The sequence below is a fragment of the Kitasatospora sp. NPDC051705 genome, assembly GCF_044453265.1.
In the GTDB taxonomy this organism is placed as follows: domain Bacteria; phylum Actinomycetota; class Actinomycetes; order Streptomycetales; family Streptomycetaceae; genus Kitasatospora.
Map to the genome: position 1 here is coordinate 282,881 of NZ_JBITCO010000001.1, position 221,803 is coordinate 504,683.

The following is a 221,803-nucleotide window of genomic DNA, read 5'->3' on the forward strand; positions in this document are numbered from 1 at the left end:
CTGGTCGTCGGCCGGTTCGTCCGGGTCGAGGAGTTCGTCCAGGAGGTCGCGATCAGCGCGATGCTGATCCTGGGCGTCACCAAACTCGCCTCGCAGGCCTGGGACCGGGTGCTGGAGACGCTCATCGGCGCCGCCGTCGGCCTGCTGTTCAACCTGCTGTTCGCCCCTCCGGTGTGGGTGGACACCGCCGGCGAGTCGATCGAGGACCTCGCCCGGCGCGCCCGCCACCTGCTGCTGGACATCTCCGAGGAGCTGGGCCGCCCGACCCCGGTCGCCCGGGCCGCCGAGCGGCTGCACGAGGCCCGGCGGCTCGACCAGGCGATCGCCGACGTGGACGCGGCGCTGCGCCAGGCCGAGGACAGCCTGCGGCTCAACCCGCGGATCAGCGAGGGGCTGCTCTCCCGGCTGGTGCTGCGCACCGGGCTGGACACCCTGGAGATCTGCGTGGTGGTGATCCGGGTGCTGGCCCGCTCGCTGACGGACCTGGCCAAACGCCGGGCGCCCGGCGAACGGCTGCTCCCCCCGGACGTGGCGGTCGGACTGGAGGAGCTGCTCGGGCACGTCGGCGGGGCCATGGTGAGCTTCGCGGTGCTGGTGACCACGCAGGTCAGCCGCAACGCCGAGGAGGCGGAGCAGCGGCTGGCCGCCGAGCTGGCCGCGGCCTGGAGCTGCCGGGAGAACGTCGCCCAGGTGCTGCTACGCAGGGTGCAGGAGCACCCCGAGGCGTGGCAGCTGCACGGGTCGATCCTGGCCGAGGTGGACCGGATCCTGGACGAGCTGGACCCGGAGCACCGCGGCCGGCGGCTGATGGAGGAGCTGGACCGGGCCTCGGTGGCCAACCGGGAGCGGTTCTCCAGGTTCGCCGGGCTGCGCCGCTTCCTGCGGGGCGAGCGCTGGCGGGCCCGGCGGCGGGGCCGGCCGGCCGGCTCGGGCGACGGGCCGGAGCAGGGGGGCCGGGAGCGCCCGACGGTGGGGGCCGGGCGCTGACGCTGCGTCTCCCCCGGAGTCTTCCGGGACCTCGGTCGCGCGCCGTCAGCCCCGGGCCGCGTCGAGCAGCGGCTGCACCTCGATCTTGCGCATCTGCAGCATCACCGCCATCACCCGGTCGGCCGCGGCCCGGTCCAGCCCGCTGATCAGCTCGTTGAGGACCCGCGGCACGATCTGCCAGGACAGGCCCCAGCGGTCCTTGAGCCAGCCGCAGGGGCCCTCCTGCCCGCCGTCGGCGGTGAGCCTGGACCAGAGGTCGTCGACCTCCTGCTGGTCCTCGCAGTCCACCTGGAGCGAGATCGCCTCGGTGAAGCGGAACTCGGGGCCCCCGTTGAGCGCCACGTACTGCTGGCCGGCGAGCTCGAAGACCACGGTCATCACCGAGCCGGGGGCGCCGGGGCCGGCCTCGCCGTAGCGGTTGACCTGGGTGATCCGGGAGTCGGGGAAGAGCGAGGTGTAGAAGGTCGCGGCCTGTTCGGCCTGGTCGTCGAACCAGAGGAAGGTGGTGATCTTCTGCATGCGCCCGACCGTAGACCCGGGCCGCGGCCGGGTGGCCGAGCCACGGCCGGGGGTCACCGGTTCGGCGCCCCGCGCGCACGGGAGCGGCCGGGAGCGCCCGGGCGAGGCGCCGCGGGGGCGGGAGGGTGTGCGGTCCCCGGGGTGCGCGGCCCCCGGGGCGGGTGGCTGGTGGTGACACCCGGCGCGCGGGGCGGGCCCGCGCGCCGGGGCCGGTCCGTGGACCCGACCGGTCAGTGCACCCAGCCCGCGTAGCGCTGGGCGAAGCGCCGCCCGCTGTGGGCGGTGACCACCACGTCGTAGCGGCCCTGCCCGTCCAGCGGCCAGGCCACGTCGACCTGCTTGCCGGGCCGCACCCACACCGTCCGCGCCGTCCCCGCGAAGTCGTTGGGCTCGGCCGTGAAGGCGAGGTCCGTCAGACCGTCGTTGACGAGCTGCAGGGTGAGCCGACGGCCGCGCAGGTCCGCGGTGACGATCGGTACGGCGACGTCGTTCTGTCCGTCCCGGCCGTCACGGACCACCGTGCCGGCGAACCGGCGCACGAAGCCGTCCGGGCCGTGGACGGTGAAGTCGTAGCGCCCGTTGGTGGCGGCCGCGTCCCAGGTGTACGTGGCGGTGGCGCCGGGCGCGACGGTGTACGGGGTGCCCGCGAACGGGAACACGATGTTGGGGTAGACGGTGTAGGGGAAGGCGACCGAGCCGTCGTTGCTCAGGGTGCAGACGACCTTGCCGCTCGTCCGGTCCACCTCCACGTCGGCCCACGGCTGGTACGGCAGCGCGCGGTGCGGCCGCTCACCGCGCTCCTGGACCGGCATCGACTGGGCGCCGACCGCGGGCAGGACGACGCCGGGCAGCTTGGTCCCGGCGTCGGCCCTGGCCATCAGCGCGGTGGTGTCCGGCAGCTCGGGGATCGAGTGGTCCGGCGCGGCGAAGTCCAGGCAGCTGGTCAGGTCGCCGCAGACGGCCCGGCGCCAGGCGGAGATGTTCGGCTCGGCGACCCCGGTCACCAGCTCCATGAAGCGCAGCACGGACGTGTGGTCGAAGACCTGGGAGTCGACCCACCCACCGCGCGACCACGGCGAGACGACCCAGAGCGGGACGCGGTTGCCCAGACCGATCGCACGCCCGTGGGTGAACTCCTCGGGGGTGCCCGGCTCCGGGGTGGGCGGGACCATGTGGTCGAAGTAGCCGTCGTTCTCGTCGTACATCACGAGGAACACGGTGTGCCGCCAGACGTCCGGGTTGGACATCAGCGACTGCAGGGCCTGGTCGACCCAGTGCGCGCCGTACGCCGGGCCGGCCTCCGGGTGCTCGGAGAACAGGTAGGGCGCGACCAGCCAGGAGATCGTCGGCAGGGTGCCGTCCTTGCAGTGCCGGTCGAAGTCCGCCGGGTCGAACTTGGTCATCGCGTTGACGTACCGCGGGTCCGTGGGCGGGAACGCGTGGAACTGTTTGAAGTAGGAGAGCGCGTTGTCGTCGTAGTCGCCGGTGCGGTCGTCCTTGCTGGGGTTGTGGTAGACCCGCCAGCTGACGCCGGCCTGCTCCAGGCGCTCGGCGTAGGTGGTCCAGTCGGCGACGGGGTTGTCGGTGACCGGGGTGTTGTCGATCCAGGGCCCGGTGGTGCCGTCGCGGCCGGGCCCGGCCGTACCGGTCCACAGGTAGAGGCGGTTGGGGTCGGTCGGGCCGGCGAGCGAGGTGAAGTAGGCGTCGCAGAGGGTGAAGGCGTCGGCCAGCGCGTACTGGTAGGGGATGTCGTCCCGGGTGAAGTACCCCATGGTCCGCTCGCCCTTGGCCGCGATCCACTTGTTCATCGCGCCGTTGTTGATGGCCTGGTGGCCCGTCGCCCAGTCGTGCGCCAGACCGCCCGCGTTCTGCGCGTTGTACCTGGAGGTGTCCATCCGGTACGGCAGCATCGCCCCGCCGTCGCTGCGCCCGGCGTCGGGCTGGCGGAACACGTCGGTGCCGTCCGGGAAGCGCAGGGCCTGGCGGTCGCCGAAGCCGCGCACGCCGGAGAGCGTGCCGAAGTAGTGGTCGAAGCTGCGGTTCTCCTGCATCAGCACCACGACGTGCTTGACGTCCTTGATGGTGCCGGTGAGCCGGTCCGGGGAGGGGGCGGGAGCAGGAGCGGCCTCGGCGGGGGCGGCCGCCAGGCCGGTCAGGGCGGTCGCGCCGACGGCCGCGGTGGCGCCGACGAAGGTACGGCGGGAGAGCTCGGACATCACGAACTGGCCTCTCAGAGCTGGAAGGTGGCGACGGCGGCGGCGGTGTCGGAGGGCCACTCGTTGGCGGCGGTGTTCGGCTCGGGCTGCGGCCAGTCGGCGACCAGCGTGTGCGCCTCGACCAGCTTCAGCGGGCCCGCGTAGTGGACGTGGTCGGTGCGGTCCTGCGGCTCCGGCCGGTCACCGCGCTGCTTGCGGGTGGGCGACCAGGTGGCACCCGGGAAGGCCACCGGGTCGCGGTGCTCCTCCCGGAAGGAGTCGGTCAGCCCCGCGCCCTGCAGCGCCTTGCTGACCGGCCAGTCGAGCGCGCCGACCCCGTTGTGGGCGGCGGCGGTGGCGGCCGTCCAGTCCAGGTGGGACGGCGAGGACATGGCCCCGGCGAGCACCACCGGGACGTGCCGGGCCGCGTCGGCGCGCACCGCGGCGGCCAGCGCCGTCGCCTGCCGGCCGCGGAGCGAGGCGGCCTCGGCGGCGGTCACGTCGGCGGCGCTGCGCCCGTCCTGGATCGCGTACGGGCCGTAACCGGCCTCGTCCAGGTGCGCGGCCCAGAAGCGGACGGTGCGCCCGCCCGGCAGCTGGACGGTGGCCGCGGCCGCGGGGAGGTCCGCGGTCACCGGGGTGACGTCGGTGAGCGGGTGACGGCTGAGGATGCCGACGCTGCCGGGGCTCTGGTAGGCGTACCAGCCGAGCGCGTCGGCGAGGGTCTTCGCGCGCTCGCCGGCGGTCTCCTGGAGGGCGAGCACGTCCAGGCCCTGGGTGAGCACGACGCGCAGCTGCTTCTCCAGCGCGTCGGTGTGACCGCGGCCCGCGTCGTGCAGGTTCCAGCTGGCGGCCTTGAGGCGCGGCGGCGCGGCCGGGTCGGCGACGGGGACGAGCACGGTGACGGTGTCGGTGGCGCCCGTGCCGTCCTTGACCGCGCTGTCCTTGACGGCGACGACCACCACCTCCGGGGTCTTGCCTACCGCACCCGCCGCGCCGGCCGCGGGGGCGGTGCCGGTGAGCGTGCCGTCGGTGCTGACGTTCAGCCAGGACGGGCCGCTCACCTTGCGGAACGCGGCGGTGCCGGCCGCGTTGCCCGCCGGGCGGGACCAGAGGCCGCCGAGCCTGACGGTCAGCGCGGCACCGGGGGCGACCGGGGTGGCGGTGAGTGCGTCCACGGCGGCGTGCGGGCGCACGACGGCCGGCTTCGGGCGGAAGCTGAACGGCTCGGTCCGGGCGAGCACGCCGTAGCCGTCCTTCGCCAGCAGGTAGGCGGTGTACGGGCCGCCGGTGAGCGCGGAGGTGTCCAGCTGGACGTCACCGGAGGCGGCCGGGGTGTACTTCCACAGCAGGGAGGAGCCGGTGCCGGGCTGGCGGGTGCCGTCGTAGACACCGACCCAGTTCTTGGCGTCGGGGGCGTCGGTGGTCCAGTGGAAGGTGAGCCGGTCGCCTTCGGTGGGGTTGGCGGAGGAGGTGAGGGTCAGGGCGCTGCCTGCGGCCACGGTTGTCCTGTCCGCCGCCCGGGGCCGGTCCGCCGGGGGACGGCCGGGTCCGCGCGCGGCTGGTCACGGAGGTTGGGAGGGAGGCCTCGCAGTTGGCTGTACAACTGCGGGCGGCCCTCATTCATCCGAAGGCCAGCGACCGGGACGTGAACGACGCATGACGGAACATCGGGCGGTTCGGGAACTCCGGGGCGCAGGCGCCGCCGGGTGGGGTGGGCTTGGCTGGTTCCGGCGCCGCGCGGCCGCCGGCGGGCCGGTAGGGTCGACCTCGTGGTGCCGATGAGGTGGACCTCCCGCGTCCTGCTGGTCGACGAGCGCGACCGGCTCCTCCTGCTCTGCGCGCGGGACCCCCGCAGACCGGGCGCCCGCTGGTGGTTCACCGTCGGCGGCGGGGTGGAGGACGGCGAGGACCACCGGCAGGCCGCCCTGCGCGAACTGCGCGAGGAGACGGCGCTGAGCCTGCCCGCCGAGCGGCTCGGCCCCCTCCTCTGGACGCGGCGGACCCACCTCAGCGTCGACGGCCGGGCCTTCGACCAGCACGAGGAGTACCGCCTCGTCCGCCTCAGCGCCGCGGAGGCCGCGGCCACCAGGGTCGACCCCGCGGAGGCCTCGCACGGGCACCACTGGTGGACCGTGCAGGAACTCGCCACCACCTCGGAGACGGTGCGCCCCAAACGGCTGGCCCCGCTCCTCGCCGAGGTGCTGACGGCCGGCGGGCCGGCCCGGACACCGCTGCACCTGGGGGACTTCGACGAGGACGCCGACCCGGAGTAGGCGGCTGTGCCGGGGGTGGTGGCGATCGGTCAGGACGGCCGACCGGTACGGGCGACGAGCACTTACGCGTCGGGATGCTCCGGCAGGGCGAGCCAGTCCGACCAGGAGATCCCGCGGCCGAGGAAGCGCGGCTGCTCGAACGGCCAGTCGGCGGCGATCCACTGCGGTACCAGCGCGTCGAAGGCCTGCTCGACCTCGCTGCCCACCAGCTCGTCCACCACCCACCAGGAGATCTCGCCGTCCGCGCCGGCCCGCTCCGGCGGGTCGATGTAGACGCAGCCGAGCAGAGCCGTCTCCGCTGCGTCGAACAGCGCGTAGTTGAAGGACTGGTGTGCGGCGATCTCCTTCTCGTGCCGCAACAGGTCGGCCTGGTCGGCCTCGTAGGTCATGGTGGCCGCGGGCCAGCCCCAGGCCGGACCGAACATGGCCCACAGCCGCTCGCGCGAACCCATCACGGCCGGATAGTCGAGCGGGGCGTCCGCCTCCCGGATCGGCCGCAGGTGATGGCCACCGCCCGGCAGCGGTACCAGGACGGGGTGGACGAAGTCATCGGGAAGCCAGCTCATGGCGCCCGACCGTATCAGCGCGCGGCCGCCCGCTCCCCTGGATTTTCCCCGCCTACCGCCAGGCCCTGCCCCCATGCCGGGCAGGGCCCGCGACCACCCGGTCGAGACTCCCGTTCGACCGACGGACTCCATGATCGGTACGGCAACGGCTGCTCGGCCGAGCTCGGAGCCGGCCAGTCATTGCGGGCAGGGCCCGGCCAGGTCATTGCGGGCAGGGTCAGGCCGAGTCATTGCGGGCAAGGTGAGGCAGGGTCAGGTCAGGCAAGGGCAGGTCAGGCAAGCGCGAGGAACAGCTTCTCCAGCTCGGCCTCGCTCATCGGCGGGGTGTCGTCGTCGGCGGTGGCCATGCACTGGCGCATGCCGCTGGCCACGATCTTGAAGCCGGCCCGGTCGAGGGCGCGCGAGACCGCGGCGAGCTGGGTGACGACGTCCTTGCAGTCACGCCCCGCCTCGATCATCGCGATGACTCCGGCCAACTGGCCCTGGGCGCGGCGCAGCCGGTTCAGCACCGCGCCGACCGACTCCTCGTCCACCTGCATGTCCGGGCCGCCTTTCACATCGACTGTCGACTGACAAGTGTACCCCGTGGGGTATCGATTCCCCGGCGGTGCGATGTGGGCCGACCGGCGGCGCGGCCCCGGCCCGACCTCAGCGCGACGACCTGCCCGGGTCGGGCTCAGGGCTCAGGGCTCAGGGCTCAGGGCTCAGCGGCGGGCGAGGCGCCGTTCGCCGCCGGCACCCGTGGCGTAAGGGAGCTCGTAGTGCGCGAACACGGCGGGCTCGTCCTCGGCGGGCAGGACGTCGTCGGTGCCGATCGACGGGGCCTGCTTGACCTGGCCCTTCGAGAACGGGACGCGGACGTACTTCGGCCCGACCACCGCGCCGTCCAGGGGAACGAACACCAGCCGGCGCCGGGTCGCCAGGCCGATCGCGACCGTGGCGAAGAAGGGCTGGTCGGAGGCCGTCTCCACGTAGACGGCCTCCAGCGAGCCGATGCGGTGGCTCTTCTCGTCGACCACCGTGTGGCCGCGCCACTCCCGGATGTCTGCCATGTCGATCGCCACGACCCTGACCTCCCGTCTCCCGGCGTCCTCGTGTCGCAGCGCTCCGGCGCTGCGGTGCCGGGACCTCCCATCCTGCGCCGGGACGGCGGACGGCGCGCGGCGAGGCACAGGGGTCGCGCGGGGCCCACCTGCGGGCGAAACAGGCATAGAAGGGGCATTCCGGGGCGACCCGACCATCCGCCTCCACCGCCTTGACCAGGGCTTTAAGCTGTCCGCCAAGAACGCTGCAAGTAGATCGTCAGATCTTCGACAGATGGGGGCGACGGTCATGCCCGTGGGCTACGAGAGCATGTGGGATCCCGGCCGACCCGGAGTCCCCGCCGACCTGAGACCCGACATCCCGCACCCGGCCCGGATGTACGACTACTACCTCGGCGGGAAGGACAACTTCCCCGCCGACCGCGCCGCGGCCGAGAAGGCCCTCGCGGCCAACCCGGAGTTCCGCTCCACCGCGCGCGCCAACCGGGGCTTCCTCACCCGGGCCGTACGCTGCGTCGCCGACCTCGGCATCGACCAGTTCCTCGACATCGGCACCGGCATCCCCACCGCCGGCAACACCCACGAGATCGCCCAGGCCGTCAACCCGGCCGTGCGCGTCGTCTACGTCGACAACGACCCCATCGTGCTCAGCCACGCCCGCGCACTGATGTCCGGAACGGGCTCGGGAGGCACCACCGTCCTCCAGGCCGACCTGCGCGAACCGGCCGCGGTACTCGCCGCCGTCGAGAGCGAGGAACTCCTCGACTTCTCCCGCCCGATCGGCCTCGTCCTGGCCGCGGTGCTGCACTTCCTGCGCGACGAGGACAAGCCCTACCAGGTGGTGACCACCCTCCTGGACGCCCTGCCGTCCGGCAGCCACCTGATCCTCTCCCACGGCACGGCCGACTTCATCCCCGCCGCGGTCCGCGACCGCGTCACCGGCGTCTACGACAAGGCCACCGCACCCCTCGTCGGCCGCACCCGCGACGAGGTCCGCGCCTTCCTCGACGGCCTCGACGTCCTCACCCCGGGCGTCACCACCGTCCCCCTCTGGCGCCCCGAGACCACCCCCTCCCCCGACGCCGACCGCGTCAGCATGTACGGCGCCGTAGCCCGCAAGCCCTGACCGGCTCGCACCAGCCTTCGGGAAAATATACCGACCGGTCTACCGATTTGCGCAGCAGCGCTGACCGGTGCCCGTCCACCCGCGCAGGAAGTCGACCACATCGACTTCCTGCGCACCCAGCAAGGTCAGCATCCGCACCTCCCGGTCCGGCCCCGCAGAAAATCTGCAGACCGGTCTACAGATTCAGCGCCGGCCCTCCCCTTGCCGCACACGGGAAGTCGACCGGATCGACTTCCCGTGCAGGACCTGTCGTCGACGCTCGCCGTCAGGCCGCGACCTTGGCGACGAACGCCGCGAGGTTCACAACGGACCGCTGAATCCGCTCCTCGAGGGTGAGCGACTCGTGGAAACCCGACCCCGGGCCCGCGTCCTTCTTGCCCCGGACGTACAGCGAACAGGCGAGGTCGCTGCAGATGTAGGCACCCACGGAATTGCCCTGCTTCCCCGCCTTGCCCGCCCTCGCGGCGACCATCAACGACACCCCACCGGTGTGCACGGTCACGCAGATCGAACACATGCTGCGCCGCCCCTGCCACGCGGCGGCACCGGGACTGCGCAGCGCGACGGCCACGACGCGCCCGTCCGACTCGGCGGCGAGATAGGCCCGATCGGGAGCCTGCGGATCCCGCCAACCGAGGAAGTCCAGCTCCCCCCAGGGCCGCTCGACCAGGTCCCGGGGGACGAACAGCCTCTTGGCCTCGCCCTTGCTGCAGTTCAGGAAGGCGGCTCGGATCTCTGGTTCGGTCAGCTGCTTCATAATCGGCAGGCTAATTTACCTAAACCAATTAGGCAAATGCATAACGCCCATCGCCCACGAGGCCCGCGAGGGGGCAGGCGGGTGAGTCCACCGGGGTGCGGTGTCACCCCGCTGGTGAACTCCTGCTGCTCTCCCGTGCTCGGGAACCCATGACAGGAGCCACGGTTGCCGGCCGGCCGGGGGCGCGCGGCGGATCCTGTCCGAGTACCCCGCACCTGCCGAGCCTGGCCGGCGCGGCGGGCCGAAGGCGGGAAGCCCGGCGTGGCCACAGGAGGGAGCGGGCCTGCGCTGACGTGCAGTTGGGATTCGTCCGGCCCTTCCGACCGGGGCGACGGCGCCAACACCCCTACAGGCATTCGCAGTTGCGGCACGGGCGGGAGAGCCCAGGTTCGGGGCGCGCCCTGCTGCCCGTCGGCGCTACAGGTCAGGGGTTCCTCAGGGTCGAGATCAGGGGCAGTCCGGAGGTGCGGGCGCCGCTGGCGGGCCTAGCGTCGGGTGCGGCGGGTGATCGTTGCCGCCCGGCCGGTCCAACCGGCCGTCGGATCCAGGGAGATGGCGAGCGAGTGTTCCGGAACAGGGCTCTACCGACGCGGGCTGTGCGCCCCGTACCCGGCACCGCGGCGGACGCGGGCGTGGCCGACACCGTCCGCCTGATCGGTGTGCACAAGGCGTACCGGCGCGGCGACAGCTCGGTGCGGGCGCTCGACGGGGTGGACGTCGCCTTCGCGGCGGGCACCTTCACCGCCATCATGGGCCCGTCGGGATCCGGCAAGTCGACGCTGCTGCAGTGCGCGGCGGGCCTCGACCGGGTCGACGCGGGCCGGGTCCTGCTGGACGGCGCGCCGTTGCACAGGCTCTCCGAGCGCGCCCTGACCGAGCTGCGTCGCGCGCACATGGGCTTCGTGTTCCAGTCCTTCAACCTCGTACCGGCTTTGACGGCCCGCCAGAACGTCGAGCTTCCCCTGCGACTGGCGGGCCGAGCGATCGATCCGGCGGCGATCGAGCGGGGCCTGGCCGAGGTCGGTCTCACCGAGCGCGGCGAGCACCGGCCCGCCGAGCTGTCGGGTGGCCAGCAGCAGCGGGTCGCCATCGCGCGTGCGCTGGCCGCCAGGCCCAAGGTGATCTTCGCGGACGAGCCCACCGGCGCCCTGGACTCGCGCACCGCGCGCGAGGTCCTGGCCCTGCTGCGCGGGGTCGTCGAACAGCACGGCCAGACGGTGATCATGGTGACGCACGACCCGGTGGCCGCCTCCTACTCGCAGCGGGTGGTCCTGCTCGCCGACGGCCGGGTGACCGGCGAGCTGTTGGAGCCGACGGCCGAGGGCGTGGCGCTGCGCATGACGGCCCTGGAGCCGGGCGGCGGGCCGGGATCGGGCGCCCGGGACGGAATGGACGGGCCGTCGGAAAGCGAACGGCTAAACAGCGAACGGCGAAACGAGGCAGGCCTCGGTGGGAATCGGGCGAAGCCGTGCTGAGCCTCGCCCTGGCCACGCTGCGCCACCGCCTCACGGGCTTCCTCGGCGCCTTCGTCGCCCTCGCGCTCGGCACCACGATGATCGGCATGATGGCGCTGACCCTGGCCGCCACCTTCGGCACGCCGCACCCGGGGCCGCAGCGGTTCAGGGCGGCCGCGGCGGTGGTCGCCCCGCTGGGCTTCGAGGGGCAGCCGATGAAGGCCCCGGCGGTGCTGTCGGCCGAGGTCGTCGCACAGGTGACCGCGGCGGGGACGACGACCGCCGACCGTAGTTTCCCGGTCCGGCTGGACGCGGGCTCCTCGGGAGCGACCAGCCAGGTGGGCCGGACCGGCCACCCCTGGTCCTCGGCCGCCTTCGCGGGCTACCGCCTGCTCGCCGGGCGTGCCCCGCAGGCGGCGGGCGAGATCGCCGTCACCGGTGGCGCGGAGTCGCTGGTCGGCCGGACGGTGGAGGTGGGCACTGCGGCCACCGGCACCGGCACCAGCACCGGCACAGCGTCCCACGGCGTAGCCTCCGACGGCGCCGCCTCCCTCGGCGAAGTCTCCGGCGCTACAGCCTCCGGCGCCCCCGCGCCCGGCGGGCCCCGCCGCTACACGGTGGTCGGCGTCACCGACGCGCTCTGGTTCGAGAGCGCGGTCTTCTTCGGCGACGCCGAGGCGCAGCGCCTCTCCCCCGGCGTCAACGCGCTGGTCACCGACCAGGACCCGGGGCGGCTCGCGGCCGCCGTCGCCGGACGGGCCGTGGTCCTCGGGGGCGCGGACCTGACCCGGCTCGACCCCGACTCCACCGGCGGCGCGCAGGCGCTGGCCGACGCCCAGGCGATGGCCGGCAGTACGACCGGACTCGCGGTGTGCGTCGCGGTGTTCGTGGTCACCGCGACCTTCGCGTTCGCCGCCGAGCAGCGCCGCCGTGAGCTGGCGCTGCTGCGGCTGGTGGGTGCCTCGCCCCGGCAGGTGCGGCGCATGGTGCTCGGCGAGGCGCTGCTGATCGGAGTGGCGGCCGCGGCCGTCGGCTGCGTCCTGGCCCCGCTGGGGACCGTGCCGCTGCGGTCGTGGATGCTCGGCCACGGCGTGGCCCCGGACTGGTTCACCATCCCGATCGGCCTGCCGGCCCTGCTGGTCGCCTTCGTCCTCGGCGTGGCCGCGGCGCTGGCCGGCTCGGCCTCGACCCTGGTCCGGGTCTCGCTGGTCCGGCCGGTGGAGGTGCTGCGCGAGAGCGTGGTGGAGCGGCGTGCGATGACGCCGGTCCGCTGGCTGCTGGGGGCCGGGATGCTGGTCGGCGCGGTCGCCGCGGGGGTCGTCATCGCGCGCACCGAGCCGTACCTCGCGGCGAGCGCGCGCAAGTACGAGGCCGTCCCGGTGCTCTACGTCGGGGCGTTCACCCTGCTGGCACCGGTCCTGGTGCGTCCGGTCACCCGGCTGCTGGTCGGCCCGTTGCGCGGCTCCGCCAAGGCCGGCCCGCTGCTGGTGCGCGAGAACGTCCTCACCGCCCGGCGGCGGACGGCGGCCACGGTGGCACCGATCGTGGTGGCCGTCGGGCTGGTCGGCACGCTGCTGACGATGCAGCGGTCCGGTGACGCGGCGGTGCTCGCCCGCCAGCAGCAGGAGGTCCACACGGCGGGCGTGGTCGTACCGGGCGGTTCCGGGATCGACGCCGGGACGCTGGAACGGCTGGCGGCGGTCCCGGGGGTCCGGGTCACCCCGGTGACCTCGATGAACGTCCGGATCGGCACCGCCGCCGGCGATCAGATCGACTCGCTGAGCACCCTCGCGGTGCCCGCCGCGGCGCTGGGCACCACCATCACCCCGCCCGTGCGCTCCGGTTCACTCGCCTCACCGCCGGCGAACTTCCTGGTCATCGACGAGCACGCGGCCGAGTCGGACGGCCTCGCGGTCGGCGACCAGGTGGTGGCCCTGCTGCCGACCGGAGTGCGGGTGCCGACCGTCATCGCGGCGGTCGTGGCCCGCGGCCTGCACGGCGACGACACCTACCTGTCCGCCGCCGTGACCGGCACACCGGCGCCGACCCAGGCCTACCTCGACTCCGAGACGGGCCGGGGGCGTCCGCTCGACGAGGGGCAGACCGCCGCGGTTCGCCGGGCGCTGACCGGCTCCGGGGCGCACCTCGCGACCTACGACGCCTACCTGGAGGCGCGCCGTACGCAGGCCGCCGAGCAGACCGACACCGCGGCGGTGGTCATCCTGGGGATCGCGCTGGCCTACGCGCTGATCGCGGTCGCCAACACGCTGGTCATGGCGATGGCCGGTCGGCGGCGGGAGTTCGCGCTGCTCGGCCTGGCCGGCGCGGTGCGCGTCCAGATCGTCAGGGTGGTCGCGGCCGAGTCCGCCGTCGCCGTCCTCGTCGGCACCGCCCTCGCGGCGGCGGCGACCGTCGCCGCGGCCGCGACCCAGCACGCCTCGCTGAGCCGACTCGTGCCCGACGCACCGACCGTCGTCCCGTGGTGGCAGATCGGCGCGACCGTCGCGCTCTGCGCCGTGGTCACCGTGGCCGCCGCCTCGTCGGCGACCGTCCGCGCGACCCGCGGGCGCGCGGCCGAGGCGGCGGGCGGGCGCGAATAGCGAAGCGGAGCGCTGATCTGACGGGCCCATCGGACGAGCCGACCGGACGGGACCGATCGGTTCCGCAGGTCGGTTCGGCTGACCCGGTCGGGCGACTGAGGAGGGGCGACCGGTAGGGAACACGTGGTGAATCAGTAGGGATCAGAAATCGGGTATCGCCGATCAGTTCGATACTGATAGCTTCCTCGACGTGGCAAAGCTGAACCAGATCATCGCCGTCGAAAAAGGCGTCAAGTCGAAGTCCTTCCAGGAGCTGACGCAGGCCCATCAGGATCTGCAGAAGCCCGCTCTGCTGGCCGGGATCTCCCGTGCGTACCAGCCCAAGGACGAGGAGGGCGAGCAGCTGCCTCCCGAGTCGACCCGGGTGCAGCTGAAGGCCGAGGACGTCCTGCGGTCCACCGCGGTGACCCTCACCCGGCTGTTCGACGTGACGGCCACCAAGGACTGGGCCAACGTCGGCGCGAGTGCGGACGTGGTCGTGGACGGCCAGGTGCTGCTCGCCCGAGTCCCGGTGCCGTACCTGCTCTTCCTCGAGAAGCAGCTCACCGACCTCTTCACCTTCGTGAAGAAGCTCCCGGTGCTGGACGCCTCCGAGTCGTGGAACCTGGACGCGTCCACCGACTCCTGGAAGACCGAGCCGGTGCGCACCATCCGGACCAAGAAGGTCCCGCGCAACCACGTCAAGGCCGAGGCGACCGACAAGCACCCGGCCCAGGTCGAGGTGTACTACGAGGACATCGCCGTCGGCTACTGGACCACCGTCAAGTTCTCCGGCGCGCTGCCGGCCCGTCGGGTGAACGAGCTCGCCGAGCGGGTGGAGAAGCTCCAGCAGGCCGTCAAGTTCGCCCGCGAGGAGGCCAACGCGGTGGAGGTCACCGACCAGCGGGTGGGTGACGCCGTCTTCGGCTACCTGTTCAGGTAGCCCCATGATCGCCCGCCCGGGGAGCCGGGCGGGTGCGCCGAGCACGTCACCTCGCCCGCCGAGCCGGGCGGGTGCGTTGCACGGCGCGCAAAGCTGACACTGATGTTGAAGCTGACCAAGGGGTCACAGTGGAGGTTCGAATCCTCCCCCCGGCACCACGGGCCGGGGTAGCCCAAGCCAGGCAGAGGCAGGCCCCCTCAAACTCAGATTCTCGCTCCAGTCTCAGCATTCGCCGCCGAACGCCGGATCGACCGGGTGCGGACGAATATCGACGAATGCAGGTTCAAGTCCTGTCTGTGCCGCTCCGTGGCACGGTAGTTCAAAGGTAGAACGCGTCGGTTTCAATCTGATCCGCGACCCTTAAACGTGCCGGTGTGCGCAATTGGGCGGCAAAAAGGGGCCCGGGAGCTGGCTACGCTCCCGGGTCCTCTCGCGTTTCCTGCGGCCGTCGGGCGGCGCCTGCCGTCGGGCCCGACGAGCTGCCGTCAGGCGTTGCGTACCGTCAGGCCCTACGTGCTGCCGTCAGGCGTTGCGTACCGTCAGGCGCCTCGTGCCGTCATGCGCCGGGCGGGGTGACGTAGCCGGTGACGGGCAGGCCCTTCGCACCGCCGGTCGCGTGCTCGGGGTCGAGGTGGCTGCGCAACGTGACCTTGTCACCGTAGTTGCCGTCGACGGTGTCGATCGTCCCGTCGCCGTGCACCGCGACCACGACGGCGACGTGACCGCCGGTCTCCCGTGGGGCCGGCTTGCCGTACACCACCAGGTCGCCGGGCTCGGGCCGGGCCGCGCCGCGGTCGTGCCACAGGTGGTGCTTCTGGCCCCAGGCGCCGACTCCACGACCGGTCAGGTCGGTCGGGACCTCCTTGACCCCGGCCTTGCGCCAGGTCCACTCGGCGAAGGCCGCGCACCAGGAGGTCCTGCAGGTGTGGCTCCCGCCCGGGAAGTACTTGTCGCACTCCGCGCTGCCCTCCCGCACCCCGACCTCGCCCCGGGCGACGGAGACGATCCGGTCGCGGAGCGCGGAGCCCACCCGCGTGGCGGGGGCACTGGTGACGGCACTCGCGTCCGTGCCGCCGCCGGTGGCCGCGGCGTCCGCCGCGCCGGCACTCACGCCGAGGACGCCGCTGACGACGAGCGCGGCGACGAGCGTGCCGACGACGCGCCCCGTCCGGGCGAGGGGCACCGCCTGGGGCAGAGCACGGGACGAGGCGCGGTCCGTGCCGCGCTCCGTGGTGCGGTCCGTGGCGCGGCGGTGGTCCTGGTTCACGGGGATCACTCCTTCGGGTTCACTCCCCGCCCGGGCACGGCGAAGGAAGTCCCGGGCCGGGACGGGGATTTGGGAGGCGTCGGCGAGCGCCGACGGCAATCACCATGCCACCGGGCGGGGCGCCGTCGGTAGCCTGGGCCGGTCCCAGGTGTCCCAGAGCCCGCCCGTCCGTCCCACACGCCTGTGACCTGCACCGACGTGGCGGACTTGGGACGGCGGCGGGTCGCCGGGAAGGCGCGAGGAGGAGGCAGATGAGCGGCAGTCGGCCCACCCGGGGGCGTGCGATCCCCCTTCCGCACCCGCCGGACGTCCAGGAGTGGACCGGCCTGATCGCCACGCTGACGGCTCAGCTGGACCTGCAGGGGCGGTCACTGGAGAACCGGTCCACCAAGGCCGGCCGCCCGGTGGGCAAGAGCACCTGGCACCGCGTCCTGACCGGCCACACCCTGCCCTCGGCTCAGGTGCTCGACGTGATGCTCGGCAGCGGCCGGTTCACCGACGCGCAGCGCCGCTCGCTGCGCACCGCCTGGGAGAAGGCCGCCGACTGCCTCGACCGGACCGACAGCACCCGCCGCGCCGCCTCACCGGCCGCGCCGCCCGAACCGGTCGAGCCACCCGCCGCCCCGGCCACCGATTCACTGCCCACCACAGCCCGCCGCCCCCACCGCCAGGCCCGCGCCCGCCGGACCGCAGGCCGACTCACCGGCGCACTCACCGCCGCGGCCGCCTGCGCCCTGTTCGGCCTCCTCTGCCTCCTCGGCCTCCACCTCCTCGGCGGCTCCGCCCCCACGCCCGTCGAGGACTCCGCCGACGCCGTCGCCCCCACATCCCCCGCGTCTCCCACGTCCCCCGCGTCCCCGACGACGACCTCGGTTCCCCTGACACCCCCGTTTCCCCAGGCACCCCCCGCCACTCGCCCCGCCCCGGCCGGACGAGCCGCCCCGAGCACCCCCGCCACCGAACGGCCGCCCCTCGTCCAACCCGCGCCGGCCACCGAGCGCCCCGGCGTCGAGAAGGGCACGCTGGGCGAGGACAGCCGCTGCAGCCGCCCCTTCCAGGGCCCCGACGTCGTCACCTGGCGGGTCTGCGTCCTGGTGGAGGCCGACCGGGTCTCCTTCGCCCTCAAGGTGACGAACCGGGCCAGCGCCCCCACCCGGGCCAAGGTCCACCTCGAGTTCGCCCGCGCCGGGACCATCCACCCCTGCCCGGGCGCCGCCACCGCCCACGTCATCGACCTCGACGCCGGCACCACCGTCCTCACCCCGCCCGCCGACTGCACCTCCGAACGCCAGCCCACCGCCCTCTCCTACCAGGCCCTCGGCCGGGTCGTCGCCGCCGACGCCACCGACGCCGCCTACAACGTCTCCCCCACCGCCAGCGTCTACCCCACCAGCCCCACCATCTGGCGCCCCGACCTCCTCGACTAGCGCACGGCCAAGGGGTGTCGGCCCGTCGCGCGACGGCGTGCCCGGAGCATTCGCTGGCGAGGCCCGGCCCGCCGGGCGGCACCGCCGCGCCATCCGCGCCGAGGCCCTGCGGATCGGCGTGCCGTCGGTGCAGCGATGCGGGCAGGCCTGGAGCGAACGCGGGGAGGGCCGTCACAGCGTCAGGTTCCGTTCGGTTCGGTCCCGCGGATCGTCAGCCTCTGACGGACTTCACCTCAGTGGCCCGAGGGGTTCCGGCATGAGAGCCTCACGCTCATGGCCACTGAAACCGAGGTGGGCGAGCTGTTGCACCGACGTGGCTGGCGGACGGTGTTCACGGTCGCTGACAGGGTGAACGCGTGGGCCGCCCTGGTGAGTGCCGTCGAGCGCGGCTACGACGACGACATCTACGAGTACACCAACGACCTATATTGCCGGAACTGGCTCCACGAGGCATGGCTCCTGCTGGACGACCACGTCGTCCAGCTCTGGACTCCTCGGATCAGAGCCCTGGACGGGCGGTACCGGGCCGCGACCGTCGATGACGACGGCCAGGCGCTCGAGCAGTTCCACCGACTGCCCGGCCCCGACCTGTGGTGGTGGCGACGGCACCCCCGCGCCCTCACCGGGGACCTCGGGCGATCACTTCGCTCGGCCGGAGCCATCGACGGCGTCCCGTGACCGGCATGGCCCTCCGCCTGGCGGTCTCGGGACAACCGACGACGGCACGGGTGTCGAGGGCGACTGACCGGACTGACCTGGTTCAGGCGCCGGTGCACGCGGATCGCCCGGCGAAACTCTGCGCCGTGACACCGAGAATTCAGCGGGTTCCCGCCGGATCGCCGCGGTCGAGGAATCGGCGAACGTCGGCGGCAAGGGCGGTCAGCTGTTCCCCGCCTTCCAGCCAGGTGGTGACCGAGGCCGCCCAGGAGTCCTCGCGCGTGCTCCGCGGCCGGAGGGTCCAGGTCAGGCCGACGTGGCCGCCGGGCCGGAAGACTGCCCGCAGGGCGAGGTGGTGCGTGCTCCAAGTGCGCTCGCCCTCCCAGCCGCGGAAGTCGGCGGCGAGTGCGTCGAGGAAGTCGGCCAGATACTCGTCATCCCAGAGCCACGTCACGACCGAGCCGAGTCGGGCTTGGAGGCCTTCGGCGCGCAGGTCCATCGCGAAGCCGGTCCCGTACTCGTCGGGGAAGTAGCGGTCGGAGAGCCTCACCTGGGTGGTCGGGTCGTCCCGGGAGCGGATGGTGAGGGCGGGAGTGTCGGTGGGATCGGTGTCGCTGGCGTTCACCCGCTGGACAGTAGACGGCATCGGGTCGGAAGTCACCGCGATTCCGTTTCGGACGTACCTGGCCCGCATCGGTCCTACGCCCTCGCCGGTTCCTGCCCCTCGGGTTCGGAGCTGTTCGCCGCCGGCCGTCCGGACGCGGACGGCGACACCGGTTCCGACACAGCCGGCGACGGCCTGCCACAGCTGCTCACGGACCCTGGCGGAGGCGGTGCCGACGTACAGCTGGGGGGCGACCTCGACGAGCCGGCGGGCAAGGGCGCCACGGACGTGGTCGGGGACCGCGCCGCGGCCACCACCATCGCCTCGTCCGGCATCAGGGACTCTCCACCAACCTCCGGTGCGTCGCCGCCTCGTGCCGCAGGAGGCCGCTGCGTTTCGCCACCGCGTCGTCCTCCGCGAACGCCGGGTCAGCCACCGGCTCTGCGAACTCCCCGGCGGGCTGCGTCGGACGAGGGCCCGGCCGCCGGTCAGGGCCGGGGGCGTGCTGCTTCCAGGGCGTCGGCCCGGGCCTGGAGGTCTGCCGCGATGGCGTCCCAGTCCGGGCCGTGCAGGTAGAGGCTGTGGGCCGCCTCGCGCAGCAGCTCCGGGTCGTCGGGGCGCTGGAGGAGGAGCAGGCGGTAGGCGAGGTTCCGGACCCAGACCGGCAGCTCGCCGTCGACGATGTGCGGGCAGAGTTCGCGGAGCATGGCGAGGATGGAGTCCGCGTCGGCGAAGGTCAGCCGCTCGACGAAGAGGAACTCCTCGTGGTTGCCGGCGCACTCGGGCGCGGGGCGGTACTCGTCGCCGAAGACGCACCGGGCGTGTTCCGTCAGGGTGGTGTGCATGCCTCGGAGCGTACGGCGCCGTGACCGACCGGGCGGACCCATCGGATCCGACGGACGGAACGTTCAGCGCGGCGCGAGGCCGCTGATCATCAGGGTGAGGGTGAAGTCGAACCGGTCGTGGCCCTCTCCGGCGGTGAGTTCGGCGGCGTGGCGGGTGGTATGGGGGAAGGTCGCGGCGGGCAGGGCGGCGAAGCGGCGGAGCAGTTCGTCGCGGTCGAGGACCCAGGCGTCGTCCTCGTGCGCCGAGCGCTCGCGCACGATCGACAGTTCGAGGCAGTACGCGGCCACGTAGAGCAGGAGGGCGTCGACGGCCCAGGCGGCGGCCTGCGGGGCGATTCCCCCGGCGAGCAGGATGCCCAGCAGGCCTTCGTTGACGCGGATGGTCTCGAGGTCGGTGGGCGCCATGGCGAGGGCGGCCCGGGAGATCCCCGGGTACTTGAGGTACTGGTCGCGGATGCGGGTGCAGACGCCGCGGATCTGTTCCTGCCAGGCCGCGGGGTCGGGCCGGGGCAGGTCGAGCTCGGCGCAGAGCCGTCCGATGAGCAGGTCGTCGAGGTCGGCCTTGTTGACCACGTGGGCGTAGAGCGAGGCGGGCCCGGTGTCGAGTGCGCCGGCCAGTCGGCGCATGGTCAGCGCCTCGTAGCCCTCCGTGGCGATGACGCCGAGCGCGGTGTCGATGACCTGCTCGACGGTGATCGGGGCGGTGCGGCGCCGCCGCCTGGTGTCAGCGGGTTCGGCCTCGGGGTTGGGCGGCTGCTGTCGCGCCGCGCGTCGCTCTCTCGGGTTCACCCGACCATCATAGCTTGACACGAACGCTGTTCGTTAATAGAACGATGTTCGTAACGAGAGACAGGAGCACGCCGTGAATCCGACCAACGGCATCCAGCAGGACCCGAAGCACGATGCGAGCCCGGAGCCCGGCCCGGATCGGGCCGCCGCTCGGGCTACTGCGCAGGGCACGGGCCCAGGTGGCGCCGAGACCGTGGACGTGACCGTCGTCGGCGCCGGGCCGGTGGGCCTCGTCCTCGCCGCCGAGCTGGCGCTCGCCGGGGCGGCCGTGCAGGTGCTCGAGCGGCGGACCGAGCCGGACGAGTCGATGAAGGCCGGTGGGATCAACATCCCGACGGCCGAGGCGCTCGACCGCCGCGGCCTGCTGCCCGCCGCCGAACGGGTGCAGCGGGAGCTGCTCGCGCGGATGGGGCCGCCCACCCGCCCCACCGACGCTCGGCAACGGCCCGCCGACGGTCGGCACCAGCCGGCTGCCGAACGGAAGGCGGGCGAGACGCGGTTCACCGGGCACTTCGCAGGCATGGTCCTCGACCCCGACCTCGTGGACTGGTCCGACCCCGACCTCGCCGACCACACCGCCGCCGCGGGCGCCCGCCTGGTGCCGCAGCGCGAACTCGAGGCGCTCCTGGCCGACCACCTCGCGCGGCTCGGCGTACCGGTGCGACGCGGAGTCGAGGTCACCGCGTTCGAGGACACCGGCGACGGCGTCCTCGTCGACACCAACGTCGGCCCCCTGCGCACCGGCTGGCTGGTCGGATGCGACGGCGGGCGCAGCACCGTACGCCGCCTCGCGGGCATCGGCTTCCCCGGCACCGACCCCGAACTCACCGGCCACCTGGCCGTCGTCGACATCGCCGACCCGGAGAAGCTCGCGGACGGCTGGGCGTGGTCCGCCCAGGGCGCGTACCGCTACGGGCCCCAGCCCGGACGGGTCGTCACCGTCGAGTTCGACGGCGCCCACCACGACCGCACCGCCCCCGTCACCCTCGACGACGTCCAGGCCAGCCTCCGCCGGGTCTCGGGCACCGACGTCACACTCACCGCACTGCGCGGAGCCGCCACCCGCTGGACCGACAACGCCCGCCAGGCCGCCTCCTACCGGTCGGGCCGGGTACTCCTCGCCGGCGACGCCGCGCACGTGCACTCGCCGTTCGGCGGCCAGGGGCTCAACCTCGGGGTCGGCGACGCCATGAACCTCGGCTGGAAGCTCGCCGCAGTGGCCACCGGACGGGCCCCCGAGGACCTCCTCGACACCTACGACGCCGAACGACGGCCCCTCGGCGCCTGGGTACTCGACTGGACCCGCGCCCAGATCGGCGTGCTGCGCGGCGACGCCAAGTCCGCGGCACTCCGCGAGGTCGTGGCCGACCTCCTCGGCACCCCGTCCGGCGCCACCCACGCGGTCAAGAAGATCTCCGGGGTCACCCAGCACATCGACCTGCCCGGCGACCACCCGCTGATCGGACGGTACGCCCCCGACCTCCGGCTGAACGACGGCACCCGCCTCGCCGACCACGGCCACACCGGCGGATTCCTGCTGCTCGATCGCACTCCGGACGGCACCTTCGCCCGCCACGCCGCCCCCTGGGCCGGACGCGTGCGCCGCGTGGCGGACGACGGCCCGTCGACGCCGGCGGGCGTGCTGGTACGCCCGGACGGCGTCGTCGCCTGGGCCTGCGACACGGCCGACCCCGACACCGTCACCCACCTCGACGCCGCCCTCCGCCGATGGGCCGGCGCACCGCACGGGGTCGCGTACGAGCCTGCGGGGTGAGCAACCGAAGCGTGGGCCGGGCGGGGCCGCGCTTGGCAGGAAGGGCTGGCTCCTTGACGCCACTTCAGTCGACCGAAGCCGGCATCGGGCCCGCGACGATCGGTCAAGAAGCAGCGATGCCCCGACCACACCGCGGATCGCAAAGCCTCCTCCCCGCCCACCCGCGGGGGTCAGCCTTTGCCACCGCCCGCCCCACCGGGCCGGGCGGTGGTCACGGGCTCCGCTGCACCGCCCGGAGTTGCGCCGCCCCCGCTACCGGAAACGACCACGCGCGTACGTCCAGGACCTGGTAGAACCGGGGTGGCTCGGGGGCACCGGGCCGCACGTTTCGGGAGGCATCGTGTCGGGACCGGCAGTCGGGCTGTGGCTCCACCGACCTCGCGCGTTCGAGGACGTTCTGGCCGACATGGTCCCGTGGTTGGAGACCTTCTGCGAGCCGGTGGAGATCGAGGCCGGTGGCGGTCTGGCCCTACGGGTGCGCGACGCTTCGCCCTTGGGGCTGAGGGACTTCGATCCGGGAAACGCCGGCGGGTTCTTCCTGTCGGAGGACGAGTGCCTGCCGGCGGAGGACGAGGACTACTCGGCCTTCTCGACGCCGCCGGTGAAGGGACTGATCGTCTCCGCCGGCTGCTCGGGACGGGAGAACCATCTGCTGCTCGGGCACCTCGCCCTCGCCATGGCCCGGCGCCTCGGCTCGCCGGTCGACTTCGACGGCGTTCTCGGATACCCCGTCCCGCGCGATGACACTGGCGACGGGACGGACCTGGCCAGGGCGAGGGCGCTGGTTGCCTCCCTGCCGGGGAAGGTCGCCGAGGTCTCCTACGACACGGGCGGCGCCGGCCGCTGGTTCCGGCATGTCGGTGACGTGGAGTTCCTGGCAGCTTGGCTTCGGCATCCCGACTTCCACCTGGTCACGTAGCCGACCTCCGGGGCTCTCAGCCGTCGGCCCGGGCGACGGTGTCCGCGCAGCCTCAGCACCGGTGCCGCGATCAGCACGCCGGCCCGCTGGCGGGCGGGCCACCCGCAGTCCTGGGCGGCCATCCCGAGATCGTCGCCGAGGCCCGGATGGTCGCACCATCCGCGCTCGACACCGAAGGCCTCTGGGCGGAGTCCACCGAGGACATGCAACTCCACTTCCTGATAGCCGATTTGGTGCTCACCGCCGACTGACGTCGACGGAGGCGCAGGCGCCAGGGGGGACCGCCCGTCCCGCGCCACGCCCCGGACGTGACGGTGACCACGGAGACGACCGGCACCACGAGGGCCAGACCCACCATCAGCGCGGCCCGGCGCGGGACCGGCCGGTGCCCGGGCCCGGCGTGTGGTGATTCCGGGTGAGCGGGACGCGGCGCGTCGGCACGTTGGCGGGGCGGGCCCGCGGTCGGCGGCTAGGACGGAGGGATGCGACTTCCCTCACCGACCGCGCTCCTGGCGCTTCCGCTCGTCCTGCTCGCCGGTGCCGTCCACGGTGCCGCGCCCGTCTCGGCGGCGGCGCCCCCGACCGCCCGCCCCGCGCCCTTCGCCGCGCCCTTCGCCGCGCCGCCTCCCGTGGCCGCGGAACCGCTGCCGGAGTACCGGTTCACCGGCGCGGGCTTCGACGCCTGCTCGGCCCCGTCCGCGGCGGCGATGTCCGCCTGGCGCACCGCCTCGCCGTACGGCGCGGTGAACATCTACAGCAGCGGCAGTCAACGCCACTGTGAGCAGAAGCAGTTGACGCCGCAGTGGGTCGCCACCGTCCGGGCGATGGGGTGGAAGCTGGTGCCCACGCACGTCGGGCTCCAGGCGCCCTGCGCCGAGCGGGACGACAAACCGCTGCGGATCGACCCGGACCGGGCCGAGGAGCAGGGCGGCGAGGAGGCGGGCGAGGCGGCGGCGGCGCTGCAGGCGCTGGGCCTGGGGCCGGGCAGCCCGGTGTACCTCGACATGGAGGCCTATCCGACGGGCGACGAGGTGTGCAGCCGGGCGGTGGTCGACTTCACCGTCGGCTGGACCGAGGCCCTGCACGCGGCCGGGTACCGCTCCGGCTTCTACTCCAGCGTGAACTCCGGCATCGCGGACGTCGTCGCGGCCGCCCGGGACGGACGTGCGCCGATGCCCGACGCGATCTGGTACGCCCGCTGGGACGGCCGCCCCACGACCACCGGGCAGGCCGGGCTGCCCGACGATCTGTGGACCCACCACCGCATCCACCAGTACCGGGGCGGCGCCGACGAGACGTACGGCGGCGTGACCCTCAACGTCGACCGCGACGCGCTGGACGGACTGGTGGCCGGCGGCAGCTGAGCCGTACCGGGCGGGGGGCGGGACCGGCCGCCCGCGAGTGCCCCCGCCCGGTGGCCGTGATAGCCACTGCCGGACCATGATCCGCCCCCTTCGTCGGTGGGTCACGGCGTGGCATGCGCGCCCCTCGGCCGGTGGGGCCGAGGGGTTGCGCGTCGGCGTGGCCGTTGGAAGCTCCGCCCCGCTCAGAGGCTGCGGGCGGTGACGTTGCCGTAGGTGGTGGTCGCGATGATGGTCAGCTGGGCGGCGGCCCCGTCGGTGTTGTGCAGCGCGTTGTGGATGCGGCCGTAGGAGGTGCCGGCGTCCAGGGTGGCGGACACGCCGCGGGCGGCGCCGACCGAGATGTCGCCGTGCTCGGTGTGCAGCGAGACGGCGCCGCCGGCAGCCTCGGTGACGGTGAGGTCGCCCTTCTGGGTGCCGATTCGGGCGGGCCCGCCCAGGCGGCCGAGGTGGATGTCGCCGGACTGGAGGGTGAGGCGGGCGCTCGCCGTCTCGTCGAGGTCGACCGTGGCCTGTGCACCCTCGAAGACGACGTCGCCGAGGCGTCCGGTGCCGCGCAGCTCGGCGAGGGCGGCCTTCGCCTCGATGTGGGAGCCGGCCGGCAGCTGGACGCTCACCTCGACCTGTCCGCCGTCGCCGAGGATCCGGTTCTGCGCCGGCGCGGCCTCGATGCGCAGGACTCCGTCGGCGTAGGCGATCCGGATCCGCTCGGCCGCCTTCACGTCGCGGTTCTTCGAGGCGTTCGCCGGGCGGACCTCGACCACGGTGTCGCTGCGGTCGGCAGCGGTGAGCCGGATGAGTCCCGCCGGGATGTCCAGGACGGCGGTGACGGGGGCGGGGGTGTCGAACTTCTGCATGATGTCTCTCCTATGCTTGCGCTCGTCGTTTCTGACGATGGAAAAGCTACGTTGCTTTCCATATTCGGGCAACACTCTCGTTGCGACCGATCAGCATTTGCGCAGGTGAAAGCGCGTAAATCGTTGCAACACTCCTGAATCTAACGCAACGACAGGCTGCTGCCCGTTGCAGTTGACTGGCGATGAACGCTACGGGGTGACGGCTGTGGCACGCGGGTGGCGGCCCTCTCCGAGCGCAGGCAACCGACCCTCGCCGGAACGCGTCTCGATCTGTGGCGGCGTCAGAGGCTTTTGCGCGTCGCCGCCGTGCGGGCCGCACCGTGCGGCCGCGAGGATCAGGAGCCCTTCATGCCGGACCAGGACGACGTGACCGCCTCCGCCTGGCCGCCAGCCCCGATCAGGACCGAACGGCTCGTGCTCCGCGGGTCCGAGGCCCGGGACCGCGCCGCCTTCATCGAGCTGTTCGCCTCGCCGGAGGTGGGCACCCACGTCGGTGGCGCCCGGCCGCGGGACGAGCTCGAGCGCGCGATGCCCCGGGTGCCCGGGCGGCGCTTCGGCTTCTTCGCGGTCGAGCTCGGCGGCGCGATGATCGGCATGATCACGCTCGACCCGCGCGACCCGGGGCGTCCGGGTCACGTCCGGCCGGAGGGCGGGGAGACCGAGCTCGGCTACATGTTCCTGCCGCAGACCTGGGGGTACGGGTACGCCTCCGAGGCGTGCACGGCGGCGCTCGACTGGTTCACCGGCGTGTTTCCGCGCGAGCCGGTGGTGGTCTGCACCCGGACCGCCAACCGCGCCTCGATGCGCGTCGCGGCGAAGCTGGGGTTCACCGAGGTGGCACGGTTCGAGGAGTACGGCGCCGGGCAGTGGTTCGGCGTACGGTCCCCGGTCACGCCGTCGACATGACCTCACGCACACGAGGACACGGGCCTCTCCCGGGCGGAGCGACCCGGCCGCCGCCCCGGCTGCCGAACCGGCAGCGACCGGACGGCCCGGCCCGGTCCGCCATGACTGACGCGCCGTGGGCCGCCGCGCGACGCGCACCTCGCAGTCAGACGCGCACCTCGCAGTCAAATGACTGATGTGCGCCCGATGCGGTTCGGCGAGAGTCGGGGTCGCCGGGTGTTCCCCGGCGGCGGGCACGGGGGCGTGCCCGCGCGTTCGTCGACGTACGAGATCGAGGAGCACCAGGATGACAACCAGTCAGCGGCCGGTCGGAACGTGGAGGACGGCCGTGGTCGCCGGGGCCGCGGCCCTCGCCGTCACCGGAGGCATCGCCGCACCGGCCGGCGCGGCGCCCGCCTCGAGCTCGGCGGCGGACCGCCTGGACATCGCGAACGAGGCCCGGTTCGGCGACGTGCAGCTGGGCGAGCCGGCGCACCCCCGGGACCACCCGGGCGGGCGCCCGCTGATCAAGCACTACTGGGTCGCCAAGCTCGGGTACGCCGCCGTGTCCGCCCTGAACCAGCGGACCAACTTCGGCTGGCAGCGCAACTACAAGGACTGGACGGTCGCCATCGTCGGCAACGACATCCAGGGCAAGCGGGTCACCGTCTACACCAAGATCACCAACCTCTACTACGGCGAGGGCGGCGTCATCGGCGCCCAGACGGCACCGACTCAGCAGGTGCTGATCGCCCAGAACACCATCAAGGCCCAGAGCGTCGACGTCGTCACCGAGATCGTCAACGTCCACGTCATCAGCCCCAAGTGGGAGGACGTCTTCAGCGCCGACTGCCGCGCCCAGGAGGACCTCCGCAACGCGGTGAAGGCGCAGCTCGCCTGCACGATGGGCTGAGTCGCAGCCGAACTGCCGGGGTGGCGTGGCTCCACAGCGGGGCCACGCCACCCGGGCCGACGCGGGAGGAAGCGGCTGCCCGGTCCGGCGTCAGTGGCGGGTGCTACGTTCCGTCCGTCGTGACGACGGAGGGATTCCCGATGCAGGAGATCTGGGCGCGGATCGAGGCCGCGCTCGGGCGGATCGCCCCGGAGGTGGTGGCCGCGATGCCGCCCGGTGCCACCGAGGAGGAGATCGCGGCCGTGGAGGCCGTGATCGGGGTGGAGCTCCCGGAGGACGTCAGGGAGTCCTACCGCTGCCACGACGGCCTGCCGGGGGTCCTGATCGGCTGGCACGACGCGCTCCACTCGCTCGCCGCGATGGCGGACGACTGGCGTGAGCGGGTCGTCGACGCCGGGGACCCGCCGTGGGACGAGCGGGAGGAGGACGGCGTGATCCGCCGCGACGTCGCCTGGTCCGCCGGGTGGATCCCCGTCATCGGGATCGGCAACGGTGACGTGATCTGCATCGACCTGGATCCGCCCACGCCGGAGCGTCGCGGTCAGATCATCGACTGGTCGCACGAGGGCTGGCGGGCCCGCTACGAGAGCGCCGGCCTGCGGGAGTTCCTGGAGCGCTTCGCCGCGGACCTGGAGGCCGACCGCTACCAGGTCGGCGGGACGGGCGGCGCACGGAGCGGCGGTGGCCTGCCACTGGTGATGCTCAAGGACTGAGGACGGTCCGGCGGCCGGGGGTGGTCGGGGTTGGCCTCGCGCCCTCCGACTGCGCGGGATCGGGGCGGTGGCGACCGGGCCGCGGCTTCCCGGGGCGGGTCGGGGGAAGCGCAGGTTCTGGTAGGAGCAGGGTCCGCTGGTGCCGCTGCCGGTGACCGTCCAGCCGCCGGGCACGGCGTAGCCGTAGACCCGGCCGCCGGGCATCGCGCAGGCCACGTCGGCGGTGGCCGTCGCACCGTGGGGCGCGCCCTGGAGGTAGACGACCTGGGAGGTCTGGGCGTCGCCGGACACCGCCACCAGCACCCAGCCGGCCGGGACCGCGGTGTTCGCCAGGACCGCCACCCTGGCCAGGTACGGTGCGCCGCCGAGGTACTCGATGGTCTTCTGGCCGGTCGACTGGCTCTGCCCGATCACCGCCCAGCCCGCCGGGACGGGGTCGTACAGGCCGATCCGGGTCTGCGTCCCGAAGGGCGGACTGGCCGCGGGCGAGGCGGCGGCGGCGACCGGCCACAGCAGCGCCGCCAGGGCGACGGCACAGGCGGCCAGGGCAGGGGCTCTGCGGACGGAAGTGCCAGCACGCACGGGGGACTCCTCAGCGCTCGGGAACGGGCGTCAGCCGATCCGTTCGGCCCGCCGCGTTCGACACGGCCTCCGGTCACGAAAACCCTCTCGCAGCCACTGACGAAGCATCAATGCTCTTTGATTCAAGGTAAGTTCAACTCACCAGGCGGGTACGCGCCGCTCTCCTCACCGACACCCGCGCCGCTCACCCGGCCTCGCCCCAGGACCCGCATTCGGACCTACACGGGGCGAAGTGCATCACCAACAAGGGCAACTCCATGGCGAACGGCACCTGGATGACCCTGTGGGCCTGCAACTCGGACTGGAACTACGCGCAGTCCTGGCAGATCAGCCTGTGACGCCGTAGCCCTGCTGCGCGCAGCGGTCCGCCGACACACGTCGGCGGACCGCTGCGCTTTCGGCCCCGGGGCCGCAGGGTCCCGGCGTGTCCGGCGGCTCCGCTAGATGTTCAGCCGGAGCTGCAGCCGGCACCCGCCGGGGCGGTTGTCGGTGTCGACGGCGAGCGCCACCGGTTGGCCCGGGGAGGCGGTGAGGAGGTCGTTGGGGAGCGCTCCCCCGCACTGGCGGACGTCGCCGTTGCCGGCGTACCGGATGTCGAGGGTGGTGGAGGCCGTGTTCGACACGAGGAAGGTGAGCGTGCACCCGCCCGGCCGGCTGTCCGTGTCGATGCGGATCGCCGGGCCGAAGGTGCGGGCCGTCGGCGAGGCCGGCATCCGGTAGTCGCCCTGGTTGGCGCACTGACCCGGGGCGGTACCGGGGGCGGACTGGAAGGCGTACCGGACGGAGGTGGAGCCCAGCTGGTTCTGCGGGTCGAAGAGGCCGAAGGAGAGCAGGCAGCCGCCCGGGCGGTCGTCGGTGTCGAGCAGGATCTCGTCGGACCACTCACCGTTGACGTGCCACTGCTCGCCGCGCCGTCCACCGCACTGGCCGGGGTCACCGTCCGGCTCGAAGCGGATGCCGAACGCGGCGGGGCCGAACTCGGCGGGAGCGAGCGCGGCGCGAGCGACCTCGGCAGGGCCGGGCTCCGCGAGGCCCGACTGCCGGTGCGCGGCGTGCGCGGGCAGGGCGGGCCATGCCGGGAGAACGGTGACGGCGGCGGTCGTGGCGGTGGCGGCGGCGAGCAGGGTGAGCTTGCGGATGACGTGGTGCACGCTGGCGGTTCCCTTCGGTGCAGGGCCTCCAGGCCCTCTTGAGGCACAGGGATTCCGGCAGCGTGGACACGCCAAACGGAATGGGCGAGGTCCGGACGGATACGTCACTGGAACGGGCTGCGGGCCGTCCGGAGCGGGCCGGCTGCGCCGGCGTGCCGGCCCGCGGCGCGTCACTCCCGGTGCGTGACGACCGCCAGGGCGCGCTCGCGGACGTCGGCCGAGGGATGGCGGCGCAGTTCGCGCAGGAGCGCCCGCCACTCCCGCGGCCAGCCGAGTCGCTCTCCGAACGACTCCGTCAGCGCGACGGTGAACAGTCCTGCGGCCGCGCCGGCGTCCCCGGCCCGGCGGGCGGTCCGCGTCAGCGCGTCGAGCGTCCCCGATGGCGGCAGCGGGCCCGAGGCGTGGTCCTGCGTCAGCGCCAGCGCGGTGAGCGCGGCCGCCGCCGGTCGGCCCTGGTGGGCCTCGGCGAGCGCGTCAAGGGCGGCCGCCAGCGGCTGCGGCCCGGCCGTGGGGTCCACCAGTCGGCGCAGTGAGGACGGGCACCGCCGCCGGGGTCAGCAGCCGGGCGGGCACCCGGCCGAGCGCGGTCAGCGCCGCGCAGCGCACCGGGTCCTGCTCGTTGCGGAGCCGGGGCAGCAGGGCGAGCGCGTCCTGGACGGCGAGCCGGTCGCCGGAGACGGCCGCGCCGGCGAACAGTGCCGTCCAGGCGGCGGACCGGTCGTCGGCGTCGGGGCGGGCGAGGGCGCCCCGCAGCTCCGGCTGGGCCTCATCGGTGGGCAGGTACGCCAGGACGGGGGCGAGCTGCGCCCAGGGGCGGCCGGCCGCACGGCGGGCGGCGACCTGCCGCCGCGCTTCGGCATGGCGGCGCGCGTGCGGGAACAGCGGCAGCAGCAGCGGGAGTTCGGCCTCCTTCGGGAGGGCCCCGGCGTACACGTGGTCGAGGAACGCGTCGCGTCGGCCCGGCGGAAGGGCGCGCAGCAGGGCGGCGAGGCAGCGGGGCGCGGACAGCCAGTGCCGGCCCAGGGCGGGGAGCGAGGGCGGGTCGGCGCGCACCAGTCGGCGCAGCGTGCCACTGGTCGGCGGCAGGGTGTACGGCCCGACCGCGCCGCGCCGCGGGTCGGCGAGGAGCCGGAGGGTGCGCTCGGCGTCCGTGGCGGCGAGCGGCGGCAGGTGGTCACGGCGCAGCGGGAGGTCCGGGCCGAAGCGTTCCAGCAGGTCGAGGACCCGGGCGGGGCGGGCGCGCACCGTGGCGCCGAGGACGTCGGCCAGGGCGGGCCAGTGCCCCAGCCGCAGCGTCTCGGGGTGCTCGGCGAGGACCCGCTCCAGGTGGTCCAGGAGCTCGTCCGGGAAGCGGGCGGCGAGGGGGGCGAGCGGTGCGGCGTGCGCAAGCTCGGGCAGGGTCCGGGCGACGAACGCGGGGCTGCAGGCGGAGAGCAGCCGGGCGGCCTCCTCGTCACCCCACTCGGCCCGCAGGCCGACCACCAGTCGCTCGGCGAGCCGGTGCCGACGGCCGTGGCGGACAACGCGGGCCAGCCGGCGGCGCAGGGTGCAGGAGGCGCCGGTGTACGCCGCCTCGATCGCCTCGTCGGCGATCCCCTGGGTCCGGGCGGCGTGCAGGGCGTACCCGCGGACCACCGGGTCGGGGTCGGTCAGCCGCTCGGTGAGGAAGCCGGTGGCGCGGCCGGCCGAGGCGGCGAGCGCGGCCAGCCGACGGCCGTACACGCCGTGGCGCTCCAGGCCGGACAGGAGGCCCGTGAGGTCGCCGAGGGCGGCGCGCTCCCGGGCCGTGCGGACGACGAGCCGCTGACGCTCCGGGTGGGAGAGCGGGTCGAGGTCGGCGAGCAACTGATCGGCTTGGTGCGGCAGCGGCCATTCTGGACGGGGCGCAGCGGGTGCGTCCCACCGGTTTTCCGTCGCCCCCGGTTTTCCCGCCGCATGTCGATCTCCTCCCGTGGGGATACCGCGGGTGCCTCGCCTCCTCGGTTCCCTCTGGGGAAAGGGATTTCCATGCCGCTCGGAAATGCGATCAACAAGGCGCTCTGCAATGGACACGACTGGAAGTCCTGGGAGCGGTACGACGGCAGTTTCGCGCTCTACGGGATCTTCCTGAACTACCGGGGCACCCCTCAGGCGGAGCACTGCCTCTGGTTCAGGCAATGCCGGAAATGCCGGGGCCGCGATACCGAACTGCGCCACACCTGGGGCCCCTTGGAGTTCATCGACGAGTACCTCAGCGTCGACTCCCACAACCGGTTCGACGGCTATCGCTGCGTCTGGTGCACGGCCAGCAAGTCGGCGTAGCGGCGCTCGCGCCACGACGCGCGGGCGCGCCGGGCGGCGGGTCGCCCCGCCGCCCGGCGCCGGGACGGTCAGGCCGCGAGGCCCAGGCCCAGGGTGACCGCCACCGGGGCCAGGTAGAGGAGCGGGAAGGGCATGGTCCTGTAGGAGCGGACCCGCAGGGTGGTGAGCACGGCGCCGAGGAAGTAGAGGATCAGGGCGACCGCCGCGGCCACGCCGACGGCCGGCACCGCGAGACCGACCAGCAGGCCCGCCGCCCCGGCGAGCTTGGCCAGCGCCAGCCAGGCCCACCACGAACGCGGCACCCCGTACTCGACCAGCGGCTGGGTCACGAACTCCGCGCGCCGCGCCAGCGAGACACCGGAGAACCCGACCCAGAGGGCGCTGACGACGGCAAGGACGACATGGGCGACAGACATGGTTGGTACCTCGGTCCCGTGCGGAGGAGGAGCCGGCGGACGGATCCCGCCGCGCTTCGTTGCGCTTGCTCGAACACTCCACTGACCCGCCGCCCCCGCCGGATGTGACAGCCCGGCCGAAGAATTTTTCGCCGACGTCCCGGGGCCGGTCAGGCGGGGCGCAGGAAGAGCTCGTCGGTGTAGCACCAGGCCCAGTCCTCGCCCGGTTGGAGCGAGCGGGCGATGTGGTGGCCGTGGTGGGCCCGGGCGTGGTGGTAGGCGTGCTGCCCGGGCGAGCTGTCGCAGCAGCCGACGTGCCCGCAGCTCAGGCAGGCTCGCAGGTGGACCCAGGCGGTGCCGGCCCGCAGGCAGTCCTCGCAGCCGGGCGTCGTGTCCGCGGGGACCTCCAGGAGCCCGTCCAGGTGCCCGCAGGTCGGCTGGACGACGAGGCCCGGGTCCACCGCTACACGCCACTCATGCCGGTCGTTCACGGCAGACACCTTACGGGCCGGCCACGCGCGGCACGGCGACGGCAGGGCCGGTACGCCGGCAGACGTCCCCGGCCCGGAGCGTCGGCGGGCCGTTCGACCCGGTCACGGCCCGTCGTCGCGCCGTCCGGTGTCGTCCCACAGCGCGGCGTCGATGGTCTTCAGGGCCCTTCTCAGCAGTTCCTGGTTGCTGCCGACCGCGTCCGCGAAATCCGGTACGAGGTTCTCGCGTCGCAGCTCGCGCGCGTCCACCCACCAGTAGAGGTCCGCCTGCGCCGGGGCCAGCGCGAGGGTCGCACGGGCTCGCAGCCACGCCGCGACCCGGACGACGGGGTCCGGCTCCTCGGGAACGGCCTGGTCGCGGGCGCCGTCCTGTGGCTCATCAGGTACTGCTTCTCGTAGGAGGGCCGGGTCGGGGCGGCCGATTTCCCCGGACCGCCCCGCCCGTTCGGTTCCGCGGACCCGGTATTCGGAGGCGTCCGGAGGCCCGCCCTCCGCCAACGGCCCTTCCCTCACGCAGCGTTGCCCGACACCGCGCAGCGGGCGGGGCGGCCGCCCCGCCGGCCCGGGGACGAACCGGGGCCGGCCCACCGGGGTCGGGCAGGGGCCCTGCAGGCGGCAGCGGTCCAAGCCCGCGGTGACATGGACAACCTCGTCCTCGTCCTCGAACACGAACGCGGCCTGAGCCGCCGCGGTGCACTCACCGGGGGCCGCGCCGAAGTGGACCGTCGCATCGCCGACTTCCAGCGACTGGCGGCCGAGCTGCCGGACCTGTGCCGTCGGCTCGGTCTCGACCCGACGCAAGTTGGCGCCGTCGAGACGTACGTCCGCGTCATGGGCGCCTGGATCGGCGGCTACCACGCCTGGCAGACCCGGACGGCCCGCTACCGGAGAGCGCCCTGGACGTCCTCCCCCGGTCCGACCCCGGCCACTTCGACACGCTCCTCCGGCCCTGACCCCGGCTGCCGGGCCACCGCCCCGGGCGTCAGCCGACGGGGAGAAGGGACCCGGAACGGGCGATTCCGCCGCGGTCGCGGTCCTCGTGCGGTCCGCGCGAACCTTGCCCGTCCGTGGCGCGGACCGGACTGCTGCACCGCGCACGGACAGCCCGTCACCGTCCGGGACGGCGGCGGGCTGCCGGGTCGCCCGCCGTGACGGCGGGCCCGGGCCGTGGGTCAGCGCACGGTGACGGCGAAGACGGGCGAGGCGACGCTCCCGCTGACGATGCGCAGCTCGTTCTGGCCCTTGATGCCGAGCTTGACGCCGAGGGAGTAGGAGCCGTTGTGGGCGGTGTGCACGGAGGCGGGCAGGGTGACCCACGCGCCGTGCTGCTTCTGCTGCAGGGTCACCGTGCTGCCGGCCGTGAGGCCGGTGGTGGTGCCGGTGACGCGGAACAGCTGCCAGGCCTGGACGGTGGTGACCGACGGCTTGGCGCTGATGGTGGCGGCGGCGGTCGGGGTGGCGGCGGTCGGGGTGGCGGCGGGGGCGGTCGGGGCGGCCGCCATGGCGGTGCCCGCCGTTCCGACGAGCAGCGCGCCGAGGGTGGCGACGGCGGCCAGGCGCATGGAGTTCCGCTGGGAGACGATCACGGGTGCACCCCTTTCAGGGGAGGTGGTCGTTCGACCCGATGGCACGGTCGGTGCGGTTCGGGTGCTGTCTGTTCGGAGGACGACTCACCCGGCGCCACCGGTTGTGTGCGAAACGTCACTGTCATGTAACAGTCGAACGATCTTCCGTCGTCGACGCACCGTCACGGCGCCGTCATCGAAACGAGGTTCGTCGTCGACGTCGGAGGCCGTCCCGGGGACGCGCCGCCCGCCGCCGCGTAACGCGCCCGTCCCCCGGGAAGCGTTCCGACACACCCCTGCGATGCAAGGCCAGGACCATGTCTGACGACAAGAACCACGTCACCGCCGCCGCGGTACTCCCTCTCGTCGGAGGCGCGGACAACATCACCTCCATCGCCCACTGCATGACCCGGCTGCGGCTCGGTCTGCGCGACCGGTCCCTCGTCGACCGCACGGCCCTGCAGGCCGTGCCGGCGGTGCTGGGCGTGGTCGAGGACGACACCTACCAGATCGTGCTCGGCCCCGGGGCGGTCGCCCGGATCACCCAGGCCTTCGAGCGACTCGTCGCCGAGCAGCGCAGCGCCACCCCGGCAGGCGCCACCACGACCGACACGACCGCTATGACCGCCGCCACGACCGCCGAGGAGCTGGCCGCGCAGGGCGCGGCACTGCGGGCGGCACGGAAGCGGAAGAACGCCACCCCGGTGAAGCTGCTGCTGCGCCGGATCGCCGATGTCTTCGTCCCCCTGATCCCGGCCCTGATCGGGGCGGGCATCATCGCCGGCGTCAACGGACTGCTGGTCAACCTGGGCTGGCTGCCCGGGATCAGCCCGGCGCTGACGGCGATCGCCTCCGGCTTCATGTCGCTGATCGCGGTCTTCGTCGGCTACAACACCGCCAAGGAGTTCGGCGGCACGCCGGTCCTCGGCGGTGCGGCCGCCGCCGTGATCGTCTACGCGGGCGTCGCCCACGTCTCCGTCCTCGGCCAGACGCTCTCCCCCGGACAGGGCGGGGTGCTGGGCGCCCTGGCGGCCGCCGCCCTCGCCGTCCGGGTCGAGAAGCAGTGCCGCCGGTTCGTACCCGAGTCCCTGGACGTCCTGCTCACGCCGACCCTGACGCTGCTGGTCACCGGTCTGGTCACGCTGTTCGGGCTGATGTTCGTGGCCGGCGAGGTCTCCACCGGCATCGGTACCGGCGCGACCTGGCTGCTGGCCCACGGCGGCGCCTTCGCCGGGCTGCTCCTGGGCGGGCTGTTCCTGCCGCTGGTCATGCTGGGGCTGCACCAGGCGCTGATCCCGATCCACACCACGCTGATCGAGCAGCAGGGCTACACCGTGCTGCTGCCCATCCTGGCCATGGCCGGGGCCGGCCAGGTCGGCTGCGCGATCGCGGTCCTCCTCCGGCTCAGGAGGAACTCCTCGATCCGCGCCACCATCAGGTCCGCGCTGCCCGCCGGGCTCCTGGGCGTGGGCGAACCGCTGATCTACGGCGTCTCGCTGCCACTGGGACGCCCGTTCGTGACCGCCTGCGTCGGCGGCGCCGCCGGCGGCTCGTTCGTCGGCTTCTTCAACATGCTCGGCGCCACGGTCGGCGCCACCGCGATCGGCCCCTCCGGCTGGGCCCTGTTCCCCCTGCTCAAGGGCAACGAGAACCCGGGCACCACCGTCCTGATCTACGCGGGCGGCCTGGCGGTCGGCTACGCCGCGGGCTTCCTGGCCACGTACTTCTTCGGCTTCACCCGGGAGATGCTCACCGGGCTCGACACCGACCCGGCAACACCCCCCACCGCCACGCCCACCGCCACCGCCCCGGCCGAGCCCGCCACCACTCCCGCGACCGCCCCGCCGACGGGCTGACCGACGGTCTCGAACTCCAGGGCCTCGACCGGGACGCCGTCCTGTGGCACCCGGGGCCCCGGCCCTCCTGCGCGGGAGCGGCGCGGGAGGGCCGGGGCCGAAACGACGGCGCGGGTGCGGCGCGAACCCGTGCGGGCGGGACGGATGCCCGGGACCGGCCGGCGCGTCGACCAGGCGGGGGGCGGGTCTCCGGGGCACGGTGGCGGTGGCGCCTGTCAGTCCAGGTCGGCGTCGCCCGGGAGCGACAGCGGATCCTCGGTGGTCGATCCGCGCGTCGGCCTCGGCGGCTTGGGAGGCTTCGGCGGCTTCGAGGGCACCGGGGCCGAGGTGGGCGTCGGCTTCGGGGGCTTCGGGGGCTTCGGCGGCTTCGAGGGTTCCGGTGTCGCGGTGGGCTTGGGCGGCTTCGGGGGCTTCCCCGTCGAGGTGGGCTTCGGCTTCGACGGTCCCCGGGTCGAGGTGGGCGTCGGCCTCACGGCCGACAGCTCCGAGGAGTCGTCCTCGGAGCTGTCCGGGTCCGCCTGATCCAGGGAGGCCGGTGCGGCAACGGCGTTGCCGCGCGCGTCCTGCGGTGAGGAGGCGCTGGCGACGCTGACGGCCACGCATCCGGTGGCCAGGATTCCGGCTGCCGCTGCTATGGCGATTCCTGCTTTCATCATTCCCTTTCCGGGGATGGGCTGTTGGGCCATGGGACGGGTGGGCCTGGGCCCGGGGAATGCGGCCGCACCGCCGTTCTCGGCGGTGCGCACCGGTCCACGCCGCCACCTCCGGCCGCCCGGCGACGGAGGTGCTCCTCGTCCGGCGCGGCCAGTGCGGTCCTGCGTGATCTTCCCTCAGTCAGACGTCCGGCCCGGCGATCAGGTTCAGTGCCCACCACGATCTGCCTCACGGCGCCGACGCCACGCACGAACGTCCGTGCCCCGCCCCCGGCGCGCCCGGACACCGTCGAGACCGGGGCCGGTGGCCTGCTCCTCCTGGTCGACTCCCCTGCCCGATGCCTCTCACGACGTTCGCGACGCCGCCTCGCCGAGTCCGGTGACGGCACCTACGGCTACGGCCGGGGCTGCGGTACGTGGACCGGGTCACCGCCGAGCGCGGTGTACAGGTCGGTCCAGCGGCGGTCGGTGTCCGTCGGCGGCTTGCCGTCGCAGAAGGCCTTCGTCCCGTTGGCCGTGTAGAAGCGCATCATCTCCAGGACCGCCCGCGGATCGGACGCCTGGCCGCCGGTGTAGCGGGTGCCCGGCGTCCGGCTCTGGTGCTGGACGCAGGTCGGGGACGGTGTGCCGGGCTGGGCGTCGAAGCTCCCCTCGGGTTCGCTCCCGCAGCCCGTGAGCAGCGGGGCCGCGGCGAGGGCGAGGCAGACCAGGAGGGACGATCGGCGTACCGGACGTGCTGTCATGGGGGCGCTCTCCGGGGGAATGCGGTTCACAGGGTGGCGGGCAGGCCGCGCAGGACCAGTCCCAGCCCCACGGCCAGGACGAGTAGCGCCGTCAGCAGGGCGCTGTACGGGGCGATGCGCCGCAGCCGGCCGACGACGGGGCCGTCGGCCGCGACGGTCAGGCGGTCGCCGAGGCGGACCAGGAGCAGGCCGACGGCGGTCAGGGTGGCGGCCATGCCGAGGCCGTAGGCGACCACGAGGGCCGCGCCGAAGAGTGTGCGGCCGAGGGCGACGGCGCCCAATAGGACCACCAGGGCGGACGGGCTGGGGACGAGGCCGCCGGCGATGCCGAGGCCGATCAGGCTGCGGCGGCCGGGTGCGGTGTGGTCATGGTGGTGGTGATGGAGGCCGTGTCCGAACAGGCCGTGCCCAGGACCGCGCGAGCGGCCGGACTTGTGGTGCATGTGATCGTGCGTGTGATCGTGCCCGTGGTCGTGCCCGTGGTCGTGCCCGTGCCCATGCCCGTGGTCGTGCCCGTGCCCAGGCCCGTGGTCGCTGTGCACGTGCTGGTGATGGGCCACGGGGTGCGGGTGCGAATGCGGGTGCTGGTGGTCGTGGTGGCCGGTGCCTGCCGCCGAGGCGTGCGCCAGTTCCCTGGCCGGTTCGCCGTCGGTGCCCGACGTGGGTCGCGGGACGTGTCCGTGGGGTCGGAGGTCGTGGCGCCGGAGGGCGTCGCGCAGCAGGCCGGCGCCGACGGCGGCGACCAGGGCACCGCTGACGACGCCCAGCCAGCCGAGCACCGCGTCGCCGGCCAGTGAGGAGAACACCGTCAGGCCCAGGCCGATGATCAGGACGCCGGCGGTGTGGGTCACCGTGACGGTGGCTCCGACGGTGACCGCGTCGCGGATGCTGCCGCGGCGGCCCGCGAGGTAGGCCGCCATCACGGTCTTGCCGTGGCCGGGCAGCAGCGCGTGCCCGGCACCCAGCACGACCGAGAGCAGGACGGCGAGCAGGCCGAGCGGGACGGTGAGCCGCCGGGCGGCGCCGAGTTCGGCGAGGCGGGCGTCCAGTCCGGCGAGCCAGGCCGTGGGCCCGGAGCGGTCGGCCCTGGCGGCCGTTCCCGGTGCCGCGCCCGCGCCGTCGCCGGGCCGCGCGCGGAACTGCGCGTGGGTGGCGCCGCTGGGGCTGTCGAGGAGGTCGCGGGGGTAGTCGCGCAGTTCTGCGGAGACCGACCGGGCCGGGACGTCGGAGTGGTCGAGGGTGGTGCCGTCGCCGCGGGCGGTGATCTCGTTCCACCCGACCCGGCCGGGGTCGATGCCGCTGGCGACGGTGAGGGTGGTGCCGGCGGCGGGAACGTGCAGCCCGGTTCGCAGGACGCATTCGAGGCGGCTGGTGCGCAGTCCGGCCGCGCCGTCCTCGTAGCGGAACTGCGCCGATTCGGTGCTCCAGGGCAGGGGCGCGGCGGGCGCCCGGTCGGTCGTCACCCGGAGGCGCTGCGCGGTCTGCGCGCACTGTTCCCGGGCCCAGGCGGCGCGTTCGGCCTCGTCGACGGTGCCGTCACCGTCGCGGTCCAGCTTCGGCTGCTCCTGGAGGGTGGGGATCTCTGCGGCGTCGGTGACGGCGAGGACCTCGAGGGCGTCCGGGTGGACGGTGAAGCCGTAGTAGTGGTTCAGGGAGAAGTTCCCCAGGGGATGGGCGCCGGCGAGGGGTGCGGCGAGACCGAGCAGGAGCAGGGCGCCTGCCACCGCCGTGCCTGTCCGGACGAGGGATCGTGGGACCGCCACGCTGGGCCTCCGGGGACGGGGCCGCCGCCACGGCGGCGACGCCCGGACCGGCGGAAGTGGGATGCGGGCCGGTCGGCCCGACGCACACCATCCGGTTCCGGGGGCGACTCCGGATTGGCACCACTCCGTCGCGGTCGACGGCACCACCCGGCTGGGGCAACACCTTCGGACGCCCGTTCCCGCCCCCCGAACACCTGACGGATGATCGACCGCTCGGACCGGCAAGCACCGGCGACCTCTCCGAGAGCCCCGGCGCCTCGACCGGCGACCGGCCCCCAGTTGCAGTACTACTGCAACTGCGAAGGCAGCGCGCCCGGTTGTGCCGCGACCGGCCGGGTGACATCGCTGGTCCGTGCGGGTGAGACGACCAGGCCGCACGCGCCCCGCTCGCGAAGGGGTGACGGGATCCGGTCCACAGTGCCCCATGCGGCCCCTCCGGCCGATCCCCCGCTCCGGCCCGACCCGGGCCCGGTGCGGTCGACGCCCGTCATGGAAGCGAGCACAGCACCTACATGAACGTCACCCGCCGCCCTGCCCGCAGAAGGTCCACCGCCCGCGCCGCGGCGCTCCTCACCACCATGAGCCTGGCGCTGGCCAGCAGCGCGCTGCTCGGCTCCGGGGCGGGCGTCAGCTCCGCCTCCAGCCACCGCGAGGCCCCGCTGATCGCCGCCGACCCCCAGGTCGACAACACCGACGTCTACGCCTTCACCAGCCCCGACGACCAGGACACCGTCACCCTGGTCGCCAACTGGCTCCCGTTCCAGGAACCCAACGGCGGCCCCAACTTCTACCCCTGGGCCGACGGCGCGCACTACGACATCAACATCGACTCCCAGGGCACCGGCAAGCCCGACCTCACCTACCGCTGGACCTTCCACGCCGAGGACCAGCGCGGCACCAACACGTTCCTGTACGACAACGGCGTCGTGAACAACCTCACCGACCCCACCCTGCTGTTCCGCCAGTACTACACGCTCCAGGAGCTGCGCCCGGGCTGCGAGCCGGTCACCCTGGTCGAGCACGGCACGGCCGCGCCGTCCGACACCGGCCGCGCGTCGATGCCCGACTACGGCCGGCTGCGCAACCAGGCCACCGTCCAACTCCCGGGCGGCGGACAGACCGTGGCGACCCAGGCCGCCGACCCGTTCTTCCTCGACCTGCGGGTCTTCGACCTGCTCTACGGCGGCAACCTCTCCGAGGTCGGCCAGAACACCCTCGCCGGGTACAACGTCAACTCCCTCTCCATCCAGGTGCCCAAGAGCCGCCTCGCGTACAAGGGCGACCCGACCCGCAACCCCGTCATCGGGGTCTGGTCCAGCACCGAGAAGCAGACCCTCAAGCTCAGCCCCGGCAAGGCCGAGCCGGCCGGCAAGTTCGTCCAGGTCTCGCGACTGGGCAACCCGCTGGTCAACGAGGTCGTCCTGCCCGCCGGACTGAAGGACGCCTTCAACTCCCTTCCGCCGTCAGAGGACCACAACCAGCCCGCCGTGGTCGCCAAGGTCCTCAACCCTGAGGTGCCGCAGCTGATCCAGTCGATCTACGGCCTCCCGGCGCCGGCCACCCCGCGCACCGACCTCCAGGAGATCTTCCTCACCGGCATCGCCAAGGCCACCGGCGGCCCCTTCCAGGTCGACCTGAACTCGCAGCTGATGAACCAGGACGTCAACCCGAAGAAGTTCGTCCCCGCCGAGGAACTCCGCCTCAACATGTCCACCCCGGTCACCGCGCACCCGGACCGCCTCGGAGTGCTGAACGGGGACTTCCAGGGCTTCCCCAACGGCCGCCGCCTGACCGACGACGTCGTCGACATCGCCCTGCAGGTGATGGAGGGCGCCACCCCGGGCCACCTGATCGGCGCCCTCGCCGCCGGCGACAAGGTCAACACCGCCGACAAGCCGTTCGGCCCCGCGTTCCCCTACGTCGCGCTGCCCTACGACAAGGCCGTCAACCAGCCCAACTGACCCTTCCCGCCCTGCGGGTGGCCCGCGCACTGCCGCCGGCCACCCGCACGGCCCCCCTTCCCCCAGCACACCACCGAGGACACCCATGCGCCGCCTGCCGCTGCTGCTCACCACCATCGCGCTGTGCGGCGGCCTGGCCGCGTTCGGGGCGCTGGACCGCGGCCACGCCGGCGACGCCCGGCCCTCGCCCGGGGCCGGACGCCGGCCGGGCAGCGCGCCGGTCGCCGGCGGTTCGCTGGCCGGGGCGATCGCCGCGGACCAGCAGCGGCTGCGGCAGCTGCCCGGCGACGCGGCCGGCTGGGCCCGGCTGGGCGCCGAGTACGTCGAACAGGCCCGGCTGACCGCGGACCCCTCGTACTACCCCAAGGCCGACGAGGCGCTGCAGCGCTCGCTCACGCTGTCCCCCGAGGGCAACGCCGACGCCCTCACCGGACTCGGCGCCCTCGCCAACGCCCGTCATCTGTTCGACCGGGCACGCGACTTCGCCGACCGGGCCATCGCCGCCTCGCCCGCGCACTGGCTCGCCTACGCCGTCCTCGCCGACGCCCGCACCCAGCTCGGCGACGACGCCGGCGCCACCGAGGCCGTCCAGCAACTCCTCGACCGCCGACCCGGCACCGCCTCCCTCACCCGCGCCGCGTACGACCTCGAACAGCACGGCCGCGGCGACGACGCCCGTGCCGCCCTCCGACAGGCCCTCGGCGGCGCCTACGACCCCGCCGACAAGGCCTACTGCCAGTACCAGCTCGCCGAACTCGACCGGAAATCGGGCCACTTCGCCGAGGCCCTCTCGGGCTACCAGCAGGCCCTGGGCACCGACCCCGCCCACACCCCCGCCCTCGCCGGCCGGGCCCGCACCGAAGCCGCCCTCGGCCGCACCGATGACGCCGTCCGCGACTACACCACCGCCATCGCCGCCGTCCCCCTCCCCCAGTACCTGCTCGAACTCGGCGAACTCCACGAGTCCCTCGGCCACGACGACCAGGCCCGGGAGCAGTACCGGCTGCTCACCGCCGAGCAGCGACTCGCCGCCGCCAACGGCGTCGTCGACGACCTCACGCTCGGCCAGTTCCAGGCCGACCACGGAGACGCCACCGAGGCCGTCCGCCTGCTGCGCGCCGAATGGGACCGCCGGCACAGCGTCCTCGTCGCCGACGCGCTGGCCTGGGCCCTGCACCGCACCGGCGCGGACACCGAGGCGATCGGCCTCGCCGAGCAGGCGGCCGCCCACGGCTGGGACGACAACGCCCTGTTCCTCTACCACCGCGGCGAGATCGAACGCGCCCTCGGCCGCACCGGTGAGGCCCGCACCCACCTGGCGAAGGCGCTCGCCACCGACCCCTCGTTCAACCCCCTGCAGGCACCGGCGGCCCGCGCGGCCCTCACCACCGTCGGCGGCTGAAGCCCGCCCCCGGGGCAGCAGCGGGAGCAACGGCCGAAGCGGCGCCGGTCGTCGCGGCGGCGCACGCGGTCGCGCTGGCGGCGGGAACGAACGGGTGGGGCCTGCGAGCGGGCGGGCCGGCCAGGGCCGCGCTGCGTCGGCGGATCGGGGGGCGGTCGGCTCCCAACGCCCGGCGGGCGGCGGCGGCGAGGGCGGCGAGGAGGTCCGGGGCGGCGAGGGCGGTGCGCAGGCGATCACGTGGTCGGGGCGGACCAGCAGCGCGCCGTTGTGGAGGCCGGTGCCGCAGCGGAGCGGACCCGGCCCCCGGACACGCCTAAGGGCCCATGTAGGGGCGGTAGGGGGGCTCGTCGTCCGGCGGGTCGCCGGCCGTCCGGCTGCCGGCCCGCCGGTGGACCGCCGATCGGGCGGCGACGACCTCGGCGTGCTGGCGGAGTCCGGCTGCGGCGAGGTCCTGGGCGAAGGCGGTCAGCAGGTCTGCCGCGGCGGCCGCGGCGCCGGCCCCCTCGTGCAGGGCCACCGCCCGGTCGACGGCTTCCGCGGCCTCCTCCCAGCGCCCTTCGGCCGCCAGGCCCCGGCCGAGCTCGGCGAACACCACGGCGCCCCCTGCCCAGTCTCCGGCGGCCTGGCGACGCGTCACGGCCTCTTCGACGGAGTCGGCGAACACCATCGTGCTCCCCCGCCAGTCCCCGATGCGGCGCTGACGGTCCGAGGCCTGGTCCGCGGAGCCGCCGAGCCCGCCGGCCCGCCCCACCGGCTCGGCCGTCCGGTACCCCTGGTGGAGCGCGAGCCGCGCCGCGGTCTGCCGGACGGCGGCGGCGCGTTCCGCCTCCTGGCGCTCCTTGCGCCGCGACCTCCGCGCTGCAGGCCCCGCCTGCTCCGACGGCCCCAGCTGCCCCTGCTGTGGCCGAGGGGTGGCGGGCGTCCGGGCCTTGTCGCCGACCAGGACGCGGTCGAGCCACCCCCGGAAGGCGCCGCTGCCGCCTGCTGCGTTCCGGCCCTCCGACGTGCCGTCGGCAGTCCCCGGCCCTCCCGTGCCGACGGCACCGGACGCGGCACCGCTCGCGGCGGCGGGTTCCGGGTCCTGCCCGGTGCCTCGGGGCGGGGACGCCTCGGCGCCGCCCCCGCCCTGGGCCCGGATGCGTGCGAGCTCGGCCGCGCTGCGCCGCGCCCGCTGTTCGGCGGCGGTCCGGTCCTGTCGTGCCCGGTCGAGGGCCCGTCGGAGCTCGTCGGCTTCGGCCTGGCGGCGGGCGCCCTCCTGACGGCGTGCGTCGGCCCCGGCCTCCGCCTCGTCCAGGCGTCGTTCGGCGTCCGTCTGGCGGTGTTCGGCCTCGGCGGCCCTGGTCCGGGCCGCGGCCAGGGCGTGCTCGAGCTGGTCGACGTAGCCGCGCAGCCGGTCGTGCTCGGCCCTCAGGTGCTCGTTGTCCTTGCGGGCCAGGTCGAGTTCGACGCTGTGACGGGCCGTCCGGGCGTTCAGGTCCGCGATGGCGCGGCGGGTCTCCAGGGACCAGCGTCGGGCCTGCTCGTGGGCCTCCTCGAGTGCGGCCTCCAGCATGCGGACGGTGCGCGCCGCCGCCTCCGCCCTCTGGTGGGCCGTGGTGACCTCGTCCCGGAGCCCCTGCAGTTCGGCGGTCCTGGGTGCCAGGTGGCGCTGCGCCGCACGGTGGGAAGCGCGGACGGCCTCCCGACCGCCCCGGGCCATCGGCGTGCCCGACTGCCGTTCCGCGTCGTCCATCAGACGCTCGACGAAGTCCGCGCCCGGTAGTTCGATCCCGCTGAAGTAGCGCGAGAGCGTCGAGGTGCTGCGGTTCAGGCTCGCCGCGTAGGCGGTCATCGACGTCTCCAGCTGCCCGGCGAGCAGCCGCAGGGCGACGGCCAGTTCCCGTACGGCCGGTGCGAGGTCGTCGGAGAGTTCGCTGGTGAAGACGATCCGCCGGCGCCGGCGCCGCTCCGGAGGGCCGGCCTGCGGGGCGCGCGGTCGGCCCTCCGCACCGGGCAGGCTCCGCCCGGCCGACTCGTCCGTCCCCCGGTCCTGTTGCTCGTCGCTCATTGCGCTTTCCCTCCCGTGCTCATTGTTGCGCCTTCCTCGCAACGTGTTCGCGCGTACCGCAACGTGTTCGCCCTTACCGCAGCGGCTCGGGCGCGGCCACAGTGAGCGGCGCAGCAGTAAGCGGTACACGGAGTCACGGTCAGCGGGAAGGGTCGACGATGCGCCGACGGTCGGCAGGTACGGGTTTCAGCGATCGGGCAGGAGGAGCCGTCTCCGCGGCCCGCCTGTTCGCCGGGGTGGGCGTGACCGGGGGCGGCTCGGCCGTGGCCGCGTTGAGCGGTGCCCCGTGGTGGGCGGTGACGCTCGGGGTGATCGCCTCGTCCGGCCAGGTCCTCGCCGCCGTCGCGCTGGGGATCGTGCAGAGCATCGCCCCGCAGGACTCGGGTGACCGGCGCCGGGTGTGGGAACTGCTCCTCGGGGACCGGCGGCCCCGGGGCTCGTCCGACGATCCGTCACCGCAGGCGCCCGGGAAGTAGCCCGGCGCCGCGTCCAGGCGGGCGGCGTTGCGCCCGCCGGACGGACCGGCGGGCGGTCTAGGCTCGGCCCGTGGGACAGCCCGACCAGCGCGCCGAGGGCGCGGGACCGTTCACCACCCGGCTCACCTGGCACCCGCCTGGCGGCGGCACCGCCGTCTGGGAATCACGGCTCGCCCGGCGCCGGGGGCTCATCGCCGTGCACCCCGCCGGGGCGGCCACCGCCCGGCACGCCAGGGCCGACGGCACCTCCGTCGCGCGCCTGCGCCGGCTCAACGCGATCGCCGCCACCGCCTTCGTCATCGGCGGGGCGCTGTTCGCGGCCGGCGCCGCCGTCGCCCAGTTCGGCTCCGGCGACGCCACCACCTGCGCCTGGATCTACTTCCTCGGCGGGCTGTTCTTCAACACCGGCGGCTACGTGTCGCTGCTCCAGGTCGTCAACGCCCCGCGCCACGTGCCCGGGGGCACGGGCGCCCTGGTGACCCGGCGCTGGCGGTGGTGGAGCTACGAGCCGATGCGGGTGGACTGGCTGAGCGCCTTCGTGCTGTTCGCCGGCACCCTGGTGTTCGCCGTCAACCTGCTCGACTCCTTCCTGCAGGGGCTGAGCGTCCAGCAGGTCAACCGGCTGATCTGGACTCCGGACGTCATCGGCTGCGTGCTCTTCCTCGTCTCCGGCCACCTCGCCTTCGTCGAGATCTGCCACGTGCACCGGCCGTGCGTCCGACGGCGCGACCTGGGCTGGTGGATCGTCGCCGTCAACCAGCTCGGCTCCGTCCTGTTCATGGTGTCGGCGCTCGCCGCCTTCACCCGCCCGGCCACCGACGCCCTGATCAGCGCCGACGTCGCCAACTGGGGCACCCTCACCGGCGCGCTCTGCTTCTCGATCGGCGGCGTCCTCCAGCACCTCGAACGCCCCTGAACCGACCCCTGGCCGACCCCTGGTCGGCCCCGGACCGCTAGCGGCGCGGGCCCGCCACCGCGTACAGCAGCGTGCCAACCCCCAACAGAAGCCACGGCGTCCCGGTGGACAGCGCCGTTTCGGGCTGCAGGACCATCCAGGCGGCCACCTCCCCCACGGTGCCGCCCGGCGGCGGGACGAGGAGGGTGAACGTGAGCCAGCCGGTCGGCAGGATCCATGCGAACGGGGCCCCGCAGAGCACCGCCCCGAGCGCGGCCAGGCCGGCCAGGCCCGCGCCGTTCCGGACGACGAGCGCGGTCGGGACGGTCCCGTGCCCCGCCACCTGAACCGCCGCCAGCGCCGCCGCCCCGGCGACCGCACCGATCAGCAGCACGTGCACCAAACGGCGGGGCAGCCACCGGATCGCGGCCGTCCGGTCGAGCGCGGTGTCCTGCCCGCCGAGCCCGGCGGAAGCGGCCGCCACGCTCGCGGTCAGCAGCATGACCGCGATGGCCGGCTCCCCGCCCTTCACACCGCCCTGTTCCAAGGCCCACACCGCCAGCGCGGCGAGCACGACCGCAGCGGCCGAGACGGGCATCCGTCGGGAACGCGCGTACAGCACCAGCCACCTCATCGGGTCGCCTCCCCCGTCAGCGCCACGAGCCCGTCCTCGCAGGAGAGCGCGGCGGTGTGCGCCCGGGCGATCCGGGCGCGCTGCTCGGCCGGCGGCAGGGCGGACACCTTCGCCCAGGCGGCCTCGGCCTTCTCCCAGGTGGCCTGCGCGTAGCCGTCGGGGTCGGGCAGCCGCAGCGGTTCGAGCCGGCGGTCACCGAGGGCCAGGCTCGTGGCGATGCTCTGCGCGGGCAGGTCGATCAGCCCGCCGCCCTCCCGGGTGGTGCGCGGACGGCAGTTCGGTGCCAGGCCCTGGCCGACCAGGAGGCGGGTCAGGTCGATCCGCGCCGAGGGGGCGAGCAGCGGGTCGTCGAAGTCGATCAGCACCGTGTCTCCGGAGAGCGTGCGGTCGTCGCCGACCGCGCGCAGCCCGGTCTCCTCGCGCACCGCGGTCGGTGCCTGGTCCCCCAGGGCGTCGTGCAGCACGCGCAAGGCCTCCTTGCCGTGCCGCGCGACATCGGGCAGCTGTGCGCCGTGCGCCCGCGTCACGCACACCGGCCCGTCGCAGAACAGGGCGGCGGCCGCCCGGTCGACGACGTACGAGTCGCGCTCGGAGGCCGGGAGGACCAGCAGCGCCAGCGCCGCACCGACCAGCACGGGGGCCAGCGCGATCAGCCGGGCCCGGCGGGTCGCGGCGCACAGCAGGGCGAAGCCGGTGCCGAGCAGTCCGAGCAGCCAGAGTGTCTGGCCGAGGTGGACGGCACCGGACAGGGTCAGCAGCATCTCCCGCGGCATGTCGGTCGCGGGGGACAGCAGGGCGAACCGGTTCGACACCGTGCCCGAGGGCAGCTCGCCGTCCGTGAACTGCCGCAGCAGGACGTTCGCCATGAGGAAGACCAGCACCAGGAACGGCGGGGTGAGCACGGAGGGCAGCGCCCGGGCGACGCCCATGCCGAACACGGCTCCGGCGACCAGGGCCAGCACCGCCACCAGGGAGATCGGCAGCCAGCCGAGGGTCTGGTAGGCGGTGCCGCCGCGCGCCACCTGGACCGCGCCCCAGAGCACGAGCAGGCCGAAGGCCGCCGCCAGCGAGACCGCCGTCACGCCGGCCGGCACCGCCGCCCGCCGCCAGGCCGGCCGTGGTGTGGTCGCCAGCAGTTCGGTCATCCGCGAGCGGGAGTCGCGCAGCCCGTGCAACGCCCCGAGGCCCACGGCGATCGGCCATCCGAAGGCCAGCATGACCCGGGTGGTCAGCGCCATCGTCGTCCACTGGGCCGTCCAGGCCGCGGCGCCGTACCACCAGAGACCGTTGATCAGGTGGATGAACGCCAGGCTGCCGCCCAGGATCAGGAGGCCGGCCCACGGGGCGGCGGAGCGCTTCAGTTCGATCCCCAGCACACGCCCGCTCACCAGGCACCCACCCGCGCCTCGGAGGTGTGCAGCAGCGCCGAGTAGCCGCGCTCCAGGGGGCTGTCGCCCGGGTACTCGTCGCCGCCCGCCGCGGCGAGGTCCGCCGGCGTGCCCTGGAAGACGAGGCGGCCGTCGGCGAAGAGCACCACGTCGGAGCAGGCGGCCGCGACGTCCTCGACCAGGTGGGTGGAGACGATCACGCAGGTGTCCCGACCGAGTTCCTGCAGCAGCTCGCGGAAGCGCAGCCGCTGCGCCGGGTCCAGGCCCGCGGTCGGCTCGTCCAGCAGCAGCACCGCGGGGTCGTTGACGATGGCCTGGGCGATGCCGGCGCGCCGCACCATGCCCCCGGACAGGGTCTTCATCCGGTGGTCGGCGCGGTCCGCCAGGCCCACCCGTTCGACGGCCCGCTGGACGGCCCCGGGGACGTCCGCCTTGGGCACCTCCTTCAGCCAGGCCATGTACTCGACGAACTCCCGGACGGTGAAGCGCTTGTAGTAGCCGAACTCCTGCGGCAGGTAGCCGATGCGGCGGCGCAGCGCCCGGTGGTCGCCCCTCCCGTTCACGGATTCGCCGAGCAGCTCCAGCTCGCCCTCGGCGGGGCGCAGCACGGTGGCCAGGGCCCGGATCAGGGTGGTCTTTCCCGCGCCGTTGGGCCCCAGCAGGCCGTGGGCGCCGGTGCCGAGGGCGAGGTCGAGACCGTCGACGGCCATCTTCCGGCGTCCGGCCCGGACTTTCAGGCCGGTGGCCCGGATCTCCCAGGCGTAGGTCTTCGGCGCGGTGTCGGCCGCACTCGCGATGGGTGTCATGCGGTGGTCCCTTTCGAGGGTCGAGCGTGGAGTCACAGCGCCGAGTAGGCGTGTCTGCGGGCGATCACGGTGCCGGTGCCGAGGACGAGGAGCGTCCCCCACAGGGGCAGTCGGTCCGCTGCCAGGACGACGGGGATCTCGTCGGTGCCCCAGGCGGGTGCCGCGACGACGACGGCCCAGGCGGCCACCAGCCCGGTGGCGGCGCGGGTCACGCCGATCACGCTGCCCAGCGCCAGGGCCGTGGAGGTGAAGGCGAGCGAGGGCAGCAGCCACTGGGCGGCCGTCGTGGTTCCGGTCAGCCGGCCCTCCACCAGGAGCGCGGGCAGGACCACGGCGAGCACCGCGATGGTGCGTCGGAGCATCAGGGGCAGACCGGCGCGGGGGGTGGAGGCGGTCAGTTCGTGCGCCGGGTCCAGGGTGCGCGACCAGGCGGCGGCGACGGCGCACAGCGGCAGCACGGGCGCGAGGAGCAGCGCGGGCGAGGTGGTCCCCAGGACCGCCGGCGCCCCGACCGCGGCCAGCAGCAGCGCCAGCAGGGTCACGGTGACGGTCATGGCCAGCCACGGCGCGACGACCGGGGTCGTCCAGGCGGGCAGCCACCTCGGGCGGTACCGCCGGGAGGGCGCCCGGACGGCCGCGTCCAGGTGCGGTTGCAGTCCGGCGCGGACGGTCTCGACGAGCGCGGCGACGGCGGGTGCCTCGGTGGTGACGGAGGCCGCCAGGCAGCCGCGGCACGGCGCGCACGTCTCCAGGTGGGATTCCAGCGCCCACAGCGTGTCCGCGGGGATGCCGGTGTCACCGCGGGCGTAGTCGTCGATCAGCCGTATCGACGCGTGTGACGAGTGTGTCGGGTATGACGGGTGTGACGGGTGTTCGGCGGTCATGCCAGTGCCTCCCGCATCGCGATCCGGGCCCGCCGGGCGCGGGTCTTGACGGTTCCTTCGGGCAGTCGCAGCAGGACGGCGGTCTCCCGCACGGACAGGCCGTCGAGCACCATCGCCTGCAGGACCTGGCGCAGTTCCGGTGCCAGCCGCAGCAGGGCGTCGCCCACGTCGCCGCCGACGGTCGCGGCCAGCGCCTCCTCCTCCGCCGCGGGCACCACCACCCGCTCGGCGGCGGCGAGCGGCGGCTCGGCGTGGTGGGCCCGTCTGCGGAACGCGTCGACCAGGCGGCGCGCCGCGATGGTCCACAGCCATCCGACGGCGGTGCCGCCGACGGCGCTCCCGGCGAACGCCCCGGCCGCGCGCCACACCGCCAGGAAGGTCTCCTGCATGACCTCGGCGACGATCTGCTCGTCCGCGCAGCGACGGCGCAGCCGCACCGCCAGCCACGGCGACGTGCGCCGGTACAACTCCTCGAACGCCCCGCGGTCACCCCGGGCGACCAGCCGGAGGAGGCGTTCCTCGTCCAGCTCGTCCAGTGCTCTCCTGCGTGATCTCACACCAGCCAGACGCCCGCGACCGGGCTCAGGTTCTGCACCGGCTGTGACCTGCGTCACGGCTCCGGGCGCGGGATCGGTGGTCCCCCGACACCCGGCGCCCCGGCATCCGGCCTCCCGGTGTCCCGAGGTGCCGGCCCGTCACCCGTGGTCGCGGCGCCGCCCCGGCGCGTCCGGGTGCTCCTCGTCGGCCGCGACGCGGGCGGAGGAGGCCAGGCGGTCGGCGAGGGCGGTGACGAGGGTGCGCAGTTCGTCGGGGCGTTCGATGACGAACGGACGGTCGAGTGCGGCGAGCAGCGGCGGCAGCCAGTCGAGGCGCTCCGCCCGCAGCTCGACGCGCAGCCAGCGTTCGGCCGCCCGGCCCTCCTCCGTCACGGGTGCGCACTCCTCCAGGCGGGCGATGCCCGCGGGGAGGTGCGCGCGGAGGTGGTCGACCGTCGCGTGGATCCGCAGGGTGACCTCGTGCCGGTAGGCGGCCGTGGCGAATCCCGTCAGCAGGCGCTCCGCCGGGTCGGCGTCCTCGGGTGCTTCGAACGTGCCGGGCAGGGTCCGCGCGTCGGCGATGCGGTCGAGGCGGAAGGTCCGGTCCTCGCCGAGGCCGGCGTCCTGGCCGGTGACGTACCAGCGGCCGCCGTGGGCGACGAGGCCGGTGGCGTGCAGGGTGCGTTCGCCGGTGCGTCCGTCGCGGGCGGTGTAGCGGATGGAGACCGGCCGGCGGTGGCGCACCGCGTCGGCGACGGTGAGCAGGACCCCGGTGTCCGGGGCGGCGGTATCGGGGGCCCCGGGGCCCGGGGCGTCCCGATCCGCGGGCCGGTCCGTGAAGGCGAGGGCCTCCAGGAGGGTGTCGAGGCGGTGGGCGAGGTGCCCGGGCAGGACGCGCCGGATCTTCGCCGACGCCGTCTCGCTCGCGGTGCGCTGCGCCGGCGTCAGCCCCGCCCGCCGGCCGGCGACCAGGCCGAGCAGGACGGCGAGCGCCTCGTCGTCGCCGAGCATGAGCGGGGGCAGGCGGTACCCGGGGGCGAGCCGGTATCCGCCGTAGCGGCCGCGCACCGATTCCACGGGCACGTCCAGGTCGATCAGCTGATCGACGTACCGCCGCACGGTGCGCCCGTCGACGCCGAGCCGGTCGGCGAGTTCGGCCACCGTCCGGGTGCCGCCCGACTGCAGCAGTTCCAGGAGCGTCAGGACGCGGACGGTCGGTCGGGACATGTTCGCAGACTAGTACGAATACCGGACCGGTTCTGTCCGGTATTCCTCCTAGCCTGCGACGTGCACGCCTTCCGCACGACCAAGGAGATTCCCGTGGAGTTCGTCTCGATCCGCATCATCACCGGCGACGTGGCGCGCCTCGTCGCGTTCTACGAGCGGGCCACGGGGGCCCGGACGACGTGGGCCACCGAGGACTTCGCCGAGCTCAGCACCGCGGGTGCCACCCTCGCGATCGCCGGTACCCGCACCGTCCCGCTGTTCGCGCCGGGTTCCGCCCGCCCGGCGGACAACCACAGTGTGATCACCGAGTTCCTCGTCGACGACGTGGACCGCGTCCACCGGGACCTGACCGGTGTCGTCACCGACTTCGTCGCCGGGCCCACCACGATGCCCTGGGGCAACCGGTCCCTGCTGCTGCGCGACCCCGACGGCAACCTCGTCAACTTCTTCACGCCCGTCACCCCTGCGGCCGTCGCGAGGTTCGCCCGCTGACGACGCGCACGGCCGACCGGCGGACGACGCACGTCACCGGCCGCCCACTCCGCGGGACCGCGGAACCGCGGGGTGGGCGTCGGGCGCGGGTCAGAAGTCGAGGTACCGCTCGAGCCGGACGGGCTCCCGGCAGCCTGCCGCGAAGACGTCGGCCGTGACGGTGAACCGGCCCCAGGCCGACAGCTCCAGGGCGAAGCCCGTCGACCGGTCGGTGCTCACGCGATCCGGTTCGGGGAACGTCGGATGGAGGTGGTAGACCACCCTGACGACCCGGTCGAGGGCCTCGGCCGCCCCGTCGAGGAAGACCCGGACCCGGTGGAACGGACCGTCGCCGCCCGTCGGCACCCGGTCGGGCCGGGCGGTGTGGGCCAACCGGACCCCGGCCACGGGATCGGCCCCGGCCGGCGGTTGCCGGAGCCGCTCGTACACCTCCTGCGCGGAGGCGGGGCGCCGCGCGGGGTCGCGGGCCAGCAGTCGCGCGACCAGCGCGGCCAGGTCCGCGGGAGCGTCCGGCCGCAGGGTCGCCAGTCCGGGGGCGTCCTCGTCCTGTTTGCGCGCCATGACGGCCCAGGCGTTGGGCCCGGTGAAGGGGGGCCGCCCGGTGAGCATCGCGAACAGGACGCCGCCGAGCCCGTACAGGTCGGACCGCTCGTCGCCCCGCTCGGTGCGGAACTGCTCCGGGGCGCCGTACGCCACGGTCCCCGCCGGAGCCAGCAGCGAGGAGCGGACCAGGGAGAGGGTCGTCCGGAGGAACCCCGCGATCCCGAAGTCGAGGACCTTCACCCGCCCGTCCGTGGTGATCATGACGTTGCGCGGCGTGATGTCGTAGTGGATGACGCCCGCCCGGTGGGCGGCGGCCAGCGCCGCGGCGATCTCACCGGCGACCGACAGCGCCCGGGGGAGCGGCAGCGGGCCCTCCCGGTCGATGACCTCGGCCAGGGTGACGCCCTCGACCTTCTCCATGACGAGGAAGAGCAGGTCCTCGTGCACACCGCGTTCGTGGAGCGTGATGACGTTCGGATGGTTGATCCGGGCCGAGGCCACCGCTTCCCGCGCGAAGCGGGCCGGCAGCTCGCCCACCCCCTCCTCCCCGGTGTGGAGCAGCTTGAGGGCCACCGCGCGGCGGAGGTCCCGGTCGTGGGCGGCCCACACCTCCCCCATGCCTCCCCGCCCGAGCCGGCTGACCAGCTCGTAGCGGCCCGCGATCACGTCACCAGGTCGCATCGCCCACCCCGTCGTCCGACATCCCCGTGCCGGAACACCCTACGGGCGAAGGCGGACTGACGGCCCCGGCCCGGCGGGATCGCGGTCAGCCCCGCCGGCCCGCCGCGGCCCGCCACGCCGCCGCCGTGGGGGGCTCCGGCGCGGCCCCGACCGCGCAGCGTCCGCGAACGCGGACGAGGTCCGGCACCCTGGTGGGTGCCGGACCTCGTCCGACTATGGAGCGCCAGGCCCGGGTTGCACGGACTCTCCCTACTGAAAGTAGGACGTGCTCTGGTAGCACCGCTGACGCCTGACGAGGAATCATCTCCCTCGCGACGAGAAGAAGACTAGCAGGTCAGCGGCCCGGCACCGAAACCGGACGGACGATCCCGCCGTACGGCCCGGCCCCGCCGCCGGTGCGCGGGGCCCCGTCCGTGGTGGTCTTCTGGGTGCGACGCGTCGTCCGCGTCCGATCCGAACCCGATCCGGTCCAGCCCGCTCCCTGGAGGAATCCGCCGTGTCCAAGCCCCTGATCGTCATCACCGGTGCCAGCTCGGGCATCGGCGCGGCCACCGCCCGGCTGCTGTCCGCACAGGGCCACCCGTTGTTGCTGCTCGCGCGCCGACTGGAACGGCTCGAGGAGCTCGCCCTGCCCGAGACCCTGTGCCGCAAGGTCGACGTCACCGACCGCGAGGCGCTCCGGGAGGCGGTGCGCGAGGCCGAGGAGCGGTTCGGGCCGGCGGACGCCATCGTCAACAACGCCGGGGCGATGCTCCTGGGCCGGATCGCGGACCAGGACGCCGAGGAGTGGGACCGGATGATCGACCTGAACGTCAAGGGGGTGCTGTACGGGGTGCGCGCCGTCCTGCCCGGCATGCTGGCCCGTGGCGCCGGCACCGTCATCAACGTCAGTTCCGTCGCCGGCCGCAAGACCTTCCCGAACCACACCGCGTACGTGGGGACGAAGTTCGCCGTCCACGCGATGTCGGAGAACCTGCGCGAGGAGGTCGCCTCCTCGGGAGTCCGCGTGATCACCATCGCCCCGGGGGCCGTGGAGACGGAACTGCTCTCCCACACCACCGACGAGCGGATCAAGGAGGACTACCGGGCGTGGAAGGAGGCGGCCGGCGGCGCCCTGGACCCGCAGGTCGTGGCCGAGGCCGTCGTCTACGCGTACCGCCAGCCGCCGGAGGTCACCATCCGCGAGATCGTCCTCGCGGCCACCGGCCAGCAGGGCTGAACGGGCCGGACCGCCGGCCGGCAGGGCTGAACGGGCCGGACCGCCGGCCGGCAGGGCTGAACGGGCGGGCTCGCTGGCCGGCAGGGCTGAGCGGGCCGGCTCGCCGGCTACGGCTACGGCTACGGCTCGGCGGGGGCGCTGTCGCTCCCGGTCCGGACCGCGGCGCCGAACCGCCACGCCTCGATGTCGCGGTAGCGGATCGGCCCGGGGCCGCGGCCGAAGTTGCTGCCGACCAGGTGGAGTCGCTCGGCCGGCCACGGCCTGCCCACGAACCCGGCGAGCCCGGCCGCGGCCTCCGGCACGCTGCTGGGATCGTCGCGACGGGAGCGCGCCAGGGTCAGGTGGGGGCGCAGCGGGCGGTCGGCGAACTCGATCCCGCAGGACCTCACCAGCTCCCGGACGTCGGCGGCGAGCAGGTGCAGTCCCTCCAGGTCCCCGTCGATCCCGCTCCACAGCAGTCGCTCGTCGAAGTGGCCGCCGCCGCGCAGGCCCAGCTGCAGGGCGGGGTGCGAGGCCGCCCGGCCGGCCAGCACCGCCCGCAGCGACGGCACTGCCGTGGACGGCAGTTCACCGAGGAAGGCGAGGGTGATGTGCCAGTCCTCGATCCGGTTCCAGCGCAGCTGCGGGTACCTGGCGTAGGCGGGCTGCAGCGCACGGGCCAGCTCGTCCTTGGCCTCGTCGGGCGGGGCCAGCGCCACGAAGACGCGCAGGGTCGAGGGCTCGGGGGAAACGTCCACGAGGGGGGAGAGTAGCCGAGGGCGGGTCGTCCGCGCCGCCGGTGCCCGCCCGGCCCGCCGCGCCGGGGGCGTCCCGACCGCCCGCCCTCGGGTCTGCGGCGCCATGGGAGGCACGCAGACCGCCACGCAGGCCGGACACGCCCTACGGCCCGGTTCACGGCCGCCGTCCGCCGGGCCCGCGATGATCGGGGGACGGACCCGCACCGCCCGGCGGTTGCGGCGCGCAGCCACACAGGAGGGACGGCCGATGGCCGACGACCAGGACACGGGCAGGCCGGCGTCCCCCGCCCCGCCGGGGCGGACCGCGGCCGGCGGAGGCCGGGAGCCGGGGCACCCCCCGGGCGGGGGCCGGGAGCCGGAGCACCACTTCCGAGCGGACGACCGGAGCCGCCGTGCGTCGACCGGCGCCGACGGCGCGGGCCGGCCCCTCGGTCGGGCCCCCGTCGTCGCCGAGCACTGAACCGACCGACCCGCTGTCCGCGCCCCACCAGATCCAGGCCCGTGCGACCGGTGTTCCCGGCGGGCCAGCCGTCGAGGAGACGATGCACATGCCGGCCCGACCCACCCCCACCGGTCCGACCGGGCCCGCCGCGGCGCCACAGGACCCGTTGGCGATGGTCCGCTCCCCCGGCTACCTGGTGGTGCTGGCGCTCTCGGCCCTGCTCGGCGTCCCGATCTCGGCCGGCGCGTTCGGGTTCCTCGCCCTGGTCTCCGAGCTGCAGTCGCTCGTCTTCGACGACCTGCCGAAGGGCCTCGGCTTCCACGGCACCCCCGACTGGTGGCCGATCCCGCTGCTCGCGGTGGCGGGCGTCCTGGTCGCCCTGACGATCCGGTACCTGCCGGGTGGCGGGGGCCACCGGCCCGCGGAGGGGCTCAAGACGGGGGGCACGCCCTCGTTCACGTCGGTGCCTGGCGTGGCGGTCGCGGCGATCGTCTCGCTCAGCCTGGGGGTGGTCCTCGGTCCGGAGGCCCCGCTGATCGCCCTCGGCGGCGGGCTCGCGGTCGGCGCGGTCCGACTGCTGAAGCGGGACGCCCCGCCGAGCGCCGTCTCCGTGATCGGCGCGGCCGGCAGCTTCGCGGCCATCAGCGAGCTGCTGGGCTCGCCGCTGGTCGGCGCCTTCCTGCTGATGGAGGCGTCCGGCCTGGGCGGGCCGGTGATGGGCGTGGTGCTGGTGCCCGGTCTGCTCGCCGCGGGCATCGGGTCGCTGATCTTCACCGGTCTCGGCACCTGGACCGGCCTCGGCACCTACTCCCTCACGTTGAACCAGGTGCCGGCCGCCGGCCGGCCGACCCTGGGCGAGTTCGGTTGGGCGATCCTCGCGGGCGTGGTCGCCGCGCTGCTCGGGGAGGCGATCCGCCGCTCCTCGCTCGCCCTGCAGGGCGTGGTGGACCGCCACCGCCTGCCGCTCACCGTCCTGATGGGCGTCGCCGTCGGTGTGATCGCGCTGGTGTACGCGGTGATCACCGACCGGCCGGCCACCGGGGTGCTGTTCTCCGGGCAGGACGCCCTGGGGCCACTGCTGGACCAGAGCGCCGGGTACACGGCCGCCACCCTCCTCGTCCTGCTGGTGTGCAAGTCGCTGGCCTACTGCGCCTCGCTGTGCGCCTTCCGCGGCGGCCCGGTCTTCCCCGCCGTGTTCGTCGGCGCGACCGGCGGCCTCGCCCTGTCCCACCTGCCCGGTCTGGGCACCACCGCCGGATTCGCCATCGGGATGGGCGCGATGACGGTGGCGATGCTGAAGCTGCCGATGACCGCCACGATGCTGGCCACCCTGCTGCTGGGCGAGGCCGGTCTGACCGTCGTCCCGCTGGTGATCGTCGCCGTGGTGGTGGCGTACGTCGGCACGCTCCGGCTCGCCCGGCTGCCCGGCGGGCCCGCACCGGAGGCGTCATCGCCGCCCGCTCCCGCACCCGCGGCCTGACGCCGGGGCCGGCCGGGGACCGGGACCCGAGGGCCTGAGGACCCGAGGGCCTGAGGACGTGCGGCGTGGGCCCTTCGTCCTGCGGGGTGCCGGCGGTCAGGCCGCGGTGAAGCGGCTGCTCGCCTCGCCCCGGAGCCGGCCGGCCGGAAGCCTGCGGCCGAAGGCGAGCAGGAGGAGGTCCTGGGCGGTGCCGTACACCGGGACGCCCGAACCGTACGACCAGTCCAGGTCCTCGGCGCACAGCCGCACCCCGTCGACGTCCGCGCCGAAGAACCTGAGGCCGGCGGGGCGGATCCCGTCCAGCAGGACCCGCAGCCGCTCCTCGGGCACGCGCCGGTCCAGGCCGAGGGGGACCGTGACGTCCAGGCCGTGCACCACGTCGTGGCCGAGCGCGGCCCGGATCCCGCCGACCGGCGGCGTCCAGGGGTGGTGGGCGCCCTCCCGCAGGAACGCGGCGAGTTCGGTCGCGGAGCAGGCGGCGGCCTCCCTGCGCGCGACGCGGTCGGTCATCCGGTGCAGGCTTCCCCGGGCCCTGACCAGCTCCCGGATCGTCGCGGGCAGGGAGAGCCGGAACCCCGTCGACATGTGCGCCGCGACCTCCCGGACCCGCCACCCCGCGCAGAGGCTGGGCTCCTCCCACTGGTCGGGCCGCAGGCCGTCGAACAGATCGGCCAGTTCCCGGCGTTCCGCCGCGATCATGGCCCGGATCCCGGCCTTCCCGTAGGTGTGAGTCGTCGCGTTACCCATGGGAGCAACCCTGCGGCAGGCCTGACCATCCGTCCAATAGACGGACATGATGCGGTCCAGCACCAGCAGTGATGGATCCCGCCGGTCGGGCCCCGGCGGTCAGGCCGGCTCGGCCCCGTTCGCGGCCACGACCAGCCACTGGGCGGGCAGGTCGATCCGCCGGCCGTCGGGGGTGAACTCGGTGGTCGTCAGCGGCAGGTCACCGGTGGCGAGGACGGTGAGACGGGCGGTGCGGAAGAGCTCGGCGAAGGCCGCGTCGGCGACCTCCGCGGGGGCCAGACCGTGGGCGAAGACCGGGCGCAGCTTGGGAGGCGGGCCGGCGGGGCCCCGGGCGAGGTCGGCCAGGACGGCCTTGGCCGACTCGCGGAGTTCGACGACGAAGGCCCGGCCGCGCTCGCCGATCAGGGTGGCGATGGCGCGGGCCACGGGGAGACGGTCGGCCGGTTCGCTCTGGTGGATGACGCCGCGCACGTACACGTTGGCGTCGCCGAGGCGGTCGTGGAGCGCCTGGACGGCCCGGGTGTCGGTGGCGTCGAGGGGCGCGAACTCGGCCCGCCCGGGCGGGTTGCGGCGCCGGGCGAGGTCGAGGGCGGCGGTGGAGAGGTCGACCCCGACGGCTCGGGCGAACCGGTCGGCGAGGAAGTGGGTCTGGGTGCCGTTGCCGCAGCCCAGGTCGACGACGGGCAGACCGGGGTCGGCGAGGTGGCGGTCGAACAGTTCGAGGTGGCGGGCCGCGGTGAGGCCCGGTTCGGCGTCCCAGATCACCGCCCCCGGCTCCTCGGGGGCGTCCCGCCAGAAGCCCTCCCAGTTGTCCCGGTACCGATTCGTCACGCTCATGGGTAGACCTCCCGGTTTCACGCACGGTGTCGGGATGGTGTGTAGCGGGCCGGGGCCCGGGAGGCAAACGGGGTTCGGGAGGCGCACGAGGGCGGGGTGGCGCCCCGGTGGGCCGTTCCACGCCGAACCGGATCACTCGAAGTGAGGACGGCCGTTCCCGCCGCACGAAGGGTGACGAAGGCCGCGCGGGAGGGCTCGCACGCGTCGACCGGACCGCCGGAGCCGTCGGCCTCACCCCCGGACGGGCCGGATGCGAACGGGAACGCGGACGAGGTCCGGCACCCTGGTGGGGTGCCGGACCTCGTCCGACCGTTGAGCGCCAGGCCCGGGTTGCACGGACTCTCCCTACTGAAAGTAGGACGTGCTCTGGTAGCACCGCTGACGCCTGACGAGGAATCATCTCCCTCGCGACGAGAAGAAGACTAGCAGGTCAGCGGCCCTCCGCCGAACCGGGTGGACGGACCGCCCGGCCGCGTGACCGAGGCCGGTGGGCGGCACCGGCGCACCGGATGCCGCCCACGAACGTCGTCGACCGCAGCGACCGGCGGACGGTCAGCCCTGCGGCACCGGACCGTACGAGCCCGACTCGACCTCGGCGACCGCGCCCGGACGGTCCGGTCGCCACCCGAGGATCGTGCGGGCGGCGGCGCCGCTGACGCTCTGGTCGAGGGCGAGCGCGTCCGCGAAGAGCGGGCCGAAGACCTCGGCGGCCTTCTCCACCGGCACCGCGTGCGGGGCGGCGGCCACCCCGGCGGCGCGACCGGCGGCCCGGGCGAGGTCCCTGACCGGGACGGCAGACTCACCGACGCCGTGCCAGACGGTGCCGGCCGCGGCGCGCTCGACGGCCGCCACGAACAGCTCGGCCAGGTCGTCGACGTGGACGGCCGGCCAGCGCACGCCCTCCTCGCCGTAGTACTCGGGCGCCCCCTGCGTCCGGGCCCGGTCCACCAGGATGGCGGGGATGCCGCCGCCACGGCCGTACACGATGCCGGGGCGGACGACGACCGCGCGCACGCCCTCGGCGGCCTCGGCCAGCACCCGCCGCTCGATCCGCGGGCGGTAGCCGACGATGTCGATCGGGTCGGTCGGGGCCTCCTCGCCCACCTCCTGGGCCTCGCCGGTGGCACCGAGCACCCAGACGCCGCTGGTGTAGACGAAGGGCCGGCCGGTGCCGCGCAGCGGGGTGACGAGCGCCTCGATGACGGCGGTGTCGACGTCGGCGTCGCCGCTCGGGGGCGCGAGGTGGATCACCGCCTCGATCTCCGGGGTGACCGCGCCGGCCAGCGAGGCCGGGTCGGCCGTGTCGCCGACCACCTGGGCCTGCCAGGGCCGGTCGGGCTGCGGCTCGGCACTGCGGGTGAGCGCGACGACCTGGTGGCCGGCGGCGGCGAGGTGCTCGGAGACGACGGTGCCGATGTAGCCGGTGGCGCCGGTGAGCAGGACCTTCACAATGTTCCCCCTATGTCGAACATTTCGATGTCGAAACTATAGTCGGGCTCGATCCGCGATGTCAAACACTTCCATGTCGAAATGTTAGACTCGGAACATGACCGACCAGCAGCCGCAGCACGACGGCGTCGACCGCATCACCGCCCAGTGGCGCACGGTCCGCCCCGACCTGGACACCTCCCCCATGGCCGTGATCGGCCGGCTCTCCCGGGCCTCGCGCCTGCTGGAGCGCGGGATCAAGGAGAACCTGACCGTCCACGGCGTCGAGCCCTGGGAGTTCGACGTCCTGGCCACCCTGTTGCGTTCCGGCGCCCCGCACGTCCTCACCGCCGGCGAGCTCAGCGCCGCCGTGATGGTCAGCTCCGCGGCGCTCACCAACCGCATCGACCACCTCGTGGCGAAGGGCCTGGTCGAACGGGCCGTCGACCCCGCCCACCGGCGCCGGGTGCTGATCTCCCTCACCGACGCCGGCCGGGAACTCACCGACCGGCTCGTCGAACACCACCTCGCCGGCGAGGAACGCCAGCTCGCCGGGCTCAGCGGCACCGAGCGCGACCAGCTGGCCGGCCTGCTGCGCCGCGTCCTGCTCACCCTCGGCGACCACGACGAGGACCCCGCCGCGCGGTGACCGGTCGGCGCTGACCGCCGGGGCTGACCGCCCGGCGGTTCGTGGCCTTCGAGTCGCGGGCGGCGGTTCGTGGCCTTCGGTTCGTGGCCTTCGGGTCACGGTCGGCGGTTCGCGGCCGCAGGATCCGGTCGGCGAGCGGGTGATTCCGTCACCGGGGCGGGTGAAGCAGGACATGACCGCAGCCGGGGCGGGCAGGCGGACACCATCTGTCCAGCCCTGCTCCGGAGGTGCGCATGTCCGCCGCCATGGTGCTGATGGTCGTCCCGCTCGTCGTCGCCGCCGCCGTGACCGCGGCGTCCCCGCGCGCCGGTGAGCGCCGCGCCGCCCGTTCCCGGAGGGTCCGGCGGGCCGGGGGCCACCGGCCCCGGCACGCTCGGTCCTGAACACCGGACCCTGAACACCGGGCCCCGCGGACCGCCGTCCGCGGGGCCCGGCGGCTCCCGTCCACACCCGGCTGCCGCGGCCGGCAGCAGGTGGGAGGCTGTTCCGGGTGACGGCCCGCTCCGGGCGGATACCCGCTCCCGGCGGATATGCGCTCCCGGCGGGGTGAGCCACCGCCCCGTCAGCGCCGTCGAGGCCCGGCCGGGCCCGAGGCCGCCGGCAGGCCCAGCGGAACCAGCGCCGGGACGCGAGCGCGGTAGGTCTCGTAGGCCGCGCCGAACCGCCCGGCCATCATGGCGTCCTCGGCCCGGACCCGCAGCAGCAACCAGGGCACGGCGACGAGGATGTAGGCGATCCACACGCCGAACCCGCAGGCCGCCATCCCCCCGGCGATCAGGCCCAGCAGGCCGGTGTAGATGGGGTGGCGGACCAGCCGGTAGGGGCCGTCGGTGCGCAGCTCGTGCCGCTCCTGGACGGTCGGCACGCTGGCCCACATCGCCCCCAGGACCCAACGGGCCCACAGGAGGAGCGCGGTGGACGCCACCGCCAGCAGCGCGCCCGCGACGGCGAGCACCGGCTGCCAGTAGCGAAGGTGTTGCCAGAAGTCCCGGGTCCGGTCGAGCAGGGCGAACAGCGCGTAGCCGCCGCCGACCAGCAGGAGCCGACGGAGCATCGAACGGCGCAGCCCGCGCAGCCATCCGCGGAGGCCGGAACGAGCCGCGACCGCGAAGTAGAGGACGCCGGCCGTCCAGGCCGCGCAGAAGATCGCGACGCACGTGTAGGTGAGCGCGACGGTTGCCGAATGCAGAGAGCCCGTGGCCCAAGGCTCCTCCGCCACCGGAGGGCTCCACCACCACCCGCGGGTGGACCGCAGGGCCCTCCTTCCACCCGGAGGTGGAGCCGCCCCGGAACGCCCACGGGAACGGCCACGGGAGCGCCCACCGGAACGCCTCGGCGCGCCGCGGACCGGCATCCGGGCCGCGCGCACGCCCGATCGACCGGGTACGCACGGACATCTGAAGGACCGTCACCGAAGGTGTCCGGACCGCCCCGGCCGGGCCCCGTGAGCGGCGACCCTCCCCCGGCCCCGGGTCTGATCCTGCCGAGGGGCACGGCCGTCAACGGCGGCACGCTTCTGTACGCCCATGCCTACGGGGCCAGGGCGATCCCCCTCGCCGCCGTCACGCTCGCCCTCCTCGCGACCGGCGACCGCTCCGCCGCCGCCCCGGTCCTCGCGATCGTCGGCCTGGCCCAGATCGGCGACTCCGCGATCGGCGTGCAGCAGCGCAACCCGGGGATGGCCGTGTGTGCCGGCCTGCTGGCCGTCCTCCACCTCGCCTCGGCGTGGTAGTTCCATGCGCGCTGACCGCAGCCGTGCGCGGGAAGTCGGCGGATCCGACTTCCCGCGCACGGAGGGCCGCGATCACCCGTGGCGGCGGGTGCTTCCGACGCCCGCGGCCGGGGCGCCCCGAACGGACGAAGGGACTCCCCCCGCCACACGACGGGCCCGGCTCACCGGCGCCCGCGGCCTGCTGCCGTCGACGGGTCGCGGGCGGGCCGGCCCGGGGTACGGGCTCCCCGGGCGGTCAGGACGCGCAGTCGCGACAGATGGGTTGACCGTTGCGGTCCTCGCCCGCGAGCTGGGCACGGTGGTGGACCAGGAAACAGGTCATGCAGGTGAACTCGTCCTCCTGCATGGGCACGACCCGCACGGTGAGCTCCTCACCGGACAGGTCGGCGCCCGGGAGCTCGAGCCCTTCGACGGCCTCGGGCTCCACGTCGACGGCGGAGCTCTGCTTGTCGTCGCGCTGGCTCTTCAGCGCCTCGATGCTGTCGTCGCTGCTCTCGTCGCCGGTGTCACGCGGAGCGTCGTAGTCGGTTGCCAAGGTGGTGCCTTCTCCTCAGGGATTGCTTCCGGCGGGCGGGTCGTCCCGCCCGCCGGCCGACGGAGTGCCGGCCGGGCAGGTTCTCATGGCCGATCCGCCCCGTGGCGAGCACCACCATCCCACCTCGCCCACCGTACGGCGCGCGAAGGCCGACACGCGGCCCCGTCGAGGTGCCGTCGCCCACCCCGGTCCACGGCGTCACGATCCGCCGGGCAGCGCCCCGTCGGCCGCGGCGAAGGTGAGCCCTCCGGAGCCGAGCGGCCTGCGCCCGCCGGCGGCGCCCTGCCGCGGGATGCCGGGCTCCGGAGCCGACGGTTCCCGGAACGGCAGGCGCTCCACCGGGAGGAGCCGCTCGCGCTCCCCGACCGCGGGCTGGTCGACGAGGGGCTCGGAGAAGGGCTGCCACAGCGGGCGCCGGTCGGCGTTCATGATCACCAGTCTGCCAGTCCGCCCGCCCGACCACCCCCGATTTCCCCACGGCCCCGCCGGGAGGGTGGTGTCGGGGTGGTGTCGGGGCGGGTCACTTGCCGGCGGCGGCCAGGGAGGTGACGGCTTCGGGCACGGTGGGGCGGTAGAGGCCCATCGTGGGGTTGAGGACCCTGGTGCCGCCGTCGAGCGGGAAGTTGTGGGTGTTGGCGAGGGGCATGTTGGTGCCGTCCTGGTCGACCAGCACGTTGACTTCGTTGATGCCGGGGGCGGTGCCGGTGGTGGCGCCGCCGGGGTTGAGGTCGATGACGGCATAGGCGTTCTGGCCGGCGGGGACGGGGAAGCGCGCGGTGCCGCTGGCGAGCACCGGCCTGAGGTTGTTGCTCTGGTCGCGCGCGGCGGAGTTGCCGAGGTCGACCCCCGGGGAGGAGCTCAGGGTGCAGGCGTTCGCGCCCGTGTTGTGCACCTCGATCACCCGCTGCGTCGGCGCCCCCTGGCGTGCGGTCACCCGGATCGTGAGGTTCTGGATGTCGCACGGGTGGTCGGCGGCGGGGGCGGCGCCCGTGGCGGGCGGGGTGTGGGTGGCGGGGCGCGAGGCCGTTGCCGGTGCACCCGTCGCGGGGGCACCGGTGGCCGGGGCGCCCGTCGCCGGGGGCGCGGGCGTCGCCGGCGCGGTGGCCGCCGCGCTCTTCGCGGGGGCCGTCGGCCCGGCGGCCGGGTCCGCGTTGTCCGGTCCGCAGGCGGTCAGCACGAGTCCGGCCCCGGCGACGAGGACGGCGGTGGCGAGCAGCGGGCGGCGGTGACGGACGGACATGAGGACTCCCCGGTGGCGGTGCGTGCTGACTGCTTCGGACACCCAGGATGACGACGGGTCAGGCGAGTTCGGTGGCACCGGTGGCGTCACAGTCGTCAGGACATGACAGAGACGGGACCGTGACATTCCGTCAGTCGTGGGGGTGGTGGCGGTGGTGGGGGTGGTGGGCAGGTGCGGACAGGAGTGGACAGTTCCCGCCGCCGATCGGTCTGGGAAGTGGACATCCGCCACCGCCAGTCTGTGCGGCATGAACCGCCGGGCCGGGCACTCGGCCCGAGGAAGAGCGAGGACCTCCCCCATGACGCACACCAGAACCGCCCGCCGCTGGATCGCCGCCGCGGCCGCCGCGATCACCACCGCCATCGCCGTCCCGGCGATCGCCCAGCCGGAGGACGGCGGGTACGGAGGCCGGGCGAGCCGCATCGACTGGCACGCCTGTGCCGACACCGACTTCACCGGCATGCAGTGCGGCACCATCCGGGTGCCGGTGGAGTGGTCCCGCCCCGGCGGCGCCGACCTCACCCTCTCCCTGGTCCGCCGACCGGCAGACGACCAGGCGCACCGCCAGGGCAGCCTGCTCCTCAACGACGGTGCCGGCGGCTCCTCGATCGAGCAGCTGCGGCTGGCGATGCACATCGGATTCGCGCAGTTCGCCGGGGACATGACCCGCAAGTTCGACGTGGTCGCGGTGGACCCGCGCGGGGTGGGACACAGCACGCCGATCGTCTGCGGCGAGCCGCTCAAGCCCGCCGGGGTCACCCACTTCCCGAAGGACCGGGCCGCCTTCGACGCGCTCGCCGCCCACAACCGGGCCTTCGCCGACGACTGCCGGCGCCGCAACGGCCAGCTCACCGCCAACGTCGACCTGACCAGCACCGCGCGGGACTTCGAGGCGGTGCGGATCGGCCTAGGCGAGCAGCAGGTCGACTGGTACGGCATCCACTACAGCACGCTGCTCGGGCGCACCTACGCCGAGCTCTACCCCGGCCGGCTGCGCAGCATGGTCCTCGACACCGCGCTGGACGACACCGGTGCTCCGCTCACCCGCATCACCCAGGAGGCGGCCGCCGCGGAGGAGGCCTTCGACCGCTTCGCCGCCTGGTGCACCGCCGCGGCGGACTGCGCCCTGCACGGCAAGGACGTCGCAACCGTGTACGACGGTCTCGTCGCCGCCGCCGACCGCTCGCCCGTCCCCACCGGCTCCTCCGCCCACCAGCCGCTGACGGGCGAGGACATCCGCGAGGCCACCCAGGGCTTCCTCACCCTGACGTTCCCCGCCTGGCGGGAACTGGCCGAGGCCATCGTCAAGGCCACCGACCCGCAGCGCCCCAACGCGATCGACTTCACCCACGACTCCGACGACACCATGGACCCGGTCCAGGTCCAGGTGCCGGCCTGCCTGGACAACGCCTCGCCGGTGCGCACCTTCGACGACCTGGCCCGTCTGCAGCAGGACCTCGCCCGGGTGTCCCCGCACCTCGGCGGCGCCGTGCGCTCGTACAAGGCGGTGGCCGGATGCCTCGGCTGGCCCGTGCCGGCCCGGCCGGTCAAGGCGGGCGGCCCGGTCGGCGGCGCGCCGGCGGCACTGATCCTGCAGTCCACCCACCAGGCCCTCGCCCCGTTCCAGGCGGGCGCGGCGATGGCCGGACAGCTGCCCGGCAGTGTCGTGCTCGGCCACGAGGGAGACGACTACAGCCTGTTCCTGGTCTCCAAGTGCGCCGCGGCGGCCACCAACCGCTATCTGACCACCCTCGCCCTGCCCGCGGCCGGCACCGTCTGCACCGACTGACCGGCCACCGCCCGTGCCGCGCGACCCCGCAGCTGCGTGGCTGCGCGGTCTCCGGCCCCGCGACCGGCCGTACCGCTCGACCACCGTGCCGCGCGACCTGACGGCTGCGCGACCGCCCGTGCCGCCGGCCCGGTGTTCCGGGGCCGGCGGCACGGGCGGTCGTCGCGGCTACAGCATGACGAGCAGCTTGGTGTCCGGGACCAGCTTCCGGTTGACGGAGGTCGACTGGACGAAGACGGTGTACGCCGGGTTCTCGCCCGGCTTCACGGTGACCTCCGAGGCCGGCAGCCCGAGGAGCCGGCGGGCGGCCGGGCCGGAGAACACCCGGCCGGTCATCTGCCCGGTGGCCGGGTCCTTCTCCGCCACGGCGAGCTGCTTGCTGCCCTGGATCTTCTCCCGCTTGGACAGCTCGTAGTAGGCGCAGCCCGTCTTGTACGCGTGCCCGGAGCGGGTGACGAAGTCGCGGATCGGGCTCGGCTGGTCGACCGGGACGCGGATGTAGCTGCCGGTGTCCAGGGCGTCGAGGTTGGCCGCGACGTCGGCGGTGTTGAGGTCGTGGCCCATGGTGAAGAGGTTCCTGGTGCCGCGCACGCCCTGCTCGCGGCCGCGCAGGAAGCTCGTGGCGGCGGTCTTGACGGTGCCGATGGCCTCCTCGACGCCCTTGCCCGAGTCGGCGTCCCAGATCGCGATGTTTCCCGCGGGGAAGCCGTACTCCTGGGCGGTGCGCCTGGCCAGGGAGTTCGGCACCAGGATCGCCGACGTCCAGTGCTCGGGCAGGTCGTCCAGGGCGCCCTTGATGCGGTCCTTCCACGCGCTCAGGACGGCGGCGCCCTGGCCGGCCTTCATGCGGGTGTGCATCTGGCCGCTCTCCGAACAGCCGGAGGCGTTCTCCTCGCCGTCGGTGACGACGACCTGGAGGAAGGAGTGCTCCCCGTAGCCCTCCCAGATGTTCTTCAGGTCGTCGACGGACTTCACGGCCGCCTCGATGAGCGCCGTCGCGCCGTTGTCGACCCGGTAGAGGCCCTTCAGGGAGGGCAGGTGCTTGACGTCCATGTCCCAGACGAGGTTCTGCACCTCGTGGTCGAAGGCGTAGAGGCTGATGCGGGTCTCGTGGCCGAGCCGGTCGGACTCCTCCTGAAGGCCCTTCACGAACTCGTCCACCACACGGACCAGCTGCGCCTCGTGCTGGCGCATCGAGCCGGACTTGTCGACCACCAGCGAAACGTGGTTGACCTTGTGCTTGATCCTGTTCGCGGACATGGTCCTACCCCTTTCCCAACGCCTTTTCGACGCCTTTCCGGCGCCCCCTCCGACGTTGCTCCAACACTATGGGGAGGCACTGACAGTGCCCCCTGACCTGGGGTTTCACGGGGCCGGAATTCACCGGAGGAGAAGGTGCCGCCCCTTGGCGGACCACACGGCCTGAATTGCGCCGGGCGAACGTCGGATCCGCCCGGCGAGGGCGGAAGGACCATTTCTTCGGACGCACTCGCGGGCCGGTTTCCGGGCGCCCGGCGGGCTCCGCCGGGCCGCCGGCGGGGTGCGGCGTGAGAATGGGGAGGCACCTGTTGTTCCACCGTCCCGGGAGGCGTCCCGTGAAGGACCTCGAGTTCGAACAGAAGCGCACGCTGTCGCGTGCCGAGGCCGCCGATCAGCTGGAGGCGTTGGCGGCCGCGCTCAGACGCGGCGGCCAGGCCGAGCTGGAGCTCGGGCCCGGGAAGCTGACGCTGCGGATCCCCGACGAGCTGCGCACCGAGATCGAGGTCGAGCTGGAGGACGGCGAGATCGAGCTGGAGATCGAGTTCTCCTGGCGGACCGGGCAGGCGGACGGCGGTGACTGACGGCGGCGGCTGACGGAAACCGCCGAGGGGCCCGGCGCGGCCCGCTGCTACTGCGGGTTGCCGTTGGCCGCGAGGCGGGAGCTCATCTCCGCGTGGGCGCGCCCGGAGTGGGCGTTGGCCGGGTCGTGGACGAGCCGCAGGTAGTCGTAGAGCACCTGCACGCACTTGTCCCGGGTCGGGTACGAGGCGTCGGAGGTCAGCGCGAGGTCGTTGGCGACCTCCATCAGCCGGCCGTCGGCATCGGCGTACACCGGGTGCCAGATCAGTCTGACCGCCGGGTTCAGCGCCATGACCAGGCGCAGTTGCGGGACCTCCTGCGCGATGAGGACGCTCTCGGGGTCGTACGCCCGCAGGAAGATGTGGACGGGGCCGCGGGCGCGGCTGACGAAGGCCTTGGACAGGACGTTCCACATGGGCGTCTTGAGCAGCCAGTCCGGGGTCAGGGACAGCTTGTCGACCACGCCGCCGAAGGGCGTGGACTCCAGCGGGGTGTGGCCCTTGGCGCGGGCGTAGTCGCTGACCTCCCGGCCGCCCGACCACAGGGCCAGCGTCGGCGTGTCGATCTCCAGGTAGTCGCCGACGACCCTCACCAGCTCCTGGTACCAGGAGTTCGACGCGCGGTAGTCGCGCTGCTCCTGACGTTCGGTGAACTTCGCCATCGCCTCGTCGTTGAGCTGCCCCTGTTCGGCGATGCCGCCGAGGACGAGCTGCCAGGCCGTCTCGGTGACGTCCGCGGGGAAACCCGCCTGGGCCATCATGGCCCGGAACGTGCCCCACTCACCGTGCGCGGTGGGGTCGGCGGCGTTGCGCCGCGCCTCCTCCCGGACCGCCCCCGGGTCCTGCTGGCGCTGGATCCGGCGCGTCACCGCGGCGTTGCCCACCGTCCGCTGGAGCACGCCCAGTCCGGCCGGGCTCGCGGACCGGCCGGCGGCCTGCTGCGAGGCCTGGTGCGGGGCCGCGTCCCGGGTTCGTCGCCGCGGCGCCGTCTCGGGTGTCGGCGCGACCGCGGGTGTCTCCGTCTTCCGCACGCTCCCCAGCCCCTCCACGTCCCTGCGTCCCTGCCCGGCCCCGGCGGGGCCGAGACTAGGGCCTCGCGGCGGCTGCCGGGAGGGCCGGAAGGGCAGTCCGCGGGCACCGGTGGGGGGCGGCGCGGGCGGCGGCGGGGGCAGCGGGACGGGGCGCCGGACGGGAGGGCGGCGCGGGGGGCAGGGGCGGAGCGAGGGCGGGCAGCCGGACGGCGACGCGGGAACGGCGGCAGGGACGTGGGCGGGGGCGGGGACTCAGGCGAGGGGCAGGGACGCGGGCGGGGGCTCAGGCGAGGGGCAGGGACGCGGGCGGGGGCTCAGGGGAGGGGACCGGCCAGGGTCTCGATGTCCGGTTCCTCCGTCCAGGTGAGGCGCACCAGGTCCGGGGCGGGGCGCTCCCCCCTGGCGACGGCCACGGTGAAGTCCTTGGCCTCCCTCAGTCCGAGGGCGGGTGCCCGCCTGCGCAGGTACTGCATCGCGGCCGCCGTACCGCTGGTGCGGAGGACCTCCCGCAGGGCGATCACCAGCGGGTCGAAGCCGGTGCCGCCCTTGACCTGGCGGAGGTAGCGCTCCTGCCAGTCGTCCGTGTACGCGAGCGGGACAACCAGTGGACGCTGCCGTCGAAGCGGTCCACCAGGTACGTCCCGCACCAGCCGGTGGTCCGCAGGCGGAGGTCGCCGGTGCGGAGGTACTCCGCCGAGTCCACGGCCAGCAGCCATCCGACCTCGTGCTCCTGCGCGCCGGCCACGGCGAGCTCGGGGAAGGACCATTCGGCCGGCGACTCCTCCCGCTGGCGGGCCAGTTGGGCTTCCACGAGCTCGACCGCACGGTCCCTGGTGATCACCGTTCCATGCTCCACCCCGCGTCAACCGGGTTTCCCGGGCCCGCGGGCGCACGGGGTGCGGGGCACGGCGGGCGCTCCGGCGCGGGGGGCGTACCGACCGGAGGAGGACGGCGGCCGGACGGGTGGTCCTGCGGGTGGAGGGGCAGTCCGTCCTGCGGGCTGACGGCGGGCGGTCGGGCGCGCCGTATCGTCGGTGCCATGAGTCGAGCACTGCATCTGGCCACCTACCTGCTGGCCTTCGACACCGAGGCCCGGACCCTGCAGGACCGCGCCCGCGCCGGTTTCCTGGTGCGCGCCGCGGCCCTGGCCGAGCTCGCCCGCCGGGGTGCCGCCGCCGAGGACGACGGGGGCCGGGTCCGGGTCGTCCGCGCCGACCCCACCGGGGACGGCGTGCTCGACGCGCTGGTCGCCGACCTGGGCGGCGAGCAGCGCACCTGGAAGTCGTGGATCAAGCGCGGGCGCGAGGACACCCTAGAGGCCGTCGAGGAACGGCTCGCGGTGCTCGGCGTCATGACCGTGACGGACCGCGACCCCTACGGCCCGGTCGCGCCGCGGCGCGCCGTGGCGATGGAGGACCCGCGCGAGGCCCTGGACCTCCAGGTGCGGGTGGCCGGGCTCGTGCGCGGCACCGCCCCCGTCGCCGACGTGCCGTACGAGGAGGCGGTGCTCGCGGCCCTGGCCGCCCACGGGCACCTGCGGCTGGTGCTCTCCCGCCACGACCGCAGGGAGCACGCCGACCGGATCGCCGCGTTCACCGACCGGGTCGCCGTCGAGGCCGCCCCCGGGCTGGCCCGGGCGGTGTCCGGGCTGAACCTGACCATGGTCGCCGCCCAGGGCGGGATGGGCGGCGGCTGACGGGCGCCCCGGGGTTTCTCCGGCGCCGCGCGCCCGGATGCGGGTTAGCCTCGGCCGTGGGCCCGGCAGCCCGCCCCGGGCCGCGGGCATGGCCTGACCAGCACGGCAAGCCGCCCTGACCACCGCATCCGGCCGACCGGCCGTCGAGGAGCACCGTGGAGCTCTGGCTGTTGAACCACACCCCTGCCGCGCCCCTGGCGGTGCTGGTGGTCGGGGGCTTCGTGCTGCTGGCCCTGGCCGGCAGCGTCCTGGCCGCGCGCCGGTTCCCGGCGCTCGCGGACGGCGAGCACAACGAGATGGTCGGCGTGGTGCTGGGGATGTTCGGCGCGATCTACGGCATCATCCTGGCGTTCGTCATCGTCAACCTGTGGACCGAGCTGCAGGACACGGGCAGGGTCGTGTCCACCGAGGCGACCGCGGTGTCCCAGATCGCCCGCGACGCCCGGGCCTTCCCGCCCGCGACCCGGGAGGCGGTGTACGCGGCCGTCCACGGCTACGTCCACGCCGTCGTCGAGGACCAGTGGCCCCTGATGCGGGCCGGGAAGGGCGACTCCGCGGTGACCACCCGGGCGCTCGACGGGATGTACGGGGCCCTTGCGGACTACCAGCCCGAAACCCCCTCCGAACAGGCCTTCTACGCCAAGGCCCTGGACAGCCTGAACGACGTCGCCGCCCAGCGGCGGGCCCGGATCGCCGTGAGCCACGGCCAGCTGCCGACCCTGCTGCAGGTGCTGATCTTCGGCGGTGCCGTGGTGATCACGCTGACCACCTTCCTGTACGGCATCCGGAGCCGGCGGATGCGGCTGCTGTTCGTCGGTTCGGTGGCCGCGCTCGTCGGCTTCAGCCTGCTCCTGGTCATCGTCCTCGACCGGCCGTTCTCCGGGTACATGAGCGTCTCCCCGCAGCCGTTCAAGGACAGTGCGCTCGCCCGGTTCTGGTGACCTGGTCTTCGGGACCGGCGCGGATATCCTTTACTGATAGATCGTCATATTGCCTACACAGCAAGGTGATTGCGGGAATCCCTGGCCGGATCTTTCCCTCCGGGACGGGCTGCGTCCACCGGGTGAGGCGGACGCCACCGCGGACGGCGGCCCGGCGTCCGACGCAGTATCCAGCGCCGCATCCGGCCCGGCGTCCGGCGCCGGGCCGGAAATCCGGTGGTTCACCGAAGCCCCGAGGTACAGACTGGCCGGATGCCCACCCTGGAGCTCCTGCGTCCCGACCACGCCGAGGCCCTGCTGGCGTTCGAGCGCGCCAACCGCGCGTACTTCGCCCGCAGCATCCCCGACCGCGGCGACGCCTACTTCGCCGAGTTCCCGGCCCGCCACGCCGCCCTGCTCGCCGAACAGACCGGGGGCACCTGCAGGTTCCACGTGGTGCGCGACGCCGGCGGGGAACTCCTCGGCCGCGTCAACCTGGTCGACCTCGCCGAGGGCGGCGCCGAACTCGGCTACCGCATCGCCGAATCCGCCGCCGGCCGCGGCATCGCCTCCGCCGCCGTCGCCGAGGTCTGCCGGCTCGCCGCCACCGTCTACGGCCTCGACTTCCTCACCGCCGCCACCACCCTCGACAACCCCGCCTCGCAGGCGGTCCTCGCCCGCAACGGCTTCCAGGTCCGGCACGAGTTCCGCCTCGACGACCGGGCCGCCCTCGCCTACCGACGCGACCTGGCCGACCTCCGCCCGACGCCCCTGGCTTGACGTCCGACCAGTCGTGTTCGACCACCTGCTGCGCGTGAAGCGCCATCCCGGGGCCCGGGGCGAGCTGACGAGGGGTCCGCAGGCGCCGGTCGTCGGTGACGGCTCAGCCGCGCAGATGCGCCAGCAGTCCGTCGCCCGCCGGGTAGGGGCTCTCTGCGGGGAGGAGTCGGCGGGCGGCGTCGAGAGCTCCGTCCCTGACGTGGGCACGGATCGTGTGCGCGAGCGTGGTGACGTCACTGATCGAGACGATCCACTCGTCCGCGTAGCGCTCGGCGGCCTCACCGGCGAGGCCGAGCTGCAGGGAGCGGTGAGCGAGCGGCTGGAGGTGCAGGTCGCGTTCGGGGTCCCACTGCACGCGCGCCGGGGCCCGCTTGAGCCGGCGCTTCCAGCCGGCGCGGTCGGGATGCAGCCCGTGCTCGTAGTGCGACAGGCAGGCGTTCTCCAAGGCCCATTCGAAGCCCTCGCGGGTGATCTCGACCGCGAGGACGGTCTCCTGGCCTTCCTTGGCGGCCCATCCGCAGCGGTACATCATCCAGAGGAACGACGGCTTGATCCACGTCATCCGGTCCCGCCGCCAGGCCGCGGGGAAGCGGCGGCCGTCGAGTGCGGCGGGCAGGCCGATCTCCGGCGCGTACGCCTGGTAGACCGTCACGGTGGTGGGCGTATGGAGGGCGCGGATCTGGTGCTTGGGTACTGACACGGTGACCAGGGTCGATGGTGGGTGCGCTTCGCGCCATCGAATTACCAGGGGATGGAACCGGCCGAGCACCCGGTGAAGGGCGTCCGAGGGCCGGGGCGTCACCGAGCGGCTGTCGCCTCCGGTCGGACGCCGAGGAGGTCGTGCAGTGCCCGGGTGCCGGACGGGGTGACCCGCAGGGCTCGGCCGGAGCCGATCCGTTCCACCCAGGCCCGGTCCAGCGCCGTGCGGCACAGTGCCGCGCCCAGGGCCCCGCCGACGTGGGTGCGGCGCTCCGTCCAGTCCAGGCAGCTGCGCACCACCGGGCGGGCGCCCCGGCGGCCCGCGCGGGGCGGGAGCTCGATGGCCTGCTCGGCCAGCCAGGCGCGGCCGTGCTCGGTGACGGTGAGGCCGGCCTCGTCGGCGAGCAGCCCGCGGTCGAGGAGGGCGTCCGCGACGGCCACGCCGAGGCGGCCGGCCAGGTGGTCGTAGCAGGTTCGGGCACGGGCCTCGGCACTCAGCCGGGTGGCCTCGCGCAGGGTGCGCGGTGCGGGTGCGCCGCGTTCCGCGAAGGCGGTGAGGTCCTCGATCAGGGTGGCGACGGTCTGGTCGGCCAGCCGGACGTAGCGGTGCCGGCCCTGGCGTTCCTCGGCCAGCAGGCCGCCCTCGATCAGCCGGGACAGGTGCTCGCTGGCCGTGGACGGCGCGACGCCGGCGTGCCGGGCCAGTTCGCCCGCCGTCCAGGCGCGTCCGTCGAGCAGCGCGGTGCAGAAGGCGGCGCGGGTGGGGTCGGCGAGCAGGGCGGCGAAGCGGGCGAGCGACATGCCCCCATGGTCGCGCGGGAACGGTTCGGCCGGGGCCGAAACGACGTGGTCCTAGCGTGGCGGGCATGACGGAACCCATCGTGTTCGACCGCTACGACGACGTGATCGCGGCCCTGGCGGACGCATCCCTGGTGCCGCCTCCGGCCGCGGACGGGCCGCCGGGTGGGGTGGCCTGGTTGCGGGCTCGGGTGGCCCGGTTCGGCTCGGGCGAAGTCCACGCCCGGCGCCGCGCCCTGGTCGAGGCCGACCTCGCCTCCCTGGACCCCGGTGCACTGCGTCGGGCCGCGGCGACCGGGTGTGCGTCCGACGTGCGGCTGCGGGTCGTGCGGGCGCTCGCCGCGCAGCTCGGGCTGGCCGAGCCGGAGGCGGTGGCGCGGGACGTGGTGCTGGTGGCGCGGGCGTACTTCGCGGACGCGCCGGACGATCCGGAGGCGGACGCGGCGGTGGCGAGGCTGCTGCCCGCGATGGGGTGCGGGGAGGCGGGGGCTGAGCAGGAGGACCCGGGGCAGGAGGGCGCAGGAGGGGAGGACACGGGCCAGGAAGGCGCCGGACGGGAAGGGGCCGGGCAGGAGCGGGCCGCGAACCGGATCGGTCTGCTCGTCCAGGCCTGCGAGGCCACGGCCGCTCTGGTCGAGCACGCACGCCGGGGGACGGGCCTGGAGGCTGCCCTGCGGGATGATCCGCCGGTGCGGATGATGCGGCGGGTCGCCGCCCGGGACACCGCCGTGGCCGGGGTCGCGCTGCCGGCCGGGACGCCGGTGCTGCTCGACCTCGTCGCCGCCCAGGAGCCGGACCGCGAACCGCTCACCTTCGGGGCGTCGCCCCGCAGCTGCCCGGGCCGGGCGCACGCCCTGGCCATCGCCGGCGGCATCCTGCACGGTGCCTCCGCTCTCGGAGAGGAATCACGATGACCCCGTTCGCCGCCCTGCACCACCGGCCCGGCCGGCCGCTGCTGCTCCCGAACGCCTGGGACCACGCCTCAGCGGCGGCCCTGGCCGCCGAGGGGTTCACCGCGATCGGCACCACCAGCCTCGGGGTGGCGGCCGCGGCCGGCCTGCCCGACGGCGCGGCCGCCACCCGTGAGGAGACGCTGCGGCTGGCCCGCGGGCTCGGGCGCGGGGGCTTCCTGCTCAGTGTCGACGTGGAGTCCGGCTTCAGCGACGACCCGGAGGAAGTCGCCGCACTGGCCGTGGAGTTGGCCCGGGCCGGGGTGGTGGGGATCAACCTGGAGGACGGCCGGGCGGACGGCACGCTCGGGCCCGTCACCGTCCACGCGGCGAAGGTCGCGGCGGTGAAGGCGGCCGTGCCGGAGCTGTTCGTGAACGCGCGCACGGACACCTACTGGACCGGGCAGGCCGACCCCGGCCCGGAGACCGCCCGGCGCCTCGACGCCTACCAACGCGCGGGTGCCGACGGCGTGTTCGTGCCCGGGCTGGCCACACCCGGCGCCATCGCGGAGCTGGCGGGCCGGCTGACCGCCCCGCTCAACGTCCTCTGGTCGCCCGAGGGTCCTGGTCTCGCCGAGCTCGCCGAGCTCGGCGTGGCCCGGGTCAGCCTCGGCTCGCTGCTCTACCGCGCCGCACTGGGTGCGGCCGTCGACGCGGCGAGGGCGGTGCGGACGGGCGCGCCGGTCGGCCCGGTGCCCGGGTACGCGCAGGTGCAGGCGCTGGGCGAACGCTGAGGGGCCGGGGCCGCGGGTCGGGGGCCTTCACGGGGGTCCGTCGCCAGGTGGGCCGCCCTCGAACCGCGCCGGTGCGCCGACGGGTGCGGCGCCGTGGGCGCCCCGCTACCGGGGCGGGGCCACCGGGACGTTCTCGCCGCGCTCCGCGTGGATCCGCGTCCAGGGCGTCGGCGGCTGCCGCCTATCCGGCCCGACCGACCTGCCCGGGCGCGCTGGCGCGGAAGGCGCGCCGGTAGGCGGCGGGCGTGGTGTGCAGGGCCTCGTGGAAGCGGCGACGCAGGTTGACGGCCGAGGAGAGGCCGACGCGGCGCGCGATGGTCTCCACGGGCAGATCGGTCTCCTCCAGCAGCGCCCGGGTCGCGGCGATCCGCCGGTCCAGCAGCCAACGGCCGGGGCTGACGCCGAGCTGTTCGGTGAAGCGCCGGGTCAGCGTGCGGGCCGAGACCTGCGAGCGAAGCGCCATCTCGGCGACGCTGACCGGCTGGTCGAGGTGTCCTGACAGCCATTCCAGCAGCGGGGCGAGCGAGTCGGGGACCGGCCCGGAGGTGGGCAGATCGGCGTACTGGAGCTGGCAGCCCTCGCGGTGCGGCGGCATCACCATCTGCCGGGCCACGCGCATGGCGTACGCGGCGCCCTGGTCGGCACTGACCAGGTGCAGGCAGAGGTCCACGCCGGCCGCCGAGCCTGCACTGGTGGCGACGTCGCCGTGGTCCACGTAGAGCACGGCGGGGTCGACCCGGGCCTGCGGGTGGCGGGCGGCCAGTTCGGCGGCCCGGGCCCAGTGGGTGGCGGCCCGCCGGCCGTCCAGCAGTCCGGCGGCGGCGGGGACGAACGCTCCCGAGCAGAGGCCGACGATCCGCGCGCCACGCCGGTGCGCCCGGCGGACGGCCTCCACCACCGCGGGCGGAACCTCGGTGTCGGCCGGCCGTGGCCAGCCCGGGACCAGCACGGTGTCGGCGCGTTCCAGTGCCTCCAGGCCCGCCGTGACCACCAGGTCGTAGCCGGCCTCGGTGCGCACCGGGCCGGGGTGCTCGGTGCAGACCTCGAAGGCGTAGCGGGCGGGGACCGCGGGGCCGTGGTCGCCGAACACCTCGCTGGCGCAGGCGAGCGGGAAGGTCGGCTGCGGGGGCTGCAGCAGGGCGACGACACGGTGCAGTTCCGGGGGCTTCGGCGGCGGACGGAGCGTCATGGCGTGAAAGTACCCGATCGTGTCGGTCGGGACACTGGGGCCGGGCAAGTGGTCCAGACCAGTATCGGTGCGTGACCACCGCACCGACTCCCCGACCCCGGCCCCTGCCGCTGCCCCCGGCGCGGCGCCGGCCCCTGGCCGCGGGCCTCCCCGCGACCCAGCCCGCGACCCAGCCCGCGGCCCGACCGTCGGCCCGACCGGGGTCCCCGGCCGCACCTCCGGCTCCGCCCGCACCGCCGCCCGGCCGGCCCCCGCTGTGGGACCGGCGCTTCACCCTCTACTTCACCGCCCGCGCGGTCTCGCTGCTCGGCGACGCGATGATGCCGGTGGCCGCCGCCCTCGCGGTCGGCGCGCTGTACGGGGTCTCCGGGGTCGGCTTCGTGCTCGGCACCTGGACCGCGACGGTCGTCGCCCTGGTCCTGTTCGGCGGAGTGCTCGCCGACCGGATCGGCGCCCGCCGGATGATGGTCGGAGCCGACCTCGCCCGGGTGCTCACCCAGGGCGTGCTGGCGGCCGCGTTCCTCGCCGGCCCGCCGCCGTTCTGGCTGCTGGTCACCATGGCGGCCCTGGCCGGTGCGGCCACCGCGATGTTCCAGCCCGGCGTGAACGGGATGGTGCCGCTGGTCGCCCGCGAACCGCAGCGGGCCAACGCCACGCTCAAGGTGGCCGACGCGCTCGCCCAACTCCTCGGCCCGGCCCTGGCCGGGCTGCTGATCACCCTCGCCGGCGCCGGTACCGTGTACGCGATCGACGCCGGCACCTTCCTCGTCAGCGCCCTGTGCCTGGCCCTCGTGCGGGTCGGCACCCGGACCGGCGCCGACTCCCCCGGCCGCGGCGGCGGATCGTTCCGGAGCGACCTGCGCCAGGGCTGGCAGGAGTTCCGCGCGCGCACCTGGATGTGGGCGGTGATCCTGATCTGGGTGGGCTACGGCGTGCTGCTGTTCGGCCCGTTGGTGCCGCTCGCTTCTGCCCTGGTCGGCACCCGCCTCGGCCCCGACGCCTACGGGCTGGCGGTCTCCTTCCTGGGCGTGGGGACGGTGCTCGGCGGCCTGCTGGCGCTGCGGCTGCGCCCGGCCCGACCACTGGCCGCCGGTGCGGCGGCGATGGTGCTGTACGCGGTACTGCCGCTGGGCGTGGGACTGGGCGCGGGGCTGCCCGTGCTGCTGGTGTGCCACGTCCTCGGCGGCGGCGCCTGGGCCTTCTGGTCGGTCATGTGGGCGACCAGCGTGCAGACCCACACCCCGCCCGCGGTGCTCAACCGGGTCACCGCGTACGAGCTGGCGGGCTCGGTGTCCGGGATCGCGCTCGGCCAGATCCTCGCCGGGCCGGCCACCGCGTTGGCCTCCCCCGCGCACCTGCTGCTGGTTTCGGCGCTCGCCTGCCTGGCCGGCTGCGTGGCGCTGTTCGCGATCCCGGCGATCCGCACCCTGCCCGCCGTCGCCCCCGCCGTCGCCCCCGCTGTCGTCCCCGCTGTCGTCCCCGCGGACGGCGAGGCGGGCGACGAGGTGGACGGCCGGCCTGGCGGCGGGGCTGGTGGCGGCCCGGACGGCCCTGCGGACCGTTGACACCGCCGGACCGATCACACCGCCGGGCGGTCGGCGCCGCCGGCCGGTCCGCCGGACCGGCGCGGATCGCGGGGTCGAGCGGGGCCGCCGTCCGGCGGGCCGCGGTGCACGGACGGACGCGCCGGTCGGCCCGGTGCCGGGGTACGCACAGGTGCAGGCGCCGGGGTACGCACAGGTGCAGGCGCCGGGCGAGCGCCGAGGACCGGGGCCTTCCGGGGCCCTCGGGTCACGCGCCCTGTTCCTCCGTGAGGCGCCGGAGCAGGGTGAGCAGGGTCGTGCGCTCCGCATCGGGCAGGGGCGCGAAGCACACGGCGAGCACCTCGTCGGCGACCTGGTGGCCGGCCGCCAGGACCTGCTCACCCGCAGGGGTGAGGTGGTGCTCCAGGCGCCGACCGTGCCCCGGCCTGCGGTCGACGAGGCCCTGGGCCGTGAGGCGGCCGACGAGCGTCCCGAAGGCCTGCTCGGTCTGGAAGGTCGCTGCGGCGAGCTCGCGCCCCGAGGCGCCGGGCGATCGGCTGATCGCCCGCAGGGCGTCCCATTGAGCGAGGGTCGTGCCGGTGGCCGAGAGCGCACTGTCGAGCGCCCGGTGCTGCCGGTACTGGGCCTGCTTGACCGCCCTGCCGAGTTCTTGCAGCTCATTACGCATGGGGCGAGTCTACCGAACGACCAAGCTAGCTTATATAAAGATATTTAGTTACAGTGGAGGCATGCCCACAGACACCCCGCACGCACCCGCCGGCCCGCCCTCGGACCTCCCCCTCCGGCTCGACGAGTCCGGAACCGGCAGGCCCGTCCTCGTCCTCCACGGGGGCGGGGGCCCCGCCACCGTCGCCGGCCTCGCCCGACACCTCTCCCGCACCACCCGCACCATCACGCCCGTGCACCCCGGATGGGACGGATCCCCCCGCCCCGCATGGCTCACCGGCATCGACGACCTGGCCCGCGCCTACCTGCGGCTCCTGCACGACCGAGCGCTGCGCGACGTCCTCGTCGTCGGCTCCTCGCTCGGCGGCTGGACGGCCGCGGAGATGGCCGTGCGCGACACCGCCGGAATCATCACCGGCCTCGTCCTGATCGACGCGGTCGGCGTACACGTCGAGACGGAACCCATCGCGGACGTCTCCGCCCTCGACGCCCGCGGCCTCGCCGAGCTCTCCTGGCACGACCCGGACCGCTACCACGTCGCCGACCTCCCGGCCGAGGAACTCGCCCGCAGGCAGGCCAACGCCGCGACCATGCGCCTGCTCGCCGGCGACCCCTACATGCACGACCCCGAGCTGCTGCAGCGGCTCGGCGGCGTCCAGGTGCCCACCCTCCTGCTCTGGGGCGCCAGCGATCGCGTCGTCACGCCCGCCTACGGCGCGGCCTACGCCGGCGCGTTCGGCAACGGCCGACTCGAGGTCGTCCCGGAGGCCGGCCACCTGCCGCACGTCGAACAGCCGGAGGCCACCTTCGCCCTGATCGACGCCCACCTGCAGCGGACGGGCACCCGCACCGTCACCACCGGGTAGCCGGCGCCCACGGCGGCCCGGGGCGGGTCGGTCGCGCCACCACCGGATCGGTCGGGGCGAGGCGGGGGCGGTCGGGGGAGGTCCGGGCGATGCCCGGGGCGGCGCCCGGGGCGCCCGGGGCGTCTCGGGTCGACGCCCCACTACGGGCACGCACCCACGGCTCCGCCCCCGCCCCGGTCCCCGCCGCCCGGGATCGGTTCGGTGCTCCAGCGGGCCCGCACCACGCCGTCGGGGTCCGGCAGGACTGCCGTGAGCAGCGGCGCACGCTCGTCGACGTACACCGACAGGACGGCGGCTGCCCGTGCGTCGGCGATCCGGGCGGCGACGGCCTCGAACTCGTCCTCGTCGACGACCACCCCGGTGATGCGGCCGTCCTGGTCCTCCCAGACGACCTCGACCAGGGAGTCCTCGCCGGTGAGGGCGGCCAGCACGCCGGCGACGTCCGGGGACAGGTCCGGCCAGACGGCCAGTCGTGCCCGCGGGGCCAGTCCGGCCCGCACCGCGGCGACGGAGCCCTCCGTCAGCCGGTGCCAGCGCGAGGCGTTGTCGACGTGCACCTCCTCCAGCAGCGCCGCCCGGCCCGCCGCCACGCTGCGCCGCACCCGGGCCCAGAAGGCGTCGTCGGCCGGGTGCCGCTCGCCCCGGCCGTCCGGTTCGACGTCGTACGGGGACGCGTCCTCCGGCTCCGGGAAGAGCCCCAGCGCGCGGGTGCGGGCCACCGCCGCCGGGCAGGGCCGGGCGCTGCCCACGTACACGTACTGGTCCCAGCCGACGTGGACGGCGAAGGCGCCCTCGGCCTCCAGGCGGCACCAGGCGCCGCTGTCCCGCAGCATGGCCCGCACCAGCTCCAGGGCCACCGGCAGCGGCACCCGGGCCCCGTCGTGGTAGCCGGTGAGGTCGGGCGGGAAGAGGCCGGCCAGGCCGTGGCCCTCGACCGGGGGCTCCAGGCCGAAGTGCGTGAAGCCGGGCGCGACCTGCGGCTCACGGACCTCCAGGTGCCGCACCCCGCTCTCCTCCGCGAAGGCGGCGATCGCCGCGAGGTAGGCGGCCTCGACCGGGCCGTGGTCACTGACCGGGTCGAGCGTCCCGACGTAGGCGCCGCGATCGTCCCGGTCGGCGGGGTCGTACTTGGTGATCCGGTGGACGTGGGGCAGCACGTCACCACCCCCCGGCGGCGGGGAGGGACGTCGCCGCGCGGGGCGCGAGGGGCTGCTGACGAGCACGGGGAGAATTCACCGGGCCATCGTGCCGGAAACCACCGCAGCACGTCCCGACATATACCGATCGCGAATTGTTCGGGCAGCCCTAACTCGCCAAAACAACAAGGTCGTTCGCGTTTTTACAAGTCAGCCGATCCGCCGGTGGGCGAGGCTTGCGCCGAAAGCCTGAACCGTCCCCGACTCGTCTTCGGAGAAACGGATCCCTCATGCGTCTCAGGAAAATCGCGGCCGTCGGCCTGCTCGCCCTCACCGCCACGGTCGCCAGCGTCGGAACGGCCAACGCCGAGAACGACTGGGTCTACGGCGCCTACGGCTACCACGACCCCAACCGGCACATGTTCGGCATCGGCGACACCGAGGCCGACGGCCAGTACCCCTACGTGCAGTGGAAGGTCAACGGCGTCTCGCAGGACCCCATCCCCAACTACAACGGCAAGGGGAGCTGGCGCGACGAGCCCAACCCGAGCTACATGTGGGGGCAGAGCCTGGCCTGGCGCATCTGCCGCTCCAACGGCTCCTGCTCGCGCTGGCACTACGAGACCGTCTGACGGCCGGCGCCCGCACCGTGCCCGCACCGCCGCTCCCCACCCGGGGCGGCGGGGCGGGCCGTTCGCCGTACGGCGGACTTTCCACATCCGCATTCGAGGGTCCGTCGGCTGTCGCGTTCGGCGGCTGAATCGACGACGCCGCAGGAATTCCCCCCACGGGACGGGAAGGGGGCGTTTCGATTCCGGATCCGACTGCCGGCCGGATTCGGTCCGGGTGAGTCCCGCCCGGCCCCGCCCGGTCCGGACTGGGCCGGTCCGAACAGGACCGGTGCAGCCGGGGATTCCGGCTACTCGACGGATTCGGCAGTGGCGCGGGTGATGTGGCTCGACCGGGCCCGGGGCGCGAGCCGCCCACGGTCGCCGTCACCGAAGCCGCGCACCGGCTCCCACCACCCCGCACCGCCCGTGGGAGCACTGAAGCTCGCAGCCACGGAGCGTCACGGAGTCCACGTAGGTTCCGAAGCTCGATCGCCGGTTACCGGAAAGTCATGGTCGGCGCGGTACGGCTCCGTACCTGCCAGCGATAGAGGTCGCGCAGCAGGGAAATCTCAGCGCCGTGATGGATCAACTCCCTATTGACGTGCAGGACCCTGTTCTCCATGGGAAACCGCTCGGGACCCACCGCGGGCAGATTCTCCAGGTCAGCGTCCGAGAGCGCGCGGACCCCCGCATTCCATCTCCCGTACATCTCATCGAGCTGTTTCAGCGCCTCGTCAGCGGTCCCCGCGTAGGCGAATGTCTCGGAGGCGACGTCCTGGCCGCCGAAGTACCATCCGACCCGATAGCCCAGGCACGAGACGATGATGTGCGCCAGCCGCCAGGCAATCGTGGTCACCGGCGCCGGCTCCGGCACCCGATCTGGGGACGCGAAGTCCATCGTCCACTCCCCCGAACCTTCCGACATCGGTGCGGCCGACGTGCCACGTGGGCGGATGCTCCAGCAGCCGCCCACCGGCTCCCAGAAGTACTCCTCATCGGTAAGTCCGTCCAGCCGCGGCCGCAGGTTCATGCGCCAGTGCCAGTCCAACTGCTCCGCGAGCCGCTCGCTTTTCGTCATTCCCGCACACTACATACAACGGAGATCTGGCTGCGACGCTCGCGAACGCCATCGCCGGCCGTGGGCCGCGAGACCGTGCCGCACCGGGAGATGACGCTGGGGGCCGATGTGCCGTGCGGGCCGCGCCGCCGCGAGCGGCTGCTTGACATCAACGATCCGGCTGGCTGGGTTGGGCTCAATGACCCAAATGCGACAGCATCGACCGATGACATGACGGATGATCAAGACCGCAGACTTCCGCCCGAGATCAGCATGAGTATCCCGAGCGAGCACCACACCAGAGCCTCCAACCTGCATGTTCGAAGATGGCGAAGACTCATTCCTGACCAACGGCAGGCCCGCCCGGACGAGCTGCGGTGACCGCCGACGCCACGGCAAGGGGTGGGCAGCACCACGGGGGACATCCCGGCCGAGCAGCGGCGCATCCTGCAGTCGCCTCCGCCCGAACTCGTCGCGGAGGCCGCGGCGAACCCCGGCGGGTCGATCGCGGCGATCGACTACGCCTACATCGGCGATCCCGACGGCTATGTTCCGGCCGAGGCCGTCCGGGGCGTCTGGCGGGTCGGCCCGGACGGGAAGCTGACCGGCGAGTTCGAGGAGAACCCGGGCTACGGCCCGCCCAAGGACGACTTCGCCAGGCTCACCGACTCCGACCACTGGCTCGAGTGGCTCGGCGATCCCGCCGCCGCGGTGCGCGGCTCCAACCTGGACTGCCTGACCAGCCAGGCGCCGGGAGCAGTGGTGGAATGGGTCAAGATCCTCGACGATCCGCGCCACCTCACCGGCGGGCCGCGCAGCCCCGAACGCGACGACCTGAGGCTGGCCGTCTCCTCCGCCCTGGCCGTCACCGCCCCCGGAGGAGCAGGAGCCGGGGGCCTGAACCCCCGGCCGGTGGGGTGCGCGCTCAGCTCAGGAGTTGGGTGAGGGCGCCGGCGACGACGGCGGCGAGGGTGAGCACGGCGGCGAAGGCCGCGGCGGCGCGGGTCAGGGCGGTCGGGTGGGTCGCGCCGTCCAGGCGGGCCAGGACGGCCGCGCCGACGGCGGCCAGCAGCGCGAACACGACGAGCAGGCCGGCGGCGAGCAGCAGGAGGACGAGACGGGTCACGGCGGTCTCCCGTGAGGCGGTGGGGCGTTGACGTGCCCTACGCTTCCGGGAGCGGTGTTCGCCGTGGTGCGCACGGACGAGGACGAACACCGTCGAACACACCGTCCTGGGGGTGGAGATGCCGTACGAGGAGGACACCGGCCGGGCGGGCGACGGCCCGCTCGCCGAACTGCGCAGGCACCTGGCCGACGGCCGGGCCCTGGCCGGGCTGAACGTGACCGAGCTGGCCGCCCGGGCTCGGCTGGGCCGCACCACCGTGCACGAGGCGCTGCGGGTCGGCGGGCCCGTTCCGACGGCCGACACCGTCGCGGCGCTGGCGCGCGCCCTTCGTCTGCCGACCCGGGAGCTGCTGGACCTTCGACGCGCCGCACTGCGGGAGGCGGATCCCGGGGCAAGCACTGCGGCCGGCACGGGGACCGGCACGGGCACCGGGACGCCCGGTGCCGGGCGGCAGGGCACCGGCGGGGTGTGGGTCCGCAACGAGCTGAGCGGCACCGTCCACGGAATGGTGATCCAGGCCGGAACGGTGCACGTCCACCCCGGCACCGGCGGAACGACGGATCGGGACGGGGACTGACGTGGCGGACACGGCCGACGTGACCGCAGCCGCCGCCGGCGCGGCCGGTGTGACCGGCCTGGGCGATGCGGCCGACCTGGACGTCGAGCGGGCGCGGGTGCTCGCGGAGGCCTTCCTCCGGGCGAGGGTGGCGCGCTGGGAGGAGCTCGGCTGCGAGGTCTTCCCCGCACCGGGGCTCGCCCTGGACGGCTCCCACCTGTTCGCGTTCCGGGCCGCGCCCCACCCCGTCGCGGGGCGGGTGCGGGGGTTCGGCGGGGCCTTCCCGGTGGTCGACCGGGCGAGCGGGGCCTGCCGGTTCGTCACGAGCCCCGAGGAGTACGAGCGCCTGCGGCGTAGGAGAGGCCGACGCGCCCGGGGCTGGGTCCGCTCGCCGGGCCCGACCGCCGGCCCCTGAACGGCCCCCGGCCAGTCCCCGACCGCGGGCGCCCGGCCGGCCCCTGCGCGGGGCCTCCGGGGGGGGAGACCTCCACGAAGGGGCCGGCGGCCTGGGCCGACCGCTACCTGAAGAGACGGTCGCCGCTGGTGGCCATGCGGTGGGTGGAGCTGTGGCGGTTCACCCAGTCGCGCACGAGGTTGACGGCGTTGGCGCACTGCCAGCCGTTGTCGTACTCGCGGACTCCGGTGAAGGCGCCGTACCCGGCGATGATGCCGTCCACGCGGGCGTCGCCCAGCAGCTTGTCGACGTACCACGGGTCGTTGTAGGTGGTCGTCCAGGACAGCGTGGCCGCGAGCCGCCCCGCCGAGCGGTCGGCGGCGCCCTTCTTCAGCTCCGCACAGGTGTTGTAGGTGGCCTCGGTGCAGTTGCCGAAGCCCTTGGTGATGTCGCTGTCGCCGTAGTCCATCGCCCGGTGGCCGGTCGGGAAGCCCGAGCCGGACCGGTCGAAGGCGCCCTGGGCCTGGTCGCGGGTGCCGGTGGTGGTGATGCCCTCCAGCGGGCCGAGCCGGCCCTCCAGGCTCTTCCAGCCCCGCCCGCCGACGTCCGGGGTGTTGCCGCCGTGGTACTCGAAGAAGCCGTAGAGCACCTGGATCCCGGCGGCCGTCAGCCGCTGCGCCTTGTCGCGCAGACCGGCGACGCTGCACGTGCGGTTCGGCTGCTCCCCGCAGTAGTTGGGGTCCTTGATGTCCAGCCAGACCAGGCTCAGCCGGCGGCCCGCGTTGGCGTTGGAGAGGATGCGGTCGATCATGCTGTCGAAGCTGGGGCCGTACCGGTTGTCGCCCGCGGAGGAGCAGTCGTGGTACGCCCGCCATTCGTTCGGGTTCCACCAGGCGCAGACGTCGATCTCGATGCCGTTGGCGCCGTGGCCGAGGGCGGCGTCCACGCCGTCCAGGGTGTCGACCCGGTGGGCGATGGCGTAGATCGCGTGGCGCTGGTCGGCCGCCGCCGCGGGGGTCGCCGCGACGGTGGTGGCGCCGAGGATCCCGCAGAGCGCCGCGATCAGCGCCAGTAAGGTCCGCGGGCCTGCCCCGTACCTGGGGTGAGTGGTCAAGGAGGTGCTCCTTCGCGCGTCGGGGGTCCCGGTCGCCGCCGGTGCGGCGGTCGGGCGACGGGAGGCGGCCGGGCGGGGCCCGTCCGGCGGCGGTCCGGCGGCGGTCCGGCCTGCGGATTCCCGGCCCCGGCGGGGCTGACCATCCGTAGGCCGACCTTCCGTGGACCGACCGTCGGTCCGGGCGTGCCAGCCCTCCCGGTGACGACACCCCGACTCGAGCTTCGTCATGGACACCTCAGTGTGCCACCGGCGCGAGCGGTGCACGGGGGAAACGGCACGAATCAGCCTAGTTCGACCACCATCGAAAGTCGCTGACGGAGGCTCGGCAGTGCGGTGGCGGCCCCGGTCCCGGGCGCCGGCCCCGGGGCCCGGCCGGACCGCGACCGCGACCGACCGGGACTGGACCGCAACCAGGACCAAGACCGAACCCCCGGGCCTACTCGGGCCAGGCGGAGCCCCGGATGACCTCGACGAAGTCGGCGCGCTCGAAACCCGGGACGAAGTGCGCCAGGACGTCGGCCTTGACGTTGCCGAAGGTGGTGGCGGGGCGGTCGGCGATGCCGCCGGCGAAGGCGGCGAGGATGCGGTTCTTGAAGTCGGGGCGGGAGTGGGCGGCGACCACGGCGGCGCGCTGCTCGTCGGCCGCGGCATCACCTCCGCCGCCCGCCGCAGCGGCCTGGGCAGCGACGAGACGCTGCGGCGCGCCGTCGCCCGCCACCTGGGCACGACGCCGACCGAGTACCGCAGCCGCTTCGCCGCCACCGCGCGCGACCCGGCCCCCTGACGGCGGTGGTGGGGCGGGGCCCGGGGCCCGGGGTGCGGCACGGGCCGCGGGGGTTCGGGCGGGCGAGGAGCTCGGGCCGGCGTCCGCCGCTCCGGACGGCCGGGGCCGGGGCGCTCCGGTTCAGGCCGACGCCTGCGGGCGGGCCGGGTCGAGGTGGTGCACGGCCGTGTGGTCGGCGTGCGGGGCGAGCAGGCCCCGCAGTCGACCGACCGCGGCCTCGAGGAGGTGGCCGTCACGGGTGGCGTGGAGGGTCTCGAGGAGGAAGACGACGCGGGTGGAGTCCTCGGTGACGCGGGTGCGGTGGGCGTCCCGGTGGTTCCAGTGGCGGGTCAGCACGCCGACGGCGTCCGCGTACACGACCTCGCCGGGCGCGGGGTGTTCGACGGTGTCGGGTTCGCCGAGCGGGGTGAAGGCCTCGGCGCCGTCCGCGCGGCGGATGACGACGTCACCGGCGACCCGGTCCAGGTCGAAGGCGCCCGCGGGCAGGCCGTGCCGGACGGAGACGGCGTTGTACGAGTCCACGGCCGGGTTGATCCGCGGCAGGGCGCCCCGCTTGGCGAGGCGGCGGCCGAGGGCGTCGACGCTGGGGCGGACCCGGCGGGGGTTGGTGCCGAAGGAACGGTAGGCGAGGTGCCAGGCCCCGATGCGCGGGTCGCTCTCGTCGGCGGGCTGCCAGGTGCCGTCGACGACCTGCCGCTCCAGGTCCGCCAGGGCGGCTTCGGTGGCGGGCCAGGGGTCGCGGCCGCGCAGGCCGGTGGCGGTGACCAGGGCGACGCGGGCGTCGGGGAAGGCGTCGGCGACGGCGGGGTCGAGGCGGAAGTCGGGCACGGGGGGTCCGTTTCGTGGGGGCTCGCGGGGCGGCGGGGCTCGGTTCGGGGCGCGGTTCGGGGCGCGGTTCGGGGCGCGGCGGCCAGGAGTCGGGGGCGGGGGGACGGGGTCAGGAATCGGGGCCGGGGTCAGGAGCCGGGAGTCAGGACTCGGGAGCCGGGGTCAGGCCAGGGCGAGGAGGCTGACGGCGAGGGCCGCGACGCCCAGGCCGAGGAGCTGGCCCCGGTGGATCCGCTCGCCGAGGACGGCGCGGGCGAGCAGGACGGTGGCGGCCGGGTAGAGGGCGGTGACCACGGCGACGACGGTGAGGTCGCCGCTGCGGACGGCGAGCAGGAAGAGCAGGTTCGCCACGGAGTCCAGGACGCCGGCCGCGGCCGACAGCGCGTACGCGGGCCGTTCGGTGCCCAGCCTGCGGCGCAGCAGGGCGGCCGCGGCCAGGGTGACCGCGGAGGAGACGGCCCGGCCGACGATCAGCGGGCCGACGCCGCTGCCCGAGGGGGCCTGGTGCAGACAGACCAGCTGGAGGGCGATGGCGGCGCCCGCCCCGAAGGCCAGCAGCAGCGCGGTGCGGGAGGGGCGCGCCGCGCCGGCGCCGTGTCCGGCGCTGACCAGCACGACGGCCAGCAGCGCCAACGGCAGGCCCACCAGCCCGGCGGCGCCGAGGTGCTCGCCCTGCAGCAGCCCGACCGCGACGGGCAGGGCGGCGGACACCAGCGCGGTCACCGGGGACAGCACGTTCATCGGCCCGATCGCCAGCGTCCGGTAGAGCAGGGCGAACGCGGCGGCCGAGGCGACGCCCGAGGCCGTGCCCCAGCCGACGGCTCCGGCGTCGAAGGAGGCACCGAGGACGGGCCAGAGCAGCAGCTCGACCGCGAGGCTGGCCGGGGCGGCGATCAGCACGGTCCGCAGTACGTGGGCCTTGCGGGCGCCGAGGCCGCCGAAGAAATCGGCACACCCGTAGGCGAGGGAACTGCCCAGGGCCAGCAGCAGAGCGATCACGGTGCATCCCCTACGATGTCAGTGGAACGACCACAACGTACAACAGATCGACCGCGCGGCACCAACGGAGTGACCGCACGGTGCAGCGGAATGGTCTACGCGAGCAACGTGAGGAAGGTGGCCAGGTGACCGAGACAGCGGCGGCCCTGCGGACGGTCGCGCACAACGTCCGGGCGGCCCGCACCCGGGCCGGCCTGTCCCTGGAGGAGCTCAGCCGGCGCGCCCAGGTCAGCAAGGGTGCCCTGGTCGGGCTGGAGAAGGCCCAGGGCAACCCCAACCTGGCCACCCTCGTCCGCCTCGCCGACACCCTCGGCATCTCCGTGTCCGCCCTGATGCAGGGCCGGGCCGAGGGCCGGGTGCGCGTGGTGGCCGCCGAGGACGTGGCGCCGCTGTGGACCGGCGAGCGGGGCGGAGAGGCCCGGCTCATGCTCACGACCTCCGGCCCGGCCCCCGTCGAGGTCTGGCGCTGGCGCCTGGAACCGGGCGAGGAGTACCCCAGCCACCCCCACCAGGCCGGGGTCGTGGAGACCGTCAACGTCACCGCGGGCCGGATGACCCTGGTCGTGGACGGTACCGAGCACACCGTCGAGGCCGGCCAGACCGCCACCTTCGACGGCGACGCCGCCCACACCTACCGCGGTGCGGGCACCGGCCCCTGCCACCTGGTGATGACCGTGCACCTCCCGCCCGGCCCCGCCACCACGGGCTGACCCGGGGGGTCGGGCACGAGGCGGGGCGGGGTCGGGCACGGGGCGGGGCGCGGGCACCGGCCGGTCACAGCTGCAGGAGTCCGGCGGTGGTCGGCCGGAACCCGCACCGGGCGTAGAACGACTCCAGGTGCGGCTCGTAGTCGACGTGCAGCCACTGGGCGCCGCGGGCCCTCGCCTCGTCGGCGGCCGCCCGCACCAGCCGCACGCCGAGCCCCCGTCGGCGTTCGTCCGGATGCACCGTCGTGTCCAGGACGAAGGCGTGCAGGCCGCCGTCGCCGGCCACGTTGACGAAGCCGACCAGCCGGCCGCCCCGCCGTGCCGCGACCCACGCCAGACTGCGCGACAGCACCGGCGCGAACGGGACCGGCCGGTGCCCGGGCCACGACATCCCGAACAGCTCGTTCAGCTCGGCGTCCGTCAGCTCCGGACACACCGTCAACACCGCACCCCGCGTCTCACGGCCTGACTCATCCGACGCCTCACGGCCTGACTCATCCCGCGCCTCACCCCGGGCCCCGCCCGACACCTCGCCCACCACCCCGTCGCCGGCCAGCGGCGCGTCACCGATCTCCATGCGCAGCAGCCTGTCACGCACCCCCGGGCCCCGATGATCACCCCTCCCCCGTTCCCGCCCCGCGTCCGGGGAAGGAGGGACGAGGTGGCGCAGGACGAGGTCGCCGGGCACGACCGGCCGGCCGGTGCCGGCGAGGTGGTCGTCGAGGAGGCCGTGCACGATGCGGTGGTCGACGATCAGGGCGCGTCGTGGCCGAGGTCACCGGGGACGACGAGACCACCGTCGCGGACGTCCAGACCTGGCCGGGAATCCCGATGGCGGTCGTCGGGCCCGCAGCGATCGCGGCGAGCACGGCGGGCACGGCCGCCGGGAGCCCGGGGTTCTGCAGCGTGGGGCCGCGGGGGCCCAGGCGGCAGGAAGCACCGAGAGCCCCTGCCGACCGGCACCCTGACCGCCATGGCGGCAGGCCGAGTGTCCGGGTCCGGTTCAACACGTCAGGAACCCCCCGCCGATGGTCCCGCCGGAGTCTCGTCCCGCAGCCCGACCGGCTTGACGAACCGTAGGAGCTTCGACCCCGCCCACGGGGCCCTCCCCCGTTGCGTTGCCGTCGGGGGATCGGTCACCGGGACCGGCGCCGAGGCGGGGTCAGCCGGCGAGCAGTTCGACCAGGGACGACACCCCCTCCGGGCCGTGGCCGGCCATGGCCGCTCGCCGGGTGAGGGCGAGGGCGGCGTCGAGGACGGAGGTGTCGAGGCCGCGGGACCGGGCGGTGTGGGCGACGTGGGCCAGCCCGGCCTCGGCGGAGGCCACGCTGCTGCGGTCGCCCGGGTGGTGGCGGTCGTCCGCGCGGCGGGCGAAGTCCTCGATCAGGGGAGGCAGCAGGAGCGGCAGCCCCTGGGCGTACGGGGCGAGTTCGGCGCCGCGGATGCCCTCGGCACGGGCCAGGGCGAGGGCGTGGACGTAGCCGTGCACGGTGGTCCAGAACAGGTCGAGCAGGGCCGCGTCGAAGGCCGCCGCCCGTCCGGGGTCGGAGCCCACGTGGTGGACGGTGCCCAGGGCCCGGAGCGTGGCGCCGTGCGCGGCGTGGGCCTCCGGGTCGCCACTGACCAGGATCGTGGCCCCGGGGGTGCCGATGGTCGCGGTCGGGGTGAGGATCGCGGCGTCCAGGAGGCGCAGCCCCCGGGCCTCGGCGTCGGCGGCGTTGGCCCGGGCGTCGTCCGGGGCGAGGGAGGTGGCGTTGACGACGGTCCGGCCGCGCAGCGCCTGACCGGCGGCGTCCAGGACGCCGCGGGCGGCCGTCTGGTCGCGGACGCAGAGCAGGACGAGCGGGGCGTCCGCCACCGCGGCCGTTGGGCTCACGGCGGATCGGGCGCCGTGTGCGAGCAGGTCGGCGTCCCGGCCCGGCGTGCGGTTCCACACGGTGACCGGATGGTCCGCGGCCAGCAGTGCCCCGGCCAGCGCCCGCCCCATCGGGCCCAGGCCCAGCACGGCAACGGCGCTACGGAAAGGGGTGGTTGAGGAAGATCGTCGGTTCGGCATGGCGGTTACGCTAGACCTTCACGCCGGCGGCAGGGTCAAGTCGGACGTCCGGGTCCGGCGGCCCGGACCCACCGAACCGACGGCCCGGCAGACCCGGTGGACCGGCGGACCGACAGCCCGACAGCCCGACAGCCCGTCGCCCGACCACGGAGGTGCCACGATGCGGATCGGAGAGCTCGCCCGGCGCACCGGGGCCACCCCGCGCGCCCTGCGCTACTACGAGGAGCAGGGCCTGCTCCGCCCCGAGCGCCGGCCCAGCGGCTACCGCGAGTACGACGAACGGGACGTGGACGCCGTGCACGCCATCCGCACCCTGTTCGCGGCCGGACTCAACAGCGCCACGATCGCCGAGATCCTCCCGGGCCTGCCGTCCCCGGGGCACCGCCGCCCCGGCCCGACCTGCCCGGAGCTGCTCGCGGGCCTGGCCCGGGAGCGCACCCGGATCACCCGGCAGATGGACGAACTCGCCTCCGCCCGGGACCTGTTGGACACCATCATGGGTGCGCAGGCGCCGAGCGAGGTGATCCGCGCCCGACCGCAGGCACCGGCCGCGCCGCGCTGACCGACCCCTTCGGGGGGCGCGGGCGGGGCGGCGGGCGATGCGGCGGGCGGTGGGGAGCCGGTCCGCCGGGTGCGGGTCGCGCTGCGCTTCGCTGGCAGGCCTGGTCAACCGGCGGCCTGCTGGAGACCGTCGAGGACCAGGTCGAGCCCGAAGGTGAACTCGTCGCCGTAGGAGTACCCGGGGCGCATCACGTGGGCGGTCGCGATCTCGGCCAGGTACGGGTATTGCCCGTCGGCGAAGCCGGCCGCGATGGACTCGGCCAGTGCGGCGGTCTCCTCCGGCGTGTCGAAGGGCAGCGTCTTCTCCTGCAGGGCGAACCCGTAGATGTAGCTGTCGAGGACCGAGACGGCGTGGGCGGTCAGGGTGAGGGAGAACCCGGCACGCCGCAGGCAGCCGAGGACGGCGTCGTGGTGGCGCAGGGTGGCCGGGCCCGGGTTCGCCCGCGACTCCATGAGCCCGATGGCCCAGCGGTGGCGGGACAGCACCAGGCGCATGGAGTCCGCCCGTCGGCGCATCGCCTCCCGCCAGGGCTCGCCCGGGGCGGGCAGGTCGACCTCGCCGAAGACCAGGTCGACCATGCCGTCGAGCAGGTCCTCCTTGTTGGCCACGTGGTTGTAGAGGGACATCGCCTCGACCCCGACGGCTTCCCCGAGCCTGCGCATGCTGAGCGTCTCCAGGCCGCCGGCGTCGGCGAGCCGGACGGCGGCGAGCAGCACCCGCTGCCGGGTGAGCGCCTCGCGGGGCTGGGGCGGGGTGGTGCGTCGGGTCACAGCGGCGATCGCTTTCTGTCGTGGCCTCGGGGGCGGTGAGGGACTCTCGCGGGCTGGTCGGGCGGTCACAGGAGGTTTCGGGCGGTTTCGGGCGGCCGCGGGCCGGCCGGGCGCCCGCGAACTCCCGGCATTGACGACCTTACGCCGTAAGTGCTGTACTTACGGCGTAAGTGAGACTTACGCCGTAAGTTCGCAAGGGCGCGGCGGCGGAGGCGGGAGCAGGGACGATGCAGAACACGACCAGACGGACCCCCACCAGGACGGCCGGGACGATGACGGCCATCACGCAGGAGTGCTACGGCGCCGAGCCGGAGGCCGTGCTGCAGGTGGCACGCCTGGCCCGGCCGGATGCCGGACCGGGCGAGGTGCTGGTACGGGTACGCGCCTCCAGCGTCGACCGGGGCACCTGGCACCTGATGGCCGGCCTGCCGTACGCGGTGCGGCCCGTGAGCGGACTGCGCCGGCCGAAGCTGGCCAACCCCGGCCGCACCATCGCCGGCGTCGTCGCGGCCGTCGGCCCCGGCGTGAGCGGGTTCGCACCCGGCGACGAGGTCTACGGCACGGCACCGGCCGCCTTCGCGGAGTACGCCGTCGCCCGCCCCGACCGGATCGCCACCAAGCCGGCCGGGCTCTCCTTCGAGGAGGCGGCGACGGTACCGATCAGTGCGCTCACCGCGCTCCAGGCCGTCCGCGACCGGGGGCAGGTCCAGGAGGGCCGACACGTCCTGATCACCGGGGCCTCCGGCGGCGTGGGCACCTTCGCCGTCCAACTCGCCCACGCCCTCGGAGCCCACGTCACGGCCGTCGCGAGCACCCCCAAACTCGACGCCGTACGGGCCCTGGGCGCCGACCACGTCATCGACCACACCCGCGAGGACTTCCTCGCCGACCCGCGGCGCTACGACGTCATCGTCGACATCGCGGGCAACCGCAGCCTCAGGGATCTGCGCCGCGCCCTGTCGACCCGCGGCAGGCTCGTCATCACCGGCGGTGAGACGGAAGGCCGTTGGCTCGGCGGCACCGACCGGCAATTGCGCGCCCAGGCGCTCTCTCCCTTCACACGCCAGACCCTGGGGACCTTCATCGCCTCCGAGCACGCCGACGGGCTGCGCGACCTGACCGCCCTGATCGACGCGGGCACGCTCAGCCCCGTCGTGGACCGCGTCTACCCGCTCGCCGAGGCGGCGGCCGCCGTCCGGCACCTGCTCCACGGCCGCGCCGTGGGCAAGGTGGCCATCGCCGCCCCCGCCGGGTGATGCCTCGGGTGACGCCCTGGTGTCATCGCACCTCCAACTCGGTGTGGTGGACGGTGAATCCGCCTCGCAGGACCGGTGCGAAGGGGGCCGGTGCCATGCAGGTGCCGACCACCGGCTGGTACGGCTTGCCGTCGGCGCCCACGTCCACGTTCCCCACGCCCCAGGAGAACCCGAGGCGAGCACCGTCACGGCCGGCACCCCCGCCGCTCCCGTCGACGCGGCCCCCGTCGCGGCCCTGGTAGATGCTCAGGCCTATGCGATGACCGACCTCGCCGGTGTCCGACCTGGTGACGACGGCCGTCAGCGTGGCGACCGGGCCACCGGTGGCCAGACAGTCCACCTCCGCGTCGGCGGTGTAGGTCCGCCCGGTCTCGGCGCTGTGGTGGGAGAAGTGGACGGCGCCCCGGGCGTCGGTGGGCAGGCCCTTCTCCAGGCGGGTGCCGGGGAAGAGGTGGGTGTACGGCTCCGCCCGGGCATCGACGGTGAACCAGATCTCGTCGTCGGGGAGGCCACCGACCTCCTGCGCCCCGTGGAGGAACTCGGAACGGGCAGCTGGTCGGAGACCCTGAAAGCCGCCGCCCTGCTCGGAACCGAGGCACGGCACCGGGCCGCCTCGGACGGCCAGGTCCGGGCCCACGGAGCACCGGTCGACGACACACCGGACCCGACGATCCGATGATGCGATGCTCCGAACGAGATCGCCTAGCCGCGGACCGGGCCGGGCCCGGCGGTGGCGGGTGAGTCGGCGGCCGTGCCGGCGTCGGCGGCGGCCGGGGTGCCGGCGTCGGCGGCGGCCGGGGTGCCGGCGTCGGCGGCGGCCGGGGTGCCGGCGTCGGCGGCGGCCGGGGTGCCGGCGTCGGCGGCGGCCTGGGGAGTTTCGGGCCTGGTGTAGAGCACGTCACGGGCCTGTTCCGCGGCGCGGACGATGCCCTCGGAGACGAAGTCGAGGAAGCGGGCGACGTTCTCCAGCCGGGTGGCAGCCGGGGTGCCGGGACCGAGGACGCCGACGCCCTGTCGGGCGGCCTCGCTGAACGTGGCATTGTCCCGGGCGCTGCGGATCATCGACTGGTACCAGAGGTCGTCGTCGACGATGTAGCGCTCGCGGCGCCGTTCGTCGCGCTGCCGGCGGATGAGCTCCAGGCCCTCCAGGAGCGTGACCGCCTTGGAGACGGACGCCGGGCTGACCTGCAGGCGCCCGGCGAGGTCGGCGGCGGTGAGGCTGCCCGCGTCGGTGGTGTAGAGGCAGGCCAGCACCCGGGCCGTCATCTTGGGCAGGCCCGAGTGCATGAGGATGGTGGTGAGCGACTCCTCGTACTCGCGCACGGCCTCGGGGTCGCGCCCGTCCGGCTGGGGGCCGGACTCCGGACCCCGGGGGGCCACGGGCCGGCGCCGGTGCGCGCGGTGCTCGGTGGCGCGGTGGGCCAGGTCGGCGCGGTAGGAGGTCGGGCCGCCGTTGCGCATCACCTCACGGGTGACCGTCGAGGTCGGGCGGTCCAGGCGCCGGGCGATCTCGGCGTAGGGGAGGCTGTCGGCCAGCCCCAGCGCGATCTGCTGGCGTTCCTGCTGGGTGAGCCTGCCTCCCGGCATCGCGGTCTCCTCGGTGTTCCTCGACGGTCTTCGACCGTGTTCGACGGTTCGTGACGGCTGTTGGCGGACGGCGCACTTCACGACCCCTGGCGGTGTTCCTCGTGGCCCTCGGCATCCCTCGGCGCCCCCCGGTTCCCCTTCGCCGGGGCCCTGCGCCCTCACCATAGCGTTCACCTCCAACCCATTGCAATGCCGCGAGTCACTGGCGTTGCGTTAGGCGAGAGACCATTGCAATGAAAACTGTCACTTGACCTGCAGAGTAAGAGTTTTTGCGCAACAAGCATGTTGCCGAGATATGGAAAGCAACGTAGCGTTTCTCTTGCCAGAAAACAGCACGCAGGCAACCGAGCACAGGAGCGCACGATGCAGAAGTTCGACACCCCCGCCCCGATCGCCGCCGTCCTGGACATCCCGGCCGGGCGCGTCCAGTTCATCGCCGCCGACCGCGGCGACACCACCGTCGAGGTCCGGCCCGCCAACCCCGCCAAGGGCCGCGACGTCCAGACCGCCGAGCAGACCACCGTCACCCACGCCGACGGCGTCCTCCGGATCAGCACCCCCGAACCGGCGAACCGGCTCTTCGGCCCCTCGGGAGCCCTGGAGGTCACCGTCAAGCTGCCCGTCGGCTCCCGCGTCGAGGCCAGGACCGCCAGCTGCGAGCTGCGCGGCGTCGGCCGCCTCGGCGACGTCCACTTCGACGGCGCGTACCGGCAGATCAAGATCGACGAGGCGGCGAGCGTGCGCCTGACCGCGGTCGACGGCGACGTCGAGATCGGCCGCCTCACCGGCCCCGCCCGGATCAGCACCGCACGCGGCGACATCCGGATCACCGAGGCGGTGCGCGGAGCGGTCGTGCTCGGCACCCAGTCCGGCGACATCACCGTCGGTGCCGCCGCCGGCGTCTCGGCCACCCTCGACGCCGGCACCGGCCACGGCCGCATCAGCAACGCCCTGCGCAACGACGGCACCCTCGGACTCGACATCCGCGCCACCACCTCCCAGGGCGACATCACCGCGCGCAGCCTCTGACGGAACACCACCGGGGCGCTCCGGCACACCGGCACGACCCGACCCGGCCCGGCGCAACGCGGCGCAACGGCAACTCGGCGCGACTCGACTCATCACGACACGGCACGACACGACACGGCACGACACGACCAGGGGGAACACCATGGCGAAGAACAGCAGCACCTCGACCGCCCGGCAGTGGACCGGCATGGTCCCGGTCGACGACACGGCCCTGGCCGTCACCGACAGCGGCGGCCCCGGCATTCCCGTGCTCTACCTCAACGGCCAGTTCGCCACCCAGGGGTACTGGCGGCACGTCATCACCGACCTGGGGACGGACTGGCGGCACATCACCTACGACGAGCGGGCCCGCGGCCGGAAGTCCGGGCGCTCGTCCGACTACTCCTTCGAGGCCGCCGTCCGCGACGTCGACGCCGTCCTCGCGGCCCGCGGCGTGGACCGGGCGCTGGTGGTGGGCTGGTCCTACGGGGCGTTCGTGGCGGCGCACTGGGCCGCCAGGAACCCGCAGCGCGCCCTGGGCGCGGTCCTGGTCGACGGCGCATTCCCGTACGACTGGCTGGACGAGGCCATGGAACAGCGGATCCGCAAGCAGTTCCGGCAGTGGAGCTGGTTCCTCCCGCTGGCGCGCCCGACCGGCCTGACCCCGCGGATGACGGCCGACGAGATGTCGGACTGCAACATCGAGCTCGGGCGGATCTCCCGCGAGAGCGCTCTGAGCCCCGTGCTGGACGGCATCACCGTCCCGGTGCGGTACGTGGTCGCGTCGGGGTCCTCCCTCGGGAGCCGCGGCGACGAGCAGGAGCGGATCCGCACCAGCCTCGACGGCGTGACCACCCGCAACCCGAACATCGAGGTCAGCGCGAAGGTCGCGAGCAACCACGGGGCGATCCTGAAGAAGGACCACCGCGCCGTCGCCGACGCGGTGAGCGAGGTCGCGGCCGCCGACCGTGGCGGGCGCTGACGGTCGGCCCCGCGTCCGACCGCGGGGCCGACCGCGGGGCCGGAGACGGCCGGCCGGCCAAACGGCCGGCCGGCCGGGTGGGTGGGGCGCCGGGGACGCCGGGGATCAGGTGGCGGCGGCCGCGGCCTCCCGGGCCTGGCACTTGTCCACGTACTCGGTGACGGCCGAGAAGAAGCGGTCCGGGTCCTCGAACGGCAGGCCGTGCCCGCCCGGGACCTCCAGGTACTCGGCGCGGGCGATGGCGGCGGCGAGTTCGCGCTGGTGGTGCGGCGGGATGACCCGGTCGTCCGCGCTGGCCAGCACGAGGGTGGGCGCGCTGATGCGGCGCACCGCGTCGCGCAGGTCGACCCGGGCGTCCAGCTCGATCTGGCCGAGGATGCGGTCGTCGAGCATGGCGGTGAAGCTCGCGGCCATCTCGGCGAACTGGGCGTCGTCGAGGGCGGCGAGGAGGTCGGGGCCCATCGCGGTGAGGACCAGTTCGCGGGCCAGTAGGTCCCGGTCGGTGCGCAGCAGGCGTGCCCACAGGTCGAACATGAAGGCCTCGCGCGGGGTCGTCCTGACCCATCCGGCGTGTAGGACGAGCGAGGCGACGGCGCCGGGGTGGCGGGCCCCGACGGCGGTGGCGACGGCGGCGCCCACCGAGTGGCCGACCAGGTGGAAGCGGTGGAGCCCGGCGGCGCGGGCGGTGGCGACGACCCGGTCGGCGAGGTGGTCGAGGTCGAGGGGGTCCGGTTCGGGGGCGGTGCCGCCCGCGCCGGGCAGGTTCGGGGCGACGACGGTGTAGCGGTCGCGCACCGCGTCGATGAGGGGGCCCCAGTTGGAGGCGGCCTCGGCGCCGGTGCCGTGGATGAGGACGAGACCCGGTCCGGTGCCGGCGACGATGCGGTCGAGCGGGGCGTGGCTGGTCACGGTCGTTCCTCCGGGCGGGGTGGCGCAGCATCAGGTTCAACAGAGACCTTACATGTATCAGGGCCCTGATATGCAATGGGGTGCGACGACGACACCCGGGGGTGGGGGGGGCGGTACGCCGCCGGGGATGGGGCCGCGACGACGCCCCGGACGGGGGCGGTACGGCGCCCGGCTGACGGGTGGTCATCCGGCGGACGGCCCGGCCACGGGTCCGCCCCCGCGTCGAGGCAGGCTCCTCGGCCCATGACCCGCGAGAAGACGACCGTACCGAATCTTGATCATCACCTGGCCCGGGGTTTACCCGTGCCTGCGTAGAGTTCTCGCGCGTCGGCGGTCCGGGCACGTGTCCGGGCTGTGGGGGACGGGCCCTGTGGCATTGTGCCGGGGCCCGGTCCGACGCGGATCCGGGTACTGGGCGTCCGCCGTGCCCCGCCCTCTCCCCTCTCCCCTCTCCCCCACGAGCTCCGCCCGCGAGCACTTCCCCAAGGGACCGGTCCGCCTTGACCCTCCGCACCACCTCCCCCCGCATCCGACCGGCCGCGGTCGCCGCCGGCGCCGCCCTGGCCCTGGCCGCCGCCCTGCCGGCCGCCCCCGCCTCCGCCGCCGGCGGCAGCTTCGGCAACCCGACCTCCAGCACGCTGGTCAACGCCAACTCCGGCAAGTGCCTGGAGATCGCCGACTGGCGCACCGACGACGGCGCCCCCGCCCGCCAGTGGGCCTGCACCGGCGGCGCCAACCAGATGTGGGACTACGTGCCCGACAACGGCGGCTTCGAGCTGGTGAACCGCAACTCCGGCAAGTGCCTGGAGATCGCCGACTGGCGCACCGACCCCGGGGCACCCGCCCGCCAGTGGGCCTGCACCTGGGGCGGCAACCAGCACTGGAACTACGCCGGCACCCTCGGCGACCGCGGCGAACTCGCCCTCGCCAACTTCAACTCGGCGCTGATGCTGGAGATCGCCGACTGGCGCACCGACGACGGCGCCCCCGCCCGCCAGTGGCCCGGCGCGTACGACGGCGTCGCCCAGGCGAACAAGGCGTGGATCACCGCGATCAAGCGCTACTGAGACGCGGAACCGCGCGACGCGCAGGCCCTGCCGGGACGGCGGATCCGGCAGGGCCTTCGGCGCGCCGGGCCCGGGCGGGTCAGTCCTCGTCGAGGCCGGACAGGGCGTCGGTGATCAGTCGGGTGGCGAAGTCCTGGTCGCCGCCGGACATCCGGTTGATGCGCTCCGCGAGCAGGGCGGCCGTGGCCTCCAGCGGATTCATCTCGGCATCGGTCCAGGGCCCGTACTGCGCGCGCCACAGGTTGGGGCTCAGACCACTGCCCGCGGCGACCAGCAGGCCCGCCATGGTGGGGACCACCTCGGGACGGAAGGTCAGGGGCATCATCCGCATCGTGGCCACCATGCTGGGCACCACGTACTCGATGACGTCCTCGTCGTGGTTCTCGCAGACCGTCCGCAGCCAGTTCATGTACATGAAGATGAGCGTGCAGGCGCCGTCCAACAACGCGTCGAACCCATCGGGGCCCAGCGAATCGGCGAACTGGGCGACCAGCCGCTGCTGTTCGGGGTCGGGATCGGTCCTTCCCCCGTACACGGCCCTGAGCCGCGAGTCGATCACCATGAGCGCCGCCCCCACATCACCGACGGGGGCGTCCTGGGGGTCGCAGGACGATGACACGGGCTCCTCCTCGATTCCCTCGGACGGCCTCGGCCGGCACCCGGCCCGCCCGTTCGCAGCGTAGGCCGCCCGGCCGCCGCAGTCCGCCGAATCCCCCTCACACCCCCTGTTCGGGTGACGATCGGCGTGCGGCGGACGAGCAGGGCACCGTGAGCAGAACGCCCTCTGCGGTCCTGCCCGGTGCTACCGGCGTCGCGTCACCGTCATCGCCGCCTTCTCCTTCGGCTCCGCTCCGGTCACTCCGCAGATCGGCGGAGAGGAAGGGGGCGAGGAGCGCGAACAAGGCGTCCGGGCGGTCGAGGGGGATGATGTGGCCGCAGTCCTGGAGCTGGTGTCCGACCAGGTCATCGGCGACGGGACGGAGTTGGCGTTCGAGCCCGGTGCCGACGGGGTGCGAGCCGACGGCCATGGTGGGCATGGTCAGCCGGGCCGTCGCCACGGCGTCCTGGATCTGCTGCGCGCTGGTGGGCAGGGCCCGGTAGTGGCACCGAAGCCTCGCAGGTCCGGGGCGATGACCCGGTACCGCCCGGCCAGCCGGCCCATGATGCCGCCCCAGAGCCGCCAGGTGTGCGGGAAGCCGTGCAGCAGGAGGACCGCCGGTCCGTCCCCGGCGATCGCGACGTTGAGCCGGACGCCGTTCGTCACGCGCTCGCGGGGCTGCGGACCTGGGCGGAGGAGCACATGGCCGAGATCGACCGCGCCAACGAAGCCGTCGGCCAGGAGACCGATGAGGGATAGGCGGGCCGGCGTCTCGCGGTGGTCCGTGGGCTCCAGAACGGGCGGGGAGGGGCGGCGGGTCGAGGCGGATCCGTCGGCGCGGCCGCCGGTGGGCGACGGGGTGGTGACGGCCGGGCGCGGGGCCCGCGGGTACGGGCTGCCTCCGGGTGCATTGGGGGGTTAATACCACCGACCCGGGCCACCACGCGCGGTTACTGTCGTCGGGACGGCTCCGGACAGGAGCGGTCATACGGGGTTTTCACGGGACGAACGCGCACGATGTGCACGATGTGGGGGGAACTGATCATGGGTCACTACCAGCGTTACGCAGGGGCGCTCGCGGTCGGCGGGCTGGCGGTCGGGGTGCTCAGCGCCTGCAACCCGGTCGGGACGAGGTTCGACGACGACGCGACCGTGTCGGACCGGATCACCGCTGTGCGGCTGGACACCTCCGCCGGGGACGTGACCGTCCGCGGCAAGGCCGGCGCCACCCAGGCCGCGGTGCACCGCGCGATCACCTACCGGAGCGACAAGCCCGGCGCGACCACCCGGGTGGAGGGCGGCGTGCTGGTGCTGGGCGGCTGCGGACGCAACTGCTCGGTGGACTACACCGTCGAACTGCCGCCGGGGCTGCCGATCAGCGGCGGGACGTCCTCGGGCGGGGTCAAGCTCTCGCAGGTCGGAGAGGTCACGGTGCACACCAGTTCGGGCGACATCGCACTCGACGACGTCGCCGGGGCGGTCGACGTGCGCACCGACAACGGCGACATCAAGGGGACCACGCTCAAGGGCGACAAGGTCCACGCCAAGACCGACAACGGCGGGATCACGCTCACCCCCGGCAAGGCCCAGGACATCACGGCGAGGACCTCCAACGGCGAGATCAAGGTGACGGTGCCGACCGCCGCCTACCACGTCAGTGCCTCGACCGACCTGGGCGAGAAGCACATCGGCGTCCAGAACGACCCGAACGGCAAGTACCGCCTGGACCTCGGCACCGACATCGGCGAGATCACCGTCAAGACCGGCTGATCGGACGGCCGGTGGAGCGGTCCGCCGCCACCGCAGACCGCTCCACCCCGCCCGCGCCACCCGCACTCCGGGGACCGGTCCGGACGTCCGGACCGCCCCGGGTTCGGCCCGACTGCACGGCATGCGTCGCCGGCGCGCGCAGGATCGCACGCGAACAGGCACCTCGTGGTGGTGGCACCCTGAATTCACGCTCCGGGCACGAACCTGCCGGGCACGAACCCGACCTACACCAACCCGACTTACACGAACCCGACCGGTACGAACACCGCCGGTGCGAACCTGCCGGGCACGAACCCGGGGGAACCGGTCAGAGGGCGACCTGGACCTCGGCGCGGTGGCGGATGTACTCGTCGGGGTGCGAACGCGCGATGGCCACCGCGGTCTCCACCAGGGCGTGCAGCTGCGCCGGGTAGGCGCGCGGCACGAGGGGCAGCCCGGGGAGGATGGAGCGCCGGACGTCAAGGTCCTCGTTGGCGACGAACTCCCGCAGCGCGGCCTGGTACCAGGCGTCCCGGACGGTCGACCCCTCGTCCTCGGCGGCCCGGTTGCGGGCGTCCCCGACGGACAGGGACGTCCAGTACCAGGCCCGGGCGGCGCCGGCCCGCTCGGCGTTGGTGCCGGTGTGCAGGTAGCCGAGCAGGGTCAGCCGGACCCTGCGCTGGCCGAAGGCGAGCAGCGCCGGCTCGACGAAGCGCCGGTTGAAGCTCGGGTTGGGGTCGTGGACCGCGGCCTCCAGCAGCGCCTGGAAGTACTCCTCGGGCAGGTCCGACCGGCCCGCGAGCGCCTTGTGGACCTCCCACCGCGCCGCGCTCGGGAAGTCGGGCCCGTAGGCGGCGTCGACCCCGAGCAGGCCCAGCAGCCGGGTCAGCCGCAGGTCGAAGTCCTGCGCGGCGTCCGCCGGACGCCCGGGCAACGGCTGGAAAGTCCGCACCTCGCCTGCCGTGTCCTTCGTTTCCACGACCATCCTCCTCATCCTGAGTCACCGGCAGACTACTCGCGGATACACCAGTTCGGAGGACGTTTTCGGGCAGGCTGAAGGCCGAATCATTAACATTCGGCCAGACTTTGACGATTTCTCGGATCAGGATTCGACCGTGTCGCGGCGGGTTATGTCACGGCGGTGGTGCCGCCACGGAAGCGGTGGTGCCGCGCCGGTGGTGCCACGGCGACGGCCGGCGCCGGTCAGCTCGGCCGGCCGGGCGGAACCAGACCGGACTGGTAGGCGATGGCCACGAGTTGGGCGCGGTCCCGGGCGTCGAGCTTGGCCATCGCACGGTGGACGTGGGTCCGCACGGTGAACGGGCTGACGAACATCCGCTCGGCGATCTCCTCGTTGGTGAGTCCGGTGGCGGCCATCGCCATGACCTCGCGCTCGCGGGCGGTCAGCACGGCCAGCCGCTCGGAGGCGCCGCCGGCCGCCGGATCGGGCTGGGCGAGGAGCTGGTCGATCACGGCGCGGGTGGCGGCCGGGGAGAGGAGGGCGTCCCCGGCGGCGACGGTGCGGACGGCGGCAAGCAGCTCGGCCGGGTCCGCCCCCTTGCCCAGGAAGCCGCCGGCGCCCGCGCGCAGCGCCTGCGCCACGTACTCGTCGATCTCGAAGGTGGTGAGGATGAGCACCCGGGTGCCGCTCAACTCCTCGTCCGAGCAGATGGCTGCGGTCGCGCCGAGGCCGTCGGAGCCCGGCATCCGGATGTCCATCAGGACGACGTCGGGGCGGGTGGTACGGGCGAGCTCGACGGCCTGGTGGCCGTCGGCGGCCTCCCCCACCACCTCCATGTCCTCCTCGGCGTCGATCAGGACCCGGAAGGCGCCGCGCAGCAGTGCCTGGTCGTCGGCGAGCAGTACCCGGATGGTCATGCGTGGCCCCTGTCGTCTGGAACGGAACGGACGGGTCGAACGGCTCGGACGGACCGGGCGGCTCGAACGGACCGGGCGTCCTGGTCCTCGCCCCCGCCGGCGCACCGCGCGACGCCGTCCCGCAGCGGGCCCCGCCGAACGGCGTCACCGCCGACGCCGCCCTCCCGGGCCGAACCGTCGTCGCGGGCACCGGTGCGCAGCGGGAGTTCGGCGGTGACCAGGAAGCCGCCGTCGGCGCACCGGTCCGCGGTGAGGCGGCCGCCGACGGCGGCGGCCCGCTCGCGCATGCCGATCAGGCCGAAGCCGCTCTCCCCCGGGGCCGCGTGCGGCGGCAGGGTGGGCCGGGTGTGCCCGTCGGCCGGCGGGCGCCCGTTGGCCACGGTGACGGCGACCCGGCTGCCGCGGTACGCCAGGGTGAGCTCCGCGCCGGCGCCCCGGGCGTGCCTGGCCACGTTGGTCAGCGCCTCCTGGACGATCCGGTAGGCGGTGAGGTCGACGCCGGGCGACAGCGCCCGGGCCTCGCCCTCGACGGTGAGCCGGACCGGCAGGCCGGTGCGTTCGAAGGCGCCGATCAGCTCCGGCAGCCGGTCCAGGCCGGGCGCGGGTTCGAGCGGGGCCCGATCCTCGGCGCGGCGCAGCAGGCCGACGGTGGCGCGCAGCTCCTGGAGCGCGGAGCCGGTGGCGTCGGTGATGTGGCTGAGCACCTCGCGGGCCTGGGTGGGGTGGCTGTCCATGAGGTAGACGGCGATGCCGGCCTGGGCGTTGGCGAGGGCGATGTGGTGGGCGACGACGTCGTGCAGGTCGCGGGCGATCCGGATCCGCTCGTCGGCGACCCGGCGGCGGGCCTCCTCCTCGCGGGTGCGCTCGGCGCGTTCGGCGCGCTCCTCGATGGCGGCGAGGTGGGCGCGGCGGTTGCGGATGGAGTCGCCGAGGGCGCCGGGGAGCAGGGCCCAGGCGAGGACGCCGAGCCGCTCGCCGATCGGGCCGACGCCGTCGGCCAGCACGGACAGGCCGGTGAGCAGCGCGGCGGTGGCGATGGAGGCGCGCAGCGCGGTGGCGCGGTCGGTGCGGACCGCGAGGAAGTAGAGGGCGACGAGCAGGGGGGTGGCGAGTCCGGAGGTGAGCCGGGGGCTGGTGAGGGTGAGCGCCATCGTGCAGAGCAGGGTGACGGCGACCACCGCGCGCGGGTGGCGGCGGTGGGCGAACACCGTGACGGCGGAGAGCAGCGCGATGATGCTGGTGAGCGGGCGGAAGCCGGTGTAGTGGCCGGTCTGGTCGACGGTGGCGCCGACGCCGGTCATCAGGATCAGCGTGGCGCCGCCGGCGACGTCGAACAGCCGGGGGTGGTCGCGGCGCAGCCGCTGCCAGGTGTCGCTCATCGTGGTGCTCTCCGGGTCGGGGGTGCCCTGGCGGCACCCTCGCCGGGGTCTGCCAGGTCGTGCCGGGCCGCGCCCGGGTGGGCGGGGCGGGCCGGGTCGAGGGGGGCGGCCGCGGTGGCGCCCCGACAGCAACGGTAACGGTACGGGCTCGAACCGGTGTCCGAGCCGGGGCCCGCCCCCGTGAGGAGGGGCGGGCCCCGGCTGAGGGACCGGAGGGGCCGGCGGGCCGGACGGGTCAGCGGGCCGGAGGGGCCCGCGGATCAGACCGGACCGCCGGGTCGGGCAGGGCGGGACGGGCCCGCCCCACCCGGAGTGCGGCGCTACACGCCGACGGACTCCCGGACCGGGGTCGGCTCCGGGGCCGCCGTCTGCAGCTTGCTGCCCTCGACGTCGACGTCCGGTATCAGCCGGTCAAGCCAGCGCGGCAGCCACCAGGCGTGGCGGCCGAGCAGGGCCAGGACCGCGGGCACGATCGTCATCCGGACCACGAAGGCGTCGAAGGCGACGGCCGCGGCCAGACCCAGGCCCATCATCTTGATCATCGGCTCGCTCATCCCGATGAACCCCGCGAAGACGGCGATCATGATGAAGGCGGCGGCGGTGACCACCCGGGCGTTGTGGCGGAAGCCGGTGACGATGGCCTCGGCGGGCCGCTCGCCGTGGACGAAGCCCTCGCGGATCCGGGTGACCAGGAACACCTCGTAGTCCATGGCGAGGCCGAAGACCACGCCGATCATGAAGATCGGCATCATGCTCATCACCGGCCCGGTCTGCTCGACGCCGATGAGGTCGGCCAGCCACCCCCACTGGAAGACCGCGACGACCGCGCCGAGCGCGGCGGCCACCGAGAGCAGGAACCCGAGCGCCGCCTTCAGCGGGACGAGGACGGAGCGGAAGACCACCAGCAGCAGGATGACGGCGAGGCCGACGACCACCGCGAGGTAGGGCACGAGCGCGTCGGTGAGCTTCTGCGAGACGTCGATGTTCATCGCCGTCGTGCCGCTGACCAGGACCGTCGCGCCGGTGGCCGACCTGAGGCCGTCGGCGTGGCCGCGGATGGCGTGGACCAGGTCCTTCGTCCGGGCCTCGCTGGGACCGGTGGCGGGGACCGCGTTCAGCAGGGCGGTGTCGCCCGCCTTGTTGAACATCGGCGGGGCGACCGAGACCACGCCGGGCAGCGCGGCGACCGTCTTGGCGACCTCGCCCGCAGCGGCCTTCGGGTCGGCGGTGCCCTTGGCGTCGACCAGGACCGTCAGCGGCCCGTTGAAGCCGGGGCCGAAGCCCTCGGAGAGCAGGTCGTAGGCACGGCGCTGGGTGGTGGAGACGGGCTTGGACTCGTCCCCCGGGAGGCCGAGCCGCAGGTCGAGCGCGGGGGCGGCGAGCACGCCGAGGCCGATCACGCCGCCGAGCAGCACGGCGAGCGGGCGGCGCAGCACGAACCGCGCCCACCGGGAGCCGCCGTTCTCGCGCTTCGACTCGACCGCGCCCCGGGCCTTGCGGACCTTGCGGGGCAGCACCCGGCGGCCGATGAAGCCGAGCAGCGCGGGGACCAGGGTGAGCGCGACCAGCACGGCGACGACCACGGTGCCGGCGGCCGCCATGCCCATCTTGGCGAGGATCGGGATGCCCACCACCGAGAGCCCGGCGAGGGCGATGACCACGGTGAGACCGGCGAACACCACCGCGGACCCGGCGGTGCCGACGGCCCGGCCGGCGGCCTCCTGCGGGGTGCGCCCCTCGGCGAGCTCGGCCCGGTAGCGCGAGACGATGAACACCGCGTAGTCGATGCCGACCGCGAGGCCGAGCATCATCGCGAGCGTGCCGGTGGTCGAGGAGAGGCCGAGCATGCTGCCGAACGCGGTGATCAGGGCCATGCCCAGGCCGACGCCGACCACCGCGGTGAGCAGCGGCAGCCCGGCGGCGACCAGCGAACCGAAGGTGATCACCAGGACCACCGCGGACAGCGCCATGCCGATCGCCTCGCTGCTGCCGCCCGCCTCGGGCTTGGCCGTCAGCGCGTTGCCGCCGACCTCGACCTTCAGCCCGGCGTCCCGCCCGTGCTGGGCGGCCTGCTGCAGGGCGTCGGTGGCGCCCGTGGACAGCGTGCCCGCCTTCACCGAGTAGCTCACCGTCGCGTAGGCGGTGGTGCCGTCCTTGGAGACGGCACCGGCCTTGAACGGGCTGACCGTGCCGGTGACCTCCGGGGCGTGGGCGAGCTCGGCGACCGTCCGCTCCACCGCCTGCTGGTTGGACTCGGCGGTGATCTTCTGCCCGGACGGCGCGACGAAGACCAGCCGGGCCGAGGCGCCGTCGGCGTGCCCGCCGGGGAAGCGCTCGTTCATCAGGTCGAAGGCCTGCTGCGCCTCCGTGCCGGGCATCGCGAAGCCGTCGTCGGGCGCGGCGGGCGCCTTGGCCGCCAGGACTCCGCAGACCGCCAGCACGGCGACCCAGAGCAGGGACACCAGCCGGCGCCGGACGAAGGCCCATCGGCCCAGGCGGTACAGGAACGTGGCCACGGAGAGTGGACTCCTTCAGGATGTCGGGCACAGTGCGCGCCGCGGCCGGATCGACGCCTCACGGCGCGGTCCGCCCGCAGCATGACCAATCCTTGATCGCCGGCCCCTCCTCCGTCGTCGTCCCTGCGCAGGCCGTTTGCGTACTGCGGACGCAGTACACCCCTCCCCCGGACGGCGGAGCGCACGGCCTGCGGCGGAAGCAGTCGTACCTACTCCCGGAGGTGTCTCGGGCGGCCCCGCGGGGCCCCGGCGGGCGGGCCGCCGCGGCCCCGGCGTCACCCGTGCGGGCGGCGACGACGGGCCGCGGGCAGCCCGGCGAAGTAGCGTGATGTGCCTGGCCCGGACCGATCTGCCCCGGTCCGGAGCGACCCGTCCCGATCGGTGCTGACCCCAGCCCGCCGCCGGAGGTGCCCATGGGCGTTCCAGCCGCCCGCATCGTGTTCGACGAGAGCGACCGCGCGGCCGTCGCGGACGCGGTGACGGAGATGCTCGCCACCGGCGCCCTCACCCTCGGCCCGTGGACCGAACGCTTCGAACAGGCCTTCGCCGCCGAGCACGGCGCCTCGCACGCCGTCGCGGTGAGCAGCGGCACCGCCGCGCTGGAGGTGATCCTGCGCAGCGTCGACGTGCGGGGCCGCGACGTCGTCGTCCCCGCCGTCACCTTCTACGCGACGGCCGGCGCCGTGCTGCACGCGGGCGGACGCCCGGTGATCGCCGACGTCGACCCGGCCACCCTCGCCCTCTCCCCCGCGACGCTGTCCGCGGCGCTCACCCCGGACACCGCCGCCGTCGTGCTGGTGCACATCGGCGGGCTGGTCACCCCGGAGGTCGGCGCGCTGCGCGCGCTCTGCGACCGGCACGGGATCCCGCTGGTGGAGGACGCCGCGCACGCGCACGGCAGCAGCCACGACGGGCGCGCCGCCGGGACCTTCGGTCTGGCCGGGGCCTTCTCCTTCTACCCGACCAAGGTCACCACCAGCGGCGAGGGCGGAATGGTCCTCACCGAGTCGCCGGAGCTGCGCGACGAGGCCCGCACCTACCGTGACCAGGGCAAGGGATCCTTCACCACGAACCACCACGTACGGCTCGGCTACTCCTGGCGGATGAGCGAGCTGCACGCCGCCGTCGGCGCCGTCCACCTGCGCCGGCTCAAGGAGTTCATCGAGACCCGCCGGGCCGTCGCCCGCCGCTACGACGAGGCGCTGGCCGGGCTGGACGGCCTGGAGCCGGTGCTCGAACCGCCCGGCTCCCGCGGCAACTACTACAAGTACGTGGCGCTGCTGCCCGCCGGGGTGGACCGCGCGGCCTTCAAGCGGGCGGTCTCCGAGGAGTACGGGGTGCGGCTGTCCGGCGAGGTGTACGACCTGCCGCTGCACCTGCAGCCCGTGCTCGCCCCCTACCGGCGCGAGGCGCTGCCCGTCGCCGAGGACGTCTGCGCGCGGCAGGTCTGCCTGCCGGTGCACTCCGACATGACCGGGGACGAGACCGAGCAGGTCATCGAGGCCGTCTCGGCGGTCCACCGGCGGCTCGCCGGGTGACCGGACCGCCCGCGGCCCGACCGCCCGGGACCGAAGGGACCGCCGAGGCCACCGGGACCGCCCGGGCCGCCCGGCTCGCCGGACAGGCCCACCGGACGGGACCGCCCGGACCTCCGACCAGGCCGACCACCCTTCGACCACGCAGAGACCACGCACCGACAAGGGCTCGACAAGGAGAGAGATCGTGCGCATAGCCGTCACCGGGGGATGCGGATTCATCGGCTCACACGTCGTGGACCACCTGATCGCGGCGGGCCACGAGGTCCTCGCGGTCGACACCACCGACAAGTACCTCAACCCCGACGCCGAACACGCCAGGATCGACGTCCTCGACCTCCCGGCCCTCACCGCCGCCCTGGCCGGCAGCGAAGTGGTCTACCACCTCGCCGCGATGGCCGACGTGGAACAGGTCTCCGCCGACCCGGTGCGCGCCGTGCGCACCAACATCGACGGCACCGAGACCGTCCTGGAGGCCGCCCGGCGCAGCGGGCTCAGCCGCACCGTCCTGGCGAGCACCGTGTGGGTCTACGGCGCCGCCCTCACCGACGAGCAACTCGACGGCGGGGAACAGGAGCTGGACGAGCACGTGCCGATCGAGCTGGAGCACAGCGGGCACCTCTACGTGGCCACCAAGCTCGCCGCCGAGATGCTCGTGCACAGCTACCGCGAGCTCTACGGGCAGCACTTCACCATCCTGCGCTACGGCATCCCGTACGGGCCCCGGATGCGCGACGAGCTGGTCGTCGCCCGGTTCGTCCAGGCGGCGCTGACCGGACGGCCGATCACCATCGCCGGGGACGGCCGGCAGAGCCGCAACTTCGTCTACGTCGAGGACCTGGCCGACGCCCACGTCCGGGCCCTCTCGCTCGCCGCCGAGGACCAGACCTTCGCCCTGGAGGGCTCGACGGCCGTCTCGGTGCGCGACATCGCCGACACCGTCGACGAGCTGCTCGGGCCCGTCAGCATCGAGCACATCGACGGCCGCAAGGCCGACTACGCCGGGCGGCGGATCTCCTCCGCCCAGGCCAAGCGGCTGCTTGGCTGGTCCCCGCGGACCAACTTCGCCGAGGGCGTGCGGCGGTACGCGGACTGGTACCGGGCCACCGCCGCCACCCCCACCGCCTCCTGACCGGAGCCGTCCGTGCCGCACGCGCTGCTGGTCTCCGGCTCCCTCGGCCAGGGCCACGACGTGATGGCCCGGGCCTGCGCCGACACCCTGCGGGCCCGGGGCTGGACCACCTGCACCGTGGACGCGATGGCCCTGCTCGGCCAGCGCTCGGGTGCCGCCGGGGAGGCCGTGTTCCGGCGGCTGCTCGACCTCCCCGGCGTGTACGACGCCTTCCACTTCTCGGCGCTGCGCCCGGGCGCCCGGATCGCGCTGCTCGCCGACGCCGCCGCCCGCGCCCGGCTGCTCCCGGCCCTGCGGGAGCTGGTCGCGGCGCAGCGGCCGCAGCTGGTGGTGTCCGTCTTCGCCACCGCCACCTCGGCCGTCAACCGGCTGCCGGAGCGCGGCTTCCGGCACTTCGTGTTCTGCACCGACGTGACGCCGCACCGGCTCTGGGTGCAGGAGGGCACCGACCTCTTCCTGGTCACCTCCGAGGTCGCCGCCTGCGCCGTCCGCCGCTACCGGCCGGACGCCGCCGTCTCCGTGCTGCCCGCGCCGCTGCGGGAGCCGTTCTACCGGCCGCCCGCACGTGCCGCGGCCCGCGCCGAACTGGGCGTCCCGGCGCACGGGCCGTGCGTGCTGCTGATGTCCGGCTCCTGGGGCCTCGGGCCGCTCGCCCGCACCGCCGCCTCGCTCGCCGCGGCCGGCCCGCACGTGCTCGCCGTCGCCGGCCGCAACCGGGAACTGGAGGACCGGCTGCGGGCGGCCGCCCGCCGGGAGCCGCGGCTGCGCCCCTTCGGGTACACCGACCGGATCCCGGCCCTGATGGCCGCCGCCGACCTCGTCGTCACCAGCTCCGGCGACACCTGCAGCGAGGCCCGCGCGCTCGGCCGGCGGCTGCTGCTGCTCGACGTCGTCCAGGGGCACGGGCGGGACAACCTGCAGCACGAACTGGAGCTCGGGCACGCCGACGTCGTCACCGCCCGGCCCGCCGACGTGGTCCGCAACGCGCTCGCCGCCCTCGACCGCCCGGAGCCGCCCCCCTCGCCCGGCGCCAGCCCGGACGGCTGGAACCGGGGCTTCGCGGCCGCGCTCGAACGGGTCGGGCTCGACTGAGGGAGCGCCGGTACGCCGTCGGGTCACGCGAGTCGAGGGCGCCGGCTCCGGACCGGGTGAACCGGACCCGGCCGTTCAGGGCAGCGGGATGCCGTGGTCGCGCAGCGGGCCGAGGGTGAGCCCGTGCTCGCGGCAGTGGGCCGCGATCAGCGGGAGCGCGTCGAGCGTCGCGCGCCAGGAACCCGGGGCGGAGGTGCAGTCGGAGTCGTGCAGGAGGAGGGTGGCGCCGGCGGTGAGGCCGGGGCGGGCGGTCTCGAGGACGGTGCGCCCGGTGGCCTCCGCCGTCCAGTCCCGGCCCCACGCCGTCCAGAGCACACTGCGCAGGCCCAGGCGGCGCGCGGCCAGCGCGGGCCCGGCGGTCAGCACCCCGTACGGCGGGCGGTACCAGAGCGGGCGGGCCCCGCACAGGTCGGTCACCGCCGCCCCGGCGCGGCGCAGTTCGCGCAGGTCACGGGCCGGGGCCGGGTACCACTGAGAGCGGTGGAACCAGCCGTGCACGGCCACCTCGTGACCGCGCGCCACCAGCTCCGCGCCGAGGGCGGGGGCGCGTTCCAGCATCGAGCCGAGCAGGAAGAAGGTGGCCCGCACCCGGCCGGGCCCGGCCAGGGCGTCCAGCGCGTCCAGGACGTAGGGAGTGCTGCGCGGGTCCGGGCCGTCGTCGAAGGTCAGTGCGACGTGGCCCGGGGCGGTGCCGTGGCCGGCGGTGCGGCGGGCCAGCGTGCGGCGCAGCACCGGCAGGCGGACCGCGGCCGGGGCCAGGTGCAGGAACTCGGCCGCCGCGGCGGCGGCGAGCACCCTGGTCGCCGTGCTCACCCGGAGCTCACCCGAAGCGGGAGGCCATGCGCCGGAACACGCCCGGCGCCACGCCGTGGATCCGGGCCGGGAACCCGAGCCAGTGCGGCACGTACAGGCGGTCGCGCTCGGTGGTGATGGTCGCGACGACGGTGGCCGCGACCCGCTCCGCCGGGACGGGCCGCGGGCGCTCCCGCTGGTAGGGCGTGCCGCGCCGGTCGAAGAACGGCGTGTCCACCGCTCCCGGCAGCACCAGCCGCACTCCGACGCCGGTGCCGCGCAGCTCGTACCAGAGGCTCTCCGCGAACATCGCCAGCCCGCCCTTGGTCGCCGAGTAGCCCGACTCGTCGCGCACGCCCACCTGGCCGGCGATCGAGCCGAGCAGCACGATCCGGCCGTGGCGGCGCTCCAGCATGCCCGGCAGGAGGAGGCGGACCAGCCGCAGCGGAGCGGCGAGGTTGACCTCGATCATCCGGTCCAGGGTGTCCGACGGGGTGTCGGCGAAGGCGCCGCGCCACCCCAGGCCGGCGCTGGCCACCAGCGCGTCCACCCGCCCGGTCTCGGCGACGGCGGCCTCGGCGAGGCGGGCGGGGCCGTCCGGCTTGCTGAGGTCCTCGGGCAGGGCGACACCGCCGGTGCGGGCGGCGAGCTCCTCGAGGCGGGTGCGGTCGGTGCCGGAGAGCAGGGTGTGCCAGCCGGCGTCGGCCAGCCGGACGGCGGTGGCCCGGCCGATGCCGGAGGACGCCCCGGTGACGAGGGCGACGGGGCGCTCGGCGGGCCCGGAGCTCCGGGGGCCGGGTCGGAGGTCGTCCCGGTCTTCGTCCGCCATCGCGCACCTGCCGATCCATGGGCGTCTCGCCGTCCGATTTGTCCGGCAAGTCACCTTCGCACGGCGGCGCCGTCCGGGCTACCGGGGCGGAACGGCCCGCCTTGCCCGCCGGTCCCCGTCCGGCCGCGGACCGCCGTCGTCGTCCGCGTCCCCGTCCGGCTCCGGACCGCCGGCCGCCTCCGGGCCTCCGTCCGCGCCCGTCCCCGTGCCGGCATCCGTGCGGCCACCGGCGTCACGGGCCGCGCCGGCGAACGCCTCAGCCGACTCGCCCTCCAGCTCGCCGAAGCGGGACAGCAGGAAGGTGCCGCCGACGGCCACCGCGAAGCCCGTCAGCGCGCACCACTCGAATCCGGGGCGCGCCGCGTCCCCGAGCGCCGCCACGCCGACCAGCGCGGGCCCGAAGGTCTCGGCGACCGTGCCCGCGGCGGTCGCGGCCGTCACCGTGCCGCGCTGCAGCGCGAGCGCGTACGCGAGGTAGCCGCCGAGGCCGCCGACGGCCAGTGCGTACGCCGCCGGATCGGTGAGCACCCCGACCGCACCGGAGGTGTCCAGCACCCGCACGGCCAGGCTCGTCACCCCGAAGCCCACCCCGGCCAGCAGCCCGAGACCGGCCGCGGCCGCGTTGCCCTCCCGACGCACCAGCACGAGGGTGAGCAGGAGCATCACGGCGGTCGTCGCGAGCAGCGCCCAGTGGAACGCAGCCGGGGCGTACTCCCGCCCCTCCCGGCCGGAGCCGAGCGCGAGCAGGCTCAGACCGACGACCACGCCGAGGATCCCGGCCGCGTCGCCCCGGCGCAGCCGGGCGCCCAGCAGCCAGACGGCGGCGAGCGCCGTCACCGCCAGGCTGGCGTTGGTGACGGCCTGCACCAGGAAGAGCGGCAGGCTGCGCAGCGCCACGATGCTCAGCAGGAAGCCCACGATGTCCAGCGCCGTCCCCACCAGGAACTGCCAGGACCGCACCAGCGCGGCCAGCAGCCCGGCCCGCACGCGGTCCGCCCGCGGCGCGGAGCGCGCCCCGCGGGCCTGGAACACGGCCCCGAGGCCGAAGCAGACGGTCGCGACCAGCGCGGTGGTGAGTCCGAGCAGCATGCCTCTCCCAGCCTCGCCGGCGGCATCGGTCCACCACCAGTCTGGGCCCGCGGGGGCACCGCCGCACGGGCCCGCCCGGCGGGCCGCGGGGCGGCGCGCGCAGCCGGCCGCGGGGAGGCGGGGGCGGGCCGGCCGCGGGGAGGCACCGGAGTCAGGGCCGGAGAGCCACCGCGGCGTAGGCGCAGGCCTCGGCGGCGCTGACGGGCGGGTCGGCGGGGGTGGGCCGCCAGTGCGGGGTGGGGACGGCGCCGGGGGCGATCAGGGTCCAGCCGTCGAAGAACCGGGTGAACTCGGGCAGGGTGCGGGCCTGGGCCGCGGTGCCGGCGGACTCGTAGATGCGCACCAGCCGGCCGATCTCCTCCGGGGCGAACTCGGGGGTGACGTGGGTCATCACCAGGGCGCTGCCGGGGGCGAGCGCCGACTTGAGGTGCTCGACGATGCCGTAGGCGCCGCGCGCGTCGGGGACGAAGTGCAGGAGGGCGTTGAGGGAGAGCGCGACCGGACGGTCGAGGTCGATGGTGTCGCGCACGCCGGGCGAGGCGAGCACGTCGGCCGGGTCGGTGACGTCGGCCTCGACGTAGGCGGTGCGCCCCTCGGGGGTGCCGGTGAGCAGGGCCTGGGCGTGCGAGAGCACGATCGGGTCGTTGTCGGCGTAGACGACGCGGGCGCGCGGCTGGACGCGCTGGGCGACCTCGTGGAGGTTGGGCGAGGTGGGGATGCCGGTGCCGATGTCGAGGAACTGGTCGATGCCGGCCTGGGCGAGGGCGCGGGTGGAGCGGTGGACGAAGGCCCGGTTGGCGCGGGCGGCGGCGCGCAGCCAGGGCGCGACGGCGAGGGCGTGGCCGGCGGCCTCGCGGTCGGCGGCGAAGTTGGTGAAGCCACCGAGGTAGTAGTCGTACATCCGGGCCGAGTGCGGCACGTTCAGTCGCAGGTCGACTCCGTCGTAGAGGCTCATCGCGTTCCCCCCTTGGGCCGGTGCGGGCACCTGACGATTGCTGCCCACCGTATCGAAGGGCCAATCCCGCGCCGCGCCGCTCAACTGGTCACCAGATACCACGAGATGACAATCTGTATTCGGATTGCAGCCTGGAGTGACAGGCCTGGTGGAATGAGGATGGGCACGGACAGCCCGACCCTCGAGTGGCCCGGCGGGCAGCCGTCGGCCACGGAAAGCAGGCTCGATGACGATCGACAGGGGTGCGCCCGTGCGCGGGTACCGGGGAGCCGCCACGGTGGAGCGCACCGGCACGGCCGGGCCGGACCGGGGGGCCGGCACCGACCTCGGCCAGCGCTTCGACCTCACCTACGCGGCGTTCTGCGAGACGCACGAACCCGCCTGGCACGCCCTCGCGTTGACCCGGATAGGCAGCCGGACCGACGCCGAACTGCTGGTCGACGCCGTCAAGGCGGACCTGGCCCGCTGCTGGCCGCAGGTCCTGCGCTTCGAGGAACCGGCCGCGTACGCCTGGCGGCTGGCCAACCGGCACGTGGCGGACTGGGTGGCCGCCGAGGAGCCGGTGGCGGTCGAGGCGGTCACCTTCGCGGCGGTGATCGGCGCGTTCAAGCAGGTCGCGAACGGACTGCTGCACAGCGAGGCGGACGAGGTGCGGCTGTACGCGGCGATCCTCGAACTGCCCGACCGCCAGCGGGACGTGGTCATCCTGCGCTACCTGCTCGGCTTGCACGTCAAGGTGATCGCCGCGTACCTGGGACGGCCGGTGGCGACGGTGCACTCGAACCTGCGGCACGCCCGCGAGCGGCTCGCCCGGCGGCTCGGGGTGGGCGAACTCCCGGACCACGCGGGGGACCTGTGACCCGCCGCCCGACCACCGGCCGGCCCGACGGGAGGCTCGGCGACGACCCGGCGGAACCGGCCTACCCGGCGGAACCGGCCCACCGGACAGACCCGGCCGATGGAGCGGAACCGTCCGACGGGACCGAACCGTCCGACGGGGCGCAGGCAGCGGACGGGCCCCGTCCCGCCGACCGCGTGTGCACCGGGGACGGGGCGTGCCCCAACGCCGGGGGGCGCACCCCGCTCCACGTGCCCCGGCCCGAGCGGGCCCACGCCGAGCGGATCGCCGCGGTGCGTCAGGCCCGGCTCACCGCCGCGCCCGCACACCTGCCCTCGGAGCACGAGCAGGCCGCCTTCGAACTGGGTCTGGTGGTGGCCCTGGTGCTGGGTGCGCCGGACGCCTCCCGAGGGCTCGACCTGCTCGTCAACGCACGGCGGATCCAGCCCGAGGGGGCGGAGGTGTTCGCCGCGCTGCTCTACGCCACCGGCCGCGAGGAGGGCGCGGAGTTCTGGTGGCGCTTCGCTGCCGGATCCGGCAGCGGGACGGCCGCGTACTGCCTGCACCTGCACCACCTGATGCTCGGCGAGACCGACGACGCGGACTACTGGCGGGCCTGGTCCGACCAGCTCGCGCGAACCGAACGCCCGCCCGGGCCTGGCGCGTTGCGGATGAGCCGGCCGCTGCTGCCGGACGACGTCCGGCGCGACATCCTCTCCCGGGTGCACCGTGGTCTGGCACCGCAGCTGCCACCGCGGTTGGTCGCGGTGATCGACCGGCTGCCGGTGCGGGGCGACCCGGACGAGGAGGAGGTGCCGAGCCCGTGGGGGCTCACCTCCGGCGCCACGTCCGCGTGTTCGTGGCAGCTGGGGTGGGAGGGCGTCGACGACCCGTTGGAGTGAGCGGCCGACGCCCGCCCCCGCTCCCCCGTTCAGGTGAGCGCGGCCACCCTGGCGATGACCTCCGGGTCGCGGCCGTCGCCGGCGACGGCACCCTCCGACCCCCGGACGACGTAGCGGTGCGGCGCCACCGCGGTGTCCCGGCCGGGCAGGGCCGCGACCACCGCGCGGTGCACCTCGGCGGGCTCGACGGACGCGCCCGAGAACGTCAGCGTGGCAACCAACTCGCCACTCTCGAAGGTCACTTCCACGGACGCCCGGGAGCCGATGGCCTCCTCCAACAGGCCCCGGACGGCAGCGAGGTCGACCCATGCACCGCCGACCGGCCGCCACCCTTCGCCCCGCTCGGGCGTCGGGACCTCCGCGAGGCCCGGCAGCGCGTGCAGCGGCACCGGCCCGTCGGCCGCGGCCGCGAGCACGGCGAGCAGCGCCTGCGCGAAGCGGTCGGTCTCGTCGGCGTCGAGCACCTGCGGACAGGCGATCAGGGCGAAGTCGAGGCTGCCGCTGATCCGCAGGATGGTGAACATCAGCCGGACCCCGAGGGGCGGCGCGGGCAGCCGGGTCAACTCCGGGTCGACGGCCGGGACGGGCTGGATGTCGGCGACGGCGGTGGGGATGGTCAGACTGAGGTCGTTCACCACGACCTGCCGGGGGAAGCGGACCCCGCGCACGTGGGCGGCGTCCTCGACCAGCTGCCACACCTGCTCGGCGTCCAGGGTGCTGTGCCAGTAACCGTTGAAGGAAGCGGACTTGGCGCGGCCGATCAGCTCGTCGAAGTCGGCCGCACCGGTGTCCAGCCGGATCAGCGCGTCCTGCGCGAGGGTGCCGACGTGATCGACCAGCGCCGCGCGCTGGCGGTTCGCGGACAGCGCGGCGATCGACAGGTCCGCGCGGCCGGCGCGGCGGGCGACCAGGGCGGCGAAGGCCGCGAACAGCACCACGGACGGGCTCGCGCCGGTGCGCCGGCAGACCGCGGCGAGGTCCGCGGCGGCGCCGCGGGAACGGACCAGGACGGCCCCCAGGTCGTGCGGCGGGCCGGCGATCCGCGCGTCGGCGAACACCGCCTGCGGGCCGGTGGTCAGGATCCTGGCCCAGTGCCGCAGGGCGGTGGCCGACCGCCGGCGGCCCTGGGGGCTGCGCTCGGCCTCGGCGATCCGCAGCGGCGTGGGGGCGGTGACCGGCGGAAGGTCCTTGCCGGCGGCGAGCGCCACCCAGTCCTGGATCAGCAGCGCGATGGCGGCGCCGTCGGCACCGGCGTGGCAGACCACCGCGACCAGCCTCAGCAGCCGCTCACCGTCGGCGAGCAGGGTGCAGCGCAGCCGCGGCGCGGACGCCAGGTCCACCGCGACGGCGACATCCGTCCGACCGAACTCGGCCGCGAGCATGTCCAGTTCGGCGTCACTGCGATCACCCGTCTCGACCACGGTGACGCTGAACCGGCCCTCCGGGTGGACCACCTGCTGCTGCGGGTAGCCGTCCGGCCCCGGCCCGGCCGGGAAGGAGGTCCGCAGGGACTCGTGCCGCTCGACGAGCCTGCGCAGGGCGGCCAGCCCGGCGGACACCGAGGTGCCGTCCGGGACCGGCCAGGCCGACTCCTTGTTGATCTGCTCGGGGGCCTCGCGCCGGATGCACCGGATCATGTTGTCCTGACCGAGCGTGAGCGGCCCGGAGCCGCCGCCCGGGGCCGCGTACCGGACCTCGACGCTCCTGCTGGTCGGGGTCGCACCGGTCGGGGTCGCACCGGTGAGCGCCACGTCGGTAGGCGTCACGCCGTTCGGGGTCACGTCGTTCGGGGTCGCACACTTCGGGGTCGGGTCGTTCGGGTTCACGTCGCACGCGCCTTTCGGCTCGCCGGGGGAAGGGCCGGGAGAAGGCTGAGGGGGGAGCCCGGAGAGGGAGCCGGGGAGCTCGGAGCCGGGAAGCTGGTGGAGCCGGGTGGACTCGGGAGAGGGTGTTCCCGGGACGCTACCAGCGGCCCGACGCATTGGTCCAGACCAAACGTGTTGCGATGCGATGAAACGTCAACTCATCGTCCAAGCCTGCACGTTGACATGAACAGGAGCATCGCCGCGGACCGCCAGCGCAGCCCGGAACGGCCCCGGAACCGGCACGTCCAGGAGCCGGAGCGGCCCCCGGCCGAGCGGGCGCGGCTCCGCCAGCAGCAACGGGGACGGGCCCGCCACCGGCAGCCCGAAGGACTGGACCAGCCGCCCGCCGTACGCCTTGACGCACGCCTCCCGGCGGCACCACAGCGCCGTGCAGCGCGCCGCCCGCCCGGCCACCGTGGGCGCGGCGGCGACGTAGCGGGCATCCGCCCCGGGGAAGAGACGCGCGGCGATCAGCCCGGCCGCCCGACCACCGAGCAGCCCCTCGACGTCGACCCCGAGCTGCCGCCCCTCGGCCACCGCCAGCACCGCGAGCGGCCCCGAAGCCGACCAGCTCACCCGCAACCGGCCGGCGTCCGACGGCTCCGGCTTGCCGTGCCGCCCCCGCCGCCAGACCACGTCCGCCGCCGGACGGCCGAGCCGTGCGCCGACCAGCTGCCGGACGGCGCCGCGCACCACCGTGAAGCGCCGCCGCAGCAGCTCGTCGGCCCCCGCCGTCCGGGCCCGCTCGTCCTCGTCGAGGAGTCGCCACAGCTCGGACACTACGTCCGGAGGCTGGTCGGCCCCGACGGTCCAGAGGTCGACCACCGTCGCGAAGGGCCCGGCCCCGGACGGACGGGTCCGGGGCGAGCCGCCCCGCGCGGATCCGGCCCCGGGAGGGCCGGCCGGAAGGGCGGTCACGGCATGGTCAGGGTGCTCAGCACGCCGAGCCGGCGCTCCAGGCCCGCCACCAGGACCGGTCGCCGCCGCTCCCGCCAGGCGGGCAGCTGCTCGGCGAGTTCGGCCCAGACCCCGGTGAAGGGCTGGGCCGCCGGCCCCTCGGCGCCGTCCAGCCCGGGGCCGAGCACCAGCGCCGCGTCGGGCCCCAGCTCCGCCGCCCGTGCCCGGACCTTCCGAGAGGGCGATTCGGCGCCGGGCAGCTGATCGACCGTCATCCCCGGCCGGTCGGTCTCCTCGCAGACCAGCACGACGGCGGAGTGCCGCTGCGGCAGTACCACCGGCCCGGCCGGCCGGTAGTGCAGGGCAGTCTGCTCGGCGAGCACCACGACCGCCCGCCGGCAGGACCCGGTGCGGTGGTGGTCGGCGGCCAGCCGCAGCGCGGTGAAGGCCGCGGCGGTGCCCTGGTCGCAGACCGCGTAGGCGAGCGGCGCCCCCGGGCAGGCCCGGCTGAGCGCCAGCGAGGACGGCGCGCCGGGGCGGACGTCCGGGGTGTCGAAGGCCAGGATCAACAGGTCGACGGGCTCGTCCGGGGCGAGCACCTCGCGCAGCAGGCCGTCGGCCAGCTCCTCGAAGGAGTGGCCGACGCCCTCGCGCAGCAGGTCCTCGCGCAGCGGCAGCCCGTACGGGCGGACCAGGTCGGAGACGAAGACCCGCAGGTCCGGGTCGAGCGAGCGCTCCGAGCGGCCGTCGAAGCGCCGTGCGAGCGCCCGGGTGATCCGCAGGCCGTGGCCGGCCACCTGGTCAGTCCTCGGGGATGACGTGTCCGGCGACGTAGTCGGCCAGGCTGGTGACCGAGCGCAGGTCGCCCTCGGTGATCTGCTCGACGTCCACCTGGATGTCGAGGGACTCCTCGAGCTCCAGGATGAGTTCGATGGTGCCCGCGGAGGTGAGGCCGAGGTCGTCGAAGAGACAGGCGTTCTCCGGGATCTCCGGCAGCTCGCGCTTGAGCACGCGGGGCAGCAGCTCGCCGATGCCGTGGCGGATCCGCTCGCGCAGCTCGGGGTCAGTGGTCTGGACCACAGGTTCTGACATGGGTGTCCCGTCCCGTCGTACGTGGGAGTGCGGTGTGGCAGTGGAAGGGGGACCGGCGGCACGCCGGTCGCAGGGGTGACGGCTGGTCAGTACTGGACGACCATCGCGGAGAAGGTCGCGCCGACACCGGCGGCGGCGATCAGGTAGTGGTCGCCGCGGCGGAGCAGCCCCCGCGTGGTCGCGGTGTGAAGATTGATGAGGCTGTCTGCAGCGAAACTGTGCCCGACCGACAGCACGTTGTCCAGCACCACCTTGTCGAGCGGATAGCCGATCCGACGCGCGATCATCCGCCAGGAGGCCTGGTTGACGTTGTGCGGAAGCACCGCGGCCAGGTCGGACAGGTCCAGACCGGCCTCGGCGAGGGCCGCCTCGATCGCCTCCACCATCACGTTCGGGTACTCGCGCTGGTAGCGGGCGAGCAGGTCCGGGTCGTCGGCCAACCGGCCGTCGAACTCCGGCCGCTGGCGCACCACGAAGGAGCGCACCCGGTGGCGCCCGCCCGTGGCGCTCACCAGGCAGGCGGCCGCGCCCTCGGCGAAGATGCCCGTCTCGGGCACCACCTGGGCGTCCTTGGTGAAGGTCTTCTCACCGGCCAGAACGAGCGCCAGCGCCTCCGGGTCGGGGTCGCCGGCCAGCAGCCGGCCGGCCAGGTCGATGGCCAGCAGGCCCACCGCACAGGCGTGGTGGGTCACGGTGAAGGCGTTCGCGTGGGCCAGGCCGCGCCCGGCCAACAGGTCGTGCAGGGGGTTGAGCGGGTAGGGCACCGCCACCGGCATGCTGCGGGCGTGGATCACGAAGCGGACGTGCCGCTCGCGTCCACGCAGCTCCGGCAGGTCGTCCAGGGCGGCTTCGAGCAGGTCGGGCAGCGTCCCGGCCGGGTCCAGACGCAGCTGGTCCAGGCCGTGGAAGCGGCGGAAGAGACGAAGTTGACGTGGGGTCAGGCCGATCCGCTCACCAACCGCCTCGATGGGCACGGCGTGCGGGGGGAGGTGAACGGCCACTGCCTCCAGTGCTGTCACGCGGGCTAGTATTCCGACGCCCGCCGGGTCGCACAAGTGATCTCGGGCCATTCCCCGTCGCGTTCGCCCCCGGGGCCGTCGCCGCAGGCCGACGCCCTCGCCCCGGCGCCGTCGCGCCTCACCCCCGTGCCGTCGAGCAGGTGGGAGCCACCCATGCCGGACCGTGAACCACCGCACCCCGTCGAACCGTTGACCCCCCGAACGCCGCAGCCCGCCGCGGGCCCGGGCCCCGAAGCGCCGGACCCCGCAGGCCCGGACCCCGCCCCGAACGCCGCAGGCACAGCCCTTGCAGCACCACCGGACGCCGACAGGCCGCACCCCGTGCTGGTCGCGCTGCTCGTCGAGGCGGCCGGCGCGCCGCCCGGCTGGGCCGAGCGGCTGACCCCGCACGCCCGGCTGGACGGCGACCTGCTGCTCGACGAGTGCGAACTCGCCGCGCTCGCCGCCGCGCTGCGCGACCGTTTCGGGCCCGCCGCCGACCTGGCCGGGCTGCGGGCTCGCCTCGACCTGCCCGGGCTGGAGGCCCTGACCGTCGCCGACCTGCAGGAACTGCTCCCCGAGGAGGGCCCCCGATGACCCGTTTCCTGCTGGTGATGCCCCCGCTCACCGGGCACGTCAACCCGGCGGCCGGCATCGCCGCCGAGCTGACCGCCCGCGGCCACCAGGTCGCCTGGACGGGCACCGAGTCCGTGCTGCGGCCGCTGCTGGGCCCCGACGCCGTGGTGCTCGGCACCGGAACGCGGGCCTTCCGGGCGCAGGGCGGCCACGGGCTGGCCGCGCTGCGCTCGCTCTGGGAGGGCTTCATCGTCCCGTACGCGCGGTTCACCGCGAAGCCGCTGGACAGCGTGGTGCGGGAGTTCCGGCCGGACGTGCTGCTGGTCGACCAGCACACCCCGGCGGGCGCCCTGGTCGCCCACCGGCACGGCCTGCCGTGGGCGAGCTTCGCCCCGGGCGCGATGGAACTGGGCCGTCCGTACCGGGCGTTGCCGCAGGTGGAGGCATGGATGACGGGGTTGCTCCGCGGACTGTGGGAGCGCGCCCGGCTGCCCGCGGAGGAGTACCTGGACCCGCGCTTCTCCCCCGCCCTGGTGCTGGCGACCACGGGCCCCGCGCTCACCGGCGACCCGGCCCCGCCACCGGAGCACGCCCTGGTCGGGCCGGTGTTGCCGGCACGCCCGGCCGACCCGGACTTCCCGTGGGGGCGGCTTCTGCCGGGCCGGCGGCGGGTACTGGTCACCATGGGCACGCTGGCGGGCGAACTGGGTGCGGACTTCCACGCCCGGGCCGCGCGGGCGCTGGCGCTGTGCGGGCCGGACGTCCAGCCGGTGATCGCGGCTCCGCGCGACCTGCTGCCCTCGTTGCCCGCGCTGCCGGCCGGGGCGGTCCTGGTGGACCGGGCGCCGGTGCTGGAGCTGATGGGCCGCGGGGAGCTGGACGCCGTGCTCTGCCACGGCGGGATGAACACCGTGGGCGAGGCCCTGGCGCACGGCCTGCCGCTGGTCACCGCGCCGATCCGGCACGACCAGCCCTTCGTCGCGGCGCAGGTGGTGGCGGCCGGGGCCGGTCTGCGGGTGCCCTTCGCCCGGGTCGGGCCGGAGCGGCTGGCCGTGGCCCTGCGGGAGGCGCTGGAGGCCCCCGGCCTGCGGGAGAACGCCGGACGGGCCGGCCGGGCCCTGCTGGCCGGGGGCGGTGCGGTGGCGGCGGCGGACCGCCTGGAGGCGCTGGCGCCCTGAGCCGTCCCGGCACCACACACCCCCCGGTTCCAGGGCTTGAGCCCGCGTCAGGTGGGCACGGGCCGGGGCGCCCTAGCAGACCGGGTGATCACACGTCCATTGGTCTAGGCCATTGTTTCCAGGCCGGGGTTCACCCTAGGGTGGCGCGCAGCACCGCCATCGCAGGTGCCGAGCACCGCCTTCCCAGGTGCCGTGGCAGAGCCCATCCCCGCACGGGAGTTCCGGTTGATCGAGACCACGGGACTGCGCAAGTCCTACCGCAAGAAGACCTCCCGCAAGAGCGCGGAGGACCCCACCGTCGACGCCGTCCGCGGCATCGACCTGTCCGTCGCCGCAGGCGAGATCTACGGCTTCCTCGGGCCCAACGGCGCCGGGAAGACCACCACCCTGCGCATGCTGGCCACCCTGATCCGCCCCGACGGCGGCCGGGCCACCATCGCCGGGGCGGACCTGTTCACCGACCCGGCCGGTGTCCGCCGCCGGATCGGCTACGTCGCCCAGGGCGGCGGCACCACCGACGGCGTCAGCGCGCGCGAGGAACTCGTGCTCCAGGCCCGGATGTACGGCGCCCCCAAGGCGCGGGCCGTCCGGGCCGCCGAGGACGCGCTCAAGGCCTTCGACCTGGGCGAGTTCGGCGACCGGCCGTGCGCCACCTACTCCGGCGGCCAGCGCCGGCGGGTGGACATCGCGCTCGGCGTCATCCACGAGCCGCGGGTGCTGTTCCTGGACGAGCCCACCGTCGGGCTCGACCCGGCCAGCCGGGCGTACGTCTGGGAGGAGATCCGCCGGCTGCGCACCGAGGGCATGACGGTCGTGGTCACCACCCACTACCTCGACGAGGCCGACGCGCTCTGCGACCGGGTGGCGATCGTCGACCACGGCCGGGTGGTCGCCGAGGGCACGCCCGAGGCGCTCAAGCGCGAGATCTCCGGCGACGTCGTGCTGGTCGGGCTGGAGCCCGCCGAAGGCGCCGCCGAACGCGCCGCCCGGGTGCTGCGCCCGCAGCCCTACCTGCACCGCCTGGAGGTCGAGGGCGAGGACGGACTGCGGCTCTACCTGGACGACGGCGCCGCCGCCATCCCGCAGCTGCTGCGCGCCCTGGACGGGGCCGGTGTGACGCCCGGCACCGTGCAGCTCCAGCGGCCCAGCCTGGACGACGTGTTCCTGGCCCGCACCGGCCGATCGCTCCAGCAGTCCTGACCCGCCCACCCCTGGGGAGACCATGAAGCTCGCCCGCGACACCTGGCTGGTCTTCCAGCGCCAGCTGCTGCTGATGATCCGCACCCCGGTCTGGATCGCCGTCGGCATCATCCAGCCCGTGTTCTACCTGCTGCTGTTCGCCCCGCTGTTGAAGAAGGTGCTCGCCCCGGACGGCGCGAGCAGCTATGCCGACGCCTACCAGGTCTACGTGCCGGGCCTGTTGGCGGTGCTCTGCATCTTCGGCGGGCTGTTCACCGGCTTCAGCCTGCTCGGCGAGCTGAAGGCCGGCATCATCGAGCGGTCCAGGGTGACCCCGGTGAGCCGGCTCGCGCTGCTGCTCGGCCGGGCGATGCGGGAGATGGTGGCGCTGCTGGTGCAGGCCGTCCTGATCACCCTGATCGCGCTGCCGTTCGGGCTCCGGGTCAGCCCGCTGAACCTGTTGCTCGCCTATCTGCTGCTCGGGCTGCTGGCGCTGATGACCTCGGCGATCTCCTACGGGATCGCGCTGATGGTGCCGACGGACGCGGCGATGGCGCCGGTGGTGAACACCATCGCGCAGCCGATCGCGCTGCTGTCGGGGGTGCTGCTGCCGCTCACCCTGGCGCCGGAGTGGCTGCAGCAGACGGCCAGGTGGAACCCCTTCTACTGGGCGGTGGAGGGCATGCGCGCACTGTTCTCCGGGCACGTCGGGGACAGTTCGGTCTGGCAGGGCCTGCTGGTCGTCGCGGTGATGACCGTGCTGTCGGTGTACTGGTCGGCCCGGCTGTTCTCGACCCGGGTGCGCTGAGCGCCAGGCACTGCGCGGAACCCCGGCACAGCGGGGAAGCCCCCGGCACGACGGGGAAGAGGGGTGATGGGGAGGGGCCCGGCTCGCGAGCCGGGCCCCTCCCCTTCACCCCTTCGGCCCGTACGGTCCTCAGCCGGTGGCGGACCCGATGAACGCGGCCAGCTTGGCCACGCCGTCGATGATCTGCGCCTGCGTCAGCGAGCTGATCGACAGCCGCAGCCGCCGTTCCCCGCCCCCCGCCGGGTAGAACGGCGCCATCGGCGTCCAGAGCACCCCGTACGCGCGGGCGCAGTGCTCCATCGCCGCGTCGTCGGCGGTGAAGGGCACCGTCAGCACGGCGAAGAAGCCGCCCTCGGGTCGGTTCCAGGAGACCCCGAGCCGGCGCCGCTCGGAGGCCGGGAAGTGCCGGTCCAGCTCCCGTAGCAGGGTGTCCATGCCGGCCGCGTAGTGGGCCGTGGCGGGGGCGTTGGCGGCGCGCAGCCGGCAGTCGTGGCGCAGCAGCATGCCGGCCACGACGGCCTGGCTGAGCGCGGGCGTGTTGACCGTCGTCATGCTCTTGAGCTTGGCCAGCTCGTCGGCGAGCAGGGTGCGGCGCCCGCCGGGCCCCGCCACCTCCTGGTCCGCGACCACGTAGCCGAGCCGGGCGCCGGGGAAGCAGGTCTTGGCGAAGGAGCCGAGGTAGACGACCTGGCGGCGGCGGTCGAGCGCCTTGAGGGTCGGCCGCTCCCCCGGGTCGCGGGCGAAGAAGCCGTACGGGTTGTCCTCGACGACCAGCAGGCCCTCCGCCGCGGCGGCGTCCAGCAGGGCGGTGCGGGCGGCCACCGGCATGCTGGTGCCGGAGGGGTTGGCGAAGTCCGGGACGACGTAGAGGGCGCGCGGACGCCGGCCGTCGGCCCGCACGGCCTTCGCGGCGGCCCGGACGGCCTGCGGGTCGGGCCCGCCGCCCGGGCCCTCGGGCACCGGCAGGGTGGTCAGGTCGAGCAGCCGGGCGGCGCCGGTGACGCCGACGTAGCAGGGCGAGCTGACCAGCAGGACGTCGTCCGGGGTGGCGCACAGGGCGCGCAGCACGAGCAGCATGCCCTCCTGGGCGCCGACGGTGAGCACCAGGGCCTCGGGGTCGACGCTCAGGCCCTCGTCGTGGGCGAGGGTGCGGGCGACCAGGTCGTTGACGACGCCCTTGGTGGGCCCGTACTGGAAGAGCCGGGTGCGCACGGCGTCCCGGTCCAGGCCGCGTTCGGCGAGGTGGGCCAGGTAGGCGTCCAGGTGGGCGGTGACGTCCTCGGGTTCGAAGAAGCCCTCGTAGGGGCGGCCGGGGGCGAAGGAGACGGCGTCGGGGTAGCGCGTGGTGACCTCGTTGAGGAAGGTCATCGCGTCCAGCAGCGGGTCGGCGAGCGAGGCGTGCAGTTCGCCGAGCGGCAGCGGGACGGGCCGGTCGGCGGCGCTCACCGCAGGGCCTCGCGCAGCCGGCCGGCGGCGTAGTGCTGGGCGTCGGCGGCGGCGTCCAGGGTGCCGGTCATGGCGAAGAAGCCGTGCGGCATGCCCGCGTAGCGGCGCTCGTCCACCGGGACGCCGGCCGCGCGCAGCGCCCGGGCGTACTGCTCGCCCTCGTCGCGCAGCGGGTCGTACTCGGCGGTGATGACGGTCGCGGGCGGCAGCCCGGCCAGGTCGGGGGCGCGCAGCGGGGAGGCGTGCGGGTGGGCGCCGTCGGCCGGGTCGGCCAGGTAGTGGCCCCAGTACCAGGCGACCGAGCGGCGGTTGAAGAGCAGCGGGTCGTCGTGCTCGGCCAGCGACGGGGTGTCGGCGGCGTGGTCGGTGTTGGGGTAGACGAGCAGCTGGTGGCGCAGGGCCGGGCCGCCCTCGTCGCGGGCGAGGAGGGTGACGGCCGCGGTGAGGTTGCCTCCGGCGCTGTCTCCGCCGACGGCGAGCCGGTCGGGGTCGACGCCGAGCCGCCCGGCGTTCCCGGCGAGCCAGGCCAGCGCGGCGCGGCAGTCGTGGACGGCGGCGGGGAAGGGGTGCTCGGGGGCCAGCCGGTAGCCGACGGAGGCGGTGACGCAGCCGACCTCGGCGGTCAGCCGGCGGCAGATCGCGTCGCTGGTGTCGGGCGAGCCGAGCGTCCAGCCGCCGCCGAACAGGTAGAGCAGGGCGGGCAGCGGCCGGCCGGGCGGTTCGGGGCGGTAGAGCCGCAGGGCGAGCTCGCCGCCGGGGCCGGGGATGCGGTGCTCCTCCACGGCGGCGACCGGTTCGGGGGTGCCGGCGGCGGCGCGGATGTCGGCGAGGTCGGCGGCGCGGGCCTCGGCAAGGGTGAGGGTGTAGAGCGGCGGTGCGCCGCTGCTCGCGCGCCGGGCGCGCAGGGCCTCGGCCTGGGGGTGCAGGGGCATGGGGGTGGGTCCCGTTCGGTGCGGAGTCGGTACGGGTTCGGGGCGCCGCCGGGGCCGCCGGCGGGCGGCGTCGCCGCGGACGGCCTGCCGGCGACGTCGGGCCGCCGCTCGGCCGGCGGCCAGCGGTCGGCTTCCAGCGGTCAGCGGGAGGCGGCCGGCGATCAGCGGCTGCCGGTCAGCGGTCGGCCTCGACGTAGACGGTCTCGTCGGTGCGGAACGCGGTGTCGAGGTCGGCGACGTCGGGCCGCACGCCCTGGCGGTAGGCGCAGGGGCGGATCCGTCCGGCCTCGAAGCCGGCCAGGGTGAGGACGTGGCGCAGCTCGTCGAGGTCGTAGATCCACTGGTGCCCGTAGTGGCGGAAGATCTGGTTGACCAGGAAGGCCGGGCGGGCGGGCATCGGCGGGCCGAAGCCGAGGGTGGTGAGGCGGCGGCGGTGTTTGGCGAGGAAGCCGTCACCGGTGGCGTAGCCGACCAGGTAGCGGGCCAGGTCGGGGGTGGTGAGGCGGAGCACCCCGCCGGGGCGCAGCACGCGGTGGACCTCCCGCAGCCAGCCGACGGCGACGGGCATGGTGACGTGCTCGATGAGGTGCTCGGCGTACACCCAGTCGACGCTGGCGTCGGCGAGGGGCAGCGGGCGGCCGATGTCGAGCTGGGTGAACCAGCGGTCGCCGTCGACCCGGTAGAGGGTGCCGGGTTCGGTGGCCGCCGAGGGGCTGCGCAGGGTGGCGAGGTCGGTGCCCAGGCCCTCCGGGTGGTCGGTCCGGAAGGCGGCGAACTCGATCCCGGTGATGCCGAGTTCACGCAGTCCGGCGTGGTCGCGGGGCAGCCCGCCGGGGTGCGCCGCGAGCTTGTCGCAGGTGGCGACCTGCGCGCTGAAGGCGTCCAGGCGGGTGGCGAGGTCGTCGGGGTCGTCCCAGTCCCAGCCGGGGAAGGGGTCGGGTCGGGCGGTGGTCGGGCGCGGTTCGGTCATGGCTCTCTTCCTTTGACGACGTGGTGCGGGCGGTGCGCGGTTCAGCCGACCGGACAGGGCCAGGGGGCGAGGACGGTGCGGTCCAGGTCGGCGAGCCGGGGGCGCCCCAACAGGGCCATGGTGTGCTCGAGTTCCTCGCGCAGCAGGTCGAGGACGTGGTGCACGCCTGCTTCGCCTCCGGTGGCCAGGCCCCAGAACACCGGCCGGCCGACCAGGACGGCGCGGGCGCCGAGGGCGAGGGCGAGGGCGACGTCGGTGCCGGTGCGCACGCCGCCGTCGAGCAGCACCGGCAGGTCGGCCGGCACCGCGTCGACGACCTCGGGCAGTGCGGCCAGGGCGGGCAGGGCGCCGTCGAGTTGTCGGCCGCCGTGGTTGGAGACCAGGACGGCGTCGACGCCGTGTTCGGCGGCGAGCCGGGCGTCCTCGGCGGTCAGCACGCCCTTCAGGACCAGTGGCAGCCGGGTGCGCTCGCGCAGCCAGGCCAGGTCGGCCCAGGTCAGGGTGGGGTCGAACTGCTGGCGGGCGTGCTCGGCGATGCCCGAACTGCCGCCACTCGCACGGTGGCTGGCGGACATCAGGGCCGGGTCCAGGTTGACGGCGCGCACGCCCGGCGGGATGGCGAAGCCGTTGCGCAGGTCGCGCAGCCGGCGGCCGATCCGGGGGGCGTCGACGGTGAGGACGAGCGCCCGGTAGCCGGCCGCCTCGGCGCGTTCGACCAGGGCGGCGAGCGCGGCGCGTTCACGCAGCCAGTACAGCTGGAGCCAGAGCGGACCGGTGGCGGCGGCGGCGATCTCCTCCAGCGTGCGGCTGGCGAACATCGCGGCGACCAGCAGGGCGCCGGCGCGGCCGGCGGCGCGGGCGGTGGCCGTCTCTCCCGCGGGATCGACCAGCCGGTGGTAGGCCATCGGGGCGATCCCGACCGGGAGGGCGAGCGGGGTGCCGAGCAGGGTCAGCGCGGGCGAGCAGGACGAGACGTCGACCATCGTGCGCGGGCGCAGCGCATAGCGTGCGAACATTTCCCGGTTCGCCGCCAGGGTGCGTTCCGCTCCGCTGCCGCCTTCGATGAAGTCCCAGATTTCCGGGGGAAGGTGCGTGCGCGCGGCGCGCTCGATCCCGGCCAGCGTGAGTTCTCCCACGGGCATCCTCGATTCCCGGACGGCCACGCGCGGGCCGGTCCCGGTCGGCAGCGTAGGAGCAACCGGCACATTGGTATAGACCTTGATTTGACCAATCGTCTGTGCAATGGTCTGGCAACGGAATTGACCGTTTTGGTTGTGAACGGCGTTCATGTCAAATCCCCTCACTTGCGTGGAGTGGTGTTGACCCGCTTTTCCCCCTCCTCACTTCCGCCCTCCGAACCGCCGCACGCCGACGCCCCGGACTCCTGGGTCGACCGGCTGCTGCTGGCCGGCCCCGGGGGCGAGGAGTGCCTGCACCTCGGAGCACCGATCGACCGGGACGCCCTGCGCGCCCTGGTCGACGACCAGGCCGAGCGGCTCGCCGCGGCCGGGCTCGAACCGGGCGGCACCGCCGCACTGCGGCTGCCGCCCTCGGTGGCGTTCGTCGCCGCGCTGCTGGCATGCTGGCGGCTCGGCGCCCAAGTCGCCCTGCTCGATCACCGGTTGACCGACCACGAGGTCGACTCGGCGGTGGCGCGGCTGGCCCCGCAGGTGCTGCTAGGCTCCGCTCACCGGCCCGCGGCGGCGCTGCGCGGCTTCTCCGAGGTGGAGCCGGTGGCCGTCCGCCTGCCGGACGGGCTCCCGGCCCGCAGCGGGCACGCGCTGATCCAGCTGAGCTCCGGATCCACCGGACCGGCCAAGGTCATCGCCCGCACCGCCAGCGACCTGCTCCGCGAACTCGACTGCTACCGCAGGCTGGAGGAGTTCCCCGGCGAAGGCGAACGGGTCGTCCTGCTGTCCTCGGTGGTGCACGTGCTCGGCCTGGTCGGCGGACTGCTCAACGGTCTGCACGCCCGCGCCGCGGTCACCGTGCCGGAACGGATGACGGCGGCGGGCATCCTCGCGGCCGTCGCCGTCGGCGACCGGCCGACCACCCTCGTCGGAGTGCCCTTCCACGCCGAGCTGCTGGCCGGCGCGGCCGCTCCGCCGAGGCTGCCGCAGCTGCGCCGGATGATCGTGGCGGGCGAGCTGGTCCGACCGGGCCTGCCCGCGCTGTTCACCGGCCGCTACGGCGTCCCGCTCGGCACCATGTACGGGATGACCGAAACCGGGGTCATCGCCACCGACCTGTCCGGCACGCTCCACCCCGCCAAGCAGCCCGTCCACGGGATGCGGCTGCGGATGGTCGCGGGCGAGCTGCAGATCGGCGCGCCGGCCTCGCCGTACCCGGGGCTGGACGACCCGACCCGCTGGTCGGAGGGCTGGCTGCACACCCGGGACGCGGCCGAGCTGGACCGGGCCACCGGCCGGGTCACCGTGCTCGGCCGGCTGGACTCCCAGGTCTCGATCGGCGGGCTCAAGGTCGACCTCACCGAGGTCGAGCAGACCCTCACCGCACTGCCGGAGGTCCGCGAGGCCGTGGTGGTCTTCGAGGACGGCGCGATCGAGGCCTACCTCGCCACCGAACCCGACGCCGACCTCGCCCTCGTCCAGGACGGGCTGGCCCGCCGGCTCGCCGCCTACAAGCGGCCGCGGCGGATCGCCCTGCTGGCGCAACTGCCCCGCACCGCCACCGGAAAGCTGCTGCGCGACCCGGCCGCGCTGCGCACCACCGCCACGGCCGCGGCCACCGCCGCGCGCTGAACCGCCCCGGCGCGCGCACCGCGCCGACGCTGCACCACCCCGACGTTGCACGAAAACCCGACGCCGCACACCGCACACCGCACACCGCACACCGCACACCGCACACCGCACACCGCACCGACGCTGCACCACCCCGACAAGGAGCCACACCATGCAGGACCGCATCCGCGAGTTCGTCCTCGCCTCCCTGACCGAGATGCAGTACGACGTCACCGACGTCACCGGGGACACCGACCTCGGGCCGGCCGGGCTGGACCTCGAGTCGCTCGCGCTGGCCGAACTGTCGGTGCAGGTCGAGGACGAGTTCGGGATCAAGTTCGACCTGGACGAGATGGAGACCACCGCGCTGATGACGCTCGACGAGTTCACCGCCGACGTCGTCAAGCGGATCGCCGCCACCGCCGCCACCACCGGCAGCGCGGCGTGAGCGACTCCGGCCTCCCCGACCGGGCCGAGGTCCGCACGATGCTGGCGGCGTTCGGGCAGCGCGCCGCCGACGACGTGCCGGAGGATCTCGGGTCCCTCGAACTCACTTGGCTGATAGCCGAGTTCGAGCAGCGCTACGGCATCCAACTGGACCTCGACGACGACCGCTTCGGCGCCGTCCGGACGGTCGACGAGGCCACCGACCTGCTGCGCGCGGCCGTCCTGGCCGAACGCTCGGCCGCACGGCCATGACCGGTACCCCGCCCGCCGGCACCCGGCCGGTGGTCACCGGGCTCGGGGTGCTCAGCGCCGCCGGGCGCGGACCCGACCCGCTGACCGAGGCCGCCGTCCACGGCAAGGCCGCGTTCGGCCCGGTCACCCGCTTCGACGTGAGCGCCCGCCGCACCACCCGGGCGGCCCTGCTGCCACCGGGCGTCCCGCTCGCGCACACCTTCCCGCTGGCCCGGGCCGTCCTCGACGCCATCGGCCAGGCCTGCCGGCAGGCCGGGCTGACCGGTGACGACGGCGGGCGGATGCCCGTCCTGCTCGCCCTGCACAGCGACGAACGGACCCGCAGGACCGCCGACGCGGTGGCGGCCGGCGTCAGCGCCGTCTGGGGCACCCGGGGCGTCACCCGGGTGTACACCGGCGCCTGCGTGGCGGCCTCCACCGCCGTCGCGGACGCCGCCGCACTGGTCGCCGCAGGACGGCACGAACGGGTCCTGGTCGCGGCCGGGCACCTGGTCGAACCCGGTGTGTTCGCCGTCTTCGACGCCGGGCGGGCACTGGCCCGCGACGGCGAACTGCGACCGTTCAGCACCGGTCGCAGCGGCACCCTGCTCGCCGACGCGACAGCCGCCGTGGTGGTCGAGGCCGCTCCGGCCGCCGAACGGCGCGGCGCCCCCGCGCTCGCCCGGCTGGCCGGCTGGGGGCGGGCCGGTGACGCCCACCACGTCTGCCGCCCCGAGCCCGCGGGCGACGGAGCCGTCCGGGCGATCGAGGCCGCGCTCACCCGCGGCGGCGTCGCCCCGGAGGAGGTCGGCTACGTCAACGCCAACGGGACCGGCTCCACCCTCGCCGACCAGGCCGAGGCGAGCGCGCTGCGCCGGGTGTTCGGCCGCCACACCGCCGAACTGCCGGTCAGCTCCAGCAAGTCCGTGCACGGGCACGCCCTCGAGGCTTCCGCCCTGCTCGAACTCGTCGTCACCATCGGCGCGTTGGGCCGCGGCCTGCTGCCGGTCAACGCCGGCTGGCTGGGCCCCGACCCGGACGTCGGCCTCGACCTCGTCCTGGACGGCCCGCGCGCCGCCGGCCCCCGCTACGCGCTCAGTCTCAACTCCGCCTTCGGCGGCGCCAACACCGCCCTGCTGGTGGCCGCCGCGTGAACCGCACGAGCCGAACGCGCCGCCCGTACCCGCCCCCCTCCCCGGCACCGGCACCGACACCGACACCATGATCACCGACCGCACCCCAGCCCCGGCCGCCCGCGCGCTGCGCGTCCTCGCCGAGGCCCGCCGACCCGGCCCCGGTCTGACCGGCCCGCCGCCGCCCCTGCCCGGCTTCGCCGGATCCGGCCTCGGCCCGCTCGTCGCCGACACGGCCGACCGCTGTCTGCAGGCGCACCACGGACCACCGCCCGCCCCCGGGCGGACCGCCCTGCTGCTGGCGAGCGCCGGCGGCGACCGCGCCACCGCGCGGGCCATCGACCGCACGGCCGAACCCGGGCGACGACCGGCCCCGCTGCTGTTCTTCCAGTCCAACCCCAACGCCGTGCTCGGGCACATCGCCGCCCGCTGGGGCCTGACCGGCCCCGTCCTGGCGATCAGCCCCGCCGAGGCCGCCCCCGGAACCGTACCCGCGGACGCCCTCGACCTCGCCGCGCTGCTCCTCGCGGACGGCGACGCCGACCTGGTCCTGGTCGTCGCCGCCGAGCAGACCGACGACGGCGACCACGCGGTGGCCGTCCTGGTCACCGGCTGAACCGCCGGGCCACCACCGGCGGTAGCCCCCGGGGGTAGCCGGCGACGAGGCCGGCACCCGCGCGGGCCGCACCCGGCCGGACCGGCTCCGCCGCACCGGAGGCCCACGGCCCGCGGCCGACCGCCGCCCCGGCCGGTCCCCGCGGGCCGCCCGCCGAAGCCGCCGCCCAGCCGCCACCCGCCGAAGCCCCCCGCCGCCCGAGCGGCCGCACCGCCCCGACACCCGATCAGCCGCCCGGGCCGCCCCCGGCCCCGGCCCCGAGGGAGGGATCCACCCCCGTGACCATCCGCAGTCTCCGCACCCTGCTGGCGGACGACCCCGACGTCGGCGCCGGCAACGTCCTGACCACCCGGCTCGCCCTCGGCCTCGGCCTCGACGAGCCGCTGCTGACCTTCGACACCGCGGTGGACGGCCACCCGGCCTGGCAGCCCTTCACGCTGCGCGAGCTCGACCGCGCCGTCCGGGCCCGCGCCGCCGCCCTGCACGGCCTCGGCATCACCCGCCGCGACCCGGTCGTCGTCTACGCGGGCGACGCCGCCGACCACGTGCTCGCCTTCCTCGCCCTGGCCCGGCTCGGCGCCGTCCCCGCGCTGCTCAACCCCAACCTCGACGGCGAGCGGGCCGCCCGCTACATCGCCCGAATCGGCGCGGTCGGCGTGCTCGCCGACCCCGCACACCTGGCCGCCCTCGCCGACCACGACCCCGGCGCGCCGCTGCTCCCCGAGATCGGCACGCTCGGCGCCGCCGACCCGGACGACGCCCCGGCGCCCTACCGGCACTGGTCCGGCGACCCGGTCGCGATCACCCACTCCTCCGGCACCACCGGCATGCCGAAGGCCGTCGTCCACTCGCACGCGAGCCTGTACGCAGCGATCCGCCACCGGCTGCGGCTGCCCCGCCCGCAGGGGCAGGAGCGGATGCTGAGCGCACTGCCCGCGCCGCACGCCGCCACCCTGATCGCGCTCAACCTCGCGCTCAGCTCGCACACCCGGCTCGCCGTGCTGTCCGGGCAGTCCGGCGCCGGGGTGCTGGACGCCGTCGAGCAGTGGCGGCCCACCGGCGTCGTCGGCTTCGCCGCCACCTGGGCCGACCTCGCCCACCACGACCTCGCCGCCCGCGACCTCTCCTCCGTCGCCCTCTGGTGGAACACCGGCGACTGCGCGCACGAGGTGCACATCCGCCGCCTGATCGCCACCGGCAGCCGGGAGTCCGTCACCCGCGCCGGCCGCACCCGCACACCCGGATCGCTGTTCGTGGACGGGCTCGGCTCCACCGAGATGGGCCACTCGCACTTCTTCATCACCCACGGCCCCGGCACCGAGCGCTACGGTCGCTGCGTGGGCCGCCCGCACGCCTTCGTCGACTGCGAGGTGGTCGGCCCGGACGGCGAACCGCTCGGCCCCGGCGAGGTCGGCGAACTCGCCACCGCCTCACCGACCCTGGCCCTCGGCTACTGGAACGACTCGGCGACCACCTTCCGCACCAGGATCCGCGGCCGCTTCCTCACCGGCGACCTGATGTACCGGGACGAGGAGGGCTACTACTACCACGTCGACCGGGCCGTCGACTCGGTCGAACTCGGCGACGGCAGGCGCCTGTTCACCGCCATGTCGGAGGAGCGGGTGCTGGCCGCCTGCCCCGACGCGGCGGACTGCACGGTGGTGGCCGTCCGCGACGGCGAACGGGTCGTCACCGACGTGCTGCTGATCCTGGCCGAGGGCGCCGACCGGGACGCCGACCGCACCGAGGCGGTCGTCGCAGCCCTCGACGAGGCCGCCGCCGCCACCGTCCGCCAGGTGCTGGTGGTCTCCGGGAGCGACATCCCGCTCGGCCCGACCGGCAAGGTCCGCAAGGTGCTGCTGCGCGAGCGCTACCTCGCCGCGGTGCAGGCATGAGCGCCCGCCCGGGAGCCGTCGTCACCGGCATCGGCCTGGTCTCACCGCTCGGCCGCAAGCCCACCGAGGTGTTCGAGGCGCTGACGGCCGGCCGCTCCGGCCTGCGCGCCGTCCCCGAGGGCCACCCCGCCCACGGCTGGCTGCCCGCCGCCGGGATCGCCCCCGCCGTGGACGGCCGGGAGGTGCTGCCGCCGACCGAGACCCGCTGCGTGGACCGCTTCGTCCTGCTCGCCCTGGCCGCCGCCGACGACGCGCTCGCCGACGCCGGCCTGGTGGTCGGCGAGGGCGTCGACCCGCACCGCACCGCCGTGGTACTGGCCACCGGCGGCGGCGGGCTGGAGACCTTCGAGCAGCAGTCGCACCGCCGCCTGGAGCGCGGCCGCCCCGGCGTCAGCCCGTACCTGCTGCCGGGCATGCTCTCCAACATGGCCACCGCCCGGATCGCCATCAAGCACGGCATCCGCGGCTACAGTTCGGCCGTGGTGACGGCCTGTGCGGCCGGCGCCCAGGCCGTCGCCGAAGGGCTGCGGCTGATCCGCTCCGGCGACGCGGACGTCGTGGTCTGCGGCGGCACCGAGTCCTCGCTGCACCCGACCATCGCCGCCGCCTTCACCAACGCCCGGGCGCTCGCCCAGGGCTGGGAGCAGCCCGAGCAGGCCAGCCGCCCGTTCGACGCCCGGCGCAACGGCTTCGTGCTCGGCGAGGGCAGCGCCGTCCTCGTCCTGGAACGCGCCGCGCACGCCGACGCCCGCGGCGCCGCCGGGTACGCCGACGTCATCGGCTGGGGCGCCTCCACCGACGCCCACCACCCCACCATGCCCCGGCCGGACGGCGCCGGCGCCGCCGACGCGATGCGCGCCGCGCTCGCGAACGCCGGCCTGGCCCCGGGCGACATCGACTACGTGAACGCCCACGGCACCGGCACCAAGCTCGGAGACGTGGCCGAGACCGCCGCGCTGCACGCCGTCTTCGCCGGCCGGCCGCCCGCGGTCAGCTCCACCAAGGGCTCCACCGGCCACCTCCTGGGCGCCGCGGGCGCCCTGGAGGCGGCGGTGACCGCCCTGGCGGTGGCGAGGGGGACGCTGCCGCCGACGCTCAACCTGCACGACCCCGACCCGGCCTGCGACCTGGACCACGTCCGGGGCGCGGCCAGGACCGCACCGGTGCGCGCCGCGCTGAGCAACGCCTTCGCCTTCGGGGGCCACAACCTCAGCCTGATCCTCGGCCCGGCGTCCACCCGGGCCGCCCGCTAGGGCTTGTCCGGCGGACCGGACCGGCGTCCACCAGGACCGCCCGCCGGGGCCCGTCCGACCAGCCCGAGCCCGCCCTTCCCATCCCTCCGGGGGGAGATCCCGTTGTCCATCCAGACCATCACCCACGTCGAGTACCACTGCTCCGACGCCGACAAGACCGCCGCCGGCCTCTGCGCCGACTTCGACTTCACCGCCGACCCGCCGGTGACCGCGCCGGACGGCACCCGCACCGTCCGGCTGCACCAGGGCTCGATCCGCGTGCACCTGGCCTCCGCCGCCGACCCGGGCCACCCGGTGGCCGAGTTCGTCGCCCGGCACGGGGACGGCGTCGCCGTCCTCGCCCTGTCCTGCACCGACCCGCAGGCCGCGCTCGAGCGCGCCGAGCGGCACGGCGCCCGCGTGCTGGACCGGGCCGGCGGGCTGATCGCCGGTTTCGGCGACACCGCCCTGCGCCTCGTCCCGGAGCGCCAGGCCGACGCCGGGGAGGCCCCGGGCCTGCTGGACGCCCTCGACCACGTCGCGATCTGCGTCCCGGCGGGCGAACTCGCCGACGCCGTACGGTTCTGCGAGGCCGCGCTCGGCTTCCACCGGATCTTCGGCGAGTACATCGAGGTCGGCGAGCAGGCCATGGACTCCAGCGTGGTGCAGAGCGCCTCCGGCGAGGTCACCTTCACCCTGATCGAGCCGGACACCAGCCGCCGGCCCGGCCAGATCGACGAGTTCCTGTCCTCCCACGACGGCGCCGGCGTGCAGCACCTCGCCTTCCGCACCCGCGACATCGCCACCGCCGTGCGCACCGCCCGGGCCCGCGGCGTGGAGTTCCTGAGCACCCCGGGCGCCTACTTCGACGCCCTCGCCGAGCGGTTCGGCACCACCGCCATCCCGGTGGAGACCCTGCGCGACCTGCACGTGCTGGTCGACCAGGACCACGGCGGCCAGCTGTTCCAGATCTTCGTCCGCTCCACCCACCCGCGGCGGACGTACTTCCTGGAGCTGATCGAGCGTCAGGGCGCCGGCACCTTCGGCACCGCGAACATCAAGGCCCTCTACGAGGCCGTCGAACGGCAGAGCTCCGCCGCCTCCGTCTGACCGCCGGATCCCGAAGAAGGAGGCACCACCCGTGACCACCGTCACCGAGTTCCACCTCACCGACGCCGAACGCGACCTGCTGCCCACGCCCGAGGAGGTCGCCCACTACCGCGAGCACGGCTGGTACCTGTCCCGCCGGCTGTTCTCCGACGAGGAGCTGGACACCCTCCAGGCCGCCACCGAGCTGTACTACGCCGGCGCACGCGACCGCGAACTGCCCGTCCGCCCGCCCAGACTGGCCTCCTGGGAGCCCTCGCACGGCCCCGTCCAGCGGCACAACGACTACGTGCACTACGAGAGCGACGCCATCGGCGCGATCCTGCGCAAGCCCCTGGTCGGCGCGGTGGCCGCGCTGCTCGCCGGGGCCGAGGAGATCCGGATCTTCCAGGCGACCCTGATCTACAAGCCCCCGGTGCCCGGGGAGCCGAGCAACCGGGTGCCCTGGCACTTCGACAAGCACTACTGGCAGACCTCGACCTCCGAGGAGATGCTCACCGCCTTCATCCCGTTCCACGACTGCGGGGAGGAGAACGGCACCATCACCATGGTCGACGGCAGCCACCGCTGGCGGGAGCTGGACTCCGGCGAGGACTCCACCCGGCACTTCGCCGACCGCGACCGCGGCGAGCTGGACGGCATCCTGGCCGCCAACGCCGCCCACAACGGGCAGCAGGTGCGCACCGTCCCGATGGAGATCCCGCGCGGCCACATGTCCTTCCACCACTGCCGCACCTACCACGGCAGCGGCCCCAACCTGGCCGCGTTCCCGCGCCGGGCCGTCTCGCTGCACCTGCAGGACGGCGCCAACGCGTACCGCCGGCACGCCAGGGCCGACGGCGAGCCTGTGGTGTACAACCACGACGTGCTGGTGCGCCGCACCGCGGACGGCCGGCCCGACTACGCCGACCCGCGGTTCTGCCCGACGGTCTGGCGGGGCACCCGGTGACGGCCTCCCCCGGTCCCGCCGCCGGGGCGGCCGGACCCGGCGGGACGGCGCCGCTCGGGACGCCCGCCGAGCGCTACCGGATGCTGCGGCTGATCCGTGGCTTCGAGGAGCTGGCGCTCGGCCTGGTCCGGGCCGGCGCGATCCCCGGCGGCATCCACCCGTACATCGGCCAGGAGGCCGTCGCGGTCGGCGTCTGCGCGGCGCTCGGCCCCGGCGACCGCCTCACCAGCACCCACCGCGGGCACGGCCACGTCCTGGCCCGCGGCGCGGCGCCCGACCGGCTGCTCGCCGAACTCGCCGGCCGGGTCGACGGGTTGAACGGCGGCCGGGGCGGCTCGATGCACGCGGCCGACCTCTCGCTCGGCATCCTCGGCGCCAACGGCATCGTCGGCGCCGGCGCCCCGATCGCGGTCGGCGCCGCCTGGGCGGCCCGGCAGGCCGGCGACGGCCGGGTGGCGGTCGCCTTCTTCGGAGACGGCGCGCTCAACCAGGGCGTGCTGCTGGAATCCTTCAACCTCGCCGCGATGTGGCGCCTTCCGGTGCTGTTCGTCTGCGAGAACAACGGCTACGCCACCACGCTGCCCGCCGCCACCGCCGTCGCGGGCAGCGCGACCGGGCGGGCGGCCGCCTTCGGCATCCCCGCCGAGGAGGTGGACGGCATGGACACCGAGGCCGTGCGCGCCGCCGCGCTGCGCGCGGTCGACCGGGCCCGGGCCGGCGGCGGCCCCGGCTTCCTGGAGTGCCGCACCTACCGCTACGAGGGCCACCACACCATGGAACGCCGGATGAAGCTGCACTACCGAACCCCCGAGGAGGTGGCGGCCTGGCGCGCCCGGGATCCGCTCCCCCGGGCCGCCGCCCTGCTGGACGCCCGGGCCGTCGCCGGGATCGACGAGGAGGTCGCCGGCCGGCTCGCCGTCGCCGAGGACTTCGCGCTGGCCTCCGCGCACCCCGACCCGGCCAGCGCCCTGGACCACCTGTACGCCGACGGTCTGCGGCCCCGGGCGGGGGCGGTGGCATGACCAGGCTCTCGTACACCAAGGCGCTCAACCGGGCGATCGCCGACGAGCTCGCCGCCGACCCGGCGGTCTGCGTGTTCGGCGAGGACATCGGAGCCGGCCTGGCCGGGCCCACGCTCGGCCTGCTGGACCGCTTCGGCCCCGGTCGGATCGTCGACACCCCGCTGTCCGAGCAGGCCTTCACCGCGATGGCGATCGGCGCCGCGCTCGCCGGGCGGCGCCCGGTGCTGGAGTTCCAGATCCCTTCGCTGCTGTTCCTGGTCTTCGAGCAACTCGTCAACCAGGCACACAAGTTCTCGCTGATGACGGGTGGTCAGGCGGCCGTCCCGCTGACCTGCCTGGTGCCCGGGTCGGGCTCCCGGGACGGCTGGGCCGGGCAGCACTCCGACCACCCGTACAGCCTGTTCGCACACGCCGGGGTGAAGACCGTGGTGCCCGCCACCCCGACCGACGCGTACGGGCTGCTGCGCTCGGCGATCCGCGACCCGGACCCGGTGGTGGTGTTCGCCCCGGCCGCCGCCCTGCCGGTGCGCGAGACCGTCACCCAGGAGCTCGAAGCCGTCCCGCTCGGCAGGGCCCGGATCCACCGGCACGGCACCGACGTGACGGTCGTCGCGGTGGGGCACCTGGTGCACGACGCGCTCGCGGTGGCCGAGGAGGTCTCCGGGACGATCTCCGTCGAAGTCCTCGACCCGCGCACGCTCCACCCCCTAGATTGGGCCGCGCTCGCCGCCTCGCTGGAACGCACCGGTCGGCTGGTGGTCCTCGACGACTCGAACCGCAGCTGCGGCCTCGCCGCCGAGGTGCTGGCCACCGCCGCCGAGGAGATGCACCTGATCGCCCCGCCCCGCCGGGTCACCCGCCCCGACGGTGCCGTCCTGCCCTTCGCCCCCGCCCTCGACCGTGCCCTGCAGCCCGGCCGCGAGCAGCTGCGCCACGCGCTGCACGCCGTCATGAAGCAGCCCTGAAGCAGCCCTGCCCCACCCCCTCTCCCCCGCATTCCCCCCGAACAGAAGGAGTCGACGTGTCCACCAACCGCTACCACTGGGACCGTTCGCACCCCGGCCTGACCAGCCTCCAGCAGGCCATCGACCCGCTGCGCCGCGAGGTGGTCGGCCACACCGTCTACGGCGGGCTGACCAGCATCGGGCGCGTCCGCACCTTCCTGGACAGCCACGTGTTCGCCGTCTGGGACTTCATGTCGCTGCTGAAGAGCCTGCAGCGCGACCTCACCTGCGTGGACGTCCCGTGGGTGCCGAACGGGCCCACCGCCAGCCGCCGGCTGATCAACGAGATCGTGCTGGTGGAGGAGAGCGACGAGCTGGGCGAGGGCTACACCAGCCACTTCGAGCTCTACGTCGAGGGCATGCGGCAGGCCGGCGCCGACCCGCGGCCGGTCGAGGAGTTCCTGGGCCTGCTGGGCGCCGGCACCGCAGTCCCGGAGGCGCTGAAGGCCGCGGCCGTCCCGCAGGCCGCGGCCGACTTCACCGGCACCACCTGGTCGATCATCGAGAACGCGCCGGTGCACTGCCGGGCCGCCGCCTTCGCCTTCGGCCGCGAGGACCTGATCCCCGACATGTTCGCCCAGGTGGTCGGCATCGACGACCCGGACGGCGTGCTCACCGTCTTCAAGGACTACCTGGCGCGGCACATCGAGGTGGACGGGGAGCAGCACACCCCGATGGCGATGCAGATGCTGATCGACCTGTGCGGCGACGACCAGGCCAAGTGGGACTCCTGCGCCGAGACCGTCCGCACCGCGCTGCGCGCCCGGGTCGCGCTCTGGACGGCCATCGAGGCCGCCTTCGCCTGACGCACCGCCTCCGAGAATGTCCTGACGATCCGTCAGATCACCTTGGGGACCGCCGCGGCCGACGTGGGCAGCTCGTCGGCCGCGGCCCGGAAGCGGTGCAGCGCGGCCCGGCCCTCCGCCCCCCGCACCCGGGCGGCGAGCCGGGCCGGCAGCACGACGGTGGTCAGGAAGCCTGCGCCACCGAACCCCTCGACCGTCCAGCTCACCCACGGGAGCGGGTAGTTGGCCGTCGGGCTGAAGAACACCGGGCGGTGGCCCTGGAAGCTCACCCGGTAGGCGCCGAAGCGGCTCCAGTTGGAGAAGCTGAACCGGCGCGCCTGCGGGTCGAAGCCCAGCGGGACGCAGTCGCGCAGCCGGTCACGGCCGAGCGAGGCCAGGAAGTCCAGGTTGGCCCGCAGGTTGAGGTGGGCGGTCGGGAACTCCTCGACGGCCGCCCGCAGTGCGCCGGCCAGCGCCGCCGGGCCGTCCTTGGGCTGGTGCGGCAGGTGGACGTCGCCCAGCAGGTTGCCCACCAGGGCGGGCGAGAGGCCGAGCCAGCGGCGGGCGTTGACCGGGACGGTCAGCCAGCGCTCGGCCCCGTCGCCGTCCAACTCCCGCAGGGTGCAGACCACGTGGGCGCAGAGCACGTCCCCGGAGGAGAGCCGGCGCCCGGCCGCGGCACTGAACTCCTCGCGCATCCGCTCGACCTCGGCGTCCGTGAAGAGGATCTGGACGGTCCGGTTGGCGCGCGGCCCGGCCGCCACCTCGCGGGCCAGCAGCTGCGCCTCCTCCTCCCCCGGCACCCGGAAGCCGGGCCGCCCGCAGTCCGACTCCGGCAGCACTCCGGCCAGCAACGCGTCCTGGTCCTCGACCAGTTCGGCCTCCGGCAGCTCCTCCCCCTCGACCGCCGCCGACCAGATCCGCAGCAGCAGCATGAAGCTGTGCAGGTCGCCGACCGCGTGGTGCCAGGAGCAGCCCAGCACGGTGCCGCCGTCGCCGGTGCGGGTGACCCGCACGGTGAACAGCGGGGCGCCGCCGGTGCGGGCGGCCGGGGCGTCCACCGGGTCGGCCAGGTCGGAGCCGGGAGCCGTCACCCGGCCCATGGCCTCGGCGAGCGTGCCGTCCACGGTGTAGAGGTCCAGCGGGACGCCGGAGTCGTCGCAGACCGCCTCCAGGACGCCGTCCACGGTGCGCAGCCGCCCGGCGAAGACCGGCACCCGCTCCAGGGCGCGGGCCAGGCCGGCGGCGAGCCGCTCGTCGTCCAGCGGCCGGTCGAAGCAGAGGACCACCGAGACGGCGAGGTCGGCCAGCATGGTGTCCATCAGTCCGCAGCGCAGCACCGTGCCCGGGGCACGGCCGGCTCTGACGGTCCGGGACAGGCGCAACTGCGGCCAGATACTCATGCGTTCCGTCCCCGGTGGTTCGGCGGGTGGCTGCGGGCACGCCGAACGATAGTGCCGCGCCGTCACAGTGGTCCAGTCCAATCCCGCGATCCGGGAGGCCCGCCCTCCGGAAGGCCGTGAGGCCGTCCCGGCGATAGAATCCGACCATGGGAGAGCGCCCCGGCGCGTCCGTCGCGCCGCCCCTCGTCCTGGTCACCGACACCGAGTCGCAGCTGATCGAACCGACCCGGGCCTACCACCTGGGCCGCGACCCGACCAGCGAGATCGTGCTGGACGACCCCCGGGTCTCCTGGCACCACGCGGTGCTGCGCGCCGACGACGGCCACTGGCTGCTGGAGGACGTCGGCAGCACCAACGGCACCTTCGACGAGGGCCACCGGGTCGACCGCGAGGACGTCGGCCCCGGGACGAGGCTGCGCTTCGGCGACCCGGCCGACGGCCCCTCCGCGACCTTCGCCGGCCTGCCCCGCCCGGACCCGGGCGAACGGACCTCGCTGCTCGCCCCGCAGTCCTCCGGCACCTTCCGCAGCCCCAGCGCGGTGATCCAGCTGCCCGACCGCACCGTGCGGATCGGCCGCTCCGACGACAACGACCTCGTCCTGGACGACCTGGTGGTCTCCCGCCACCACGCCGAACTGCGCGAACTGCCCGACGGCGGGCACGAGATCGTCGACCTCGACAGCCACAACGGCACCTACCTCAACGGCCGCCCGGTGCGGCGCGCGCCCGTCGGACCGGCCGACATCGTCGGCATCGGCCACTCCGCGCTCTGCCTCTCCGACGGCCGCCTGGTCGAGTACACCGACACCGGCGAGATCTCCCTGGACGTGCAGCACCTGGTGGTCAGGGTCGGCCCCGACCACCGGGTCCTGCTGGACGACATGAGCTTCCCGCTCCCCGAGAAGGCCCTGCTCGCCGTCGCCGGACCGAGCGGCGCCGGCAAGTCCACCCTGCTCAACGCGCTCACCGGGCTGCGCCCCGCCGACGAGGGCACCGTGCTGTACGACGGCCGCGACCTCTACCGCGACTACGCGGAACTGCGCCGCCGGATCGGCCTCGTCCCGCAGGACGACATCCTGCACACCCAGCTGACCGTGCGGCGCGCGCTCTCCTACGCCGCCGAGCTGCGCTTCCCCGGCGACACCGCCAAGCACGAGCGCGAGGCCCGGGTCACCGAGGTGATCCAGGAACTCGGCCTGGCCGAACGCGCCGACCAGGTGATCGCCAGCCTCTCCGGCGGCCAGCGCAAGCGGGTCAGCGTCGCGCTGGAGCTGCTGACCAAGCCCTCCCTGCTCTTCCTCGACGAGCCGACCTCCGGCCTCGACCCGGGCATGGAGCGCTCGGTGATGCACATGCTGCGCGGGCTCGCCGACGACGGCCGCACGGTGGTCGTGGTGACGCACAGCGTGCTGAGCCTCAACGTCTGCGACCGCCTGCTGGTGCTCGCGCCGGGCGGCCGCACCGCCTACTACGGCCCACCCGGCGAGGCCCTGGAGTTCTTCGGCTTCGAGGAGTGGCCGGAGGCCTTCGAGGCCTTCGAGAGCGAGGACCACGAGGCCTGGCAGCGCCGCTTCCGCGCCTCCCCGCAGTACCGGCGCTACGTGGCCGCCGAGTCCGTCCCGGCCGTTCCGGTGCCCGCCGTGCCGCCGCCCGGCGCGCAGGCGCCCTCGATCGGGCGGGAGAAGCCGCAGGGCTGGTTCGCCCAGCTGGGCACCCTCGTGCGGCGGTACACCGCCGTGCTCGCCGCCGACCGGCTCTTCCTCACCATCATGGTGGTGCTGCCCTTCGTGATCGGCCTGATGTGCCGGGTGATGGCCGGCAGCCGGATCACCCCGGACAACGCGGTCAACTGCCTGCTCACGCTCTGCATCGGCGGCCTGCTCACCGGCGCCGCCAACTCGGTGCGCGAGCTGGTCAAGGAGCGGGCGATCTACCGGCGCGAACGCGTGGTCGGACTGTCCCGGTCGGCCTACCTGGTGTCCAAGGTGGTGGTGCTCGGCACGGTCACGGTCGGTCAGGCCGTGGTACTGACCGTGGTCGGACTGGCCGGGGTCGACCTGTCCTTCGCGGTGCCGACCGGAGTGGTCATGCCGCAGCTGCCCGAGCTGATCATCGCGGTCGCGCTGCTCGCCTTCTCGGCGATGATGCTCGGCCTGGTGGTCTCGGCCGTGGTGGAGAAGGAGGAGGCCACCATGCCGCTGCTGGTGCTCCTCTCCGTCGTCCAGATCGTCTTCAGCGGGCTGATGCTCAAGCTGCACGGGGTGCCCGGGCTGGAGCAGTTCGCCTGGCTGATCCCGTCCCGCTGGGGACTCTCCGCGATGGCCCGCACCATCGAACTGCACAGCATCTTCCCGACCAACATCACCGTCGACCCGATGTTCCGGCACGAGCGCGCCGGCTGGCTCTTCAGCATGGCCGTGCTGCCCGCCCTGTCCGTCGCCTACGGCCTGGCCGTGCTGGCCCTGCTGCGGCGGCACGAGCCCGCCATCATGCGGCGGTGACGGCGGCCCCGGGCTGGACCGGACCGCCGCCGGTAGAGTGGGAGACAGACCTGTGCTGCGAATCGTGCCGCGCGCGGCCGCGGCTCGCGCGGCGGAGGAAATGTAGCCGCCCATGGACGAGTTCGCGTTCCGCCCCACCCACGTCGCCCCGCCGGCCGGGATGGCCACCTGGACGGCCCCGGACCCGGCCCGGCCCTCCGCCCGGCTGGACGCCCTGCTCCCGGTGCGCCTGCTCTCCCGGCAGGGCGACTGGGCGCAGATCCTCTGCTCCAACGGCTGGTCCGCCTGGGTGGACGGCCGCCTGCTGATCACCCTGCCCGACACCCCGCCCGCCGTCGGCGGCCCGCCCGCCCGCACCGCCGACCCGCGCCCCGCGCTCGCCGACGCCGAGTCCGCGCTGGCCCGCTACCGGACCCTGCTGGAGGACCTCGCGGCCGGTTCGCTGGACCTGGAGACGTTCCGGGACCGGGCCCGCGGCCTGCGGATCGGGCTGGTCGTCGAGGGCGAGGCGCTCTGGGTGTTCGACCCGGTGCACGACCGGTGGTGCTACTGCGACGGCCTCCAGCTGCAGACGTACGCGGCCACCGACCGGCCCGCACCGACCCCCGCGCCCACGCCGCGGCCCTCGCCCGCCCCCGGGCCCGCCCCGCAGGAGCCCGCGCAGGGCCCGTACGCGCCGACCAGGGCGGTCGACCTGTGAACCCGACCGAACCGGCCGACCGGCGGCCGCCCGACCCGCCCCCCGACCCGTCCCCCGACCCGCTGCCGGAGGGGCCCGCCGGCCGTCCGCCCGGGCCGCCCCCGGAGGGGCCGCCGGACGGGCCGACCGACCAGCTGTCCGCCCCCAGCCTGCCGGCCGGCATGGTCGGGCGCCGGATCGCCGGCTACCGGCTCGACGGGGAGATCGGACGCGGCGGCATGGCCGTGGTGTACCGGGCCAAGGACCTGCGGCTGCGCCGGACCGTCGCCGTCAAGCTGCTCGCCCCCGAACTGGCCCGCAACGAGGTGTTCCGCCAGCGCTTCATGCACGAGTCCGAGGCCGCCGCGGCGATCGACCACCCGCACATCATCCCGGTGTTCGAGGCCGGCGAGCACGAGGGCATCCTGTTCATCGCGATGCGCTACGTCGAGGGCGGCGACCTGCGCGGCCTGCTCAACCGGGGCGGGCCCTTCCCGATCGAGCGGGCCGCCCGGCTGGCCCTGCAGATCGCCTCCGCACTGGACGCCGCGCACGACCACGACCTGGTCCACCGCGACGTCAAACCGGGCAACGTGCTGGTCGCCGCCGGGACGGACAGCGAGCACCCCGAGCACCTGTACCTGGCGGACTTCGGGCTCACCAAGAAGTCCCTCTCGCTGAGCGGGCTGACCAGCGTCGGCCAGATCGTCGGCACCCTCGACTACGCCGCGCCCGAGCAGATCTCCGGCAAGCCGCTGGACGGGCGCTGCGACCAGTACAGCCTCGGCTGCGTGGTCTTCGAGATGCTCGCCGGCACCCCGCCGTTCCGCCGGGAGAGCGACCTCGCCCTGCTCTGGGCGCACCTCAACGACCCGCCGCCCGAGCTGCGCACGCACCGCCCCGACCTGCCCGCCGCCGCGGCGGCCGTGATCACCCGGGCGCTCGCCAAGGCGCCCGCGGAGCGGTACGCCAGCTGCCTGCAGTTCGTCGCCGAGCTACGCGCGGCCAGCGCCGCGGCGCCCGGCCGGGGCGACGGCGCGGAGCCCTGGAACGGGGCCGGGCCGCCCACCCAGGTCGTCCCGGTGGCCGCCGGGCCCGGCCCGGGGCCGGGCGCCGTGCCCGAGCCGCCGGCCTGGGCCGCACCGGTGGTCCACCCGCCGCCGCGGTGAGCGCTCCCGACCCCCGCCCCGGCCGTCCCGCCCGCCGGGTCGCCCGCCGCCCGCACCGCCCGCCGCCGTCCCGAGGAGTCGCACCCATGAACGCCGTGAGCCAGGTCTTCGCCATGCTCGCCGCCGCGATCCACCTCATCGCGTGGCCGCTGGAGAGCTTCCTGTACGGCCACCCCCGGGTGCGGTTCCTGCTCACCGGCAGCACGGCGGACGCCCCGGAGGTGCGGCTCTGGCGCTTCAACGTCGGCTTCTACAACCTGTTCCTGGCGCTCGGCCTGGTCGCCGGACTGGTCCTCCTGCACACGGACGGCCACACCACCGCGGGGCGAGCGGTGATCAGCTACATCGGGGCGTTCCTGGTGGCCGGCGGCATCACCCTGTTCGTCTCCGAGCGCCGGCTCTGGCGGGTGGCCCTGGCCCAGGCCGTCCCGGCGGCGGTCGTCCTGCTCGCGCAGGCGTTCTGAGCCACCCCTCCCGCCGACGCCGGGCCGCCCGCCGACGCCACCCCGCCGGCCGGCGCCGGGCCGCTGCCGCCCGGCGGCCTCCCGTGCGGCGCGTTTCGCCCGCCCGCGCCGCGGCAACAATCCGCCTGCCCCCGCGACGCGCGCGGCGGCGGACTCCCGGGGGTGGCGGGCATGGCGCGGTCGTCGATCGGCGAGCGGTACGTGGTGAGCATCGGCTGCCGGGTGGCCGTGGAGCGGGGGCCGGCCACCACGACCGTCCGGTGGAGCGTGTCCCACCTGCCGCCCGGCGGATCGCCCCGGCCGGCCGCCGGGCGCCGGGACGTCGGACTGATCTGCCCCCGCTGCACGCAGGCCTTCTCGGTGCGGGTGGAGAGCGCGGGCCGGGCGCGGGGCAAGCAGCTGGTCCAGCGGGTGCTGGGCTGGCTGCTGGTCCTCTCGCTGCTGGTCACCCTCCCGATGCTGGTCCACCTCGGCGGGCAGACCGTCGAGGAGGGGGACGACCGGGCCGTCGACACCATCGGGGTCCTGGTCGCGCTGGCGGCCGCCGGGGTGGTCGTCGGGCCGTCGCTGCTGGCCACCGCGAAGCTGCACAGCGGGGTCGGCCGGCTCCGGCGGATCCGGGAGGGCGGCGGCCGCACCGTCCGGGTCCGGGGCCACCGGCTGTTCTGACGCCGGCACCGGCCGCCGGGCCCGCCGGGCCGTCAGCCCGGCGGGCCCGCCGCGTCCGCCGGCCGCGCCGGGTCGGCGACCTCGCCCCGGCGGCCCGTCCGGGCGGCCAGCAGCGCGCCCAGGGCGCCGGTGAGCAGGCCCCAGCCCGCGGCGAGCGGGACGGCCGTCAGCAGCACCGGTTGCAGCGTGAGGCTGCCGCTGCCCAGCCCGGACAGCGGGTTGGTGCCGCCGAGCACGCTGCCCAGCAGGTCGCCCAGGCCGCCCTCGCCGACGCCCACCCCGAGGACGGACAGGCCGTAGCTCGCGTCCACCCGGGTCCAGAGGCCGACCAGGAGCATCGTGACCGCGGCGGCCAGGGCGAAGCGGACGGCGTGCTGCCAGAGCGGGACGCCGCGCGGCGAGCGGTGGGCCGCCAGGAACCCGGCGGCGAGCATCAGCACCGCCGCCAGCGGCAGCAGCCACCAGCTGCGGGCGTCCTGGTCGGCGAGGGTGCCCAGGTCGACGGTGGCCGTTCCGCCGCCCGGGGCGCGCAGCACCTCGGCGAGCGGTTCGGGCACCGGTAGGCCGAGCGCGCCGTCGAGCCGCCCGTGCCACTCCGCGCCCAGCCCGACGCCGAAGGCCATCCAGACCAGATTGGGCAGCGCGAGCAGCACCACCGCCATGGTCTGCCTGGCGTTCCCGTGCACGACCGCGGTCAGCACCCCGGCCACCACCCCGATCGCCACATAGCCGAGCAGCACCGCCCAGAGCGCGAACGCGGCTGGGCGGACGGCCAGTTGGTAGCGCACCAGGGAGCGCGGCAGCGGTGCCCGGCGGGACACCGCGAAGGTCCCGGCGAGGACGGCGAGCAGCCAGGCCAGACCGATCCCGATCGTGCTCGGGGCGTCCGCGTGGAAACCGACCTCAGGGGTGAGCCCGAGCGCGCCGCCGATGGACTGCACCAGGTCGTTGCCGAGCGGGACGGTGAAGGTGTGCCGGGCGCCGAGGGTCAGCAGGACCAGGGCGACCAGCCAGAGCGCCACCGTCCGGGCGATCCGGCCGAGCAGCTCACCGCCCGCCGCCACCGCGCGGAAGCGCAGCTGACGCAGGAACACCTCGGCCATCACCACCGCGCCGGCCAGCGAGACGGACAGCGGCATCGCACTGATCCCGGCGTCCAGCGCGGCGAACTGGCCCGCACCACCGTCGAGTTGGACGGAACCGCCGACGGCCAGGGCCAGCGTCGCGGCCAGCACCGACGGGAACCCACCGCCCGGCAGGTCGTTCGCACCGGCCAGCCAGAGGCCCAGCGCGGCCACCGCCGCCATCGCGGCGACCCCGGCCAGCACCACGGCGAGCGCGTCGAGCCAGCCGCGCAGGGCGCCGGGCGGGCCCGCGACGCGGGGCGTGGGCTGCTGCATGGGGCCTCCTCGGTGCGTGGGGCTTCGCGTCCCAGAGTGGCCGACGCCCGGCGGGCACGCTCGGCGGGCGGTCCCGACGGACGGTCCCGACGGGCGGCGCCGACCGGCGACCCCCGGCGCCCCCGGCAGGCGGTTCGCGGGGCGCGACCGGCGGCGGCGGCACCGACCCGGACGGCGGGCACGCTCGGCGACGCCGGCCGCACCTGCTGTTGCGGCCGCCGGGGAGCCGGGGGGAAATGGAACCCCAGTGGCAGGAGATCCCCTTGTCGGCGCGCCCGCCGGCCGCCTGCGAAACGGAGCCCCGATGAGTTCCCAACCGCCCCCGCCCGGCCCGCCGAGCGAGCCGCCCTTCGGCCCGCCGTCCGGGCCCCCGTCCGGCCCGCTGTCGGGCCCCCAGTCCGGCGGGGGCACGGCCGGTCCGCCGTCCGGCTCCTCCGGCTCCTCCGGGATGTCCGGGCCGCCGTCGGGGCCGGGCGGTCCGCCGTCCGGGGGCGGCCGCGGGCCGCACAGGCCGTGGTGGCGCTCCGGGAAGGGCCTCGCGCTGGCCGCGGGCACGGTGGTGGTGGCCGTGCTGGCCACGGTGCTGATCGTCAACAACCAGGGCGGCCACAACGACGCCGTGCCGGCCGCGAACGAGGTCGCCCTGCAGGCCCCGTCGGATCCCGGACCGGACCCGTTCACCCCTTCGGTGGAAACCCAGGCGGTCGCCGCGCCCGCCCCGCAGCCCGCGACCTCCCAGGGGCAGCAGCCGGCGCAGAGCGGCAAGCCGACGAGCGGCTCCCCGGCCACGCTCCACAGCGTGGAGGGCAGCTCCGCCGGGCTGTACGGCGGGACGATGAACAAGCCCAGCTGCGACACCGAACGCCTGATCACCATGGTCTCCGCCGGGGACGGCGGGCGGGCCTGGGCCTCGGCCGCGGGCATCGAGCAGTCCGCCATCCCCTCCTACCTGCGGTCGCTCACCTCGGTCTACCTGCGGGTGGACACCCGGGTGACCAACCACAGCTACAAGTCCGGCGCCGTCACCGAGTACCAGAGCGCGCTGCAGGCCGGCACCGCCGTGCTGGTCGACGCCCAGGGCGTGCCCCGGGTCCGCTGCTCCTGTGGGAACCCGCTGAAGCCGCCCGTCCTGGTGAGCAACGCCAAGTACACCGGGAAGGCCTGGACGGGCTTCCAGCCGACCACGCTGGTGGTCGTGGTGCCGGCGCCGCAGCCGGTCACCGAGATCGTCCTGGTGAACATCGAGACGGCCGGCTGGTTCGCCCGGGTGACCGGGCAGATCAAGGTCGTCGACAAGCGCGTGGAGCAGCCCAAGGGTCCGCTGGCCCCGGGGGTGCCCCCGCCGTCGAAGATGACCCCGACCACGGCGCCCGCGACGTCCTCGTCCTCCTCCGGGACGACCTCCGGGTCCGGCTCACCCAGCACCTCGGGCGCCACCTCCTCCGGCGCCACCTCCTCGGGTGCGACCAGCTCCGGCGCGACGTCCTCCGGCGCCACCTCCTCGGGTGCGACCAGCTCGGGTGCGACGAGCTCCGGCGCGACCAGCTCGGGTGCCACCTCCTCCGGCGCGACCAAGTCCGGTGCGAGCAGCTCCGGCGCGACCTCCTCCGGCCCCACCTCGTCGACCTCCTCGGCCTCCAGCGTCAAGACCACCGCCACCGGCAGCACGTCCGCGGGAACCGCCGCCGGCAGCACGAAGGCCACCGCGGCGGCGACCACCGGAACCACCACGGCCCACACCCCCACGGCGACCTGCGTGACCAGCGTGCCCGCCACCGGGACGACCCTGCCGCCCTGCCCCACCACCTCGGCCGCGACACCCTGACCCGGCCCGGCCGGACCGCCCGGACCGCCGCCACCGACCCCACCGCGGGCCGGTGGCGGCCCGCGGTGGACAGAAGTTGACAGTTCGTCAGAACCACCACCCTGGCCCCTGCGGCGCGATGTGCGGCCGGTATCGTCCGGGCCATGAGGGAACTCTTGGCGCGGGCGTGGTCCCTTCCCCTGGCGGGCTCGGCGGTCTCGCTGCTGGTGCTGTGCTGGAGCCTGTTCGCGGCCTCCGCGCAGTGGCGGGCCGCGAGCCGCATCGACGCCGCGCCGTTGCGGGTGGACGGAACGGTCAGCGCCGTGACCCTCCGCAAGGGCGGCTGGCTCTACACCGTCACCTACACGGTCGGCGACCGCGGCTTCAGCACCACGGCGCTCGGCCTCAAGCGGGTCGAGCACCCGCAGGTCGGCACGACCGTGCCACTGGAGGCGGCGGCGGACGACCCGGCGACCGTCCGGGTGGTCGGCGACCGCTACCCGAACGAGGACATGCCGGCGACCTACGTGCTCGCCGCGGTCGCCGCGACCGCCGTCCTGCTCTGGTCGGCCGGCCGGCTCGTCCGCCGCGCCCTGGCCGGGCGGGGTCCGACTCCTATCCTGTGACGGCCAGTTCGGCCACCACCGCGCGGTGGTCGGCGCCCGGCACGGTGTGCTCGGAGACCGATACGGCCGTCAGCGCCGACCCGTGCAGGACGTGGTCGATCTGGATCACCGGCGGCAGGTAGGGGAAGTCTGCGTTGTCCTCGGGCCAGGTGGGCCGGATGCCGCCGCCCAGCTCCTCGTGGGTGTCGGTGAGGCCGGTCGCGAGCAGTTCGCGCATCGGGGCGTGGTCCAGGGTGGCGTTGAAGTCCCCCAGGAACACCGCGGTGCGGGGGGCGCCCCGGGCCGCCGCGCGCAGCCCCGCGAAGTCCTCCCCCCAGCGGCGGGCGTCGCCCAGCGGGTAGTAGGTGTGCACGGCGGTCAGCCGCACCTGCCTGCCGCCGACCGTCACCTCGGCCGCGAGCTGGGCCCGGGCGGCCGCCGGGGCCGAGGCGTCGACCGGGGCCAGCGGCAGGCGCGAGTACAGGGCGGTGTCGCCGTCGATCCTCCGGTGCGGCAGCAGGTCGGCGATCCCCGCCCGGTCCATGGCCTCGGCCGTCGCGGTCCGCAACTCCTCCACCGCCAGCACGTCCACCCGCTGCTCACGCACCAGCCGCACCAGCGCGGCCGCGTCGGCCTGCCCCAGGTACGCGTTGCTGGTGGCCACCCGCAGCCGCGGCGCGTCGGCCGCCACGCTGCCCCCGTCGGCCACGAACCTGGGCGCCAGCCAGCAGAGTTGCACCACCGCGAGCAGGCCGGCCACGGCCGCCACCCACCAGGAGCGCAGCGCCAGCAGCACCCCGAGCAGCAGCAGGGTGCCGAGCGCGGCGTACGGCAGCAGCACCATCGGCAGGGCCAGCACCGTCCCGTCGTCCGCCCCGGTCACCCGCACCGCGACCAGCCCGGCCGGCAGCACGAGGGCGACCCCGCACGTTCCCACGAGACCCGTCCGCCACCAGCTCCCACCGGCCACCACGTACCCCTCCCGTCACCGTTTCCTCTCAGGACGAAGGGTCCCCGGGTGCGGTTCCGGCCGTCGGCCGGCCCGGCGGCCGGCGGGGCGGCGCAGCGGGGCGGAGGGCAGCGGGGCGGCGGACGGCCTTGCGGCGGACGACGGGGCGGTGTCCGCCGCGCCGCCCGCCCCGCGGCCCGGTCAGTCCACGCACGGGATCCCGCCGGCCTTCACCGCCGGCCCCTGCATCGGCAGGCCGGCGGCCGGGTCCGCGGCGGGGTCGGCGGGCGGCGTGGTGGCGGCGCCGGGGGCCGGGGTCCGGGTGGCGGCCAGGGTGAGGAGGACGTGGCCGGGCGCCACGCCGGCGCCCGGGGCCGCCGTGACGCCGTAGCGGGTGGCGAGCTGCTGGGCGTCGGCCTTGGCACCGGCGCCGTAGGTGACGGTGGTGGTCCTGGCGCGGGCGGCGGTGTCCCCGATCCGGCCGGCCTGGTAGCCGAGTTCGGTGAGGGCCCTGGACTCGGCGGCGGCCGCGCCGGCGCCCGCCGCGGCGTTGACGTCGACGACGGCTCTGGCGGCGGTGCCCGGTGTGGCGGCCGGTGTCGTCGGGGCGCCGGGCGGCGGGGCGGCGCTCTCGGCGGCCGGCTCGGAGGGCGCGGGCGCGGCCGGGGCGGGGCCGGGCTCGCGGGTGGAGAAGAGCTGCCGGACGATCTTCCGGATCAGGTCCGGGTTGACGGTGTTGACCTCCTGGCCGCCGACGTTCTTGAACCCGGTGATCGGCAGGGTGTTGAACTCGACGTTCCCGCCGGTCAGGTTGGGCGCCTGCTGGGCGAAGTCCAGGATGTTCCACTCGTTGTCGATGACGACGTCCTTCTTCACCACCCCGAAGAGCTTCTGCATCTGCCCGAGGTCGTTGAGGACGCCCTGCTGTTTGAGCCGGTACTCGACGGAGGAGATGAACGCCTGCTGGCGGTGGGTGCGGTCGAGGTCCCCGTTGGTGAGGTGGTGCCGCTGGCGGACGAAGGACAGGGCCTGCGCGGCGTTCAACGAGCTGATGCCGGCGGGCAGTTTGAGCCCGGTGCCGCCGCCCTCGTGGGTGGCGGTGCGGGCGGTGATCGGGTCGTCGACGGGGTGGTTGAGGCAGACCTTGATCGGCTCGACGGCCTTGGCGATGTCGTAGAAGCCGATCAGGTTGACCTCGGCGAAGTGGTCGATCGGGACGTCGAGGAGGCTCTGCACGGTCTGGATGGTGGCGGAGCGCCCGGCCTCGCGGCTCTGCCGTTCCAGGTCGGCCTTGGAGAGACCCTTGCCGGCGAGCTTCAGTTCGGCGGCCTCCTTGGCGATGCCGTAGGCCTCCTTGATCTTGTGCATCCTGCCGTCGGCCCCCACGGTCTGCACGTAGTCGTCGCGCGGGACGGAGAGCGCGGTCACCTTGCCGCCGTCGGCGGGGATGTGCAGGACGATCAGGGCGTTGGTGTTGTAGCCGCCGATCTCGCTGGAGCCGGCGTGCAGTTCCTCCTCGACGAACTGCTTGGGCAGGTCGTTGCCGTCCATGTCCTTGCGGCTGTCGAGGCCGATCAGCAGCAGGTTCACCGACTTGTCGAGGTGCGGCGGCGCGTTCTTCTTGGCCTCGCTGAGCGCGGCGGACTTGATCATCCCGTCGTCGAGGCTGCGGTACTCGTACCAGGTGAAGCCGCTGGCGCCGAGCACGGCGATGGAGACGGTGCAGGCCAGCGTGCGGCCGGCCACGGTGAGCGGGGCGGGGCCGCGGCGCGGGGCACGGCCCCGCGGGCGGGGGCGGGGGCGCTGAGTGCGTTCAGCCACGGCGGCTCCTTCCGGTCGGGGGGTTCACGGCGCCGGTCCGGGCGCGGTCCAGGGCGACCCGGACGGCGACGGCCAGCAGGGCGGCCCCGACGGCGGCGGCCATCACCGGGAACGCCCCGACCACCCAGCGCAGCGCGCCGGTGCCCAGCCGCCGGCCCTGGTAGGCGTCCGGGTGCCACAGGTACTCGGTGCCGGACGCGCCGAGCAGCACCACCACCGGCGCGGCGGTGACGACCCACCAGCGCCCGGCGCGGCTGCACAGCGCGGCCGCCGCCCCCGTACCGGCGACGGCGCCGAGCGCGAACAGCACGCCGACGCCGGGGCCGCCGAGCTCGTCGAGGGCGCCACCGAGCAGGGGCAGGCCGACGGCGGCGAGCGGCACCGGCCAGCCGCCGCCGCGGCGGACCGGCGGGCGGCGCCGGGTCGCTCCGGCGCGCCGGGCGGGGGCGGCGGCCGGGCCGGGCCCGTCCGGGTCGGCCGCCCGGGTGCGCTGCGCGGGGACGGCGGGGTCGTCGGTGCGCCGTCCCGCGTCCTGGTACGGCGTTCTCGCCCGCTGCCCGGCCATGCGCACTTCCCTCGGTCGATTCGGCTGCCACGGCGCGTGCACGCCGTCCTGCGTGCCGGGACGCGGTCGTCCCGGCGGCGACTCCCACCGGCTCCGGTCCGGTGGAGCCCGGACCGGAGCCGACCGACCCATTTCAGCAAAGTCACCCGCCGACTTCCGGGAGGGCGAAGCGCCTGGTGGGCCGTCGTGAGGACGGGCATGATCCCCGCCACGTCGGCACACCATCAGGAACGCGCCAGAGGAGCGGAGCGTCACCATGTCGGAGGGTCCGGAGGACCTCGCGGACGGGGCGGCCGGCCTCGGCCGCGGCCACGGCGGGGTGGTCGGGCGGCGCCCGGCGGAGGTCGGCGACGTGGGCGACGACCGCACGGACGGCAGGTGCGACGGCGTCTTCGACACCGTTGTCGAGCATCCGCGGGAGCTCCCGGGCGGCCTCGACGGGGCGCACGGGCCCGCCGAGTAGCCTGCAACGGGGCACGATCACCGGTGCGAGGGTCGCACACGGGTACGGGACGACGGGGAGGGCCGGAAGCGGTGAGCGAGGAGCAGCAGGGGCCGCGCTGGGGGCGCTGGCTGGTCGTCGGCGTCCTGGTCGCGGCCGGCTGGGGCATCGTGCGCGGCGGTGGCCATCCGACCGACCCGGTGCCGTCCGGCGCCCCGTCGACGTCCGCGCCCGCCGACGCGGGCCGGGCCCCGGGGGCCGCCGACGGGCCGTCCGCGTCCGCCGCGCCGGCGAAGCCCTCGAAGCCGTCCGGGCGCTACGACCCGGCCGACTACGCGGCCCCGGTGCGCCGGTTCGCCGCCGAGGCCGGGGTCAACCCCCAGCTGCTGATGGCGATCCTCTACAACGAGTCCTACAAGCCGCACGACCCCGAGCTCGAACGGGCCTGGCAGCGCGGCAAGCCGGACGCCTCCTTCGGCATCGCCAACATGCACCGCGCCGCCTTCGACGACACCAAACCGGGCCGCCCGTTCGCCTCCCGGCAGTGGGAGGAGCTGCCCGACGACCGCGACCTGGCCGTCCAGGCCGCCGCCTGGCACCTGCACGACCTGGCCGCCCAGCTGCCGGCCCGCGTGAGTGCGCCGCTGAACCACGACGAGCTCCTCGCGCTGGGCTACAACGCCGGCGCCGGGAACATGCTGGCCTTCGCCCGCGGCGTCAAGGTGGGCGCGCAGGCGCAGTCCTACCTCGACCGCCTGCACGACAACTGGGCGAAGTCGGGCACCGCCGTGCAGTGAGGCCTGCCGCGGCCCGCGGGGCGGACCGCCCCGGGTGCCCGAACGCGGGGCCCGGGGCGGGCGGCGCGGCGGCCCCGGGCCGGGGCCGCCGCGGTGTCCGTCAGCTGGCGCCGAGGCGGGCGGTCCACGCGGCCCGCCAGGCGAGGGCGTCGGCGACCCCCTCGGCGATGCCGCGCTGCGGCTTCCAGCCGAGCAGCTCGCGGGCGGTGTCGACGGCGGCGTAGCAGCCGATCACGTCGCCGGGGCGCGGCCCGGCCTCGCGGACGTCCAGCTCGGCGCCGACGGCCTGCTCGAAGGCGGTGACGAGCTCCCGGACGGTGGTGCCCTCGCCCGTCCCCACGTTGACGACCCGGTAGCGGTCCGCGGCGCCGTCGGCGATCACCTCGTCGAACCGGGTGAGCGCCGCGACGTGCGCCTCGGCGAGGTCCTGGACGTGGATGTAGTCGCGGATGCCGGAGCCGTCCCTGGTCGGCCAGTCCACGCCGGTGACGGTGAACGGGGTGCCCTCGGTGTGCGCCTCGATCAGCTTGCCGAGGACGTGGGTGGGCTGCAGGTTCTGCAGGCCGGTACGGAGCTGCGGGTCGGCGCCGATCGGGTTGAAGTACCGCAGGGCGATCACCCGCTGCCGCTCGGCGCCCTCCCCCCGGGTCCAGTCCTCGAGGACCTGCTCCATCATCTGCTTGGTGCGCGCGTAGGGGCTGCCGGCGTCGACCGGGCTGCTCTCGTCGACCCGGGCGTCCGGGGTGGGCGCGTAGATGGAGGCGGAGCTGCTGAAGACCACCCGGGTGCAGCCGTGGCGCTGGAGGGCCTCCAGCAGCTCGACGGTCTTGGCGACGTTCTCCCGGTAGTAGTACAGCGGTTTGGCCACCGACTCCGGGACGACGATCCGGGCCGCGCAGTGCACGGTGGCGTCGATGTCGGGGTGCTCGGTGAAGATCCGCTCGAGCAGCGCGGCGTCGGCGATGTCGCCCCGGTAGAAGACCCGGCCCTCGACGAACTCGGCGCGGCCCTGGGAGAGGTCGTCGAGGACGACCGGGGTGACGCCCCGGTCCAGCAGGGCGGAGGCCACCGTACTGCCGATGAATCCCGCACCACCGGTGATCAGGACCTTCTTCATGCGCGGACGCTCCCTCGCGGTCGGCCGGGCGCCCGGTGGCGCCCGGTGACCACTGGGACGGTGGTTCGGGCCCGATGGTTCCCCGGCGGGCCGGCGACGGCCCGCCCGGGGGGGGGTGTTTACGGCCGCGAGCGGGGGGGGTGCTACGGCCGCGAGCGGCGGCGGAGCCAGAAGCCGGTGGCGACCAGCAGGACGGCCGCGACGGCGGTGCCGATGGCGGCCCAGGTGGCGGAGTCGGGGGTGTCGGCGGAGTCGGCGCCGCGGGCCGGGTCGGTGCCCCCCGCGACCAGCGGGACGGCCGGAGCGGTCGAGCCGGTCGGGGCCGTCGAGCCGGTGGCCGAGCCGGTCGGAGCGGTCGTCGGGGCCGTCGAACCGACGCCGACGGTCGGCCGGGGTATCGGCGGGGCCGGGCTCGGCGTGGTGCCCGTCGTGCCCGTCGAGCCTGTCGAGCCTGTCGTACCCGTCGAGCCTGTCGTGCCCGTGGTACCCGCCGGGCCCGTGCCCGGCCCGGTCGCGCCGGTGGAGCCCGTCAGCGGCGGGTCGCTGATCACCGCCTGCTCGACGTCGAGTTCGCGCTCGGCGTGCCCCAGCGAGGGGAACGCACAGTCGACGGTCACCCGCCAGTGGCCGGCCGGGACGATCTCCCGGGTGGTGTACGTGCCCGGCTCGCCCGGGACGGCGACCAGGCGCCAGGGGCCGATCGAGCGGCCGTCCGGGGAGGTCGCGGACAGCGAGCCGGCGAACTCCTCGGTGACGAGGTCGTGGTCGTTCTCCCAGGTGGCGACGGTGGTCACGTGGCCGTTGCGCTGGCCGGAGACGTCGAGGTGGACGGTGTCGCCGTGGGCGGCGGCCGGTGCGGCTGCGGGCAGCAGGGCGGCGAGGGCGAGGGCGGGAGCCAGGGCGGCGACGAGGGGGCGGGTTCGCATGGCGGGCATTCCTCGTGGGTGGGGGCGGGGAGCGGCAGCGCCGGGCCCGGACGCCACCGTGGGGTGGTGGCGTCCGGGCCCGGCGTCCCGGGGCGGTCTCAGCTGGTCTTCAGCAGCGACCAGCTCTGGTAGGGCTTGCCGTTCGGCTGCTGCAGCTCCAACAGCCAACCACCGTAGTACCAGCGGTCGCTGAGCCCGAGCACCAGCGATCCGCCGTTCGCCGTGACGGTGAACCCGCCGTCCTTGGCGGCGAGCTGCCACTGCTGCGCGGCGTTGCCGGAGCAGGGCTGCTGCGCGACGTACTGGCCGGCGACGGGCGTGCCGCCGAGCTGGAGGCACTTGCCGGAGCGCGCGGACTTGATCCGCACGGCGCCGTTGCCGGCGTCCTCGAACTGCCACTTCTGGTTGGCGTAGCCGGTGCGCTGGTAGGCGATGGCGACGGTGCCGTCGTTCATCGAGCTGCCCCACAGGTCGGCGGCCTGGCCGGTGAGGCCGTTGACCATCGTGTAGTTGGCGCCGGGCTGCGGGCGGCCCGCGTCGGCCAGGGTGCGGAAGGTCGCGGCCCGGCCGGGCTTGCCGACGGTGCCGGCGGCGTCGCGGGCGGCGATCGCCACGGTGTACGAGGTGTCGGGCGCGAGGCGGACGACGCCGACCAGGGTGGCCTTGACGGTGCCGATGGCCTGGCCGTTCAGCAGGACGTCGTAGCCCGCGGCGGAGTTGACCGCCGGCCAGCTCAGCACGACGGAGTTCTGGGTGATCTGACTGGTCGTCACGTCAGGGCCCGCCGTCCCCGAGGTCGGGGTGGCGGTCGGCGACGGGGTGCCGGTCGGCGTGGCGGTGGGGCTGCCGGTCGGCGTCGGGGTCGGCGAGGCCGTGCGGGTGGGCGTTGCCGTCGCGGTCGGCGAGGGCGTGCCGGTCGGCGACTTGGTCGGCGTCGGGGTCGCGGTCGGCGTCGGGGTCGGGTTGGGCCCGGTGCCGTTGCCGGCGATCAGGAAGCGGTTGTTGGCGACGTTCCAGTGCGTGGCCAGGTAACTGCCCGGCTCGGGCGAGGTGTTGTAGTAGTCGTCGTGGCGGCAGTCCAGCCGGTCGTCGTGCGAGCGGTCCGGGCAGACGGTCCGCATCTGCGGGTAGTTGGGCGCGTCCGAGTAGCACATGATGTCCCACTCGTCGACGCAGTGGCCGGCCTTGCTCGAGTTGGGCGCGCTGTTGTTCACCGCGCCGAGGTTGTGGCCGAGTTCGTGCGCCGCGGTGCTCCCGCCCCAGCAGCCGGAGTCGGTGCGGCCGTAGGAGGGGCCGAAGTTGCTGATGTTGTCCTGGCCGGGGCGCTCGTCACCGGCGAAGGTGCCGATGCCGCAGTACACCTTGGCGTCGGTGAACATCATGTACTTGCGGTCCTTGCGGTTGTACCCCTGCGCGGCCAGCGCGCGGTTGCTCGCGTTGAAGTCCTGGATCTCGGAGTCGGAGATCTGGACGTTCAGGACCGAGGCGGTGCAGTCGGACTCGGTGACGAAGCGCACGTGGCGCACGCCGCCGGTCTCCTGGGCGCTGGCGTTGTAGATGGTGTCCACGTCCGCCGCCCACTTCTTGAACGAGGGCAGGTACTGGGCGAACCGGTCGTTCCCGGGGGTGTGCACGTACACCGCCTGGACGCGGTTGCCGCTGCTGCCGTCACCCTCGCAGACCAGGCCCGACCCGGCGGGCGCGGCCGCGCCCTGGGGGGAGGAGGAGGGGCCGGCCGCCGCGCCGGGCTCGCTGAGCAGCGTCTTCCCGGCGGCGTCGATGACGGGCGCGCCGCCCTTCAGCAGGTCGGCCGCGGCCGGCGCCTGGGCGTTGGCGGTGGGGGTGAGCGCGGGCGCCTGGGCGGCGGCCGCGACCGGCGGGACGTCCTTGCGGATGTCGACGTCCTTCGGCGGCACGTCCGGGCCGTGGCTGCACTGGCTGTTGTCGCCGGCGACCTCCAGGGTTCCGGCGCAGCGGTCGCTGCTGGGCAGGCTCAGACCCGTGTAGACCAGACCGCGGTCGGGCTGGTCCTTGGGTATCTCCTTGATCGGAGTGGCCTTCTGGTCGTGCTTGGGCGTGGGCGGGCGGGTGCCGCCCTCGGCCGTGCCGGTCTCGCCCGGGCGGCTGCCGTCGGCGGAGACCTCGCCGGCCTGATCCGCCCCCGCGCGGTCGGCCGATCCGCTCGCCGCGGTGACCGAGCTGCTCATACCGGCCGGCTCCAGCGCGCTGCGGATGCCGAGCGTCCCCACGACCAGTCCGGCCGCCACTGCCACGGCGACCAGGGTGCTCTTGCGGGTGAGCCGCCGACGTCGGCGCCGGCGAAGCTCCGTGCTCCGGTGTCCCATCGCGTTCCTTTCCTCGTGCGACGGTCCGGGCCCCCCGTGGTGACGGGGGCTCGGACCTTCCGACACTCCGGAGAGCGGATGGGACGGGTGGGGATAACAGAAACCTTTTTCGAAATTTCCGGACCGGTGTGCGAGGAGGCTCGACCGGGTAGAGAAAAGGGCCGCCGGGACGGCCGCGGGAACGGGCCCGGACGCGACGGTGCCGGGGAGCGCGCCCCTCCGCGGGCACTCCCCGGCACGGGGTGGCGACGGGCGCCCGCCCGGGGCGCCCGCGCGGGCGACTCCCCCACCGGACGGCCCGGCTGACGGTCCCGCAGGAACGCCCCGCCGGCCCGGCGACGGGCGGCTCCTTCCGGCCCGAACCAAGCCCGAACCAAGCCCGGACCGAGCCCCGCACGCGCCCGGACCGAGCCCCGGCCAACCGGGCTCCCGGGCCCGGCTCAGGCCGCCGCGTACGCCGGTTCCGACCGCGCGGCCCCCGACCGCACCACCGCGTCCCGCCCGCCCGCGCAGCCGCCGTGGATCCGGCGCAGCCCGTCGGCCAGCACCGCGCCGTCCCCGGCGAGCCACAGCCGCAGCGCGGCGGAGAGCGCCGCACTGGCCGGGCTCGCCGCCGGGCCCGCCGTGCGCGCGATCCGCTCGCCCAGCAGCGGCAGCAGGTCCGCGACCGGGGAGGGCAGCCAGAGGGTCACGGCGCAGGGGGCGGGTCTGGCCAGGACCCGCCGCAGCGGGAGGACGGAGGCGTCGTCGTGCAGCGCCGGGATGACCTCCAGCAGGCCGTCCACGGCCACCTCGGAGACGTCCCCGCCGTGGCCGCGGGCGAGCGCCCGCAGCAGCGCGCGCTCGCCGGCGGTGATCCGGACGGTCAGCATGACCTCGTCGCAGTCCATGGTCCCGGTTCCCCTGTCGTGGCAGTGGTGGAAGTCGTGGCGGCCGTGGCGGTGGTGGCCGTCAGGACCGTCGTGGTGCGTGCGTGCCGTCCGGTCTCCTGCCCGTCAACGGGCTTGCGATACCGGCGTTATCAGGCCGTAGTGGCCGTCGTAGCGGCGGTAGAGGACCCGGGTGCGGCCGACACCACCACCGGAGCCGCCGCCGTCACCCGCCGGGGCCGCGGCCTCGGCCTCGGCGTACGGGACGAACGGGGCGCCGGTGAGCCAGAGCCGCCGGGCCGCCTCGGCGAGGCCGTCCGGCCGGCCGTCGTCGGCGCCGGTGGGCCACGGCTCGACGGCACCGCTCAGCGGGCAGCGCCGGACCAGGCCGTCCCGGCCGGTCGCGGCGTCCGTGAAGAGGTGGAAGCGCCGGTCCAGCGCCAGCAGTTCGCGGGCGGCCTGCTCCGGCGTGCGGCGGGTGAGGACGACGGCCTTGCGCCGGGCGATCCGCCGCTCGGCGAGCGGACGGGCGGCGTACTGCGGGCGGTAGACGCTCTCGTGGACGGCGGCGAACCCGATGTCGCCCTGCTCGCGCATTCGGGCGGCGCGGCCGGCGAGGGTGCCCAGGGCGAGGTCGACGGCCTCCCGGGCCGCGCGGGTGGCGAGCTGCACCCGGACCGGTCCGGCACCGTCCAGGTCGACGTCGGCCTGGGCGAGCACGGGCCGGGTCACCGACGGATGCAGGGCCCGGGTGAGCCGGATGCGCAGCAGCCGGGTGCCGGGGCCGAGCGCGGCCGCCGTCTCCAGCGCCTGCGCCCGCGCGTACTCGGCGTCCTCGTGCGGGAGCTCGCCGCGGATCTCCACCCGGACGTCGAGTGCGGACGGGTGGCGCAGACGGGTCATCAGGTTCCTCCTTCTCCGCCACCATGCTGGCCTCCGCACGGCCGGGCGGCGAGGGTCCAAAGACCCTGCCCGCCGGGTCCGCTACGGGACTTCCGGACGGATCCGTCGTCGCAGGTCAGCGCCGTCCCGGGGGGCGGTCCGGGGTGGTCCGGGCGCTGGCCCGTTGGAGTGATCCGCCCGCGTTCGGCGCAACGCCCGTCCAACCCGGCGCGTTTCCCATGGCGTGCGCCCTCTGGCGAAGGTGCGCGCGGGGGTCCCGCGCTGGCCGGCCCCCGCCTCCCGGCCGGCTGCCGGTGCCCCTCCCGGCACCGGTCGCACCGGCCCCTCTGGTGAGAGGTGATGTCATGACCCTGATGACCGAGACCCGGAAACCGGTCGTCCCCCCGAGAGCCGCGCCGCCCTCGCCCGGACCGGCCCGCACGGCCGTCCCCCCGCTCGCCCCGGGCGCCGTCCCCGGGCTCGGCCACGCCGGCGCGCTGCTGCGCGATCCGCTGGGCTTCCTCGGCTCGCTCGCCCGCCACGGCGGGGTCGTCCGCGTCCGTCTCGGGCCGCGCACCGTCTGCGTGGTCACCGACGCCCGGCTGGTCCACACCCTGCTCGTCGCGCTCGCCCACGACTGCCCGCGCGGCGCCGTCCAGGACACCCTCAGGACGGCCTTCGGCGACGGCCTGCTGATGTCCGAGGGCCAGGCCCACCGCGACCGGCGCCGGGTCCTGCAGCCCGCGTTCGGGCCGGACCGGATGGCCGAGTACCTCGCCGTGATGCACCAGGTCACCGAGGAGCGGGCCGGCCGCTGGCGCAGCGGGCAGGTCCTCGACGTGGCGAAGGAGATGAACCACCTCGCCCTCGAGATCGTCACCCGCTCGCTGTTCGACGCCCGGCTCAGCGAGGACGCCACCCAGGCCTTCCACCGGGCGCTTCCGGACCTGGTGAAGGGCCAGATCGTCCAGTCGCTCTACCCGCACCCGGCCCTCGCCCGACTGCCGCTTCCGGTCAACCGGCGCTTCGACGCCGCGGTCCGGGTGCTCAACCGGGTCGTCGACCAGGCCGTCCACGGGACGGAACGCGGCGAGCGGCCGGCCGCGGGCCACGGCGCCACCCTGCCCGCGCTGCTGCGCGCCGCCACCGACCCGGCCACCGGGCGCCCGCTCACCGAGGCGGACGTCCGCTCCGAGGCGATCACCATGTTCGGCGCCGGCACCGAGACCGTCTCCACCACGCTGACCTGGCTGCTCGACGAACTCCTGCGCCACCCCGAGGTGGAGACCCGGCTGCTGGCCGAACTCGACCGGCACCTGCCCGCCGGCACCGTGCCCACCCCGGAGGCGCTCGGCCGGCTCGCCTACACCCGCAGCGTCACCCAGGAGGTGGTGCGGCTGCACGCCCCCAACGCCTTCCTCATGCGCACCGCGCGGGTGCCGGTGGAGCTCGGACCGTACCGGATCCCGGCCGGCACCGAGCTGCTGTACAGCCTCACCGCCCTGCACCGCGACCCGCACCTCCACCCGGACCCGCTGCGGTTCCGCCCGGAGCGCTGGCAGGACGGCGGCGGCGCCGGGCGGCCGTCCTTCCTGCCGTTCGGGGCGGGCAAGCACAAGTGCATCGGGGAGGCCTTCGCCTGGGCCGAGCTGACCGTCGCGGCGGCCGCGATCCTGCGCCGGTGGCGGCCGCTGGCCCTGCCCGGGGCTCGGGCCCGCGAGGTGGTCTGGACGACGGTGCAGGCCCAGGGGCTGCGGGTCCGGCTGGTCCCGCGCGGCCCCGGGGGCCCGCGTCCGGACGGGGCGGCCGACGCCGGGGCGGACGCGCTGGCGACCCGACCGGCGGGCGGCGCCCGGCCGGTGGACCGGTGCCCGGTCACCGCGCCCCCGCCGCCACCCCCGTCACCACGCACCCCGGCCACCGCAGCCGCCCCGGCGCCCGTGCCCGTGCCCGTGCCCGTGCCCGCCTCGCCCCTGCGGCACCGAGCCCCGCGCCGCCCCGGCGAACTGCACACCGCCGGGCTCCGGCACGCGGACTGGGTGCTCGAGCGGGGCCTGCTCACCCCGGCCGAACTGCCCCGCTACCGCGCCTACGCCCTGCACCGGCTGATCGGCCACGCCTTCCCGCGCACCCGCGGCGACGACCTCGACCTGTTGGTGGACGTCCTGGGCTGGTTCACGATCCTCGACGACCGCTTCGACGGCCGGCCCGGGCGCCGACCCGCCGAGGCCCGCGCCCTCGTCGATCCGCTGACCGCCGTGCTGCACGGCACCCCCGGCCCCGCGGAGCACCGCCCGCAGGCCGTCGGCCGGACCGGTCCGGAGCCCGACGGGGACGACCGGCTGCTCGGCGCCTGGCGGGACCTGTGGGACCGCCAGACCCGCGGAATGTCCCCCGCCTGGCGCGCCCGGGCCGCGCTGGAGTGGCAGACCTGCCTGGAGACGTTCCCCGCCGAGGCCGGGCACCGCTCCCGCGGCACCGTCCCCGCCCTCGGCCTGCCCGAGACGATGCGCCTGCGCCGCCACGGCAGCTGCCTCTACCCGTTCATGAACATACTGGAACGGGTCCACGGCGCCGACGCCCCCGCCGCACTCCACGCGGACCCGGCGCTGCACCGGCTGCGCGCCAACACCGCCGACGCCGCCACGCTGATCAACGACCTCTACTCGCTGGAGCGGGAGGAGCGCCAGAGCGCGGCCGCCTTCAACACCGTGCTCACCGTGCAGCGGGCCCGCGGCTGCACCCGTGGCCGGGCCGTCGGCGCCGTCCGGGCCCGGATCGCCCGGTTGCGGAGGCAGAGCGACGCGCTGCGCGCCGAGCTGGGCCGCCGCCACCCGGCGGGGCGCTGGTACCTGGACGGCACCCGCGAGCTGGTCGAGGGCGCCCAGGCGTGGACCAGCACCAGCGACCGCTACCTGGTGGCGGAGGACGCGGGCCACTGAGGCGCACGCCCGGCGGCCGCGCAGCGGCGGTCGATCACCGGCCGTCGATCACCGGCCATCGCTCAGTGGCGGTCGCCGAGCGCGAACAGCAGCAGGACGAAGCCCGCGAACAGGTGCGTGGCGAAGATGTAGATGCCGGCCCGGATCAGCATGGCCCGGCGCCTGTTCCGCTCCTCGCTGGTGCCGTCGCCCGGCCGGGCGGCGGTGCCGTCGCTGCTGTCGCTCATGGGCGGGGTTCTCCTCGGGTCGGCCGGCCGGTGGGCGCGGGCTCAGCGGGTCGGCCGGCCGCCGGCGGCGCGCAGCTCGGTGAGCAGCGCGCCCTGGTCGGTGATCAGCTCGGTCAGGATCCGTCGTGCGGCGCGCAGCAGGTCGGCCACGTCCGGGGTGCTGAGCGCGTACACCACGGTGTTGCCCTCGCGGGTGGCCACGACCAGCTGGGTGCGACGCAGCACCGCGAGCTGCTGGGAGAGGTTCGACGGTTCGACCTCGATCTCGGCCAGCAGCTCGCGGACGGGGCGGGGCCCGTCCTGGAGCAGTTCCAGCACCCGGATGCGGACCGGGTGGCCGAGGGTGCGGAAGAACTCCGCCTTGGCCTGGTACAGCGGGACCGGCATCGTCCGCGTCTCTCCCCTCGGGTGCGGCTGGGTGGGCGTCCGGCCGGGCGTCCGCACCGCGGCCGGCAAGCATCATCGCGACGGATGAAGATTTCTTCAAGTCGTCACAGTGATCGCGAACGGGCGGCACCCTGCGGCCGAGGAGCCCGCCGGCGTGCCGTCGCCCCACCGCCAGGGCGCGCCCGGCGGAGCCCGCCGGGCGCACGACGCCGCGCGGAAACACCGGAAGCCGAGCCCGGGACGCTGCCAACTCCCGGACTCGGCCGTCATGGTGACGTCCCGTCAGCAGACTACAGGTACATCCACCGTGACCGGGGCCGGACCCCGCCAGATCGCTTCCACACCGAAGGTCGCGTGGACGGTGGAGCCGCACGGGGCCGTGGCGGCGATGCCGTCGACCCGCAGGGCGCCGCCCGTGAACACGGCACGCCCGTGCACCGAACCGAGCTGGGCACCGCCGACGACCTCGGCCGACAGGGTGGTCAGCAGCTCCTGCGGCTTCGGCGGCCACGGAGTGTCCGGGGTGGGCGGACCGGCCAGGCCGATCTTCCCGTAGATCACGACGCCGTCGCCGGTGACGTCGGCGCAGACCTTGGTGGACAGCCCGGCCTGCAGGCCGCTGTAGCCGCAGGTGGTGACCGTGGCGGTGTCGGTGGCCGCGGCGGCCGGTGCGGCGAGCGCCGGGACGGGCGCGCCGAGCAGGGCGACGGCACCGGCCGCGCCCACCGCGATCCGGGTGATGCGGTTCATGGGCTCCTCCTTCGGAGGGTGTGAGGAAACGGATCAGAACAGGTGATGTGGCACATGTGACATTTCACAGCTGCCAGAAGGAAACTTTGCCATGCGATTCCTTTGCCATGACTCGCTTTGACCCTTGGAAGTACCGAGCGGACTCAAATCCGACCTTCGATGGCGCAATCACGCCCCGGGCCCACCCGGGGCCCTCCGCCCCGGTTCACCCGGCTCAGGACAGGGCTCGCCCGGCTCAGGACAGCGAGGCGCGCAGGTCGTCGATCCGGGCCACGGCCGCCGCGAAGGCGCCGCGGTCGAGACGGCCCGAGCCCAGCGCCGCGGCGAGCGCCTCGGTGGCCTGCTCGGCCTGCTGCGGATCACGCGCCGAGCAGAGGATCAGGTCCATCCCGGCCGCGGCGGCGGCCACCGCGCGGGCCCCGGTGTCCCCGTAGGGGTCGAGGGCGCCGGCCTCCAGGGCATCCGTGACGGTGACGCCCTCGAAGCCCAGGCGCTCGCGCAGCTCGCCCTGCACCACGGTGGGCGACAGCCCCGCCGGGCGGGCCGGGTCGAGCGCCGGATAGACCGCCCAGGAGGCCATCACCAGGCGCACGCCCGCCGCGATGGCCGCCCGGTAGGGCTCCTCGCCGCGGGCGCGCAACTCCTCCAGCGGCACCGGCAGGGTGACCGGGCGCGCGTCGGTGTTCTCCTCCTGCGCGGCCGACCCCAGCCCGGGGAAGTGCTTGGCGGTGGCGGCGACGCCCAGGCCCTGCTGGGCGGCCAGGAACGCGCTGCCCAGCCGGGCGACCACGGACGGGTCCCGCCCGAAGGAGCGCTCGTGGTGGTCGATGAAGTCGTCCGGGGCGCCGGAGACGTCGAGCACGGGGGCGAGGTTGACGTTCAGTCCGGCGTCCGTGAGGGTGGCGGCCGCGCCTGCGCCGGCCTCGGTCGCCGCGTGCAGCGGGTTCGGGGCGGCGCCGACCCGGCGGGCGGAGAGCTCGGGCGCACCGGGCAGCCGGCGCACCCTGCCACCCTCCTGGTCGGTCATCAGCAGCAGCGCCCCCGGAACGCGGGACTCGGCCGCCGCCTGACGCAACTGCCCGACCGCTTGAGCCAGTTGTTCGGGGCTCTGGACGTTCTCGCCGAACAGGATGACCCCGGCCGCCCGGCCCTCCCGAATGGTCCGCAGCACCTCGGGCGGCGGGGTCGGGCCGGCGTAGGAGAGCACGATCCGGCGCCCCGCCAGCTGTCGGTCCCGCTGCTGCGCGTCCGCTCCGGACACCGCCACCGTCCTCTCCGCAGGCGCCCGCCGCGACACCGGGGCCGACCCGGCCGGCACCGGCCCGAGCACGGCCGACAGCACCACCAGCACCGCCCCGAGTCGGACGGTGTACCGGAGCGGGTTCATCACGCCTCCAAGGGGGCGGGGGGTACGGTCCGTCAGCGTACCCAAGCCCGGCCGCCGCGGCGGCCCGCGCCACGCGCGGCCGCGGGCCCCGTCCGGCCCGGCCTCCTGCCGGCCTCCTGCCGGTCGGCGACCGCGCGGGGCGGCGGTACCGGCCGGTCGTCGGCGCGCGGCATCAGGTGGCCAGGCTGGCCACCGGCTCCAGGCCGTAGGTGCGGGCGTAGCCGTTCTCGACGCCCACCAGCAGGTCCACGACCTCGAAGTAGCGTTCCCAGAAAGGGGTTTCGCGCAGTGCGTCGATCAGCAGCCGGTAGGCGTCGTGGTCGTCCGCCTCCCAGACCCAGACGTCGGTGACCCGTGCCGAGTAGAACTCCGTGTCGTAGAAGCGGGAGCGGACGCCGCGGGTACGGGCCTCGATCACCGGGACGACCCGGGTGGTGAAGGCCTCGACGCGTTCGGCCACCGTCATCGCCAGCCACTCGGGCGTGGTCTTGACCAGGATGAACGCGGTGACGGGTGCGGTGCGGTCAGTGGACATCGGTGGCCTCCGGGGCGGCGAGGACGGCGGGCTTGAGGGTCTGTGCGCACCACTGCGCGAATCCGGTGGCCGGGCCCGCCAGCGGCGAGCGCTCGACGCCCGAGTCCAGGCCCTCGTCCTTGGCCCGCTTCATCTCGACGAGGGCCTCGACGAACGCCCCGTCGAGGCCGTAGCCCAGCAGGTCGGACCGCAGCTCCCCGAGCGGCTGGCGCCGGTAGCGGACCGGCCGGCCCAGCTCCTCGGTCATGATGCGGGCCAGGTCGTCGGGCGACAGGTCCTGCGGGCCGAGCACCGGGACGCTTCCGACGCCGCTCCACGAGCGGTCCAGCAGCAGCCCGGCCGCCGTCGCGGCGATGTCGGCGACGGCCACCAGCGGCACCGGGCGGTCCGCGGCGAGGGTGTCGGTGAAGACGCCCTCCGCGCGGATCGAGTCGGCCTCCTCCAGCAGGTTCTCGTAGAAGGACGGGTTGGCCAGGGCGCGGTAGGCCACGCCCGAGCCGGCGATCAGGTCGTCCATGGCCAGGGAGGCGGTGACCAGTCCGGCCCGGGCGGCCAGCGGGGTGCCGCGGCCCAGCGCCGAGACGCCGACGACGTGGCCGACGCCGAGGGCGGCGAACGCCCGGGCGGCCGGGCGGGTGAAGCCGCTGAACCCCGCCTCGGGCGTGACCGAGGCGTCCGGGGGCACCAGCCAGAAGACGGCGTCGGCCCCGGTGAAGGCGCGCTCGACGGTCGCGGGGTCGCCGTGCGAGCCGGTGACCACCTCGACCCGGCCGCGCACGGCCGCGGGGAGCCGGGCGGGATCGCGGACCACGACCCGCAGCTCCTCTCCGTGGGCGGGCGCGGCGTCGACCAGCAGCGACAGCAGTCGCCTGCCGATGTTTCCGGTGGGGGCGGTGATGACGATCATGGAAACCTCTGTGTCCGGATCGGATCTCTGGGGCCCCCTCATCGTGCGGACCGCCACCGCATTGCCACAATGGGAACCTCAGCAAGGAATCATTGCCCGAAACGGAACGATGCCGGTGAGCAGCCCAGTCCCGAACCTCGACGCCAATCTCGCCGTCGCCCTCGACGCCCTGCTGGCCGAGCAGAGCGTCACCCGTGCCGCCGCGCGGCTGCGCACCTCCCCGGCGGCGATGAGCCGCACCCTGGCCCGGCTGCGCCGGGTGCTCCAGGACCCGCTCCTGGTGCGGGCGGGGCAGGCGATGGTGCCCACGCCCCGCGCCGAGGAACTGCGGGACGAGGCCGCCGCGGTGGTCCGGCGGCTGGAGGCACTGCTCGCCCCCGGCGGCGGGATCGACCCCGCCGAGCTGCGGCGCACCTTCACCGTCCAGGCCTCTGACCTGGTCGGCGCGGCGCTGGCGCCCGGTCTGCTCGGCCTGGCCGCGCTGCAGGCGCCGGGCGTCTCGCTGCGGGTGCTGGCCGAGGAGTGGGAGGCCGGGCCGGCCCTGCGCGAGGGCCGGGTCGACCTGGAGGTCGGGGCCATCGACCACGTCGACCCGGAGACCCGGGTCGACGAGCTGGTCACGCTGCGCATGGCGGCCGGCGTCCGGGCCGGACACCCGCTCGCCGAAGGGCCCCTGACGCCCGCCCGGCTGGCCGCGGCCGAGCACGTGGCGGTCAGCCGGCAGGGGCGCTTCACCGGCCCGCTGGACGCGGCCCTGGCCGACCACGGGCTCAGCCGCCGGGTCAGCGCCGTCCTGCCCGGGCACCTGGCGGCGATGACGCTGGCCGCGGCCGGCGACGTGGTCTGCCTGGTACCGACCGCGCTGCCGGGCGAGCCCCCCTCCCCGCTCAGCGACGCGGCGCACGCACTGGGGCTGCGCCTGCTGGAGATCCCGGTACCGCTGCCGCCCCTGTCGATCGGCATGGCCTGGCACCCGCGGCACACCGCCGACGCGGGCCACCGGTGGCTGCGCGGCGCCGTGCGCCGGGTGATCCGGCCGGGCCGCGCCGCGGGGAGGGGCGGGTCCGACGCGTCCTGAGCCGCACGGGCCGCGGCGCGGGCCGCGGGGCCGTCCGCTGCGCACCGTCGCCCACCACCGACCGTCAGGTGCCCGGCCGGGTGACCGGCTCGCGGTCGGCCCCTCGGTTCGCCGTCGCCGTCGCCGTCGCCGTCACCGGCGGGTGAGGCGCCCCAGCACCGCGATCCCCTCCTCGATCTCCCCCGGCGCACCGGCCGCGTAGCCCAGCACCAGCCCCGGCGGGTAGGGCAACCGGGTGTGCCAGGACAACGGGTGCACCTTCACCCCGTGCGCGAGGGCCGCCGCGGCCAGCTCGGTGTCGGAGCCGTGTGCTCCGGGCGGGAGGGTGACCATCAGGTGCAGGCCGGCCGCCGCCCCGTGGAGGGTGGCACCGGGCAGGTGGGTCCGGACGGCCGCGATCATCGCGTCCCGGCGGCGGCGGTGGCGGCGGCGCAACAGCCGCAGGTGGCGCTCGAGTCCGCCGGACTCCATCAGCCGGGCCAGCACCAGTTGCGGCAGCACCGGGTTGCCCAGGTCGGCGAAGCGCTTGGCCTCCAGCACCGCCGCCCGCAGCCGCGGCGGCACCAGCAGCCACCCGGTGCGCAGGGCGGGAGCGAGCAGCTTGGAGACGCTGCCCGCGTAGCAGACCTGCTCGGGAAGCACGGCGCGCAGCGCGGGCAGCGGCGGGCGGTCGTAGCGGTGCTCGGCGTCGTAGTCGTCCTCGATGACCAGGCCGCCCTCACCCGCCCAGCGCTGCAGTTCGCGCCGCCGCTCGCCGCCCAGGACGACGCCGGTCGGGTACTGGTGGGCGGGCGTGAGCAGGACGGCGGGGGCTCCGGTGGCGCGCAGCATGTCGACCCGGACGCCCTCCGCGTCGACCGGGACGGGCGGGGTCGCGTCCAGCCAGTGCGCGAGGTGCTGGCGGGCACCGAGCGAGCCCGGGTCCTCGACGGCGACCTCGGTGACGCCCGTGCGGCCGAGCGCCCGCCCCAGCAGGGCAAGGGCCTGGGCCGTCCCGGCGACGACCAGCACCTCGTCCGGGTCGGCGCGCACGCCCCGGTTGCGGGCCAGCCAGCGGGTGACGGCCAGCCGCAGCTCGGGGGTGCCGCGGACGTCGCCGTAGCCGAGGTCGTGGGCCGCGAGGCCGTCCAGGACGGCGCGCTCGGCGCGCAGCCAGGCCGCGCGGGGGAAGGCGGTGAGGTCGGGGCGGCCGGGGGTGAGGTCGATCCGCGCGGGGGTGCCGCGCAGCAGGTCGAAGACCTCGGCGTCGGGCTCGCCCCGGAAGAGCTCCGGCGCCACGCGGTCGGGCGGGGCGGGCGAGTGCGGGGCGGGCGAATGCGGGGCGGGCGCGGGCGTCACGGGAGCGGGCGTCACGGGAGCGGGCGGCGCCGGGTCCGCGACGACGACCGTGCCGCCCCGGCCCCGGCCGGCGAGCCGGCCCTCCTCCGTCAGCCGCCGGTAGGCATCGGTCACCACCCCGCGGGAGACGCCGAGTTCGGCCGCCAGCACGCGGGTGGCGGGCAGCCTGCCGCCGGCCGGGAGGCGGCCGTCGGCGACGGCCTCGCGGAGCCGGCCGGCCAGCCAGTCGGTGAGGCCGCCGCGCGGGGCGTCGGAGGTGTCCAGCTGGAGGAAGTCGGCACCCGGATCCGCCGTTATGGACCTCTCGGCCCGTGCGTCTTTGGACCTGTTCACCGGGCCATTGTGGCGCGAGGGTGGGGCCATGACCACGGAGACGGCAGGACGGAACGATCAGCGGGACGACGCGGCGACAGCGTACGTCCACGGGTACTCGGACACCGAGGCGCAGCGGCTCGGCGACCAGGCGGACACCCTCGCGGAACTGCTGCACGCGGGCACGGCGTACCCGGCGGGCAGCCGGGTGCTGGAGGCGGGCTGCGGGGTCGGGGCCCAGACGGTGCACCTGCTGGCCGCCAGCCCGGGCGTGCTGCTGACGGCGGCGGACATCTCGGCGGACTCGCTGGCGCAGGCCCGCGTCCGGGTCGCCGCGCAGGCGCCCGCCGCACGGGTCTCCTGGCACCACGGGGACCTGCACCGGCTGCCTTTCGCGGACGGCGCGTTCGACCACGTCTTCCTCTGCTTCGTGCTGGAGCACCTGGCCGATCCGGCCGCCGCACTGACCGCGCTGCGCCGGGTGCTTCGGCCCGGCGGCACGATCACGGTGATCGAGGGCGACCACGGCTCGGCCTTCTTCCACCCGCGGAGCCGGGCGGCCGACGACGCGGTCGAGCTGCTGGTGCGGCTCCAGGCCCGGGCGGGCGGCGACGCCTTGGTGGGGCGCCGCCTGCACCCGCTGCTGGCGGACGCCGGATTCCAGGACGTGACGGTCCGGCCGCGCACGGTCTACGCCGACGGCGCCCGCCCCGCGCTGGTGGAGGGCTTCACCCGGCGCACCTTCGTCCCGATGGTCGGGGCCGTCCGCGCGGAGGCACTGGCGGCCGGGCTGACCACCCCGGAGGCCTTCGACCGGGGTGTCGCCGAGCTCGGCCGCGCCGCCGAGCCGGGCGGGACCTTCCACTACACCTTCTTCAAGGCCGTGGCGGTCAACCCGTAGCGACGCCCGGCGGGTGGAGCGGGGCGCCGCTCCACCCGCCGGTCGGAACGGCAGCGCTGCTCCGCGACCACCGGGAACGTCAGCGCCGCCCCTGGCACGGGCAACCCCGGTGCCGCCCAGCGCCCACGGGAACGTCAGCGCTGCTCCGGGCTGTCGCCGAGGGCGGCCAGCATGGCGCGCATCGCGTCGACGAGGGCGGCCGTCCGGGCCTCGTCGAGGCCCGCGAGCAGCCGGCGCTCGGTGGCCAGGTGGTCGGGCAGCGCGCGGTCGATCAGCGCGTGGCCCTCGGGGGTGAGGCCGACGACGCGGCTGCGGCCGTCCTGGTCGCTCTGGGTCCGGGTGACCAGGCCACGGGCCTCCAGCCGGTCGAGGCGCTGGGTGATCGCGCCGGAGGTGACCATCGCGGACTGCATCAGGCCGGTGGGGGTGAGGCGGTAGGGCGGGCCGCTGCGGCGCAGGGTGGCGAGGACGTCGAAGGAGGCGGCGTCCAGGCCGTGCTCGCCGAAGGTGCGGTTGAGCTCCCCGTCGACGAGCCGGTACAGCCGCTTGAGCCGGCCGAGCACCTCCATCGGGGAGACGTCCAGGTCTGGCCGCTCGGCGGCCCATTGCGCGACTACTCGGTCCACGTGATCTGCCACGGGTTCAGGGTAGGGGATGCCGCCCGAATTCCTTAGCAGTGAGATAACTGTGAGCCATGTCACGCCGGACCGGCCGTCACATGCTTTAGCGCTGAGATATGTTGGCTTAGTGCTAAGGAATCGACTCGGAATCGTGCTGGTGACCGCCATCGCCCCCGCAGTGTGGGGGTCGACCTACCTCGTCACCACCGAACTGCTCCCGCCCGGCCGCCCGCTCCTCGCCGGCGTCCTCCGCGCCCTGCCCGCCGGGCTGCTGCTGATCGCCCTCACCCGCACGCTGCCGAAGGGCAGCTGGTGGTGGCGCTCACTGGTCCTCGGCGCACTGAACATCGGTGCCTTCCTCGCCCTCCTCTTCATCGCCGCCTACCGCCTCCCCGGCGGAGTCGCCGCCACCGTCGGCGCCGTCCAGCCGCTCATCGCCGCCGGGCTCTCCGCCGCACTGCTCGGCGACCGGCTCACCCTGCGCACGGTGCTGTCCGGCATCGCCGGCATCGCGGGCGTCAGCCTGCTCGTCCTGCGGGCGAGCGCCCGGCTCGACGCCGTCGGCGTGGCCGCCGCCCTCGGCGGCGCGGTGGTGATGGCCACCGGTGTCGTCCTCGCCAAGCGCTGGACCTCGCCCGCCCCGCTGCTCGCCACCACCGGCTGGCAGCTCACCGCCGGCGGCCTGCTGCTCGTTCCCGTCGCCCTGGTCGTCGAAGGCGCCCCGCCCTCCCACCTCAGCGCCGCCAACCTGCTCGGCTACGGCTACCTGAGCCTGATCGGCGCGGCCGTCACCTACGCGCTCTGGTTCCGCGGGATCCGCGCCCTGCCACCCACCTCCGTCGCCTTCCTCGGCCTGCTCAGCCCCGTCGTCGCCACCGCGCTCGGCTGGCTGGCGCTCGGCCAGGACCTCTCCCCGCTCCAGGCCCTCGGCGCCGTCGTCGTCCTCGGCTCGCTGCTCGCCGCCCAGACCCAGCGACCGCGACCCGCCGCCACGGCGGCCGCCACCGCACCCGAACCGGCGGCCGCCACCGGCCCGCAGCTCCGGTCGGCCGGCGAGGCGCTCCGCGAGAACGCCTGACCCCTCGCAACACCCGCCTCACCGCACCCGCACCCGCACCCGCACCCGCACCCGCACCACCAACCCGAGGAGATCCCCATGCGCATCACCGTGTTCGGCGCCACCGGCAACGTCGGCCGACGCGTGGTCGCCGAAGCGCTCGCCCGCGGCCACCGGGTCACCGCCGTCCTGCGCGACCCGGCCAAGCCGCACGGCCTCCCGCCGGCCGTCACCCTCGCCGTCGGCGACGCCCGCCGGCCCGAGGACGTCACCCGTCTCGCCGCCGGGCAGGACCTCGTCGTCAGCGCCACCCGTCCGGCCCCCGGCAACGAGCCCGAACTGGCCGCCGCCACCCGCGGCCTGCTGGCCGGACTCGCCGGGTCGGACGTCCGGCTGCTCGTCGTCGGCGGCGCCGGCAGCCTCACCCTCCCCGACGGCACCCCGCTGGCCGACGCGCCCGACTTCCCCGCCGAGATCCTGCCGATCGCCCGCGCCTGCAACGAGCAGCTGGACCTCTACCGGGCGGACACCGTCGTCGACTGGACGTACCTCAGCCCCGCCGCCCTGCTCGAACCGGGCGAGCGCACCGGCCGCTTCCGGCTCGGCCGGGACGAACTGCTCGTCGACGGCGACGGCGCCTCGACGATCTCCATGGAGGACCTCGCCGTCGCCCTGCTCGACGAGGCCGAGCAGCCTGCGCACCGCCGCGCCCGGTTCACCGCCACCTACTGAACCGAGGGCGGGCCGCAGGTCCGGGGTGTACCCAGCACCACCCCGGACACGGACGCGGGCATGATCGACCGTCACGAGGCGCTCGGACAGGATCGACTCCGTGAACACCACGCCGAGCATCACGCCTGACAACGCCCAGCACAGCACCCGGACCAGCGCCAGGGCCGGCGCCGAGGCGACCGCCCCCGCACCGCGGGCGGTCGCCTCCCGCGTCCGCCGCGCCGCGGTGACCGTCGCCGCCGCCACCGCCGTGCTCACCGGCCTCGCCCTGCCGGCCGGCGCGGCCCCGACCGGCAACCCCGGCGACTCCGACCCGGCACCCGCCCGCTACACCCGGCAGACGCTCGCCTGGGCACCCTGCGCGCAGCAACCCGCCCTGGAGTGCGCCACCATGGCCGCCCCGCGCGACTGGCACCACCCCGGCACCGGGGCCGACCTCACCATCGCCGTCTCCCGGCACCGCGCCACCGACCCGGCCGCGCGGAAGGGCACCCTGCTGATGGCCGCCGGCGGCCCCGGCGGCTCGGGCCTGCTGCGCCCGGCCGACCTCGCCACCGCCGCACCCGCCGTCGGCGCCGCCTACGACATCGTGGGCTTCGACCAGCGGGGCGTCGGCGCGAGCACCCGCGCGGCGTGCCAGACCCCGCAGGAGTTCCAGGACTTCCTGGCCGGCGACTACCGGGACCAGTCCCCCGCCGCGATCGACCGCGTCATCGCCAACTCCCGTAAGCTGGCCGCCGGTTGCCAGGAGCGCAGCGGCGACCTGCTGCCCTACCTGAACACCGGGCAGACCGCCCACGACATCGACCTCTTCCGCTCCCTGCTCGGCGAACGGAAGATCAGCTACTACGGCCCGTCCTACGCCTCGATGATCGGCGCCTACTACGGGACGCTCTTCCCGCGCCGCGTCGAACGGATGGTCCTGGACAGCAACATCGGCTTCGACGGCAGCTGGGAGACCTTCGAGCTGGGCCAGCCGATGAGCTTCCAGCGCCGCTTCGACGAGGACTTCGTGCCCTGGCTCGCGGCCCGCGACGCCACCTACCACTGGGGTTCCACGCCCGAGCAGGTGCAGGCGCACTGGGAGCAGCGGCGCGCCGCGCTGCACGACCGGCCGATCGTCGACGGGCCGTTGACGATCGGTCCGAACCAGCTCGACAACGGCGCGATCAGCGCGATCTACCGGGCCGACTTCTTCCCGCTGCTCGCGCAGGCACTGACCGCCGTCGACGACTGGCAGACCGCCGACCCGACGGCCAAGGCGATGGCCCGGAAGGCCTTCGGCCAGTACCTCAGCCCGGAGTTCCTCGCCGAGTACTTCTCGGTGACCTGCTCCGACACCCCGTGGACCAGGGACCTCGACACCTGGGTCGAGCGCGGCGCGCAGAACGCCGCCCGCTGGCCGCTGGCGGGTGCGCGCACCCTCGCCTTCAGCGCCGTCTGCGCGGCCTGGCCGGTCGCGCCCGCCCCCGAGGTCACCGTCACCGGCGCGCACCTGCCGCCGGTGCTGATGCTCAACTCGGTGCACGACCCGGCCACGTACTACGAGGCCGCGGTCGGCGCCCACCGGGCCCTGCGCGGCTCCCGGCTGGTCACCGTCACCGGGAACGGCGACCACGGCCAGTACCCGGGCACCAACTCCTGTGTCACGCAGACCGTCGAGCGCTACCTGCTGGACGGCCGCGCCCCGGAGCACGACCTGGTCTGCCCCTCCCCGCAGGCGGGGTGACCGGCCGGCGGCCGCTCGGGCGCGAGCTCACGCCTGAGCCCCGGACCGCAGCCTCGTGCGGAGCCAGGCGCAGGCGGCCGCCAGCCCCGCGAATCCGCCGACGACGAGCTTGATGCCGGCCTTCGCGACCATCCAGCCGATCCACGGGACCCCGAAGCCCAACCAGTGGAACACGGCCAGCAGCACGGCCGCACCGCACACAGCGGCCAGCACCGTGGTGACCACGGCGGCGGTCCGCGAGAGCTCCCGCGGACCGTCGTCGGGGCCGCCCGTCGGGTCGGGCGTCAACTCGGCCGCCCGGTCGGCGAGTCCGTCCGCCGGACCGTGCGGCTTCTCCATCGGAACGCCCACCGGGCCACCGGTCCGGCCGGCCGTCCTGTCGTTCGTGTCCCCATCACCCATGCGGGCGATCCTACTCAGCGGCCTCAGCGGCGGCCGTGATGGGTGTCGCCGAGGTGCTCGCCGGTCTCGTCGTCGGGAAAGCTGACGGCCAGGGTCACCCGGTACTCGTACACGTCGTCCCGGTGCCCGGGCACCCGCGCCCAGGCGAGCGAGTGCACCTCCGCCTCGGGGGCCTGCCGGCACCAGGAGGCGGCCTCCTCCAGCGCCCGGGCCGCCGAGCGGCCCGTGCAGACCACGGCGGTGTACGCGGCGACGGCGACGTCCCCGCCGCCGCGGCCGACCCTCGACACCGCCCGCACCGCGGCGGCGGCCTGGGTCAGGTCGCGGGCCAGGTCGTCGACCACCCGGCGGGGCGCGGGCAGGACGAGCGTGCCGTCGGCGGCGACGGTCTCCGGCAGGTTCGCGCTCACGGTCTGGGCCTCCATCCGCATCGTCACGGGGCACAGCATGCCGGGCGGTGATTCCTGGCATGCCCACTTTCACCAGAACGTCACCCGTCCAGGGCGGAGTTGGGGCCGCCCCCTGGCGTCCGGGCGCCCGTCCTGCTAAGGCACGCCGATCGGGGCGCCAGGCATCGGCGCAGGTCAGCGCGGTCGCCGGCGGGCGCCGCCGGGGAGCCCGGAACGACGCGCACGTACCACCCCCGTGCCCCGGACCGCCCGTCCGGCCCCCTCCGCGCGCGGCCCTCCGTCGTTACGCTCCCGGTCAACTCCCGTTACGGAAACCGGAGATCCCGCCGACCTCCAGCCCGTAGCATCCCTGCCTGTACCGCCTCCGCGAGCCGATCGGGCCCGACGGACAGGACTTTGGGGGAATCGCATGCACCGCAACTCGGTTATCCGGTACGGCCGTCGGCTCGCCTGGGTGCCGGCCGCCGCACTCACGGCCGCCGTCCTGACCGGCTGCTCGTCGTCCTCCCCGAAGAACGACTCCGCCGCCCCGCCCGCGACGACCGCCGCCACCGCGCCCGCCACCGGCGCCACCGAGCCCGCCACCACCGCGGGCACCCCGCCGACCGGTGCGCCCGCCGCGACCGGCGCGCCCACCGCGGCCACGCCCCCGACCGGCGCGCCCACCGCGGCACCCGCCGGGAAGCGCCCCGCCGACGCCTGCACCCTGCTGACCTCCCCGCAGGTCGTGCAGGCCATCGGCACGACCGGCCCCTTCACCGGCACCCACCCCGACCCGGGCACCGACGGCACCCGCCCCTGGGGGTGCACCTGGGGCTCCCGCGAGTCCTACGCCGCCGTCCGCGAGGTCCCGCCGTCCACCCTCGCCACCGTGCAGGCCGACCCCGACCTGACCGTCACCCCGATCAACGGCGCGGGCCGCCAGGCCGTCCTCGCGACCCGCAAGGGCGGCGGCCACCCGGTCGTCTACCTCCAGGCGGACGGGCACGTCTACTCCGTCGAGGCCGTCAAGAGCCGCGCCCCCGGCGACGAGGCGAACGCCCCGGCCGAGGTCGTCGCGGAGACCGTGCTCGCCGGGGTCCTGGCCACCAGGCTGGCCTCCTGACCCGCACTGACCTGCGGCGTCGGCCCGGCCGCCGCAACCCGCAGGCCGTCCGGCGGCCTCTCCGCCGTCAGATCGTCGTGATACTAATCGTTGCGACGGTGGGAGCCGTCGGCCGACGGCGGGCACGATGACGTGTACCCGTCCGTTCCGGGGAGGAGCGGACGGCAATGGGGAGGGGCAGGGCATGACGACGAGGTTCGGCAAGGCCCGGGGCGGGCGTGCGACGCGGCTCGGCAAGCGGGTCACGGGGACGGCGGCGGCCTTCACCGCACTCGCCGCCCTGACCGGCTCTCAGGTGACGGGCCTCGGCCTCGCCTCCGTCGCGGCCGCCGACGCGGCCACGCCGCCCGGCGCCACCACCCAGGGCGGCGACCGCTACGGCACCGCCTCCGCCCCGGCCGGCACCGCCACCCCGGGCGGCACCTTCGGCACCGGCGTCCCGGCCGACGGCGGCGGCACCGTCCTGCTGCCGCAGCCCCCGAACACCCTGCCCGGCGCGCCGGCGCCCGGCCCCTTCGCGGCCACCGGGCCGGCCCTGCCCTCGACGGTGTTCGCCGCCTACCGCCAGGCCGAGGCCTCCGCCGCCCAGCGCTCCCCCGGCTGCCACCTGCCCTGGCAGCTCCTGGCGGCGATCGGCCAGGTCGAGTCCGGCCAGGCCAACGGCGGCCAGGTGGACGCGGCCGGCACCACCCTCACCCCGATCCTCGGCCCGGCCCTCGACGGCAACGGCTTCGCCGCGATAGCCGACACCGACGGCGGTCGCTTCGACGGCGACGCACGCTGGGACCGCGCCGTCGGACCGATGCAGTTCATCCCCTCGACCTGGGCGACGTGGGGCGCGGACGCCAACGGCGACGGCAAGGCCGACCCGAACAACGTCTTCGACGCCGCCGAGAGCGCCGGCCGCTACCTGTGCGCCGGCGGCCGGGACCTCGCCGACCCGGCGCAGCTGGACCGCGCGGTCCTCAGCTACAACAACTCCGGCGAGTACCTGCGGACGGTCCGCACCTGGATGGCGCACTTCGGCAGCGGCACCGTCACCACCGTGCCGAACCGGCCCTCCCCGCTGCTCCCGACCGCCTCCTCGCCCTCGCCGCTGCTGCGCCCGACCGGCGCCGCCACCGGCACGACGGGCGGCGCCGGCACCACCGGACCGGTCGCCCCGAGCACCGTCGCCCCGAGCCCGAGCGCGCAGCCGACCTCCCCGGCCCCGACCCAGCCGTCGGACCAGCCCTCGCCGCAGCAGCCGGCCCCGCAGCCGACGACCAGCCCGAGCGCCGCCCCCACGGAGACGCCCACCACCGCGCCCACGCCGACCACCACCCCGACGGGCACCACCTCGCCGTCGGCCACCCCGACGGGCACTCCCAGCGGCACCGCGTCCCCGACCGCCACCCCGACCGGGACGCCGAGCGGCACGCCGACGGCCACCCCCAGCGGCACGCCCACCGGTTGCCCGAGCCCGACCGCCACGGCCACCGCCACGCCGACCGGCACGCCGTCCCCGACCGCCACCCCGAGCGGGACTCCGGCGGCCACCCCCAGCGGCACGCCCACCGGCTGCGCCACCGCGACGCCCACCGCCGCGGCCACGCCGACCGGCAGCCCGAGCGGCACCCCGTCGGTCCCGTCCGCCGCGACCGCCCCGGGAGCGGGCACGACGCCGAGCGCGTCCCTCTCCCCCTCGGCCGCTCCGACGGCCCGCTGACGGCACGACGAAGGCGGCGGCCCGCACCGGGTGGTGCGGGCCGCCGCCTTCGTCGTCCTGCAGTGGCCGTGCCGTGGCCGTCGTGTCACCGTCTCCGTGTCACCGTCGCCGTGCCGCGGCTGCCACGCCCTCGCCGTCCGCTCGCGCCATCCGCTCGCGCGCGGCCGGGCCGCGGCGGCCCGGTCACAGGTGCTTGACCAGCTCCGGCATCAGGTCCTGGAACGTCCGCCCGCTGGCCGGCTGCCCGATCGCCGTCATCTGCCAACCGGCCGGCGTGCGCTGCACCTTCGCCATGATCTGCGCGGTGTACGGTCCGCCGCCGGTCAGCGTGTAGCGGGCCAGCTCGGCCCCGGTCTGCTCGTCGACCAGCCGGCAGAACGCCGCCTCGACCTCCTGGAAGGTCTGGCCGGTGAAGGAGTTGACGGTGAAGACGATCTGGTCGACCTCGGCGGCCATCCGGGTCAGGTCGACGGTGATCGACTCGTCGTCGGTCGCGTCGCCGGCGCCGCCGACCAGGTTGTCGCCGCTGTGCCGGACGGATCCGTCGTTGCTGGTGAGGTGCTGGAAGAAGACCACGTCGACCGGCCGCCCCTGGGAGAAGAGCACCGCCGAGGCGTCCAGGTCGATCTCCCGGCCGGCGGCCAGCAGCTTGGCGAAGAAACCCTTGGGCTGCGCGGCCTTCCAGCCGAGGCCCATCCGGACCACACCCAGCTGCCCGCCGCCCGGCTTCTCCAGGCTGATCTTCTGCCCCTTGGCCAGCGAAACGCTCATCGCGCCCTCCTCGTTCCTGCCGCCGCTCGTGCCGCGTTCCCGTCGCGCCCGGCCGCCGCTCGTGCCGTGAATCTACAGCACTGTCGAAGGCGTTCCGATCATCCGACGGGCGTACGGCGCAACCCCTACCCCGCAGCCCCGCGCCCCTCACCACCTGCACTGGTCCGAACACTGTCAAGCGCCGCGGGGAGGACCCGCCCTCCGTACCCGAGCGATCCGGCTCGCCCAACCGGGGACACGGCGGTCCGACGTCTGGCGTAGCCGTCGACGCGGCCCGAACACCCGGGCGATCCGGCGTCTAGGGTCGGCGCGGAGGCGCCGCCCACCGGGAGCACGGCCGCCTCCGCACCGAGCGCACCGCGCACGTTCCCGGGATCCGCCGACTCACGCTGGGGGACCACCATGTCCGAACCCGAAGGAACACCGCCCGCACCCGCCACCTCCCGCCCCGGCCGCCGCCGCCTGCTGCGGGCCGGCCTCGGCACCGGCGGCGCACTCGCCGCCGTCCGCCTGCTGCCCGGCGGCCGGGCCTGGGCCGCCGCCCCCGCCGCCGGCCCGAGACCCGCCCCGGCGGCCCCGGCGGCCCCAACCACTACGACGGGCGCGGAGGGCGGGGCCCAACCCTGGCCGGACTGGGCCCGGTTCGCCCGGATCGCCGACGGCACCTTCAACGAGCCCGCCGACATGCAGAGCGCCGTCGACGCGCTGAAGGCGCAGAACGTCAGCGTCGTCGAGCTCGACACCCTGCTCTCCAACTGGCTCACCGACGCCGAGTTCGCCGCCCACATGGCCGAGGTGAAGACCTTCACCGGCCTCGCGCACGCCGCCGGCCTGAAGGTCGTCATGTACTACCCGTCACTGGAGCTGATCTCCCCCGGCGGCGAGAAGGGCCGCTCGTTCTACAAGAACGACCAGGGCGGGAACTGGGTCCAACGCGACCTCGCCGGCCGGCCCAACGTGTTCTACGGCAGCGTGGTGGTCTGGGTCGACCCGGGCGACGAGAGCGTCTGGCTCAGCCCGAACTCGCCCTGGCGGGACTACTACCTCAAGCGGATCAAGGGCGTCGCCGCGACCGGCGTGGACGGCATCTGGCCGGACGTCCCGATCTACTTCGACGGCGTGCTCTCCTGGTGCGACGCCTCCACCTGGGGCGCGGCCGCCTTCAGGGCCGACACCGGCCTCCCCCTCCCCGAGGCCGCGGACTTCGCCGACCCGACGTTCCGCCGCTACGTCGAGTGGCGCCACCGCAACCTGCTCCGGTTCCAGCTCGACATCGCCGCCGCCGGCCGCTCCGTCAACCCCGACCTCGTCACCTTCGTCGAGACCGTCTCCATGGACTACCGCTACGCCACCTCGATCGGCCTCGACGGCGGCTACCTGCGCCAGGCCGAGGGCGCCGTCAGCCAGGTCTGGGAGGTGGACATCCTCGGCAACTACGACGGCATGCGGCACGCCACCGCCACCGACTGGGTCTGCCTGATCTCGATGTACAAGTACGCACGCGGCGCCAGCGGCACCAAACCCGCCTGGGCCTTCTCCTACGGCTGGCAGGCCGACGACGCCTCCCTGGTGATGTCCCAGCTGATCGCCGCCGGCTGCAACCCGTACGAGGTGAAGACCCCGTTCAAGAACGACACCGTCGACGCCGCGATGCGCACCCGGATGTACGCCTTCGTCCGCGCCAACCAGGAACGCCTCTACGACGCCGCCCCGATCGCCGAGGTCGGCGTCTACCACTCCAGCCCGTCCCGCGACTACGTCGCCCCGGGCGCGGGCATCGGCATGTACGCCAACGCCACCGCACCCGCCGGGATCACCGACTGGTGGGGCGGCGACGAGCCGGAGCAGAGCTGCGCCGCCGTCCCCTGGCTGGGCGAGTTCCGCGGCACCGTGAAGGCCCTCGTGTACGCGCACGTCCCCTTCGACACGGTGCCCAGCCCCGGCCTCACCGCCGCCGACCTCACCCGCTTCAAGGTCCTGCTGCTGCCCGACCTGCAGGCCGTCTCCGACGCCGAAGCGGCCGCGCTGCGCGGCTTCGTCGCCGCCGGCGGCACCATCGTCATCACCGGCCCGGCCCCCACCGCACTCGACGAACTCGGTGGCCAGAGAGCCGAGTTCGCCCTCTCCGACGTCCTCGGCCTGCGCCGCGCCGACCCGCTCCCCGCCACCCGGCAGAACGCCTACGGCGCCGGCACCTGCTGGTACGTCCGCAACCGGGCCGGCCTCAGCTACCTGACCAGGACCGACCAGTCCTCCGCCGACCAACTGCTCGCCGCCGTACGGCAGTCCGCCCCGCCCGCCGTCACCCTGGCCGGCGACCGCCGGATCTACCTCGACGCCCGGCGGCTCGGCGCCGACACCGTCGTCCACCTGGTCAACTTCACCAACTTCGGCGACACCCCGGCCGCCTTCCGCACCACCCCCGCCAACTGCACCCTCTCCTACACCCTCCCGCCCGGCACCACCCCCACCGCCGTCACCGTCGCCACCCCCGACGGCACCGACCCCACCCCCAAACCCGCCCCCCACACCGTCACCGGCACCACCCTCAGCATCCCCCTCACCCTCACCCAGTACTCCGTCGTCACCATCACCACCCGCTAGAACGCCCGCGGGGCGGCGCCCCGAACCACCCGGAGCCCCGCCCCACGGACGTCCTCGTTCACCTCATCCCGGCCTCACGGCCGTCCCCTTCAGGGAGTGTGCTGCTCGTACTGCAGGCTCCACTGCTGGTTGGCCTGCACGCCGGGGCAGTCCCAGATGCCGAGCCGGGTGCCCTGATCGGTCGCCCACCCGGGCAGCTCGAGGCACCGGCCACCCGGGTTGCCGGCGGGATCCACCGTGGCGGGCAGCACGATCCTGCCGTCGGGACGGACGCTCCACTTCTGGCCACTGCCACCGGTGCAGGTCGCGAGGACGACCCGGGTGCCGTTGCCGAGCGCGTCGTCCTTGGTGGACAGGCAGTAACTGCCCGCACGGATGGTGCCGTCCGTCGCCGGGCTGAACCGCTGGGCGGCCGTCTCCCAGCAGCTGTAGACGGCGACCTCGGCACCGTCGTGGGGCCCGCCGACGGCATCCATGCACTGCCAGCTCGCGGTGGCGGGGTGCACGGAGACACTGGCGTCGGCGTAACCGAGGAACTGCCAGTCACCGAACCCGTCGACCTTGTTCCTGGTGCCGTCGCTGCTCTTCCCGGGGAAGACGGTGATGGCGTTCGCGCCGTTCACCGCCCAGAGGTCCGGGTAGCCGTCGTTGTTGAGATCGGCGGCACCGACCTGCGGCTGGGCCGCGGTGGTCCAGTTGGCGCCGGTCAGGATCGGTGTGCCGGCGTCGGGCCTGGTCAGCGCGGAGTAGTCGACGGTGCCGTCGGCCTTCCAGGTGAGCGGGTAGGCGTAGACGGTGCCGTTGGTGCGGTGCCGCGCCCATATGGTGGTCTGGTACGTCGGGTCCGTGGTCCCGGGCACCGTCGTCGCGCCGTTGGCGGCACCGGGAGTGAGGAGCTCGTAGTCGTTCCAGCTGCCGCTCGTGGTGGGGATGAGCGTCGCGCTGTCGACGTTGTCGGCGAGGCCGTTGGGCTGGAAGAGGTAGAGGTTGTTGTTCTCCACGGTCAGGAGGGAGGTCTGGGTCATCATGACCTGGTGGGACGGGTTGTTGGGCTCGCCGCCGACCGACTCGCCCTCCGGGGTGCCGATCGCCACGACCTGGGAGACGTTGCTCCAGACCTTCTGCGTGTAGGCGGCGCAGCGTGCGCCGGTGCCGTAAGTGGTGCAGCTGGTGGGGCGGGTCAGCTGGGACGGACGCAGCGCGTCGAAGCGCCCCGTGCCGTCGTTGGGGATCAGGTACAGGTTGTCCCTGAGTTGGGGAGCCTTGTCCTTGGTGTAGTGAGCGACGATCTGGTCAACGGCCTGGCCTACGGCAAAGGTGCCGTGGTGGCTGATCTGGAAGTCGGCCCAGGTGGCGCCGAAGTCACGGTTGCCCGGCGCCGCGGAGGCCGGGGCCACCAGCGAGTTCACCGGGTCCGTGGTACCGCCGATGATCCGCAGGTCGCCGTTCTTGTCGGCCAGGTCGATGTCCGGCTGCTGGTCGTTGGTGACGTCGCCGAACAGCGGCTGGGTGCCGGGCTTCCAGGGGACGTAGAAGTTGTAGAGCGCCGGCTGGCTGTAGTTGCCGGCGTTGTCCATGGCCCACGCGTAGAGCGTGTTGGTGCCCCACTGCCGCGGCTGGTAGTCGTAGGGCTGCCCGGGCGCGAGCGTCCCGTTCTGCCCGCAACGCCAACCGACGACCGGGGTCGGGTCGTTGCTGACGCGCACGCAGGCGATGCCGGAGGCCTGCAGACCCTGGCCGGGGGCCGGGTCCTCGGCGTTGACGGTGAACCTGCCCCAGTCGTTCATGTACTTGGCCGGAGTCGGGTTCGGAGTGCCGGAGGGCGGGAAGTCGGTGGAGCTGATGCTCACCCGGGGGTTGGTCCGGTCGATGCGGAAGTAGCACGCGGCGCTGCCGGGCGAGCTGAGGGTGCCGTCGCTGGACTGGGCGTACCAGCCGTACTGGTGGCCGTCGGACAGTGCGCCAGGGGAGACGGCTTCGGCGGGGCTGTTGTAGGGCCCGCCCCAGTGTCCGTCGGTGAAGGAGAAGTTACCGTCGTTGTCGTCCCACATCCGGTAGCTGGTGTAGAGGGACTGGCCGGCCGGGGAGTAGCTGTTCGCGATCAACGAGATGCTCTGATTGCTGCTGATCCAGCCGGGGTTGTCCCAGGGGTGGGTACCACCGCTGGTGCACTCATTGGTGCTGTTGTTCCACGCGAAGCCGGGTGCGGGGCTGGTCCGCGGGTACCAGACGGTCGGCGTGATGTCGTACGTGGTGGTGATGAACGGGTTGTTGGCGATGTAGTGGCGGTACGAGGCCTCGAACTCGTTGTTCATCGGCGCGATGCCGACGGTCCACCACGGCCACTGGCCAGCGACGGCCTGCTTCATCATGGCGGTGACGTCGATGGCCAGCGGGCCGGTGCCGGTGAGCCACTGGCCGTTGACCGTCGGGCAGTTCTCCATGACGGCGGTCTTACTGGTACCGCAGGGCTGGTCGTTCCAGCTGGTGTGCTCGTAGATGGGCTTGGGCGCCGAGTACACCACGAACGGCGTGTTCGTACCGGGGCTGGAGGCACCGGTGACCTGGGCGTTGAGCGTGGAGGTGAAGACCGTCGGCGGGCTCTCCGCCCCACCGGGCTTGGTGTAGAGCGCGGGGTTGATGCCGAACTGGAAGTAGGCGCGCTGGCGTCCGGTCACGCCGCAGTCCAGCGCCGGGTCGCTGCTGTGGTAGCCGCAGAACCCGGTGGCCAGGTTGGTCTTCTTGTTGAAGTTCTCGGCGGTCTTGTGGTTCTCCTGGACCTCCACCGACCCCTGGACCGAGCTGGTCGCGACCAGGGACGGGTCGAGGTACCACGGGCCGGTGCCCGACCCGAGTGCGCCCTGGTTCGGCGTCAGCTCGATCGCCGCCGGGGTGACCTTCGTCCCGATGGCGGCCACGTTCGCCCCGTCCCCCGGCGCCTCGGCGGAGGAACGGATGCCGCCCGCCGGCGCAGATCCGGGGTCGGCAGCAGGAGCCGCCGCAGCAGCGGCCTTGGCGGACTTCGGCGCCGTGGCGGGCGCCGCGGTCGTCGACGAGTCCCACTGCAGCGCCGACGGGGAGCGGAAGCGCAGGGCGCCCTTGTCGTCCTTGACGTCGATGCGGCCCTGGTCGTCGGAGGTGACCGTCAGGCCCTGGGCGGTGATCGGGAAGCGCAGGGTCTTCAGCGCCGGGTTGACCGCCGCCTCCGGCGTGCGGACCACGATCACGTCGCGCCATCCCCCGATGGGCAGCGCGGTCAACTGAAGGTCGACGCCGGGCAGGACGTCGGCGTAGGTGGCGGTGGATCCGTTCAGCGCCGGCTTGGGCAGCGGGAACGGGGCACCGACCGAGAGCTTCTTCCCGTCAGCGGTGGAGATCGTGGCCATGGGTCCGCCGCCACCGCCCGAGAGCGCCAGGGCCGTGTTCGAGACGGCGGGGCCGACGGTGCCGTCCGCGTTCGCTCGCAGGGTCGGGTCGAGGTCGGCCCAGGCACCGTTCTGCCGGGTTCGCACCGGCTGGGCGTTGTCCGTCGTGGTGAGGGTGCCGTTCGCGTTGGCGACGGTCTTCGACACCTCGTTGGTCATGGCCTCCACGACGACCGCCTTGCCGGTCGACCGGGCCTTGGCGACGGCGTCCACCATCGCCTGCTGCAGGGGTGTTCGGGCCGGGCCCGGCGTCGGGGGCACCAGCGGCGGGGCAGTGCCGCTCGGGCCGTGCGGGGCGGGCGGTGCGGCATCGGCGGCGACCGCGGCAGGCGCGGTCAGCAGACCGACGCTCAGGGCGCAGCTCGCCGCGAGGGCGGCGAGTCGCGCCGCTCCCCGACGCGCCGAGCGCGGTGGAGGCATGTTCGGAAATGTTCGCGAAGTGATGGACATGTCTGCTTCTGGGCTCCCCTCCCATGCGCGATCCCCCTCCGGGAGATGCGTTCGGGTCGGAACGATGCGCCCTGACCAGCGGGTAGGTCAAACGCTTTGCAGGATTGGGTTGGCATGTCCGGATAAGAGCAGACCTCCAAGTCAAGACTTCATAAACATCCCCTGCAGGGCTCTCGAACAGCCTGGCGACGTGTCAGAGGCGGCACGTAGTGTCACGTCCAATCTGGCACACAGCTATGTCCATGTGACGTTGTGTCGACATCAGCGAGGGAGCGCAGGTGGGGGTCTTGTCTGCCCGGAAACGGGCTCGGACGACAGCAGCACGAGGCCGGTGGCGGTCACCCGTCATGGCCGCCATGGTCGCGCTGGCCATGACCGGGGTGGCCGTGCCACCCGCGGCGGCGTGGACCTATCCGGCGCCCGAGGGGGAGGTCTGGACACCGCCCCGCACACCGCTGGGCGGTGCCACCACCTCCGTGGAGGGACACGACGCCAAATCGGCGGCCAAGCCCGCCGCGAAGCCGGCCGACTGGAAGCCGGAGACGGCACCGCCCGTGGTGACCGGGACGGAGACCGTGACGCTCGGCCCGGACAGCCCGGGGGCGAAGTCCGCCCGGTCGGCGACCGGCGGCGCCTCCCCGGCCTCCGGCGGTGGCACCGGCTCCAAGGCCGGGGCACTCGCCGTCTCGGTCGCACCCGGAAACGGCACGGGCGAGAGCGCTCACACCGTCACCGTCCAGGTGGCCGGTCAGGACAAGGGGAAGGCCGCGGGTGTCACCGGCCCCCTCGTCGCCCTGACCGACGCCGAGGCACCCGGCAAGGGCGACGGACGTGCGGCGAGCGTCACGCTCGACCTCAAGGCGCTCCAGGCCGCAGGCTGGTCGGACCGTGCCACGCTCGTGGCACTGCCCTCGTGCGCGCTGACCACCCCGGAGCGGGAAGAGTGCCGAACCCGGACACCCGTCCCGGCGACGCTCGACGGGCAGGGCAAGGTCACTGCGGACGTCAAGCTGCCCTCCGCATCCAGCCCGCAGCAGCCTTCAGGAAAGGCCAACCCGCAGGACGCCGTCAACGCGTCCTTCACATCCGCGCAGAGCCCGGCCACCGCTCCCGCACCGGCCGGGCGAGCGCTCGTGCTGGCAGCGGCTCCCGCTCCGTCCGGCCCCGGCGGGTCGTACACCGCGACACCGCTCTCGCCATCGGCGGGGTGGAAGGCAGGGTCGAACTCGGGCAACTTCACGTACAGCTACCCGATCCAGGTACCGCCGTCCCTCGGCGGCGCCGCCCCGGCCGTGGGACTCGACTACAACTCGGCCGCGGTGGACGGCAGGACGTCGGCCACCAACTCCCAGTCCTCGTGGGTCGGTGACGGCTGGGGCTACGAACCCGGCTACATCGAGCGGTCCTACCGCGGCTGTGACAAGGCCGGCATCACCGGCTCCGCCGACCAGTGCTGGGCCGGCCAGAACGCCACGCTCTCGCTCGGCAGCCGCTCCGGCACCATCGTGCGCGACGACGCCACCGGCGTCTGGCACCTGCAGAGTGACGACGGTTCCAAGATCGAGCAGCTCACCGGCGCACCCAAGGCGGCCGGCGACACCGACTACCGGGACATGGAGTACTGGCGGATCACCACGACCGACGGTATCCAGTACTACTTCGGCCGCAACCACCTCCCCGGCGGCGACGGCAGCGATCCGTCCGCGAACTCGGTCCTGACCACCCCGGTCTACTCACCGAACAGCGGCGACCCCTGCTACGGCGCGGGCTCCGGCAAGAACTCGTGGTGCCAGATGGCCTGGCGCTGGCAGCTCGACTACGTCGTCGACCCGCACGGCAACCTGACCACCTACAAGTACGCCACCGAGGGCAACAAGTACAGCCGCGGCGGCGCCCAGAACAACGGCAACGACAGCCTCACCGACTACCAGCGGGCCGGCTACCTCAAGGAGATCGGCTACGGCCAGCGCCTGGACGACCAGAAGGCCGCCAAGGGGGCGCTCAACCCCGCCGCCAAGGTCCTCTTCACGGTCGACGAGCGCTGCAAGGCCTCCGGCTCGATCACGTGCGCGGAGAGCCAGCGCACCACCGCCAACGCCGACGCCTGGCCCGACGTGCCGATCGACCAGATCTGCACCGGTTCCGGGGCGTGCTCGAACTATGCGCCGACCTTCTTCACCACCAAGCGCCTGACCGCGATCACCACCCAGGTCCTCGTCGACTCCGCCTACCGCGACGTCGACACCTGGGCGCTGTCCCAGTCCCTCGCCGACCCCGGTGACGGAACCAAGCGCACCCTGCAGCTCGACTCCGTCCAGCGCACCGGCTCCAACGGCCAGGCGCCGATCAGCCTGCCGGCCGTCTCGTTCACCTACGTGATGATGGCCAACCGCGTGGACGGCCTCGTCCCGGCCGCGCCGATGTTCATGCGCCCGCGCATCCAGGGCATCACGACCGAGACCGGCGGCCGCATCAACGTCATCTACAGCGACCCCGAGTGCTCCCGGGTCAACAACCACATGCCCGCCTCCGAGGACAACAACTCCATGGCGTGCATGCCGGTCAAGTGGTACCTCCCGGGCCAGTCCTCGCCCGACCCGGTCAACGACTGGTTCAACAAGCCGCTCGTCAGAACCATCACCGAGCAGGACCTCGTCGCCACTCCGCCGATCGGCAGGACCACCGAGTACACCTACAACGGCGGCGCCGCCTGGCACCGCAACGACGCCGAGTTCACCGACCCCAAGACCCGCACCTGGGACAACTTCCGCGGCTACCAGTCGGTGACCACCACCACCGGCAGCGGCTCGGTCAGCGAGGCACCCAAGACCCAACAGACCGTCACGTACCTGCGCGGTATGGACGGGGACTACCTCGCCAACGGCAGTCAGCGCAGCGTCCAGGTCGCCAGTCCCCTCGGTGACAATGCCACCGACAGCGACTGGCTCAGCGGACGCGCCGTCGCCACCGAGAACTACGACCAGGCCGGCGGCCGCGTCCAGGCCGTCTCGGGAAGCACCACCAACGGACAGGCGGTCACCGCTACCCACTCCCAGACCGCGGGCGCACCAAAGGTCTACGCCCGCTACCCGGACTCGCAGGTCACGACGATCTCCAGGGCCAGGCTGACCGACGGAACCTGGCGCACCGCCACGGCGGTCACCACTACCGACCCGAGCCGGGGCAACCGCATCACCCAGGTCGACGACAAGGGAGACGGTACAGCCGCCACCCCCGAGACCTGCACCACCACCGGCTACGCGACCAGTGACAACCCACTGCGAGTCATGCTGGCCTCGGAGGTCATCACCGTCCAGGGGCCCTGCGGCACCACACCATCCGCTTCCAACACGATCGCAGGCAGCCGCACCCTTTTCGACGGCAAAGCCGTCGGCAAGGCCGGTGCCACCGGCGATCCGACGAGCACCCAGGTCCTCGACCATTTCGATCAGGCCGGAAGCCCGGTCTACACCCTCAACGGCAGCGCGACCTTCGATGCCTACGGACGGGCACTGACGGCATCGACGACCGACGGATCCGCCTACGACCGTTCCGGAAACCTCCTGAGTGGTCCCTCGGTGACCCCTGCCGTCACCACCACCGTCCTCACCCCGGCCACAGGCGCCCTGCCCACCGAAGTCCGGACCACCGGCCCGATGGGCCCGGGCTGGACGACGACCCTTACCCAGGACCCGGCCCGCGGCTCCCCGCTGACCAGCCTGGACCTCAACGGCCGCACCGCCACCGCGCAGTACGACGCGCTCGGTCGCATCACCGCCGCGTGGGCCGTGGACCGGCCGACCACCGGCTACCCGAGCAAGAAGTTCACCTACGCCGTCAACAGCACCGCGGGACCGTCCACCGTCAAAACCGAGACGATCACGGACGACGGCGTCACCTACGACGCGACCATCAACCTGTTCGACGGCCTCGGGCGACCGCGCCAGACGCAGAGCACCAGCGCGGCCAAGCCGACCGGACGGCTGATCACCGACACCGTCTACGACACCCACGGCTGGGTCATCAAGACCTCCAACCCGTACTACGAGAACAGCTCCTTCCCGACCGACTCCATCTTCATCCCCGTGGGCGACGGCCAGATCCCGGGCCAGACGTGGAACACCTACGACGGCAGCGGACGTGTGCTCCGCTCCGAGTTCCGGTCCTATGGCAACCTCCAGTGGGCCACCAGCACCGCCTACCCAGGCGCCGACCGGACCGATGTCACCCCGCCTGTCGGCGCAACCCCCACCTCGACCGTGAACGACGCCCGGGGCCACACCACCGCGCTCTGGCAGTACCGAACGGCAACTGCGACCGGCAACGCCGCCGACGCCGATGTCACCACCTACGGCTTCACCGCCGGCGGTGCAACCGCCCAGCGGACCGACAGCAGCGGCAACACCTGGAAGTACGGCTACGACCTCCGCGGACGTCAGGTCTCCGCCTCCGATCCTGACACCGGCGTCACGAAGACGGTCTACGACGCGAACTCGCGCATCGACCACACCACTGACGCCAAGGACTCCACCCTCTCGTACAGTTACGACCTGCTCGGCCGGAAGACCGCCCAGTACAGCGGCACCGTGGCACCGGCGAACCTGCTGGCGTCCTGGACCTACGACACGATCCTGAAGGGCCAGCCCACCTCCTCGTCCCGTTACGTGGGCGGCGCGGACGGCGCTGCCTACACCAAGGCCGTCACCGACTACGACACGGCCTACCGCCCGCTCGGTACCTCCGTCACGATCCCGTCCGCCGAGGGAGCACTGGCCGGCACCTACACCACCACCAACACCTACAGCGACGTCATCGGCTCTCTGACCAAGGTCAGCGTCCCCGCTGCAGGAGGACTCCCGGCCGAGACGGTCAGCTACGGCCGAACCATCACCGGCCTGCTGACCTCCGCCGCGAGCCTGGGCAAGGCGGTCATCGCCAAGGTCGACTACGACGCACTCGCAAGGCCCGTCCGCACGACCGTCGGCGAGTACGGCAAGCAGGTCGTCTCCACCCAGCAGTACGACTGGGCCACCGGACGGGTCGTCAACAACTTTGTCGACCGTCAACTCGGCACCGTCTCTGTCGACCAGACCAGCTACACCTACACCCCGTCCGGCCGGGTCACCTCGGCGACCAGCGTCCAGGACGCTGCCGCCACCGACACCCAGTGCTTCACCTACGACTACCTGGGCCGGCTGGCGAGCGCCTGGACCGACACCGGCGGGACCTCCACCACCGCCGACTGGAGCGACTCCTCCGGTCAGACCCACGGCACCGGAAGCTCGTCCACCGTCCCCGGCGTCGGAAGCTGTAACAACGCCACCGGCCCGGCGTCCGTCAGCCCGGGCGGACGGACGGTCGGAGGCCCGGCCCCGTACTGGAACACCTACTCGTACGACGCGACCGGCAACCGCACCGGCCTCGTCCAACACGACATCACGGGCAACAGCCTGAACGACACCACCACGGCCCAGACCTTCGGGGCCTCCCGAAGCAACAACACCCCCACCAACGCAGCCGACACGGGCGGCGGAACCGGCGGGCCTCACGCCCTCCTCACCTCCACCACCACAGGTCCCGGCGGTACCAAGGCGGTCTCGTACCAGTACGACGCCAAGGGCCGGACCACCTCCATCACCGACACCGGCGGCACCAGCACCCTCACCTGGAACGGCGAGGACAAGCTCGACAACCTCGCCAGGACCGGGCAGACCGACGCCACCACCTACCTGTACGACGCGGACGGCAACCAGCTCATCCGCCGCAACCCGGGCAAGACCACGCTCAGCCTCGCCACCGACGAGCTCACGCTCGACACGGCCAGCGGCTCGATGAGCAACGTCCGCACCATCGCCGCCCCCGGAGGTCTCACCTACACCCGCGTCACCGCGGCCATCGGCGGCGGCAAGGTCCTCATCCAGGCCTCCGACCCGCACGGCACAGCCAACCTCCAGATCAACACCACCGCCGGACAACCCGTCACCCGCCGCCCGAGCGACCCGTTCGGCAACCCCCGCGGTGAGCAGCCCCAGACCTCCGACTGGGCCGGCACCAAGGGCTTCATCGGCGGCAGCAAGGACGACACCACCGGCCTCACCAGCCTAGGAGCCCGCCAGTACGACCCGGCGACCGGCCGCTTCATCAGCCCCGACCCGCTCCTCGTCCCGACCAATCCGCAGCAGTGGAACGGCTATGCCTACAGCGAGAACGACCCCGTCAACCTCAGCGACCCCAGCGGGTTGAGCTCGGAGGAGTGCGGCAAGCTCTACGACTGCCACGGCGGCAGCATCACGATGAAGAACACCGCCGAGACGGGGGGCTACTTCGGCGGCCCTAACGGCCAGCGGCGGTACTACGAAACGATCAAGGACGACACCCAGAGCGTCGAGAACCAGTGGGTCAGCAAACAGATCTCGAAGAACCTGAACTCGCCGTGGATCAGTGCCAGCCTCGGGAACACCCTTTCAAAGGTCTGGCAGACAGCGAAGGAGATTTCAGGACTCGACGACGCTGAAGAATGCGGAAAACGCAGGACGCTAAAGAGCTGCATGGGCGCACTGGAAGCCGTTGGCAGCCTCATCAGCGGCACCAGGTTGGAGAGTCTCGCCCTCAAGGGACTCGCCCGCACCCTCACCAAGGAGGAGGGCGCGACGCCCGGTGCCACGACACCGCATAACGATCCCAACCCCCGTTTTCCGGGTTGCCCGGTGCCACTTTCCAGCCACAGCTTTCCCCCGGACACCCAGGTACTGATGTCCGACGGCAGTGCCAAACCCATCGGCCAGGTCCAGCCCGGCGACTCGGTCACCGCCACCGACCCGCAGACCGGCGTGACCTCCACCGAGCCGGTCACGAAGAAGATCGTCACTCCCGACGACACCCACTTCACCGAACTCACCCTGGCCGCACCGGACAAGCAAGCTGACGCAACCACGGCCGTCACACTCACTTCAACCACCCACCACCCTTACTGGGACGACACTGCCCATCGCTGGATCCCGGCACAGGACCTCCAACCGGGCCACCACGTAACCGCCTCCGACCACACCACCCTGGTCGTCCTCAGCACCCGCACCTACAACACTGCCCCCCAGACTGCCAACGACCTCACCGTCGCGAACCTCCACACGTACTATGTACTCGCTGGAAATGCGCCGGTGCTCGCGCATAACAGCACTTGCGGGCCAGTTGCAAATAACAAGCCGGGCGATCTGGCACTTGAGATGATGGAGGCGGACTTTGCGGGAGTGAGCCCCATGACCGCAGGCACGCCGGAGTTCGCTCAGGCTGTCAGCGGTGGTGGCCGCTACCTGTGGGCAGTCGGGGAAAATGGCGCCCTGCATATCATTCCGGACGCGCCCGGCATTCATCACACCGTAATGACCGGAGGAAATTCCGTAATCGGCGCTGGTCAGGTTACGATCACAAGTCGGGGAGTTGTCTCGTCCATTGACAACATGACTGGTCACTACACTCCATGCCCCCAGTGCGCGGCGCAATTCCTTCAGCAAGGCGTCAACGCCTTCGAGCAAGCAGGCATTCGAGTACCCTTGTCGGCGATCAAGGACTATGGCGGGAGGGCCCCGTGACACGGACTGAGCAGGAGTACCGCGAGCTCCGGCAATTGCCGCGCAATGAGCGGCGTAGTTGGGTGCGTGGGATGTTCCCAGAAGGTGCGCCGCCCCAGTGGTGGCTGTCCATGGTGGAGTCCGCCGAGCTGGGCGTAAGCCCAATGAGGGAGCTCCCGGCTGATCAATACAGAGAGAACTTCGAGTTCGCTGTTTCTCTCTTGGATCTCGCGCTCGATGAGGGAGGGTTGAGTCCGTGTCATTGCGCGTACTGGATGGTGCGGATAGCAGCGACGTCGTTGCGATTCCGCACCCAAATTGACCACCTGCCAGAGGTGGTCACGCCGGATGGCGCGGCGCGGATAGCGCTGGAGCGAATTCCTCTTTCGCGGGAGGAGGCGCTGGCCGCCGCTAATCGCCGTCGCGATGATCTCGGGCGCGGCGAAGATCGGTTCTACGTGCCAGGTGATGACCTCTCTGATGCTCGCCACCAGGCCACTGAAGAGATCAGATTGCTGCAGGAGGTCGAGCGGGTTCTGTCGTCTCTTGAGTGGATCGCTGATCGAATTATCGATGAGCAGCTTTCCAGGGAGATTCAGAGTTGGCTTAACCTGCGATCGATGATGGAGATCTAAAGGGCGATCCAAATTGGGATCGCGCGGTTTTCCGCATACACAGAAGCCCTCGCCAAGTTGAATCTGGCGAGGGCTTCTGCGCGCCTTGACGGCAGTGGTTGACGGCAACGTCAGCGGACGGGTGCTGCACAAAGTGGTGGGTCGTCGCCGTCGTCGGACCGGGTGGCAGGGTCGCGGAGGGCGTTGCCGAGGAGGTCTATGGCGTCGCGCTGGAGGCGGAGTCGGACGTGGGCGTACAGCGTCGCGGTCACCCCGATGTGGGCATGACCCAACAAATTCCTTGATCACGACGCGTTCGACGCCCTGTTCCAGGAGGAGGGTCGCCGCCGAGTGCCGGAGGTCGTGAAACCGGACGCGGCGGATCCTGGCCCGGCGGAGCAGGGCGGTGAAGTGCCCGGTGAGAGTGGCTCCCTCGATCGGGGCTCCGTCGGGCCGGGTGAAGACGTAGCCGCTGTCCTTCCAGTCCGCGCCCGCCGCACCGCGCTCCTGGCGCTGCTGGTCGCGGTGCTGGTCGAGGGAGCGCAGACACGGTGTGGGCAGCGCGATGCGCTGCTCCGAACTCTGGGTCTTGGTCGGCAGGGCGATCAGGCCACCGGAGTTGGTGCGCTGGAGGGTGCGGCGGATGCTGGCGGTTCCGCCGGCCAGGTCGAGGTCTTCCCATCGCAGGCCGAGGAGTTCGCCCTTGCGGAGCCCGGTGCGCAGAGCGAGTTCGAACAGCGCGTGCAGCCGGTGGCCGCTGGTGGCGGCGAGGAACGCGCGCCTCCTTCGTGGTGAGGGATTCGAAGCGGCGGGGCCGGGGGGTGCCCATGCGGACGTTGCGGGCGACGTTGCGCGGGATCTCCTTCTCACGGACGGCGTGCTCCAGCGCGGACTTGAGCACGGAGTGCACGTAGGCCAGCGTCAGCGGGGAGAGGCGCTTGTGGCAGCACTTCCCGATCGCGCAGCAGTGAGGCTGAACGCGGGTGGTGTCGAGGCCGCGTGCGCAGCACTGGCAGGTGGTGCGGAGTTGATCGAGCCAGGTGCGGACGTTCTTGGCGGTGAGCTTGGCGAGCTTCTTCTTACCGAGGCCGGGGATGAGGTAGAGGCGGGTGCAGGCGGTGTAGCGGGTGTGAGTGTTCTCGCGGAGCCGGTGGACGGCGACGGTCTCCAGCCAGTACGTGAGGAACGCGGCGAGGCTGCCCTGCGCGGAGGGGGCGGGGACGCCACGGTTGCTGGTGGCGATCCTCTCGGTGAGCTTGGCCAGGGTCTCTTTGCGGGTGCTGCCGTAGACGCGGACCCGCTTGCGAGTGTCGCCGGGAACCAGGACGTAGCCGGCGGCTTCCCAGCGGCCGTCCTTGCGCTGGTAGACGGTGCCGTCGCCGTTGGCGCGGACGCGGCGGGAGGCGGGGGTGTCGCCGGGTGTGGTCATCAGGCGGCGTCCTGTTCAAGTCGGGTGCGGATGAAGTCGGCGAGCGCGCGGGTGGGGATTCGACGGGCGCGGCCGAGGGCGATGGAGGCGAGCTGCCGGGAGCGGAGCAAGTCGTAGACGGCGGAGCGGCCGAGCTGGAGGCGGGCCATGACCTGGGGAAACCGTCAGCAGGTCCTCGCTCATGCCCGGTCCAGGGAGCAGAGCGCTCACGAGGGACCGCCCTCTGCGGTGAACTGCTGTTCCAGTTCTCTGCGGTGTCAGACGGCGGCGGCGAGGAGTTCCACGCCGGGGCTATAGCTCGAGCCGTGGTAGGCCAGTGGCCGATGACGAGGGTCATGCTCGGGTCGAGATCGGGCAGGCCGACGTGCGCGCGGGCCCGTTCGGTGCGCCGGGCGCGGCGGTCGTCGCGCAGTTGGCCGAGGGTGACGGAGTAGCAGCGGGACTTGGAGGAGAAGTGGCCCCAGAAGCCGAGCATGTGCGCCCACTTCCAGAGCTCGAGTGCCTCGAACGCCGGGCGCTTGCCGAGCTCCCAGCAGGTGCGGATCATCTGCCGCACGTGGCGTTCGACGGCGATGCGGGGCAGGGGTCGCATGCCGCGTCCCTGGCAGGGGCGGCAGAACAGGGCGCGGTCGAGGGCGCCGGATGAGTCGGCGGACTTGGTGGCGTACTTGGCTACATAGGCGGCGACCGCGTGATCGGTGAGTTCGGCGTTGGTGCCGACGGCGGCGATCTCGCGTACGTCGAGTTGTTCGCCCCAGGCGAGTTCGCGTTCCCCGACCGCGTCCGAGACGACGCTGACCGGGACGCGGGCGGCGGCGGCCCGGATGGCGGCGCGAGCAGGGTGACTGTGGCGGACGGTGGTGGGGGCTGGGTGCTGCCGTCCGGGCCGTCGAGACGGATTACGGCGTGGAAGTGGACCAGGCCGCGCTTCTTGTACTCAGCGACCTTGGCGAAGGATACGCGCAGCACTACGCGGGCCGGCTTCTGGGTCAGGCCGGGACAGGCGGCGATCTCGCGGCGTAGGTAGATCGTGAAACGAGCCCACAAGGCTCCGGCGTGGGCGTTGAACAGCTTCGCGCCCGGGTAGTCGTAGGTCTTCGGGACCAGCAGCGTGCCGAGCAGCGCGTCCGCGGGTTCGTGGAGCTTGCCGCAGCGGCACGGCCGGAGGGCCCCGCTCATGCCAGTGGGGCGGTTGTGGACGGAACCGAAGGACGGCGCGGTGAGCGCGGCGAAGACACGAGGGTGCGTGCGGAGGGTATCCGGTACATTCTTGCCGCCGGTCAGGCTGGCCCGGATCAGTTGAAATCTTCCCGCTCGACCGCGCGACTGCGGTCGAGCTCTCGACCTCGAACGGAAGGAGGATTCGTGATCGCGGCGTGCGCTGTTCGGGATCCGTGCACATTTGCCGAGTGAAACTGCCGCCACTTTCGGCCGGCAGCTCGGATGCACTTTCGAGCAGCGAGAGAGCCACTATACCGGCGACTACTGGACGGCCACCATCGGACCGACAGTGGTGAGGATTGTGACTCAGCCGGACTCCTATGGCGATCCAGTGGAACTGGAATTTCCGACCCACCGGACACTCATTTACGTAGACGGCGATCAGTCACATATGCGCCTTGAAGGAATTATGGTGGGCGACTACAGCGTGGAGCGGCTTTCCGGTCACGTTTTCCGGCTTTGACGGGTCAAGCCGTTCTGAGCCTGTCGTGAGGGGGCGTCAAGTGTCGCCGGGGAGGAGGTGTTGGGGGAGTTGGTGGAAGGTCCAGGGGCCGGTGGTGGGGCGGGTGAGGGTCCAGATGAGGTCGAAGCGATCGGGCCAGGTGGTGGGGGCGCCGCTGGTGGTGGCGCCGAGGGCCTCGATGATGCGGGGGATCCGGGAGTGCTCCCAGCTGATCAGCACGGGTTGGGCGCCGGCGAGGGCCGCGGTGGCCAGGGCGGTCTCCTGGGACTCGGCGTGGGTGGTGTCGACGGTCAGTCCGAGGCGGGCGGCCAACGGGGTGACGGTCTGGCGCATCCGGTGGGCTCCGGCGAGGGGGCCGCGGTCGGCGGCGGCGAGGATCCTGGCCGGGGTGCGCAGGCCGGGGGCGGGCGGGTCGAAGAGGGTGGGCAGGGCCTTGGCGCGGGCCCAGCCGCGTTCGGTGAGGGACTTGCCGTCGTGGGCGCCGTTCTCGTCGAGGCCCGGGTGGTCGCCGTCCGGTTTCTCGCCGTGCCGGACGATCATCACGAAGGCGGCGCCGCCCGCGTCGCTCGCCCGGGCCGCGGCGGCCTCCCCGGCCTTGTGGCCCGCGGCGGTGGAGCAGCCGGCCAGCAGTGGCGGGACGGCGCCGGCGGCGGCCGCGGCGGCGAGGCCGGTGAGCAGGGTGCGGCGCCCGGGCCGCGGGGCGGGCGCGCTCACGCGGTGCCCCGTTCCAGCCGTACGAGTGCGTCGATCGCGACGCCGCGGCCCTCGCGCTCGTGCCCGCGCTCGTGCCCGCGCTCGTGCCCGGGTTCGAGGCCGGGTTCGAGGCCGACCGGCCGGTGCACCCGTTCGGCGCGGACGGTGCGCAGTCCGCGGTCGGCGAGGTCGGCGAGGACGTCCTCCGGGGTGAACAGCACGGCCGGGTCCTGCGGGCCGCCGACGCCCTCGGTGAGGTTGCTCAGGTCGTGGCCGACGACCAGGAGGGTGGCGCCGGGGGCGAGCGCGTCGGCGGCGTGACGCAGGGCGGCCCGGCGGTCCTCGGCGGGGAGCTGGAGGTAGGCGACCAGGATCAGGTCGTAGCCGGCGGCGGGGGCGTCGAAGCTGCGGGCGTCGCCGTGCCGCCAGGTGAGCCGGTCGGCGACCTCGTCGGGCAGGTCGGCGGTGAGCCGTTCGGCGCGTTCCAGGGCGACGGCGGAGAAGTCGAGGCCGGTGACCTCCCAGCCCCGGGCCGCCAGCCAGATGGCGTTGCGGCCCTCGCCGGCGGCCAGGTCGAGCGCGTGGCCGAGCGATCGGCCGGGGGCGCCGGAAGGGGTGCCGGAAGGGGCGTGTGCGGGCTGGTGGTCGGCCAGTTCGCGGACCACCCAGCGATTGGGCTCGATGCCCCAGAGCAGCTCGCTCCTGGCGTAGCGGTCGTCCCAGTCCTTGCTGTCCATGGCGAGTCCTCCGTCCGGCGGGCCTGCTCGGTAGCGGTCAACCTACCCGCCCCGGGTCCGGGCGGCCGGGAGCGGTCCGGCAGACGGACATCCTCGACGGCGGGAGCGAACACCCTTGACGGCGAATATTGGTCCAGTCCAATCTGTGATGTCGTGACGCGAGCGGTTCAGTCGGCCCGCCGCGCCCGCGCACCGTCCGTCAGCCCGCGCCACCCTGCCCGCGCGCCCCCACCGCGCCCGGGCCGGCTCCCCCGGCCCACCCGGGCCACGCACCGCCGGAAACCCCACACATCCGGAGGACACACCGCATGCACGACCGCGTCATGCCCGCACGGCCCGCCGAGCGGGCCACCGGCCGCCGGGCCGCCTCGCGCAGACGGGCCACCGCCCTCGCCCTCGCCGCGACGCTCAGCACCAGCGGCGCCGCGCTCGCCCTGACCCTCGGCCCGGCCTCGGCCGCGACCGTCAACCTGCTGGCCAACGGCGACTTCGAGACCGGCACGCCAGCCGGCTGGACCTGCACCAACGGGTCGGTCGTCACCACCCCGGTGCACGGCGGCGGCCACGCGCTCAGCGGCGCGGCCTCGGCCTCCGACACCGCCCAGTGCCAGCAGACCGTCGCCGTCCAGCCGAACACCACGTACACGCTGTCCGGCTTCGTCCAGGGCAGCTACGTCTACCTCGGCGCCACCGGCACCGGCGTCAACGCCTCCACCTGGACGCCCGGCGGGACCGGCTGGAACCAGCTGAGCACCACCTTCACCACCGGCGCGGCCACCACCTCGGTCAGCGTATTCACGCACGGCTGGTACGGCACCGGCACCTACTACGCCGACGACCTCACCCTGACCGGCCCGGCCGGGCCCACCTCCACCGGCAGCCCGACCGCGACCGCCAGCCCGACGGTCACGAGCAGCCCGACGGCGACCACCAGCCCCACCGCCACCGGCAGCCCGACGGCGACCACCAGCCCGACCGCGACCGGCAGCCCCACCGCCTCGACCAGCCCGACGGCGACCACCAGCCCCACCGCCACCGGCAGCCCCACCGCGACGGCCACCGCGACGGCCACGGCCACCGGCCCGGCCGGGGACGGCAAGGTCACCACGCCCACCGGCCTCGCCGTCGGCAAGGTCACCTCCGGCGCCGTCGTGCTCACCTGGAAGCCGTCCACACTGACGTCCGGCGACGGCCCGGTCGCCTACAAGGTGTGGTCCAACGGCCAGCTCGTCGCCACCTCGATGGGCACCTCCGTCGCCGTCAGCTCGCTGCTGCCCGGCCGGAGCTACACCTTCAGCGTCCAGGGCTACTCCGCCGGCCACGCCTCCGCCCAGTCCGCCGCGGTGAGCACCACGACCGCGGCCGCCCCCGCCCAGAAGCCGGTCCGCTCGGCCTACTTCGACCAGTGGGGCATCTACGAGAACGCCTACACCCCGAAGAGCGTGGACACCAGCGGGGCCGCCGCCAAGCTGGACGTCGTCCACTACGCGTTCGCCAACATCGACCCCACCAGGTTCACCTGCTTCCAGGCGGTGAAGGCCTCCGACTCGGCCAACGAGTCCAACCCCAACGCCGGTGACGGCGCGGGCGACGCGTACGCCGACTACCAGGCCGACTACAACGCGGGCACCAGCGTGGACGGCAGCGCCGACACCTGGGAGCAGCCGCTCAAGGGGAACTTCAACCAGCTGCGCCAGCTGAAGGCCAAGTACCCGAACCTGCGGTTCACCATCTCGATCGGCGGCTGGACGTACTCCAAGTACTTCTCCGACGCGGCCGCCACCGACGCCTCCCGGAAGGCCTTCGTCTCCTCCTGCGTCGACATGTTCCTCAAGGGCAACCTGCCGACCGGCGTGGCCGGTGACGCCTCCGGCGGCGCCGCCTCGGCGGCGGGCCTCTTCGACGGCGTCGACCTCGACTGGGAGTACCCGGCCTCCGCCGGCGGCCACACCGGCAACCACTACTCCCCCGCCGACAAGCAGAACTTCACCCTGCTGCTGAAGGAGTTCCGCACCCAGCTGGACGCCCTCGGCTCCGCCCAGGGCAAGCGCTACCTGCTGACCGCGGCGCTGCCTAGCGGCCAGGACAAGATCGCCCAGCTGGAGACCGACAAGATCGGGGCGTACCTCGACTACGCCGACGTGATGTCCTACGACATGCACGGCGCCTGGGACGCCAAGGGCCCGACCAACCACCAGGACCCGCTGCACGACAGCCCGGCCGACCCCACCACGCCGATCACCCCGGGCACCCGCAAGTACAACGTGGACACCATGCTCGCCGCGTACACCACCGGCCTGCCGGAGTACGGCATCCCCGGCGGGTTCCCGGCCGGCAAGATCGTCCTGGGCATCCCGTTCTACTGGCGCGGCTGGACGGGCGTCCCGGCCGGCTCCGACTTCGGGCTCTACCAGAGCGCGACGGGCCCGACGGCCGCCAAGCCGCTGAGCCAGGAGGCCGGACTGGCCGCCTGGAAGGAGCTCAACCCGACCGCCGCGAACACCCACTGGGACCCGGTCACCGAGAGCAGCTGGGTGTACGACGGCACCAACTTCTGGACGGGCGACACCCCGCAGGCCGTCCAGGCCCGCGGCGCCTACGCCAGGAGCAAGGGTCTCGGCGGCATGTTCGCCTTCTCGCTGGAGAACGACGACGCCTCCGGCACCATGCTCAACTCCCTGGACTCCAGCCTGCGCTGACGTCCGGCACCGGTGACGGCGGAGGGCCCGCGCGGAGGTCGCGCGGGCCCTCCGGCCGTGGCGGGTCGGCTCCGCCTCACCGGGCCCGGGCAGCCCGGGCGACTCGGTTGCGCCAGACCGGCCCGCGGCGGTTCAGTCGCTCAGCCCGAGGGACGGGAAGAGGTCGACGAACGGCTGGGTGGTCACCGAGACGCTTCGGCCGAACGGGTCGTCGAAGTCCCAGATCATGAACAACAGGAAGGCGATCAGCGCGCTGAAGCACCCCGCTAGGACCAACTCCCTCGGGGTACGCCGGATCTGCAGCGCGAACAGCATGCCGACGGTCACCACGGCGCCGCTGATCAGGCCGAACCAGACCACGCCCGGCATGGTCGGTCCGGCGTTCTGGCCGCGGGAGTTGCGGGCGGCGTCGGCCTGGCTGATCCGGTCCATGACCGGCTGGTAGGACTGCGCCTCCAGCTCGGAGGCCGGCGTCCGGGTGGCGACGTCCGACCGCAGTTTGTCCAGCAGTTCGGTGCCCTTGTCGGAGATCTCGCCGTTCTCGCGCATGTAGTCCCACTCGACCTTCACCACGTACGAGACGTAGGCGTCCACATCGGCGCGGACCTTGTCGCGGAACTCGGCCGGGTAGATCTGCGCCCGGTCGCTCACCTCCTGCAGGGCCTGCGCCTCCTGGAACACGTCGTCCTGGGCGGCGCCGCGCGCCTCCCAGACACCCGCGATGGCGAGACCGAGCACGATCGCGTAGACCACGCCGATCATCATCGTGATGTACTCGATGACGTCCGGGGTCTCGTCGGCGTTCTTCTCGGCTCCCACCCGGCGGTGCCGCAACAGCACCACGGCGACCACGACGGCACAGGCCGCCGCCATGGCGATGGCCAACGCCACCCATTCGGACATGGGAACTCCCTTCTCTGACTTGGCTCGTGACGGAACTGAAGGATTCGGGGACGGACCGGGCACGGGACGGCCCTGAACGGGTGGCCCTGAACGGGTGGACCGGAGCGGACCGGTCCGGAGCGGCCCCGGACGGAAGGAACCGGAGCGGACCGGAACGGGCACCGACGGATCCGGACGGGCCGGCCCCGGCGGTACGCCGGTCAGGACCGCCCGGAACGGCCTCGGCCGCGACCCGGCCGCAGCGCGGCGGCCGCCAGGACGGCGGGCACGGTGACCAGCAGCATGGTGGTGGTCGGCGGCGCACTGTGGTGGGCCTGCACCGGGGCCGGGGGGTTCGCCGCCCGGACGCGGTAGACCGGCGGCGCGGCGGGGGCCGGCGCGGCCGGCGGGTCGACCCGGGGGACCACCGGTACGGGTGGGGCCGGCGGCGCGGGCGCGGGTGGCGCGGGCGGGGGCGGGGGCGGGGCCGGCACGGCCGGTGCGGGTGGCGGCGGGGGTGACGCGGCCGGCGGGGTGGGCACGGGCGTCGGGCTGGGCGGCGGCGTCGGAGCCGGGGGCGTCGAGGGGGTCGGGGAGGCCGTGGGGGTCCGCGTCGGAGTCGGCGTCGGGCTGGGCGGCGGCGAGGGCCTGGGTGTGACGCTCGGCGACGGGGTGGGGGTCTGGCTCGGCGTCCGGGTGGGGCTCGGAGTCGGGGTCGGTGTCGGGGTCGGTGTCGGGGTCGGGCAGGGATGCGGGTGGTGATGGTGGTGGTGCCACCACCAGTCCCCGTCGTCCCAGTCGTCCCAGTCCTCCGGTCGGCCGGGCTGGTGCCGGGATCCCGCGGTGGGCCGGGGCGAGGGCGTCCCCGGTAAGGGCGCGGCCTTCGGGGTGCGGCACGGGTGGTGCCCGTGCGGGGGCCGGTGGTCCTGGTGCCGCGCGTCGGCCGTCGGGGCTACGGTGACCCCGACCTGGACGTCGACGTCCACGCCGACGCTGACCTGTGCACCCGGCCCGACCTGTACCGAGACGTCCGTGTCGGCGCAGACGCAGGTGTCCACCACCGGGCCGTGCGGGTGCCCCCCGCCCTGGTGCTCGGCGCCGGACGCCGAGGCTCCGCCGACCAGCGCGCAGATCGCGACCACGCCGACGGCGGCGCCGACCAGTCGGGTCCGTCGCCCGGGGGCCGCTCCCCCACCGCCGTCGAGCGATATCCGTCGGGACTGCCGGCGCTGCGGCATGGGTTCCACTCACCTCTCGGGTCGCCTGGGACGGAACGGGATCCGACGCGCTCGGACGGGGCCGGGGCCACCTGGCCCGAGCGGACGCGATCAGCCGGACGGCCCGCCACCCGGGCGGGCCGTCCGTCATCAGTTCAAACGATCTTCGAGCCGACCGGTTACGGCCCCGGCTCGTTGTGCACCGTCCTCAGTGGCGGCGGTGGGCGATCTCGACGTTCTCCAGCACACCGACCGCGTCCGGCACCAGGATCGCGGCCGAGTAGTAGGCGCTGACCAGGTAGGAGATGATCGCCTTCTCGTCGATCCCCATGAAGCGGACCGACAGCGACGGCTGGTACTCGTCCGGCAGGCCGGTCTGGTGCAGACCGATGACGCCCTGGTTGTCCTCGCCGGTACGGATCACCAGGATGGAGCTGGTGTTCTCCTTGGTGATCGGGATCTTGCTGCAGGGCAGGATCGGGACCCCGCGCCAGGCCGGCACCTGCTGCCCGCCGAGGTCGACGTGGTGCGGGTAGAGGCCGCGGGCGTTGAACTCGCGGCCGATCGCCGCGATGGCCTTGGGGTGGGCGAGCAGGTAGTCGGGGTCGCGGCGGCGGTTGAGCAGCTCGTCCAGGTCGTCCGGGGTGGGCGGGCCGGAGTGGGTCTGGATCCGCTGGTCGAAGTCGGCGTTGTGGAGCAGGCCGAACTCGGGGTTGTTGACCAGCTCGAACTCCTGGCGCTCGCGCAGCGCCTCGATGGTCAGCCGCAGCTGGTGCTCGGTCTGGTTCATCGGCTGGTTGTAGAGGTCGGCGACCCGGGTGTGGACCTTGAGGATGGTCTGCGCGACGCTCAGCTCGTACTCGCGCGGCCTCAGGTCGTAGTCCACGAAGGCGCCGGGCAGCTGGTACTCGCCGTGGTGGCCGGCCGACATCGCGATCTCGGCCTCGCCGCGCTCGTTCTGCGCCTGCTGCGGCAGGGCCAGGAACGACGCGAGGTGCTCCTGGAGGCTGGGCGCGTTGTCGCGGATGGCGGCGAAGGCTTCCCGCGTCAGGGTGAGGGCGACACCGGCGGTGGCGGTCGTGGCGGTGAAGTCCCAGACTGCGTCCGGGTCGAGCAGGGCGTCGTCGCCGAAGCGGTCACCGTCACCCGCCACGCCGACCACGGTCTCGTCGCCGTACTTGCCGGTGCCGATCTTGTTGATCTTGCCGTGGGCGATCAGGAAGATCCGGTCCGCCGCGTCGCCCTGGGTGGCGAGCACCTCGCCGGGGCCGAAGTCGCGCTGCTCGCAGCGGTCGGCCAGGGCGGTGAGCACCTCCTCGTCCTCGAAGCCGCGCAGCAGGGCGAGTTCGCCCAGTTCGGCGGGGATCACCCGGACCTGGGAACCGGTCTTGATGAACTCCACCACGCCGTTGCCCACGGTGTAGGTGAGCCGACGGTTGACGCGGTACGCACCGCCGTGGGCCTCGACCCAGGGAAGCACCTTGAGCAGCCAGCGGGAGGTGATCTCCTGCATCTGCGGGGCGGACTTGGTCGTGGTGGCGAGGTTGCGGGCAGCGGCCGTCGTGAGGCTGGACTGCTGCGGGACCTGCTGTGTCTCCGGGCTCGTGTCCACGGGCATCGGCAGGGGTCTCCATTCATCTGGTACGGATCACGCGGTCAGGGTCGTACGGGGTCAGGTCCGTACCGACCGCCCTGGCACCTCTGGGCGTGACGAATCATCAGACCCGCGTACTGGTGGGGGTGTTGGCGGCTCATCGCGATCGCGCCACCGTCTCCCCGGTGGCCCATCCGGAACCCTAGATCACCACGGCCCGGCCCGGCCCGCACGGAGGCCGACTACCCCCCGATAGGGTGAATCTGGAGCCTTCCCGTCGCGATCGGGCCCCAGGTCGCGAGAACATCCGTTCGCTGCCGGGAACCCCGTGCCGCCGGGGCCCATCGGCGGTACCCGAACCACCGGGCACCGGCTCCCCGCGGCCGTGCCGGGGAGTCAACCCGACGCACCGGAGGACGGGTTGCCGTCCCCCGCCGGGCGGCCGACCGCCCCTCGCACGGGCCGGCCCACCGCTGCGCAGGGCTGCCGGCGGTCCTGCCGTCCGCCCCGCCGCCTACCGACCGCTCCCCCGGCCGTCGCCCCGACCGTCCCGCCCGCCGCGGCCGCCGCGGGCCCGGTGGCGGCGGTACCAGAGGGCGCCGACCACCGTGGACAGCACCGTCACCACCAGGAGGAGCAGCGGCCACCGGCTGTCCCCGATCCGCAGGCCCGCCAGCAGCACCCCGAACACCGCGCCGACCGTCAGCAGCACCGAGAACACGGCCTGCACCGTGGCGCCCAGCACCCCGGGGTGAAGCCCCCGCCGCGCCGGGCGGTTGCGGCCGGCGCCGCCGAAGTGGAACGCGACCGCCCGGTCGGCCAGCCGGTCGGCGGCCTTCGCGTAGGACACCCCCATGTACGGCAGCCAGACCAGCGGGACGACCATACCGACCAGCAGGGTCAGTCCGAGGGCGGCCCAGGAGGCGGCGACCCGCCACCGGGGCGGCGGCGGGTCGGTGCCCTCGCCGGTCAGGCCGAGCAGCCGGGCCATCCGCCACAGCAGCCCGCCGAGGCCGCTCAGCCCGCCCTTCTTCGGCGGCCCGGCCCCGGCGTCGTCGGCCGCCGGAAGGCCGGCCAGCGCCCGCTCGGCCGCCGGGACGTCCGGGTGGACCCCCTGCAGCACCAGCAGCTCGGCGGCCCGGGCCGGGGCCGCCGGGTCCTTCCCCGCCAGCGCGGCGAGCTCCAGCATCAGCTGGCCCTGCTCGAGCAGCGCCGTGCAGAAGGCGAACGGCACCAGCCAGATGAACGGCCCGCCGACGAAGGACCCCTCCCCGACGCTAACCCGCCGGGCGTGCTCGACGGCCGCCTCCACCAGCTCGGCCTGCGAGGCCTCCGGGTGCCCGGCCCGGAGGCCGGCGACGTGCCGCGCCGCCCGCGGGCCCCGGTGCCGCACCGCGAACACGGCGAGCTGCTCGGCCATCCGGGACGGGTGCGCGCGGATCGACCGGAGCAGCTCCCCGACCGGGGGCTCCGAACCGTGGGTCGCCTTCGCCGCCATGGCCCGCCTGTGACCGTCCGTGACCGTGGCGCCGCCCCCGGGGCGGCGCCCCTGCTGTCAGCGTAGGCCCGGGGTGCCCCCGCGTCCCCTCAGGCCACCTCCACCCCGTGACGGACCCGGTCGAAGCGGCCGGCGGCCAGATCCTCCTCGGGGATCCAGAAGGAGACGTTGACGGCCTCGCCCCAGGCCGCACCGGCCGCCCAGGCGTCGACCTGGAGCAGCGGCCGGTGCCCGTCGTAACGCGCCGTGTCGGTGTCGCACCAGCCGAGGACCCTGACGTCGGGCCGGTCGAGGTGGTCGGCGAGGTCCCGGGCGAGGTCGAGGGCGACCAGGAAGTCGTCGGGGAAGAGCCGCTCCAGCTCCGGATCCTGGTAGGAGGGCGCGGACAGCGCCCAGCGCGCCCGGACCGGCGCCTCGGCCAGCACCGCAACGGCCCCCTCCGGCGGCGCGGCTCGCGTCGGCGCGGTCACGGGGACGTGCAGGACCCGGCAGTCCCGGCCGGCGAAGTCGGTGAACCCGTCGTCGTGGAAGAACAGCAGCAGCCCGTCGGCGGGCAGCGGCCGGCTCCCCCCGCCCGCCCGGAAGGCCTCGGCGAGCCCGGCGCAGTCCAGCCGGGCGACGAGCTGCATCGGACGGCCGGCGTGCTCCGGCCAGTCGACGCCGTCCGGCAGGGCGGGCAGCCCGCCCAGGCACCCGGCCGCCGTGCCCTCGGCCGCGTCCGTGGTCAGCGCCAGGGACGGGCGGAGCAGCCGGTCGACCTGCGGTGCCGTCCGGGCGTCCACCCGCGCGCGGATGGCGGCGTACATGCCGTACGGCATCGGCGGCACCGGGGCGTCGGCCGGACCGGCGGGCGGCGGTGACGGTGGTGGAGGCGGTGACGGCGGTGACGGTTGCAGCGGTTGGGCCATGGGCGCAAGCCTGCCACCCGGGTCCGACACCGCGGACGGCCCGTCAGGTGCCGGTACGGGGGCGGCCGGCACCTGACGGGTGAACGGGGGATGCGCAGTGGGGGTGCGACGGCGGGCGCCGTCGCTGCGGGGCGGGGACGGCGCTCGCCGGGCCGCTGCGGGCGGCGGGGCGGGCGACGGCCGGGGGTCCGTCAGGAACAGGCGATCTGGCTGCCCGGGATGCCGACGATGCCGGAGTTGTTGGCCTCACCGCCCTTGTACTCGTAGTAGAGGTACGAGTAGAAGTCGATGCGGGTCCGATCACCGCAGGACGAGTCCGGCGCCACGCTGTAGGTGACCGTGAAGCTGCTGCTCTCGCCGGGGGCGAGCGGCACGTTGTACCGCGCGATGCCGCCGTGGACGTTGTCGCTGCAGCCGTTGGTCTGGGTGCCGCAGGCCGTCGCGGTGTACTTGAGACCGGTCTCCAGGGTGGTCTGGTAGGTCGGCTGGACGCTCTGGTAGACGAACTGGATCGGCGTGTCGTACGGGTTGCTGAGGGTCAGGGTGAGCGTGAACTCACCGCCCCGGACGGTCGTCTGCCGATCGGAGACGGCCGTGAAGGGCAGCGGGGTGTCGGCCTGGGCGGGTGTGGCGGAGAGGAGCAGACCGACGGCGAGGGCCGGGCACGCCGCGAGGGCGGCACGGCTCAGAAGTGTTCTGCGCATGCCCAAGGAGCGTAGGGGGCGGTACCGCTTCCGATGCTCCGCTCCGCCCCGATCCGTACCGACGCAGCAGTCGGCGGCGGACGCCGGGGACCGCTCTGCCGCGTTCCGCCCCCGCCGTCCGCTTTGGGGCCCTATGCTTCGCCGGCCCGTTCGACCGGACGTCCCGACGGCTCCGCCCGACCCGACGTCCCGACGGCTCCGCCCGACCGGACTTCCCGACGGCTCCCGCCCGCCGCCCGTGTCCGGAGGCGTTCCCGCGGGGGCCGGGCCGGGGTCAGGCGGGCGGCGGCAGGACGTCGCAGAGCGCGGCCAGCGCCGCCGGGTAGGCGTGGTCGGAGGGCGTGGCGTAGCCGACGACCAGCCCGTCACCGGCCGGCACGGCCTCGGCGCCGGCGCCCGGGTGCCGGTAGTCGGCGAGCCCGTCGAGGGCCAGCCCGCGGCGGGCGGCGGCCTCCAGCACCGAACGCTCGGTGCCGGGCTCCAGTCGCAGGACGGCGTGCAGACCGGCGGCGATCCCGGAGACCGCGACGTGCGGGGCGCGCGCGGCCAGGGCGGCCACCAGCTCGTCCCGGCGCTCCCGGTAGCGGCGGCGCATCCGGCGCACGTGCCGGTCGTAGCCGCCGGAGTCGATGAACTCGGCGAGGGTGAGCTGGTCCAGGGCGCTGGCCCAGGCCTCGCGCTCGCCCTTGGCGGAGAGCACCCGGTCGACCAGGTGGTCCGGCAGCACCATCCAGCCGAGCCGGATCGCGGGCGAGAGGCTCTTGCTGACCGAGCCGAGGTAGACCACCCGCTCCGGGTCCAGGCCCTGGACGGCGCCGACCGGCTGCCGGTCGTAGCGGAACTCGCCGTCGTAGTCGTCCTCCAGGAGGAGCCCGCCGCGCCCGCGTGCCCAGTCGACCACGGCCGCCCGGCGCCCGGCGTGCAGCGGGCCCCCGGTCGGGAACTGGTGCGCGGGGGTGAGCAGGGCCGTCCTGACCTCCGGGTGCAGCGCCAGCTCCCCGACCTCGGCGCCGTCCTCGTCGATCGACAGCGGCACGGTGGAGACTCCGGCGGAGGCCAGCAGCCCGTGGTGGAAGGCCAGTCCGTACGCCTCGACGGCCACCGGCCCGTTCGCCCCGGGCGGGAGGACGGCCGCCGGGCCGGAGAACAGCAGCCGCAGCGCGTGGGCGAAGCCTGAGCAGACCACGATCCGGTCGGGGTCGGTGCGCACCCCGCGGGCGCGGGCCAGGTACTCGGCGAGGACGGTGCGCAGTTCCCGCCGGCCCTGCGGATCGCCGGGCCCGAAGGCCTCGTTGGGCGCCGCGGTGAGGGCACGGCGGGCCGCGGCGAGCCAGCCGGTGCGCGGGAAGGACGCGGCGTCGGGCTGCCCCTGGCGCAGGTCGTGCGCGGGGCCCGAGCGCTCCGGCGGCCGGCGGGCCCCGGCCGGCGGCACGGGAGCGGCACGGTCGGCGACGGTGGTGCCGGAGCCCTGACGGGCGGTCAACCAGCCTTCGGCGACCAGTTCGGCGTAGGCCTCGGCGGCGGTGTTGCGGGCGAGCCCCAGGTCGGCGGCGAGGGCCCGGTACGGCGGGAGTCTGGTCCCGGGCGCGAGCCGGCCGCTGCGGATCGCCTCGCGCAGGGCCGCCATCAGCGCGGCGCGGCGGCCGCCGGTGACGGGGAGGTCGAGGTGCAGGTCGCTGCCGGTCGGGTGGGCGGGCCCGGTGGGGTGCACGCCCGGCGTTTCCGTCATGGTCACGCACCCTACCCGGACCCGCCGGGGCCCCCGCGAGCGGTCCGGGCCCGCCCGTGGAGCCCCGCGGAGCATCCGCCGAAGGGCCTCAGGGGACGACGGTGACCGGCCAGCGGCCCGCCTTCACCAGGCGGACGGCGACCGAGCCGATCACCCGGTGGCCGGCCTGTTCGGAGGTGCCGACCACGACGGCGTCGGCCCGCAGCTCGTCCGCGAGCTTGGCCAGCCCCGTGTAGGGGTCGCCGCGCAGGGTGAGGAAGCGCCACTCGACGCGCCACACCTCCCGCACCCGGTGCTCGGCCTCGCGCAGGGCCGCGAGCAGTTCCTCGGCGATCTCCTGGGTGGTCTCCTCCACCGCGGCGCCGGCCAGGGCGGTGGCCGCGCCGAGGACGGGCTGGACGTAGGCGACCGCGAGGACGGCGCCCTGCCGGCGGGCGAGTCCGGCGGCGTAGGCGGTGGCGCGCCAGGAGGAGTCGGAGCCGTCCAGCCCCGCCAGGATCACCTTGGGGCCGTCGGTCCCCAGCTCGAAGCTGGCGGGCGCGACGGCCGCCCCGGGGTCCTCGGCGCCGCCGACGGCCTCCGCGTCCTCTGCATCGCTCTCGTTGCTCATGGATCGAGGCTATTCCGGCCACGGTGCGTGACGGCGCCGGGTGGTCCGGGTGAGGGTTGTGGTGCGGGCCACCCGGGCGGCGGGAGCGGGCGGCGGCTTCCGCACCGGGTGTGGGGCGGGTGGTCACGCGCTGTCGACGATGTGCGCGGCCTCACACGGCTCCCGGGGTGACCGGGGCCACTTTCCGGCCCGATTCGATCTTGAAAAATGGGGCATTTGGCTTCAAATCATCCCAATTCCTTGATCCTTACGACCGGTAACAGCACCCTGACGTGCCCAAACCTTCGAATCCTTGAAACCCCCACCACCACCCCCGTACCTTCGAACCCGTTGCACCGAGCACACAGCCCCCGGGGCCCACCGCCCAGGAGCCCCCACCGGTGCCGAACCGCGCGAGCGACGCGTTCCCCGCAACCACCACCCCCACCCGGGGCCTGGTTCCGCACGCCCGCACACCCCGAAAGGACCTCCATGACCTTCCGTAACGAGACCGCCACCGCCACCACCGCCACCCCCAAGCGCCGCAACCGCGTCCGGATGGCACTCATGGCCGGGGCCCTCACCGCCCTGCCGGTGGCCGGCCTCGTCACGGCCACCAGCGCGTCGGCCGCCCCGGCCACCGTCTGGGACAAGGTCGCCGCCTGCGAGGCCACCGGCAACTGGGCCATCAACTCCGGCAACGGCTTCTACGGCGGCCTCCAGTTCACCTCCAGCACCTGGGCCGCCTTCGGCGGCACCGCCTACGCCCCCCAGGCCCACCAGGCCACCAAGGCCCAGCAGATCTCCATCGGCGAGAAGGTCCTCGCCGCCCAGGGCCCCGGCGCCTGGCCCGTCTGCTCCGTCAAGGCCGGCCTCACCAAGTAACACCCCCCCAAGCACCACCGCCACGGCGCCGCCGCACCCCCACCACGAGGGGCGCGACGGCGCCGTTCGCACGCCCCGGACATCACCCGGGACGCTCCCGGACACACCCCCCAGGCCCCGCCCCGGACACCCCTCCCCGGATGCCCGCCCCGGCACCGGCCCGCTAACGAGGCGGCGTCGACGCGGCGGCGAGCCGGTCACGAACGGACCGCCGCACGAACGGGATCGGTACCGTCGAGGCGCGGGACCGGTTCGGGACCGCAGGCGACTTCGATCGGGGGGACGATGCGCCGGACCGCCGTACCGCTCGCGCTCGCCGTGCTGCTCGGGCTGGCCGGCTGCGACCCCAGGGCCGACCCCGGCCGGAGCCTCCCGCCGGACGACCGGCCCGGCTACGCCGTCCCGACCCCGAGCCCGCCCGGCACCGTGATGCCCGAGCTGCGGGGACAGAACGTGCTGGCCGCCCGCTCCCTGCTGCCGCTCTGGTACCCGGTGACCGTGCGGGACGCCGACCAGCGGGGCCGGGTCGTGGTGGTGCAGTGGCAGTGGCGGGTCTGCGCCCAGGATCCCGCGGCGGGGACGGCGCTGACCGGTCAGGTGGTCGCCCTGCGGGCGATGCTCGCCGAGGAGTCCTGCCCGTAGGCGCGGCGGCCGGCACCCCGTCGAGCCCGACCGGCGCCACCCCGACCGGCACCACCCCGGACGGTCCGCAGCCCGGCCGACGGCCCCGCGACCGGGCCCGCCTCCTCGCGCTCTCTCCGGGCCGGCGCCGCCCGTGCGAAATCCGCTCGCGCCGGCCCGGAGCCGTGTGGCAGCGTGCACCCGGTCCGTCCGCACCCGCCCCGCCCGCACGCCCCGCGCCGAGGAGCAACCCGATGTCGCTGCCGCCCCGACTCGTCCCCCTGCTGACGGAGTTCGACTTCGCCCGCACCCGCCTCACCGAGCGGCTGGCCGGACCGACCCTGGACAGCGGGAACGGCACCCCGGTCGCCGTCAGCCCGCTCACCGACGAGGAGTACCTCTGGGAGCCGGTGCCCGGCTGCTGGTCGGTGCGCCGGCACGCGGACGGGCCGGGCGAGGGCGCGACGGTCCTGGTCGGCGCCGGCGCCTGGGGGCGCGACACCACCCCCTCGCCGCACCCGGAGCCGGCCCCTTTCACCACCCTGGCCTGGAGGTTGAGCCACCTCACCGAGCTGTTGCTGCTGCGCGCCGACCACACCGCCGGCACCCGTTCGCTCACCCGGGACGACTTCCGCCCGAGCGGGGACGCCGCGTCCGCGGTCGCCGCCTTCGACGCCGCGGCCACGGCCTGGCGGGCGGCCCTGCTCACCGCCGACGAGACCGCGCTCGACACCGTGGGGTACTGCACCTACCCGCACGGCGGCGACGCGGAGGAGCCGTTCTGGGAGATCGTCTGGTGGGTCAACCAGGAACTGCTGCACCACGGCGCCGAGATCGCCCTGCTGCGCGACCTGCACCGCTGGTCGCCGCGGCACTGACGAGCCGCCGGGGCCACCCGGCCCGCCCGGGCCCGCTCAGCGCGGCGGGCGGGCGGGGAGCGGCAGCGGCAGGGCGGGCAGACCGTCGATGCTGGTGCCGACGTACGGCTTGCCCTCGCAGTAGGTGTTGAACTCCTCCTCGTCCTTGCGGCCGAAGTACTGTTCGTGCAGGTCGCGGTCGGCGCGGTAGTCCATCAGCGGAACGGCGAACCCGCAGGAGTCGCTGACCCGTTCGGCCCGCACCAGCACGATCGCCCGCAGCCCGGCCCCGTCGGCCTCCGGCGCGAAGCGGCCCAGCAGACCGGCGAAGCGCGGGTCGTCACGGAACACCGGCTCGCCCCGGCCGTGCACCCGCACCACGGTGGGCGGGCCGTCGAAGGCGCACCACATCAGGGTGATCCGGCCGTTCTCCCGCAGATGGGCGACCGTCTCGGCGGTGGATCCGCCGAAGTCCAGGTAGGCGAGCGTGAGTTCGTCGACGACCACGAGGGTGCCGGAGCGGCCCTTGGGCGAGACGTTCACGTGCCCGTCCTCGGCCAGCGGCGCGGTCGCGACGAAGTAGACGGGCTGCCGCTCGATGAACTCGCGCAGCCGGCCGGTGATGCTCTCGTACTGCTTTCCCATGCCCGCCAGTCTGCCCGCATCTCGCCAGTCAAGAAAGCGTGATCCACCACACGAGACGATCACCCGGCGACCGGGGCGCCCGTAGGATGGCACGTGCACATGCCACCTGCTCGTCCTGACAAGGGAGTTGAGATGGCTCACGACGCCCCGGCCGCCCCCGACCCCGGCGACGCCACCACCTACGGAACGGCCCTCGGCGCGCCCGCCGGACCGCTGCGCCCGTTCGTCCTCGGCTACCGCGGCTACCGGCTGACGCTCCACCGGCCGCGGCGGCGCTTGGAGGTGCCCACGGACGTGGTCACCCTGGCGCTCACCTTCGAGGGGTCGATGCGGCTCACCGACGCCGTCGATCCGGGGCCCGGCCACTCCTTCGCCTCGGTCGCCGCCGGGCTGCGCCGCACCGCCACCATCGCCGAACACTCCGGTGTGCTGCACGGGTTGGCCGTCTCGCTGACCCCCCAGGGCGCGTTCCGCGTGTTCGGGCCGACGGCCGGCGACCTGGGCGGCCAGTGGGCCGAGGCCGGGGACGTCCTGGGCCCGCGGCTGCGCCGGCTGTCCACCCGGCTGGCCGACGCCCCGACCTGGCCGGCGCGGTTCGCCCTGCTGGACGCCTACTTCGCCGCACGGCTCGCCGACGGCCCGCGCTGGGAGCCGTCCGTCCAGTGGGCCTGGCACCAACTGCGGCGCTCGCACGGCCTGGTGCCCGTCCACGCCCTGGTCGCGGGCACCGGCTGGAGCCGCCGCCGGCTGGAGCTGCGGTTCCGCCAGCACCTCGGGGTGGCGCCCAAGCAGGCCGCGACCATCCTGCGCCTCCAGCGCACGCTCGCCGTCCTCGCCCGGCACTCGGCGGCCGAGCGGCCCCTCGGGAACCGGCCGGACGGCGGGAACCGGCTGGACGGCGGGAACCGGCTGGACGGCGGGAACCGGCTGGACGGCGCCCGGATCGCCACCCTCTGCGGCTACTACGACCAGTCCCACCTCGACCGGGCCTTCCGCGGCATGGTGGGCTGCTCGCCCCGCGAGTTCCTCGCCTCCCGCACCTCCGCCGCCACCCTGCCCGAACCGGCCGACCGGGTCGCCGGCCGGGTGACGAGCGCCGTCCTCAACCCCGGCGGCTGAGCCCGTCCGGAACCGGGGGGACGAGCCGCGTGCGCACTTTTACAAGACGGGCGCCCCCGCCGTCCGGCACCCTCGGAACGCCCGGCCGGTACGGGGGGACCGGCCGGTCACCGGGCGCCGCAGCGGCCGGCGGGCCGCTGCGGCCGCAACGGCGGCGGCGGCAGCAGCGACAGTGCCGGGAGCAGCGACGGCGGGCCGCCGTGTGTCACCTACGCACGGAGCCCGCCGCCGGAGCGCGCGGCGGCGCGGACGCGCCGCCCGCCGGTCAGCGCTTCATGTAGACGCTGTCCATGAACTCGATGATCTGCTGGTCGGTCAGCCGCTGACCGTTGCGGTGCCCCATCGCGAGGTCGGCCTCGCTGATCATGCCCACCAGCCGCTCGCCGTCGATCACCGGGATCCGGCGGATCTGGTGCTGTTCCATCTTCCGGAGGACCATCTCCATGCTGTCGTCGGCGCGCACGCAGTGCAGGTGGCCGGACAGCTCCATGGCGGTCATGGAGGACGGGTCCTTGCCCTCCGCGAGACATCGCACCACGATGTCACGGTCGGTGATGATGCCCTTCAGCTTCTGGTCGTCACCGCAGATCGGCAACGCGCCCACGTTGCTGTCGCGCATCATCCGGGCGGCCTCGTCGAGCGTCTGGTGGGCGCCGATGCACTGGGCACCGGTGTGCATGATCTCTCGGGCAGTGGTCACGGGGACTCCTTCGTCGATGTCTCCCCCCGGTGATCCCCCCAGCGGCGGTCCCCCCGAGCGGTCGACCTCACCACTCGCGGAGTGACCGCGCCCTCACCATAGGCAACACCCCGCCCACCCGCGACCGCGGCCGCCGATACTGGAGACGTGACCACGGAAGCCCCCGGAGCGACCGGCACACCGGTCGACGAAGCCGTCCGCGCCCGGCCGGCGACCGCGCTGCGCCCCTACGTGGCCTGGTACTCCGGCTACCGCCAGCGCGGCGTCCCGCCCGCCGTGCACCGCGGACTGCCGTCCCCGTACCTGACGTTCATCCTCACCCTGGACGAGCCGCTGGTGGTCGCCGGCCACCCCGACCCGGCGCAGCCGCCCGGCACGTACCCGACGCTGCTCGGCGGCCTGCACACCGGCCCGGCGCTGATCACCCACGACGGCCGGCAGTCCGGCGTGCAGATCGCCGTGCACCCGCTCGCCGCCAGGGCGCTGTTCGGGTTGCCGGCCGGGGAGCTGGCCGGGATCGACGTCCCCGCGGAGCAGGTGCTGGGGCGGCTCGGCCCACTGCTGCACGAGCGGCTGCGGGCCGCCGGCAGCTGGGACGAACGGTTCGCCGTGCTGGACGCCGCGCTGCTGCGGGCCGCCCGCCCCTCCGGGCGGGTGCCGCCCGAGGTGGCCTGGGCCTGGCGGGCGCTGCGGCGCAGCGACGGCGCCCTGGCCGTCGCGGAGCTGGCCCGGGAGACCGGCTGGAGCGCCCGGCACCTGCAGGAGCGGTTCCGGCGGGAGACCGGCCTGACGCCGAAGGCGGCCGCCCGGGTGATCCGCTTCGACCGGGCCCGGCGGCTGCTGGCCGCCACCGCGCCGTCCCCCCGGCTCGCCGAACTGGCCGTCCGGTGCGGCTACTTCGACCAGGCGCACCTGGCCCGTGAGTTCCGGGCACTGGCCGGCGCCGCGCCCAGCGCCTGGCTGGCGGCGGAGGGACCGCAGGACGGGAAGTTCCGAAACGTCCAAGGCGGGGCGGACACGGCGGCCGCAGAGTGGGAGTCGTGAGCAGCCCCCCAGCGACCCCCGAGGAGCACGCGATGGACGACAGGACCCCCACCCCGCAGGTCTGGCCCAGCCTGCGCGCCACCGACGCCCGGGCCCTGATCCGCTTCCTGGTCGAGGCCTTCGGCTTCCAGGAGGTCGTCGTCCACGGCGAGGACGGGTTCGTCGCGCACGCCGAACTGGCCTGGCCCGAGGGCGGCGGCGTGATGCTCGGCTCCGACCGGGAGACGCCCGAGGGCGCCGAGCCCTGGCCGGGCCGGCCGGGCACCTTCACCGCGTACGTGGTCACCGTCGACCCGGACGGCGTGCACGACCGCGCCGTCGCCGCCGGGGCCCGGATCACCACTGCGCTGACCGAGACCGACTACGGCTCGCGCGACTTCGCCGCCGCCGACCCGGAGGGCAACCGCTGGTACTTCGGCACCTATCCGGGCGCGCCGCGGCCCGCCGCGCCCTCGGCGGGGTGAGGCGGGCCGTGGCGGCGCCGGTGGACCGGCTGCGGGCGCTCTGCCTGGCCCTGCCGGAGGTCGAGGAGCGGGTCAGCCACGGGGAGCCGAGCTGGTTCACCGGCTCCGGCCGCCGGGCCCGGCTCTTCGTGATGCTCGCCGACCACCACCACGACGACCGGCTGTCCTTCTGGTGCGCGGCGCCCGGCGGCGCCCAGGCCCGGCTGGTCGCCGAGGACCCGGACCGCTACTTCCGCCCGCCCTACGTCGGGCACCGGGGGTGGCTCGGCGTGCACCTGGACGGGCCGCCGCCCGACTGGGGCCGGATCGAGGACCTCGTCGCGGACGCCCACGCCCTGGTGGGCCCGGACCGCTGACCGCCCACGCCCCGGGCGGTCCGGGCGACGGCGGCCGGGGCGTGCGACGGTCCGGGCGGCGGCCGTGCGCCGCGGCCGCCGCCCGGGCAGACTGACTGCGGGGGCCACCCGCAGGCTCCGGAGAGCGCCCATGCCCCAGCTCACGGTGGACGGGCGCACCCTCGCGCTCTCCCACCTCGACAAGGTGTACTACCCGCGCACCGGCACCCTCAAGGGCGAGGTGCTGCGCTACTACGCCGCCGTCCACGACGCCCTCCTGCCGCACCTGCGCGACCGCCCGGTCTCCTTCCTGCGCTGCCCGGACGGCGTCGAGGCCGAGGTGTTCATCGCCAAGAACCCGCCCGCCGGGACGCCGGGCTGGGTGCGCACCGTCGAGGTCCCGAGCAGCGGCGGCGACCTGCGCCAGGTGGTGCTCGACGACGGCGCCGCCCTGCTCTGGGCCGCCAACCTGGGCTGCCTGGAACTGCACGTCCCGCAGTGGCACGCGGCCGCGCCGGGGCTCGCCGACCGGCTGGTCCTGGACCTCGACCCGGGCGAGGGCGCGTCCGTCCTCACCTGCCGGACGGTCGCCGGGCTGCTGCGCGAACGGCTCGCCGCCGACGGCCTGACGGCCTGGGTGAAGACCTCCGGCTCCAAGGGGCTGCACCTGCTGGTCCCGCTCGAGCCCACCCCGAGCACCCGGGTCTCCGGCTACGCGAAGGCGCTCGCCGCGGCCCTGGAGGCCGAGCACCCCGACCTGGTCGTGCACACCATGGCCAAGGCCCGGCGCACCGGGCGGGTGCTCGTCGACTGGTCGCAGAACAACGCCAAGAAGACCACCGCCGCGCCCTACACCCTGCGGGCCCGGCCGCTGCCGACCGTCTCCACCCCGCTCTCCTGGGCCGAACTGGAGCGGGCCGGCACCGAGGACGACCTCGTGTTCACCCTCGCCGAGGTCCCCGGACGGCTGGCCGCCCACGGCGATCTGTTCGCCCCGCTGCTCGATCCGGGGCAGGCCCGGCCGCTCCCGGCCGACCCGGTGGGGGCGGGCTCCACGGCGACGTCCACGGCGACGTCCGCGGGGGCGTACCCGGACGGGTCCACGGCGACGTCCACCGTGAAGCGCGCGGCGAGGGCGGGGCCGGAGGCGGGAGCACAGGCGGGCCCGGAGGCGGCGCCGCCCGCCGCGGCCGCGCCCCGCACCCGGCAGGTCCTGCACCCGCCCGTCGAGGTGATGCGCCCGGCCGCCGTCACCGCCGTCCCGCCCGCCGACGGCCTGGGCGGCGCCGGCGTGCAGTACGAGCTGAAGCTGGACGGCTTCCGCTGCCTCGCCTTCGCCCGCGGCGACCGCCCGCCGTTCCTCCAGTCCCGTACCGGCCGCGACCTCGCCCCCGAGTTCCCGCCGATCGCCGCCGCCGTCGCCGGGCTGCCCGAGGGGCTGGTGCTGGACGCCGAACTCGTCGCCTGGCGCGACGGCCGCTTCGCCTTCGGGGAGCTCCTGCACACCCGCCGGGCCCGGGCCGCCTCCCCGGAGGTCGCCCTCGGCCTGATCGCCTTCGACCTGCTGGCCCTGCCCGGTCGTGACGTGCGGCGGCTGCCGCTCGCCGACCGCCGCCGCCTGCTGCTCGCCGCCCTCGCCGACGTCCCGCCACCGATCAGCCCCGTGCTGGCCACCACCGACCGGGCCGAGGCGCTGGAGTGGATGGAACGCCTCGCCGACACCGGCGTCGAGGGCCTGGTCTGCAAGGCCGCCGGCTCGCCCTACCGTCCGCGCGGCGGCGGCCGGGCCTGGGTCAAGTACCGGCGCAGCGACACCGTGGACGCCACCGTCCGGGCACTCACCGGCCCGGCCGCCCGGCCGCGCGCGCTCGTCCTCGAACTCGACGACGGCCGGGTCCTGCTCAGCTCCCCCGGGCTCACCCCGGTGCAGGCCCGCGAGGTCGCCGCGGTGGCCGCGCCGCTGCTCGGCCCCGCCACCACCGACCCCGACCTCGGCCCGGTCCACCCCCTCACCGGCCCGCTGCGCGCCGAACT

General features: G+C 74.6%; 208 protein-coding genes and 7 pseudogenes (2 of these 215 cut by a window edge). 101 read left to right on the forward strand and 114 right to left on the reverse strand.

The window, feature by feature from the left end; genetic code table 11:
* Window positions 1–987, forward strand: partial view of an aromatic acid exporter family protein gene (locus ACIA8Q_RS01250; protein WP_387900271.1) — the 3' portion only. It extends 312 nt beyond the left edge of the window; 987 of the gene's 1,299 nt are visible here — the last part of the coding sequence; its start codon lies off the left edge, out of view; its stop codon occupies window positions 985–987.
* Window positions 988–1,032: 45 nt separating this feature from the next.
* Here ACIA8Q_RS01250 and ACIA8Q_RS01255 read toward each other — a convergent pair whose 3' ends face one another.
* The 3 genes from ACIA8Q_RS01255 to ACIA8Q_RS01265 form a co-directional block, all read right to left on the reverse strand.
* Complete coding sequence (locus tag ACIA8Q_RS01255) at window positions 1,033–1,506, reverse strand: VOC family protein (protein ID WP_360206190.1); 474 nt, start codon at window positions 1,504–1,506, stop codon at window positions 1,033–1,035.
* Window positions 1,507–1,736: 230 nt separating this feature from the next.
* Complete coding sequence (locus ACIA8Q_RS01260) at window positions 1,737–3,722, reverse strand: phosphocholine-specific phospholipase C (protein WP_360206193.1); 1,986 nt, start codon at window positions 3,720–3,722, stop codon at window positions 1,737–1,739.
* A gap of 14 nt (window positions 3,723–3,736) precedes the next feature.
* Window positions 3,737–5,203, reverse strand: coding sequence for an endonuclease/exonuclease/phosphatase family protein (locus ACIA8Q_RS01265; RefSeq protein WP_396316547.1), 1,467 nt, complete (start codon window positions 5,201–5,203; stop codon window positions 3,737–3,739).
* Between the two features lie 279 nt (window positions 5,204–5,482).
* Between ACIA8Q_RS01265 and ACIA8Q_RS01270 the strand changes: the two genes are divergently transcribed.
* Window positions 5,483–5,977: an NUDIX domain-containing protein gene (locus tag ACIA8Q_RS01270; RefSeq protein ID WP_360206571.1), complete on the forward strand. Its 495-nt coding sequence runs from the start codon at window positions 5,483–5,485 to the stop codon at window positions 5,975–5,977.
* 62 nt (window positions 5,978–6,039) lie between these two features.
* Here ACIA8Q_RS01270 and ACIA8Q_RS01275 read toward each other — a convergent pair whose 3' ends face one another.
* The 3 genes from ACIA8Q_RS01275 to ACIA8Q_RS01285 all read right to left on the reverse strand — a co-directional run bounded on the left by ACIA8Q_RS01275 (window position 6,040) and on the right by ACIA8Q_RS01285 (window position 7,595).
* Window positions 6,040–6,543 carry an N-acetyltransferase gene (locus ACIA8Q_RS01275; protein ID WP_360206198.1) on the reverse strand — a complete coding sequence of 168 codons (504 nt, stop codon included), beginning with the start codon at window positions 6,541–6,543 and terminating at the stop codon, window positions 6,040–6,042.
* A gap of 272 nt (window positions 6,544–6,815) precedes the next feature.
* On the reverse strand, window positions 6,816–7,082 hold the full coding sequence (locus ACIA8Q_RS01280) for a metal-sensitive transcriptional regulator (protein WP_387900266.1): 267 nt from the start codon (window positions 7,080–7,082) through the stop codon (window positions 6,816–6,818).
* Window positions 7,083–7,247: 165 nt separating this feature from the next.
* Window positions 7,248–7,595, reverse strand: coding sequence for a PRC-barrel domain-containing protein (locus ACIA8Q_RS01285; RefSeq protein ID WP_396316654.1), 348 nt, complete (start codon window positions 7,593–7,595; stop codon window positions 7,248–7,250).
* 301 nt (window positions 7,596–7,896) lie between these two features.
* On the opposite strand from ACIA8Q_RS01285, the gene ACIA8Q_RS01290 reads away from it, so the two are divergent.
* Window positions 7,897–8,712: an SAM-dependent methyltransferase gene (locus ACIA8Q_RS01290; protein ID WP_396316655.1), complete on the forward strand. Its 816-nt coding sequence runs from the start codon at window positions 7,897–7,899 to the stop codon at window positions 8,710–8,712.
* Window positions 8,713–8,977: 265 nt separating this feature from the next.
* Here ACIA8Q_RS01290 and ACIA8Q_RS01295 read toward each other — a convergent pair whose 3' ends face one another.
* Window positions 8,978–9,469 (reverse strand): FBP domain-containing protein, encoded by a 492-nt coding sequence (locus ACIA8Q_RS01295; RefSeq protein WP_360206207.1) that lies wholly within the window; start codon window positions 9,467–9,469, stop codon window positions 8,978–8,980.
* A 596-nt stretch (window positions 9,470–10,065) separates the two neighbouring features.
* On the opposite strand from ACIA8Q_RS01295, the gene ACIA8Q_RS01300 reads away from it, so the two are divergent.
* The 3 genes from ACIA8Q_RS01300 to ACIA8Q_RS01310 all read left to right on the forward strand — a co-directional run bounded on the left by ACIA8Q_RS01300 (window position 10,066) and on the right by ACIA8Q_RS01310 (window position 14,445).
* Complete coding sequence (locus tag ACIA8Q_RS01300; protein WP_396316548.1) at window positions 10,066–10,944, forward strand: ABC transporter ATP-binding protein; 879 nt, start codon at window positions 10,066–10,068, stop codon at window positions 10,942–10,944.
* Complete coding sequence (locus ACIA8Q_RS01305; protein ID WP_396316549.1) at window positions 10,938–13,523, forward strand: FtsX-like permease family protein; 2,586 nt, start codon at window positions 10,938–10,940, stop codon at window positions 13,521–13,523. Before ACIA8Q_RS01300 ends, ACIA8Q_RS01305 begins: the two co-directional genes overlap by 7 nt.
* Window positions 13,524–13,713: 190 nt before the next feature.
* On the forward strand, window positions 13,714–14,445 hold the full coding sequence (locus ACIA8Q_RS01310) for a hypothetical protein (RefSeq protein ID WP_360206216.1): 732 nt from the start codon (window positions 13,714–13,716) through the stop codon (window positions 14,443–14,445).
* Window positions 14,446–15,001: 556 nt separating this feature from the next.
* Here the strand turns inward: ACIA8Q_RS01310 and ACIA8Q_RS01315 are convergent.
* Window positions 15,002–15,712: a CHAP domain-containing protein gene (locus tag ACIA8Q_RS01315; protein ID WP_396316550.1), complete on the reverse strand. Its 711-nt coding sequence runs from the start codon at window positions 15,710–15,712 to the stop codon at window positions 15,002–15,004.
* Between the two features lie 251 nt (window positions 15,713–15,963).
* On the opposite strand from ACIA8Q_RS01315, the gene ACIA8Q_RS01320 reads away from it, so the two are divergent.
* Both ACIA8Q_RS01320 and ACIA8Q_RS01325 read left to right on the forward strand, forming a co-directional pair.
* Entirely contained in the window at window positions 15,964–17,139 is a 1,176-nt protein-coding gene (locus ACIA8Q_RS01320) for a hypothetical protein (protein ID WP_360206222.1), read from the forward strand.
* A 273-nt stretch (window positions 17,140–17,412) separates the two neighbouring features.
* A complete protein-coding gene (locus ACIA8Q_RS01325; protein WP_396316551.1) occupies window positions 17,413–17,817 on the forward strand; it encodes a hypothetical protein in 405 nt (134 codons plus the stop codon).
* 139 nt (window positions 17,818–17,956) lie between these two features.
* Here ACIA8Q_RS01325 and ACIA8Q_RS01330 read toward each other — a convergent pair whose 3' ends face one another.
* The 4 genes and pseudogenes from ACIA8Q_RS01330 to ACIA8Q_RS01345 all read right to left on the reverse strand — a co-directional run bounded on the left by ACIA8Q_RS01330 (window position 17,957) and on the right by ACIA8Q_RS01345 (window position 20,034).
* On the reverse strand, window positions 17,957–18,421 hold the full coding sequence (locus tag ACIA8Q_RS01330) for a DUF6228 family protein (RefSeq protein ID WP_396316656.1): 465 nt from the start codon (window positions 18,419–18,421) through the stop codon (window positions 17,957–17,959).
* A 129-nt stretch (window positions 18,422–18,550) separates the two neighbouring features.
* A pseudogene (locus tag ACIA8Q_RS01335) lies at window positions 18,551–18,958 on the reverse strand (type I-E CRISPR-associated endoribonuclease Cas2); the annotation flags it as partial.
* Window positions 18,889–19,245, reverse strand: coding sequence for a hypothetical protein (locus ACIA8Q_RS01340; protein ID WP_396316552.1), 357 nt, complete (start codon window positions 19,243–19,245; stop codon window positions 18,889–18,891). The pseudogene ACIA8Q_RS01335 and the gene ACIA8Q_RS01340, both read right to left, overlap by 70 nt.
* A gap of 63 nt (window positions 19,246–19,308) precedes the next feature.
* On the reverse strand, window positions 19,309–20,034 hold the full coding sequence (locus ACIA8Q_RS01345) for a TetR/AcrR family transcriptional regulator (RefSeq protein WP_396316553.1): 726 nt from the start codon (window positions 20,032–20,034) through the stop codon (window positions 19,309–19,311).
* A 193-nt stretch (window positions 20,035–20,227) separates the two neighbouring features.
* Here ACIA8Q_RS01345 and ACIA8Q_RS01350 point away from each other — a divergent pair, with 193 nt between their 5' ends.
* The 3 genes from ACIA8Q_RS01350 (at window position 20,228) to ACIA8Q_RS01360 (ending at window position 24,091) form a co-directional block, all read left to right on the forward strand.
* Entirely contained in the window at window positions 20,228–21,808 is a 1,581-nt protein-coding gene (locus tag ACIA8Q_RS01350; protein ID WP_396316554.1) for an FAD-dependent oxidoreductase, read from the forward strand.
* A gap of 340 nt (window positions 21,809–22,148) precedes the next feature.
* A complete protein-coding gene (locus ACIA8Q_RS01355) occupies window positions 22,149–22,727 on the forward strand; it encodes a DUF6368 family protein (protein ID WP_396316555.1) in 579 nt (192 codons plus the stop codon).
* A gap of 482 nt (window positions 22,728–23,209) precedes the next feature.
* Window positions 23,210–24,091, forward strand: coding sequence for a DUF1906 domain-containing protein (locus tag ACIA8Q_RS01360; protein ID WP_396316556.1), 882 nt, complete (start codon window positions 23,210–23,212; stop codon window positions 24,089–24,091).
* 182 nt (window positions 24,092–24,273) lie between these two features.
* Here ACIA8Q_RS01360 and ACIA8Q_RS01365 read toward each other — a convergent pair whose 3' ends face one another.
* Window positions 24,274–24,945, reverse strand: a complete 672-nt coding sequence (locus tag ACIA8Q_RS01365) for a DUF4097 family beta strand repeat-containing protein (protein ID WP_396316557.1) — start codon at window positions 24,943–24,945, stop codon at window positions 24,274–24,276.
* A 348-nt stretch (window positions 24,946–25,293) separates the two neighbouring features.
* On the opposite strand from ACIA8Q_RS01365, the gene ACIA8Q_RS01370 reads away from it, so the two are divergent.
* The 3 genes from ACIA8Q_RS01370 to ACIA8Q_RS01380 all read left to right on the forward strand — a co-directional run bounded on the left by ACIA8Q_RS01370 (window position 25,294) and on the right by ACIA8Q_RS01380 (window position 27,456).
* Window positions 25,294–25,851, forward strand: coding sequence for a GNAT family N-acetyltransferase (locus ACIA8Q_RS01370; RefSeq protein WP_360206247.1), 558 nt, complete (start codon window positions 25,294–25,296; stop codon window positions 25,849–25,851).
* Window positions 25,852–26,137: 286 nt separating this feature from the next.
* A complete protein-coding gene (locus tag ACIA8Q_RS01375; protein WP_360206248.1) occupies window positions 26,138–26,743 on the forward strand; it encodes a hypothetical protein in 606 nt (201 codons plus the stop codon).
* Window positions 26,744–26,883: 140 nt separating this feature from the next.
* A complete protein-coding gene (locus tag ACIA8Q_RS01380; protein WP_396316558.1) occupies window positions 26,884–27,456 on the forward strand; it encodes an SMI1/KNR4 family protein in 573 nt (190 codons plus the stop codon).
* Between the two features lie 1,022 nt (window positions 27,457–28,478).
* Here the strand turns inward: ACIA8Q_RS01380 and ACIA8Q_RS01385 are convergent.
* From ACIA8Q_RS01385 to ACIA8Q_RS01395, 3 genes are all read right to left on the reverse strand, one after another.
* A complete protein-coding gene (locus ACIA8Q_RS01385) occupies window positions 28,479–29,189 on the reverse strand; it encodes a hypothetical protein (protein WP_396316559.1) in 711 nt (236 codons plus the stop codon).
* Window positions 29,190–29,359: 170 nt separating this feature from the next.
* Window positions 29,360–29,707 carry a hypothetical protein gene (locus ACIA8Q_RS01390; protein WP_396316560.1) on the reverse strand — a complete coding sequence of 116 codons (348 nt, stop codon included), beginning with the start codon at window positions 29,705–29,707 and terminating at the stop codon, window positions 29,360–29,362.
* Window positions 29,664–31,034 (reverse strand): hypothetical protein, encoded by a 1,371-nt coding sequence (locus ACIA8Q_RS01395; protein ID WP_396316561.1) that lies wholly within the window; start codon window positions 31,032–31,034, stop codon window positions 29,664–29,666. The genes ACIA8Q_RS01390 and ACIA8Q_RS01395 overlap by 44 nt, the downstream gene beginning before the upstream one ends.
* Window positions 31,035–31,196: 162 nt before the next feature.
* Here ACIA8Q_RS01395 and ACIA8Q_RS01400 point away from each other — a divergent pair, with 162 nt between their 5' ends.
* Window positions 31,197–31,490: a hypothetical protein gene (locus ACIA8Q_RS01400; RefSeq protein WP_360206259.1), complete on the forward strand. Its 294-nt coding sequence runs from the start codon at window positions 31,197–31,199 to the stop codon at window positions 31,488–31,490.
* Window positions 31,491–31,558: 68 nt separating this feature from the next.
* Here ACIA8Q_RS01400 and ACIA8Q_RS01405 read toward each other — a convergent pair whose 3' ends face one another.
* The 4 genes from ACIA8Q_RS01405 to ACIA8Q_RS01420 form a co-directional block, all read right to left on the reverse strand.
* On the reverse strand, window positions 31,559–31,906 hold the full coding sequence (locus tag ACIA8Q_RS01405; protein ID WP_360206262.1) for a DoxX family protein: 348 nt from the start codon (window positions 31,904–31,906) through the stop codon (window positions 31,559–31,561).
* Window positions 31,907–32,055: 149 nt separating this feature from the next.
* Window positions 32,056–32,307, reverse strand: a complete 252-nt coding sequence (locus tag ACIA8Q_RS01410) for a UBP-type zinc finger domain-containing protein (RefSeq protein ID WP_360206576.1) — start codon at window positions 32,305–32,307, stop codon at window positions 32,056–32,058.
* Window positions 32,308–32,478: 171 nt separating this feature from the next.
* A complete protein-coding gene (locus ACIA8Q_RS01415) occupies window positions 32,479–33,234 on the reverse strand; it encodes a hypothetical protein (RefSeq protein WP_396316562.1) in 756 nt (251 codons plus the stop codon).
* A 314-nt stretch (window positions 33,235–33,548) separates the two neighbouring features.
* Complete coding sequence (locus tag ACIA8Q_RS01420) at window positions 33,549–33,962, reverse strand: hypothetical protein (protein ID WP_396316563.1); 414 nt, start codon at window positions 33,960–33,962, stop codon at window positions 33,549–33,551.
* Between the two features lie 296 nt (window positions 33,963–34,258).
* On the opposite strand from ACIA8Q_RS01420, the gene ACIA8Q_RS01425 reads away from it, so the two are divergent.
* Both ACIA8Q_RS01425 and ACIA8Q_RS01430 read left to right on the forward strand, forming a co-directional pair.
* The gene (locus ACIA8Q_RS01425) at window positions 34,259–35,797 is read left to right on the forward strand and encodes a PTS transporter subunit EIIC (protein WP_396316564.1); all 1,539 of its coding nucleotides are present in this window, start codon (window positions 34,259–34,261) and stop codon (window positions 35,795–35,797) included.
* A gap of 258 nt (window positions 35,798–36,055) precedes the next feature.
* Window positions 36,056–36,319, forward strand: a complete 264-nt coding sequence (locus tag ACIA8Q_RS01430; RefSeq protein ID WP_360206276.1) for a hypothetical protein — start codon at window positions 36,056–36,058, stop codon at window positions 36,317–36,319.
* A gap of 526 nt (window positions 36,320–36,845) precedes the next feature.
* On the opposite strand, the gene ACIA8Q_RS01435 is transcribed toward ACIA8Q_RS01430, so the two are convergent.
* Window positions 36,846–37,193 carry a hypothetical protein gene (locus ACIA8Q_RS01435; protein ID WP_396316565.1) on the reverse strand — a complete coding sequence of 116 codons (348 nt, stop codon included), beginning with the start codon at window positions 37,191–37,193 and terminating at the stop codon, window positions 36,846–36,848.
* A 26-nt stretch (window positions 37,194–37,219) separates the two neighbouring features.
* Complete coding sequence (locus tag ACIA8Q_RS01440; RefSeq protein WP_396316566.1) at window positions 37,220–38,917, reverse strand: high frequency lysogenization protein HflD; 1,698 nt, start codon at window positions 38,915–38,917, stop codon at window positions 37,220–37,222.
* A gap of 551 nt (window positions 38,918–39,468) precedes the next feature.
* Between ACIA8Q_RS01440 and ACIA8Q_RS01445 the strand changes: the two genes are divergently transcribed.
* On the forward strand, window positions 39,469–40,917 hold the full coding sequence (locus tag ACIA8Q_RS01445; RefSeq protein WP_396316567.1) for a DUF4331 domain-containing protein: 1,449 nt from the start codon (window positions 39,469–39,471) through the stop codon (window positions 40,915–40,917).
* An 85-nt stretch (window positions 40,918–41,002) separates the two neighbouring features.
* Window positions 41,003–42,319 (forward strand): tetratricopeptide repeat protein, encoded by a 1,317-nt coding sequence (locus tag ACIA8Q_RS01450; RefSeq protein ID WP_396316568.1) that lies wholly within the window; start codon window positions 41,003–41,005, stop codon window positions 42,317–42,319.
* Window positions 42,320–42,632: 313 nt separating this feature from the next.
* On the opposite strand, the gene ACIA8Q_RS01455 is transcribed toward ACIA8Q_RS01450, so the two are convergent.
* Window positions 42,633–44,366 carry a hypothetical protein gene (locus tag ACIA8Q_RS01455; protein WP_396316569.1) on the reverse strand — a complete coding sequence of 578 codons (1,734 nt, stop codon included), beginning with the start codon at window positions 44,364–44,366 and terminating at the stop codon, window positions 42,633–42,635.
* A gap of 263 nt (window positions 44,367–44,629) precedes the next feature.
* On the opposite strand from ACIA8Q_RS01455, the gene ACIA8Q_RS01460 reads away from it, so the two are divergent.
* Together ACIA8Q_RS01460 and ACIA8Q_RS01465 are read left to right on the forward strand one after the other, a co-directional pair.
* Window positions 44,630–44,842: a hypothetical protein gene (locus tag ACIA8Q_RS01460; protein WP_360206292.1), complete on the forward strand. Its 213-nt coding sequence runs from the start codon at window positions 44,630–44,632 to the stop codon at window positions 44,840–44,842.
* Between the two features lie 70 nt (window positions 44,843–44,912).
* Complete coding sequence (locus ACIA8Q_RS01465) at window positions 44,913–45,758, forward strand: hypothetical protein (RefSeq protein ID WP_396316570.1); 846 nt, start codon at window positions 44,913–44,915, stop codon at window positions 45,756–45,758.
* A gap of 37 nt (window positions 45,759–45,795) precedes the next feature.
* On the opposite strand, the gene ACIA8Q_RS01470 is transcribed toward ACIA8Q_RS01465, so the two are convergent.
* The 6 genes from ACIA8Q_RS01470 to ACIA8Q_RS01495 all read right to left on the reverse strand — a co-directional run bounded on the left by ACIA8Q_RS01470 (window position 45,796) and on the right by ACIA8Q_RS01495 (window position 51,212).
* Window positions 45,796–46,371 (reverse strand): hypothetical protein, encoded by a 576-nt coding sequence (locus ACIA8Q_RS01470; RefSeq protein WP_360206298.1) that lies wholly within the window; start codon window positions 46,369–46,371, stop codon window positions 45,796–45,798.
* On the reverse strand, window positions 46,368–47,759 hold the full coding sequence (locus tag ACIA8Q_RS01475; RefSeq protein ID WP_360206301.1) for a hypothetical protein: 1,392 nt from the start codon (window positions 47,757–47,759) through the stop codon (window positions 46,368–46,370). The genes ACIA8Q_RS01470 and ACIA8Q_RS01475 overlap by 4 nt, the downstream gene beginning before the upstream one ends.
* Window positions 47,756–48,565: an ABC transporter ATP-binding protein gene (locus tag ACIA8Q_RS01480; RefSeq protein ID WP_360206303.1), complete on the reverse strand. Its 810-nt coding sequence runs from the start codon at window positions 48,563–48,565 to the stop codon at window positions 47,756–47,758. The genes ACIA8Q_RS01475 and ACIA8Q_RS01480 overlap by 4 nt, the downstream gene beginning before the upstream one ends.
* Window positions 48,566–48,597: 32 nt before the next feature.
* The gene (locus tag ACIA8Q_RS01485) at window positions 48,598–49,449 is read right to left on the reverse strand and encodes a zf-HC2 domain-containing protein (RefSeq protein ID WP_360206305.1); all 852 of its coding nucleotides are present in this window, start codon (window positions 49,447–49,449) and stop codon (window positions 48,598–48,600) included.
* Window positions 49,446–50,006, reverse strand: a complete 561-nt coding sequence (locus ACIA8Q_RS01490) for an RNA polymerase sigma factor (protein ID WP_360206308.1) — start codon at window positions 50,004–50,006, stop codon at window positions 49,446–49,448. The genes ACIA8Q_RS01485 and ACIA8Q_RS01490 overlap by 4 nt, the downstream gene beginning before the upstream one ends.
* A gap of 138 nt (window positions 50,007–50,144) precedes the next feature.
* Complete coding sequence (locus ACIA8Q_RS01495; RefSeq protein ID WP_360206311.1) at window positions 50,145–51,212, reverse strand: YafY family protein; 1,068 nt, start codon at window positions 51,210–51,212, stop codon at window positions 50,145–50,147.
* A gap of 93 nt (window positions 51,213–51,305) precedes the next feature.
* Between ACIA8Q_RS01495 and ACIA8Q_RS01500 the strand changes: the two genes are divergently transcribed.
* On the forward strand, window positions 51,306–51,704 hold the full coding sequence (locus tag ACIA8Q_RS01500; protein WP_360206314.1) for a VOC family protein: 399 nt from the start codon (window positions 51,306–51,308) through the stop codon (window positions 51,702–51,704).
* A 90-nt stretch (window positions 51,705–51,794) separates the two neighbouring features.
* Here ACIA8Q_RS01500 and ACIA8Q_RS01505 read toward each other — a convergent pair whose 3' ends face one another.
* Window positions 51,795–52,928: a protein kinase gene (locus ACIA8Q_RS01505; protein WP_360206317.1), complete on the reverse strand. Its 1,134-nt coding sequence runs from the start codon at window positions 52,926–52,928 to the stop codon at window positions 51,795–51,797.
* Window positions 52,929–53,424: 496 nt separating this feature from the next.
* On the opposite strand from ACIA8Q_RS01505, the gene ACIA8Q_RS01510 reads away from it, so the two are divergent.
* Complete coding sequence (locus ACIA8Q_RS01510; RefSeq protein ID WP_396316571.1) at window positions 53,425–54,147, forward strand: SDR family oxidoreductase; 723 nt, start codon at window positions 53,425–53,427, stop codon at window positions 54,145–54,147.
* A 119-nt stretch (window positions 54,148–54,266) separates the two neighbouring features.
* Here the strand turns inward: ACIA8Q_RS01510 and thpR are convergent, their stop codons facing one another.
* Window positions 54,267–54,884 carry an RNA 2',3'-cyclic phosphodiesterase gene (thpR, locus tag ACIA8Q_RS01515; RefSeq protein WP_396316572.1) on the reverse strand — a complete coding sequence of 206 codons (618 nt, stop codon included), beginning with the start codon at window positions 54,882–54,884 and terminating at the stop codon, window positions 54,267–54,269.
* 548 nt (window positions 54,885–55,432) lie between these two features.
* Between thpR and ACIA8Q_RS01520 the strand changes: the two genes are divergently transcribed.
* Window positions 55,433–56,806 (forward strand): chloride channel protein, encoded by a 1,374-nt coding sequence (locus ACIA8Q_RS01520; protein ID WP_396316573.1) that lies wholly within the window; start codon window positions 55,433–55,435, stop codon window positions 56,804–56,806.
* A gap of 96 nt (window positions 56,807–56,902) precedes the next feature.
* Here ACIA8Q_RS01520 and ACIA8Q_RS01525 read toward each other — a convergent pair whose 3' ends face one another.
* The 3 genes from ACIA8Q_RS01525 to ACIA8Q_RS01535 all read right to left on the reverse strand — a co-directional run bounded on the left by ACIA8Q_RS01525 (window position 56,903) and on the right by ACIA8Q_RS01535 (window position 59,839).
* Window positions 56,903–57,553 (reverse strand): maleylpyruvate isomerase family mycothiol-dependent enzyme, encoded by a 651-nt coding sequence (locus tag ACIA8Q_RS01525; RefSeq protein ID WP_360206329.1) that lies wholly within the window; start codon window positions 57,551–57,553, stop codon window positions 56,903–56,905.
* Between the two features lie 99 nt (window positions 57,554–57,652).
* A complete protein-coding gene (locus ACIA8Q_RS01530) occupies window positions 57,653–58,390 on the reverse strand; it encodes a class I SAM-dependent methyltransferase (protein WP_387900203.1) in 738 nt (245 codons plus the stop codon).
* Between the two features lie 552 nt (window positions 58,391–58,942).
* Window positions 58,943–59,839: an NAD-dependent epimerase/dehydratase family protein gene (locus ACIA8Q_RS01535; protein WP_360206334.1), complete on the reverse strand. Its 897-nt coding sequence runs from the start codon at window positions 59,837–59,839 to the stop codon at window positions 58,943–58,945.
* A gap of 97 nt (window positions 59,840–59,936) precedes the next feature.
* On the opposite strand from ACIA8Q_RS01535, the gene ACIA8Q_RS01540 reads away from it, so the two are divergent.
* Both ACIA8Q_RS01540 and ACIA8Q_RS01545 read left to right on the forward strand, forming a co-directional pair.
* Entirely contained in the window at window positions 59,937–60,467 is a 531-nt protein-coding gene (locus tag ACIA8Q_RS01540; protein ID WP_360206337.1) for a MarR family transcriptional regulator, read from the forward strand.
* Between the two features lie 233 nt (window positions 60,468–60,700).
* Window positions 60,701–60,850: a hypothetical protein gene (locus ACIA8Q_RS01545; RefSeq protein WP_396316574.1), complete on the forward strand. Its 150-nt coding sequence runs from the start codon at window positions 60,701–60,703 to the stop codon at window positions 60,848–60,850.
* A gap of 179 nt (window positions 60,851–61,029) precedes the next feature.
* On the opposite strand, the gene ACIA8Q_RS01550 is transcribed toward ACIA8Q_RS01545, so the two are convergent.
* On the reverse strand, window positions 61,030–61,686 hold the full coding sequence (locus ACIA8Q_RS01550; protein ID WP_396316575.1) for a methyltransferase family protein: 657 nt from the start codon (window positions 61,684–61,686) through the stop codon (window positions 61,030–61,032).
* A 225-nt stretch (window positions 61,687–61,911) separates the two neighbouring features.
* On the opposite strand from ACIA8Q_RS01550, the gene ACIA8Q_RS01555 reads away from it, so the two are divergent.
* Window positions 61,912–62,199, forward strand: coding sequence for a DUF4267 domain-containing protein (locus ACIA8Q_RS01555; RefSeq protein WP_396316576.1), 288 nt, complete (start codon window positions 61,912–61,914; stop codon window positions 62,197–62,199).
* A gap of 235 nt (window positions 62,200–62,434) precedes the next feature.
* On the opposite strand, the gene ACIA8Q_RS01560 is transcribed toward ACIA8Q_RS01555, so the two are convergent.
* The 3 genes from ACIA8Q_RS01560 to ACIA8Q_RS01570 all read right to left on the reverse strand — a co-directional run bounded on the left by ACIA8Q_RS01560 (window position 62,435) and on the right by ACIA8Q_RS01570 (window position 63,974).
* Window positions 62,435–62,734 carry a DUF4193 domain-containing protein gene (locus tag ACIA8Q_RS01560; RefSeq protein ID WP_360206348.1) on the reverse strand — a complete coding sequence of 100 codons (300 nt, stop codon included), beginning with the start codon at window positions 62,732–62,734 and terminating at the stop codon, window positions 62,435–62,437.
* Window positions 62,735–62,932: 198 nt separating this feature from the next.
* Entirely contained in the window at window positions 62,933–63,163 is a 231-nt protein-coding gene (locus tag ACIA8Q_RS01565) for a hypothetical protein (protein ID WP_360206351.1), read from the reverse strand.
* 91 nt (window positions 63,164–63,254) lie between these two features.
* Window positions 63,255–63,974, reverse strand: coding sequence for a DUF4232 domain-containing protein (locus ACIA8Q_RS01570; RefSeq protein ID WP_360206354.1), 720 nt, complete (start codon window positions 63,972–63,974; stop codon window positions 63,255–63,257).
* Between the two features lie 298 nt (window positions 63,975–64,272).
* Between ACIA8Q_RS01570 and ACIA8Q_RS01575 the strand changes: the two genes are divergently transcribed.
* The gene (locus tag ACIA8Q_RS01575; protein WP_360206357.1) at window positions 64,273–65,763 is read left to right on the forward strand and encodes an alpha/beta fold hydrolase; all 1,491 of its coding nucleotides are present in this window, start codon (window positions 64,273–64,275) and stop codon (window positions 65,761–65,763) included.
* 168 nt (window positions 65,764–65,931) lie between these two features.
* Here ACIA8Q_RS01575 and ACIA8Q_RS01580 read toward each other — a convergent pair whose 3' ends face one another.
* Window positions 65,932–67,023 (reverse strand): VWA domain-containing protein, encoded by a 1,092-nt coding sequence (locus ACIA8Q_RS01580; RefSeq protein ID WP_396316577.1) that lies wholly within the window; start codon window positions 67,021–67,023, stop codon window positions 65,932–65,934.
* A gap of 335 nt (window positions 67,024–67,358) precedes the next feature.
* On the opposite strand from ACIA8Q_RS01580, the gene ACIA8Q_RS01585 reads away from it, so the two are divergent.
* Entirely contained in the window at window positions 67,359–67,604 is a 246-nt protein-coding gene (locus ACIA8Q_RS01585) for an amphi-Trp domain-containing protein (protein WP_360206362.1), read from the forward strand.
* A gap of 47 nt (window positions 67,605–67,651) precedes the next feature.
* On the opposite strand, the gene ACIA8Q_RS01590 is transcribed toward ACIA8Q_RS01585, so the two are convergent.
* The 3 genes from ACIA8Q_RS01590 to ACIA8Q_RS01600 form a co-directional block, all read right to left on the reverse strand.
* Window positions 67,652–68,632, reverse strand: coding sequence for a hypothetical protein (locus tag ACIA8Q_RS01590; protein WP_360206365.1), 981 nt, complete (start codon window positions 68,630–68,632; stop codon window positions 67,652–67,654).
* A 314-nt stretch (window positions 68,633–68,946) separates the two neighbouring features.
* The gene (locus ACIA8Q_RS01595) at window positions 68,947–69,153 is read right to left on the reverse strand and encodes a hypothetical protein (RefSeq protein ID WP_396316578.1); all 207 of its coding nucleotides are present in this window, start codon (window positions 69,151–69,153) and stop codon (window positions 68,947–68,949) included.
* Window positions 69,150–69,473: a hypothetical protein gene (locus tag ACIA8Q_RS01600; RefSeq protein ID WP_396316579.1), complete on the reverse strand. Its 324-nt coding sequence runs from the start codon at window positions 69,471–69,473 to the stop codon at window positions 69,150–69,152. The genes ACIA8Q_RS01595 and ACIA8Q_RS01600 overlap by 4 nt, the downstream gene beginning before the upstream one ends.
* Window positions 69,474–69,671: 198 nt before the next feature.
* On the opposite strand from ACIA8Q_RS01600, the gene ACIA8Q_RS01605 reads away from it, so the two are divergent.
* From ACIA8Q_RS01605 to ACIA8Q_RS01615, 3 genes are all read left to right on the forward strand, one after another.
* The gene (locus tag ACIA8Q_RS01605) at window positions 69,672–70,328 is read left to right on the forward strand and encodes a GPP34 family phosphoprotein (protein ID WP_396316580.1); all 657 of its coding nucleotides are present in this window, start codon (window positions 69,672–69,674) and stop codon (window positions 70,326–70,328) included.
* A gap of 155 nt (window positions 70,329–70,483) precedes the next feature.
* The gene (locus ACIA8Q_RS01610; protein WP_360206374.1) at window positions 70,484–71,269 is read left to right on the forward strand and encodes a DUF4239 domain-containing protein; all 786 of its coding nucleotides are present in this window, start codon (window positions 70,484–70,486) and stop codon (window positions 71,267–71,269) included.
* Window positions 71,270–71,521: 252 nt separating this feature from the next.
* Window positions 71,522–72,028, forward strand: a complete 507-nt coding sequence (locus ACIA8Q_RS01615; protein WP_360206377.1) for a GNAT family N-acetyltransferase — start codon at window positions 71,522–71,524, stop codon at window positions 72,026–72,028.
* Between the two features lie 103 nt (window positions 72,029–72,131).
* Here the strand turns inward: ACIA8Q_RS01615 and ACIA8Q_RS01620 are convergent, their stop codons facing one another.
* Together ACIA8Q_RS01620 and ACIA8Q_RS01625 are read right to left on the reverse strand one after the other, a co-directional pair.
* Complete coding sequence (locus tag ACIA8Q_RS01620) at window positions 72,132–72,728, reverse strand: DUF4291 domain-containing protein (protein WP_360206379.1); 597 nt, start codon at window positions 72,726–72,728, stop codon at window positions 72,132–72,134.
* Window positions 72,729–72,826: 98 nt separating this feature from the next.
* Window positions 72,827–73,528, reverse strand: coding sequence for a winged helix-turn-helix domain-containing protein (locus ACIA8Q_RS01625; protein ID WP_360206382.1), 702 nt, complete (start codon window positions 73,526–73,528; stop codon window positions 72,827–72,829).
* A 65-nt stretch (window positions 73,529–73,593) separates the two neighbouring features.
* Here ACIA8Q_RS01625 and ACIA8Q_RS01630 point away from each other — a divergent pair, with 65 nt between their 5' ends.
* The gene (locus ACIA8Q_RS01630; protein ID WP_396316581.1) at window positions 73,594–74,439 is read left to right on the forward strand and encodes a hypothetical protein; all 846 of its coding nucleotides are present in this window, start codon (window positions 73,594–73,596) and stop codon (window positions 74,437–74,439) included.
* Complete coding sequence (locus ACIA8Q_RS01635; RefSeq protein WP_396316582.1) at window positions 74,436–75,209, forward strand: isocitrate lyase/phosphoenolpyruvate mutase family protein; 774 nt, start codon at window positions 74,436–74,438, stop codon at window positions 75,207–75,209. Before ACIA8Q_RS01630 ends, ACIA8Q_RS01635 begins: the two co-directional genes overlap by 4 nt.
* Window positions 75,210–75,390: 181 nt before the next feature.
* On the opposite strand, the gene ACIA8Q_RS01640 is transcribed toward ACIA8Q_RS01635, so the two are convergent.
* Window positions 75,391–76,398 carry a GlxA family transcriptional regulator gene (locus tag ACIA8Q_RS01640; RefSeq protein ID WP_396316583.1) on the reverse strand — a complete coding sequence of 336 codons (1,008 nt, stop codon included), beginning with the start codon at window positions 76,396–76,398 and terminating at the stop codon, window positions 75,391–75,393.
* Window positions 76,399–76,469: 71 nt separating this feature from the next.
* Here ACIA8Q_RS01640 and ACIA8Q_RS01645 point away from each other — a divergent pair, with 71 nt between their 5' ends.
* Window positions 76,470–77,963, forward strand: a complete 1,494-nt coding sequence (locus tag ACIA8Q_RS01645) for an MFS transporter (RefSeq protein ID WP_396316584.1) — start codon at window positions 76,470–76,472, stop codon at window positions 77,961–77,963.
* Window positions 77,964–78,189: 226 nt separating this feature from the next.
* Here ACIA8Q_RS01645 and ACIA8Q_RS01650 read toward each other — a convergent pair whose 3' ends face one another.
* On the reverse strand, window positions 78,190–78,609 hold the full coding sequence (locus ACIA8Q_RS01650; protein ID WP_396316585.1) for a MarR family winged helix-turn-helix transcriptional regulator: 420 nt from the start codon (window positions 78,607–78,609) through the stop codon (window positions 78,190–78,192).
* 61 nt (window positions 78,610–78,670) lie between these two features.
* Between ACIA8Q_RS01650 and ACIA8Q_RS01655 the strand changes: the two genes are divergently transcribed.
* The gene (locus ACIA8Q_RS01655; protein ID WP_396316586.1) at window positions 78,671–79,474 is read left to right on the forward strand and encodes an alpha/beta fold hydrolase; all 804 of its coding nucleotides are present in this window, start codon (window positions 78,671–78,673) and stop codon (window positions 79,472–79,474) included.
* 140 nt (window positions 79,475–79,614) lie between these two features.
* Here the strand turns inward: ACIA8Q_RS01655 and ACIA8Q_RS01660 are convergent, their stop codons facing one another.
* Window positions 79,615–80,631, reverse strand: a complete 1,017-nt coding sequence (locus tag ACIA8Q_RS01660) for an RNA-binding protein (RefSeq protein ID WP_360206402.1) — start codon at window positions 80,629–80,631, stop codon at window positions 79,615–79,617.
* A gap of 269 nt (window positions 80,632–80,900) precedes the next feature.
* Between ACIA8Q_RS01660 and ACIA8Q_RS01665 the strand changes: the two genes are divergently transcribed.
* The gene (locus ACIA8Q_RS01665; protein WP_360206405.1) at window positions 80,901–81,242 is read left to right on the forward strand and encodes a hypothetical protein; all 342 of its coding nucleotides are present in this window, start codon (window positions 80,901–80,903) and stop codon (window positions 81,240–81,242) included.
* 486 nt (window positions 81,243–81,728) lie between these two features.
* Here ACIA8Q_RS01665 and ACIA8Q_RS01670 read toward each other — a convergent pair.
* Window positions 81,729–82,299, reverse strand: a pseudogene (locus tag ACIA8Q_RS01670) (DinB family protein).
* Between the two features lie 60 nt (window positions 82,300–82,359).
* Here ACIA8Q_RS01670 and ACIA8Q_RS01675 point away from each other — a divergent pair.
* Window positions 82,360–82,659 (forward strand): hypothetical protein, encoded by a 300-nt coding sequence (locus ACIA8Q_RS01675; RefSeq protein WP_396316587.1) that lies wholly within the window; start codon window positions 82,360–82,362, stop codon window positions 82,657–82,659.
* A gap of 21 nt (window positions 82,660–82,680) precedes the next feature.
* Window positions 82,681–83,223: a hypothetical protein gene (locus ACIA8Q_RS01680; protein WP_396316588.1), complete on the forward strand. Its 543-nt coding sequence runs from the start codon at window positions 82,681–82,683 to the stop codon at window positions 83,221–83,223.
* Here the strand turns inward: ACIA8Q_RS01680 and ACIA8Q_RS01685 are convergent.
* Entirely contained in the window at window positions 83,204–83,404 is a 201-nt protein-coding gene (locus tag ACIA8Q_RS01685; protein ID WP_396316589.1) for a hypothetical protein, read from the reverse strand. The two genes, ACIA8Q_RS01680 and ACIA8Q_RS01685, sit on opposite strands and share 20 nt — an antisense overlap.
* 112 nt (window positions 83,405–83,516) lie before the next feature.
* Between ACIA8Q_RS01685 and ACIA8Q_RS01690 the strand changes: the two genes are divergently transcribed.
* Both ACIA8Q_RS01690 and ACIA8Q_RS01695 read left to right on the forward strand, forming a co-directional pair.
* Window positions 83,517–83,981 carry a helix-turn-helix domain-containing protein gene (locus tag ACIA8Q_RS01690; RefSeq protein WP_396316590.1) on the forward strand — a complete coding sequence of 155 codons (465 nt, stop codon included), beginning with the start codon at window positions 83,517–83,519 and terminating at the stop codon, window positions 83,979–83,981.
* Between the two features lies 1 nt (window position 83,982).
* Window positions 83,983–84,375: a hypothetical protein gene (locus tag ACIA8Q_RS01695; RefSeq protein WP_396316591.1), complete on the forward strand. Its 393-nt coding sequence runs from the start codon at window positions 83,983–83,985 to the stop codon at window positions 84,373–84,375.
* A gap of 103 nt (window positions 84,376–84,478) precedes the next feature.
* On the opposite strand, the gene ACIA8Q_RS01700 is transcribed toward ACIA8Q_RS01695, so the two are convergent.
* Both ACIA8Q_RS01700 and ACIA8Q_RS01705 read right to left on the reverse strand, forming a co-directional pair.
* Window positions 84,479–85,468, reverse strand: a complete 990-nt coding sequence (locus ACIA8Q_RS01700) for a phospholipase (protein WP_360206421.1) — start codon at window positions 85,466–85,468, stop codon at window positions 84,479–84,481.
* A gap of 436 nt (window positions 85,469–85,904) precedes the next feature.
* Window positions 85,905–86,108: pseudogene (locus ACIA8Q_RS01705) on the reverse strand (diguanylate cyclase); the annotation flags it as partial.
* Here ACIA8Q_RS01705 and ACIA8Q_RS01710 point away from each other — a divergent pair.
* A complete protein-coding gene (locus ACIA8Q_RS01710) occupies window positions 86,076–86,252 on the forward strand; it encodes a hypothetical protein (protein ID WP_396316658.1) in 177 nt (58 codons plus the stop codon). The pseudogene ACIA8Q_RS01705 and the gene ACIA8Q_RS01710 overlap by 33 nt on opposite strands.
* Before the next feature lie 120 nt (window positions 86,253–86,372).
* Here ACIA8Q_RS01710 and ACIA8Q_RS01715 read toward each other — a convergent pair whose 3' ends face one another.
* Entirely contained in the window at window positions 86,373–87,080 is a 708-nt protein-coding gene (locus tag ACIA8Q_RS01715; protein ID WP_360206424.1) for a phenylalanine--tRNA ligase beta subunit-related protein, read from the reverse strand.
* Between the two features lie 162 nt (window positions 87,081–87,242).
* Entirely contained in the window at window positions 87,243–88,079 is an 837-nt protein-coding gene (locus tag ACIA8Q_RS01720) for an EamA family transporter (protein WP_396316592.1), read from the reverse strand.
* 125 nt (window positions 88,080–88,204) lie between these two features.
* Here ACIA8Q_RS01720 and ACIA8Q_RS01725 point away from each other — a divergent pair, with 125 nt between their 5' ends.
* Window positions 88,205–88,789, forward strand: a complete 585-nt coding sequence (locus ACIA8Q_RS01725) for an XRE family transcriptional regulator (RefSeq protein ID WP_360206430.1) — start codon at window positions 88,205–88,207, stop codon at window positions 88,787–88,789.
* Between the two features lie 64 nt (window positions 88,790–88,853).
* Here ACIA8Q_RS01725 and ACIA8Q_RS01730 read toward each other — a convergent pair whose 3' ends face one another.
* Together ACIA8Q_RS01730 and ACIA8Q_RS01735 are read right to left on the reverse strand one after the other, a co-directional pair.
* Window positions 88,854–89,177, reverse strand: coding sequence for a GNAT family N-acetyltransferase (locus ACIA8Q_RS01730; protein ID WP_360206578.1), 324 nt, complete (start codon window positions 89,175–89,177; stop codon window positions 88,854–88,856).
* Between the two features lie 771 nt (window positions 89,178–89,948).
* Entirely contained in the window at window positions 89,949–90,791 is an 843-nt protein-coding gene (locus ACIA8Q_RS01735) for an NAD(P)-binding domain-containing protein (RefSeq protein ID WP_360206471.1), read from the reverse strand.
* 211 nt (window positions 90,792–91,002) lie between these two features.
* Between ACIA8Q_RS01735 and ACIA8Q_RS01740 the strand changes: the two genes are divergently transcribed.
* On the forward strand, window positions 91,003–91,404 hold the full coding sequence (locus tag ACIA8Q_RS01740) for a MerR family transcriptional regulator (protein ID WP_360206474.1): 402 nt from the start codon (window positions 91,003–91,005) through the stop codon (window positions 91,402–91,404).
* A gap of 104 nt (window positions 91,405–91,508) precedes the next feature.
* On the opposite strand, the gene ACIA8Q_RS01745 is transcribed toward ACIA8Q_RS01740, so the two are convergent.
* The gene (locus tag ACIA8Q_RS01745) at window positions 91,509–92,174 is read right to left on the reverse strand and encodes a TetR/AcrR family transcriptional regulator (RefSeq protein ID WP_360206477.1); all 666 of its coding nucleotides are present in this window, start codon (window positions 92,172–92,174) and stop codon (window positions 91,509–91,511) included.
* 227 nt (window positions 92,175–92,401) lie between these two features.
* Here ACIA8Q_RS01745 and ACIA8Q_RS01750 point away from each other — a divergent pair, with 227 nt between their 5' ends.
* A complete protein-coding gene (locus tag ACIA8Q_RS01750) occupies window positions 92,402–93,430 on the forward strand; it encodes an NAD(P)-dependent alcohol dehydrogenase (protein WP_360206480.1) in 1,029 nt (342 codons plus the stop codon).
* Window positions 93,431–93,452: 22 nt separating this feature from the next.
* Here the strand turns inward: ACIA8Q_RS01750 and ACIA8Q_RS01755 are convergent, their stop codons facing one another.
* Together ACIA8Q_RS01755 and ACIA8Q_RS01760 are read right to left on the reverse strand one after the other, a co-directional pair.
* Window positions 93,453–94,034: a hypothetical protein gene (locus ACIA8Q_RS01755; protein ID WP_396316593.1), complete on the reverse strand. Its 582-nt coding sequence runs from the start codon at window positions 94,032–94,034 to the stop codon at window positions 93,453–93,455.
* Between the two features lie 98 nt (window positions 94,035–94,132).
* A complete protein-coding gene (locus ACIA8Q_RS01760; protein WP_396316594.1) occupies window positions 94,133–95,017 on the reverse strand; it encodes a helix-turn-helix domain-containing protein in 885 nt (294 codons plus the stop codon).
* A gap of 363 nt (window positions 95,018–95,380) precedes the next feature.
* Here ACIA8Q_RS01760 and ACIA8Q_RS01765 point away from each other — a divergent pair, with 363 nt between their 5' ends.
* Both ACIA8Q_RS01765 and ACIA8Q_RS01770 read left to right on the forward strand, forming a co-directional pair.
* The gene (locus ACIA8Q_RS01765) at window positions 95,381–96,046 is read left to right on the forward strand and encodes a DUF4097 family beta strand repeat-containing protein (protein ID WP_396316595.1); all 666 of its coding nucleotides are present in this window, start codon (window positions 95,381–95,383) and stop codon (window positions 96,044–96,046) included.
* A gap of 142 nt (window positions 96,047–96,188) precedes the next feature.
* Window positions 96,189–97,007: an alpha/beta hydrolase gene (locus tag ACIA8Q_RS01770; protein ID WP_360206494.1), complete on the forward strand. Its 819-nt coding sequence runs from the start codon at window positions 96,189–96,191 to the stop codon at window positions 97,005–97,007.
* Between the two features lie 105 nt (window positions 97,008–97,112).
* Here ACIA8Q_RS01770 and ACIA8Q_RS01775 read toward each other — a convergent pair whose 3' ends face one another.
* The gene (locus tag ACIA8Q_RS01775; protein ID WP_360206497.1) at window positions 97,113–97,916 is read right to left on the reverse strand and encodes an alpha/beta fold hydrolase; all 804 of its coding nucleotides are present in this window, start codon (window positions 97,914–97,916) and stop codon (window positions 97,113–97,115) included.
* Between the two features lie 500 nt (window positions 97,917–98,416).
* On the opposite strand from ACIA8Q_RS01775, the gene ACIA8Q_RS01780 reads away from it, so the two are divergent.
* On the forward strand, window positions 98,417–98,983 hold the full coding sequence (locus tag ACIA8Q_RS01780) for an RICIN domain-containing protein (RefSeq protein ID WP_360206500.1): 567 nt from the start codon (window positions 98,417–98,419) through the stop codon (window positions 98,981–98,983).
* 79 nt (window positions 98,984–99,062) lie between these two features.
* Here ACIA8Q_RS01780 and ACIA8Q_RS01785 read toward each other — a convergent pair whose 3' ends face one another.
* Both ACIA8Q_RS01785 and ACIA8Q_RS01790 read right to left on the reverse strand, forming a co-directional pair.
* Window positions 99,063–99,602: a hypothetical protein gene (locus ACIA8Q_RS01785; protein WP_360206503.1), complete on the reverse strand. Its 540-nt coding sequence runs from the start codon at window positions 99,600–99,602 to the stop codon at window positions 99,063–99,065.
* A gap of 244 nt (window positions 99,603–99,846) precedes the next feature.
* Window positions 99,847–100,247: pseudogene (locus ACIA8Q_RS01790) on the reverse strand (alpha/beta fold hydrolase); the annotation flags it as partial.
* Between ACIA8Q_RS01790 and ACIA8Q_RS01795 the strand changes: the two are divergent.
* Both ACIA8Q_RS01795 and ACIA8Q_RS01800 read left to right on the forward strand, forming a co-directional pair.
* On the forward strand, window positions 100,182–100,340 hold the full coding sequence (locus tag ACIA8Q_RS01795) for a hypothetical protein (RefSeq protein ID WP_360206581.1): 159 nt from the start codon (window positions 100,182–100,184) through the stop codon (window positions 100,338–100,340). The pseudogene ACIA8Q_RS01790 and the gene ACIA8Q_RS01795 overlap by 66 nt on opposite strands.
* 267 nt (window positions 100,341–100,607) lie before the next feature.
* Window positions 100,608–101,351 (forward strand): DUF4097 family beta strand repeat-containing protein, encoded by a 744-nt coding sequence (locus ACIA8Q_RS01800; RefSeq protein ID WP_360206506.1) that lies wholly within the window; start codon window positions 100,608–100,610, stop codon window positions 101,349–101,351.
* Between the two features lie 307 nt (window positions 101,352–101,658).
* Here the strand turns inward: ACIA8Q_RS01800 and ACIA8Q_RS01805 are convergent, their stop codons facing one another.
* The 4 genes from ACIA8Q_RS01805 to ACIA8Q_RS01820 form a co-directional block, all read right to left on the reverse strand.
* Window positions 101,659–102,309, reverse strand: coding sequence for a hypothetical protein (locus tag ACIA8Q_RS01805; protein ID WP_360206508.1), 651 nt, complete (start codon window positions 102,307–102,309; stop codon window positions 101,659–101,661).
* 224 nt (window positions 102,310–102,533) lie between these two features.
* Window positions 102,534–103,208, reverse strand: coding sequence for a response regulator transcription factor (locus ACIA8Q_RS01810; protein ID WP_360206511.1), 675 nt, complete (start codon window positions 103,206–103,208; stop codon window positions 102,534–102,536).
* Window positions 103,205–104,587: a sensor histidine kinase gene (locus tag ACIA8Q_RS01815; protein ID WP_396316596.1), complete on the reverse strand. Its 1,383-nt coding sequence runs from the start codon at window positions 104,585–104,587 to the stop codon at window positions 103,205–103,207. Before ACIA8Q_RS01815 ends, ACIA8Q_RS01810 begins: the two co-directional genes overlap by 4 nt.
* Before the next feature lie 320 nt (window positions 104,588–104,907).
* Window positions 104,908–107,103: an MMPL family transporter gene (locus ACIA8Q_RS01820; RefSeq protein ID WP_387900144.1), complete on the reverse strand. Its 2,196-nt coding sequence runs from the start codon at window positions 107,101–107,103 to the stop codon at window positions 104,908–104,910.
* A gap of 413 nt (window positions 107,104–107,516) precedes the next feature.
* On the opposite strand from ACIA8Q_RS01820, the gene ACIA8Q_RS01825 reads away from it, so the two are divergent.
* From ACIA8Q_RS01825 to ACIA8Q_RS01835, 3 genes are all read left to right on the forward strand, one after another.
* Window positions 107,517–108,641: a DegT/DnrJ/EryC1/StrS family aminotransferase gene (locus ACIA8Q_RS01825; protein WP_360206520.1), complete on the forward strand. Its 1,125-nt coding sequence runs from the start codon at window positions 107,517–107,519 to the stop codon at window positions 108,639–108,641.
* Between the two features lie 184 nt (window positions 108,642–108,825).
* Window positions 108,826–109,770 carry an NAD-dependent epimerase/dehydratase family protein gene (locus ACIA8Q_RS01830; protein WP_360206523.1) on the forward strand — a complete coding sequence of 315 codons (945 nt, stop codon included), beginning with the start codon at window positions 108,826–108,828 and terminating at the stop codon, window positions 109,768–109,770.
* 12 nt (window positions 109,771–109,782) lie between these two features.
* Window positions 109,783–110,862, forward strand: a complete 1,080-nt coding sequence (locus tag ACIA8Q_RS01835; RefSeq protein ID WP_396316597.1) for a hypothetical protein — start codon at window positions 109,783–109,785, stop codon at window positions 110,860–110,862.
* 75 nt (window positions 110,863–110,937) lie between these two features.
* Here the strand turns inward: ACIA8Q_RS01835 and ACIA8Q_RS01840 are convergent, their stop codons facing one another.
* The 4 genes from ACIA8Q_RS01840 to ACIA8Q_RS01855 all read right to left on the reverse strand — a co-directional run bounded on the left by ACIA8Q_RS01840 (window position 110,938) and on the right by ACIA8Q_RS01855 (window position 114,527).
* Complete coding sequence (locus tag ACIA8Q_RS01840) at window positions 110,938–111,675, reverse strand: polysaccharide deacetylase family protein (protein ID WP_360206527.1); 738 nt, start codon at window positions 111,673–111,675, stop codon at window positions 110,938–110,940.
* Window positions 111,676–111,682: 7 nt separating this feature from the next.
* On the reverse strand, window positions 111,683–112,483 hold the full coding sequence (locus tag ACIA8Q_RS01845; protein WP_360206530.1) for an SDR family NAD(P)-dependent oxidoreductase: 801 nt from the start codon (window positions 112,481–112,483) through the stop codon (window positions 111,683–111,685).
* A 78-nt stretch (window positions 112,484–112,561) separates the two neighbouring features.
* Window positions 112,562–113,572: a hypothetical protein gene (locus ACIA8Q_RS01850; protein WP_360206532.1), complete on the reverse strand. Its 1,011-nt coding sequence runs from the start codon at window positions 113,570–113,572 to the stop codon at window positions 112,562–112,564.
* Between the two features lie 151 nt (window positions 113,573–113,723).
* Window positions 113,724–114,527, reverse strand: coding sequence for an SAM-dependent methyltransferase (locus tag ACIA8Q_RS01855; RefSeq protein WP_360206535.1), 804 nt, complete (start codon window positions 114,525–114,527; stop codon window positions 113,724–113,726).
* Window positions 114,528–114,753: 226 nt separating this feature from the next.
* On the opposite strand from ACIA8Q_RS01855, the gene ACIA8Q_RS01860 reads away from it, so the two are divergent.
* Window positions 114,754–115,386, forward strand: a complete 633-nt coding sequence (locus ACIA8Q_RS01860; RefSeq protein ID WP_360206538.1) for a sigma-70 family RNA polymerase sigma factor — start codon at window positions 114,754–114,756, stop codon at window positions 115,384–115,386.
* A gap of 230 nt (window positions 115,387–115,616) precedes the next feature.
* Window positions 115,617–116,267 carry a hypothetical protein gene (locus tag ACIA8Q_RS01865; RefSeq protein ID WP_360206540.1) on the forward strand — a complete coding sequence of 217 codons (651 nt, stop codon included), beginning with the start codon at window positions 115,617–115,619 and terminating at the stop codon, window positions 116,265–116,267.
* Window positions 116,268–116,296: 29 nt separating this feature from the next.
* Here ACIA8Q_RS01865 and ACIA8Q_RS01870 read toward each other — a convergent pair whose 3' ends face one another.
* From ACIA8Q_RS01870 to ACIA8Q_RS01890, 5 genes are all read right to left on the reverse strand, one after another.
* On the reverse strand, window positions 116,297–118,093 hold the full coding sequence (locus ACIA8Q_RS01870; RefSeq protein WP_396316598.1) for a condensation domain-containing protein: 1,797 nt from the start codon (window positions 118,091–118,093) through the stop codon (window positions 116,297–116,299).
* Window positions 118,094–118,285: 192 nt separating this feature from the next.
* Entirely contained in the window at window positions 118,286–118,912 is a 627-nt protein-coding gene (locus ACIA8Q_RS01875) for a 4'-phosphopantetheinyl transferase family protein (RefSeq protein ID WP_396316599.1), read from the reverse strand.
* Window positions 118,913–119,046: 134 nt separating this feature from the next.
* A complete protein-coding gene (locus ACIA8Q_RS01880; RefSeq protein WP_396316600.1) occupies window positions 119,047–119,826 on the reverse strand; it encodes a hypothetical protein in 780 nt (259 codons plus the stop codon).
* A 4-nt stretch (window positions 119,827–119,830) separates the two neighbouring features.
* Window positions 119,831–120,121 carry a phosphopantetheine-binding protein gene (locus ACIA8Q_RS01885; protein WP_360206549.1) on the reverse strand — a complete coding sequence of 97 codons (291 nt, stop codon included), beginning with the start codon at window positions 120,119–120,121 and terminating at the stop codon, window positions 119,831–119,833.
* Window positions 120,122–120,207: 86 nt separating this feature from the next.
* Entirely contained in the window at window positions 120,208–121,140 is a 933-nt protein-coding gene (locus ACIA8Q_RS01890; RefSeq protein ID WP_360206551.1) for a 3-oxoacyl-[acyl-carrier-protein] synthase III C-terminal domain-containing protein, read from the reverse strand.
* Between the two features lie 321 nt (window positions 121,141–121,461).
* On the opposite strand from ACIA8Q_RS01890, the gene ACIA8Q_RS01895 reads away from it, so the two are divergent.
* The 4 genes from ACIA8Q_RS01895 to ACIA8Q_RS01910 all read left to right on the forward strand — a co-directional run bounded on the left by ACIA8Q_RS01895 (window position 121,462) and on the right by ACIA8Q_RS01910 (window position 124,860).
* Entirely contained in the window at window positions 121,462–121,716 is a 255-nt protein-coding gene (locus ACIA8Q_RS01895; RefSeq protein WP_360206554.1) for a hypothetical protein, read from the forward strand.
* On the forward strand, window positions 121,713–122,873 hold the full coding sequence (locus ACIA8Q_RS01900) for a glycosyltransferase (RefSeq protein WP_360206557.1): 1,161 nt from the start codon (window positions 121,713–121,715) through the stop codon (window positions 122,871–122,873). Before ACIA8Q_RS01895 ends, ACIA8Q_RS01900 begins: the two co-directional genes overlap by 4 nt.
* A gap of 192 nt (window positions 122,874–123,065) precedes the next feature.
* A complete protein-coding gene (locus tag ACIA8Q_RS01905) occupies window positions 123,066–124,073 on the forward strand; it encodes an ATP-binding cassette domain-containing protein (protein WP_360206560.1) in 1,008 nt (335 codons plus the stop codon).
* 22 nt (window positions 124,074–124,095) lie between these two features.
* The gene (locus ACIA8Q_RS01910) at window positions 124,096–124,860 is read left to right on the forward strand and encodes an ABC transporter permease (RefSeq protein WP_360206562.1); all 765 of its coding nucleotides are present in this window, start codon (window positions 124,096–124,098) and stop codon (window positions 124,858–124,860) included.
* A 129-nt stretch (window positions 124,861–124,989) separates the two neighbouring features.
* Here the strand turns inward: ACIA8Q_RS01910 and ACIA8Q_RS01915 are convergent, their stop codons facing one another.
* The 4 genes from ACIA8Q_RS01915 to ACIA8Q_RS01930 form a co-directional block, all read right to left on the reverse strand.
* Complete coding sequence (locus ACIA8Q_RS01915) at window positions 124,990–126,306, reverse strand: PLP-dependent aminotransferase family protein (RefSeq protein ID WP_387900126.1); 1,317 nt, start codon at window positions 126,304–126,306, stop codon at window positions 124,990–124,992.
* Window positions 126,303–127,238 carry an alpha/beta hydrolase gene (locus ACIA8Q_RS01920; protein WP_360221833.1) on the reverse strand — a complete coding sequence of 312 codons (936 nt, stop codon included), beginning with the start codon at window positions 127,236–127,238 and terminating at the stop codon, window positions 126,303–126,305. Before ACIA8Q_RS01920 ends, ACIA8Q_RS01915 begins: the two co-directional genes overlap by 4 nt.
* A gap of 175 nt (window positions 127,239–127,413) precedes the next feature.
* Window positions 127,414–128,208, reverse strand: a complete 795-nt coding sequence (locus tag ACIA8Q_RS01925; protein WP_360221836.1) for a methyltransferase domain-containing protein — start codon at window positions 128,206–128,208, stop codon at window positions 127,414–127,416.
* 41 nt (window positions 128,209–128,249) lie between these two features.
* Window positions 128,250–129,350 (reverse strand): alpha-hydroxy acid oxidase, encoded by a 1,101-nt coding sequence (locus tag ACIA8Q_RS01930; protein ID WP_387900123.1) that lies wholly within the window; start codon window positions 129,348–129,350, stop codon window positions 128,250–128,252.
* Between the two features lie 174 nt (window positions 129,351–129,524).
* Here ACIA8Q_RS01930 and ACIA8Q_RS01935 point away from each other — a divergent pair, with 174 nt between their 5' ends.
* The 12 genes from ACIA8Q_RS01935 (at window position 129,525) to ACIA8Q_RS01990 (ending at window position 141,391) form a co-directional block, all read left to right on the forward strand.
* Window positions 129,525–130,970 (forward strand): class I adenylate-forming enzyme family protein, encoded by a 1,446-nt coding sequence (locus ACIA8Q_RS01935; RefSeq protein WP_396316601.1) that lies wholly within the window; start codon window positions 129,525–129,527, stop codon window positions 130,968–130,970.
* A 151-nt stretch (window positions 130,971–131,121) separates the two neighbouring features.
* Window positions 131,122–131,397 carry a phosphopantetheine-binding protein gene (locus tag ACIA8Q_RS01940; protein ID WP_360221845.1) on the forward strand — a complete coding sequence of 92 codons (276 nt, stop codon included), beginning with the start codon at window positions 131,122–131,124 and terminating at the stop codon, window positions 131,395–131,397.
* A complete protein-coding gene (locus tag ACIA8Q_RS01945) occupies window positions 131,394–131,648 on the forward strand; it encodes an acyl carrier protein (protein WP_360221848.1) in 255 nt (84 codons plus the stop codon). Before ACIA8Q_RS01940 ends, ACIA8Q_RS01945 begins: the two co-directional genes overlap by 4 nt.
* Window positions 131,645–132,781: a beta-ketoacyl synthase N-terminal-like domain-containing protein gene (locus tag ACIA8Q_RS01950; RefSeq protein ID WP_360221851.1), complete on the forward strand. Its 1,137-nt coding sequence runs from the start codon at window positions 131,645–131,647 to the stop codon at window positions 132,779–132,781. The genes ACIA8Q_RS01945 and ACIA8Q_RS01950 overlap by 4 nt, the downstream gene beginning before the upstream one ends.
* A 67-nt stretch (window positions 132,782–132,848) precedes the next feature.
* On the forward strand, window positions 132,849–133,376 hold the full coding sequence (locus ACIA8Q_RS01955; protein WP_360221854.1) for a beta-ketoacyl synthase N-terminal-like domain-containing protein: 528 nt from the start codon (window positions 132,849–132,851) through the stop codon (window positions 133,374–133,376).
* Between the two features lie 278 nt (window positions 133,377–133,654).
* Window positions 133,655–135,271 (forward strand): class I adenylate-forming enzyme family protein, encoded by a 1,617-nt coding sequence (locus tag ACIA8Q_RS01960; protein WP_360221857.1) that lies wholly within the window; start codon window positions 133,655–133,657, stop codon window positions 135,269–135,271.
* Window positions 135,268–136,524: a beta-ketoacyl-[acyl-carrier-protein] synthase family protein gene (locus tag ACIA8Q_RS01965; RefSeq protein WP_360221860.1), complete on the forward strand. Its 1,257-nt coding sequence runs from the start codon at window positions 135,268–135,270 to the stop codon at window positions 136,522–136,524. Before ACIA8Q_RS01960 ends, ACIA8Q_RS01965 begins: the two co-directional genes overlap by 4 nt.
* Window positions 136,525–136,626: 102 nt before the next feature.
* Window positions 136,627–137,613, forward strand: a complete 987-nt coding sequence (gene hppD / locus ACIA8Q_RS01970; protein WP_360221863.1) for a 4-hydroxyphenylpyruvate dioxygenase — start codon at window positions 136,627–136,629, stop codon at window positions 137,611–137,613.
* A 31-nt stretch (window positions 137,614–137,644) separates the two neighbouring features.
* The gene (locus ACIA8Q_RS01975; protein ID WP_360221866.1) at window positions 137,645–138,559 is read left to right on the forward strand and encodes a phytanoyl-CoA dioxygenase family protein; all 915 of its coding nucleotides are present in this window, start codon (window positions 137,645–137,647) and stop codon (window positions 138,557–138,559) included.
* Complete coding sequence (locus tag ACIA8Q_RS01980; RefSeq protein ID WP_396316602.1) at window positions 138,556–139,581, forward strand: thiamine pyrophosphate-dependent dehydrogenase E1 component subunit alpha; 1,026 nt, start codon at window positions 138,556–138,558, stop codon at window positions 139,579–139,581. The genes ACIA8Q_RS01975 and ACIA8Q_RS01980 overlap by 4 nt, the downstream gene beginning before the upstream one ends.
* Window positions 139,578–140,546 carry a transketolase C-terminal domain-containing protein gene (locus ACIA8Q_RS01985; protein WP_360221871.1) on the forward strand — a complete coding sequence of 323 codons (969 nt, stop codon included), beginning with the start codon at window positions 139,578–139,580 and terminating at the stop codon, window positions 140,544–140,546. Before ACIA8Q_RS01980 ends, ACIA8Q_RS01985 begins: the two co-directional genes overlap by 4 nt.
* A 56-nt stretch (window positions 140,547–140,602) precedes the next feature.
* On the forward strand, window positions 140,603–141,391 hold the full coding sequence (locus ACIA8Q_RS01990) for a DUF3050 domain-containing protein (RefSeq protein ID WP_360221874.1): 789 nt from the start codon (window positions 140,603–140,605) through the stop codon (window positions 141,389–141,391).
* 32 nt (window positions 141,392–141,423) lie between these two features.
* Here ACIA8Q_RS01990 and ACIA8Q_RS01995 read toward each other — a convergent pair whose 3' ends face one another.
* Window positions 141,424–142,773 (reverse strand): acyltransferase, encoded by a 1,350-nt coding sequence (locus tag ACIA8Q_RS01995; protein WP_360221877.1) that lies wholly within the window; start codon window positions 142,771–142,773, stop codon window positions 141,424–141,426.
* 146 nt (window positions 142,774–142,919) lie between these two features.
* Here ACIA8Q_RS01995 and ACIA8Q_RS02000 point away from each other — a divergent pair, with 146 nt between their 5' ends.
* The 5 genes from ACIA8Q_RS02000 to ACIA8Q_RS02020 all read left to right on the forward strand — a co-directional run bounded on the left by ACIA8Q_RS02000 (window position 142,920) and on the right by ACIA8Q_RS02020 (window position 148,255).
* The gene (locus ACIA8Q_RS02000; protein WP_360221880.1) at window positions 142,920–145,274 is read left to right on the forward strand and encodes an FHA domain-containing protein; all 2,355 of its coding nucleotides are present in this window, start codon (window positions 142,920–142,922) and stop codon (window positions 145,272–145,274) included.
* 112 nt (window positions 145,275–145,386) lie between these two features.
* Window positions 145,387–145,974 carry a hypothetical protein gene (locus ACIA8Q_RS02005; RefSeq protein ID WP_360221883.1) on the forward strand — a complete coding sequence of 196 codons (588 nt, stop codon included), beginning with the start codon at window positions 145,387–145,389 and terminating at the stop codon, window positions 145,972–145,974.
* A 161-nt stretch (window positions 145,975–146,135) separates the two neighbouring features.
* Window positions 146,136–147,122, forward strand: coding sequence for a serine/threonine-protein kinase (locus ACIA8Q_RS02010; protein ID WP_360221892.1), 987 nt, complete (start codon window positions 146,136–146,138; stop codon window positions 147,120–147,122).
* An 86-nt stretch (window positions 147,123–147,208) separates the two neighbouring features.
* Window positions 147,209–147,586 (forward strand): DUF1304 family protein, encoded by a 378-nt coding sequence (locus ACIA8Q_RS02015; protein WP_360221886.1) that lies wholly within the window; start codon window positions 147,209–147,211, stop codon window positions 147,584–147,586.
* 171 nt (window positions 147,587–147,757) lie between these two features.
* The gene (locus ACIA8Q_RS02020; protein ID WP_360221889.1) at window positions 147,758–148,255 is read left to right on the forward strand and encodes a hypothetical protein; all 498 of its coding nucleotides are present in this window, start codon (window positions 147,758–147,760) and stop codon (window positions 148,253–148,255) included.
* Window positions 148,256–148,287: 32 nt separating this feature from the next.
* On the opposite strand, the gene ACIA8Q_RS02025 is transcribed toward ACIA8Q_RS02020, so the two are convergent.
* Entirely contained in the window at window positions 148,288–149,655 is a 1,368-nt protein-coding gene (locus tag ACIA8Q_RS02025) for a streptophobe family protein (RefSeq protein ID WP_363364572.1), read from the reverse strand.
* Window positions 149,656–149,959: 304 nt separating this feature from the next.
* On the opposite strand from ACIA8Q_RS02025, the gene ACIA8Q_RS02030 reads away from it, so the two are divergent.
* A complete protein-coding gene (locus ACIA8Q_RS02030; RefSeq protein WP_360220572.1) occupies window positions 149,960–151,480 on the forward strand; it encodes a DUF6777 domain-containing protein in 1,521 nt (506 codons plus the stop codon).
* A gap of 143 nt (window positions 151,481–151,623) precedes the next feature.
* Window positions 151,624–152,085, forward strand: a complete 462-nt coding sequence (locus ACIA8Q_RS02035) for a hypothetical protein (protein WP_360220575.1) — start codon at window positions 151,624–151,626, stop codon at window positions 152,083–152,085.
* Here ACIA8Q_RS02035 and ACIA8Q_RS02040 read toward each other — a convergent pair.
* The 3 genes from ACIA8Q_RS02040 to ACIA8Q_RS02050 form a co-directional block, all read right to left on the reverse strand.
* A complete protein-coding gene (locus tag ACIA8Q_RS02040) occupies window positions 152,075–153,001 on the reverse strand; it encodes an endonuclease/exonuclease/phosphatase family protein (protein WP_360220578.1) in 927 nt (308 codons plus the stop codon). The genes ACIA8Q_RS02035 and ACIA8Q_RS02040 overlap by 11 nt on opposite strands.
* 213 nt (window positions 153,002–153,214) lie before the next feature.
* Window positions 153,215–154,834: an LCP family protein gene (locus ACIA8Q_RS02045; protein ID WP_396316603.1), complete on the reverse strand. Its 1,620-nt coding sequence runs from the start codon at window positions 154,832–154,834 to the stop codon at window positions 153,215–153,217.
* Entirely contained in the window at window positions 154,827–155,399 is a 573-nt protein-coding gene (locus tag ACIA8Q_RS02050) for a DUF6542 domain-containing protein (RefSeq protein WP_360220584.1), read from the reverse strand. The genes ACIA8Q_RS02045 and ACIA8Q_RS02050 overlap by 8 nt, the downstream gene beginning before the upstream one ends.
* 256 nt (window positions 155,400–155,655) lie before the next feature.
* On the opposite strand from ACIA8Q_RS02050, the gene ACIA8Q_RS02055 reads away from it, so the two are divergent.
* Window positions 155,656–155,862 (forward strand): hypothetical protein, encoded by a 207-nt coding sequence (locus tag ACIA8Q_RS02055; protein ID WP_360220587.1) that lies wholly within the window; start codon window positions 155,656–155,658, stop codon window positions 155,860–155,862.
* A 71-nt stretch (window positions 155,863–155,933) separates the two neighbouring features.
* Window positions 155,934–156,638 carry a lytic transglycosylase domain-containing protein gene (locus ACIA8Q_RS02060; protein WP_360220590.1) on the forward strand — a complete coding sequence of 235 codons (705 nt, stop codon included), beginning with the start codon at window positions 155,934–155,936 and terminating at the stop codon, window positions 156,636–156,638.
* A 100-nt stretch (window positions 156,639–156,738) separates the two neighbouring features.
* On the opposite strand, the gene galE is transcribed toward ACIA8Q_RS02060, so the two are convergent.
* The 5 genes from galE to ACIA8Q_RS02085 form a co-directional block, all read right to left on the reverse strand.
* Entirely contained in the window at window positions 156,739–157,755 is a 1,017-nt protein-coding gene (gene galE / locus ACIA8Q_RS02065) for a UDP-glucose 4-epimerase GalE (protein ID WP_360220593.1), read from the reverse strand.
* Between the two features lie 143 nt (window positions 157,756–157,898).
* Complete coding sequence (locus ACIA8Q_RS02070; protein ID WP_360220596.1) at window positions 157,899–158,681, reverse strand: hypothetical protein; 783 nt, start codon at window positions 158,679–158,681, stop codon at window positions 157,899–157,901.
* Window positions 158,682–158,779: 98 nt separating this feature from the next.
* The gene (locus tag ACIA8Q_RS02075; RefSeq protein WP_360220599.1) at window positions 158,780–161,026 is read right to left on the reverse strand and encodes an RICIN domain-containing protein; all 2,247 of its coding nucleotides are present in this window, start codon (window positions 161,024–161,026) and stop codon (window positions 158,780–158,782) included.
* A gap of 440 nt (window positions 161,027–161,466) precedes the next feature.
* Complete coding sequence (locus tag ACIA8Q_RS02080) at window positions 161,467–161,916, reverse strand: hypothetical protein (protein WP_360220602.1); 450 nt, start codon at window positions 161,914–161,916, stop codon at window positions 161,467–161,469.
* Between the two features lie 105 nt (window positions 161,917–162,021).
* Complete coding sequence (locus tag ACIA8Q_RS02085) at window positions 162,022–162,798, reverse strand: sigma 54 modulation/S30EA ribosomal C-terminal domain-containing protein (protein ID WP_360220605.1); 777 nt, start codon at window positions 162,796–162,798, stop codon at window positions 162,022–162,024.
* Between the two features lie 344 nt (window positions 162,799–163,142).
* On the opposite strand from ACIA8Q_RS02085, the gene ACIA8Q_RS02090 reads away from it, so the two are divergent.
* The gene (locus tag ACIA8Q_RS02090; protein ID WP_360220608.1) at window positions 163,143–165,719 is read left to right on the forward strand and encodes a cytochrome P450; all 2,577 of its coding nucleotides are present in this window, start codon (window positions 163,143–163,145) and stop codon (window positions 165,717–165,719) included.
* Between the two features lie 62 nt (window positions 165,720–165,781).
* Here ACIA8Q_RS02090 and ACIA8Q_RS02095 read toward each other — a convergent pair whose 3' ends face one another.
* The 6 genes from ACIA8Q_RS02095 to ACIA8Q_RS02120 form a co-directional block, all read right to left on the reverse strand.
* Complete coding sequence (locus tag ACIA8Q_RS02095) at window positions 165,782–165,946, reverse strand: DUF6126 family protein (RefSeq protein WP_360220611.1); 165 nt, start codon at window positions 165,944–165,946, stop codon at window positions 165,782–165,784.
* Between the two features lie 42 nt (window positions 165,947–165,988).
* Window positions 165,989–166,333: a metalloregulator ArsR/SmtB family transcription factor gene (locus ACIA8Q_RS02100; RefSeq protein WP_360220614.1), complete on the reverse strand. Its 345-nt coding sequence runs from the start codon at window positions 166,331–166,333 to the stop codon at window positions 165,989–165,991.
* A gap of 282 nt (window positions 166,334–166,615) precedes the next feature.
* On the reverse strand, window positions 166,616–167,083 hold the full coding sequence (locus ACIA8Q_RS02105) for a hypothetical protein (RefSeq protein WP_396316604.1): 468 nt from the start codon (window positions 167,081–167,083) through the stop codon (window positions 166,616–166,618).
* A gap of 235 nt (window positions 167,084–167,318) precedes the next feature.
* Entirely contained in the window at window positions 167,319–168,470 is a 1,152-nt protein-coding gene (locus ACIA8Q_RS02110) for a glycoside hydrolase family 3 N-terminal domain-containing protein (RefSeq protein ID WP_360220620.1), read from the reverse strand.
* Between the two features lie 172 nt (window positions 168,471–168,642).
* On the reverse strand, window positions 168,643–169,005 hold the full coding sequence (locus tag ACIA8Q_RS02115; RefSeq protein ID WP_360220623.1) for a darcynin family protein: 363 nt from the start codon (window positions 169,003–169,005) through the stop codon (window positions 168,643–168,645).
* Window positions 168,995–169,912, reverse strand: coding sequence for an NAD(P)H-binding protein (locus ACIA8Q_RS02120; RefSeq protein ID WP_396316605.1), 918 nt, complete (start codon window positions 169,910–169,912; stop codon window positions 168,995–168,997). The genes ACIA8Q_RS02115 and ACIA8Q_RS02120 overlap by 11 nt, the downstream gene beginning before the upstream one ends.
* 109 nt (window positions 169,913–170,021) lie before the next feature.
* Here ACIA8Q_RS02120 and ACIA8Q_RS02125 point away from each other — a divergent pair, with 109 nt between their 5' ends.
* The gene (locus ACIA8Q_RS02125) at window positions 170,022–170,990 is read left to right on the forward strand and encodes a LysR family transcriptional regulator (RefSeq protein ID WP_396316606.1); all 969 of its coding nucleotides are present in this window, start codon (window positions 170,022–170,024) and stop codon (window positions 170,988–170,990) included.
* A gap of 132 nt (window positions 170,991–171,122) precedes the next feature.
* On the opposite strand, the gene ACIA8Q_RS02130 is transcribed toward ACIA8Q_RS02125, so the two are convergent.
* On the reverse strand, window positions 171,123–172,661 hold the full coding sequence (locus ACIA8Q_RS02130; protein ID WP_396316607.1) for a PLP-dependent aminotransferase family protein: 1,539 nt from the start codon (window positions 172,659–172,661) through the stop codon (window positions 171,123–171,125).
* Between the two features lie 28 nt (window positions 172,662–172,689).
* Between ACIA8Q_RS02130 and ACIA8Q_RS02135 the strand changes: the two genes are divergently transcribed.
* On the forward strand, window positions 172,690–173,541 hold the full coding sequence (locus ACIA8Q_RS02135; RefSeq protein ID WP_360220635.1) for a methyltransferase domain-containing protein: 852 nt from the start codon (window positions 172,690–172,692) through the stop codon (window positions 173,539–173,541).
* Between the two features lie 134 nt (window positions 173,542–173,675).
* Here ACIA8Q_RS02135 and ACIA8Q_RS02140 read toward each other — a convergent pair whose 3' ends face one another.
* On the reverse strand, window positions 173,676–174,179 hold the full coding sequence (locus ACIA8Q_RS02140) for a MarR family winged helix-turn-helix transcriptional regulator (RefSeq protein WP_396316608.1): 504 nt from the start codon (window positions 174,177–174,179) through the stop codon (window positions 173,676–173,678).
* Between the two features lie 109 nt (window positions 174,180–174,288).
* Between ACIA8Q_RS02140 and ACIA8Q_RS02145 the strand changes: the two genes are divergently transcribed.
* From ACIA8Q_RS02145 to ACIA8Q_RS02155, 3 genes are all read left to right on the forward strand, one after another.
* The gene (locus ACIA8Q_RS02145; protein WP_387900073.1) at window positions 174,289–175,239 is read left to right on the forward strand and encodes an EamA family transporter; all 951 of its coding nucleotides are present in this window, start codon (window positions 174,289–174,291) and stop codon (window positions 175,237–175,239) included.
* A gap of 78 nt (window positions 175,240–175,317) precedes the next feature.
* The gene (locus ACIA8Q_RS02150) at window positions 175,318–175,950 is read left to right on the forward strand and encodes an NAD(P)-dependent oxidoreductase (protein ID WP_396316609.1); all 633 of its coding nucleotides are present in this window, start codon (window positions 175,318–175,320) and stop codon (window positions 175,948–175,950) included.
* Window positions 175,951–176,050: 100 nt separating this feature from the next.
* Complete coding sequence (locus ACIA8Q_RS02155) at window positions 176,051–177,679, forward strand: alpha/beta hydrolase (RefSeq protein ID WP_396316610.1); 1,629 nt, start codon at window positions 176,051–176,053, stop codon at window positions 177,677–177,679.
* 27 nt (window positions 177,680–177,706) lie between these two features.
* On the opposite strand, the gene ACIA8Q_RS02160 is transcribed toward ACIA8Q_RS02155, so the two are convergent.
* On the reverse strand, window positions 177,707–178,081 hold the full coding sequence (locus ACIA8Q_RS02160; protein WP_360220650.1) for a hypothetical protein: 375 nt from the start codon (window positions 178,079–178,081) through the stop codon (window positions 177,707–177,709).
* Between the two features lie 23 nt (window positions 178,082–178,104).
* On the reverse strand, window positions 178,105–178,518 hold the full coding sequence (locus ACIA8Q_RS02165; RefSeq protein ID WP_360220653.1) for a hypothetical protein: 414 nt from the start codon (window positions 178,516–178,518) through the stop codon (window positions 178,105–178,107).
* Window positions 178,519–178,900: 382 nt separating this feature from the next.
* Here ACIA8Q_RS02165 and ACIA8Q_RS02170 point away from each other — a divergent pair, with 382 nt between their 5' ends.
* Together ACIA8Q_RS02170 and ACIA8Q_RS02175 are read left to right on the forward strand one after the other, a co-directional pair.
* Window positions 178,901–179,596, forward strand: coding sequence for a hypothetical protein (locus ACIA8Q_RS02170; RefSeq protein ID WP_396316611.1), 696 nt, complete (start codon window positions 178,901–178,903; stop codon window positions 179,594–179,596).
* Window positions 179,597–179,780: 184 nt separating this feature from the next.
* Window positions 179,781–181,304 (forward strand): lytic murein transglycosylase, encoded by a 1,524-nt coding sequence (locus ACIA8Q_RS02175; protein WP_396316612.1) that lies wholly within the window; start codon window positions 179,781–179,783, stop codon window positions 181,302–181,304.
* Window positions 181,305–181,487: 183 nt separating this feature from the next.
* Here ACIA8Q_RS02175 and ACIA8Q_RS02180 read toward each other — a convergent pair whose 3' ends face one another.
* Window positions 181,488–182,075, reverse strand: a complete 588-nt coding sequence (locus ACIA8Q_RS02180; RefSeq protein WP_360218934.1) for a TerD family protein — start codon at window positions 182,073–182,075, stop codon at window positions 181,488–181,490.
* Window positions 182,076–182,477: 402 nt separating this feature from the next.
* Between ACIA8Q_RS02180 and ACIA8Q_RS02185 the strand changes: the two genes are divergently transcribed.
* Window positions 182,478–184,679 carry a hypothetical protein gene (locus ACIA8Q_RS02185; protein ID WP_396316613.1) on the forward strand — a complete coding sequence of 734 codons (2,202 nt, stop codon included), beginning with the start codon at window positions 182,478–182,480 and terminating at the stop codon, window positions 184,677–184,679.
* Between the two features lie 89 nt (window positions 184,680–184,768).
* Here ACIA8Q_RS02185 and ACIA8Q_RS02190 read toward each other — a convergent pair whose 3' ends face one another.
* Window positions 184,769–188,524, reverse strand: coding sequence for a ricin-type beta-trefoil lectin domain protein (locus tag ACIA8Q_RS02190; RefSeq protein ID WP_396316614.1), 3,756 nt, complete (start codon window positions 188,522–188,524; stop codon window positions 184,769–184,771).
* Between the two features lie 377 nt (window positions 188,525–188,901).
* Here ACIA8Q_RS02190 and ACIA8Q_RS02195 point away from each other — a divergent pair, with 377 nt between their 5' ends.
* A complete protein-coding gene (locus ACIA8Q_RS02195; RefSeq protein ID WP_396316615.1) occupies window positions 188,902–196,143 on the forward strand; it encodes an RHS repeat-associated core domain-containing protein in 7,242 nt (2,413 codons plus the stop codon).
* Window positions 196,140–196,757, forward strand: coding sequence for a hypothetical protein (locus ACIA8Q_RS02200; protein WP_396316616.1), 618 nt, complete (start codon window positions 196,140–196,142; stop codon window positions 196,755–196,757). Before ACIA8Q_RS02195 ends, ACIA8Q_RS02200 begins: the two co-directional genes overlap by 4 nt.
* Before the next feature lie 110 nt (window positions 196,758–196,867).
* On the opposite strand, the pseudogene ACIA8Q_RS02205 reads toward ACIA8Q_RS02200, so the two are convergent.
* From ACIA8Q_RS02205 to ACIA8Q_RS02225, 5 genes and pseudogenes are all read right to left on the reverse strand, one after another.
* Window positions 196,868–198,165, reverse strand: a pseudogene (locus tag ACIA8Q_RS02205) (tyrosine-type recombinase/integrase).
* The gene (locus ACIA8Q_RS02210) at window positions 198,165–198,314 is read right to left on the reverse strand and encodes a helix-turn-helix domain-containing protein (protein ID WP_396316617.1); all 150 of its coding nucleotides are present in this window, start codon (window positions 198,312–198,314) and stop codon (window positions 198,165–198,167) included. The pseudogene ACIA8Q_RS02205 and the gene ACIA8Q_RS02210 overlap by 1 nt, the downstream one beginning before the upstream one ends.
* 108 nt (window positions 198,315–198,422) lie before the next feature.
* Window positions 198,423–199,479 (reverse strand): annotated as a pseudogene (locus tag ACIA8Q_RS02215) (replication initiator); the annotation flags it as partial.
* A gap of 406 nt (window positions 199,480–199,885) precedes the next feature.
* Window positions 199,886–200,563, reverse strand: a complete 678-nt coding sequence (locus ACIA8Q_RS02220) for a hypothetical protein (protein WP_387900043.1) — start codon at window positions 200,561–200,563, stop codon at window positions 199,886–199,888.
* Entirely contained in the window at window positions 200,560–201,279 is a 720-nt protein-coding gene (locus tag ACIA8Q_RS02225; RefSeq protein WP_360218980.1) for a class I SAM-dependent methyltransferase, read from the reverse strand. The genes ACIA8Q_RS02220 and ACIA8Q_RS02225 overlap by 4 nt, the downstream gene beginning before the upstream one ends.
* A gap of 308 nt (window positions 201,280–201,587) precedes the next feature.
* Here ACIA8Q_RS02225 and ACIA8Q_RS02230 point away from each other — a divergent pair, with 308 nt between their 5' ends.
* Window positions 201,588–203,978 (forward strand): glycosyl hydrolase family 18 protein, encoded by a 2,391-nt coding sequence (locus tag ACIA8Q_RS02230; RefSeq protein WP_396316618.1) that lies wholly within the window; start codon window positions 201,588–201,590, stop codon window positions 203,976–203,978.
* Between the two features lie 132 nt (window positions 203,979–204,110).
* Here the strand turns inward: ACIA8Q_RS02230 and ACIA8Q_RS02235 are convergent, their stop codons facing one another.
* The 7 genes from ACIA8Q_RS02235 to ACIA8Q_RS02265 form a co-directional block, all read right to left on the reverse strand.
* A complete protein-coding gene (locus ACIA8Q_RS02235) occupies window positions 204,111–204,881 on the reverse strand; it encodes a hypothetical protein (protein WP_396316619.1) in 771 nt (256 codons plus the stop codon).
* A gap of 1,404 nt (window positions 204,882–206,285) precedes the next feature.
* Complete coding sequence (locus ACIA8Q_RS02240) at window positions 206,286–207,695, reverse strand: family 2B encapsulin nanocompartment shell protein (protein ID WP_396316620.1); 1,410 nt, start codon at window positions 207,693–207,695, stop codon at window positions 206,286–206,288.
* Between the two features lie 490 nt (window positions 207,696–208,185).
* Window positions 208,186–209,169 (reverse strand): hypothetical protein, encoded by a 984-nt coding sequence (locus ACIA8Q_RS02245; RefSeq protein ID WP_360218992.1) that lies wholly within the window; start codon window positions 209,167–209,169, stop codon window positions 208,186–208,188.
* 89 nt (window positions 209,170–209,258) lie between these two features.
* Entirely contained in the window at window positions 209,259–209,987 is a 729-nt protein-coding gene (locus ACIA8Q_RS02250; protein WP_360218995.1) for a DUF1963 domain-containing protein, read from the reverse strand.
* Window positions 209,988–210,268: 281 nt separating this feature from the next.
* Window positions 210,269–210,781 (reverse strand): hypothetical protein, encoded by a 513-nt coding sequence (locus ACIA8Q_RS02255; RefSeq protein WP_360218998.1) that lies wholly within the window; start codon window positions 210,779–210,781, stop codon window positions 210,269–210,271.
* Between the two features lie 274 nt (window positions 210,782–211,055).
* Entirely contained in the window at window positions 211,056–212,510 is a 1,455-nt protein-coding gene (locus ACIA8Q_RS02260) for a PLP-dependent aminotransferase family protein (RefSeq protein WP_396316621.1), read from the reverse strand.
* 88 nt (window positions 212,511–212,598) lie between these two features.
* The gene (locus ACIA8Q_RS02265; RefSeq protein ID WP_396316622.1) at window positions 212,599–213,120 is read right to left on the reverse strand and encodes a universal stress protein; all 522 of its coding nucleotides are present in this window, start codon (window positions 213,118–213,120) and stop codon (window positions 212,599–212,601) included.
* A 471-nt stretch (window positions 213,121–213,591) separates the two neighbouring features.
* Here ACIA8Q_RS02265 and ACIA8Q_RS02270 point away from each other — a divergent pair, with 471 nt between their 5' ends.
* From ACIA8Q_RS02270 to ACIA8Q_RS02280, 3 genes are all read left to right on the forward strand, one after another.
* A complete protein-coding gene (locus ACIA8Q_RS02270) occupies window positions 213,592–213,984 on the forward strand; it encodes a transglycosylase family protein (RefSeq protein ID WP_396316623.1) in 393 nt (130 codons plus the stop codon).
* A 285-nt stretch (window positions 213,985–214,269) separates the two neighbouring features.
* Window positions 214,270–214,626 (forward strand): hypothetical protein, encoded by a 357-nt coding sequence (locus tag ACIA8Q_RS02275; RefSeq protein ID WP_396316624.1) that lies wholly within the window; start codon window positions 214,270–214,272, stop codon window positions 214,624–214,626.
* A gap of 233 nt (window positions 214,627–214,859) precedes the next feature.
* Window positions 214,860–215,483 carry a DinB family protein gene (locus ACIA8Q_RS02280; protein WP_360221529.1) on the forward strand — a complete coding sequence of 208 codons (624 nt, stop codon included), beginning with the start codon at window positions 214,860–214,862 and terminating at the stop codon, window positions 215,481–215,483.
* A 36-nt stretch (window positions 215,484–215,519) separates the two neighbouring features.
* On the opposite strand, the gene ACIA8Q_RS02285 is transcribed toward ACIA8Q_RS02280, so the two are convergent.
* Window positions 215,520–216,107 (reverse strand): pyridoxamine 5'-phosphate oxidase family protein, encoded by a 588-nt coding sequence (locus ACIA8Q_RS02285; protein ID WP_360221526.1) that lies wholly within the window; start codon window positions 216,105–216,107, stop codon window positions 215,520–215,522.
* 132 nt (window positions 216,108–216,239) lie between these two features.
* Between ACIA8Q_RS02285 and ACIA8Q_RS02290 the strand changes: the two genes are divergently transcribed.
* On the forward strand, window positions 216,240–217,226 hold the full coding sequence (locus ACIA8Q_RS02290) for a helix-turn-helix domain-containing protein (protein ID WP_396316625.1): 987 nt from the start codon (window positions 216,240–216,242) through the stop codon (window positions 217,224–217,226).
* 265 nt (window positions 217,227–217,491) lie between these two features.
* Here the strand turns inward: ACIA8Q_RS02290 and ACIA8Q_RS02295 are convergent, their stop codons facing one another.
* Window positions 217,492–217,926 carry a CBS domain-containing protein gene (locus tag ACIA8Q_RS02295; RefSeq protein ID WP_360221520.1) on the reverse strand — a complete coding sequence of 145 codons (435 nt, stop codon included), beginning with the start codon at window positions 217,924–217,926 and terminating at the stop codon, window positions 217,492–217,494.
* A 147-nt stretch (window positions 217,927–218,073) separates the two neighbouring features.
* Between ACIA8Q_RS02295 and ACIA8Q_RS02300 the strand changes: the two genes are divergently transcribed.
* From ACIA8Q_RS02300 to ACIA8Q_RS02320, 5 genes and pseudogenes are all read left to right on the forward strand, one after another.
* Entirely contained in the window at window positions 218,074–218,970 is an 897-nt protein-coding gene (locus ACIA8Q_RS02300; RefSeq protein WP_360221517.1) for a helix-turn-helix domain-containing protein, read from the forward strand.
* Complete coding sequence (locus ACIA8Q_RS02305; RefSeq protein ID WP_396316626.1) at window positions 218,967–219,434, forward strand: VOC family protein; 468 nt, start codon at window positions 218,967–218,969, stop codon at window positions 219,432–219,434. The genes ACIA8Q_RS02300 and ACIA8Q_RS02305 overlap by 4 nt, the downstream gene beginning before the upstream one ends.
* Window positions 219,435–219,442: 8 nt before the next feature.
* Window positions 219,443–219,790 (forward strand): MmcQ/YjbR family DNA-binding protein, encoded by a 348-nt coding sequence (locus ACIA8Q_RS02310; protein WP_360221514.1) that lies wholly within the window; start codon window positions 219,443–219,445, stop codon window positions 219,788–219,790.
* A 130-nt stretch (window positions 219,791–219,920) separates the two neighbouring features.
* Window positions 219,921–220,799 (forward strand): annotated as a pseudogene (ligD, locus tag ACIA8Q_RS02315) (non-homologous end-joining DNA ligase); the annotation flags it as partial.
* Window positions 220,800–221,003: 204 nt separating this feature from the next.
* Window positions 221,004–221,803, forward strand: partial view of a DNA ligase gene (locus ACIA8Q_RS02320; RefSeq protein ID WP_360221535.1) — the 5' portion only. Its footprint extends 55 nt past the window's final position; only the first 800 of its 855 coding nucleotides appear in the window; it begins with the start codon at window positions 221,004–221,006; the stop codon falls past the right edge of the window.

What these genes read in the sequence shown, in the direction of transcription:
- ACIA8Q_RS01280 (WP_387900266.1), bottom strand. Translation starts at nt 7,082, where the DNA reads ATGCAGGTGGACGAGGAGTCGGTCGGCGCGGTGCTGAACCGGCTGCGC.
- ACIA8Q_RS01445 (WP_396316567.1), top strand. Translation starts at nt 39,469, where the DNA reads ATGAACGTCACCCGCCGCCCTGCCCGCAGAAGGTCCACCGCCCGCGCC.
- ACIA8Q_RS01930 (WP_387900123.1), bottom strand. Translation starts at nt 129,350, where the DNA reads ATGCCCGTGGGAGAACTCACGCTGGCCGGGATCGAGCGCGCCGCGCGC.
- ACIA8Q_RS01530 (WP_387900203.1), bottom strand. Translation starts at nt 58,390, where the DNA reads ATGAGCGTGACGAATCGGTACCGGGACAACTGGGAGGGCTTCTGGCGG.
- ACIA8Q_RS01270 (WP_360206571.1), top strand. Translation starts at nt 5,483, where the DNA reads ATGAGGTGGACCTCCCGCGTCCTGCTGGTCGACGAGCGCGACCGGCTC.
- ACIA8Q_RS02270 (WP_396316623.1), top strand. Translation starts at nt 213,592, where the DNA reads ATGACCTTCCGTAACGAGACCGCCACCGCCACCACCGCCACCCCCAAG.
- ACIA8Q_RS01435 (WP_396316565.1), bottom strand. Translation starts at nt 37,193, where the DNA reads ATGACAGCACGTCCGGTACGCCGATCGTCCCTCCTGGTCTGCCTCGCC.
- ACIA8Q_RS01810 (WP_360206511.1), bottom strand. Translation starts at nt 103,208, where the DNA reads ATGACCATCCGGGTACTGCTCGCCGACGACCAGGCACTGCTGCGCGGC.
- ACIA8Q_RS02095 (WP_360220611.1), bottom strand. Translation starts at nt 165,946, where the DNA reads ATGAGCGACAGCAGCGACGGCACCGCCGCCCGGCCGGGCGACGGCACC.
- galE (WP_360220593.1), bottom strand. Translation starts at nt 157,755, where the DNA reads ATGAAGAAGGTCCTGATCACCGGTGGTGCGGGATTCATCGGCAGTACG.
- ACIA8Q_RS02015 (WP_360221886.1), top strand. Translation starts at nt 147,209, where the DNA reads ATGAACGCCGTGAGCCAGGTCTTCGCCATGCTCGCCGCCGCGATCCAC.
- ACIA8Q_RS02160 (WP_360220650.1), bottom strand. Translation starts at nt 178,081, where the DNA reads ATGGGTGATGGGGACACGAACGACAGGACGGCCGGCCGGACCGGTGGC.
- ACIA8Q_RS01570 (WP_360206354.1), bottom strand. Translation starts at nt 63,974, where the DNA reads ATGTCCGTCCGTCACCGCCGCCCGCTGCTCGCCACCGCCGTCCTCGTC.
- ACIA8Q_RS01850 (WP_360206532.1), bottom strand. Translation starts at nt 113,572, where the DNA reads ATGCTGCTCGGACTCACCACCGCGCTGGTCGCGACCGTCTGCTTCGGC.
- ACIA8Q_RS02190 (WP_396316614.1), bottom strand. Translation starts at nt 188,524, where the DNA reads ATGCCTCCACCGCGCTCGGCGCGTCGGGGAGCGGCGCGACTCGCCGCC.
- ACIA8Q_RS01505 (WP_360206317.1), bottom strand. Translation starts at nt 52,928, where the DNA reads ATGCGACCTGGTGACGTGATCGCGGGCCGCTACGAGCTGGTCAGCCGG.
- ACIA8Q_RS01450 (WP_396316568.1), top strand. Translation starts at nt 41,003, where the DNA reads ATGCGCCGCCTGCCGCTGCTGCTCACCACCATCGCGCTGTGCGGCGGC.
- ACIA8Q_RS02090 (WP_360220608.1), top strand. Translation starts at nt 163,143, where the DNA reads ATGACCCTGATGACCGAGACCCGGAAACCGGTCGTCCCCCCGAGAGCC.
- ACIA8Q_RS01625 (WP_360206382.1), bottom strand. Translation starts at nt 73,528, where the DNA reads ATGTCGCTCGCCCGCTTCGCCGCCCTGCTCGCCGACCCCACCCGCGCC.
- ACIA8Q_RS01605 (WP_396316580.1), top strand. Translation starts at nt 69,672, where the DNA reads ATGAGTCGAGCACTGCATCTGGCCACCTACCTGCTGGCCTTCGACACC.
- ACIA8Q_RS02100 (WP_360220614.1), bottom strand. Translation starts at nt 166,333, where the DNA reads ATGCCGGTCCCGCTGTACCAGGCCAAGGCGGAGTTCTTCCGCACCCTC.
- ACIA8Q_RS01855 (WP_360206535.1), bottom strand. Translation starts at nt 114,527, where the DNA reads ATGAGCCTCTACGACGGAGTCGACCTGCGACTGAACGTGCCGCACTCG.
- ACIA8Q_RS02105 (WP_396316604.1), bottom strand. Translation starts at nt 167,083, where the DNA reads ATGAACCGCATCACCCGGATCGCGGTGGGCGCGGCCGGTGCCGTCGCC.
- ACIA8Q_RS01640 (WP_396316583.1), bottom strand. Translation starts at nt 76,398, where the DNA reads ATGACGCTCCGTCCGCCGCCGAAGCCCCCGGAACTGCACCGTGTCGTC.
- ACIA8Q_RS02115 (WP_360220623.1), bottom strand. Translation starts at nt 169,005, where the DNA reads ATGTCCACTGACCGCACCGCACCCGTCACCGCGTTCATCCTGGTCAAG.
- ACIA8Q_RS01545 (WP_396316574.1), top strand. Translation starts at nt 60,701, where the DNA reads ATGTCCGCCGCCATGGTGCTGATGGTCGTCCCGCTCGTCGTCGCCGCC.
- ACIA8Q_RS02185 (WP_396316613.1), top strand. Translation starts at nt 182,478, where the DNA reads ATGTCCGAACCCGAAGGAACACCGCCCGCACCCGCCACCTCCCGCCCC.
- ACIA8Q_RS01965 (WP_360221860.1), top strand. Translation starts at nt 135,268, where the DNA reads ATGAGCGCCCGCCCGGGAGCCGTCGTCACCGGCATCGGCCTGGTCTCA.
- ACIA8Q_RS01985 (WP_360221871.1), top strand. Translation starts at nt 139,578, where the DNA reads ATGACCAGGCTCTCGTACACCAAGGCGCTCAACCGGGCGATCGCCGAC.
- ACIA8Q_RS02120 (WP_396316605.1), bottom strand. Translation starts at nt 169,912, where the DNA reads ATGATCGTCATCACCGCCCCCACCGGAAACATCGGCAGGCGACTGCTG.
- ACIA8Q_RS02010 (WP_360221892.1), top strand. Translation starts at nt 146,136, where the DNA reads ATGGTCGGGCGCCGGATCGCCGGCTACCGGCTCGACGGGGAGATCGGA.
- ACIA8Q_RS02175 (WP_396316612.1), top strand. Translation starts at nt 179,781, where the DNA reads ATGACGACGAGGTTCGGCAAGGCCCGGGGCGGGCGTGCGACGCGGCTC.
- ACIA8Q_RS01260 (WP_360206193.1), bottom strand. Translation starts at nt 3,722, where the DNA reads ATGTCCGAGCTCTCCCGCCGTACCTTCGTCGGCGCCACCGCGGCCGTC.
- ACIA8Q_RS02260 (WP_396316621.1), bottom strand. Translation starts at nt 212,510, where the DNA reads ATGACGGAAACGCCGGGCGTGCACCCCACCGGGCCCGCCCACCCGACC.
- ACIA8Q_RS01525 (WP_360206329.1), bottom strand. Translation starts at nt 57,553, where the DNA reads ATGGGTAACGCGACGACTCACACCTACGGGAAGGCCGGGATCCGGGCC.
- ACIA8Q_RS01285 (WP_396316654.1), bottom strand. Translation starts at nt 7,595, where the DNA reads ATGGCAGACATCCGGGAGTGGCGCGGCCACACGGTGGTCGACGAGAAG.
- ACIA8Q_RS01860 (WP_360206538.1), top strand. Translation starts at nt 114,754, where the DNA reads ATGACGATCGACAGGGGTGCGCCCGTGCGCGGGTACCGGGGAGCCGCC.
- ACIA8Q_RS01495 (WP_360206311.1), bottom strand. Translation starts at nt 51,212, where the DNA reads ATGTCCCGACCGACCGTCCGCGTCCTGACGCTCCTGGAACTGCTGCAG.
- ACIA8Q_RS01375 (WP_360206248.1), top strand. Translation starts at nt 26,138, where the DNA reads ATGACAACCAGTCAGCGGCCGGTCGGAACGTGGAGGACGGCCGTGGTC.
- ACIA8Q_RS02180 (WP_360218934.1), bottom strand. Translation starts at nt 182,075, where the DNA reads ATGAGCGTTTCGCTGGCCAAGGGGCAGAAGATCAGCCTGGAGAAGCCG.
- ACIA8Q_RS02150 (WP_396316609.1), top strand. Translation starts at nt 175,318, where the DNA reads ATGCGCATCACCGTGTTCGGCGCCACCGGCAACGTCGGCCGACGCGTG.
- ACIA8Q_RS01760 (WP_396316594.1), bottom strand. Translation starts at nt 95,017, where the DNA reads ATGCCGGGAGGCAGGCTCACCCAGCAGGAACGCCAGCAGATCGCGCTG.
- ACIA8Q_RS01815 (WP_396316596.1), bottom strand. Translation starts at nt 104,587, where the DNA reads ATGAGCGACACCTGGCAGCGGCTGCGCCGCGACCACCCCCGGCTGTTC.
- ACIA8Q_RS02085 (WP_360220605.1), bottom strand. Translation starts at nt 162,798, where the DNA reads ATGACCCGTCTGCGCCACCCGTCCGCACTCGACGTCCGGGTGGAGATC.
- ACIA8Q_RS02125 (WP_396316606.1), top strand. Translation starts at nt 170,022, where the DNA reads ATGCCGGTGAGCAGCCCAGTCCCGAACCTCGACGCCAATCTCGCCGTC.
- ACIA8Q_RS01750 (WP_360206480.1), top strand. Translation starts at nt 92,402, where the DNA reads ATGCAGAACACGACCAGACGGACCCCCACCAGGACGGCCGGGACGATG.
- ACIA8Q_RS02210 (WP_396316617.1), bottom strand. Translation starts at nt 198,314, where the DNA reads ATGGCCCGCCTCCAGCTCGGCCGCTCCGCCGTCTACGACTTGCTCCGC.
- ACIA8Q_RS01575 (WP_360206357.1), top strand. Translation starts at nt 64,273, where the DNA reads ATGACGCACACCAGAACCGCCCGCCGCTGGATCGCCGCCGCGGCCGCC.
- ACIA8Q_RS01480 (WP_360206303.1), bottom strand. Translation starts at nt 48,565, where the DNA reads ATGACACCCATCGCGAGTGCGGCCGACACCGCGCCGAAGACCTACGCC.
- ACIA8Q_RS01910 (WP_360206562.1), top strand. Translation starts at nt 124,096, where the DNA reads ATGAAGCTCGCCCGCGACACCTGGCTGGTCTTCCAGCGCCAGCTGCTG.
- ACIA8Q_RS01940 (WP_360221845.1), top strand. Translation starts at nt 131,122, where the DNA reads ATGCAGGACCGCATCCGCGAGTTCGTCCTCGCCTCCCTGACCGAGATG.
- ACIA8Q_RS01655 (WP_396316586.1), top strand. Translation starts at nt 78,671, where the DNA reads ATGCCCACAGACACCCCGCACGCACCCGCCGGCCCGCCCTCGGACCTC.
- ACIA8Q_RS02025 (WP_363364572.1), bottom strand. Translation starts at nt 149,655, where the DNA reads ATGCAGCAGCCCACGCCCCGCGTCGCGGGCCCGCCCGGCGCCCTGCGC.
- ACIA8Q_RS02110 (WP_360220620.1), bottom strand. Translation starts at nt 168,470, where the DNA reads ATGAACCCGCTCCGGTACACCGTCCGACTCGGGGCGGTGCTGGTGGTG.
- ACIA8Q_RS01565 (WP_360206351.1), bottom strand. Translation starts at nt 63,163, where the DNA reads ATGAACGCCGACCGGCGCCCGCTGTGGCAGCCCTTCTCCGAGCCCCTC.
- ACIA8Q_RS02135 (WP_360220635.1), top strand. Translation starts at nt 172,690, where the DNA reads ATGACCACGGAGACGGCAGGACGGAACGATCAGCGGGACGACGCGGCG.
- ACIA8Q_RS01825 (WP_360206520.1), top strand. Translation starts at nt 107,517, where the DNA reads ATGGGCGTTCCAGCCGCCCGCATCGTGTTCGACGAGAGCGACCGCGCG.
- ACIA8Q_RS01950 (WP_360221851.1), top strand. Translation starts at nt 131,645, where the DNA reads ATGACCGGTACCCCGCCCGCCGGCACCCGGCCGGTGGTCACCGGGCTC.
- ACIA8Q_RS01580 (WP_396316577.1), bottom strand. Translation starts at nt 67,023, where the DNA reads ATGTCCGCGAACAGGATCAAGCACAAGGTCAACCACGTTTCGCTGGTG.
- ACIA8Q_RS02075 (WP_360220599.1), bottom strand. Translation starts at nt 161,026, where the DNA reads ATGGGACACCGGAGCACGGAGCTTCGCCGGCGCCGACGTCGGCGGCTC.
- ACIA8Q_RS02255 (WP_360218998.1), bottom strand. Translation starts at nt 210,781, where the DNA reads ATGCGCAGAACACTTCTGAGCCGTGCCGCCCTCGCGGCGTGCCCGGCC.
- ACIA8Q_RS01485 (WP_360206305.1), bottom strand. Translation starts at nt 49,449, where the DNA reads ATGACCGCCGAACACCCGTCACACCCGTCATACCCGACACACTCGTCA.
- ACIA8Q_RS02050 (WP_360220584.1), bottom strand. Translation starts at nt 155,399, where the DNA reads ATGGCCGGGCAGCGGGCGAGAACGCCGTACCAGGACGCGGGACGGCGC.
- ACIA8Q_RS01320 (WP_360206222.1), top strand. Translation starts at nt 15,964, where the DNA reads ATGAGCGGCAGTCGGCCCACCCGGGGGCGTGCGATCCCCCTTCCGCAC.
- ACIA8Q_RS01425 (WP_396316564.1), top strand. Translation starts at nt 34,259, where the DNA reads ATGTCTGACGACAAGAACCACGTCACCGCCGCCGCGGTACTCCCTCTC.
- ACIA8Q_RS02000 (WP_360221880.1), top strand. Translation starts at nt 142,920, where the DNA reads ATGGGAGAGCGCCCCGGCGCGTCCGTCGCGCCGCCCCTCGTCCTGGTC.
- ACIA8Q_RS01995 (WP_360221877.1), bottom strand. Translation starts at nt 142,773, where the DNA reads ATGAGTATCTGGCCGCAGTTGCGCCTGTCCCGGACCGTCAGAGCCGGC.
- ACIA8Q_RS02020 (WP_360221889.1), top strand. Translation starts at nt 147,758, where the DNA reads ATGGCGCGGTCGTCGATCGGCGAGCGGTACGTGGTGAGCATCGGCTGC.
- ACIA8Q_RS01650 (WP_396316585.1), bottom strand. Translation starts at nt 78,609, where the DNA reads ATGCGTAATGAGCTGCAAGAACTCGGCAGGGCGGTCAAGCAGGCCCAG.
- ACIA8Q_RS02005 (WP_360221883.1), top strand. Translation starts at nt 145,387, where the DNA reads ATGGACGAGTTCGCGTTCCGCCCCACCCACGTCGCCCCGCCGGCCGGG.
- ACIA8Q_RS02235 (WP_396316619.1), bottom strand. Translation starts at nt 204,881, where the DNA reads ATGTCCGAATGGGTGGCGTTGGCCATCGCCATGGCGGCGGCCTGTGCC.
- ACIA8Q_RS01765 (WP_396316595.1), top strand. Translation starts at nt 95,381, where the DNA reads ATGCAGAAGTTCGACACCCCCGCCCCGATCGCCGCCGTCCTGGACATC.
- ACIA8Q_RS01255 (WP_360206190.1), bottom strand. Translation starts at nt 1,506, where the DNA reads ATGCAGAAGATCACCACCTTCCTCTGGTTCGACGACCAGGCCGAACAG.
- ACIA8Q_RS01365 (WP_396316557.1), bottom strand. Translation starts at nt 24,945, where the DNA reads ATGCAGAAGTTCGACACCCCCGCCCCCGTCACCGCCGTCCTGGACATC.
- ACIA8Q_RS02080 (WP_360220602.1), bottom strand. Translation starts at nt 161,916, where the DNA reads ATGGACTGCGACGAGGTCATGCTGACCGTCCGGATCACCGCCGGCGAG.
- ACIA8Q_RS02290 (WP_396316625.1), top strand. Translation starts at nt 216,240, where the DNA reads ATGGCTCACGACGCCCCGGCCGCCCCCGACCCCGGCGACGCCACCACC.
- ACIA8Q_RS01470 (WP_360206298.1), bottom strand. Translation starts at nt 46,371, where the DNA reads ATGAGGTGGCTGGTGCTGTACGCGCGTTCCCGACGGATGCCCGTCTCG.
- ACIA8Q_RS01770 (WP_360206494.1), top strand. Translation starts at nt 96,189, where the DNA reads ATGGCGAAGAACAGCAGCACCTCGACCGCCCGGCAGTGGACCGGCATG.
- ACIA8Q_RS01275 (WP_360206198.1), bottom strand. Translation starts at nt 6,543, where the DNA reads ATGAGCTGGCTTCCCGATGACTTCGTCCACCCCGTCCTGGTACCGCTG.
- ACIA8Q_RS01925 (WP_360221836.1), bottom strand. Translation starts at nt 128,208, where the DNA reads ATGACCGAACCGCGCCCGACCACCGCCCGACCCGACCCCTTCCCCGGC.
- ACIA8Q_RS02265 (WP_396316622.1), bottom strand. Translation starts at nt 213,120, where the DNA reads ATGAGCAACGAGAGCGATGCAGAGGACGCGGAGGCCGTCGGCGGCGCC.
- ACIA8Q_RS01295 (WP_360206207.1), bottom strand. Translation starts at nt 9,469, where the DNA reads ATGAAGCAGCTGACCGAACCAGAGATCCGAGCCGCCTTCCTGAACTGC.
- ACIA8Q_RS02225 (WP_360218980.1), bottom strand. Translation starts at nt 201,279, where the DNA reads ATGGACAGCAAGGACTGGGACGACCGCTACGCCAGGAGCGAGCTGCTC.
- ACIA8Q_RS02250 (WP_360218995.1), bottom strand. Translation starts at nt 209,987, where the DNA reads ATGCCGTACGGCATGTACGCCGCCATCCGCGCGCGGGTGGACGCCCGG.
- ACIA8Q_RS02245 (WP_360218992.1), bottom strand. Translation starts at nt 209,169, where the DNA reads ATGGCGGCGAAGGCGACCCACGGTTCGGAGCCCCCGGTCGGGGAGCTG.
- ACIA8Q_RS01635 (WP_396316582.1), top strand. Translation starts at nt 74,436, where the DNA reads ATGACCCCGTTCGCCGCCCTGCACCACCGGCCCGGCCGGCCGCTGCTG.
- ACIA8Q_RS01630 (WP_396316581.1), top strand. Translation starts at nt 73,594, where the DNA reads ATGACGGAACCCATCGTGTTCGACCGCTACGACGACGTGATCGCGGCC.
- ACIA8Q_RS01540 (WP_360206337.1), top strand. Translation starts at nt 59,937, where the DNA reads ATGACCGACCAGCAGCCGCAGCACGACGGCGTCGACCGCATCACCGCC.
- ACIA8Q_RS01920 (WP_360221833.1), bottom strand. Translation starts at nt 127,238, where the DNA reads ATGCCCCTGCACCCCCAGGCCGAGGCCCTGCGCGCCCGGCGCGCGAGC.
- ACIA8Q_RS01520 (WP_396316573.1), top strand. Translation starts at nt 55,433, where the DNA reads ATGCCGGCCCGACCCACCCCCACCGGTCCGACCGGGCCCGCCGCGGCG.
- ACIA8Q_RS01730 (WP_360206578.1), bottom strand. Translation starts at nt 89,177, where the DNA reads ATGTCGTGGCCCGGGCACCGGCCGGTCCCGTTCGCGCCGGTGCTGTCG.
- ACIA8Q_RS02275 (WP_396316624.1), top strand. Translation starts at nt 214,270, where the DNA reads ATGCGCCGGACCGCCGTACCGCTCGCGCTCGCCGTGCTGCTCGGGCTG.
- ACIA8Q_RS02055 (WP_360220587.1), top strand. Translation starts at nt 155,656, where the DNA reads ATGTCGGAGGGTCCGGAGGACCTCGCGGACGGGGCGGCCGGCCTCGGC.
- ACIA8Q_RS01800 (WP_360206506.1), top strand. Translation starts at nt 100,608, where the DNA reads ATGTGGGGGGAACTGATCATGGGTCACTACCAGCGTTACGCAGGGGCG.
- ACIA8Q_RS01845 (WP_360206530.1), bottom strand. Translation starts at nt 112,483, where the DNA reads ATGGCGGACGAAGACCGGGACGACCTCCGACCCGGCCCCCGGAGCTCC.
- ACIA8Q_RS01885 (WP_360206549.1), bottom strand. Translation starts at nt 120,121, where the DNA reads ATGTCAGAACCTGTGGTCCAGACCACTGACCCCGAGCTGCGCGAGCGG.
- ACIA8Q_RS01665 (WP_360206405.1), top strand. Translation starts at nt 80,901, where the DNA reads ATGCGTCTCAGGAAAATCGCGGCCGTCGGCCTGCTCGCCCTCACCGCC.
- ACIA8Q_RS02230 (WP_396316618.1), top strand. Translation starts at nt 201,588, where the DNA reads ATGCACGACCGCGTCATGCCCGCACGGCCCGCCGAGCGGGCCACCGGC.
- ACIA8Q_RS01955 (WP_360221854.1), top strand. Translation starts at nt 132,849, where the DNA reads ATGATCACCGACCGCACCCCAGCCCCGGCCGCCCGCGCGCTGCGCGTC.
- ACIA8Q_RS01615 (WP_360206377.1), top strand. Translation starts at nt 71,522, where the DNA reads ATGCCCACCCTGGAGCTCCTGCGTCCCGACCACGCCGAGGCCCTGCTG.
- ACIA8Q_RS02030 (WP_360220572.1), top strand. Translation starts at nt 149,960, where the DNA reads ATGAGTTCCCAACCGCCCCCGCCCGGCCCGCCGAGCGAGCCGCCCTTC.
- ACIA8Q_RS01400 (WP_360206259.1), top strand. Translation starts at nt 31,197, where the DNA reads ATGCCGCTCGGAAATGCGATCAACAAGGCGCTCTGCAATGGACACGAC.
- ACIA8Q_RS02170 (WP_396316611.1), top strand. Translation starts at nt 178,901, where the DNA reads ATGCACCGCAACTCGGTTATCCGGTACGGCCGTCGGCTCGCCTGGGTG.
- ACIA8Q_RS01455 (WP_396316569.1), bottom strand. Translation starts at nt 44,366, where the DNA reads ATGAGCGACGAGCAACAGGACCGGGGGACGGACGAGTCGGCCGGGCGG.
- ACIA8Q_RS01340 (WP_396316552.1), bottom strand. Translation starts at nt 19,245, where the DNA reads ATGCACACCACCCTGACGGAACACGCCCGGTGCGTCTTCGGCGACGAG.
- ACIA8Q_RS02195 (WP_396316615.1), top strand. Translation starts at nt 188,902, where the DNA reads ATGGCCGCCATGGTCGCGCTGGCCATGACCGGGGTGGCCGTGCCACCC.
- ACIA8Q_RS02285 (WP_360221526.1), bottom strand. Translation starts at nt 216,107, where the DNA reads ATGGGAAAGCAGTACGAGAGCATCACCGGCCGGCTGCGCGAGTTCATC.
- ACIA8Q_RS01740 (WP_360206474.1), top strand. Translation starts at nt 91,003, where the DNA reads ATGCGGATCGGAGAGCTCGCCCGGCGCACCGGGGCCACCCCGCGCGCC.
- ACIA8Q_RS02240 (WP_396316620.1), bottom strand. Translation starts at nt 207,695, where the DNA reads ATGCCCGTGGACACGAGCCCGGAGACACAGCAGGTCCCGCAGCAGTCC.
- ACIA8Q_RS01290 (WP_396316655.1), top strand. Translation starts at nt 7,897, where the DNA reads ATGTGGGATCCCGGCCGACCCGGAGTCCCCGCCGACCTGAGACCCGAC.
- ACIA8Q_RS01405 (WP_360206262.1), bottom strand. Translation starts at nt 31,906, where the DNA reads ATGTCTGTCGCCCATGTCGTCCTTGCCGTCGTCAGCGCCCTCTGGGTC.
- ACIA8Q_RS01380 (WP_396316558.1), top strand. Translation starts at nt 26,884, where the DNA reads ATGCAGGAGATCTGGGCGCGGATCGAGGCCGCGCTCGGGCGGATCGCC.
- ACIA8Q_RS01900 (WP_360206557.1), top strand. Translation starts at nt 121,713, where the DNA reads ATGACCCGTTTCCTGCTGGTGATGCCCCCGCTCACCGGGCACGTCAAC.
- ACIA8Q_RS02280 (WP_360221529.1), top strand. Translation starts at nt 214,860, where the DNA reads ATGTCGCTGCCGCCCCGACTCGTCCCCCTGCTGACGGAGTTCGACTTC.
- ACIA8Q_RS01370 (WP_360206247.1), top strand. Translation starts at nt 25,294, where the DNA reads ATGCCGGACCAGGACGACGTGACCGCCTCCGCCTGGCCGCCAGCCCCG.
- ACIA8Q_RS01360 (WP_396316556.1), top strand. Translation starts at nt 23,210, where the DNA reads ATGCGACTTCCCTCACCGACCGCGCTCCTGGCGCTTCCGCTCGTCCTG.
- ACIA8Q_RS02070 (WP_360220596.1), bottom strand. Translation starts at nt 158,681, where the DNA reads ATGCGAACCCGCCCCCTCGTCGCCGCCCTGGCTCCCGCCCTCGCCCTC.
- ACIA8Q_RS02035 (WP_360220575.1), top strand. Translation starts at nt 151,624, where the DNA reads ATGAGGGAACTCTTGGCGCGGGCGTGGTCCCTTCCCCTGGCGGGCTCG.
- ACIA8Q_RS01325 (WP_396316551.1), top strand. Translation starts at nt 17,413, where the DNA reads ATGGCCACTGAAACCGAGGTGGGCGAGCTGTTGCACCGACGTGGCTGG.